Here is a 216,604-nt window from a genome sequence, read left to right as displayed (position 1 = left end):
AACATCGTCAACCAGACACCTCTTTTAGCCCAGCGGTTGAAGCGATTGTAGACCGTGGTGTAGGGGCCATATCGTTCGGGCAGATCGCGCCAAGGCGAGCCAGTCCTCAAAACATAAAATATGCCGTTCACCACACGTCGATCGTCGACCCGCTTCTTGCCCAAGCCGTGCGGCGGCAAAAGCGGCTCCACGATTTGCCATTCCGTTTCGCTTAGATCGTAGCGTGCCATCATCGCCTCCAAATCAAAGGCGTTGAATCACTGCTTCGAAAGTCATGCAAGGGTTGAGTACGCGCTCTAGGGTCGCCCAGCACCGCCGCGCCTGACCCGTTGTACTGCGACTTTCCCAGGACAGAACCGGTCACCGCATGTTTTGCCAGGTCCACGTCGCGCCAGTCTTCCTGCACGGGCTCGCCTATGACAAACAGATTGGCACAGGCATTGTCGGCGATGAGCTGCGGCGCCCCGACGGCGCAGAAATCGTCGTAGCGTGAATCCGGTATCTCGATCGCCGGGTGTAGGCCTGCCACGGCACCTATTACCTCGGCGATTTCATAGGGTGTGGGGCGAGGCGGCAAAGGGCGGCCGAAACGGAACGCGAATTCGATCTCGGCCACCCGCATCTTGCTCGTCGCCAGCGAAACGGCGCCGCCAACCTCGACCGCTTTTTCGGCGAGCAGACGCCCGGCCATCGGGCCATCGACATTGATGTGCCTTTGTCCGGCCAGGCTGGTCGCGGCAATCTTCCAGCCGAAAAGCGGCGCTGAAGAACGATCCATCACATGCGACTGGATGGCATAGCCGTCGGTCCGCGTTTGTGGCCGCAACTGCTGGGGGATGGCGTCGAGGCTGGTGCCGTTGTCCCAATGGCCTACCAGCAACCGGGACGCGGCCCTGGCTTTTTCTGCATCGAGCATCTTCAGCTCCGGAATCTGGGAAAATGCCCGTTGCGCGGCCAAGCCCGGCAACGAACATTCCATCGCGTGGACTGATCCATATGAGGCAGGATCATGTGTCAGGCAAGCGGGACCGACTTCATGCTACTTGCCCGGGCGATGGTCCTGCGGTACGTCGCCTGGCGACGGGATTGTAGGCAAGTCGTATTGTCGAGATCATCGACGATCATCATTCTGACGACGAATCGCCATCGTTTTCGCTTGGCGAACCGCTATATCTGGCAATGCAGCTTTGTCTTTGGCGCAACCGCTTGAGGAAACCACTGATGACCGCGCCCGGCGATTTGCTGCAGGCAGTTTTTCTGAGGCTTAAAAGCGACGCGTCCCTGTCGGCGCTGCTGGGCGGTGCGGGGCTGCTCGAGCAGGCAACTGACAATGCCGCCTTTCCCTACGTCACTTGCGGCCAGACCAGTGCCTTTGACTGGAACACCGGTGCCGACAACAACGACGATCAGCTGATCACGCTGCATGTCTGGTCGAAAGCCCTGGGCGACGCCGAAACGCTTGCCATCATGGACGCCATCAAGGCTCGCCTGACCGATGCGGCGCTAGTGATCGGCCCGCGCGGCCACACGCGGCTGTCGCTTGAATTCACCGAGGCCCGTTACGACGAGGATCTCCTCGTGCATCACGGGCTGCTGCGGTTTCGTGCGCTGACGCAGGAAGATTCCTGACGCGCTTTCAATCTGACCGAAACGGAGTCTAGACTGGCGTCTCGATCACTGTTCATTTCACGTTCAGCACCGATGCGTTACAACGCCGACCATGAAAACGCTTCGCTCCCACTTTCGAACCGCGACCCTGGCGCTCTGTGCTGCCGGGCTGTTCGCGTCGCAGGCGACAGCGATCCCGGTGATCGTGCCCGACCAGGCCAGCCCGATCGTCCTGGCCGCGTCCGACTGCTACGCGATCGGCCAGCAGGTGGCCGAGCAGAATGGCGGAACGCTGGCCAAGGCCTCGCAGTCGACACGCGGTGGCCAGCAGGTCTGCGTCATCGTCGTGCTGGTGCCCGGCAAGGACGGCCAGCGTCCGCGTCGTACCGAGATTGTCGTTCCCCAGAACTGACCCGATCGTTCATCATGCGGGCCTCCGTTTCCCAGGCCGCCGGAATCGGCCTATATCTGAACGAGCACTTCAACAGGTATCGATCTCCGCATGCGCGTACTCGTCGTCGAGGATGACAAGGATCTCAACCGGCAGATAGCGGACGCGCTGGTCGATGCCGGCTATGTCGTCGACCGTGCCTTTGACGGCGAGGAAGGCCATTTCCTCGGCGACACCGAACCCTACGATGCCGTCGTGCTCGATATCGGCCTGCCGCAGATGGACGGCATCAGCGTGGTGGAGCGCTGGCGCCGCGGTGGTCGCAAGATGCCGGTGCTGATCCTGACGGCGCGCGACCGCTGGAGCGACAAGGTTTCGGGTATCGATGCCGGCGCCGATGACTATGTTACCAAGCCGTTCCACATCGAGGAGGTGCTGGCAAGGCTCAGGGCGCTGATCCGCCGCGCCGCCGGCCATGCCTCGTCCGAACTCACCTGCGGGCCGCTGCGGCTCGACACCAAGGCCTCGAAGGCCGATGTCGATGGCGTGCCGCTGAAGCTGACCTCGCACGAATTCCGCCTGCTTGCCTATCTGATGCACCATATGGGCGAGGTGGTCTCGCGCACCGAACTGGTCGAGCATCTCTACGATCAGGATTTCGACCGCGATTCCAACACCATCGAGGTTTTCGTGGGGCGGCTGCGCAAGAAGATGGGCATCGACATGATCGAAACCGTGCGTGGCATGGGCTACCGCATGCGCGAGCCGGAGGCGTAACTCGGAACCGCTCAAACCAACCGCAAGGGCGCCGCTTTCGCTGCGTTTGTGGCCGCGTTCGCTGACGTTTCGCGTCATCGCCTTTTCCACGGTGTGGGCGATCCTGACCCTTGTCGTCATTTTCACCCTGATCACCACGCTCTATCGGCAGGCCAGCGAGCGCGGCTTTGACAGCCTTTTGTCGGCGCATCTGTTCAACCTGATCGGGTCCATCGGCATTTCCGATACGGGAGCGCTCACCGGGGCTCCCGACCTTGGCGACCTGCGCTTCTCGGAGCCGAATTCGGGCTGGTACTGGTCGGTGGAGCCGGCCTCGGAAGGCGTGCATGGCGACCTTCATTCGTCGTCGATGACGAGCAAGATCCCGTCGCCGAGCGTCGCCGAGGTACCCTTCAATGCCAGCTTCCAGCGCAGCTATCCGGCCAAAGGCATCGACGGCGAACAGCTCGAAGTGTTCGAGAGCGAATTCGTGCTCGACGCCAAGAACCGCGCCGCGCGCTTCCGCGTCATGGGCAACCAGAGCGAACTCGAGCAGGAAATCTCCACCTTCCAGCGCCGCCTGCTGACCTATCTCAGCCTGTTCGGCGTCGGCATGATTGCCATCAACGCCATTGCCATCCTGCTCGGCCTGCAGCCGTTGCGCCGGGTTCGCAACGCGTTGGCCATGGTGCGCGAAGGCACCGCGCAGCGGCTCGACGGCCGCTTCCCGGCCGAGATAGAGCCACTAGCCAACGAAACCAACGCCTTGATCGAAAACAACAAACGCATTGTCGAGCGCTCGCGGACCCAGGTCGGCAATCTCGCCCATTCGCTGAAGACGCCGCTGGCGGTGCTGCTCAACGAAGGTCGGGCGCTTGGCGGCGCCAAGGGACAATTGATCGCCGAGCAGGCCGCCTCGATGCAGAAGCAGGTCGACCATTATTTGCAGCGCGCCCGCGTCGCGGCGCAACGCGACAGCGTCGTCTATCGAACGCCGGTGGCGCCGCTGGTGCGGCGCATGGTGCGGGTCTTGCAGAAGCTCAACCCGCAGACCAGCCTTTCGCTGTCGCTGCCGGCCACGGAGATAGTCTTTGCCGGCGAGCGCGAGGATCTCGAGGAGCTGCTCGGCAATCTTCTCGAAAATGCGATGAAATGGGCAAGGAGCGCGGTGTCGGTCACGGTGGCACCCCTGGCCGGCAAGGATGACAATTTGTTCGAGATCAGCATCGACGACGATGGACCAGGCATTCCCGAGGACAAGGCGCGCGATGCGTTGAAGCGTGGAAGGCGCCTGGACGAGACAAAACCGGGAACAGGTCTGGGGCTGGCCATTGTCGCCGACCTTGTCAACGAGTATGGAGGCGTTCTCGCTCTCGAACGGTCCGGCCTGGGTGGATTGAAGGCAGTGGTGCGATTACGGAGCCTTCGGTGACGCATTCGTCAGACCGATCGACAGCGGCGGAAAGCGTATGTTATGGCGGCCTATCGATTACTCCCGGAGCTATTCCGATTGATCCTGGAGCAATCGAATTGCTCTCGAAATGGCCGGCAGCGGCCAAATTTCCGACAAATATCAATACTATGGCCACGCCTACTTCTCCGATGACGCGGCCCCCGGCGCATCCATGGCAGGCTCCAACTCAAGAAGACCGGTTGTTGGTATGAAGATTCGCGTCGCGCTTGTTTCCGCCTTGCTGGCCGTGTCCGGCTGCTCCACGTTGAGCGGCAAGGGCCAAACGCTCGCGCCAACACCGGCTTCGACGCCTCCGTCCGGTGGCAAGGTCACGACCTCGATCATTTCCGCAATGGGCGGCGGCCTGATTGGCGGCTCGATCGGCAGCAGTCTCAGTGCCACGGAGAAGCGCAACGCCCTCGAGGCCGAATACAAGGCCCTTGAATATACGACCAGTGGCCAGAAGGTGGCGTGGAAGGGCGACCAGGCTTCGCGTTACGGCGAAGTGGTTCCGGCCCAGCCCTACCGTGTGGGATCGCAGGATTGCCGCCAGTATACGCAAACCGTGTTTAATGGGGGCGCCAGCGTCACCGCGCGCGGAACCGCCTGCCGCAATGCCGATGGCAGCTGGACGCCGCTGACCTGATATCCAGACCGGCTCCGGCCGGTTGATGTCGATCAAGGACATCAGGCGCGCCTGCCGTCAAAGCGTCGCACGACATCTGTGTTGGCAGGGCAGGGCTCTGTCGTTATTGGATGAACCATGCTGTTCTGGGTCATAGCCGCGATACTGACGCTCGGTGCGAGCCTGGCGGTGCTGCTGCCATTGGCTGCTGGCCCGAATCGCGAATCTTCGAGTGGCGATCACGACCTGGAGGTCTATCGCGATCAATTGTCCGAGCTTGACCGCGACGCCGCGCGCGGCTTGATCCAGCCGGCTGAGGCGGCCGAGGCGCGCGCCGAGATAGGTCGCCGCATCCTTCGCCTCGACAATGCCGATGCGGCCGGCAAGGCATCAACCCGGCAGGTCACCTCACGGCTCGTCGCCACCGTGGCCGTTCTGGCCGTGCCGCTGGTCAGCTGGGGTGTTTACAGCCGGATCGGCTCGCCTGATTTGCCGTCGCAGCCGCTCAGCCAACGGCTGGCCAAGAACCCGGCCGACAGTTCTGTCGACGAATTGGTGGCGCGGGCCGAAGCCCACCTTGCCGCCAACCCTGCCGACGGCAGGGGATGGGACGTGCTGGCCCCGGTCTATCTGCGCATGCAGCGCTTTTCCGACGCGGTGGCCGCCTATCGCAACGCCATCCGCCTCGACGGCGACAGCGGCATGCGTCAGGCCGGCCTCGGCGAGGCGATCGCCGGTGCGGCGGGCGGCATCGTTTCCGCCGATGCCCAGGATGCCTTCGAGGCGGCGCTGAAGCTCGATCCGGCCAATGCCAAAGCCAGCTTCTACTTGGCCATGGCCCTGGCGCAGGAGGGGCGAAACAAGGAAGCGGCCACGGCCTGGCAAGCGATGCTAGGCACTTTACCGCCGGATTCGCCATGGCGCGATGCCGTCGAAAAGGCATTGGTTAAATCCGAGGGCCCTGAAGCCGGTTCCAGCGCAGCTGTGAAAGGTCCCGATGCAGCGGATGTCGACAACGCGTCCTCCCTGTCTCCGCAGGACCGCGAAGCCATGATCAACACCATGGTCGCCGGCCTCGACGAAAAACTGCGGCAAAATCCGCGCGACCCGGAAGGATGGATGCGGCTCGTTCGTTCCTATGTCGTGCTGGGCAAGGCCGATCAGGCGCGCGATGCGCTCGGTCGCGCCATATCGGTCTTTGGTGCCGGCAGTGACGAAGCCAAGAAACTCACCGCCTTTGCCGCCTCGCTCGGCCTGGCGGCGACGGAGTAGAACTGGATATGACCCGCAAGCAGAAACGACTGTCGGTCATTGCAGGCGGATTGGCTTTCCTGGGCGCCGCGACCGGGCTGACTTTCTATGCGCTTGGCCAGAAGGCCTCCTATTTCTACATGCCGGCCGACCTCACCACGGCGAGCGTACAGCCCGGCCAGCGCATCAGGCTCGGCGGGCTGGTCGAAAAAGGCACCATCCAGCGCGGGCAGGGGGCAACCGTCGCCTTTTCGGTCACCGACACGCATAAATCGGTCAAGGTCACCTATACCGGCATCCTGCCCGATCTTTTTCGCGAAGAGCAGGGCGTCATCACCGAAGGCACTTTCGGCCCGGACGGTGTCTTTGTCGCCGACAGCGTGCTGGCCAAGCATGACGAGCGCTACATGCCCAAGGAAGTGGCCGACGGCCTGAAGGCCAAGGGCGTCTGGCAGGAGAGCAAAAGTGACTGAACCAGAGCGGACAGCAGCAGCGGATCGCGGTGAGAGCCATGGTTGAAACCGGACATTTCGCCCTGGTCCTGGCGTTCGCGCTTTCGCTGGTGCAGACGATCGTGCCGCTGTTCGGCGCGCGGCTGAACAACCAGCGACTGATGGCTGTCGGCGGTCCCGTCGCGGTGACCGGCTTTGCGTTGACGGCGCTGTCCTTCGCGGCACTTGCGAGTGCCTATGCGAGCTCCGACTTTTCGCTGGCGAACGTCTGGGAGAATTCGCATTCGCTGCAGCCGATGATCTACAAGATCACAGGAACCTGGGGCAATCACGAAGGCTCGATGCTGCTCTGGGTGCTTATCCTGACGTTCTTTGGTGCCCTGGTCGCGGCTTTCGGTTCCAACCTGCCGGCAACGCTGCGCGCCAACGTGCTGGCCGTGCAGGGCGCCATCGGCGCCGCCTTCTTCCTGTTCATATTGGCGACGTCCAATCCCTTCATCCGGCTCAATCCGGCGCCGATCGAGGGCCGCGATCTCAACCCGGTCCTGCAGGATCTCGGCCTCGCAATTCATCCGCCGCTGCTCTATCTCGGTTATGTCGGCTTTTCGATCTGTTTTTCCTTCTCCGTCGCCGCCCTCATTGAAGGCCGCATCGACGCCTCCTGGGCGCGCTGGGTACGGCCATGGACGCTGGTCGCCTGGATGTTCCTGACCGGCGGCATCGCCATGGGTTCGTACTGGGCCTATTACGAGCTCGGCTGGGGCGGCTTCTGGTTCTGGGATCCGGTCGAGAACGCCTCCTTCATGCCATGGCTGGCGGGCACCGCGCTGTTGCATTCGGCCATCGTCATGGAAAAGCGCTCGGCGCTGAAGATCTGGACGCTGCTGCTCGCCATCCTCACCTTTTCGCTGTCCTTGCTCGGCACCTTCCTGGTGCGCTCGGGCGTGCTCACATCGGTGCATGCCTTCGCCACCGATCCGACGCGCGGCGTCTTCATCCTGTGCATCTTGACGCTGTTCATCGGCGGCTCGCTGGCGTTGTTTGCGCTGCGCGCCTCGCGCTTGACGGCCGGCGGCCTGTTCCATCCGATCTCGCGGGAAGGCGCGCTCGTCCTCAACAATCTGTTCCTGACCACAGCGACCGCCACCGTGCTCGTCGGCACGCTCTACCCGTTGGCGTTGGAAGCACTGACGGGTGATAAGATCTCGGTCGGTGCTCCCTTCTTCGACCTGACTTTCGGCCCATTGATGCTGCCGCTTCTGGCCATCGTCCCGTTCGGCCCGCTGCTGGCCTGGAAGCGCGGCGACGTCATCGCCGCGTCGCAGCGCCTGATGGCCGCCTTCGCGCTGGCGCTGGGGGCAGTGCTGGTCACCGGCCTGTTTGTCGACGGCGCTTCGGTGTTCGCCGCCCTCGGCATCGGCCTCGCCGTCTGGCTGGTCGCCGGTGCGCTTACCGACCTCGCCGTGAAGTCAGGCGTCGGATCGGTTGCACCTTCCGTGATGTTCAGGCGCTTCGCTGGCCTGCCGCGCTCGGTCTTCGGCACGGCATTGGCCCATCTCGGCCTCGGCCTGACTTTGCTCGGCATCGTCGCCACGCTCTCCTTCGGCACCGAGAAAATCCTCACCATGCGCGCCGGCGAGACGGTGGAATTGTCAGGCCATACGCTGCGTTTCGTCGGGCTCTATCCGACGCAGGGGCCGAACTACAGCGAGGACCGTGGCCGCTTCGAACTGATCGGCGTCAGCGGCAGTCCGGTCGGCGAAATCAGTTCCGCCAAGCGGTTCTTTCCGGTGCGGCAGACGACCACCACGGAGTCCGGCATCAAGACGCTTGGGCTTTCCCAGCTCTACATTTCGCTCGGTGATGAGAACAAGGACGGTTCGGTCGTGGTGCGCCTGTGGTGGAAGCCGCTGGTGACGCTGATCTGGGGCGGCGGGCTGGTGATGATGGCGGGCGCGGCCATGTCGCTGATGGACAGGCGCCTGCGCGTCGGCGCGCCGTCGCGGCGCCGCAAGCAGGCGAGTACGGCGGCGCCGGTGGCGCTGCCATGAAGGCACGGTTTTCCGCGGCATCGCTTGTCTTGCTGCTGGCGCTGTTCTTCGCCGGCGCCGCGCAGGCGGTGAAGCCTGACGAGATGCTGGCCGATCCGGTGCTCGAGGCGAGGGCGCGGACGCTGTCGGAGGGCCTGCGCTGCATGGTCTGCCAGAACCAGTCGATCGACGAATCCGATGCCGACCTTGCTCGCGACCTGCGTATCCTGGTGCGTCAGCGTCTCGTCGCCGGCGACACCGACCAGCAGGTCATGGACTATGTCGTTTCCCGCTACGGCGAGTTCGTGCTGCTGAAGCCGCGTTTCGATCTGCGCAATGCGTTGCTCTGGGGCACGCCCGTACTGTTGCTGCTGGTCGGAGGCGTATTCATCGTGCTGAGCGCGCGGTCGCGCCGGACCTTGGCAACCAAGTCGCTGTCGCCAGACGAACAGGCGGCATTGGATGCCATCCTCCACCGCGACTGACGGCTGCGACAGCCCCGCCAACATTACCAAAGTTTCATGCGTCGGAAATGGCGCTGTAATGTGCGCCGCTCTAATTCTCCTTGCCTGAGGATGCCGATCAAGGCGCGTCCCTTTGAAAAGAGGATACGAGACCCCATGAATATTGCCCCCAATTCATATTCCCGCACCCGCAAGCGTCTCCTGGCTGCCGCCGCTTCCGTCGGCGTTGCCGGCATGATCGGCGTTGGCGCGCTGACCACAGGTACCAGCCCCGTTCTGGCCGATGCCGTACGCGTCGAGGCGCCGCAGGTGCAAGGCTTCGCCGATGTCGTCGAGCGTGTCTCTCCCGCCGTCGTCAGCGTCAAGGTCAAAGCCAAGATCCAGCCGACCGCCGATGACGGCTCCGATGACCAGGACGGTCTGGACAATCTTCCCAACAATCCGCAGCTGCGCCGCTTCTTCAAGGAGTTCCGCGGCTTTGGCGACCAAAACGGCCAGAACGACGGAGGCCATCGCCGCCTCGGTCACCGCGACCGCAACAACGATCAGCCGCGCCCGGTTGCGCAGGGTTCCGGCTTCTTCATCTCCGAGGACGGCTACCTCGTCACCAACAACCACGTCGTCGAAGAGGGCACCGCCTTCACCGTGGTGACCAATGACGGCAAGGAACTCGACGCCAAGCTGGTCGGTACCGACCCGCGCACCGATCTCGCCGTGCTGAAGGTCGACGGCGGCGGCAACAAGTTCACCTATGTCGACTTCGCCGATGATTCCAAGGTTCGCGTCGGCGACTGGGTCGTGGCCGTCGGCAATCCGTTCGGCCTTGGCGGCACCGTCACCGCCGGCATCGTCTCGGCGCGCGGTCGTGACATTGGCGCTGGCCCGTATGACGATTTCCTGCAGATCGACGCTTCGGTCAATCGCGGCAATTCTGGCGGCCCGACCTTCAATCTCAACGGCCAGGTGGTCGGCATCAACACGGCGATCTTTTCGCCTTCGGGCGGCAGCGTCGGCATTGCCTTCGACATTCCCGCCTCGACTGCCAAGCAGGTTGTCGAGGACCTGATGAAGAACGGTGCGGTGCAGCGCGGCTGGCTCGGCGTCGAAATCCAGCCGGTCACGTCTGACATCGCCGAATCGCTCGGCCTGAAGTCGAACAACGGCGCGTTGGTGTCGAGCGCCCAGGACGATGGTCCGGGCAAGAAGGCCGGCATCACCGCCGGCGATGTTATCACCCAGGTCGAGGGCAAGGACGTCGCTTCGCCGAAAGAGCTCGCCCGCCTGATCGGCGCCTATTCGCCGGGCAAGTCGGTCGACGTCACCGTCTGGCGCGACGGCAAGAGCCAGACGATCAAGGTCGATCTCGGCAAGCTGCCGGCCAGCGACAAGCAGGCCTCGAACGACCAGCAACAGCAGCCTGCCGCTCCGGCCAAGCCTGATACGCTGGCCGATCTCGGCCTCACCGTCACCAAGTCCGAAAACGGCAAGGGTCTTATCGTGACCGATGTCGATCCCAACAGCGATGCCGCCGACCGCGGCATCCAGCCGGGCGACATCATCACCGCGGTCAACTCGAACGAAGTGAATGGCACCGACGACGTCGCCAAGGCGATGACCGACGCGGTGAAGGCTGGACGCAAGGCGGTGCTGATGCAGATCACCCGCGACAACAACAACCGTTTCGTCGCGCTGCCCGTCGCCAAGGGCTGACAAGACTTTTCCGGTGCGGCGGTTTCAAACACCCCCGAGCCGCCGCATGGGAAAGCATGGAGCCGGGTACGTTAGTCAGTCATCGTGCTCTCCTCCAGCGGCAGCGGGCCTCCCATCGCCCGCTGCCGCACATTTTGACAGCCCAGAACGTTCCCTCGGGCCTGGGCCGAGAGGATGTGGTGGCTGCAGCATCATGCCGCGAGACAGGCCCCGAAACAGGCTTGCCTGGGATAAAGACAACCAGAGAACAAGATTTTATCGCGCGCGGTCTCGATCATCTTGACCGCGACGCGCTTTGGCAAAGGCTAAAATGCAGATGCCGGCTACTCAACCTTCCAGCGAAATCGCGTATAACGGCCCTATGAAGATTCTCGTCATAGAAGACGATCGCGAGGCTGCGGATTATCTGCAGAAAGCCTTCGCCGAGGCTGGTCATACCGCGCATGTCGCCGGTGACGGCGAAACCGGTTTCGCGCTGGCCGACGCCGGCGACTATGACGTCATGGTCATCGACCGGATGATGCCACGCCGCGATGGTCTGTCGGTCATCGCCGGTCTTCGCTCCCGGGGCAACACCACGCCGGTGCTGATCCTTTCGGCGCTGGGCGAGGTCGATGATCGCGTCACCGGCCTGCGCGCCGGCGGCGACGATTACCTGACCAAGCCCTACGCGTTCTCCGAGCTCCTGGCCCGCGTCGAAGTGTTGAACCGCCGCGCCAGCGCCAAGGAGGCCGAAACCGTCTACCGGGTTGGCGACCTTGAACTCGACAGGCTGTCGCATTCGGTTCGCCGGGCGGGCCGCGAGATCACCCTTCAGCCGCGCGAATTCCGCTTGCTCGAATATCTGATGCGCCACGCCGGCCAGGTCGTGACGCGCACCATGCTGCTCGAAAACGTCTGGGACTATCATTTCGATCCGCAGACTAACGTCATCGATGTCCATGTTTCGCGGTTGCGCGGCAAGATCGAAAAGGGCTTCGACAAGCCGATCCTGCATACGGTTCGCGGTGCCGGCTACATGCTGAAAGGCGGCTAGGCGACAGCATGGCTCTTTCCGTGCCGGCCATCATGAAGACGACGGCAGCGCGGCTTTCGGCGCTCTACCTTCTGCTCTTCGCGCTCTGCGCCGTGTTGCTGGTCTTCTACATGACCTCGCTGTCGGCGCGCATGCTGACGGCGCAGACGCAAGAGACCATCAACGACGAAGTGCTCGGTCTTGCCCGCGCCTATCAGCGTGGTGGCCTGCCGGTGCTGGTGCGCGTGGTCGAAAACCGCTCCCGTCAGCCTGGTGCCAACCTCTATCTGATCGCTGATGCCAATGGCCAGATCCTGACCGGCAACGTGCAGAGCCTGGCGCCGGGGGTGATCGACACCGAGGGTTGGACGACCGAGCCGTTTTCCTACAAGCGCTTCGGTGAAGGCGAGCTCGAACGCCTTCGCAGCGGAACGTCCGACCAGACGTCGCCTCCCGCAACTGGCGACAACGCGGCGCCGCAGGCCGAAGGCGAGAAGGGTCACAACGCCATTGCGCTGGTGCTGCGGCTGCCCAACCAGATGATCATGCTGGTCGGCCGCGATCTTGGCGAACCGGAGCGCTTTCGCGCCGTCATCCGCCGGGCGCTGATGCTGGCGCTCGGCATGATGGGGCTCGGCGGACTGCTGATCTGGTTCTTTGTCGGCCGTGCCGCGCTGAAGCGCATCGACAGCGTGTCGGAGGCCAGCCGCCGCATCATGGGCGGTGATCTCTCGGGCCGGCTGCCGGTGACCGGCGCCGGCGACGAGTTCGACCGGCTCTCGGAAAACCTCAATTCCATGCTGGCCAGGATCGCCACGCTCAACGAAGGTCTGAAGCAGGTCTCCGACAACATCGCGCATGATCTGAAGACGCCGCTGACCCGGCTGCGCAACCGTGCCGAAGCGACACTTTCCGGCAAGCACAAGCCCGCCGACTATCGCCAGGCGCTCGAAGGCACCATCACCGAGTCCGACCAGCTGATAAAGACCTTCAACGCCATCCTGATGATCTCCCGGCTCGAGGCCGGATATTCGTCCGAACACACCAACCGCGTCGATCTGGCGGCGGCCGTGCGTGATGTCGTCGAGCTCTACGAGCCGGTGGCGGAAGAGGCTGGCGTTTCGCTGGAAGCCGAAGTGAATGGTGCTTTTCTCGTCGACGGCAACCGTGAGCTGATCGGCCAGGCGCTGTCCAACATCGTCGACAATGCGATCAAATATTCGATCGACTCCACGTCCAAGCCGGCGGTTCGCGTGACGCTCGAGCGGATGCATGGCGAGATCAGGCTTTGTGTCGCCGACAACGGCCAGGGCATTCCCGACGATGCCGATCGCGCCCGGGCAACCGAGCGTTTCGTGCGGCTGGAGAAGAGCCGTTCGCAGCCGGGCTCCGGCCTTGGCCTCAGCCTCGCCAAGGCGGTCATGACCTTCCACTATGGAAGGCTTGATCTCTTGCCTGGCAATCCGGGACTATCCGTGGTCATGAGTTTCCCCGCACGGGAGGATCACTGATGGCCGCGGCTGCGAAGTTGACGCTCACGGACTGGCTGCTAAAACCGGCGATTGGGCTTGCCCCTCTCGACGACGGACGGGCACGGCAGGAACTGGCCGAAGTCGCAGCGGCGGCACGCGAAGAAGGGTTGACACGGCTGGCCAAGTTCCTGGGCGGCAAGGGGGACCGCCAGGATTTCCTCGCCGCCGTCTTCGACCTTTCACCCTTCCTGCGTGACACCGCGCGGCGCCGGCCGCGGATCCTGGATGCCCTTTTCGACCAGCCGGTCGAGGCTCGCCTGGAAGCGATCACCACCGCCATCGATCAAGCCCCGTTAGCTGAAACGGTTTCGGAATCCGGCCTGATGATGGAGCTGCGCCAGTGCAAGGCCGAGGCGCATTTCCTGATCGCTTTGGCCGATCTCGCCGGTGAGGCGGAAACATCGATGACGGTACGGCGGCTGAGCGATCTTGCCGACGCCTGCACTCGTGCGGCGGTCGACTTCCTGCTGCGCGACGCGCATGGCCAGGGCAAGCTCGAACTGCCGGATCTCGATAACCCGTCGCGGCAATCGGGCTGGATTCTGCTCGGCATGGGCAAGCTTGGCGCGTATGAGCTGAATTTCTCCTCCGACATCGATCTTGTCGTCTTCTTCGATCCGGAAGCGCCCGCCGTGGTCGACCCTCTCGACGCCACCGAACTGTTTTCACGGCTGACGCGGCGGCTGGTGCGCATCCTGCAGGACCGCACCGAGCACGGCTATGTCTTCCGCACCGATCTGCGGCTGCGCCCCGATCCCGGTTCGACGCCACTGGCGATCCCTGTCGAAGCCGCGCTACGCTACTACGAAGCGCGTGGCCAGAACTGGGAACGTGCGGCGATGATCAAGGCCCGTCCGGTGGCCGGCGATCTTGCCGCGGGCGCCGCCTTCCTCAAGGAGTTGCAGCCCTATATCTGGCGCAAATACATGGACTATGCGGCAATTGCCGACGTCCATTCGATCAAACGCCAGATCCACGCCCACAAGGGTCATGGCGAGATCGCCGTGAAAGGCCACAACGTCAAGCTCGGCCGCGGCGGCATCCGCGAGATCGAGTTCTTCGTCCAGACCCAGCAGCTCATCGCCGGCGGCCGCTTTCCGGAACTGCGCGGCCGCGAAACCGTGCCGATGCTCGGCCAGCTTGCCGCGCGCGGCTGGATCACCACCGAGGCACGTGATGCGCTCGCCCGCCAATACTGGTTCCTGCGTCGTGTCGAGCACGCCATCCAGATGGTGGCCGACGAGCAGACGCATACGCTGCCGGAAGACGATGAAGGGCTGGCGCGCATTGCCCGCATGCTGGGTTTTGCCGATGCGGCTGCCTTTTCTCTCACGTTCCGCGCCTCGCTGCAGCAGGTCGAACGCCACTATGCGGCGCTTTTCGAAACCGCGCCCGAGCTTTCGGCGGGCATCGGCAATCTGGTCTTCACCGGCGATGTCGACGATCCCGACACGCTGCAGACCCTGCACCGCCTCGGCTTCCAGCGGCCAAGCGATATCTGCCGCGTCATCCGTGGCTGGCATTTCGGACGTTACCGGGTCACCCAGTCGGCGGAGGCGCGCGAACGGCTGACGGAATTGACCCCGGCGCTGCTCAAGGCGTTCGGCCAGACGCGCCGGGCGGACGAGGCCTTGGTCCGTTTCGACGAATTCCTCGCCGGCCTGCCGGCCGGCATCCAGCTGTTTTCGCTGCTGCAGTCCAACCCGGCACTGCTCAAGCTGATGGCGACGATCATGGGCGCCGCACCCCGGCTGGCGGCGATCATCACGCGCCGGCCGCATGTTTTCGATGGCTTGCTCGACCCCGCTTTGCTGACCGAACTTCCTGATCGTGCCTATCTCTCGGCGCGGCTTTCGGCCTTCCTCGAAGGCGACAGAGCCTATGAGGAGGTGCTTGACCGGCTGCGCATTTTTGCCTCCGAGCAGAAATTCCTGATCGGCGTGCGGCTGCTCGCCGGCTCGATCGATCCGGCCCGTGCCGGCCGCGCCTTCTCCGATCTCGCCGATCTCACCATCCGGGCGGCGTTGCGGGCGGTGACGGCCGAATTCGCGGCGCGCCATGGCTCGATCGCGGGCGGCGTGGTTTCGCTGCTCGGCATGGGCAAGCTCGGCAGCCGCGAATTGACCGCGGGTTCGGATGTCGACCTCATCCTGCTCTATGACCATGACGCCGACGCCGAGGACTCCGACGGTGAAAGGCCGCTGGCGCCTTCGCATTACTATACCCGCATGACGCAGCGGCTGATCTCGGCCGTATCGGCGCCGACGGCGGAAGGCGTGCTCTACGAACTGGACCTGCGGCTGCGCCCATCCGGCAACAAGGGACCGGTGGCGACCCATATCGATGCCTTCAAGAAGTACCAGCGCCAGGAGGCGTGGACCTGGGAGCACATGGCGCTGTCGCGCGCGCGCGCCATCGCCGGCGACGCCGGCCTGTGCAGCGAGGTCGAGGCGGAGGTTGTGACGGTGCTTGGCCAGCCGCGCGATGCCGCGAAGGTCAAGGCGGAGGCCCGAGACATGCGGGCCATGATCGAACAGGAAAAGCCGCCGCGCGACCTCTGGGACATCAAGCTGATCCCCGGAGGCCTGATCGATCTCGAATTCGTCGCCCAGGTGGCTGTCATCACCGGAGAGGTCGAGGCCGGGCCGCGCGCCACCAGTACGGCAGAAATCCTGTCTCGCCTGGCGCCTCGCTTCGCCGATGCCGGGGTCAAGCACGACCTCGGCGATGCTTATACGCTCTATCTGGCGCTGACCCAGATGACGAGGCTCTGCCTCACTGGACCGTTCGAGCGCGACGACGTTCCGCCGGGGCTTTCAGATCTGCTTCTGGCGGTGACCGACCTGCCGGATTTCGGTGTGCTCGAAGCACACCTCAAGGAGACGTCGCAGAAGGTCAGGAAGGACTTTGACCTTCTGCTTCGTGCCGGACAGCAGTGAGATAGCTGTCGAAGCATCGGACCCAAAAGTGGAAACGGGTTTTGGGAAGATCCGATGCTCGAACAAAGAGATAGGGCGGCAACAGGATCGAAGATCCGCCGCTCTCGCATCGGGGGTGACGATGCAACAGGAGAAGACCATGAGAAAGTCAACCAAGCTTGCCCTTGCCTTCGCCGCGCTCGCCGGCGCCGTCGGCACCACCGCCTATGCCGAAAACAATGCCAGCGCGAGAATGCGCGAGGGCATGATGGCCCGCCTCGACAAGGCGATGAGCGATTCCGATGGCGCCATCACCTTCGACCAGTTCTCCGACGCGATCGACGCCCGGCTGAAGAAACTCGTTGCCGACAATGGCGGCAGGCTGACCGTCGCTCAACTGGCCGATGCGCTGGAGAAGGCGCGTTTCGAACGCATGGCCAGGCGCATCATCGCCCGCTACGACACCAGGGGCGACGGTACGCTAACGACCGATGACATCGCCGGTCGCGAGAAGAAGATCTTCGCCATGCTCGACAAGAACAATGACGGCAAGATCGAAAAGAGCGAACTGCCGAAGGGCGGCCGCCTTGGCCATCAATCGGATGACGAGGGCGACATGCAGTAGGATCGATTGATTCGGGCTCCGGCGGCGTCGCTCGGAGCCTGTCGTTCAAGCCGCGACCTTGACCGCCGGCGTCGCCTTCTTCACGGGAATGCGCACCGACACGATCGTACCGACGCCTTCGGTCGAACGGATCTTCAGCGCACCGCCCTGAAGCTCGGCCAGCGAGCGCGATATGGCGAGGCCAAGGCCCGATCCGGCGTGGTTCTTGGAAAACTGGTTCTGTACCTGTTCGAAGGGCCGTCCAAGCTTGCCGAGTGCCGCTTTCGGAATACCGCAGCCATTGTCCTCGATGGTCAGCACCAGCGCCCCCGATGTGTTGCGGGCCCTGACCGATATGTGGCCACCCTGGCCGGTGAATTTTACCGCGTTGGACAGGAGGTTGATGACGATCTGCTTGATGGCGCGGCGATCGGCGAACAAAGTGAGCGCCTCGGCGATGCGCGTTTCCACGGTGATTGCCTTCTGCGCGGCCTGCAGCGAGACGACGCGGACCGTCTCGCTGATCAGCGGACCGAGGTCGATCTGTTCCTGGTCCAGTGAGAACTGGCCGGCTTCGATCTTGGACATGTCGAGAATGTCGTTGATGACGCCGAGCAGGTATTTGCCGCTGCTGTTGATGTCGGTGGCGTACTCCTCGTAGCGCTCCGACCCCAGCGGGCCGAACAGCCCCTGTTCCATCAGTTCGGAGAAGCCGATGATGGCGTTCAGCGGCGTGCGCAGTTCATGCGACATGTTGGCCAGGAATTCGGATTTCGCCCGGTTCGCCGCCTCGGCGCGCTCGGTTTCCTTCATGTATTTGCGGTTGAGGTCGACCAATTCGCTGGAGCGCTCTTCTTCGGAGCGCCTGGCGAGGCTGAGATCATGGATCGTTGCCATCAGCCTGCGTTCGCTGTCGACCAGCTTTTCCTGATGCAGCTTGATCTGGGTGATGTCGGACCCAACCGAGACGATGCCGCCGTCCCTGGTCCTGAGCTCGTTGACCTGCAGCCAGCGGCCGTCGGACAGTTGCCGCTCGAAAGTGGCGCCGCCTTGCGGACCATTGGTGTTGGCAAGCCGGCGCTCGGAAGCAAAGGCAAGCATCCGCTCTTCCAGCGAAGCGCGCGTCACACCCGGCATGACGTCGCGATCCGAGAGTCCGTTGTCCTGCTGGTATTTGGAGTTGCACATGATCAGGCGCTGCGCCGAATCCCACAGCACGAAGGATTCGTTGATGTTCTCGATAGCGGTCCTGAGGCGAAGATCGGCCGCCTCGGAACGCAGCGCCAGATGGCGCTGCTCGGTGACGTCGACGGCGATGCCGATCAGTTGTATCTCCGGCGCTTCCGGATCCATGACCTGCGCACGGGCGCGCATCCACACCCATTGACCATCGGCATGCCGCATCCGGAACACCTGGTCGATGTGGTCGATCTCGCGGGCGACGATTTTGTTGGCGAGTTCGAACAGGTCGCCGTCTTCGGGATGGATGATCTCGTCGACCGCGCCGAAGGACAGCATGGTCTCGCAGGGCTCGTAGCCCAGCATGTCATACATCGAGCGCGACCAGTACATCTTGCCGCGCACCATATCCCAGTCCCACAGGCCGCAGCGGCCGCGCACCAGGGCCATGTCGATGCGCTGATGCGCTTCGAGGTAGATGCGATCGGCTGCCTGCGCACGTGCCGCCTGTCCGAAATAGGCGTAGAGGATGATGATCAGCACGCCGGCCGTCAGCACGAACAGGGTGACGTTCAGCGAGACGGTCTTGCGCCATGTATCGAAGACCGCTTCCTGCGGCACCAGAGCCGCCGCGGCTCCCTTCCGATCCTTGGCCACGCTGACCGCCGCGTACCAGTCCTGGCCGCCGATATTGACGTCCATGACACCTGCGCGGTCGCCGAACATGAACAGGGGTTGGCCGCCCTCGACGAGGCCGTCGAGCGAATGGCCTTGCCACGGCATCGAGCGCGGCGTCACGGCGGTGATCTTGAAGGCGCTGTCGGTGATGACGAGCACGTGGCTTCGACCCATCGCACCCTGGCGGCTGGTGGTCTCCAACAGATCCTGAATGGCGCCGGGCACCGTATCCGAGGTTGTGGCCAGCGAACTGGCCAGTTGGCCCGCCGCCAGCATCAGGATCGCCTTGGCATCGCGCTCGACATCGTCGCGCTCGTTCATCAGCGACAGCACGCGCAGCGCCGCGATGACGATCAGGAAGATGATGATGAGGGCCGGTATCGACCGGCGCAGCAGCGGCTCTGCGGCCAGAAGCCGCTTGTAGGTCGGTTCGGCAATGAGCCGCGTATTCCCGGCAAGGCCGTCGCCGCGCGTCTCGCGGCGCGCAAAAGCCATCCCACCGGGCGCGCCCCACGCGTCCGCCTTCGCCATAAATGGCACTCCCCGATTTTTCAGTATGCCCGCATTTCTGTGTGCTTGGTGATCCGGCAACACCGCACGTCCGAATCGCCATTAAAGAATCAAAGGTGATTCGCCTTGTCCAGTGGTCCGGCGAAAAAAGATTAAAAATCGACTAAAATAATGAGCTTTTGGAGCTGCGGTGCCTCGGCCTTCCCCCGCGGGGGAGAAGGCCAGGGAATGGTTACGCCAGCGTGCGCTCGACAATATCGCGCAGATCCGCCGACAGGTTTTCGGCGCTGGCGATAGAAAGCAGCGCTTCGCGGGCCTTGCCCTGCCTGCCCGGTTCGAGCGAACGCCATGATCTGAGTGCCGTCGCCAGCCTTGCCGCCACCTGCGGATTGCGCTTTTCGACCTCGAGCACCGTTTGCGCGAAGAACCGGTAGCCTTCGCCGTCGGCACGGTGGAAGCCGGTCTGGTTGGCGCTGGCGAAGGTGCCGATCAACGAGCGCACCCGGTTTGGATTGGCCATCGAGAAGGCAGCATGAGCAGTCAGCGCCCGAACCGTGTCCACGGCCTGCGGCCCTGGCACGCTGGCCTGGATCTGGAACCATTTGTCCATGACCAGCGGGTTGGAAGCGTACTTGCTGGCGAAAGCCGCCAGCGCCTGGCTTGCCTCCGGCGAACCGTGGTGGCGATGCGCGAGCGCGCCAAGCGCCGACGCACGGTCGGTCATGTTCGTCGCCGATTGGAAATGCGCCGCGGCCAATGCCGCTCCGCCTGGCAACAGCGAGAGATAGTCCAGCAAAGTGTTGCGCAGGGCGCGTCGTCCGGCACTTGTCGCGTCCGGGCTGAACGCAGCCTTGTCCGCGATGCGATCGTACAACCGCGCGAAGGATTCCCGGTTCGCCGTGGCGATCGCCAGCGCCAGTGCCTCGCGTGCCGCGTGGATGGCGTCGGGATCGATATTCCTGCCGATGTCGCGGGCGACGTCGGCATCGCCGGGGAGCGCCAGCGCCAGCGCCCGGTAGGCGGGCTCCAGCGTCTCGTCGGCGGCGATATTGCCGGCAAGCTCGGTCAGCCGCGTCGCGAAGACCGGCTGCTTGCCGTCAAGGATATCGCGAAAGCCAGCGATCAGCACATCGGTGAGCAGCGTGTTGAAGGCTTGCCAGCGCGAGAAGGCATCGCCGTCGTGGCGGGCGAGGAAGAACTGGTCGTCGGCCTTCTGCTCGACCGACAGCGTCACAGGCGCCGAGAAGCCACGGTTGAGCGACACGGCCGGACGTTCGGCGACGCCCGAGAAACGGACCATGTGGCGACGCTTGCGGATATGGATGACGCCATCCTCGACACTGGCGCCCTCGACGCCGCTATACGCGACAGGCTTGCCGTTGGCGCCTATCAGGCCGAAGGCAAGCGGGATATGCATCAGCCGCTTGCGGCTCTCGGAGGGTGTCGGCGGCACCGACTGCTCGATCTCGAGCGTGAATTCCTGCGCCGCCGCATTGTGCGTCGAACTGACCGTCAGGTTGGGCGTGCCCGCTTGATGATACCAGAGCGCGAACTGCGACAGGTCGCGTCCCGAGGCGTCCTCGAACACCTTGATGAAATCCTCGATCGTCGCCGCCTCGCCGTCATGGCGCTCGAAATAGAGGTCCATGCCGGCGCGAAAGGCTTCTGCTCCGAGGATGGTGCGGATCATGCGCACCACTTCGGAGCCCTTTTCGTAGACGGTCGCCGTGTAGAAATTGTTGATCTCGCGGTAGCGGCGCGGCCGCACCGGATGCGCCAGGGGACCTTGATCTTCCGGAAACTGATGAGCGCGCAGCGTGCGCACTTCGGCGATGCGTTTGACCGCGCGCGAGCGCTGGTCGGCGGAGAATTCGTGATCGCGGAAGACCGTCAGGCCTTCCTTGAGGCAAAGCTGGAACCAGTCCCGGCAAGTGATTCTGTTGCCTGTCCAATTGTGGAAATATTCATGCGCGATGATCGCCTCGATATTGGCGAAATCGGCGTCCGTCGCGGTCTCCTGGTCGGCCAGCACATATTTGTCGTTGAAGATGTTGAGGCCTTTGTTCTCCATCGCGCCCATGTTGAAGTCGGAAACGGCGACGATGTTGAAGACGTCGAGGTCGTATTCACGGCCAAAAGCCTCCTCGTCCCATCGCATCGACCGCTTCAGCGCGTCCATTGCGTAGCCGGCGAGATTCTCCTTGCCGCGCTCGACATAGATGCCGAGTTCGACCTCGCGGCCGCTCATTGTGACGAAACTGTCGGCGACCTGGCCGAGATTGCCGGCCACCAGCGCGAACAGATAGGACGGCTTGGGGAAGGGGTCGTGCCATCCGGCATAGTGCCAGCCGTCCCCGAGATCGCCCTTGTCGACCGGATTGCCGTTGGACAGGAGCAGCGGTGCCTCGTCACGCAGCGCCTCGATGCGCACGGTGTAGACGGACAGGATATCGGGGCGATCGAGGAAATAGGTAATGCGGCGAAAGCCTTCTGCCTCGCATTGCGTGCAATAGACATTGTTCGAGCGGTAGAGGCCCATCAGCGCTTCGTTGCCGGCTGGCGCCAGTTCGGTCTCGATCAGCAGTTGGAAACGGTGCGCGGAGGGCGGCTTGAGAATGGTCAGTTGGTCAGGTGTCACCTTGAGATCGGCCGGTTTTGCCTTCTTGCCGTCGATCTCGGCGCGCCTGAGCGTCAGCCCGTCACCATCGAGCACCACTGGCGCCGCCGCGGATATGCCGTCGCGACGCTCGATCGTCAGTACTGCGGTGACGATTGTGGCCTCAGGCGAAAGGCGGAAGGTGAGGTTGGTCAGCGGAATGAGGTAATCGTTAGGGCGATAGTCTTCGAGCTTGAAGACCTGGCCGGTGTCCGTGCGCATTCCCTGGTTTTTCCTGTCGATTGCGTTGGACGCGGATGGTCCCGCTGGTCCAAGAAATTTGAAGTCCGCGCTCTTTACACGAAACGGTCCCTCGACAAAACTCAGCCGATGCCTATTTCAGGCGTTCCTTCACCACATCCTCACGAGGCAGCGATGACCGTCGTCACAGCGAAATTCGGCATCGGCGCTTCCGTGCGGCGGCGTGCCTGCGGCGTTTGGTGTGTCGAAATGCGGGCATCGCCTGCGTGACAACAGGATCGGGGGCGAAACAAGAAGTGGCCGGCGACGACCCCGGCGGTCACGGTACGCTGAGGGGCATCGCCCTGAAGATCGTGTCGGTGGCGGTTTTTGTCGGCATGCAAACCTGCATCAAGGCGGCCGGCGACGTGCCAGCCGGGCAGATCGTCTTCTTCCGCTCCTTCTTCGCCATCTTCCCGATCATTGCCTTCCTGTCATTGAAGGGACAGCTGGCGACGGCATTCGTCACCAAGCGCCCTTTCAACCACGTCGCGCGCGGCATCGTTGGCGTCGGCGCCATGGGGCTTGGCTTCTTTGCGCTCACCAGGCTGCCGCTGCCGGAAGCGATCACCTTGAATTATGCACAGCCGCTTCTGGTCGTGGTTTTCTCCTCGGTCTTCCTTGGCGAGACGATTCGCGTCTATCGCTGGAGTGCCGTCGCCGTCGGCCTCGTCGGCGTGCTCATCATTTCCTGGCCGGAATTGACCCTGCTCAACTCTGATGAAGGGCTGGACGACCAGGAGGTTCTGGGCGTCATGGCCGCGCTGGTGGCGGCGGCGATCTCGGCTGTCGCCATGCTGCTTGTGCGCAATCTCGTGCAAACGGAGAGGACGGCAACCATCGTGCTGTGGTTCTCGTCGACTGCGAGCGTGCTCTCGCTGCTGACGCTGCCTTTCGGCTGGCAATCGCTGACGTCGGTGCAGGCCGTGCTGCTCGTCATGGCCGGGTTCTGCGGCGGTCTCGGCCAGATCCTGATGACCTCGGCCTATCGCCATGCCGAGGCGTCGGTGGTGGCGCCGTTCGAATACACGTCGATGATCCTCGGCGTCGTCGTCGGCTATCTCGTTTTCGGCGACGTGACCTCGTTCAACACCTTGGTCGGCGGTATGATCGTGGTGGCCGCCGGCATCTTCATCATCTGGCGCGAGCGGCAACTCGGCCTGGAGCGCACCCGAACGCGCAAGGCGACGCTGCCGGAAGGGTGAGGAGAGGTCCGCGCAGCGGACGGGAAGCCAATTGCTTGGCTTTCCGAACGACGAACGCCCGGAGCGAAGCGAAGGGCCGGGCAGGCTAGATGGCTCGCTCCTTCGCCAGCCGCACCAGCACCGAGCGGGTCTGGTCGTCGGCCGGAAAAAACGACTCGATCGCCAGTTCCGACAAGGTGACGTCGAGCGGCGTGCCGAACACGGTGATGGTGCTGATGAAGGACAGCACCTGATCGCCATGGGCAAGCCTGAGCGGATGAACGATGGCATTCGGCTCGACGGGTGTCGGCCTGCTGCCCTTGAGGCCGGACGGATAGCCGCGCAACTCGCGCTCCAGTTCGACCAGAACCGGATCGCCGCTGGCGTCGTTCTGGTGCTTGAGGCGCTCGAACAGATGCGTGCGCCATTCCGCGAGATTGACGATGCGCGGTGCGACGCCGCCGGGGTGCAGGGAGAGGCGAAGCACGTTGACCGGCGGCTGAAGCAGCGAAGCCTCGCTGACATCGGCGAGGAAAGGAGCGATCGCGGCATTCGCCGAAACCAGGTTCCAGTGCCGGTCCACCGCTAGCGCCGGGAAGGGCTCATGCCCCTTGAGCACGATCTCGACCGCAGCCATCGCCGGCGCCAGCGTCGCATCGCCGAGCGGTCGTTCGCTGAAACTCGGCGCAAAGCCGGCAGCCAGCAGCAATTGATTGCGTTGCCTCAGCGGGATCGAAAGCTGCTCGGCCAGATGCAGCACCATGTCGCGCGAGGGCGCGGCGCGCCCGCTTTCGACGAAACTCAGATGCCGCTGCGAAATCTCGGCTTCCATGGCGAGGTCGAGCTGGCTCATGCGGCGTCGCGTGCGCCATTCGCGAATAAGCCCGCCAGCGGAAGTCTGGGAGATGGTCATGGGCAAATGGTTAGGCCGGCAGCAAAGGCATTTCAATTACCTGCGAGGTCATGGCTGGCTCAATGCCCCCAGCTTCGCCTTCACCTCGAGAAAATCCCGCCATGCCAGCTTCTTGTGTGCCGGCGTTCGCAGCAAATAGGCCGGATGCAGTGTCGGCATGGCCGGAATGGCGATGCCCGAGGCCGTGGTGTGGACACGCCAGTTTCCACGCAGCCGCAAAATGCCCTCGGAGGTGTTGAGAAGGGTCTTGGCCGATGGGCCACCCAGGTTGACCAAGACCTTGGGATTGACCAGTTCTATCTGCCGCTCGATGAACGGCCGGCAGATTTCCGTCTCGTGCGGCGTCGGCGTGCGATTGCCCGGCGGCCGCCATGGAATGACGTTGGCGATGTAGACCGAAGTGCGGTCGAGCCCGATCGCGGCCAGCATGCGGTCGAGCAGCCGGCCGGAGCGGCCGACGAAGGGCAGCCCCTCGATGTCCTCATCGCGGCCCGGCGCTTCGCCCACCAGCATGACCGCTGCCTCCGGGTTGCCGTCGGCGAACACTAGGTTCTTGGCGGTGGCCTTGAGATTGCAGCCGTCAAAGGCAGCCATGTGCTGTCGCAGCTCTTCGAGCGTGGAGGCGCTTGTCGCCAATTGCCGGGCAAGCGCGGCCTGCGCCTCGTCGGGTATGGCGGCGGATACGGTGCGCGCTGGCGCATCCGGCACCTTGCTTGCGTCCAATCCGGGCGATGCTGCTGGCCGCTCCGGCGCCCTATCTTCGCGAGGTGGCTCTTCGCGAGGCGGCGCCACCGGCGCGGGGGCGCGCTCGACAGGCCTGGGCGCCGCCTCGGCGAAGCGGTTCACCGGCGCGTCTTCCAGCGCCTCATCGACGCCGGCGCTGGCATAGAAAGCCAGGATGTCGGCAATTTCGGTCGGGCTGTTGGGGGAAGCGGCAGTCATGGCGCGCACATTCGTCCGCATGACCGCAATTTGCAAGGCTGGCCGCTTGCCCTATCCCGTTGGTATGCGTGGATCCTGCACCAGATAGAACGTCCATCGCGGCGTATAATCGGTCATCAGGAACTCGAAACTGGCGGTCTTCTTCGGATCGACCTTGCCGTTCTTGAACAGAAGCCGGTCATAAGGTTCGAACTCCCGGTCGAAATCGGCGAAATTGCTCGACCAGATATTTTCCGGTGTCTTGTTGCGCTGGTCGAACGAAAGCCCGTCCCCGAACACGCTCGGCTGATTCAAGATCTCCTGCAGCTCGAACTGGAATTCGATCCAGGCCTGGCCGCTGTTGTTGAGCACGTCGATGCGCATATACATGATGCCGTTGGCGAACTCGCCAGCCTTGCCGAATGCCTGGATCGGCTTGGTGGTGCGGATGGTTAGCGTCACCGGTGTCGCCGAATTCAACTCTTCGGTGATGACCAGCGGATCGTCCTTGGTTCCGATGCCGGAGGCTCCGGTGACGCGGAAGCCGCCGAGCTCGTCGGAGAAGGTGTAGGCACCTGTCGCCCAGACTTTCACCGGGTCCCCGCTGGCGTGACCCGGTGCCACCGTCAGAAGTGCCAGAAGAACCCCCCGGCAGGCCAGGCCGGGCGGGAAAGGAAAGCGCGTCGAAGAAAAGCCGGCAGGGCCAGGAATGCGCATGGCGGGAAGTATGGCCGATAAGCAAGCCGCCAAACAATTGAAAAACGTAGACGCGGCCGGTCTGGCTGGGCGCAAACGGCTGTCCTGCCGCAAGATGCGCGACTTTTTGGCCAAATCCGCATTGTCACGTCTGCGCCGGTTTCCTGTCGCCAATTGATGCGCTATGCAGCGCAGGAGCCAGCAAGATACGCGAACAGCGCAAGCCAGTGCGGAGGGGTTGATGAGCGACATCGAACGCGAAAGCATGGAATTCGACGTGGTCATCGTCGGCGCCGGTCCGGCCGGCCTCGCCGCGGCCATCCGCCTCAAGCAGGTAAATCCCGAGCTTTCCGTCGTCGTGCTGGAAAAGGGCGGCGAGGTCGGCGCCCATATCCTTTCCGGCGCCGTCGTCGATCCGATCGGCATCGACCGGCTTCTGCCTGGCTGGCGCGAGGAGGAAGGTCACCCTTTCAAGACACCGGTCACGGCGGATCATTTCCTGGTGCTCGGCCCTGCCGGCTCGTTCCGCCTGCCCAACATATTGATGCCGCCGCTGATGAACAATCATGGCAACTACATCGTCTCGCTCGGCAATGTCTGCCGCTGGCTGGCCACCAAGGCCGAGGCGCTTGGCGTCGAGATCTATCCGGGTTTTGCCGCCGCAGGCCTGCTCTACAATGAACAAGGCTCCGTCACGGGCGTCGTCACCGGCGACATGGGCGTCGAGAAGGACGGAACGCACGGCCCAGGCTTCGCACCGGGCATGGCGCTGATGGGGAAATACGTGCTGATCGGCGAAGGCGCGCGCGGCTCGCTCGCCAAGCAGCTGATCGCCAGGTACAAGCTCTCGGACGGTCGCGAGCCGGGCAAATACGGCATCGGCCTCAAGGAACTCTGGCAGGTCAAGCCGGAAAACCACAAGCCGGGCCTGGTCCAGCATTCCTTCGGCTGGCCGCTCGACATGAAGACCGGAGGCGGCTCCTTCCTCTACCATCTCGAGGACAATCAGGTGGCGGTCGGCTTCGTGCTCCACCTCAATTACAAGAACCCCTATCTGTCGCCGTTCGAGGAATTCCAGCGCTTCAAGACCCACCCGGCGATATCGGGCACGTTCGAAGGCGCCAAGCGCCTGGGCTATGGTGCGCGTGCCATCACCGAGGGTGGCTGGCAGTCGGTGCCGAAACTATCCTTCCCCGGTGGCGCGCTGATGGGCTGCGCGGCGGGCTTCGTCAACGTGCCGCGCATCAAGGGCTCCCACAATGCGGTGTTGTCGGGAATGCTGGCGGCCGAGCATGTCAGTGAAGCAATTGCCGCCGGCCGCGCCAATGACGAGCTCACCTCCTACGAAGAGGCCTGGCGCGCGACCGACATCGGCAAGGATTTGAAGAAGGTTCGCAACGTCAAGCCGTTGTGGTCGCGCTTCGGCACCATCGTCGGCGTCGGCCTCGGCGGCCTCGACATGTGGCTGAACACGCTGTTCGGCGTCTCGCCCTTCGGCACGCTCAAGCACGGCAAGGCCGACTATGCCACGCTCGAACCCGCCGCCCAGCACAAGAAGATCGCCTACCCGAAGCCGGATGGCGTGCTGACCTTCGATCGGCTGTCCTCGGTGTTCCTGTCCAACACCAATCACGAGGAAAACGAGCCGGTTCACCTGTTGGTCGGCGACATGGCATTGCAGCAGCGGTCCGAGCACGATGTCTTTGCCGGGCCTTCGACGCGCTATTGCCCGGCAGGCGTCTATGAATGGGTCGACAAGGACGGCAACGCCGCCGCCGATCCGGCGGCGAAGGATGTGCGCTTCGTCATCAACGCGCAGAACTGCGTCCACTGCAAGACATGCGACATCAAGGATCCGAACCAGAACATCAACTGGGTGCCGCCGCAGGGTGGCGAGGGGCCGGTCTACCAGGGCATGTGACCGGAATCCCGCGAGGGCATGCAGGCCAGCAGAGCCGTTGAAACGGCGCCCGGTCTATGGTTCCTTCTCTGGGATAGGGAGAAAGGCCGATGCGCCGGATCGTTCTGACATGCCTCGTCGCCATTGGGGCGCTGTGCGCGCCGGAGGCCGTGGCCGGGACCAGGGCAGTGGTACAGACGCGGACCTACGACATTGCGGGAAGCTCGGGTGCGGCCCTCGTCGAAGCCATGGACAGCAAAGGCCCCAGGCACGGCTTCATGACGCGCGCCATCGCCACGACCGCCTACACCGTCGACTGGGACCTTGACGCCGCTGAGAGCAACGGCTTCTGCCGGATCCGGCAGGCCAACGGTACGCTCAACCTTTCCTACACATTCCCGCGAATTGCTTCGCCCGTGACGCCGGCGCTGAAAAGGCGCTGGAACAGGTTTTTCGCCGGTGTTCGCGCCCATGAGGAGACACATGGGCGCATCGCCAGGGAGATGATGCGCGCCACGGAAAAGTCGATAATGGGCCTCCGGGTCGCCAACGACCCGTCCTGCTCCAAGACGCGCCGCGAGGCGCGGCTTCGCATTCGCACCGTCTATGCCGAATACGAGGCCAAGCAAATCGCCTTCGATCGGCGCGAGCACGGCGATGGCGGCCATGTCGAGCATCTGATCGCCGCCCTGGTCGGAAAACCATGAACCCGCAATCTCCTTGCCATCGCAACGCTTCGCGGTGCCATGGGGTGCGGGCTTCGCTCGATTGACGCGTCAGCCCTGCGGCTTCAATGACGAGTCGCTCGCGGCGAGCGCCGTGGTATGCCCATTCTCAGGCTGCTTGCCATCAGGTCGTAGGGTGAACTCGACCAGCACCGGCAGATGGTCGGAGCCGGTATCCTCGAGCCGCTTCGAAGACAGGATCGTCAACCCGCCCTTGCTGAACACCTGGTCGATCGGCAGGCCCGCGTAGCGGCGCAGGAAGTCGGGCAGCGTCCGGTGGATCCAGGTCGGGCCGGCCGAAGGCATGAGCGTCAGCCCGCCGAGAGCCGCTACCCTCCGCACGGCGGCACTCCACGGCACCGCGTTGCAATCGCCGGCCATGATCGCGGTCCCGCCCAACCCGGCCAATGTTTGCGCCAGTTCTCCGATCTGCCAGTATTGCTCCTTCGGCCACGGCCAGCTCAGATGGATAGCGGCGACGTCGACGCCGATCCCGTTGAAATCGACGGTCGCGGTCGCCATCGCGCCACGCGGCTCGCAGCGTGGTGTCGTGTCGGCCACGAAGGGCCGGCGCGACAGCAGCGCCACGCCGAACATGCCGTTCGGATAGGGGCAGAGAATACGATAGGGGTAGGCGCTGGTGATGGTGCCAAGTTCTGTCGTCCACATGCCAGACACTTCGTCGAGGGTAATCACGTCCGGATTGGTGCGGCCGATCAGGGAAAGTACTTTCTTCGGTGTCGGGTTGTTGAAGCGCAGGTTCATCTGCAGCAGGCTGTAGGTCATCTGACCGCCCGGTTTGGCGACTGCCTGCTGTGGCCACAATCTGGGCAGGGCGCTTGCCGTCGTGGCCAGGCAGCCGATGGCAAAGAGCAACCCCGCTGCCGCCTGCAGCCGAAACGAGCTGGCGAGCAGCGGCAGTGCCAGAAGCGCCATCAGCACGCTGAAATGCATGCGAAAATGCGAGAAGGAATCGAATGCCGGATGCAGCGTGCCGAAGAACCCGGCCAACAGCGCGGCCGACAGTGCCGTCATCGCCAGGAATGCCAGCCCAGCCATCATGTTCAAGCGCGCGCCTGTCATCATTGAGGTCGTGTTTGCCGAATGCCGCCTGACGATCCGTTCGATCTGCTTATCGGCCAAAATGCGGCCTGAGCAAGACGGTAATTCGCCTCACCAGGGCATGACGGCCGCTACTGGAACGCTGTCTCCGAAAAGCTCCGGAGCTTGCGCGAATGCAGCCGCTCCATCGGCATCTCGGCCAGCTTCTCCATCGCCCTGATACCGATGGTCAGGTGCTGTGCCACCTGCCGCTTGTAGAACTCGGTCGCCATGCCGGGCAGTTTCAACTCGCCATGCAGTGGCTTGTCGGAAACGCACAGCAGCGTGCCGTAAGGTACCCGGAAACGGAAGCCGTTGGCGGCAATCGTCGCCGATTCCATGTCGAGCGCGATGGCGCGCGACTGTGACAGACGTTGCACCGGTCCGCGCTGGTCGCGCAGTTCCCAGTTGCGGTTGTCGATGGTGGCGACCGTACCGGTGCGCATGATGCGCTTCAAATCGTAGCCGGACAGGCCGGTGACTTCGGCGACCGCTTCCTGCAGCGCCACCTGGATCTCGGCCAGCGGCGGGATCGGCACCCAGACCGGAAGGTCGTCGTCGAGCACGTGATCCTCGCGCACATAGGCGTGCGCCAGCACATAGTCGCCGAGTGCCTGGGTATTGCGCAGCCCGGCGCAGTGGCCAAGCATCACCCACGCGTGCGGCCTCAGCACGGCGATATGATCGGTGATCGTCTTGGCGTTGGAAGGGCCGACACCGATGTTGACCATGGTGATGCCGCCATGGTCCGGCTTCTTCAGATGATAGGCCGGCATCTGCGGCAGGCGCTGGGGCCCAACGCCTTCGCTGGGGGCGCTCTGTCCGGCTTTCGTTACGACGTTGCCCGGCTCGACGAATTCTGCGTATCCGCCGCCGCCCTTGTCCATCAGGTCGCGGGCGCGGGCGACGAACTCGTCGATGTAGAACTGGTAGTTGGTGAACAGCACGAAGTTCTGGAAATGCTGCGGGCTGGTCGCGGTATAGTGCGCCATGCGGTGCAGTGAATAGTCGATGCGCTGCGCCGTGAACGGTGCCAGCGGTCTTGGTTCGCCGAAGGCCACTTCGAACGTGCCGTTGGCAATCTGGTCGTCGGTGCCGTCGAGATCGGGCACATCGAACAGGTCGCGGATCGGCCGCTTGATGCGCTCCGCGGCGGCCCCGTCGACGTAAGTTCCTTCCAGGAAGGCGAAATGCAGCGGAATGGGCGTGGTCGATTCCGAAACCGTGACCGCGACGCCGTGATTGCGCATGATCAGGCGCAACTGTTCGATAAGGTAGCTCTCGAACAGCAACGGCTGTGTGATCGTGGTGGCGAAATGGCCGGGCGTCGGCATATGGCCATAGGCTTGCCGCGAGTCGACCTGGGTAAAGGAACTCGTGGTGACGCCGATCTCGGGATAGAAGGCGCGGTAGCGTTTGCTGCTGTCGCCACCGGCGGCCAGCGCGGCGAAGGAATCGCGCAGGAACTTGGTGTTGCGGTCGTAAAGCGCCTGCAGGGCCGCGACGGCTTTTTCGGCATTGTCGAAGCTTTGCCGGCCAAAAGGCTCCGGCATGACGACTGATTCGATAGCTTGGGGATAGATTCGCTTTTCCATGGCTCAATATAGAGACTTGGACAGGCGGTTGGGAGGGGTGTCGCCGTCGAAGGCGCCCAAAGCGCCATTTTTCTTTATCCGCGCTGCAGGCTGACCAGCAGAACGAAACCCACGCCGGTCTGCTTAAGGGCCGGCGCCTCGATCGTCGAGCCGGTATCGGCGCGCATCATCGGCACCGCCAGAACCGGAGCCGCCAGCAGCATCAGGATCAGCGCCGCCCGCGGCAGGAGCCGGAGGGTCTTGAGGGTGTTGGCGGCGATGCGGTCCATGGCTTTTGCTTTTCTCTTTGCGTCTGTGTCTTTGTCGCTTCAGCGGCGGAAATGGTTCACGCAACCGAATTGGCAGGAACTGGCGTCGTCCCAGGTGCGGGGCGAACGGCCCGCTTCGGCGACGAGGATGGCGAAGAACATTCCAAACAGGCTCATCAGCAGGCAGACGATGGTGAAGCGGCGAGCAAGCATTGGGTCCGTGTCTCCTTCAATGTGCGGGAGAATGCCCTGGTGCCTCTGAACCGGCTCTGATGCAGGCGTTCATCTGCGGTTCAAATTGGTTGACGGGATATGACGGGGTCGTCGTGTGCGGCCACCCGCGGCAGGGCAATCGCACCCGTGCTCGACGTCCGAAACGAAAACGGGGCCCGTCAGGCCCCGTCGTCATGTCAGAAGGATAGGTCGATCATAGCTTGTGCCAGGTTTGGCTCTTGCAGATCAGTCCGCCGAGCACGCAACCGCTCATCTTCAGCGAGGCGCCTGACAATGTCGCCTTGCCCGAATAGGTCTTGTCGTTCGCCGGATCGGTGATGTTGCCGGTGTATTTGTTGTCGCCGGCCGCCGTGAGCGAGCCGATGGTCTTGCCGGCATACTTGCCGGACTTTAACGTGATGGAAAACGAGCCGCCGCCCGAAATGGCCGCGGTGTCGCCGGCTTGCGTCTTCCAGTTGCCTTCGATCGGATCGGCCAACGCCGTTCCCGCCATGATCAACGTGGCTGCAAGAGCCAGGCTCACTTTTCGAAACATGTCTTGCTCCCTTGGATAGCCGGCCGAATTCTCCGCCTCGCCGGTCTGCCGCTTACGCAAACGTAAGCTAATCCAGCTCCCGACAAAACGAAAGCGGTGCCGCAACGGAAGACTTTGGGATTTTGAAAGGGCCTGAATGTGCCTCGTCGACAAAGAGAATCCGCCTTGTCGCGGAGGAAATGAAAATGATCGGCGCATCGGGTTTGTTTCCCGTGGTTAGCGGAGTGTTGATTCCGGCCAGGAAAATTTTCGTCAAATTTGGCGAAAACCAGCCGAATTGCTGGCTTCGTATCCTTAACGAATTTCGGCGTTTACCTCTTGTTTTAGCTTTGTTTTCCTCAAATTAAGCACGCCATTTAACGACGGATTCAAGCCTCGCCGGCATTCTCGAAAGCATCGAAAGAGCGGCCCGGACAAGACACACGGAGGCAGCTCTCGGGAGCCAGACAGGGGACTAAAATGGCACGTTTTGAAATGCTTGAAGCAGGTTTCGGCGCCATGGGGGCAACTGCCCAGGCCGACATTCTTTTCGAACTGGGCATGATGTATGCGACCGGCCGCGACTGCGAGACCGACGTCGTTGCCGCCCACAAATGGTTCAACATCGCCGCCATCAAGGGTTCGGCCCGCGCCGCGGAACTGCGCTCGGAACTTTCGGCGGCCATGTCGAAGGTCGAGATCGCCAAGGCGCTGCGCGAAGCCCGCGAATGGATGACCATGCACTGAGTTCCGTCAAACGCGGACACTAGGCCAAGGCCGCTCCAGACGGTCGGACCAAAAGACAGGGATAAGGCTGCGCAGACAGCCAGGCCACGGGCCATCAAAAATAAGAATACGGCAGCCGGACAGGCCAAGCCGGATGGCAGGGAAGACAGGGAAGGCGACGGCGGGTTTCGCGGCGCGGGGGCGCCGGGGGAAACAGCCCGACAGGCAAAAAAGCCACGACCGGCCGGAACAAGGCTGGCGTGGCTTTTTCGCGTGAATAGGGCTTTGCAGGCCCAATCGAGTGGTGCCGATGCGCCTAGACAGGCCCAACGAAGGATGAAATTGTCCCGCCTCTCTGGAAAGAAGCGCGGCCGGGGCGGCCGCGCGTGAGTGGAGGAGTTCTATTGCCATGAAAAAAATGAGTATTTTGGGCGCGGCCATTTTCGGCCTGATGATGAGTGCGCCGGTCGCATTTGCCGGTGACATCACCGTTTCCGTGGTCGGCCCGATGACCGGACAGCTCGCCACCATCGGCGATCAGTTCAAGCAGGGCGCGCAAGCCGCCGCCGACGCCATCAACGCCGCGGGCGGCGTCAACGGCTCGATGATCAAGCTCGACATCGAGGACGACCAGTGCGATCCCAAGCAGGCCGTGTCGGTCGCCAACCGCATCGTCGCCAACGGCACCAAGTTCATCGACGGTCACGCCTGTTCGGGCTCGAGCATTCCGGCTTCGGCCGTCTATGCCGAAGCCGGTTCGCTGATGATGAGCCCGGCGTCCTCGAACCCGGTGCTGACCGACGCGGCCGCCAAGGCCGGCTGGCCGACCATCATGCGTCTTTACACGCGTGACGATGCACAGGGCGCCTTCATCGGCCCGTGGATCGCCAAGAAGTATGCCGGCAAGACCGTCGTCATCCTGCACGACAAGAGCGCCTACGGCCAGGGCGTGGCTGATGCCGTCAGGGCGACAATGAATGCCGGTGGCCTCAAGGAAGTCTACTATGACGCCATCAATCCCGGCGAAAAGGACTATTCGGCGCTCGTCACCAAGCTCAAGGATCTGAAGGCCGACGTCGTCTATTTCGGCGGCTACCATCCCGAGGCCGGCCTGATCCTGCGTCAGTCGGCTGAACAGAACTTCAAGTTCCAGCTGATCATGCCGGATTCGATCGCTTCGCCGGAATTCTGGCAGGTTGCCGGTCCGGCCGGCGAAGGCACCATGTTCGTCTTCCCGTCGGACCCGCAGGCAAAGCCGGAGGCCAAGGCCGCTGTCGAGAAGATCAAGGCCGGCGGCTTCGTGCCGGAAGGCTTCACGCTGTTCTCCTACGCCGTGGTCCAGGCTTTCGCCGAAGGCATCAAGCGCGCCGGCAGCGACGATCCGGCCAAGGTTGCCGAGGCATTGAAGAACGGCACGCCGATCAGCACTGTTGTCGGCGATGTCACCTTCGACGAAAAGGGCGACCTCAGGAACGCCAGCTACGACATCAACCAGTGGCATGACGGCAAGTACGCGCCGATCGCGCAGTAATCTCGGGCTGAGATAATCCAGGGAAAATGGCCGGGGTTCGCCTCGGCCATTTTTGTTTGCGGGCCGGGACGCGCTCCGTTTGTCAGCCTGCGGCGGCGGTCGGAGCGCTCGGTTCCTCGACGAACCGTACTAGCACCGTCCCGTCGGTGACCTGCGCACCTTCCGTGGCTATCTCGGCAATCACCCCGTCATGCGGTGCGGCGATGGTGTGCTCCATCTTCATGGCCTCGAGGATCAGCAGGGCTTGTCCCTTCGTCACCGCATCGCCCTTGGCCACACGCACCAGCTTGACCAGGCCCGGCATCGGCGCGCGCAGGCTGCCGGAGGCGGCCGACGCGTCATCGCTCCTGGCCAGCGGGTCTGGTACCGCGAATGTATAACCGACTGCGCCTTCGAAGACCGTGATGTGGCCCGGCCAGCGGGCAAGGCGGGGAACGGCGCGAAAATCATGCGAATTGGCGCTATCAAAGGGTGCATCGAGCGTCACCTGAAAGCGTCCGTCCGCCCGTGCCGAAACCTTTGCCAGTATATCGGTCTCGCCGAACTTCAGCCGCGTGCGCCGCGCCACGCCGTGGAAATGCGCGTAGCCGGAAAGCGAAGACCATGGGTCGTTCGATGGCGGCAAAGCTCCTGCGCCGGAAGCGGCAAGGGCGGCTGCCGAGATGATTTCGCTGGTGGGCGGCGCGACGCTGGTCAGCGCCTCCTGGTGTCTGGCTATCAACCCGGTGTCGACGTCACCGGCACAAAAGTCCGGATCGGCGGCAAGCGCGGCAAGAAAAGCAGTGTTGACGGTGGAGCCGGCGATCTCGGTCTGCGACAGCGCCGCGCCGAGGGCATCCAGCGCCGCCTGCCTGTCCTTCGCGTGGACGACCAGCTTGGCGATCATCGGATCGTAATAGGGCGAGATGGCATCGCCGGCACGGACGCCGGTCTCGATGCGAATCATCGCCGCGTCGGGGGCCGAATCCGGAAATTTCAGATGATGCAGCGTGCCCGTCGCCGGCAGGAAGCCTTTCGCCGCGTCCTCCGCATAGATGCGTGCTTCGAAGGCATGGCCGGCAAGCGCGATCTCGCTCTGTGTCTTCGGCAGCTTCTCGCCGCTGGCGATCCGCAACTGCCATTCGACCAGATCGGTGCCGGTAACCATCTCGGTGACGGGATGCTCGACCTGCAGGCGCGTGTTCATTTCCAGGAACCAGAAGCGGTCGGCCTTGAGGCCTTGCGAGGCATCGACGATGAATTCGATGGTGCCGGCGCCGGAATAATTGATCGCCCTGGCGGCCTTCACGGCCGCCTCCGTCATCGCCTTGCGCAGCGCCGGTGTCATGCCGGGGGCGGGGGCTTCCTCGATCACCTTCTGGTGGCGGCGTTGCGCCGAGCAGTCGCGTTCGTAGAGATGCACCGCATTGCCGAAATTGTCGCCGAATACCTGCACTTCGATGTGCCGCGGCTTGTCGACATATTTCTCGACCAGCACGCGGTCGTCGCCGAAGGCGGCCTTTGCCTCGCGCCGGGCGCTGGACAGCGCCTCGGAGAAATCATCGGGATGCTCGACGCGCCGCATGCCCTTGCCGCCGCCGCCGGCGCGCGCCTTGATCAGTACGGGATAGCCGATCTCGCGCGCCTTGGACGCAAGCAGGACGATCTCCTGCGCCTCGCCATGATAGCCCGGCACGACCGGAACGCCGGCTTTCTCCATCAACCGCTTGGCGGCGTCCTTCAGGCCCATGGCGCGGATCGAGGCCGCCGACGGGCCGATGAAGGTGAGCCCTGCCGCCACCACCTGGTCGACGAAATCTGGATTCTCCGACAGGAAGCCGTAACCGGGATGGATGGCCTGCGCCCCCGTCGAAAGCGCCGCCGCGACGATCTTGTCGCCACGCAGATAGCTTTCGCCGACAGGCGAGGGGCCGATATGGACAGCTTCGTCGGCCATCTCGACATGCGGGGATTTCGCGTCGGCGTCCGAATAGACGGCGACGGTGCGCACGCCGAGCTTGCGGGCCGTGCGGATGACGCGGCAGGCGATCTCGCCCCGATTGGCGATCAGGATTTTGCTGAACATGGAGCCTCCCCGTTTCGCGGCAAGCGGCACCAGTTCGGCAGGCGCCTGCTTACTTCGACGCCGCGATCTCGCAGCCGCCGCCATTCGTCACCTTGTAGTGCGCGCGCGTGGCCTGGCAGGATTTCATCGCCAGTTCTTCCTCCACCTTTTGCGACGGTGCATTCAGCCGCGCGCCGCACAGGATGTAGAGCGAGACCACTCTTGAATACGGCGTGGTGGCGTAGGCCGAATGGCCGCTGGCCGCGACATAGGCTTTGTATGCCTTGGTGCATGGCGACTTCGGGTCGCCGTTCAAAGACGGTGGGAAACGCCTGTCCCCTTCGCTTCCCGCCAGGGATACGCCCGCGCCCGCGCCGGATGCCGAGAATATAAGAAGTGCGGCAAGTATTGAGGCGAATGCCTTCGGAAAATATTGCAGTTTCATTTCCACCCAATCCCCATTGCACGGTGCCGCCAAAGCATAAGCCGTAGCGAATATCCTCCGTCGCCGCCAGTACTGCGAAGGCGGCTCGCAATTTTGTGAGCGGGCGGACGATCTCATCCATGGCGGTCATCGTCACATCCTGAACACGCCGAAGCGTGTCTCCCCGGTCTCGGCGTTTAGCGTGGCGGACAGGCTGAGCGCCAGAACTTCGCGCGTCTTGGCCGGATCGATGATGCCGTCATCCCACAGGCGGGCGGACGAGTAGAGCGGATGGCCCTCATGCTCGTATTTCATCAGGATCGGCTTCCTGAATTTCGCTTCCTCGTCGGCGCTCCATTCGCCCCCTTTGCGCTCGATGCCTTCGCGCTTGACCATGGCGAGCACGGTCGCCGCCTGCTCGCCGCCCATCACCGAGATGCGCGCATTCGGCCACATCCACAGGAAGCGCGGCGAATAGGCCCGGCCGCACATGCCATAATTGCCGGCACCGAACGAACCGCCGATGATGACCGTCACTTTCGGTACTCTCGCGGTGGCAACCGCCATCACCAGCTTGGCGCCGTCCTTGGCGATGCCGCCGGCCTCGTATTTCCTGCCGACCATGAAGCCGGTGATGTTCTGCAGGAATACCAGCGGAATCCGGCGCTGGCAGCACAGCTCGATGAAATGCGCGCCCTTCAGCGCGCTTTCGGAAAACAGCACGCCATTGTTGGCGATGATACCGACCGGCATGCCGTGGAGATGGGCAAAGCCGGTGATCAGCGTGGTGCCGTAATTCTGCTTGAACTCGTCGAATTCGGATCCGTCGGCGAGGCGCGCGATCACCTCGCGCACATCATAGGGCTGACGCAGGTCGGTCGGCACCACGCCGTAAAGCTCATCCTCCGGATGAAGTGGTGGAATCGATTTTTGTAAGTTTAGACTTACGGTCTTGTTCCGATTCAGGTTTTTGACGATGCGGCGGCAGATGGCGAGCGCATGTTCGTCATCCATCGCATAATGGTCGGCAACGCCGGAAAGCCTTGTGTGGACGTCCGCCCCGCCCAGATCCTCGGCACTGACGTCCTCGCCGGTGGCCGCCTTCACCAGCGGCGGTCCGCCGAGAAAAATGGTCGCCTGGTTGCGCACCATGATCGTCTCGTCCGACATCGCCGGCACGTAGGCGCCGCCCGCGGTGCAGGAACCCATGACGCAGGCGATCTGTGGAATGCCGGCGGCCGACATGTTGGCCTGGTTGTAGAAGATGCGGCCGAAATGCTCGCGATCGGGAAACACCTCGTCCTGGTTGGGCAGGTTGGCGCCGCCGCTGTCGACCAGATAGATGCAGGGCAGATTGTTCTGCAGCGCGATCTCTTGCGCGCGCAGATGCTTCTTCACCGTCAGCGGGTAGTAGGTGCCTCCCTTCACCGTGGCATCGTTGACGACGACCATCACCTCGGTGCCTTCGACACGGCCAACGCCGGCGATCATGCCGGCCGAGGAAATCTCCTCGCCATACATCGACCACGCCGCAAACTGGCCGATCTCGAGGAAGGGCGAGCCGGTGTCGAGCAATTGCGCCAGGCGCTCGCGCGGCAGCAGCTTGCCGCGCGAAATGTGGCGCTCGCGCGCCTCGTCCGAGCCGCCGCGCTCGACGCTCGCGGCCTTTTCGGCGATGTCGGCCACCAGCGCGCGCATCCGCTCGGCGTTGGCGCGAAAGGTGTCTGAGGAGGGGGAGATCTGGGTCTGCAAGATGGCCATTCTATACCCCCTCCGCCATGATCTCGCGGCCGATAAGCCAGCGCCGGATTTCGCTCGTGCCGGCGCCGATTTCGTAAAGCTTGGCATCGCGCAACAGCCGGCCGGTCGGATAGTCGTTGATATAGCCGTTGCCGCCAAGCAGTTGGAGGGCGTCGAGCGCCATCTGCGTTGCCTTTTCGGCGGCAAACAGCACGCAGCCGGCGGCGTCCTTGCGGGTGGTCTGGCCGCGATCACAGGCGGCGGCGACGGCATAGACATAGGCGCGCGCGGCGTTCATCACCGTGTACATGTCGGCCAGCTTGCCTTGCACGAGCTGGAACTCGCCGATCGGCTGGCCGAACTGCTTGCGTTCGTGGACGTAGGGGATCGCCACGTCGAGGCACGCGGCCATCAGGCCGATCGGGCCGCCGGCAAGCACGGTGCGCTCATAGTCGAGGCCCGACATCAGCACCTCGACGCCGCGCCCTTCCTCATGCAGCACATTGTCGAACGGCACTTCGACATCTGCGAATACCAACTCCCCGGTGTTGGAGCCGCGCATGCCGAGCTTGTCGAGTTTTTGCGCCACGGAGAACCCTGTCATCGCCTTCTCGACGATGAAGGCGGTGATGCCGCGCGACTTCCGCTCCGGATCGGTCTTGGCGTAGACGACCAGCGTGTCGGCGTCCGGCCCGTTGGTGATCCACATCTTGGTGCCGTTGAGCACATAGCGGTCATTGCGCTTTTCGGCGCGCAGCTTGAGCGAGACGACGTCGGAGCCGGCGCCGGATTCCGACATCGCCAGCGCGCCGACGCGTTCGCCCGAGCAGAGCGGCGGCAGGAATTTCTCCTTCTGCGCCGGCGTAGCCCAGCGGTTGATCTGGTTGACGCACAGGTTGGAATGGGCGCCGTAGGAGAGGCCGACCGAAGCCGAGGCGCGGGAAATCTCTTCCACCGCGATCACGTGGGCGAGATAGCCCATGCCGCTGCCGCCGAAATCGGGATCGGCGGTGATGCCGAGCAGGCCGAGCCCGCCGAGCTCGCGCCACAGATGTGCCGGAAATTCGTTTTGTCGATCGATATCACCGGCGATCGGCGCGATTTTGTCCTGTGCGAAGCGCCGCACCAGATCGCGCAGCGCCTCGATATCCTCGTCATGCCCGAAGCTGAGCGTGTTCGTGTACATGCTTTTCCTCCGTGGCGCATGACCCCGAAAATCGACTTCGATTTTCGGAAGGGATCATGCGCGAAAACTAAAGTGGGACAGCGTCCTTTGTGCGTCCGATGGACGCGCGGCGCTGTCAGCGATCTTCGCGCCGACGAGCCGCATTGTCATTGAAAGATATGTCGCCGTTACTTCAGGGACCGAAAGCCGCTCGCCGGGCCGGAACCACACGATGACGCCGGTCATCATCTGGATCAGCGCCATGGCCGTCAGGCCGGTGTCCTCGACGTTGAAGATACCCGCTTCGGCGCCATCACGCAGGATGCCGCGCAGTTCCTTCTCATAGGCCGTGCGCATGCGCAGGATCTGTGTCAGCCTGTCGGGCGACAGGCTGCGCAACTCCATGTTCGAGACGTGCGTGGCGTGCCGGCGCTCGATGTGGAAAGCGATGTGATTGCGCAGATAGGCCGCAAGCTGCTGCGTCGGATCGGCGCCGGTTGGCTTGATGCGTTCCCAGGCCTCGCGAAGCCCCTGCATGTGCTCGCGCATCAGGGTGAACAGCAGGTCTTCCTTGGTCGGGAAATAGCGGTAGAGCGCGGCCGCCTGCACGCCGACCTCGGAGGCCAGCTGGCGCATCGACATTGCCTCGTAGCCGTAGCGCGCGATCAGGTTGACCGCCGCTTCGCGGACAGCCGCTTCGGTTCGTTCGCCGTCGGATCCCGTGGTGCGCGCCATACCAGCCTCGTTAGGGCGAGGATAATAAAACGAACGTTCAATTAATTCAAGGGTGCCCGTCGAATTCAAGTGGCGCGAATGCGCTTAAGCGACGACCCTGAAGTCGCCAGGCGCGGTCCAGGTCTCGATCTCGTCGACATCGATCCGTGCGACCGAAGCGCCCTGCGGGCCTTGCCAAAGACGTTCGATCATGACGGAAACCGCGGCGTCGGCGCCGGCAAGCCATGCCGTTACAGAACCGTCTCTCTCGTTGCGCACCCAGCCCACCAGCCCAAATCCCGTCGCCTCGCCTCGCGCCCAGATCCTGTAGCCGACGCCCTGCACCTTGCCGTATACGCGGGCCTGCACCGCCCTTTTCCGATCGTTCATGGCGCGCTCCTTGCATAGAGTCTGGCGCAGGATCGAGCGAAGGCAACCGGCATGAGGGGGGGAGGGTATCGAATATGAGCTAGCTAGGTGTGTGCGTGAATAGCTGGCTCGCCCCAAAAAATAATTGACTAAGTCAACTTTTTTGCGATGATCCGGCACGTGGCAACCTTCCTGGGCGTCTGACATGCCAGAAGATCGGAAAGCTTTGGTCAGCAATATCCGTGGCTTCAACCGGTTCTATACCGGCCTGATCGGGCTGCTCGACGAGACCTTGACGCACAGCGCCTACACGCTGACCGAGGCGCGGGTGCTGTTCGAACTGGGCCGACGACCTGGCCATTTTGCCGCCAATCCTGGCGGTCCGGCAGGCTTTCTGGCGCGGGCGCTTCAAATCGATTTCGCACCAGCCGTGTCCGATATCGCCCGGGAACTCCGGCTGGATCCGGCCTACATCATGAGAATCCTTCGAAAATTCTCTGCCGCCGGCCTGATAGACGCGCGTGCCGGCCCCGATGCTTCGCGCCGGCGTCTCCTCGCCCTTACCTTACGCGGTCAGGCTGCGCTCGCCGCACTCCAGGCGGCCGCGGATCGCGATGTCGCCCGCCTGACTGCGGATCTGGGCGACGAGGAAGCCGCCGAGTTGTCGGATATATTGGCGCGCGCCAGGCAGTTGCTGGGCGGAGCGCCAGCATCTGAGCGCTCCGAAATAGCCTAGTTCCCCCGCGCCGCCGCCAGCGCGCCAGGCAGTTCCTCGGCAAAAATATCCAGCTCGTGGTCGAGGCCGACGCTGACGCGGATGCAGCGGTCGAGCCCCGGCGCCATCGGCTTGCGGATGAACACGTCGCGCGACAACAGCCCCTGCAGTATCTTCAACGCGAAGGCGCCGTCTTGGCCGCAATCGATGGTGACGAAATTGGTTGCGGAGGCCAGCGGCGTCAAACCGTTCTGCTGGGCGATCTCAGCGATGCGCCGGCGCCCGGCAGCCACCCGCGCCACCACCGTCTCGAGATAGGCCTGGTCGGCGAGTGCCTCGACGCCGGCAATCTGCGCCATGCGGCTGACGCCGTAATGGTTGCGGATTTTTTCGAAGTCGCGGATCACTTCCGCCTCCGCTACGGCATAGCCGCAGCGTATGCCGGCAAGCCCATAAGCCTTTGAAAAGGTTCGCATGCGGATGACATTCGGCCGGGAAATATCGATCGGCGGCAGGGCCGAGGCCGGACCCAGTTCGCCATAGGCCTCGTCGAGCACCAGCATCGTGGTCTCCGGCAGCGCCTCGATGAAGCGGATGATTTCGCCCGCTTCCCACCAACTGCCCATCGGGTTGTCCGGGTTGGACAGATAGACCAGAGGTGCCTTTTCCCTGACGGCCGCCGCGAGCAAACCATCCAGGCTCTCGCGATCGTTCTCGTAAGCGACGGTCACCAGCCGCCCGCCGACGCCGGCGATATGGAAGTTGAAGGTCGGATAGGCGCCGAGCGAGGTGACCACGGCATCGCCGGGCGCCACATACATGCGCGCGACCAGGCTGAGCAGGCCGTCGATGCCTTCGCCGACAACGACGTTCTCGACGGCCACGTCGTGATGCGCGGCAGCCGCGACCTTCAGATCGAAATTGTCGGGATCGCAATACATCCATTGGTCGCGCGCGACACTCTCCATGCGGGCGATGACGCGCGGCGAAGGACCAAAACTGCTCTCATTGGCACCGATGCGGGCGCGAAAAGCCCGCCCGCGTTCGCGCTCCTGCGCTTCCGGGCCGACAAACGGCACGGTCGAGGGCAGCGCTGCGATGAGCGGGGAGAGGGGAGGGCGCGGACGCATGGCGGAAGCTCGCGTGGAAAGGGACTTCTTGCTAGCGTGACCAGATGGCTGGCGCAAGCTCGGAGGAGCCGCCGGCAGGGAATGTGGCGTGCCTGGAAAGCCGGCATCACGTCGGATTTGCTGGATTCTCCCGCACCCTTTTGCTAGCGAGACAGGATGAGCAACCGACTGCCGCCCGCTTGGGCAAAGCACCTCAAGACCCAATCGGCGAAGAAGGCTGTATCGCTGACAGCCGCGCTTCCGAAAGCCCAACCGCCAACGATCGCCATGTCCCGCACGCATGCTGACGACATGCTGTTGAGGCAGGCCCTGGAACTGCGGTAGGCCGAACAACTGCCCGAAGCCGAGGAACTTTGCCTCACGGTTCTGGCGCGGACGCCCGAACATCCGCTAGCGCTGTATATGCTGGGGACGATGGGGCTCGGGTTCGATGACGAAAAGGCTTTGCGGTATTTTGCTCGAGCGGTGCGAGCAGAGCCTCGTAACCCCTTTTACCACCTTAGCTTGGGGGAAGCCTATCTCAAGGTGAGCGAGTTTTCGCCTGCGATCCGGCACATTGAGTACGCCTTGGCCATCAAGCCGGATCTGGTAGAAGCGCTGTGCTCCTTGGGTGATGCGTACAACGCGTTCGACAAGGCGGAAATGGCGCTACCGCTGTTCGAGAAGGCGCTGAAACTCGCGCCAGATCATTCTTCGGCCCGGATGGGGCTGTCCCACGCACTTTCAGGCCTCGGACGTATGGACGAAGCGGCGGTTCATCTGAAAAATGCGATAGAACGGCGCATCTCTTTACCGGCTGCGTATAACGCACTTGTACATACGCGGAAATACAGGGAAGAGCCGCCGGAACTCGCAGCAATCCTGGCAGAGCTTCGAGACCCGGATCACGGGTCGGAGAGTGCGGCAGCGCTTCATCACGCGGCCGGGAAAGTGCTCAATGACATTGGTCGCTACAAGGAGGCGATGGAGCACTTCAAGAAGGCAAATCAAGCTACCGGTCATAAATTCGACTTGGAAAACTACCGTCGTTGGGTCGATGCCATGATCGAAACGTTCACGCCGGAACTGATGGCGTCAATGGCCGCTTATGGCAATTCCTCGGAGGTGCCGGTATTCGTTGTCGGCATGCCTCGCTCGGGCACGACGCTGACGGAGCAGATTTGTGCCAGCCATCCCGATGTCCATGGCGCGGGCGAGCTCAGCAAGCTTAGACGAATAGCGATGGGGTATTGGCCTCGGCAACCGCTTCGGCGTGAACATCGGCGAATTGATAGCGACAATACTGACGATCTGGCCAGGGCTTTAGCCGAGGAGCATCTTGCCTATCTGCGGGAGCGAGCACCAGATGCCGTTCGTATAGTCGACAAGATGCCTCACAACTTCGAGCTGATCGGCCTCATCTTCCTTCTCTTCCCCAATGCGCGTATCATTCATTGCCGCCGCGATGCCATTGACAATTGCATCTCCTGCTTCGTCCTGCAATTCAGTAAAGCCCACAGCTACAGTGCCGATCTTCAAACGCTGGGACTTTACTACAGGGAATATGATCGCTTGATGCGCCATTGGCAGAGGGTTTTCCCCGGACGTATTTTCGAAAATTGCTATGAGACGCTGATCGAAAATCAGGAGGAGCAGTCTCGCCGGCTCATGGATTATCTCGGACTGCTCTGGGACGATGCCTGTCTGCGTTTTTTTGAGAGGGATAGCTCGGTAAATACCTACAGCAGGTGGCAGGTTCGTCAACCGATATACAAGTCATCCGTGAGGCGATGGAAGAATTACGGAAGTGAGATCCAGCCGTTAATTGATTCGTTGGGCGATCTTGCTGAGCTTTGACCGGAACATTCTAGCCTACGCCGGCTTTCCTAAGTTCATGTATTTAACCTCGGTGGTCACTCGCCTTCGCTCCGTCCTCTGGGACTTCCTCTTGCGGCGCCAAGTTTGGTAAAATGCTTGCGTGGCAAAATCCTACTGCATGAAGATCGGCCGACGCGCCTGTCAGTTCGTCCTCCTCGGGCTTGTGCGGCTGGGTGCGGACTTCTGCTCGGCTGCGTTCTTCGGCTGGGGTAACGGCCGCATGGAATCCTTGTGCCTTCGCTACGCTTTGCTAGGCCGAGGATGACTACGTTGGGCGGATGCCCAAATGCAGCATTGTGCGACGGCACCTAGGGACCCTGCCAACGGAAAAGAAAAACCCGGCGGTTGCCCGCCGGGTTCCGGTTTTCGCCGAAGCGAAGTCTGTTAGAACGAGCGCTGGAAGCGGAGGATACCGCCGACGCTGTTTTTCTTGGCGGCACCGGTCCAGTCGACATTGGACGGGTCGGTGGTGACATCACCGAACTTGCCATAGTGGTCGTAATCAACTTCCGCCGTAACGGTGAAGCCGGGAACGACGTCATAGGCGATGTTAGCTGCCACGCCGTAGTTCTTGAGCTGATCACCCGAAACCTGAAGGTTGAACGAGGTCTTTTCGTTGAACTTATACGTGCCGCCAGCCCAGAACGCCCAGTTGCCGCCCCACTGCTTGTAGAAGCCGCGACCGTGAGCAGCGACAAAGTTGGTCGAGTCGTCGTTGAGCTTGCCGTCAGAGCCGTAGCCGCCCATGATGAACAGCGACAGTGCACTGGACACATTCACGTCCAAGCGGGCCTTGCCGGCCACCGATTCGTAGTTGCTGTCGTAAGCGACAACGCCGGTGATGGCGCCCCAACCCTGCGTGTACTTCACGCCGCCGACGACATGCGGAACATAGCTGTCGATCGTACCAACCGCGCCCGAGCCCTCTTCGAGCGAGACCACGGCCGAGAAGCCGTTGCCGGCGTCGAAGTAGTACTGGACCACGTTCGTGTCGAAGTTGCCGTAGGGAACGATCGTATCCTGGATGACGTTGCCTGCGTAGCCGATGAACGTATCGAACGCCGATTCGTCCTTAACCTACGCGGAGACCACCGAGCTGGATCCAGGCGAAGTTCAGCGAAACGCCCTTGTTGTGCGCGGAGTTGACGGTCCTATCGCCAAAGGTGGTGGCGCCATAGCCGTTGTTGTTGCCGAAGTTGAAGCGTGTCTCGGTATAGGTCTTCAACGTACCGAGCTCGGTTTCCTGGCCGGTCCAGGTCTTCAGCGTGAAGCGGGCGTTCTTTTCAAAGGTGGCCTGGTCCTTGCCGCTCTGCACGTCAAAGGTACGCGCGCCATCGAACGAGCCGATATCACCCACGCCGATGTCATAACGGACATAGCCGCCGATGCGCAGGCAGGTTTCGGTGCCGGGGATGTAGAAGTAGCCGGCGCCGTAGACGTCGCAGATCTTGACGTATTCAGCGGGTTCCGGCTCGGCGACGACGACGGCGTCGGCGGCGCGCGCACCGGAAACTGCGATCAGGGCCGCAGCGGAGCCGAGAAGAAGGCTCTTGATGTTCATTTTCTGACCTCCAGTCAAAAGTTAAAAAACGGGTCTGGGTATTCTTTGCTGAAGGACAGCGTTCCCTGCCCCATCCCCACTACCGAAAAAGATGCGCACCGCGCCGCTTCCTCGAAACCGACATTACCCATAGCCGGCGGCGTTCAACAACGATCGTACCGGCGAAAGGGCTGTTCGGCTGCTATCCCCCAGCGTTATTGCACAAATGACACGATTTTGGCTCACTCAGAAAGCTCTCGTTAACCATTCGGCCGCCGCAAGCGCTTGTTTCCGGCCGAATCCGGCAACCGGCTGACGGAATCAAGGCGAGGCTGCCAGTCATTAGCCAGGGATTTGCCGCAGAACCGCCCCACCCGGGAAAGGCGCGGTTCGGCGCGCCTGTTATTTTTCCATATAATGGCGCGGGCTTGTTGATTGTGCCGGCGCTTTTCTTTATCCAGCGGCGCAACGGAGAGGTGGCCGAGTGGTCGAAGGCGCTCCCCTGCTAAGGGAGTAGAGGTCAAAAGCTTCTCGTGGGTTCGAATCCCATCCTCTCCGCCACCCTACGCCCTGCGGGCTTCGGGTGGCAGGCCACCCGAAGCGCTAAGAGCGTGGGGTGTCGCCCGAAGCTACGAAGTGGCGCAGGGGGACTATGTGGTACGTTTATTTCCTGCAACTCCACGATGGTGACGTCTATGTCGGGTCGACAAACGATCTTCGACGCCGGTTCGAATCGCATCAATCAGGCTATGTGACTTCGACCAAGGCTGATCTGTCTGTCGCCTTGAAGACGTATATCGCGGTCGAAGCCGAGGCCAACGCACGGCAGCTAGAGCGGTATTTCAAGACCGGATCGGGCAAAGCTTTTGCGAACAAGCGATTTTGCCGAACTGAGCCCCACTGACTACCCTCTATGCTATCTATTTGAGATAAAACGTAAAACTGCCATTCGATCTGCTTTTTTCTAACCTCCACGTTCGATTCTGACTGGAGGTCAGAAAATGAACATCAAGAGCCTTCTTCTCGGCTCCGCTGCGGCGCTGATCGCAGTTTCCGGTGCGCGCGCCGCCGACGCCGTCGTCGTCGCCGAGCCGGAACCCGCTGAATACGTCAAGATCTGCGACGTCTACGGCGCTGGCTATTTCTACATCCCCGGCACCGAGACCTGCCTGCGCATCGGCGGCTATGTCCGCTATGACATCGGCGTGGGTGGCCGCGAAGGTCATACCAATGTGCCGGATACGCTGGGTGATGGAACCCACGACACGTATCACAAGCAGGCTCGCTTTACGCTGAAGACCTGGACCGGACAGGAAACCGAACTCGGCACCTTGAAGACTTACACCGAGACCCGCTTCAACTTTAAGGACGGCTGGGATTCTGAGGCGGGTAGCTCGACATCGCTGAACTTCGCCTGGATCCAGCTTGGTGGCCTGCGTGTCGGTAAAGACGAATCGGCTTTCGATACGTTCATCGGTTATGCTGGCAACGTCATCGACGATACGCTCGTTCCTTACGGCTCGTTCGACACCAACGTCGTTCAGTACTACTTTGACGCTGGCAATGGCTTCTCGGCGGTCGTCTCGCTCGAAGATGGCGCTGATGTTTACACGATCGACAGCTACGTTCCGCACATCGTCGGCGGCGTGAAGTACACCCAGGGTTGGGGTGCGATCACCGGCGTGGTTGCCTATGAAAGCAATGCAGAAGAGTGGGCTGGTAAGGTTCGCTTGGATGTGAATGCCACCAACGAACTGTCGCTGTTCGTCATCGGCGGCTATGGTTCGGACTCGAACACTGTTCACAACTTCTACAAGTTGTGGGACGGTAACTGGGCGATCTGGGGCGGCGGTTCCTACAAGTTCAACGAGAAGACCTCGTTCAACGTCCAGGCCTCGTATGACGAAGGCAAGACCTTCGGTCTGGCCGCGAACGTGGCTTACGACATCGTTCCTGGCTTCACGGTCACCGCCGAAATCGACTACTTCAACAAGGCTGCGGGTGACTTCCGCCCGGCCAAGGTTGACGGTGTCGGCGGTATCCTCCGCTTCCAGCGCTCCTTCTAAGGGCTGGTACTCTACAGGTGCAATCCAGCCCGGGCGCGCAAACGCCTGGGCTGTATTTGTTTCGTGACTGGGTCACCGCAGAAGATGGAAAGGGGGAATCGGTAGCTGAACAGGTCCGTAGGGTTGATCTCGTGGGGCCCGCCATTGGCGAGTGAGATCACAACTTCGTGATCAAATCTCTTGAAAGGACGCTTCCAAGCAGGTAGGGCTGATCTATCCGCTCGGGGGAGTGATGAACCATGACCAACGAAGCGATCCAAGAGGGGTACTCTTCTGATCAGTTTTCGATGTTTTCTTATCACAGTTCGAAAATTAAATATACGTATAACAAGATTAGAGAAGTAAGGTCGTATAAGGTTGGAGAGCTTTTTTCAGCTTATCGAGACATACTGTGGGATGATGGGCGGCATAAATACAATGTCAGCTCGTTCATCGGCGAGATAGATGAAATTCTCCTTGGGGAGCGTTTCAGCGTCTTTGACCAGAGTACCCTGGACAACCTTATCGGCACCTTGCGCCAGCGCGGCAACAGCAACGCAACCATCAATCGAAAGATGGCTGCCCTCAGCAAACTGCTGCGCAAGGCTTACAAGATGGGAGATATCCACAGCCTGCCCGAGTTCCGCCGCCAGAAAGAGCGGGCGGGACGGATTCGTTTCCTCGAGAGGGAGGAAGAGGCGAGGCTGTTTTCTGCCATAAGAAGCCGCAGCGAGGATGCCTACAGGCTTTCCGTATTCCTGGTCGACACCGGATGCCGCCTTGGCGAGGCGCTCGGTCTGATCTGGAACGACATCCAGGAACACCGCGTCTCCTTCTGGATCACCAAATCCGGCCGCAGCCGCACCATTCCGATGACCGAACGGGTCAAGGAAGTCATCAAGCTGCCTCCGGCCGAAGGACGCCGGCCCAAGGGCCCGTTCACTAAAGGCTCAGTACCGTGCCATCTGGAACGAGGCGAAAGCCGAAGTCGGACTCGCCGCTGACGACCAGGTCGTTCCGCACATCCTGCGTCATACCTGCGCCTCGCGTCTTGTCCAGGGCGGCATCGACATAAGGCGCGTGCAGATGTGGCTCGGCCATCAGACGCTGTCGATGACCATGCGCTACGCGCATCTGGCCACCAATGATCTCGATGGCTGCGTTATCGTGCTCGAGACACCTCGTGCCAGCGCGGCCGATAGCGATTCGGCACTTGCCTCACCTGCACCGAGGCCAACCCGGCAGAAAAAGGCGCACAGGCACGAAAAGAAGAGCGATCAGGGCGAAGAGACGTCGCCGCCTAAGGCCGCCCGGAGAAGCTCAAAATCCCGGTAGATAGGTCGAATGAACAAGAAGGCTGGTGATCAAGACCGATCGCCAGCCTTCTTCCTTAGGCCCCCCTGTCCTTCCGCGCGAGCGAGAAAGTCCGCGATATCACCGGGCAAGTTGCCGGTTTCGAGGAACGGCGCGTGGCCCTGGCCCTCGACCGTGATCGCTTCCATTGCCGGATGGTGCTCTCGCATTTGCCGCATGGTTTCCGCGGACAGCAGTCTCGAATTGGCGCCGCAGATGGTGAGCAAGGGAATGGCCGCCAGTACGTCGAACTGCGGCCACAGCGCCGGCAACGGCTGCGACAGGTCGAGACCGGCCACCGTGTCGACCAGTTTGGGATCGAAATCCGGCAACAGCCCTTGATCCGTCTCGCGATAGAGCGCCCCCACCATTCGTGTCCAGTCGAGGTCGGTGAGCGCGGGAAAATCCTTGCCATGAATGCTGCGCTGGGCAGCCACCACCTCGGCGAACGTTTTCGGCTTCGGCGTGCGTTCGAGATAGGACTGGATGTGAGCGAGGCCGGCCGGTTCGATCACCGGGCCGATGTCATTGAGGACAATGGCCCTCAGCGCGGCCGGTCGTAGCGCACCGAGCACATGGATGATCAGCCCGCCGCGTGAGGTGCCGATGAAAGCCGCCTCCGCGATATCGAGTGCGGCCAGCCCGGCAAGAATGTCGCCGGCCTCGACACCGACATTATAGTGGCTGACATCTGGATCGTAGGCCGACCGTCCGCGTCCGCGATAGTCGAAGGCGACCACCTTGCGCGGCATCGCGGATCGCGTCGAAAGATAAACTGCCAGCTCGTGAAAATCCCGCGCGTTGCGGGTCAGGCCAGGCAGGCAGACGACAGGCCAGTGTCCGGAATTCGCTTCGCCATAGACGCGGGCGTGGAGCTTGAGCCCGTCAGGCGCAGTGTAGAAAAAGTCGGAGAAACCGTCGTCGCTCGCCATCTGAGTGCCGCCCTTGCTGGATCGGTCCGACAGCTACAGGCGAGGAGAAGGATCGTCAAATGAACGCGCCTCCCTTCTTTCCCTTGTTTGGACCGGAGGTGTGCGAGGACATCGCGAGCAGTTTTGCATGTTGCGCAACGAGGGGGGCGGGATGCCGTTCGAGGACAAAAGCGCGATGTCTCCGGTCCAGATAAAGGGAGAGGAAGAGCATCAGCTGCGCCCGTTCACGAGGTCGCCGACAATGTCGTATTTGCCGGAAATACGCATCTTGTAGACCTCGTAATTCTCCATCACGCGCTGTACGTAACTTCTTGTTTCCGTGTAGGGAATCCGCTCGATCCAGTCGACCACCGCGTCGATGTCCTTGCCGCGCGGGTCGCCGTATTTGGCCACCCATTGGCTGGCCCGGTTGGGGCCGGCATTGTAGCCGGCGAAGGTCAGCACGTAGGAGCCGTTGAAGCGGTCGAGCTGCTCGCCGAGGAAGGCTGAACCGAGTGTGGCATTATAGCCGGCGTCGGTGGTCAGCCGCGCCTGCGAAAACTGCAGTCCGGCCTTCTTTGCCAGTTGCCTGGCGGTACCCGGCATCAACTGCAGCAGCCCGCGCGCGCCGGCACTGGATACGGCGCCAACGTTGAATTCGCTCTCCTGGCGGGCGATCGCATAGGCCAGTGCCTTGCCCGAGCCGGAAATATTGGCCGAATCGGGGATGACGCCGAGCGGGTGCGACAGCGCGCCGACATCGATGCCGCGTGCCCCGGCGATCTTGCCGATCTTCAGCGCCATGAAATGATTGTCCTGCTTTTCGGCAAGGACAGCGAGCAGCGCCAGTTCGCCCGGGCTGGCCAACTGCCCGGCGAGGTCGCGATAGAGTGTCTCGGCATAGCGGTCGTAACCGGCATCCTGAAGCCGCTTGATGGCGCTGACAGCCTCGCGGCCGGCAAAATTCTGCCGGTCGGCGGAACTTGGCGAGGGGTAGACGATGTTGAGCGCCTGCCGGCCGACGCGTTCGGCGGCAAGTTGGCCGTAAAAAGTCGTGCCATAGGCGGCTGCACGGCCAAAATACTCCTTGGCATTGCCCGGACCGCCGACTTCCGCCGCACGGCCGAGCCAGTAATAGGCGCGCGACAACGTCATCGGTCCCTGGGCAAGGTCGGCAATGCGCGAAAAATGCGTTGCGGCAAGCTTGGGGTCGTTCAGGCCGCGCAGCGCATACCAGCCGGCATGGAATTCGGCCTCGGCCGCATTGGCAGCACTTTCCGCGGCGTGCGTGGCGACGATCTTGTAGGCGGTCTTCATGTCGCCCTGGTCGACCAGTTCGCGCGACAGCACCCGGCGCTCGACCCACCAGGCGTCCGGATCGACCAGGGCCTCGCGGTCCGTCGGTGCCTTCATCACGACGGCGGCGGCACCGGCAAAATCCTCCTGCTTGCGCAGATATTCGGCTTGCGCGAAGAAGTAGCCGGCCGACCGCTGGGATGCCGGTACGGCCTTCAGCAGTTTCAACGCATTCTTGTCGCCTCTGTCGGCCGCGGCCCATGCCTCGGCAAATTGCTGGGTGCCGGCAAGGCCGGCAATGCGCAGCGCGGAGTTCACCCGATCGGCATAGAACATGCGGTCCATCCGAAAACGGTGATCGGCGGCAGGGATCAGGCCGCCGAATTCCTTGATCAGAGTCGTCTCGTCCTTGGCTTCCAGGATCGTGGTGCGCCAGAACGGCGACAGCACCGAGCGTGCCGCCTTGACGTTGCCCGTCGCCACATAGGCGCGGGCAAGGACCATGACGCCTTCGAACGTCTGCGGCTGGCTGCCGTCGAATGCCGCAATGACGATGTCGGGGGCGGGGTTTTCGCGGTAGAGCGCGCGCTCGCTGTTCTTGCGCAAGGCGACGGTGCCGGGCCAGTTGGGCAGCATCTTGGCGGCGGCGGCGATGTCGCCGCTCGGAACCTTGTCACCGCCGTAAAGCGCGATCGCCCAAGCCAGTATGTGCTGGTCGAGCGATTGAGCGGGAAGCGCATCGCGCACACTGCGGGCGGTGGGAATATTGCCGGCCGCCAGAGCGTCCAGCCCGCTCTTCAACATCGCGACGCTGGGCGGAGGGGCCTGCTGGACCTTATCCTGTGGGCTCGGCATCGGGATCGCCGAGGTGACCCGCGCATCGACGCTACCGCTGATCGCCACACCGGGCATCAGCGCGGCGATGGCGCCAAGCAGCGCGAAGAGGTGGGGCCGACTGGTCGGCATGATCTGGTGTCTTTCCTCAGTCGAGCATTCTACCAGCAGGCGAAGATGCCTCGAAGCCTAAACTTAGGTCGTGAAGGGCTCGTAAACAAAGAGTTATCGAGGCCGTTCGAATTGCGCTTGCTGGCATCATGCCAATGCTTGCCGCGCAACCATGTCGAGACTATGGTGCGCCGCTTCGCTTTCGGTTAGAAGGCGCGCACGACAAACTGATCGACAAAACACCGATGCATGTCGCCCAAAAGTGGTTACCGGTTTCGGGGCAACGACATGCACGGACAAAGAAGTCCCAAGGAGTTGGACGACATGCTGAGAGGCTCGCTTACTGCGCTCGTGACACCGTTCGAAAAGAGCGGGCGTTTCGACGAGAAAGCCTTTCGCGCTTTCGTCGAATGGCAGCTTGCCGAGGGCACGACGGGTCTGGTTCCCGTGGGCACGACCGGCGAGTCGCCGACGCTGTCGCATGACGAGCACCGCCATGTCGTCAAGGTCTGTATCGAGGTCGCCAACGGCCGCGCTCCGGTCGTTGCCGGCGCCGGCTCCAACAACACCGCTGAGGCCGTCGGCCTCGTTCAATATGCCGAAAAGGCCGGCGCCGATGCCGCCCTGGTCGTCACGCCCTACTATAACAAGCCGACCCAGCGCGGCCTCTATGAGCATTTCGCCGCCGTCGCCAGGGCGACCAAGCTGCCGATAATCATCTACAACATCCCGCCGCGTTCGGTGATCGACCTGATGCCGGAGACGATGGGCCGGTTGGCCCACGACTTCAAGAACATCGTCGGCGTCAAGGACGCCACTGGCAAGGTCGAGCGTGTCTCCGAGCAGCGCATGACCTGCGGGAAGGATTTCATCCAGCTTTCCGGCGAGGATGCCTCGGCGCTCGGCTTCAACGCGCATGGCGGCGTCGGCGCCATTTCGGTGACGTCGAACGTCGCGCCGCGGCTCTGCGCCGAATTCCAGGAGGCAACGCTCTCCGGTGACAGCGCCAAAGCGCTGGAATTGCAGGACCGCCTGCTGCCATTGCACAAGGCGATCTTCCTGGAGCCGGGCGTGTCCGGCGCCAAATACGCGCTGTCGAAGCTCGGCAAGGTCGAGAACGTGCTTCGGTCGCCGTTGGTGACGGTCGAACAGGCGACCGCCGAAAAGATCGATGCGGCGATGAAGCACGCCGGCTTGATAAACTAGGGATGAGGCGCCACCTCTCCGCATTATGAATCAAGTCAGAAAAGCCGATCCCAACAACAAGACCGTTGCGGAGAACCGCAAGGCGCGGTTCTCGTATGAGGTGCTCGACACGATCGAGGCCGGCTTGGTGCTGACCGGCACCGAGGTCAAGTCGCTGCGGCAGGGCCAGGCCAATATCCAGGAGAGCTACGCCTCGGTGGAAGGCGGCGAGATCTGGCTGATCAATTCCTATCTGCCGGAATATTTGCAGGCCAACCGCTTCAACCATGAACCGCGCCGGCGCCGCAAACTCCTGCTCAACAAGCGCGAGATGGCCAAGCTGTCGCAAAGCGTCGACCGCGAAGGCATGACGCTGGTGCCGCTGAAGATCTATTTCAACGATCAGGGCCGCGCCAAGCTCTTGCTTGCCGTGGGGCGCGGCAAGAAGCTGCACGACAAACGCGAAACCGAAAAGCAGCGCGACTGGTCGCGTGAGAAGGGGCGGTTGCTGAAGGAACGTGGGTGAGGAGTGGTCCACGAAGCGGACGAAAAGCCAACGATTTGGCTTTTCGAGCGACGAACGGTGAAGGCCCGGTCCGCCTTCGGGCGGATCAAAAGGTCCAGGGGACATTTTGAAGGGGCTGAACGCCCGAAGAGCAGGGAGCCATAGCGAAGGGCCGGGCATCGGCTGATAGCCCTGGAAACGCAACTGTTTGGCTTTCACGTTTCGAACAAAGTACCAGAGGGGACAGTCTTGAAGAACCGGATCATCCTCTGGGGATCGGTCAGCCTGGTTTTTGCAGCTCTGGTCGCGGCTGGCGGTTTGGTCTACTTCCACACTTATTCTCCCGACCGTGGCAAGTATCCGGTCAGAGGCATCGACGTTTCCCATCATCAGGGCCAGATCGACTGGCGGCGCGTTGCTGGCGATGATGTCGCCTTCGCCGTCATCAAGGCGACCGAAGGTGGCGATCATGTCGATCGCGCCTTTGCCACCAATCTGCGTGAGGCTCGTGCGGCCGGCCTTGCCGTTGGCGCCTATCATTTCTTCACCTTCTGCCGGCCCGGCGCCGACCAGGCGAAAAATTTCATCTCGGTCGTGCCGCACGATCAGCCCTTGCTGCCGCCGGTGGTCGACATAGAGTTCGGCGGCAACTGTCCGCGGCGTCCATCGCCCGAACAGTTGAATGCCGAGCTCGGGGCTTTCCTGGGACCTGTCGAGGCGGCGTTCGGCAAACCGGCGATCGTCTATCTGACCGACGAGGCCGAGGCCGCCTATGCCGGACGGATCGCCGCCCGCCCGCTCTGGCTTCGCTCGCTGCTCGTCGAACCAGACCGCCACGACTGGGTCTATTGGCAGTATCACAACAGGGGGCGCGTGGACGGCATTTTGGGCGATGTCGATTTGAACGTGCTGCAGGGTGGGCAAGAGAGGTTGGCCGAGCTGTTTGCGCCCGTGCCTTGAAGTCTGACTCTATGCCTTCAGGAACGCCGCGATCTCGCTGAAGACATTGACGAACATTTCTTCCGTCAAGACCCCGGTATTGGTGTTGTAGCGCGAGCAGTGGTAGCTGGAAAACAGCGTGATGCCACCAGCTGGTAATTGCCCGCCATGCTTGAACGGATAGGCGGCGACGCGCCCGCCGAGTGCGCGCACCGTGGATTGATGGGCGATCGATCCCAGTGCCAGCACGGCGCGAAGCTTTGGGAAGCTGGCGATCGTCGGCACCAGGAATGTCCGGCAGGTGGAGATTTCGGCGCCGACAGGCTTGTTCTCCGGTGGCACGCAGCGCACCGCATTGGTGATCGCGGTGCCGACAAGCTCCAACCCGTCATCGGGCCGTGCCTTGAACTCGCCGCGCGCGAAGCCGTGGGCAATCAATGTCGAATAGAGCAGGTCGCCGGCATAGTCGCCGGTGAACGGGCGTCCGGTGCGGTTGGCGCCGCGCAGGCCCGGCGCCAATCCGACGATCAGCAGCTGAACCGCCGCTTCGCCTTCGGGCGGCAAAAAAGTCGGCACCGGCGCGTTGAACCAGGATGGCTCACGCTGCCGCCACTCGGCGATAAAATCATGCAGCCGTGGGCAGAGCGGGCAGTCGCGGTTCGGTTCGGAAGCGGAGAGGGCGGTCAAGGCGACCGGCCTCAGTAGTCGTCCTCGTCGACTTCAGCCGGCTCGGGCCGCCGCACGGGCCTTTCGGAAGGATCGCGGCCGACCTCGTTCTTCAGTGTCGTCAGGTCGATGAAATGGTCGGCTTGGCGGCGCAGATCGTCCGAGATCATCGGTGGCTGCGAGGCCATGGTCGAGACGATCGACACCTTGCGGCCACGCCGCTGCAGCGCCTCCACCAGTGTGCGGAAATCACCGTCGCCGGAAAAGATGACATAGTGGTCGACGACATCGGCGAGTTCCAGCGCATCGACTGTAAGTTCGATGTCCATATTGCCCTTGATCTTGCGGCGGCCGGTCGAGTCGGTGAATTCCTTGGCCGGCTTGGTGACGACCTTGAAGCCGTTATAGTCGAGCCAGTCGATCAGCGGACGGATCGAGGAGTATTCCTGATCCTCCACCAGCGCCGTGTAATAGTAGGCGCGCAACAGATAGCCGCGCTTCTGGAAGCTGGACAGGAGCTTGCGATAGTCGATGTCGAAGCCGAGCGCCCGCGAGGTTGCGTAGAGGTTGGCACCGTCGATGAACAGGGCGATTTTTTCGCGAGGGTCGAACATGGAAAATATCCTTTTCGAAAAATGCGGCCGTCTAAACGAAATGCGATAGCGACTATCGGTCAGGCGCATAATAAACCGGCTGACCTTGGTCATCCGAGATAACGCCAGTTTGGCGGCAATCCAAGGCGTGATGGGGCAATGCAAGCAATTGTGATCGCGGCGTCGAACGAAGCGCGCGCCTCGGTTTTGCCAAATCCGGTCTCTGGACAGGGGATTGTGCGCCCAGCGGCCTCGCCAATGCCATCATGCTTGTATTTCGGCGGCATTCGGGTTATGGACCGCGCCTGTTTTCCACTAAATCCAGGCATGAAAGGGGCAGTCCATGGCCCGCGTAACCGTTGAAGATTGCATCGACAAGGTCGACAACCGCTTCGAGCTGGTGCTTTTGGCCGGCCACCGTGCTCGCCAGATCAGCCAGGGCGCGCAGATCACCGTTCCTCGCGACAACGACAAGAACCCGGTCATCGCCTTGCGCGAGATCGCCGACGAGACGCTGTCGCCCGACGATCTCAAGGAGGATCTGATCCATTCGCTGCAGAAGCATGTCGAGGTCGACGAGCCCGAAGCCGATGGCGAGGTGATCGCCGATCAGACCGGCGGCGCCGTTGCGGCCGCCGATACCGATGATGCCGAGGAGAATGTCACGTTCGATCGGATGACCGAGGAAGACCTGCTGGCCGGTATCGAGGGGCTGGTGCCGCCGGAAAAGAGCGACGATTACTAAGAGGACTCTCGGGAAGCGCCTGGATCAAGCACCCGGCACTTCCGTCCTTGCAGTTTCGTGGCTATCTATGACATGCGCCGTACAGCAGTGCGGCGCATGATTCATTTCATCTCCGCGAGATTGTGCCCATGATGCGTCAGTATGAGCTTGTCGAGCGCGTCCAGCGCTACAAGCCTGACGTCAACGAGGCGCTGCTCAACAAGGCCTATGTCTATGCCATGCAGAAGCATGGCCACCAGAAGCGTGCTTCCGGCGACCCCTATTTCTCGCATCCGCTCGAAGTCGCCGCCATCCTCACCGAAATGCACATGGACGAGGCGACCATCGCCGTCGCCCTGCTGCATGACACCATCGAGGACACCACGGCGACGCGGGCCGAGATCGACGACCTGTTCGGCCCGGAGATGGGCAAGCTGGTCGAGGGCCTGACCAAGCTGAAGAAACTCGATCTCGTCTCCAAGAAGGCCGAGCAGGCGGAAAACCTGCGCAAGCTCTTGCTGGCGATTTCGGAAGACGTACGCGTCTTGCTGGTCAAGCTCGCCGACCGTTTGCACAACATGCGCACTCTCGACCATATGCCCGAGGCCAAGCGCCTGCGCATTGCCGAGGAGACGATGGACATCTACGCGCCGCTGGCCGGGCGCATGGGCATGCAAGGCATGCGCGAGGAACTGGAAGAGATCGCCTTCCGCTTTATCAATCCGGAAGCCCACCGCGCCGTTACCGCGCGGCTTGCCGAGATCTTCGAGCGCAACAAGGGCGTGCTGACCGACATTGAAAAGGCGCTGTCGGCGCTGTTTGAAAAGCATGCCATCAACGCCGGTGTGAAGAGCCGGCAGAAGAAGCCCTGGTCGGTATTCCGCAAGATGGAGGCCAAGGCCCTGTCCTTCGAGCAGCTGTCCGATATTTTCGGCTTCCGTGTCGTCGTCGATACGGTCGAGGACTGCTATCGCGCGCTCGGCGCCATTCACACCACATGGTCGATGGTGCCCGGCCGCTTCAAGGACTACATCTCGACGCCGAAGCAGAACGATTACCGTTCCATCCACACCACCATCGTTGGCCCCTCGCGCCAGCGCGTCGAGCTGCAGATCCGTACCCGCGAGATGAACAAGATAGCCGAATACGGCGTCGCGGCACACTCGATCTACAAGGACACCGGCGGCAAGACCAACGGGGCCGGCCATGCGATCTCCAAGGAGACCAACGCCTATGCCTGGCTGCGACGCACCATCGAGCAGCTCGCCGAAGGCGACAATCCCGAGGATTTCCTCGAAAACACCAAGCTGGAACTGTTCCAGGACCAGGTGTTCTGCTTCACCCCGAAAGGCATGCTGATCGCGTTGCCGCGCGGTGCCACGCCCATCGATTTCGCCTATGCGGTGCACACCGATGTCGGCGACACCTGCGTCGGCGCCAAGGTCAATGGCCGCATCATGCCGCTGATGACGGAACTGAAGAACGGCGACGAAGTCGAGATCATCCGTTCCAAGGCGCAAGTGCCGCCGGCCGCCTGGGAATCGGTCGTGGTCACCGGCAAGGCGCGCGCCGCCATCCGCCGCGCCACCAAGAACGCCATCCGCAAGCAGTATTCGGGCCTTGGTGCGCGCATTCTGGAGCGCGCATTCGAACGGGCCGGCAAGAATTTCACCAAGGAAAGCCTGAAACCGGTGCTGCACCGGCTGGCGCGCAAGGACATCGAGGATGTGCTGGCGTCTGTCGGCCGCGGTGAACTGGCCTCCACCGACGTCATGAAGGCGGTCTTCCCCGACTACAAGGACGAGCGTGTCACACAGGCCGCACCCAAACAGCGCGAGGAGGGCTGGTCGAAGATCCGCAACGCCGCCGGTATGCTGTTCCAGATCCCGGGCCGCGCTGCGCGCAAGGACAAGGACCAGCCCCGCGACGGCGCCGTGCCGATCCGCGGCGTGCGCGGAGACCTGCCGGTGCGCTTCGCGCCGGAAGGGGCCGTGCCGGGCGACCGCATCGTCGGCATCGTCCAGCCGGGCACCGGCATCACCATCTATCCGATCCAGTCGCCGGCGCTGCAGGCCTTCGACGACCAGCCCGAGCGCTGGATCGACGTGCGCTGGGACATCGACGAGCGCACCAAGGAACGGTTTCCCGCGCGCGTCTCGGTCACCGCCATCAATGCACCGGGCTCGCTTGCCGATATCGCTCAGGTCGTCGCGTCCAACGACGCCAACATCCATACGCTGTCGATGGTGCGCACCGCGCCCGACTTCACGGAAATGCTGATCGATCTCGAGGTCTGGGACCTGAAGCATCTCAACCGGCTGCTGTCGCAGCTCAAGGACAATTCCAGCGTCAGCGATGCACGGCGTGTGAATGGCTGACATCGCTGATCTATGTGGGGATAGGCGCAGATGAAGACCGATGAAGTGCTGAGCATTTTCCGTGAGGCTGGTGCTGTTCTGGAGGGGCATTTCATCCTGACCTCGGGCTTGCGCAGCCCCGTCTTTCTGCAGAAGGCGAGAGTCTTCATGCATGCCGACATGACCGAGCGCTTGTGCAGGGCGCTGGCCGAGAAGATCCGCGCCGCGGTGCCGGGCAAGATAGACTATGTCGTCGGCCCGGCGATCGGCGGCTTGATCCCGGCCTACGAGACCTCGCGCCATCTCGGCGTGCCGGCGATCTGGGTCGAGCGGGAAGGGGGCGAGTTCCGCCTGCGCCGCTTCGAGATCGACCGGGGCGCCCGCGTCGTCATTGTCGAGGACATCGTCACCACCGGCCTGTCGATCCGCGAAACCATCGATTGCCTGCGCGAGCTCGGCGCTGACGTGGTAGCCGCGGCCTGCATCATCGACCGTTCGGCCGGCAAGACCCATGTCGGCGTACCGCTGATCGCGCTCGCCGAATATGAAGTTCCGGCCTATCCGCCGGATCGGCTTCCGCCGGAGCTTGCCGCCATACCGGCGATCAAGCCCGGCAGTCGCAACATCTGACTGTGCATGCCGCCCAAAAGTGTGCAGCGGTTTGGGAGGGACGACATGCATGAAGGCAAATTGGCAATGATCGTCGGCATCGATCATTTCGTGTTGACGGTGGCGTCGCTCGAAGCCACCTGCGCCTTTTACCAGCGCGTGCTGGGCCTCGAGCGCATCGATACGCCGGGCCGGCCAACGGCGCTGGCTTTTGGCTCCCAGAAGATCAATGTCCACGAGATCAGCCACACCTTCGAGCCGAAGGCGAAGATCCCGACGCCTGGATCCGGCGATTTCTGCCTGGTCACCGATCGCCCAATCGGCGAACTGCTCGCCAGCCTCGAGGTCAATGGTGTGTTGGTGGAGGTTGGGCCGGTCGAACGGATCGGGGCGCGGGGCGCGATGATGTCGGTCTATTTCCGCGACCCGGATGGCAATCTTGTCGAAGTCAGCCAGTACTTGCGGTAATTCCTCAAGCATTCGGCCGCGACAAAAAAAGCCGAGGCCGCTTCTCAAATTCGCCGTGATTGTCCGGTGTTGGAGATGAACCTTACCAAAAATTATGGCGGTGCGACCGCTGTGCAGGCGACCTTCGGTTGTTGTCGGGGTTGCGGATGGCTATATCAAAGTCGCGATTGCCTTTCGGCGACCGCCAAGCGCAAGATGTGGCGGTCGAAGCCGGCTGGAGACGGCCGGCATGCAAGCCGTGAGTTGTCGGGAATAGGAAAAGAGTGCTTTTTCGACGTCGCAAGCCTGATGGCCTTTTCGAGCGGGTGCGTACCTATCTGTGGCCGCGCCGTTCGTTTTCGCGCTCGCTGCAGTATTTCTCCAAGCGCATTCTGCGGCTGAAGGCCACGCCGCATGCGGTGGCCGCCGGTGTGGCGGCTGGCGTCTTCGCTTCATTCTTTCCCGTGGGGTTCCATTTCATCATCGCCGCCGTTTTGTGTTGGGTGATCGCCGGCAATCTGGTGGCGGCGGCACTCGGGGCTGTTTTCTTCGGCAATCCGCTGACCTTTCCCATTCTGTGGGGCGCGTCCTGGGAAACCGGCAAGCTCATCTTGCATGATCGCCTGCCGGCCCACGGCCCGCCGGAGCATCTGGGCGAGATGCTGCACAAGCTTTCCTTCGCGAAACTGTGGCATCCCGTGCTGGAACCCATGCTGATCGGCGCGGTGCCGCTCGGGCTGGTGTTCGGTCTCCTGTTCTACGGCGTCACGCGCTGGGGCATGAATGTTTTCCGCGAGCAACGACGCAAGCGGCTGGCAGAGCGCGCGAACCGTCGTGCGCAGTCCGCCCATCCCGGTGGAAGCATTGGTTCCGCCGCGCAATGATCATCGGCATTGGTAGTGACCTGATCGACATCAGGCGCATCGAGAAGTCGCTGGAGCGTCACGGCCTCCGCTTCGTCCAGAGAATCTACACCGAGGTCGAACAGGCGCGTTCTGAAAATCGACGCGCCCGCGCCGCCTCATACGCCAAGCGCTTTGCAGCCAAGGAGGCCTGCGCCAAGGCACTGGGCACGGGCCTGGCGCAAGGTGTGTTTTGGCGCGACATGGGCGTCGTCAACCTGCCCAGCGGCGCGCCGACCATGGCACTGACCGGCGGCGCGCTGACGCGGCTGCAAAAAATCCTGCCTCGCGGGCATAGAGCGGCCATCCACCTCACCATCACGGATGATTTCCCGCTCGCTCAAGCCTTTGTGATCATCGAGGCGTTGCCCGTCGAAGAAGCGCCACATTGATTGCATTTGACGACCGGCATTGACGTTGCCCAGCGCGCGCCGAGACTCTATACATCCAACGCACAATCGAGGACGACATGAGCGTGGCTGAAAAATCCCAGAAGAAATCCGGCGGGCTTGGCGAAACCGTCAGCGTCATCGTCCAGGCGCTTTTGCTTGCGCTCGTCATCCGCACGCTCTTGTTCCAGCCCTTCTCGATCCCGTCGGGGTCGATGCGGCCGACGCTTCTGGAAGGCGACTATCTGTTCGTCACCAAATGGTCTTACGGCTATTCGCGCTATTCGTTGCCGTTCGGCCCCGACCTGTTCTCGGGGCGCATCTGGGGCTCCGAGCCCAAGCGTGGCGACGTGGTGGTGTTCAAATTCCCGCCGGATCCGTCCGTTGACTACATCAAGCGCGTGGTCGGCCTGCCTGGCGACAAGATTCAGATGAAGAATGGCCAGCTGTTCATCAATGGCGTCGGCGTGCCGCGCGTGAAGACCGGCCAGATCGACAACCCCGACATCACCGAAATGCCTCAGCCTATCGACGTCTACAGGGAAACCCTGCCCAACGGCGTCAGCTACGACACGCTCGACCTCAATCCGAATTCGATCGGCGACAACACGCGTGAATTCGACGTCCCGCCCGGCCACTATTTCATGATGGGCGACAACAGGGACAATTCCGCCGACAGCCGCTTCACCGTCGGCTACGTTCCGGCCGAAAACTTAGTCGGCCGCGCCAACCTCGTCTTCTTCTCGATCGCCGGCAAGGCGAGCCCGCTCGAAATCTGGAAATGGCCGTCGCTGATGCGTGCTTCGCGCCTGTTCCATTTCGTCAATTAGGGATGGCTGCGGCGAAACGGCTGACCGCCGACGCGCTCGCCGAGGCGCTTGTGGAACGCACGGGCCATGCCTTTGCCGATCGCCAGCGCCTGCAGCGCGCGTTGACCCACGCTAGTGCCCGTGGCGCCAATGCCGGCACCGACTATGAGCGTTTTGAGTTTCTCGGCGACCGGGTTCTGGGCCTGGTCGTGGCCGACATGCTGCTGGCGACGTTTCCCGATGCGGCGGAAGGCGAACTGTCGCTGCGGCTCAACGCGCTGGTCAATGCCGAGGCGCTTTCCGAGATCGCCGAACATATCGGGCTGCCCGACCTGATCCGGGCCGGGTCCGATGTGCGCGGGCTCGAAGGCCGCAAACGCGTCAATCTGCGCGCCGATGCGTTGGAATCGCTGATCGCCGTGCTCTATCTGGACGGCGGCTTGGCAGCGGCCCGCGCGTTCATCCACAGATACTGGCAGCCACGTTCGCAAGCGTCGGGCGCGGCGCGCCGTGACGCCAAGACAGAATTGCAGGAATGGGCGCATCAGGCGGCGAGTGCCGTTCCGGCCTACCAGATCGACAGCCGAGAGGGGCCCGACCACGATCCGCTATTCACGGTCAGCGTCAAGGTTGGTGCATTTCAGCCGGCGACGGGCAGTGGCCGTTCCAAGCGTGAAGCGGAACAGGCAGCCGCGGCTGCCCTTCTGCTGCGCGAAGGTGTATGGAACGCGGCATGACGGATATTGAAATTGCTGAAGCCCCTGCCACGCACTCCGGTTTTGTCGCGCTGATCGGCGCGCCCAATGCCGGCAAGTCGACGCTGGTCAACCAGTTGGTCGGCGCCAAGGTGTCGATCGTCACCCACAAGGTGCAGACGACCCGTGCCATCGTGCGCGGTATCGCCACGCATGACAATGCGCAGATTGTCTTTGTCGACACGCCAGGCATCTTCAAGCCCAAGCGGCGCCTCGACACCGCGATGGTGACCACCGCCTGGGGCGGTGCCAAGGATGCTGATATTGTCCTGCTGCTGATCGATGCCGAGCGCGGCATCAGGGGTGATGCCGATGCCATTCTCGAACGGTTGAAGGACGTGCGCCAGCCGGTGGCGCTGATCCTCAACAAGGTCGACCGGGTCAAGCACGAGACGCTTCTGGCCCTGTCCGCGGCCGCCAACGAGAAAGTGCCGTTCAAGCGCACCTTCATGGTCTCGGCGCTGACCGGCTCCGGCTGCAAGGACCTGCTCGACTACCTGGCGCAGGCGCTGCCGGCCGGCCCTTGGTACTATCCCGAAGACCAGATTTCCGACCTGCCGATGCGACAGCTGGCGGCCGAGATCACCCGCGAAAAACTCTATCTCAGGCTGCATCAGGAATTACCCTATTCCTCGCATATCGAGACCGAGAAATGGGAGGAGAAGCCGGACGGCTCGGTGCGCATCGACCAGACCATCTATGTCGAGCGCGACAGCCAGAAGAAGATCGTGCTCGGCCACAAGGGCGAAACGATCCGCGCCATCGGCCAGGCCGCGCGCATGGAGATTTCGGGCATCCTCGAACAGAAGGTGCATCTGTTCCTGTTCGTCAAGGTGCGTGAAAACTGGGGCGACGATCCCGAGCGGTATCGCGAGATGGGTCTCGAATTCCCCCATTGATGGACGGCAAGCTGAACATCGATGCGGCTTTGGTCAGCCGCTTGGTCGCCGCGCAATTTCCACGCTGGAAGCATCTTGCGATCAGGCCGGTCGAATTTGGCGGATGGGACAACAGGACCTTTCATCTCGGCGACGAGATGACTGTCCGGCTGCCGAGCGCCGCAACCTATTGCCTGCAGGTGGAAAAGGAACATCGCTGGCTGCCCCGGCTGGCGCCGCTTCTGCCACTGCCCATCCCCGTGCCGCTGGCGATGGGAGTTCCAGCTGACGGTTATTCCTGGCATTGGTCCGTCTATGGCTGGATCGAAGGTGAGACCGCGAAGTGGGAGCGCATTGCCGACCTGTCGCAATTCGCGGCGGACCTGGCCACGTTCCTGATTGCGTTGAAACGCATCGACCCCACTGGCGGCCCGTCGCCCGGGCAGCACAATTTCTTTCGAGGCGGACCGCTGACGGTCTATGACGGCGAGGCAAGGCAAGCGATCGCCGCACTCGGCCGACGCATCGATGCCGACGCGGCGAGTGCCGTCTGGGAAGCCGCGCTTGCCGCCACCTGGCAGGGGTCGCCTGTCTGGTTCCATGGCGATGTCAGCTGGGGCAACCTCCTTGTCAAAAAGGGTCGTCTGAGCGCCGTAATCGACTTCGGCACCTCCGGTGTCGGCGATCCCTCATGTGACCTGGCGATCGCCTGGACGTTGTTCGAGGGCGAGAACAGGGAGGTTTTCCGCTCGGCTGTTGCCGTCGACGATACGACTTGGGCGCGCGGACGCGGCTGGGCGCTGTGGAAGGCGCTGATCACCGTCGCTGGACATACGCACAATCAGGCAGAGGTCGAAAAGTCTCGGCGCGTGATCGACGAAATACTGGCTGATCACGGGGACTCAGCGTGACGTGATTCCGCGACCCTCGTTGTCTCTCGCTCGCCAACGCTCATCGCGTGGGCTCGAGAAAGCGGTTCTGCATCGGTGCACGGCGAGCAGGCTGCTGTCACAATCGAGAATTCCGCAGCCCGCTCCTGCGTGTTTTTGACTGCTTTGGCGAGATCTGACCGACCTGGCAGGCGGCATTGGACTTCCTCCCGACATCGCGGAGGGAGGGGCGGCGACTCAGATCGGCTGCACGCAAAATTGCGGTTACTTTTCACGATAAATAGCCAAAAATGCCATTTTCAGGCTATTTCGTGGAAATATCTCATGCTGAAAGCTTACTTAGCCGAGAAACTATCGGAATATATATTGAATATGTGACGTTGTTCCAATTGTGCCAAGCGATTTCTTGACAAGTGTTATTTGTGCAACACAGCATTAATCTGTTCACAGAATCGCCGTTATTTCCAAAACCGTCATTGAAGGCGGAGGATTGATGGGTATGTTCGCCGCGAAAAGGGGACGCGGTGCGCGCCTTTTTCGTTGTGGGGGTGAGGCGGGAAAACATATCCGCCAGCCACAAATCCGAAGCCATTTAAACTATGACTGGAGAGGTCAGAAAATGAACATCAAGAGCCTCCTTCTCGGCTCAGCCGCGGCCCTGATCGCGGTCTCCGGCGCTCGCGCCGCGGACGCTGTCGTCGTCGCCGAACCGGAACCGGCCGAATACGTAAAGATCTGCGACGTCTACGGCGCCGGCTACTTCTATATCCCGGGCACCGAGACCTGCCTGCGCATCGGCGGCTATGTCCGCTATGACATCGGCGTCGGCGACGCCGGCTCGCTCGATGGTGTCAACCATGTCCCGGACGTTCGGGATGGCAGCAGTCATTCGACCTACTACAAGAACACCCGCTTCACGCTGAAGACCTGGACCGGCCAGGAAACCGAGCTCGGCACGTTGAAGACCTACACCGAGACACGAATCAATTTCGGCAACAAGCCCGGCGATTACTCTAAGGGGGCTACCGATTGGCAGGCTGTAAACAAGACTCCTATCTCGCTGCGTTTCGCCTGGATTCAGCTCGGTGGTCTGCGCGTCGGCAAGGACGATACGGCTTTTGATACGTTCATCGGCTATGCCGGTAGCGTCATCCAGGATACGCTGGTTCCGTATGGCGGGCAGGAGAGCAACGTCGTCCAGTACTACTTCGACGCGGGCAGCGGCTTCTCGGGACTGGTCTCGCTCGAAGAAGGCGCCGGCACCGGCACCATCGACAGCTATGTTCCGCATGTCGTCGGCGGCTTGAAGTACAAGGGCGATTGGGGTGCGATCACCGGTGTCGTCGCGTACGACAGCAACTATGAAGAAGTCGCCGGCAAGGTTCGCTTGGACGTAAACGTCAGCAAGCAGTTCACGCTGTTCGTCATGGGCGGCTACGGCACCGACGACAACCTCAACGATCCGACCAACTTCGTCAATGCCAAGGGTCGCGGCTTCTACAAGCAGTGGGGCGGCAACTGGGCAATCTGGGGCGGCGGCACCTATAAGTTCAACGACAAGACCGCGTTCAATGCCCAGGTTTCCTATGACGACTGGAAGAACCTCGGCATCGCCGCCAACGTTGCCTATACCGTTGTGCCCGGCTTTACCGTCACGGCTGAAGTCGACTACCTCAATGCAGGCAAGTTCGGCGACGCCGACTTCAACAACTGGACCAAGGCTACCAAGAAGAGCAGCCTCGGCGGCATCCTCCGCTTCCAGCGTTCGTTCTAACGATCGACTGGTCCCCTCGAACGCCCGCAGCACATCGCTGCGGGCGTTTTTTGCGCGCTCTCCGGGTGGCTGCCTGCCAGAGCAAGGGACCTCATCTTGATTTCGCCACCCAACCGGTGAAAAACTCCGGCATGGAATGGCGCGACGAGGGAATCATTCTCGGCACCCGCAAGCATGGCGAAACCAGCGCCATTCTCGAGGTGATGACACGTGCGCATGGCCGTCATCTCGGTCTCGTGCGCGGTGGCCGCTCGCGCAAGCAACAGCCTGTTCTGCAGCCCGGCAATCGCGTCGATCTCATGTGGCGGGCCCGCCTTGACGAACATCTTGGGACGTTCCAGGCCGAGGCGATCGAGATGAATGCAGCGCGGCTGATGGATAGTGCCGTCGCCGTCTACGGACTGCAGACCATGGCCGCGCATCTGCGCCTCTTGCCCGAGCGCGACGCCCATGGCGGCCTCTACGAAGCGCTTGCCGTGATGATCGTCCATCTCGACGATGCCGATGCCGCCGGCGAACTGGTGGCGCGTTTCGAGCTTCTGATTCTCGATGAACTCGGCTTCGGCCTCGATCTCAGCCAATGCGCCGCCACCGGCACAAGGCAGGATCTTGCCTATGTCTCGCCGAAGTCGGGTCGCGCGGTGTCGCGCGAAGCCGGCGCGCCGTGGCGTGACAAGATGCTGGCGCTGCCGGCCTTTTTGCAGCGCGGCTCCGGCTTGCGCGCCGATCCAGCGGCGGTGGAGGATGCCTTCCGGCTTACCGGCTTCTTCTTTGGTCGCCACGTCTACGAGCCGCGTGCCATCGAACAGCCCGATGCCCGCGCCGGCTTTCTTGCCGCGCTGCGCAAGCACCATGCCGCGCGCAAAACCATTGCCGGAGAAAATGCAGCATGAGCGCAAGTCTAACTCCGGAGGGGCGGGCCTCGCTGCTGGCCTTCGGCACCGAGACATGTTCGATATTTCCAGCCGCCGATCTGGCGGCACGTTGAGCTTCCGATTGTGCATTTTTCTGGCCGTTTAGCCGCCGCATTTGAATGTCAGTGAGATGAAATGTCAGTGAAAACTGGCCTGGTTTGGGGGAACCGCCATGTTTGAAAGCCTGATCGGCCTTGTCGCCATCATCGCCTTGTTCGTCATCATTTCGCGCCAGCAGAGCCGCATCGGTCTTGTCGAGCGCGAGCTCGGCGCGCTGCGCAGTCTCGTCCTTTCAGGCGCCGTGCCGTCGGTGGCCAAGCCGGCAGAAGAGGCCGCGACCGACAGCAAGCCTGCCGATGTGGTTCCAGCTGTATCTGCGGCTGCTATGGCTTCGCCTGTAGTAAGCGAGCCGGTCGCACAGGCGCAGACAACAGAAGCGGAAGCTCCGGCTGACGAGGCTGTGTCCGGCCCGTGGAGCGCTGGCGAGGCTCCGAAGGCCGCGGAACCTGTCGAGCCGATCGCAGCCCCCAAGGCGCCCGGCAAGCCGGACATCGAGACGGCGCTCGGCACCCGCTGGGCGGTCTGGGTCGGTGGCATCGCGCTGGCGCTGGGCGGCCTGTTCCTGATCCGCTACACCATCGAGGCCGGTATTTTCGGCCCCGGCGTGCGGCTCACTATGGCCGCGGTGCTCGGGCTGGTGCTGGTCGCCGGTGGTGAATTCGTCCGCCGCACCGGCTTCAAGGTGCCGGTGCAAGGTGTTGCCGGCGCCTATATTCCGGCGATCCTGACGGCGGCCGGTGCCTTCATCCTGTTCGGCACCGTTTATGCTGCCCATGGCATTTACGGCTTCATCGGCCCGGCGCTCGCCTTCACGCTGCTCGGTGTCATCGGCGTGGCGACGATCGCCGCCGCCCTGGTCCATGGCCTGGCGCTGGCCGGCATCGGTCTTGTCGGCGCCATCGTGACGCCGGCGCTGATCGCCTCGCAGGCGCCCAACCCCTGGGCGTTGTTCGGCTACGTCGCCATCGTCCTCGCCGCCACCGGCGTTATCGCCCGCATGCGCGACTGGAAAGCGCTGATGGCGGCGGCTTTCTTCGGCACCGGCATCTGGACCATTCTCTACATGATGGATGCGCCGGGGGCGAACCTGTCCGCCATCCTGTTCATCGATGCGGTTACGCTCGCCGTGCTGGCTTTTGTCTGGCTGACCAATCGTGGCGGCGAAGCAGACATCGCGACAGACCGCTTCGACTGGCCGTCGATCGTGCCGGGAGCTTTCGTTGCGTTTTCGGCGTTGGGCCTGTCCGTCGACACGACCTTTGTCGCCGCTGGCTATGCCTTGCCGGGGGCGTTCGTCCTCATTGCGCTTGTCGCCGTCGCACTCTATCGCCCGCGCACGGTGCCGCTGCTGCACGCCGCCGGACTGGTGACCGTGATGATCTATCTCGGCATCATTCCGCCCACCACCATCGGTTCCGATTTTTCGCAGGGCAATCTGGGCTTTGACGGTCTGCCGGTGGCGGCCGGAAATGCCTTGACCTTGCGCATCGGCATTGGCCTCGGCCTGGTCTTCGCCGCCGCCGGTTTCTGGGCCGCGCGCCGCTTCGCCGCCGTGGCGCGGATTCGCGCGGCAAGCTGGGCAGCGTGGGGTGTCATCGTGCCGCTGGTCATCCTGATCGCGCTCTGGTTCACCTACGGCAATCTCGACCGGGACTTCGTCTACGCCGCCGTCGCGGCGCTGCTGGTCGTGGTTTTCGCCGCTGGCGGCGAATGGATCGCGCGCGCAGAAGAGCCGGTACTCAAGGGCGGCATGGCAGTGTCGATTGCCCTCGGTGGCGCGGCGATCGCCGGCCTGTTGATGTTGCACATGGCTTTCGATTCCGGTTGGACCACCATCTTGCTCGGAGCAGCGGCCATCGTGCCGGCGCTGGCCACGCGCTGGCGTTCCTATCCGGTGCTTGGCTGGATTTCTGTTGGCGCGGCGATTGCGGTGCTTGGCCGCGTTGCCTTCGATCCGACCATCGTCGGTGCGGAATTCCTCTCCAAGACCCCCATATTCAACTGGCTGCTGCCGGGATACGGCGTGCCGGCGCTCGCCTTCGGCTTCGCCGCCTGGCAGCTTGCCCACACCACAAACGGTCGGCCGCGCCTCGCCATGGAAGCGGCGTCGGCGCTGTTCGCGCTGCTTGCCGTTGCCATGCTGGTGCGTCACGCCATGCATGGCGGTGTCATCGACACAGGTGCGATGACGCTTGCCGAGCAGGCGATCTACACGTTGATTGCCATCGGTGCCGGTGCCATCCTGGTCGCCATCGACATGCGCTCGCCAAGCTCGGTGCTGCGCTATGGTTCGATGGCCGCTGGCGTGGTTTCGGTCGCTTTGATCGTCATCCGGCATTTCGTGGTGCTGAACCCGCTGTTGTCAGATGAATCGACCGGCCGGATTCCAGTGTTCAACCTGTTGTTCCTTGCCTATCTCTTGCCGGCCATCGCTGCCGGCGGGCTGGCGCTGTATGTTCGCGACAAGCGGCCGAAATGGTATGCACAGATGTTGGCGGTGGTGGCGGCATTGCTTGCCCTGGCCTATGCCACGCTGTCGGTGAGGCGGCTGTTCAAGGGCGAATTCATCGCCCTGTGGAGCGGGCTTGGCCAGTTGGAGACCTACACCTACTCTGCATTATGGCTGGTGATCGGCGTGGCGTTGCTCACCGCCGGCGTCTGGCTGAAGTCGCAGGTGCTGCGCATTGCCTCCGCCGTGCTGATCGCGATTGCCGTGCTGAAGGTCTTCCTCTTCGACATGTCGGAGTTGGAGGGCGTGCTCAGGGCGCTGTCGTTCATCGGCCTCGGCGGCGTGCTGATCGGCATCGGGCTGTTCTACCAGCGGCTTTTGACTCGGGCGGCGAAGGAAAACGGATAAAGGCAAGCAAGAACAACAAGATTTCTGTCCAGTCGGGAATAAACCGGGACACGCCAGCGTTATCTCATTGCTTGGGTGACCGGAGCGGCGGACCGCTTCGCACTGGCCGCTTGCGCCGCGCCGGGAACGCGCGTTCAATCGTGATCAACAAGGGCGACCTCAGAACCAGCGGTCATGGACGAAAAGAAGGCAGCAATCCTTGGCGAAATACCGCGCCTGCGCCGCTACGCTCGCTCGCTTTTGCGCGACCGCGATTCTGCCGACGACCTCGTTCAGGATTGCCTCGAACGCGCGCTCATGCGGCTCGACAACTGGCAGACGGGAGAAAGCCCCAGGAGGTGGCTGTTTACGATCATGCATCATTTGTTCATCGACCAGATGCGCAAGGTGAACCGTCGCGGCGAAGCGGCCATGCTGCCGCTGGAGGCGGGCGAGGCGGTTGCCCAGCCGGCCGAGCAACTGGACGGCATCGCCTCGCGCGAGATCATCGACGCTTTGCAAGCGATCAGCACCGATCGCCGCGCGGCCCTTGTCATGGTTGCAATCGAGGGCTTTTCCTATGCCGAGGCCGCCAACATTCTGGGCGTACCCGCCGGCACGCTGATGTCGCGCATTGCGCGCGGGCGTGAGGAATTGCGGGGGCTGCTGGACGACACGGCGCGCCGCCGCACGATAAGGATCGTCGAGAAATGATCCGCCGCGATTTTTCCGAACGTGACATCCATATGGCGCTCGACGGCGAACTGCCGGTCGATGAGCGTGCCGCCTACGGTGCCTGGCTAGATGCCAATCCCGAGATGAAAGCCAGAAGCGCCCGCTTCACCGCCGACCGGGAGGCGTTGCGAGCCGCCTTTGCCGGCGTGCTGGACGAGCCTGTGCCGGCGAGCTTGCGCAAGGTGGTGCTCGGCGAAGCGCCTGCCAGGTTTGCCGCGCCACGCTCGCGCTGGTGGCTCGCCGCCGCCGCGGCCGTGCTTTTGGCCACGGGCGGATTTGGCGGCTACTTTGCCGGTATCGACGGTATCGGGCAGGAGAATTCGGCAGAGGATCAACTGGCCGAACAGGCGATCGCGGCCCATGTCATCTACGCCGCCGAGCAGCGGCATGCGGTGGAGGTGCCGGCCAGCGACAAAGACCATTTGCAGACCTGGCTGTCCAACCGGGTCGGCCTGAAGCTGGTGGCGCCGGACTTGACCGCGAACGGCTTTCAACTGGTCGGTGGCCGGTTGCTGCCGGCCGGCGAAAGCAAGGCCGCGATGCTGCTCTACGAGGACGACAAGGGCGAGCGTATATCCCTCTTCGTCACCGCGGAATCGACGGCGAGCAGCAAGGGTACCTATGCCTCGGCGCAGGACGGCCCGCAGGCCGTCTACTGGCTGGACAAGGGCTACGGCTGCGCCGTTGTAGGCTCCTTGCCGCGCGAGCAATTGGCGGTCGTGGCCAAGAGCGCTTACGGCCAGCTTCTGGCGGGCCTTGCTAGCTGAGCCGAGCACAATTCTCGTGGCCGGCGGCTCTTCAAAACAGCGATCCTGTTCAAAGCCGGCGCGCTTCCCTGCCGCCGCGGAAACTGTCACAATTCGGCCCTAATCAAGGAGCGATAGCGCTTGATGAATACCGGCGCTTCGGCCGGTGTTTGCGACACTTTTGACCGGGCCGTTTCCGCAACCCAATCGAGGTTTTCTCTAGTCGCATGCCTGCCGAGATCCGCACGGCCCGCGCGTCTGACGTCGATGATCTCGCCGCGATCGAGAAAGCCGTTTTCTCGAGCGATCGCATCTCCCGTCGCTCCTTTCGTCTGTTCATTGAGCGCGAGACGGCCGAGACCTTGGTCGCTGAAGTCGATGGCCGCGTCGCCGGCTACGCTATCGTGCTGTTTCGCAAGGGCAGTGGGGTGGCGCGGCTTTACTCCATAGCCACAGGCCCGTTTTTTGGCGGGCTGGGTGTGGGCCGCATGCTGCTGGGCTCGGCGGAGGACGCCGCCTTCGAACATGATCGCATGATGTTGCGACTCGAAGTGCGCGAGGACAATGACCGCGCCATCCGCATCTACGAGCAGGCCGGTTACCGCAAGATTGGCCGCGAGCCGGGCTATTACGCGGATGGCGAGACGGCGCTTCGCTATGAGAAGACCCTGCGCGGCGACATTCCGATCGCAACCAGGGTGCCGTTCTATCAGCAGACCTGCGAATTCACCTGCGGCCCATGCTGCCTGATGATGGCCATGGCTAATTTCGACAGAGGCTTCGTGCCCGACCCGGTGATGGAAATCCGCCTCTGGCGGGAGGCCACGACCGTCTTCATGATGTCGGGACCGGGTGGCTGTGAGCCGTTCGGCCTCGCTGTTTCCGGGTACGAAAGCGGGCTCGCTGCCGAGGTTTTTGTTTCCTTTTACGGCGCGTTGTTCCTGCAATCGGTGCGCAGCGAGGACAAGCGCCGAGTGATGGAACTGGCCCAGGTCGACTTCCGCCGCCGCGCGGAACTTTACGGCATCCCGGTGAATTACCGCCCCTTCACCATCGACGACATCAGAACCGCGATCGCTGGGGGAAAACTGGTGCTGGTGCTGATCAGCGGCTTCCTGATGTTCGGCAAGAAGGTGCCGCATTGGGTACTGGCCATTGGCGATGATGGCGACCATATTCTGATCCACGATCCCTGGGTCGAGGACGAAAGGCAGGAAACCATCCTTGATGCCGCCAACATTCCAGTGCCCTACGGCATCTTCATGAACATGGCGCAGTTCGGCCGCGACGGACTGCGTGCCGCCATCACTTTGGGGAAGCGCGACACACAATGACCTGGGTCATCCTTACCGGCCGGCAGAGCGATCTCGACCAGGTGGCGACACCGCACAAGATCATCACCAATCGCGACTATCTCGCGCATCCGGCGCTGTTTCGCGGCCAGCGGCCGAAGGTCATCAACCTGTCGAACAACTATGGCTACCAGAGCCGCGGCTACTATGCCTCGCTGCTGGCGAGTTCGCGCGGCCACAAGGTCATCCCGACCGTCGAGACGATGATCGACCTGTCGGAGCGCAAGCTCTACGAGCATGCGCTGCCGGAACTGGAACTGGCGCTCAACAAATGCCGCAAGGATCTCGGCGGCGCCTTTCCGGCCAAGGTCTGCATCTTCTTCGGCATTGGCCCCTCGAAAGTCTGGGACCGTTTCGCCAAGCTGTTGTTCGACTGGTTCCGGGCACCGGCGCTCGAGGTCCATATCAAGGACAGCGCCGAATGGGCATCGATCCGCAAGATCGGCTTCCATCCCTTGGCCCGCATGACCGAGGACGAAGAGAAGAGCTTCATCCAGTGCCTGGAGACCTACACCAACCGCGAATGGCGCGACACCAAGGGGCGCACGCCGGCGCGCTACACTTTCGCCACGCTGGTCGATCCGCATGAGGAGTTGCCGCCGTCGGAAATCTCGTCGTTGCGCTACTGGGCCAAGATCGCCGAGAAGATGGGCGTCGAAATCGAGCCGATCACCAGGAAGGATCTCGCCAAGCTCGCGAACTACGATGCGCTGTTCATCCGCGAGACGACCTCGATCTCCAACCACACCTATCGGTTCGCCCGCCGCGCCCAGCAGGAAGGCATGCCGGTCATAGACGATCCACTGTCGATGATCCGTTGCACCAACAAGGTCTATCTCAACGAACTGATGACCTACAACAAGGTGCCGGTGCCGCCGACGGTGATGATCGCCGGCACTTCGGATTTTGAACTCGCGGCACAGACACTGGGTTTTCCGCTGGTGCTGAAGATCCCGGATTCGTCCTTCTCGCGCGGTGTCAAGAAATGCGCGAACCTGGAGGAACTGACGCAACTTGCAACCGAATGGCTGGAGGATTCCGACCTTCTGATCGCCCAGAAATTCATTCCGACCGAATATGACTGGCGCGTCGGCGTGCTCGGCGGCCAGCCGCTGTTCGCCGTGCATTATCTGATGGCCAAGAAGCACTGGCAGATCGTCAACCACAAGGCCAACGGCAAGCCCGACCAGGGCGGCATCAAGACGTTCACGCTGAAGGAGACGCCGGCCCATGTCGTCGAGACCGCGGTCAAGGCGGCGCGCTGCATCGGCGATGGCCTCTACGGCGTCGACCTCAAGGAGACCAAGGACGGCGTCTTCGTCATCGAGGTCAACGACAACCCCAATCTCGACCATGGCTGGGAGGATTCCGGCGAGAAGGACGAGGTCTGGGTGCGGCTGACACAGTGGTTCCTCGAGCGGCTCGACCGGCCGGGGCGGTAATCCAACCAAGGGGAAACCATGCAGTTCATTGTCATCGAGGACTTCACCGGCTGCGACCGCAAGGATATCTACCGCCGTTTTCGCGATCGCGGCCGCCTGAAGCCCGATGAGCTTGTCGTGCACCACTCCTGGATCGCGGCGGATATGAGCCGCTGCTTCCTGCTGGTGGAGACGGACGACGCTACCCTGCTGCAGCGCTGGGTCATCGAATGGGCTGATCTTGTCGAGTTCGAGATCATTCCGGTGGCGACCAACAAGGATATGGTGACAGCCTTGAGCGGGCACCTCTGAACAGGAGCCTGACCGGTTAACGCAGCACCGGCGAGCCCACCACGCGCCGGCATTCGTCGATCAGCCAATCGCGGAAGGCCGCCACGACATCGCGCCCTGAGCTGCGCTCCGGGACAGTCAGGCAATAGGGCTGGCGCAGCGCGATCGCCCTGACAGCGGGCCGAACCAGCCTGCCGTCCTCCAGCGCCTCGGCGCAATAGACCCCTTGCGCCAGCGCCACGCCGAGCCCCGAAATGGCGAGGTCGAGGGCCGCACGCGACGAGTTGGCCGAAAGGCCACGCTGCGCTGCCCGGCCGGGCTGGATACCGGCAGCCTCGAACCAGTTGCGCCATGACGGAAACGACGCGCCGGTCGGACCCCAGTCGGTATGGATCAGCGGCAGCCCGCCGAGCGCACCGTCATCAGCCTTGATTGCGGCGGCAAGCCTTGGCGCGCAGACGGGATAGACGGCGTCCCGCACGATGTCCTCGGTCGGGTGCTCGCGATAATGCGGACCATAGGAAAGCCTGACGTCGATCAGGTCGCGGTCAAAGGGCACCGGATCGTCGTCACCTCGCAGCGATATGTCAGCGGCGCCGTGGCTGGCAACGAAGCCGGCGAGGCGTTGCGAAAGCCAGCCCATGGCCATGGATGGCGGCACCGACACCACCAGGCGCGGGCGAAAAGCATCGCCGCCCAATTCGCGCGAGACGCTGCCGATTTCCTGGAAGGCCATGGTCAGCCGTGGCAGCATTTCCACGCCGGCCTCCGTGAGCATGACCTTGCGGTTGACCCGATGGAACAGCTTGCGGCCCATCTGCTGCTCGACGGTGCGGATGAGCTGGCTGATCGCGGCGGCCGAAACGGAAAGCTCTTCCGCCGCCGCGGCAAAGCTGCCTGTGCGGGCCGCCGCCTCGAAAGCCTGAAGTCCTTTCAAGGATGGAGATGTGGCCATGATCGCCCGATAGATAAGATCAGCTTATCCAAATTGCAGGAATCGTCGTTTTTGGAAAGCTTTTTCACCAACTAGAGTGGATCTCATCAAATCGCCAGCGTGGATCGAATCCGATGGACCATCGCCAGATAATCGCGTCATTGACCCCGCAAGAGCGCAGTCGCCTGACCGCCAAGTCCGACGCTGCGGGTCTCGTACAACTCGGCGCTCACTGGGGGGCGATTGTCATCATCGGATCGCTGATTGCAGCCAGGGTGCCATTCTGGCCGCTGCTGATGTTGCCGCAAGGCATCCTGATCGTCTTCCTGTTCACGCTGCTGCACGAGACGGTTCATCGCACCGCCTTCGAGACGCCGTGGCTGAACGATGCCGTGGCGCGGGTATGCAGCCTGGCGCTGGCGTTGCCGGCCGACTGGTTCCGCTATTTCCATTTCGCCCATCACCGCTTCACCCAGGATCCCGAGAACGATCCGGAACTGGCTTTTCCCAAACCGGAAACGCTGCGGCAATATCTCGTGCATGTCTCAGGAATTCCGATGTGGTGGGGTCATCTCAAGACGCTCTACGCCAATGCGGCCGGCGGCAGCGAGGAAAGCTATGTGCCCCCGAAAGGCCGACCCAAGGTTCGGACCGAGGCGCGTGCCATGATAGCCTTCTACGCCGTCGTCATCCTGCTCTCCGTCTATTTCCGGCTCACTGTGCTTGTCTATGTCTGGATCATTCCCGCTCTGCTCGGTCAGCCCTTTCTGCGCCTCTACCTCCTGGCCGAGCACGGCCGCTGTCCGTTCGTTGCCAACATGCTGGAGAACACGAGAACCACGCTGACCAATTGGGTGGTGCGCAAGCTGGCCTGGAACATGCCGTTCCATGCCGAGCATCATGCCTATCCCGGTGTGCCGTTTCATCAATTGCCGCGGTTTCACGCACTGATCGAGCGGCATCTCAAGGTGGTCGAGCCGGGCTATGTCAGCTTCCATGAAAAATATCTGGAAACGCTGCGCTGACCTCGCGCCGCTGCCATCAGCCGGCTTGGCTGTGCCACGCCCGCGACTTCAGCAGCCGAACGATGTCCGCTGCCTTCGACGGCACGCCGATCAGATAGCCCTGCGCCTCGACACAGCCATTGTCACGCAGCATGTCGAGTTGCTCCTCGGTCTCGACGCCCTCGGCGGTGACGACAATGCCAAGCTCGGTGCCGAGCCCGATAATGGTGCGGACGATCGCCGCCGTGTCGCGATTGCCCATGTCGCGGATGAAGGAGCGGTCGATCTTGATCTTGTCGACCGGGAAACGCCTGAGATAGCCGAGCGAGGAATAGCCGGTGCCGAAATCATCCAGCGCGATGCGGATGCCGAGGTCGCGCAACTGCTGCAGCGTCTTCAACACGGCCTTGCTCTCGTCCATCAGCACGGTTTCGGTGATCTCCAGCTCCAGCTGTCCGGCCGGCACGCCGGAAAAGGCCAGCGCAGAAATGACGCTGCGGGCAAACCCGCCGCTTTTGAGCTGAACGGCCGAGACATTGACCGCGATGCGCAACCCAGGAGGCCAGCTTGCCGCCGCCGCACAGGCCTTTCTGAGCGCCCACTCGCCAAGCGGCACGATCAGGCCGGTTTCTTCGGCAACCGGAATGAATTGGTCCGGCCCGACGGTGCCACGTGCCGGGGAATGCCAGCGCATCAAGGCCTCCGCGCCGATGATCTCGCCCGAGGCGATGTTCATGATGGGCTGGAAATCGAGATCGAATTCCTGCCGCGGCAGCGCAGCCTCCAGGTCGACCTCGAGCGCCCGGCGGGCCTGTACTATGGCGTCCATTGCGGGCTCAAAGAAACGATAAAGGTTTCTCCCTTCGCTCTTGGCCCGATAGAGCGCCGTATCGGCATTCTTCAGCAGCGTATCGGCGTCCCTGCCGTCTTCTGGGAAGATGGAGATGCCCAGGCTGATGCCGACATGCATGTCCCGGCTCCTGTCGCGAAACGGTTTCGCGATCGCCTCGACGATGCGCTTCGCCAGTCTTTCGGCGTCGGCGATACCCCTGGAATTGAACTGCAGGACGACGAACTCGTCGCCGCCGAAGCGGGCGACGATGTCCGTCTCATTGCGCAGGCAACGCTGCAGCCTCTCAGCCACGCTTTTCAATAGCCAGTCGCCGGCAGGATGTCCCCAGGTGTCGTTGATCGCCTTGAAGCGGTCTAGATCGAGCGAGAAGATTGCCAACGGTGGTGCCGTGGTGTCCTCCAGTGCCAGGTCGAGCCGTTCGCGGAACATCGAGCGGTTGGGCAGTCCAGTCAGCGTGTCGTGATGCGCAAGATGGATCATGCGCTCCTCGGTGCGGCGACGTTCGGTGACGTCGTCGAAGGTCACCACCCAGCCGCCGCCGCTCATAGGCCGGCGTGTGACCAGAACCGTCCTGCCGTCGGCAAGATAGCGATAGGCCGAATGGGGTTTCCCCGCTACCAGGCAGGCTTCGGTTTTGGCGACTTCGCTGTCGACGTCGATCTTCGTGTAGATGCCGAGTTCCAGCAGTCGTTCGAGCGCGTCGCGGTGCGTCGCTCCAAGGGGAAAGTCCGCCGCGGTAACGTTGTAGAGCTCGAGAAAACGCCTGTTGCGCACGATCATCTTGCCGTCTCCGTCGTACATCAGCAGGCCTTGCGACATGTTGGCGAGCGCGGCGTCGAACCGGCGGTGCTGCTCCTTGAGATCCTGCTCGGCGCGTCGTTGTTCGGTTATGTCCTCGTAGATCGAGACCCAGCCGCCTAAGGCCAGAGGGCGGTGCGAGATACTGATGATGCGACCATCCGAAAGCATCTCTTCGTAGGTCGAAGCCTTCGCCTGGTCGATATAGGGTTTGCGGATGGCATAGAGCTCGTCGGCGCTTTGCGAGGCGATGCCGATGTCGGCGCTGTGCCGCAGGATGTCGATGAAATGGATGCCCGGCCGTATCAGCTTGGCGTCGAGGCAGAAGATCTTGAGGTAGTTGCCGTTGCAGATGATCATGCGCTCGTCGGCATCGAACATGCACAGGCCATGCGACATGTTCTCGACAGCGGCTGAAAAGCGTTCGTTCTGTTCGCGCAGCTCGTCTTCCATGCGGCGCGAGCGCTCCACGCCTTCGGCGACCCGCTCCGGGACGACCGAACCATCCTTGACATCCACGACGGGCATAGGGCGCGCCTGCGGTGCGTGATCGAACACCACACTGTTGTCCCTACCGGTTAATTTAGCGTTTTCTACCCTAACACCGAGGTCGCAACCGGGTGCCGCGACGTCTCAAGCGTCGAAAAGCGTTTGAGGAACGCATTCTGCGCTGAGGTCACCGAGCGCGGCGTGAAGTCGAAACGCTCGGCGGAAAAACCACGTGGACGGCCGAAGAATTCGGTCGCTTCCGCGGTCGAGAAGCCGGCAAGCAGCGTCGCCTCGAAATAGGCGGCGATCTGGTCGGCGCGCTTGATGTCCCTGCGCAGCGCCGCGGCCGGTTCGGGAGGCAGCGAGAAGCGCAGATGGATGGCGCGCTGCAAGCGCAATTCGCAATCCTTGTAGCTGCCACCCATCACCGACTTGAACGGCGAGATCATGTCGCCGATGACATATTCAGGCGCGTCGTGCAGCAGGGCGGCGAGCCGGTCGGTCGCCGAAGCCTGCGGCACCAGATCGTTGAACAGGGCTTCGACCAGCAGCGAATGCTGGGCGACCGAAAAGGCATGCTCGCCGCTGGTTTGGCCGTTCCAGCGGGCGACGCGGGCAAGCCCATGCGCAATGTCCGAGATCTCGATGTCCAGCGGCGAGGGGTCGAGCAGGTCGAGCCGGCGACCGGACAGCATGCGCTGCCAGGCGCGTGGCGGCGCGCCGGCGCGGTCCGCCGCCATCAGGCTTCCTCCGCGCTGACGGATTCCTGCGGGAAATTGAATTTGGCCCAAGCGGGAATGGCCATCGTCACCGGCACATCGCCGGCAAGGATCGGCTGGCCGGCGTCCAGCGCCGCCTTGACCCTGTCGATGCGGGCAATGGCAAGCCCTGACGTGCCGGCACTTGAGCCGAGCGTGCCGACCGACCGTCCCTCGACCGTCAGTTCGGTGCCGGAAGCCGGCAGGGGAAGTCCGGCCTGGACAATCAGCACGCGCCGCCTTGCGGTGCCGCGATGCTGCATGCGCGAGACGACTTCCTGGCCGACATAGCAGCCTTTCCTGAAGCCGACGCCGCCTGTCTCGTCGAGCAGCACGTCATGCGGGAAGGCGTCTCCCAACGCATAATCGGCACCGCTTTCGGCGATGCCGTGGGCGATGCGGAAGGCCTGCCACGCGGCGATGTCGCCGGCGTCTGCAGCGCCGGCATAGGAGCGCATGACGCTTTCGTCGCGAAAGCGCCGGTCGGCAACCGCTGTTGAATCGCTTTCTGAGGCGATTGACTCTTTTCCCCACATGATAGCGACAAGCGCTTGTTCCGACTTGGCAATCTCGACCTTGGCGCGAAGCTTGTAGAGCGTCAGTCGGTGAATGAAATCATCTGAAATGTCGGTCCGGCATTCGAGCCGGAAGGCGTTCTCACCGGCACGCGAGATCAGGAAATCGAACAGGATCTTGCCTTGCGGCGTCAACAGAGCGCCGGGCTTGGCTTCGCCGGCGCCAAGCGTATCGAGATCGGTGGTCAGGATATTTTGCAGAAAGTGCTCGGCGTCCGGGCCGGAGACGAAGATGAGCGCGCGGTCTTTCAGCAGGGCAAAGGGCATGGGGCGGATAAAAGCCTGATCTTGCAAAACGGTTGGCCATTACGTAAGCCGCTGACACTCCCCCCGCAAGAGAGCATGACCATGACCTACGACCTCATCCTGACAGGCGGCACAGTGGTCAACCATGACGGTGAGGGGGCGCGGGACATTGGCGTGAAGAATGGGCGCATCGCCGCGATAGGCGATCTCCGCCAGGCCTCGGCCGGCGAGACGATCGACTGCCGCGGCCTGCACCTCCTGCCTGGCGTCGTCGACAGCCAGGTGCATTTTCGCGAGCCGGGACTGGAGCACAAGGAAGATCTGGAAACGGGCTCGCGGGCTGCGGTGCTTGGCGGTGTCACCGCGGTGTTCGAGATGCCCAATACCAACCCGTTGACCACCAGCGAGGCAACGCTTGCCGACAAGGTCCGGCGCGGTAGCGGCCGCATGCATTGCGACTTCGCGTTTTGGGTCGGCGGTACTCGTGACAACGCCAGGGACGTCGGTGAGCTCGAGCGGTTGCCGGGCGCGGCGGGAATAAAGGTCTTCATGGGATCGTCCACTGGTGACCTGTTGGTCGAGGATGACGAAGGCGTCGCCTCGATCCTGCGCAACACACGCCGTCGTGCCGCGTTCCATTCCGAGGATGAATTCAGGTTGCGTGAGCGCCTTGGCGAGCGCATCGAGGGCGATCCGTCATCACATCCGGTCTGGCGCGACGAGATCGCCGCCTTGCGCTGCACCGAGCGGCTGGTGCGTATCGCGCGGCAGACCCGCGCCCGCATCCACGTCCTGCACATCTCGACCGCCGAGGAGATCTTGTTCCTAGAACAGCACAAGGATGTGGCGACCTGCGAGGCGACGCCGCACCATCTGACGCTGAGCGCCGAGGACTATCCCAGGCTCGGCACGCTTATCCAAATGAACCCGCCAGTGCGTGCCTCGCGCCACCGCGACGGCGTCTGGCATGGCATCGCGCAGGGCATCGTCGACGTGCTCGGCTCCGATCATGCACCACACACGCTGGCCGAAAAGGCAAAACCGTATCCGGCTTCGCCTTCGGGCATGACCGGTGTGCAGACACTGGTGCCGATCATGCTTGACCACGTCAATGCCGGTCGGCTGACCCTGCAGCGTTTCGTCGACCTGTCCAGCCACGGCCCGCAGCGCATTTTCGGCATGGCCAGAAAAGGACGCATCGCCGCCGGTTACGATGCCGATTTCACCATTGTCGACATGAAGCGACGCGAGACCATCACCAATGCACAGGCCGGCTCGAAGGCGGGTTGGACGCCTTATCATGGCAAGGAAGTGACCGGCTGGCCGGTCGGCACCGTCGTTCGCGGCCGCCGCATCATGTGGGACGGCGAGATCGTCACGCCTGGGCAAGGCAGGGCGGTGGAGTTTTCCGAGGCACTTCCGGGATAGGCGACCTAATAACAAGCCGCGCTTTCCGCATCCCCTTGGATCTACCGCAGTCCTGACCGGATGGGGCACAAGCCCCAGTCCGTCATTACTGGTCATTATGCGGCTCTGATCTATGCGGCTTCAATTTTTTCAAGCCGCATGCTGTCTTGCTCGGACGCAATTTTGACTGAAAGTCGTTTCAGGGTTTTGTTTTAATTGGTCGGCAAGTAAACCACCGAGACAATTTCTAGTTATCGTCTTTGGGAGGAATCATGATCAAACATACATTCGCTACCCTATTCATTGTGGGTATGACGACAATTTCAGCAAATGCACTGGATACCCTGACGCAAGGCGTGTCTGAATTGAGTGGATCACATTTCAGCTACCCCGTCGTCGATCTGGGTTCGAATAACAGGCGCATAGAAGTCATTCACGACAGAAAAAAATATGATGGACCGTTGGCGACGATGTCATTCCGGGATCGCCATTTGCAAGTTTTTGGAATGGTTGCAGGATTGATCAAGGGTAACTGCCAAAATGGCGTTAGTGCATTAGGAGGCATAACAATAAGCAGGGATCCGGAGCAGGATGAGGATCCCGATGCAGAGCATCCACAGTACTTCACGTGGGAATATACTTGTAAATAAACAGGAAGGCGATGCTCCCCGTCCGCAGGGCCGCTCAATCCCCAGCGACGAAAAATGTCCACTCCCCGGCGGGCGTAATGCCGACGCGATAGAAGATGTAGGCGCCGAACTGCTTCATGTCGTCGAAATCGCCTGCGGTGACGATCTTGAACAGCTCGACCCGTTGCCTGGCGTCGAGCTTGTCCAGCGGAAGTGAGAAGAAATACGGCCAGACATAGAGTTCCTGGGGCGTTCCCGCGTCGACATGGACATAGCCGGCACTGAGCACTTCCTCCAGGATGGCCAGGATTTCCTGGCCGTCAGGATCTCCGGATAGCCCTTTGAGAAAGGTAATGGCGTCGCCATCGATGTCGGCCAATGACAGCTGGGTCATGCTGTCGCCCTTGCCGATCAACGGCCGGAGCTTTTCAATGTCGCCGCTCTTGCAGGCTTCGATGATCAAATCATGCATGCGCCGCACGGGCTCGGGCAGCTTGCCGAGGTCGTAGACGACTTCCGGCAACGGCGCTTCGGGATCGACACGCGGCCTGTTGCTGCCGCCATCCGATGGAATGTTGGGCTCCGCCGCGTCCGGAGCAGCCGGCTGCTGGCCGGTCGATGGCGGCGTTCCCACCGGGTCAGGCATGGGAATCGCGCCCCCGGGCGAAACGTCGTCATCCGTTGACGGTGTGACAGGCGAGGGGAGCTCTTCGCGCTTGATCTCGCTCAGTGCATAGGCCGGGCTGCTTGCCAGGCACGTCACAAAGGCAATCGCGGCACAGCAAGCGGCGAGGCGGATGTAGAGGACCAGGCCCTTCGGTTGGCCTGACATCGGAAAATTCACTGCCCGTATCTCCTTGGCTCCGGGCATGATGCCCAAACGGCACTCGATCGTCAAAGAACCAATGTCGGTTCAGTGCCGCAGCCGCTCGGGTTCGAAGGCACCAGCAATCACCTTTTCACGCATGCGGTCGAGCAGGGCAAGGGCCGATGTCTCGCCGTTGGCGCGCAGCATTTCGCCGAATGCGGTCTCAAGCGCCGCTTCGGCAATGATCTCGGGCTCGATGCCGGCCGAAAGGCCTTCCGCCCAGGCTTCGCTGTGGCTCTCCACCGCCGTCAGGCGTTTTTCTTCCCTGACCAGCGCGTCGATGTCGTTGACACCATGTTCCATAAGCGATGTCCACCCTTTCAAGCGGCAACCCATCAGTGTGGATCAGGCTTGATCTGTTCCGTTACACGCAGCCTCAAGTAAGTATCTGTAAATACGACATTTTTTTGATCGTCTTTTACAGCAGGCGGCTATGTCTGGCGAAGCTGCGTTTCAACCCGGAACAAACTTAGCCGATTAGGCCGGCCTGCGGGGTGAAAACCTTCAGTTTGAGTTAATTCCGCATTCGTGCGGTAACGTTTGATTAACACTGTTGCAGAAGTGCAACATCAGGATTGCACCAAGTCAGGGACCGAGACAAGCTTGATAAGCCCGTCGTCGCAGGCGTGAGCGCGAATATCTGTTGATGGAGGCTAGTTTCCGTAGCGCGACGCGATATCGCGCGACAGCGTCTCGCCTTCCTTCATGTAACGGCTGATGGCTTCGGTGGCCGAAGCGGTGCACTGGGTATAGGTGCCGCCGAAGGAACGATAGCCGCGATTGAAGCTGGCGATGAAGCGGGCGCGTCGCTCCGGGTCCGGATTCTCCGAATCGAGCAGTTTTTCCATTTCGCCACGCCACTGGTCGCCCTTCTCCCCGCACAGATTGCGTAGGAAATGCAGCGACCCCAGAACCTCCGCCAGCCGCATCAGCCCCGGCTCGAACGGCGACTCGGCACTGAACGCAGGCTGTGTTGCCACAGCCATACTGACGGCAAGGCACAAGGCGACAAGAAACGGAGGGCGGCTCATGAGCCTATGTGGCCAAACAATTTGTCGCCTGCAAGGCGTTTGCGGCGCGGCGGTTGGAGAAATTCGGCGGCTTCAGGGGGAACCAGCAGGCCGGCCAAGCAGATCTTCCGCCACAGCGAACACCGAACCGGCAAGCGGCAGGGTCGCCATCTCACGCAGCGTGTAGAATGCGGCTGTCTCGGCATCGTCGCTGGCCACGGCCTCGCCGCCGGCATAGGCCGCCCCGAAGACTGTCAGGCGGTAATCGACCGGGTGGCTGTCGTCCCTGCCGTCGATATGGATTTCCCGAAGCGGGCGAAATCCGGTGGCATGCAAACCGGTCTCTTCCTGCAGTTCACGCTTCGCGGCATCCTCCAGCGTCTCGCCGGCCTCGACCTTGCCTCCCGGAAAGGCATAAAGCCCCCGCGAGGGCTGCCGTGCTCGCTTGACCAGCAGTACGGTGTCACCACGCACGACGGCCACCGAAACGGCCGGAAGTGTCTTGCGCTGTTCGTTCATGGCTTCGATCGGGCTCGATGGCAGGTCTGTTGTGGACCGCCCAGCATGAGGAAGCTTTAGCGGTTGCGCAACGCCGGTTCCATCGCCACCTTCATTCCATACCATTCGAAGGGCACCCATCGACCATGTGCGGACGTTTTGCCTTGACCGCGCCGCCGGATCAGACCGCTGCCTTTCTCGGCTTGGCCGAGCTGGAGGAATTTCCGGCGCGCTACAACATCGCGCCGACGCAGCCGGTGCTGGTGGCGACCAGCGCCGCTCCGCGGGCGCCGGGCTCCAATTTGCCGGACCGGCAATCCATGCTGGTGCGCTGGGGGCTCATTCCCGCCTGGGTCAAGGACACCAGGGAGTTTCCGCTGCTGATCAATGCACGCTCGGAAGGGGCAATCGAAAAGGCCTCGTTCAAGGCCGCCATGCGCCATCGCCGCGCTTTGGTGCCGGCTTCGGGTTTTTACGAGTGGCGGCAGAGCGGGGGCAAGAAGGGGCAGCCTTACTGGATACGGCCCCGGCATGGCGGCCTCGTCGCCTTTGCCGGCCTGATCGAGACCTATGCCGAGCCGGGCGGATCGGAAATGGACACCGGCGCCATCCTGACGGTCAACGCCAATGCCGACGTCGCCCACATCCACGATCGGATGCCGGTGGTCATCGATCCCAGGGATTTCGCCCGTTGGCTGGATTGCCGCACGCTGGAGCCGCGCGATATCGCCGACCTGCTGCGGCCGGCGCAGCTCGATTTCTTCGAGGCGATCCCCGTATCCGACCTCGTCAACAAGGTCGCCAACACCGGCCCGGAGATTCAGCTGAGAGGGGAGATCGGGCCGGAGCCCGAGAAGGCCAAGCGCCACAAGCTTGGCGCCGACGACAGTCAGATGACGTTGTTCTAGCTGAAGCTGTTATCTGGAGGCGCATATGAGCGCCTCATGCCCGGCGCCTTTCGCGCCGGCCGCGCATCGCTTCAGGCGGCGCGGGGCGATACGATCTTCGGCGCCGGCTTCTTCTTCTTCGCGGTGTGAAGAAGGGCGGCGACGATCGCGGCCGGCCCGATCGCACGATAATGGCTTGCCAGCGCCGGTTGCTTGGCGCGGGTGGCGTCTTGCTTGCTTCGAGACATGTTTCTCTTCCCAGGTAACGTTTTCGTGTTCGCGTTTGACCGTCGAATCCGACCAAATCGTGACGCTTGGTGATCTAGCCGGCGAATGTTTCATGACTGTGCCGACATGTTTAATAAAATGTTTCACTGCCTGATTCCGTGTGATCGAGCGACGTGTTCGCCAGTCTCGGCGACGTTTTTCCTGGCAGTAGCGACTTGACGGCAACACTGACCGAGGCGATAAAGCCGCCCATGAAAACGTCTTTCGCCATTTGTGGCATTTGCATTATTGGCTAGCCTCGCGCTGGTCCGGACGTTTTCGCCTCATCTTTCCCCAGATTGGACAAACGCCCCGGCCAGCAGGCTGGAGTCTGATTGCGCCTCTGCGCGCGGCTGGCTCCATCCTAAAAGCATGATCCCGAAAAGTGGAAACCGGTTTTCGGATAAGATCATGCTCCAACCAAAGTTCTGAACCGGGAAGGCATGGAATGTCAGACGCATCGCAGGGCTTGCGCCTCTACAACACGCTGACACGCACGAAGGCGGATTTCGTTCCGATCGATGCGTGCAATGTGCGCATGTATGTCTGCGGCCCGACCGTCTACGACTTCGCCCATATCGGCAATGCCAGGCCGGTGATCGTCTTCGACGTATTGTTCCGCCTGCTGCGCCATCTCTATGGTGAGACGCACGTCACCTATGTGCGCAACATCACCGACGTCGACGACAAGATCAACGCGCGCGCGCTGCGTGATTTCGGTGGCGAGATATCGGCCGGAAACCTGTCGCTCAACGAAGCGATCCGGCGCGTGACCGAAAAGACGGCCGATCAGTTCCACAGGGATGTCGCCACGCTTGGCTGCCTGGAGCCGACGGTCGAGCCGCGCGCCACCGAATTCGTCGAGCCTCGCGCCGACGGCAAGGCCGACATGATCACCTTGATTCAAAGCCTGATCAAACGCGGCCATGCCTATGTCGCGGCAGGCGAAGTTCTGTTCGATACGGAGTCGATGCCGGACTACGGGCAATTGTCGAAACGCAACCTCGACGAACAGCAGGCCGGCGCCCGTATTGCCGTCGACGCGCACAAGAAAAACCCTGGCGATTTCGTGCTGTGGAAGCTGTCCTCGCCGGAAGAACCGGGCTGGCAGAGCCCCTGGGGTAGGGGTCGGCCGGGCTGGCACATCGAATGCTCGGCGATGTCGGCGGCCTATCTCGGCGAGGTGTTCGACATCCATGGCGGCGGCCTCGACCTGATCTTCCCGCACCACGAGAACGAGATCGCCCAGTCGCGCTGCGCCCACGGCACTTCAGTCATGGCCAATGTCTGGATGCACAATGGCTTCTTGCAGGTCGAGGGCCAGAAGATGTCGAAGAGCCTCGGCAATTTCTACTCGATCCACGAACTGCTGGAGACCGAGAGCTTCGGCGGCCGCAGCTGGCCGGGCGAGGTGCTGCGGCTGGCGATGCTGATGACGCATTACCGCGAGCCGATCGACTTTTCCGTGCGCAAGCTGGAGGAGGCGGAGAACACGTTGCGCAAATGGAAACGCGCCGCGGACCTGGCGCCGGCGGCGGTAGGGCAGGTGCCGGTGGAGGTCGTGGAAGCGTTATCGGATGATCTTGCGACATACGCGGCCTTCCAGGTGCTGACCCAGTTGGCCGGCGACGCCGCGGACGGTAACCGAGCCGCTGCTGCACTGAAGGCGTCGCTGCTGTTCCTCGGCTTCGATGTCGCCTCGGCAGAAGTGGATGAAGACAAGGTCGCGAAGGCAATCGCCAATCGTCTCGCGCTCATCGCGGCGAAGAACTGGGCCGAAGCCGACCGCATCCGCGACGAGCTCCTATCGCAAGGTGTACAGTTGAAGGACGGCAAGGATCCGGTCACCGGAGGGCGAATCACCACTTGGGAGATAAAAAGATGATCGACCATCTCGGCATCACCGTTGCCGATTTCGAGGCTTCGAAGGCTTTCTACGATGAGGCGATGGCGCCGCTGGGTGCTTCGCTGCTTTACATGGTGCCGCTGGAATATACGGGCGGCGCCAAGGTTGGCGGTTATGGCCGCGACAGGCCGGTGTTCTGGCTGAGCACCGGCAAGGATAGACCGAGAGATCATCAGCACGTCGCCTTCACCGCGCGCAGCCGTGGCGAGGTCGATGCCTTTCATGCCGCGGCGCTTGCCGCCGGCGGCAAGGACAATGGCGGGCCTGGCCTGCGCCCGCACTATCACCCTAACTATTATGGCGCCTTCGTCTTCGATCCCGACGGCAACAATGTCGAGGCTGTCTGCCATGATCCGGAGTGAGCCTATGAATCGGAGGGAATCATGAGCCTCGACAATCGGCCGATCTACACAGGCGGCTGCCAGTGCGGCGCGGTGCGCTTCCGCGTCGAGGGCACGCTGGGCGACGCTTCGGTCTGCCACTGCCGCATGTGCCAGAAGGCATTTGGCGCGTTCTATGCGCCGCTGGTGTCGGTGCGTGGCGCCAGGCTCGACTGGACGCGCGGCGAGCCGAAATATTTCCGCTCATCCAGCCATGTCGATCGTGGTTTCTGCGCCAATTGCGGAACGCCGCTCACCTTCACCGCGCCCGATGGGGTGGGGCTGGCCATCGGTGCATTCGACAATCCGGCGGAAATCGTGCCGTTGATCCAATGGGGCACCGAGGCGAAATTACCCTATGTCGACACCATTCCGGACCTGCCGGGCGAGGATACGATGGCCGACATGTCGTCGGCTGCCTATCTCGCCGATCTCGTCTCCTACCAGCATCCCGATCACGACACCGACCAATGGCCGCCTGAGGAAAGACCATGACCGAGACTGTCCGAACCGGCGGCTGCCAGTGCGGCGCCGTGCGCTTCCGCATCAAGGGGGCGCTTGGCCGCCCGTCCATCTGCCATTGCCGCATGTGCCAGAAGCAATTCGGCTCCTTCTTCGGCGCGCTGGTCACAGTGCCAAGGGATGGCGTCGAGTGGACCCATGAGGAACCGAGCTATTTCCAGTCGTCGGTCAACATCGATCGCGGCTTTTGCGCCCGCTGCGGCACACCGCTGACCTATCGCCAGCCCGGCGGGCTGGAGATCGCCATCGGCGCTTTCGACGACCGTTCGGATCTGGCGCCGCAAATCCAGGTCAACTATGCGGCCCGGCTGCCTTGGGTGGAGACGATCTTCGATCAGCCCGTTCACCAGGATTCCGACTACTATGCGTGGCAGGAGCAGATCATCTCCTTCCAGCACCCCGATCACGAAACGGCCAACTGGCCGCAACAGGGCCTTAAACTATGAGCTTGCGCATCCTCTACCCCGAGATTGAACCGTTCGACTCCGGGCTGCTCGACGTCGGCGATGGCCATAGGGTCTATTGGGAGCGTTCCGGCACCAAGGGCGCCAAGCCGGCGGTGTTCCTGCATGGCGGGCCGGGTGGCACCATTTCGCCGAAGCACCGGCGGCTGTTCGATCCAAAACTCTACGACGTCATCCTGTTCGATCAGCGCGGCTGCGGAAAATCGACGCCAAACGCCTCGCTCGAAGCCAACACGACCTGGCATCTCGTCGCCGACATCGAACGCCTGCGCGAAATGGCCGGCTTCGACACATGGCTGGTGTTCGGCGGCTCCTGGGGCTCCACACTGGCGCTCGCCTATGCCGAGACGCACCCTGACCGCGTCAGCGAGCTTGTGGTGCGCGGCATCTACACGCTGACCCGCGCCGAACTCGAATGGTACTATCAATTCGGCGTCTCCGAGATGTTTCCCGACAAGTGGGAGCGTTTCCTAGCGCCGATCCCCGAGGCCGAACGGGGCGACATGATGGCAGCCTACCGCAAGCGGCTGGTCGGGTCCGACCGCAAGGCGCAGATCGAGGCCGCCCGCGCCTGGAGCCTATGGGAAGGCGAGACGATCACGCTGTTGCCGGAGCCGGAGACAAGCGGGCCGTTTGGCGAGGACGACTATGCCGTCGCCTTCGCCCGCATCGAGAACCACTACTTCGTCCATGCCGGCTGGCTGGAAGAGGGACAATTGCTCCGCGATGCACACAAGCTCGGCGATATCCCCGGCACCATCGTTCACGGACGCTACGACATGCCGTGTCCGGCACGCTACGCCTGGGCGCTGCACAAGGCCTGGCCGAAGGCCGACTTCCATCTGATCGAGGGCGCCGGCCACGCCTATTCCGAGCCGGGCATCCTCGACCAGCTGATCCGCGCGACGGACAAATTTGCAGGCAAATGACCATGACCCGCGAGCGCCTCTATCTCTTCGACACCACATTGCGCGATGGCCAGCAGACGCCGGGCATCGACTTTTCCGTCGAGGACAAGATCGCGATTGCAAAACTGCTCGACGAATTCGGCATGGACTATGTCGAAGGCGGCTATCCCGGCGCCAATCCGACCGACACTGCGTTTTTTCAGCAGAAACGCACCGCACGCGCCAAATTCGTTGCCTTCGGCATGACCAAGCGGGCGGGGGTTTCCGCCTCGAATGATCCTGGCCTTGCAGCGCTCGTGCAGTCGAAATCGGACGCCATCTGCTTCGTCGCCAAGAGCTGGGACTACCATGTGCGCGTTGCGCTCGGCTGTACCAACGAGGAGAATCTGGAAGCGATCAAGACCTCGGTGGAAACCGCTGTCGCATCGGGCAAGGAAGCGATGGTCGATTGCGAGCATTTCTTCGACGGCTTCAAGGCCAATGCGGATTATGCGCTGGCCTGCGCGAAGACGGCATACGACGCCGGCGCGCGCTGGGTGGTGTTGTGCGACACCAATGGCGGCACGCAGCCATCGGAGGTGCGTGCCATAGTCGCCAAGGTCATCGCCTCAGGCATACCGGGCCATCATCTGGGCATCCACGCCCATGACGATACGGGCCAGGCGGTTGCCAATTCGCTGGCCGCTGTAGAGGCCGGTGTGCGCCAGATCCAGGGCACGCTGAACGGCATCGGCGAGCGCTGCGGCAATGCCAATCTGATCTCGATCGTGCCGACACTGGCACTGAAGCCGGCATTCGCCGATCGCTTTGTATCAGGCATTTCGGCCGAAGCGCTGACCGGCATTTCACGCCTGTCGCGGGCTTTCGACGAACTTTTGAACCGCGCCCCGGAAGCCCAGGCACCCTATGTCGGCGCCTCGGCTTTCGCCACCAAGGCCGGCATCCATGCCTCCGCACTGGCCAAGGAGCCGGCGACCTACGAGCATGTGCCGCCGGAAACCGTAGGCAACCGCCGCCGCGTCATGGTCTCCGACCAGGGCGGCAAGGCCAATTTCCTTGCCGAACTGAAGCGGCGCGGCATCGAGGTGCCCAGGGACGATCACCGGCTCGATGCGCTGATTGCCGTGGTCAAGGAGCGAGAGGCCGAAGGCTACGCCTATGAGGGCGCCGACGCCTCCTTCGAGCTCTTGGCGCGCAAGATGCTGCACGGCCTGCCGGAATTCTTCAACGTCACCTCGTTTCGCTGCATGGTCGAGCGCCGCTTCGACGCCAACGGCCAGCTGAAGACGGTCTCCGAAGCGATCGTGAAAGTGCTGGTCGACGGCGAGGAGAAGATGTCGGTCGCCGAGGGACATGGCCCGGTCAACGCGCTCGACATCGCGCTGCGCAAGGATCTCGGCAAATACCAGAGTGAGATCGTCGACCTCGAACTTGCCGACTTCAAGGTGCGTATCCTCAATGGTGGCACCGAGGCCATTACGCGCGTCCTGATCGAATCGCATGACGGCACCGGTGCGCGCTGGTGGACCGTCGGGGTGTCCGAAAACATCATCGACGCGTCGTTCCAGGCATTGATGGATTCGATCGTCTACAAGCTGATGAAGAACCGCGAAATGGCGGGGTTGGTTGCCGCCGAATAAGGTTGAACCATCAGCGAAAGTCCATTGATCCATCAGAACTTTGCGATGGTCTTGCCAAGTTTACTGCGCCATAGCGTTGGCCCATGGTCACCGAAGCAATTGCCCTGGACGCAGATTCAAAGGCCCGTCGCGGCTTCCTGCTGGCGCTGGGCGCTTATCTGTTGTGGGGGTTGCTGCCTTTCTACATGAAGGCAGTGGCGCATCTGCCGCTTGCCGAGGTGATCGCCCACCGCATCGTCTGGTCGGTGCCGATCGCCGCGGCGGTTCTGGTCTGGGCCGGTCGCACGGCGGATTTCAAGGCGGCAATCCGCTCGCCTCGCACCATCGCCATGGCGGCGCTGACGGCGGCGTTGATCTCGGTCAACTGGGGCATCTATGTCTGGGCGATCGCCGTCGACCGCACGGTCGAGACCGCGCTTGGCTATTACATTAACCCGCTTGTGGTCGTGGTGGTCGGTGCGCTGCTGCTTGGCGAGCGGCTCAATCGTTTGCAGATCGCGGCGGTCGCGCTTGCGGCGGTCGCGGTCATGCTGCTGACGATCGAGGGCGGCAAGCTGCCCTGGGTATCGCTGGCGCTGGCGTTTTCCTTCGCCGCCTACGGCTTCTTCCGCAAGACGCTGCCGATCGGGCCGAGCCAGGGCTTTCTGCTCGAAGTGCTGTTGCTGTCGGTTCCGGCTCTTGGCTATATCGTCTACCTGATCGCGACCGGACAGGACCATATCGTACACAGCAACGGCACCGACACGGCCTTGCTGATCGGCTGTGGTCCGATCACATCGGTGCCGCTGCTTTTGTTCGCATTCGGCGCCAAGCTTTTGCGCCTCTCCACCATCGGCATCATGCAATATATCGCGCCGACCATGGTGTTCCTGATCGCGGTGCTGGTTTTCGACGAGCCGTTCGGCAAGGCACAGGCCGCTGCCTTCGCACTGATCTGGGCGGCACTTGCGATTTATTCCTGGTCGATGTTGACGAGCGCACGCCGGGCCGCTCGATAGGGTATACGCGCTTTGGCGTAAAAAGATGCAAGGCTGCCCGCTACAATCCTCGGCCAAGCCGCCTGACGAACAGATAGGTGGCCGCGGCGATGGCGACCGAGACCGCCGTCACCACCCAGAAGCCGACGGGCGTATCGACCAGCGGAAGACCGCCGACATTCATGCCGAACAGGCCCGATATGATGGTCATCGGCAGCAACACCGCCGTCATGACCGACAGAATGTAGAGCAACTGGTTAGACTGCATCGTCAGCTTCGCCATCAGCTCGTCCTGCAACAGCCTCGTGCGCGCCTGCAACTGCTCGCCGTCGTGATAGAGCGTCTGTGCCCGATGCGAGAGCCGGGCCGCCATGTCGTTGATCGGGTCAGGCAGCTCGTCGCGATGCGAATGGTCGAGATGCCGGAACAGGTTGGTGAGCGTCGCCATCTGCCGATGGATCACCACCAACTGCCGGCGCGCCTCGACCAGTGCTTGCCGCTCATTGTGCCATGCGTCGCGCACGACGCGATCCTCGATGCCGTCGAGCGTGTCTGCAAGCTTGCCGAGCTCGACCGACATGCCGTCGAGCGACTGGCCCATGACCGCCTCGATCAGGTCCGCCGGCGAGCGGAATTTCCGTGAACCATTTTCCACCACCTTGCGGACGGCGTCGACCGACTCCAGCGGTTGCTTGCGGGCGCCGATCAGCATGGTGTCATTGAAGGCGAAGCGGAAATGGACGAGCCCGCGCGCCTCCGAAAAGTCGTGCTTGAGATCGGGCAGATCGCCATAGAGCCAGCCATCCTCATAGTCGATGTGGCAGCCATGGCTGGGGGCAAGGAATGCATCGCGCGCTGGGGCCGGCAGAGCCTGCTCGGCGCCGATCTCCTGGCGAGCGTGGAGGTCGGTGATCTGGTAGCTGCGCCATGTCCAGTGCGCCTGCGCGAGGTCTCTGGTCCGCACGCCTTCCGCTGTGAAATGATAGATGAAGAACAACCCGTGCTCATCGGGCAGGTAAGGCGACAGGTCGGTGCCTTCGGCAGGGAGGGCGATGTTCATTGTCGCTTCTCCAGATGGTCCAAGCAACGAGCCGCGCAGCGACCCAACCGCAAAATCCTAGCACGCGCGAACCTGGTTTCGTGTGACGGTTTCTTGACAGTTGCGGGTGGCAGCGCTGCCTCAGTGGCCGTGCCAAGCCGTCGGGAGCTTGTATCGCGCGTATCGGCCAACTCCATGGGGCACGCAGAGTTGTTCCTGGCGGCCACACGCGGCCGAGCTGTGTCGGCTGCCCCGTCTTCGTCTTCGTTCAGCGCTTCGGCCCAAACCCGGGGTAGGGGTTGAGCGGCACGATCGCGGCGATGTCCATCATGCCGGCCTTGATGAGTGGCAAGGTGGCGAGATGGCCGCGCACTTCGGCATCGTCGGCCGCCTCGAACATCATGCCGCTGCCGGGGATGTCGCCACGGTTCCAGACTTGGCGCACCGCGCCTTCGGCGTAGAGCGTGCGTCGCTGCTCGGCCTCGCCGGGCAGAAGCGGTGCGAAGTCGGCGTCGCCAAACTTTGCGGTGTTGCGGGTGAGAAGGGCAAAGAACTGCATGTCGGTCTCCTTTGGTTGGGATGGCCGACTATCCCAAGGGCTAGTCAGACTGTCCAAGACTGAATAGGCTAAAGTTGAGACCTGAAAGGACGGATAGATTCGGAGAGAAAGTGTTCGACCTGCGCCAGCTCCGCTATTTCGTCACTGTCGCCGAAACCGGCAATGTCGGCCGTGCCGCCGAACTGCTGCATATCTCGCAATCGCCACTCAGCCGGCAGATCATGCAGCTCGAGCAGCAACTGGGCGTCGCGCTTTTCGAGAGGGCAAGGCAGCGGGTTCATCTCAACGCCGAGGGCCGCGCCTTCCTTGCAGAAGCTCGCGCGCTACTTGCCAATGCGCGGCGCGTGGAGGCGTTCGGCCGCAACCTCGCCAGCGGCGCGGTCGGCCGTCTCGCCATCGGCTATGTCGAGGGCGCGGTGCATGCCGGTCTGGTTGCAGACATGCTCGGGCAATTCCACCGCGAACGGCCGCAATTGCACATCAGCCTGATGAGCCTGCGCTCCGCCGCGCAGTTCGAGGGGCTGCGCCAGCGCACGCTGGATCTTGGCCTGGTCTATTCGCCGCCGCCGGCCGACTATCCCGAAATCGCCTCGATGCTGGTCCGGCGCGAGCCGTTGGTGCTGGCGATACCGGAGGGTGATGCGCTTACGGCTGTCGCCGAGATCCGCCCGCCTCACCTCAATGGCCGAACCTGGATCACCGTCGTGCGCCAGCCCGCCGACACCAACCGCGGCCAGTTCCTGGCAGCTTGCATCGAGGCTGGCTTCGTGCCCGACATCGCCTACGAGACTGCCGATCCCTTGACCTCGCTTGGGCTGGTCGGCGCCGGCCTCGGCCTGGCAACGGTGCAGGAGAGCCTGCGCCGCGCCGCGCCGCCGGGGATCGTCTTCCGCGACCTTCCCTGGTTCAAGCGCAGTGTGACGATCCATCTCGCCTGGCGGCGTCAGGATGGACGGGCGGTGATTGGAGATTTGCGGAGGGCAGCAGGGCAGTAGGCAGTAGGCAGTAGGCAAGCCCCATTCCCTACTGCCTATTCCCTACATCTTGTCTATCACCGACTGCACGCCTTCGGTCGGCGCGTCGACGGAGGAGCCTGCCACCATGATGGCGGGCACGATAGCCTCCGGCTCGTTGACGACCAGCGGCTTGACCCGTTGCGCGGTGTGGATGAAGCCCTCTGCCGCCATGTGATCAAGCAACGAGAGCATCGGGTCCCAGAATCCGTTGACATTGCCGAAGACGATCGGCTTGCGGTGATGGCCGAGTTGCGCCCAGGTCATGATCTCGACGATCTCCTCGACTGTGCCGATGCCGCCAGGCAGCGCCACAAAGGCGTCGGATTTCTCGAACATCCTGTGTTTGCGCTCGTGCATGTTGTCGGTGATCAATAACTCGTCGAGCCGGTCGAGCGCTGTTTCGGTTGCTTCCCTGTTGATCAGGAAGCGGGGAATGATGCCTGTCACCTTGCCGCCGGCCTTGAGCGCGCCTTCGGCGACGGCGCCCATGATGCCTTTGGTGCCGCCGCCATAGATCAGCCGCAGCCCGGCCTTGGCAATTGAACGGCCAAGCAGGTGTCCGGCCTTCGCATAGATTTCATCTCGGCCCGGAGACGAGCCGCAATAGACGCAGACGGATCGAATCGTGTTCATACCGATGATTGGTGATTGGGTCTGGAAGCGGGGTCAAGCCCTGGGGGCCGACAGTCCGGGCTTTTTCTTGTCGGCTTTCGTAAAACACGCTAGACCGGCGTTAGGTGGCTAAGGGGTAGGGAAATATGGCAATTAATCCATTGAAGGCGTTTCTGTTCGCGGCGGGTGGGACCGTCGCGGTCGGGGGAACCGCCTATGTATCGGGTGCACTCGACCCGTATCTTCATCCAACGCCGCCGCCGCAGGTCGCGGCCTTGACGCCGCCCGTGGCGCCAAAACCGGCCGACCCCGGCACGGAAGGGCGACTGCCGGCGCCGGCGGTGCCGGCGGCACCCGCCGCCGCGCCTCAGGCGACCGCTCCGGCCGCGCCGGCAACGGAAGCTCCGGCCGCACCGGCTGTCGATGCAAAGGCTCCTGCCGCGCAGGCACCAGCCGCTGCCGGTCCCGTTGCGCCGACCTTCGACGTCGTACGCGTCGAGAGCAATGGTTCTATCGTCGTCGCCGGCAATGCAGCACCCAATTCAAAGGTCGAGATCCTCAACGGCACGACGGTGCTTGGTTCAACGGTGGCGGGTCCCGATGGCGCCTTTGTCATCGTGCTCGACGATCCGCTGAAGCCTGGCGACTATACGATTGCGCTGCGCTCGACAGTCGGCACGGTCGTGACCGCTTCGGCGCAGACCGCGGTCGTCGCGGTTCCCAAGGATGCCGCCGGCCAGGTGCTGGCTATGGTCGAGGAGCCGGGCAAGCCGGCCGAACTGCTGACGGTTCCGGCGCCCGAGACCAAACCGGCAGCGCCTGCCACCGGCGACCAGGCTGCCGCTCCGGCGCCGGCGGCTCCGGCCGGCGAAGCGCCCGCAACCACTGCTCCGGCGCCAGCCGCACCGGCTCCCGCGCCCGCCGTCGTCGAGACAACACCGGCTCCGGCCGCTCCGGCGACACCACCCGCCGCGGCCGTGGCAGAACCCAAGATCGTGGTCGAGGCGGTCGAGATCGATGGCAATAAGATCTTCGTCGCCGGCCTCGCCGACCCGGGCCGCAAGGTGCGTGCCTATGCCAACGAAATCCTGCTCGGCGAAGCGCAGACATCGCCGGACGGTCATTTCCTCGTTGAAGCGACACGCGACATTCCGGTCGGCAGCTACACCATCCATGTCGACGGCCTCGATGCCGACGGCGTGAAGGTTGTGGCTCGCGCCGCCGTGCCGTTCGAACGCGAACCAGGCGAAGCGGTCGCCGCCGTGGCGCCCGCCGAGACCAAGCCGGCGGATGCCAAGCCGGCAGAGACCAAGCAGGCCGCACCCGCGGCCGCCGAAGCACCTGCCGCTCCGGCTCCCGCCGCACCTGCCGCCGAGGCTCCGGCCGTCGTCGCCGCGGCCACCCCGCCGAGCGACGTGCCGGAGGTGGTGTCACCCAAACTCGAACATGCCGACGGCGCCGTCATCATCCGCCGCAACGATACGCTGTGGCGAATTTCGCGGCGCGTCTATGGCCACGGCGTGCGCTATTCCACCATCTACCTCGCCAACCAGGACCAGATCAGGGATCCCAATCGCATCTGGCCCGGGCAGGTGTTCAAGGTTCCGGAAAAGTCCAAGGAAGGCGAAGCCGCCGATCTCAAGGCAATGGGCGAGCAGGCAACGACAGCGCCGACCAAGACCCAGTAGAGAAGAGATCGGCAATCTGCCGATCTACCCATCGGTCTAGCTTGCTCCGTCATCGTTCATCGTCTATCGCCGATGAACGATGACGGAAACCGCCCTTGAACCAAATCGCGCCACCGGCGCTTTGTCCAACTGCATCCCCGACAGCCACACCGTCGCGGCTCGGTTTGCGGCATTATCGCATCCGGCACGGATCGAGATACTGAAGCACCTGTCGGCCAGCAATTCCTGTTGCTGCCGCGAAGTCGTCGACCGTTTCGACCTCGCGCAGTCTACCGTATCCCAGCATCTCAAGATCCTGGTCGAGGCCGGTCTGGTCCGCTTCGAGCCCGACCGCCAGCGCTCTCGCTATGCTGTCGATCGCGCGGCGCTCGCCGATATCTCGGCGTCGCTGAACGCGCTCGTCAATTCCTGCTGCTCCGGCCGCTGACCCTCTCACCCAAAAGGCAAGAAAAGTGGTCGAAAAAACCGTCTCCGCCGACACCTCAACCCTCACCACGTTGCGCAATTTATGGCCCTATATGTGGCCGGCCGACCGCGCCGACCTCAGGGCGCGCGTCACCTGGGCGACGCTGCTCCTGGTGGTAGCCAAGGTGACATTGGTCGCCGGTCCGTACTTCTTCAAATGGGCGACCGATGCGCTGGCGGGCGCGTCCAAGGCACCGCCGCCACTGCCATCCTTCCTGCTTGCCCCGGTGATGCTGGTCATTGCCTACAATGTACTGAGGCTCGTCCAACTCGGTTTCAACCAGTTGCGCGACGCGCTGTTTGCCCGCGTCGGCCAGCACGCGGTGCGCCAGCTCGCCTTCCGTACCTTCGTCCACATGCACCAGCTGTCGCTGCGCTTCCACCTGGAGCGCCGCACCGGCGGCCTGTCGCGCATCATCGAGCGCGGCACCAAGGGCATCGAGACGATCGTGCGTTTCATCATGCTGAACACGGCGCCGACCATCCTCGAATTCGCGCTGACCGCTGGGATATTCGGCTTCACCTATGGCTGGAAATATGTTGCCGTGGTTGCGGTCACCGTCTGGCTTTATGTCTGGTTCACGGTCAAGGCCAGCGACTGGCGCATCTCCATCCGCCGCGACATGAATGACAGCGACACCGATGCCAACACCAAGGCGATCGACTCGCTGCTCAATTTCGAGACGGTCAAATACTTTACCAACGAGCGCATGGAGGCCGATCGCTTCGACCGATCGATGGCGCGCTACGAGGTCGCCGCCACCAAGACCTGGACCTCGCTCGGCTGGCTGAACTTCGGCCAGGGCGTCATCTTCGGCCTCGGCACCGTCGTCGTCATGTGCATGTCGGCGCTGGAGGTGCAGGCGCACACGCAGACGGTCGGCGATTTCGTCTTCATCAATGCCATGCTGGTACAGCTTTCCGTACCGCTCAACTTCATCGGCTTCATCTACCGAGAAATCCGGCAAGGGTTGACCGACATCGAGCACATGTTCGACCTGCTCGACGTGCCGCAGGAGATCGTCGACAAGCCAGACGCCAAAGCGCTGGTGGTCGGCTCGGGCAAGGTCGAATTCCGTGACGTACATTTCTCCTACGATCCGAACCGCAAGATCCTGAAGGGCGTCTCCTTCGAGGTGCCGGCCGGCAAGACGGTCGCCATTGTCGGGCCGTCGGGCGCCGGCAAGTCGACCATTTCGCGCCTGCTGTTCCGATTCTACGACGTGCAGGCCGGCCAGGTGCTGATCGATGGCCAGGACATCCGGGATGTCACCCAGGATAGTTTGCGCGCGGTGCTCGGCATGGTGCCGCAGGACACGGTGCTGTTCAACGACACCATCGCCTACAACATTCGCTACGGCCGCGTTGGCGCGAGCGAGGAGGAGGTGCGCAAGGCAGCCGAACTCGCCCAGATCGGGCCATTCATCGAGAAGTTGCCCGACGGCTACAAGTCGATGGTCGGCGAGCGCGGGCTGAAGTTGTCCGGTGGTGAAAAACAGCGCGTCGCGATCGCCCGCACCATCCTCAAAGCACCACCGATCCTGATGCTCGACGAAGCGACCTCGGCGCTGGACAGCCACACCGAGCAGGAGATCCAGGCGGCTCTCGACCTCGTCAGCAAGGGGCGCACCACCATCGTGATTGCCCACCGCCTGTCGACGGTCATTTCCGCCGACGAGATCATCGTGCTCAAGGACGGCCAGATCGCCGAGCGTGGCACTCATGTCGAGCTGATGCGAAAGCATGGCCTCTACGCCTCGATGTGGGACCGCCAGCGCGAGGCGACCGAAGCCGAGGAGCGCCTGCGTCTCGCCCGCGAAGGCGACGAACTTGGCGTCGTGGTGCGCAGGCGGACGTCGGAGGTTAATTGATTTTTGTGCTTGACCTCAACATAAGTTGAGATTGTACGCCGTTTCCTGGAGCCCACGACACCCCTTGATCCAGGAACGGAACAATCGAAATGAACGACATTAGTCAGAACGTTAACGGCGGCAGCGTGTTCAGGGTGGACAAGTTCGTCGTCCCGGCCGCCGCTCGCGAGGAGATCCTCGTCAAGGTCAGGACGACGCACGAATTGCTGCGCCAACAGCAGGGTTTCGTGCAGGATTTCCTGCTCGAGCAGTTTTCGGGGCCGGGTGAATTCAACCTGGTGACGATCGTCGAATGGGAGAGCAAGGCGGCCGTCGACATGGTCGTGCCGATCGTCAAGGCCGCGCAAGAGCGTGTCGCGTTCGATCCGCAGGAGACGATTGCCCGGCTCGGGGTGCGCGCTGACATCGCCAACTATCAGCGGATTCCAGGAGTGTAGCTCACGGCCAGCCGACGCCAGGTGCCGGCGCATCCACGCTGAGCACCTGGCCGGTTCTGATATCGCTGACCATGTGCTCGAAGCCACGCCACTCGGCGGCTGCGATGAACAGCGTTTGCCTGTCCGCGCCGCCCAGCATGCAGGCAAAACAGCCGCGATCGACAGCAACGGTCCGCAGCACCTCGCCGCCTTCGCGCACCCGCACGCAGTGTTTGTTGGGAACATCTGCGTACCAGACCGCCCCTTCGGCGTCGAGACAGATGCCATCCGGATAGCCGTCGAGCTCGGCCCAGACGCGCCGGTTGGACAGGGCGCCATCAATGGCGATGTCGAAAGCGATCAGCCGGTTGGCGTGCGATTCGGCAAGGATCAGCGTCCGGTTGTCCGCGGTCACCGCCATGCCGTTGGCGAAGGCGATATTGTCAGCCACTTGCCGGATCGCGCCGTCCGGTGTGATCAGCACGATGGTGCCCGGACCGAAAGGCTGGCCGGCGGTAGGCGTCGGTCCGCCGCCATTGACATAGGCATTGCCGCGCCCGTCGACGACGATCTCGTTCCATGGGCTTTTCGACAGGCCGCGCAGATCGGCAACGGTGACGAGCCTGCCATCGGCTTCTTGCCGAAGCAGCAGGCCTTCGCGGCCCGAGACGACGAGCAGCCGGCCGTCCGGCAGCCAGTCGATGGAGTAGGGCAAGGTGGCGGGTATAGTGACCATGAGTTCGGTTTTGCCATGCGCATCGATCGCGATGATCTCGCCGGTGCCCCAATTGCACAGCCATAGGCGTCCATCGTGCCAGCGCGGTGATTCACCGAAGGCGAGGCCGGTTGTAAGGAGACGAGCTTTGGTGCCGGATGATGTCTGCATGATCTGAAGCCTCGGTTGGGCGTCGTCGGCATCTGCGGGCGCGATCAGACGCTTTTACACCAAGGACGGATGCGGGAGCGGTTCGCCGACAGTGGCTTACGGCTTTTCGCTCAGAAAAAACGCTCCATCGACATGGCCGTTGGCGGAGCGTGCGACTGCCCGAAGACCGATGGACCTTGCCCATTCATCCTCGCCGCCGATTGTCGCGTTGCGGGCAGGGGGTGTTTCGGCTATTGAGGCCGGACCTGAAACAGGGACCGCCCCCAGCCCATGAGCCTTGTCGACACGGTCAAGAACGCGTTCGTACCGATCCACCGCGAAGGTTATCCGTTCATCGCGGCCTTTGGCGCGGCAACGCTCTTCCTCGGCTATTTCTCATCGATTCTTTTCTGGATCGGCCTGATCCTGACGGCTTGGTGCGTCTATTTCTTCCGCGATCCCGAACGCGTCACGCCGGTCGACGACGGCCTTGTGGTGAGCCCCGCCGACGGCATCATCTCGGCGGTCGGCCCGGCCCTGCCGCCGCGCGAACTTGGCCTCGGCAACGTCGAGATGACCCGCATCTCGGTGTTCATGAATGTCTTTTCCTGCCATGTGAATCGCGCTCCGGTGCGCGGCCGTATAGCCAGGATCGAACATCGGCCGGGAAAATTCCTCAACGCCGAACTCGACAAGGCCAGCACCGAAAACGAGCGCAACGGCCTGGTTATCGAGAGCCCCAACGGCACGGTCGCCGCCGTCCAGATCGCCGGCCTGGTGGCGCGCCGCATCGTCTGCTGGGCGGAAGCCGGCACTTCGATCGGCACCGGCGAGCGCTTCGGCCTGATCCGCTTCGGCTCGCGCGTCGATGTCTTCCTGCCTTTGACCGCGACGCCGCGCGTCGCCGTTGGCCAGACGGCGGTCGGCGGCGAAACCGTGCTCGCCGAATTCGGTGGCGTCGCCGGCACCCCCCTCGTACGGATTTCCTGAGCGGTGGGCACGCAATACAAAAAGTTCGAGGCCCATGCCAGCGGCGGTCCGCGCATCCGCGAGATCCCGATGCGCATGGTGCTGCCCAATCTGGTCACCGTGCTTGCCATCTGCGCCGGCCTGTCCGGCATCCGTTTCGCCTTCGAGGACCGCTTCGAGACCGCGGTGGTCATGGTGCTGCTCGCGGCGTTTCTCGATGGCATTGACGGCCGTCTGGCGCGAATGCTGAAGGCGACGTCCAAATTCGGTGCGCAGATGGATTCGCTCGCCGACATCGTCAATTTCGGCGTCGCGCCTGCTTTGGTGCTCTATGCCTTCCTGCTCGACCGCGCCGGCTCGCCGGGCTGGATCGCGGCGCTCCTGTTCACCATCGCCTGCGGGCTGAGGCTTGCCCGCTTCAACGTGCTCGACGACGACAAGGCCGAACGCCCGCTGTGGCAGTCCGAATATTTCGTCGGTGTGCCGGCTCCGGCGGGTGCGGTGCTGGTGATGCTGCCGCTCTATCTGTTTTTCCTGCGGCTCGGCATTGAGCCAAGCCGGCCGGCCGCGTTCGTCGCAACCGGCTTCACCATTCTGGTCGCCTTCCTGCTGGTCAGCCGGCTACCGGTCTATTCCGGCAAGAGCGTCAAGATTCCTGGTGACAGGGTGTTGCCGGTCATTCTGGCCGTCGTGCTCTACGTCCTCCTGCTGATGACCTATCCCTGGTACACGCTGACGGCGTCGGTCGCGGGCTATCTGATCTTCCTGCCGTTTTCCGTCCGCGCCTACTCCAAGCGTGCTAAGCTCGAGGGCGAGAAGGTGCCGCCTTCGGACATAGGTTAGAAGGTCCACCGAAGTCCTTGCTCTGACTCAGGCCGCGACGCCGAGCCCCAGCCGGTCGATCGCCAGCTTCCTGGTCGAGACATAATCGGTCTTGCCGGAACCGAGCACCGGGATTTCTTCCACCTTGACGATGTCGTTGGGCACCATCAATTCGGCGGCGCCGGCTTTCTTGCCGAACTGACGCAGTTCTTCGGGATTGGCATCGTCGGCGGTCGTGACCAGCACGATGCGTTCGCCGCGCCTCTTGTCGGGCACCGCCACCGCCGCATGGCTCTCTTCCGGCCACAGCGACTGCACCAGCATCTCGACCGCGCCCAGCGACACCATCTCGCCGGCGATCTTGGCGAAGCGCTTGGCGCGGCCGCGAATGGTGATGAAGCCTTCGCGATCGACGGCGACGATGTCGCCGGTGTCGTGCCAGCCGGTCAGTGGCTGCAACTCACCGGGACGGTCCGCCGTCATATAGCCCATCATCAGGTTCGGCCCGTCGAGCCACAACTGGCCGGCGTCCGAGATGCCTTCGACCGGTTCCAGCTTCATGCGCATCGCCGGCAGGAGTCGGCCCACCGTGCCGTCGCGGCCGTGGATCGCGGTATTGACGGCAACCACCGGTGCTGCCTCGGTCAGCCCGAAACCTTCGACGATCTCAGCCTGGAAACGCTCGCGATAGACGCGGCGCGTTTCCGGCTTCACCGCTTCCGCGCCGGCAACGACAAAGCGCAGGCTGGAGAAATCGCCGTCCTTGGCGGTGCGCGCATAGTTGGCGAGGAACGTGTCGGTGCCGAACATGATGGTCGGCTTCACCTTGCGGGCGATCTCGGGGATGATCTTGTAGTGGAGGGGCGAGGGGTAGAGGAACAGCTTTACCCCGGTCACTAGCGGCAGGATGGTGCCACCCGTCAGGCCGAAGGAATGAAACACCGGCAGCACGTTGAGCAGGATGTCGGCCGGCGAGATGGTGATGCGCGCCTCGGCCTGCATGGCGTTGGCGTAAAGGTTCTTTTGCGACAGAACAACTGCCTTCGGCGTGCCTTCCGAACCCGAGGTGAACAGGATCACGCCCGGCTTGGCCGCATCCTGCCGCTGCAGCGGCAGGCGCCACAGCAGGGCGGCGGCAAACTTGTCCAGCGTGGTGACGTTCTGCCTCGCATCTTCGAGCCACAGCAGCCTGGCGCCGCCCTTTTCGATCGCCGCGACAATATCGGCAAGATCGGCCTTCTCGACGAAAGCGCGGGAGGAAACGACGGTGCGGATGACGGCTGTCCGCACCGCCGCCGTGACGCTCGCCGGCCCGGCCGTATAGTTTATCATCGCCGCCACGCGGCCCGCCGAGAGAAGGCCGACCAACGACAACACGACGCCATTGGCGTTGGGCAGCATTATCCCCATCGCCTCGCCTGGTGCCGTCACCGCCTCGAAGCGCCTGCCCAGCACGCGCGCGCCGATGAACGTCTTGCGGTAGCTCAGCGCGCCCGAGATGACATCCTCGATGATCGGATGCGAGGCGCCGACGCGGCTCGCCGCATCGCGCATGGCCAGGAACAGGCCGCGATCAAGGTCGGAGCCGAAAAGCCGCGCCTCGGCGACGCGGTCGAACAGCGCATTGGTGTTCGATGACTGATCTGGATTGCGCGCCACCAGTTCGGCGATCGTCATCGGCTCCAGAACGTTGATCGACAGGCGCGGAAACCAGTGCCGGGGCGCCTTGTCGGCCGGCGTCAGCGATACCGGCAGGCTGCGTGCGCCGGCGATGAAGATCGGCACGATACGGGCGTCGGCCTGCATGGCGATGCGGGTGACGGCGCGAAACAGCCGAAACGTCTTGATGTCAGGCTCGACCGCGTCCGGCAGATAGACGGCGAGCCGACCCTTGCCCTTCAGCACGCGCACCAGCCGGCGGCTGACGAAGAGATGTTCGGCATTGAAGGCGATGCTGCGGCCAAGCTCACGCCATGGTTCGAGCCAGGGCGAACGTGCCGAGACCTCGTCGAGTATATGCAGCGTGTCATCCGGCAGCAGCGACAGCATCAGCGCCTGCTCGAAGCGCGATTGGTGCGAGATGACGTAGATGACCGGAGCCTGCGCCTTGCGCGCGATCCCGATGCGATTGTCGCTGATCCTGTAGGCGAGCTTGAACGGCACATAAAGCAGCGCCTGGGTGAAACGCATGCCGAGGCGGAATTTCTCCACCACGCCGATCAGCAGCCAGGCCACGACGAGACCCGCAAGCAGCGCCAGTGTCAGGATCATGCCGCCTCTCTCCCAACGGTTCTTGTCATCGCGGCTCTTCGGCGACCGCTTCGGGGCAGAGCCTAGCGGAAGCCGGAGCAAGGTCAATGCGGCGTGGCGATCGAAGCGGAGCTTCGATTTTACGCGGGAACACTGATGGCCAAAAGTTCGAGCGCAATCGCTTGAAAGGTGACGTCACGTGTCGTAAATAAAGTGACACGTGGCGGAGAAATGAGAATGGCTAGTTTCCCAATGGCATTTGCAGAGGCGCCGCGCATGGAGCCGGAGTTCGAGCGACTGGTCGACCTATTTGGCGGGCCGAAAGTTCTTGGATTTTCAGTATCCAGTCCGCTCGAGGCACATGAAATGATCCTGCACGGAATTCCGAGCCAAGCCCTGGAAAGCCTTGTGGATCACCTCACCGTCATTGACCTTGCCGATGCTTTCGAGACGGCATTCGGCATGAGCGAGCGAACATTTCAGCGGCATAAATCGGATCATTCCAGGACCCTTAGTCGGGAGCAAGGCTCCAGAACCTGGAATTTCGCCAGGGTTCTGACGAAGGCCACGTCCGTCCTTGGAACCCAGGAAGAGGCTGAGAAATGGATGATTCAGCCCGCGATGGGTTTGGACAACCGGCGGCCGATCGATCTGCTGGCAACGGCCGCGGGTACGATAATTGTACAAGAATTTCTTGAGCGGCTCGACTACGGTGTCTACGCGTGACGCCCCTGCCAGGTTCTCTGGGGACAGGAGATGTCCTTGGCTGGAGACTGGACAACAAACGCTTCGAGGCAATTTGGGACAGCGGTGAGGGAGCGTTCAAACTCGGTGGAAGATGGAACAGCAAAGGCGTCAGGGCCGTGTATGCGTGCATTGACCCCTCGACTGCCATTCTAGAGGTGGCCGTCCACAAGGGGTTTCGGACGCTCGATACTGTTCCTCATGTGCTGACGGCATTTGACGTCGCCGATCCATCCAGGATTCATGTGGTTAAGATTGACGATCTTCCAAATGCAAACTGGCTGCGCCCCGGCATTCCCAGCGCGGGACAGCAGCAGTTTGGTGACAGTCTGCTGGCAAGGCATCCCTTGTTTCTAGTCCCCAGCACGGTATCCCAGCACAGCTGGAACCTGGTGTTCGACCCCGGCCGAGCCGCTGGCCTCTACAGGCTGCACCTTCAAGAGGATTTCGCGCTCGATACAAGGCTTCATCCGCCAGCGAGATAGTTGTCCGGCCGGGGTAGGAGAGGCGCACGACGCACTCTCATGCCGCCTTCAGCCGACCGCTGATGAAACGGAACTCCTGCGTCTTGCCACCATAGCCATAAGCGGCTGCCGGCACCTCATGCACGAAGGCATAGCTTTCGTCATGCACGCCGCCCAGCAGGCGGCCAAAGGCATCGAAGAGAGCCTTGAGATAGGCTTCCAGCTCGAGCTTGGTGTTGGTGCCGTCGACGACCTTGATATCCAGCCAGTATGTGTTGTTGCCATGCTCCGCCAGCGACTTGCCGCCGGCGAACCAGTGCCGCGGATCGACATAGGATACGGCGACGGCGGTGATCGTCGGGTCCTTGCGCAGTTGCTTGGCGGTGATCTCGGTGATTTCCCTGGCAATCTCGGCTGACAAGGTGGTGTCTGGCTTGCCGGTGACGCTGATGTTGATGATGGGCATTTTTCTTCTCCTTGTTTCCAGCGGCGACTGATCGCCGTTGGAGAGACCTTGTCATCATCCTGGAATCAAAAAAATCGAATTGTTTTCAACAGAAGATTCGATAGGATCGAATTATGGAAACGCTCGATCCGGATCTGCTCAAAACCTTCCTCGCTTTTGTCGACAGCGGCTCGCTGGCACAGGCGGCTTCCAGCGTCGGCCGTTCGCCTTCGGCTGTGACCGCCCAGATGCAGCGGCTGGAGGAGGTCGTCGGCGAGCCGTTGCTGACGCCGCAGGGGCGGGGTCGTGGGCTGACGTCGGCAGGAGAAGACCTAGTCGGCCATGCCAGGCGCATTCTTGCCGTGCATCGCGAGGCGTGGCTGGCCTTGAAGGGGGCACGGGCTGCCGGGCGTATCGCCATCGGCACGACGCAGGATTTTGCCGACAGCGGCCTGCCGGACCTGCTGCGTGCCTTCGCCACCAGCCATCCGCGCGTCAGGATCGAATTGCGGGTTGGCCGCTCCGCCGAACTGGCGCAGGCGCTGCAGGCCGGCGGCCTCGATCTGGCGATCGTCATGCGCCAGGCGGCGGCGCCGGACGAGGTCGGCGTCCTGCGCGAGCCGATGATATGGCTGTGTTCACAGAAGGGACTGGCCTCGCGGCAGGAAGAACTGCCGCTGGCATTGCTGGACCCCTATTGCGGTTTTCGCGAAGCAGCACTCGCAGCGCTCGATGCCGCCGGCCGCCGCTACCGCATCGCCGCCGGAAGCGCCAGCCTGGCCGGCCTGCGCGCCGCGGTGAACGCCGGCGTTGCGCTGACCTTGCGAACCCCGCGCTTTGCCCATTCCGGCATCGACGAAGCGCCGCGAGAGTTTGGCTTGCCATCGGTTCCGATGGCAGAGTTCGCGATCCGGTTGCGTCGTGGCGCCGATGCCCCGGCCAGTGATTTGGCGGCGCTCCTTAGTGGCAACCTGGCTTCGTTTGGGCATCCCGGTTGAAATCACGGCCCCCTCCATCTCCCGTCCAGGCCTGAGCAAAGAAAAAGCCGACCTTGCGGTCGGGCCCTTCTAGCAAAGAAAAAGCCGACCTTGCGGTCGGGCCCATTTAGCAAAGAAAAAGCCGACCTTGCGGTCGGCTTGGGAGTAGGACGGGCCGAGGGGTTTGGGGGGACTTGGGGGTGGCCCGTCGCACCAATAATGCCTGACCGCGATGATGGTTCCGTGACTGTGTCACTTTTTTAAGAAATATTTGGCGCTGCGCCTTGGGAGCGGGCCACCAGCCAGTCGCGACCTGCATGGGCGAAAACCGCGCAGAGCACGATGGCGCCGCCGACCATACTGGCGACGGGCGGTATCTCGGCCAGGAACAGGAAGGCAAACAGGATCGCGAACGGCACTTCCGCTGAGCCGAGCAGGCCGGATTCAGGTGCCGGGATAAGCCTCGCGCCCTCCGTCCACAGGATCGAAGCCAGCGCGAACGACCCGCCGAAAGTGACGAGCAGAACGGCATCCCTGGCCGAGACCGCCAAGGGATCGGTGACGAACCAGCCGAGAATGAACAACAGAAAGGCCGAAACCGCGCCGGCCCACACCACCGGCGTGTCGCGGAAGGCGCGCACCATGATCATGTAGAGCGCGCTGCCGGCCGTCATCAGCAGCGCCAACCCGTCGCCGAACAGATTGCCGGTGCCGAAGCCCGACCAGACCATGATGGTTACGCCGCACAGCGACACGGCGGCCGCGAGCATCGTTTGCAGGCGAAAAGGTTCGCGCACCAGCGCCCAGGCCAGCAGGGCGGCAATGAAGGGGGACGTTGCGTAGATGACCGCGACATTGGCGACGTAGGTGAATTTGAACGCCGAGATGAAGGCGATGCTGGCCAGCGCGCCTTCCGCCGCCAGCAGCCAGCCGCGCCAGCCAAGCCGCAGCGTGTCGCGGTTGCTCGAGCGGTGGCGGCGCCACAGCACATAGAGGCTGATCAGGATCGAGCCGACAAAGCCACGCCAGCAGGTGATCGTCAGCGGATCGGCGTGGATCGACTTGGTCAGTACACCGGTCAGGCCGAACACCGCCGCCGACGACGACACCAGTATGATGCCAAGCGTGCGTTCGGTGGTTTCCGCTGGGGTGGCCGTCATGTCAGTCATGCCGACACCCTACGCCGCCCCGTCCTGACATCGTAGTGTCAGCAGCAAGCGCCATACACATCACAGCCGCTTGCGGAAATGCTCGCCGCCGACGATCAGCAGCCCGGCGGCGATGATCAGCGCGGCGCCGAGAAACACTTCGCGGCGCGGTACGTCGCCCCAGATCGCAAAGCCAAGTGCGAACGCCCACAACAGCGAACTATATTCAAGCGGCGCGAGGATCGATGCCGGCGTCCGTTTCATGCCTTCGAAGAGCAGATATTGCGCCAGGCCGCCGAGCGCGCCGACGCTGGCGAGCAGCAGCAACTGGCTCAGATCGGGCGTATGCCACCACAACATTGCCGGCACCGCCGAAAACACCAGGAAATAGAAATTGTTGAGGAGCAGCTGGATCATCGAGCGTTCGGCAAGCGCTGTCTTGCGCAGGAGCACGACGGCGATGGCCCACAAAAGCGCGGCCGCCAGAACCAGCAGCACAGGCACGGACAGACCGAGATGGGTCGGGTCGCAAGCGACGAAGACACCGACAAAGCCGATCAGGACCGCCAGCCAGCGCAGCATCGGCACCTTTTCGCCGAGCAGGAACACCGACAGCACGGTGACGATGATTGGCGCCGCGTAATACACAGTCGTCAGTTCGGCGAGCTGCAGGCTGCGGGCGGCGTTGTAGTAACAGAGCCAGGCGGCGAGCGTGAAAGCGCTGCGCACCAGCATTGGCCGCACGATCGGCAAGCGCACCGTGTCGGCGAACAGCTGTCGCCCGCCGATCGCCGCGCAGGCGCTCAAAATGGTGATGCTGCGGAAGAACATGATCTGCCAGACCGTCATCCCGGTCACCAGCAGCTTGATCGAGGCGTCCTGCGTCGAAAACAAGAGATAGGCCGCACCGGTCAACAGGATTCCGGCGAGAACCCTTTCGCGTGTTTCGAGAATGGCAACATCGGCCATGGGTGCGGACCAAAAGTGCGGGAGCGACAGGAATACGACAGGAGCAACGCGAGGACTCCAGGAAATCTAGCCTCGGCTCCCAGCTATACGGGGGAAACTCGACACAGCGCTACGCCAGCCCTGGGCTTGCGTTGGGGCAGGAATTACGAGCTTGCTTCCAGAATGCGATTGGCAGTTATATTTGACGAAGCCACGCTGCTCGCTGGCCGCAAAGCGAAAGAGGCGACGAAATGGACGCAACCGAACTCAAAGCCATGCAGGCGCCGTTGAAGCAGGCCTATCGCGACGACGCTTCGCAGGCGCTGATCACGTTGAAGGCGCGAGGCTCGATCGACGACCAGTCGGTCGCCTGCAAGGTCGAGACGGGCAGGGCGATCGCCATCGCCGGTCTGCATCCGGCGACAGGTGGCTCGGGGCTTGAACTCTGCTCGGGCGACATGTTGCTGGAAGCACTGGTGGCCTGTGCCGGCGTGACGTTGAAGGCGGTGGCGACGGCGCTCGAGTTCAAGCTCGGTGCCGCCACGGTGGAAGCCGAAGGCGATCTCGATTTTCGCGGCACGCTCGGTGTTGCCAGGGATGCGCCGGTCGGATTTCGTGCCATCCGGCTCAATTTCGCTCTCGATACGGACGAACCGCAGGAGCGCATCGATTCGTTGCTGAAGCTGACCGAACGCTACTGTGTGGTGTTCCAGACCATCAACCAGAAGCCGGAATTGACCGTGAGCGCCCGGCGCTGAAGTTGCGATCTCCCCCACGAGAGGGGAGATCGGGTGTCTCTACGGCTTCGGCAACGGATGCTTACTGCGCCGACGGCTGCTCGGCGTCGCCCTCATCGGTGAAAGGCGAGGCGCTCGGCACGCATTGCACCGACCAGCCGGTCGGTGTCGGCTGCTTCTGATATTCGGTGATGGCGGCGGTGCACTGCTCGCGCTTGTCGAAGGTGCTGGGCAGCACCACCATGCCGCCCTGCGGGCCGGCGATTACCAGATACCAGACCAACGCTGCGGTCGTAGCCATGGGGATGTCCTTGTTCTGCCCAGCCGGGCGCTTGTTGTTATGGAGTCGCTATGATCCTACCAACTCTACGGAAACGACGAAAGCATGGCAGGAGGGCAGCCTTTTCCGCTCTGATCACAGCCGCGTGATCACCTATATTGGATTTAGGAGCCAGGCAACGCTGCTCAGTCAGTCGCAAAACAATAGAACAGGCCGTCGCCGCCGGTACCCTTCAGTGCCTCCTGGCTGCAGCCGCCCCGCGAAGCATGGGAGGAATTCCACGACTTCGCCGCCGCCGAATCGTCAAGGCCGGTGCGATCATGATGGCCCATCATCGCCGCCCCTTCGGCGCCGCTCATCGTCCAGTCGCCGCAGGTCTGGTCGGCGATCCTGGTGCCGTCGGGCTTCGAGCCCGTCAGCATGTCGTGCCGATTTGGCGTGTCACCGCGCCCATTGACCACTTCGCCCTTCTCGGTCAGAGCCGTCTGCTTGGTGATGCCATTGGCGTTGCCGTGCAACGAGGCGACATCGTCGGCGATTTTCTCGCCCTTGGCGTTGAACCAAGGGCCTTTGCCGATACGGTCGCGGGCATCCTCGGCACTGGTCGAGAGGTAGGCGGCCCAGCTCTTGCCGGTGACGCCGGCGGCTTCGGCCAGCGAAGCGCAATGCGCGTCGGCGCCTTTCAGGCCACCGAGATCGGCACCCTTGCCGGAGCCGACACTGGTGACGAAGAAACTCATCTTGGCATCTTGGGAAACGGCTACACCGGCTGTCGCGCCGAGAGCGGCCACAACGGCGGTGGCGCCAACGAGAAGAAGTCTACCCATATCGGTCCTCCGGTTTTCAAATGTCCTACGTCAGGAGAAACGTAGCCGGAGGCGCTTTTAATCCCTCGCGCGTGCCACTCAAATGTGGAGAGCCCGGTCGGGGAGCGGGCAAAAACTGATGCGCGGGTCTATTCGGGCTGCCTGTAGGCGACGAAGCGATTGTGCTTGGCCTGGAAGATCAGTCCGGTCTCTTTCAGCTCCGGGCTGGCCAAAGGCACGATGTGCCTGGCGATGTCTTGGGGATGCGGCAGCGTCTCGCGATCCTCTCCGGGTATGGCCTGAGCCCGCATGGCGGTGCGGGTGGCGCCGGGGTCGGCGGCGTTGACGCGCAGCGGCAGGCTTTGCGTCTCGTGCGCCCAGGAGCGCATCATCGTCTCGACCGCCGCCTTCGATGCCGCGTAGGGCGCCCAGAAGGCGCGCGCCGAATGGGCCACGTTGGACGACAGGATGATGGCCCGGCCGGCGTCCGAGAGCCGCAGCAGCGGGTCGACCGAGCGGATCAGCCGCCAGGTCGAGGTGACGTTGATGGTCATCACCTTCTCGAAGGTTTTTGCCTCGACATGGCCGATCGGCGAGATGACGCCGAGCACGCCGGCATTGGCGACGAGAATGTCGAGCTTGCCCCAGCGCTCGTGGATGGCGCCGCCCAGCCGATCGATGCCGGCCATGTCGGCGAGATCGAGCGGCACCAGCGTCGCCTGGCCGCCGGCAGCCTTGATCTGGTCGTCGAGTTCTTCCAGCCCACCGACCGTGCGTGCCACCGCAATGACGTGCGCGCCGGCGGCGGCCAGTTCCCTGGCGATGAAATAGCCGATGCCGCGCGAGGCGCCGGTGACGACCGCAACGCGGCCGGTAAGGTCGAGGGTCATGCTATGGATTCCGGAAATCTGGCTCGGGCGAATGACAGGCCGGCAATCCTACGTCCCGCTCGTCGCCAGCAGCGACAGCGTGCGCACATTGTCGTGGCCTTCGAAGTCGAGCAGGCGGGTCGGATACTGGCCGGTGAAGCAGGCGTCGCAGAACTGCGGTTGGTCGTCATTGCGGCTCGCTTCGCCGACGGCGCGGTAGAGGCCATTGATCGACAGGAAACCGAGCGAATCGACGCGGATGAACTCGGCCATCTCTTCCACCGACATGCGCGAAGCCAAGAGCTTCGACTTCTCCGGCGTATCGACGCCATAGAAGCAGGAGGCGCTGGTCGGCGGCGAGGCGATGCGCATATGAACTTCCTTGGCGCCGGCATCGCGCACCATCTGCACGATCTTCTGGCTGGTGGTGCCGCGCACGATCGAATCGTCGACCAGAACCACGCGCTTGCCTTCGATCATCCGGCGGTTGGCGTTGTGCTTCAGCTTGACGCCCATATGGCGGATCGAATCGCCCGGCTGGATGAAGGTGCGGCCGACATAGTGGTTGCGGATGATGCCGAGCTCGAAGGGAATGCCGGCAGCTTGGCTAAAGCCGATTGCCGCCGGGGTGCCCGAGTCCGGCACCGGCACGACGATGTCGGCCTCGACGGGATTTTCCTGCGCCAGTTCGGCGCCGATGCGTTTGCGCACTTCGTAGACGTTGCGGCCTTCGACCGAGGAATCCGGCCGCGCGAAATAGACATACTCGAAGATGCAGAAGCGTGTCTTCTGCGGCTCGAACGGGAACAGGCTTTCAATGCCCTTGGAGGTGACGACGACCATCTCGCCGGGCTTCAGGTCGCGCACGAAACGCGCGCCGATGATGTCGAGCGCGCAGGTCTCGGAGGCGAGGATCCAGGCGCCGTCGAGATCGCCCAGCACCAGCGGGCGGATGCCGAGCGGATCGCGGCAGCCGATCATCTTCTTGGCCGTCATCGCCACCAGCGAGAAGGCGCCTTCGACCTGCCGCACCGCGTCGATGAAGCGCGAGTTGAGGTCACGCTCCTTGCTGGTCGCAACCAGGTGCAAAAGCGTCTCGGTGTCGGAGGTGGAGGAGAAGATCGCACCCTGCTTCTGAAGCGCGCGCTGCACCGTCATGGCGTTGGTGAGGTTGCCGTTGTGGGCGACGGCAAAGCCGCCATCGGCGAGTTCGGCGAAGAAGGGCTGGATGTTGCGCATGCCGGCGCCGCCTGTCGTGGCGTAGCGCGTATGGCCGATGGCGCGGTTGCCTTGCAGGCTGTCGATGACGCGCTGCTTGGTGAAGGTGTCGCCGATCAGGCCGACATGGCGTTCGACATGGAACTGGGTGCCGTCGTAGGAAACGATGCCGGCCGCTTCCTGGCCGCGATGCTGCAGTGCATGCAGACCGAGCGTGACGATCGCTGCCGCATCCTGCCGGCCAAAAATGCCGAACACGCCGCATTCGTCGTGGAAGTGGTCGTCGGCCTCGGCGGAAAGCACGTCGTCTGCGTTTGCCATCTTAAGCTCCGCTAAAATCGCCATATAAGGCGCTCACGCGTCGAAAGCAACGCACACCGCGCGGTCGTTCACACCATCGTCCGCCCTGGCGCCCGTTTCGGGCGTCAGTTTGCCGGTGCTGCCGGCGCCGGCTTGGCAGTGTTGTCTGCTGGCGCGGCTTCATTGTCGTCCGGAGCCGGCGTATTGGCATCGTCACCGCCGGCAGGTGCGTCCGCGGCGGGGGCGTCAGGCGCCGCGGGCGTCTCGGCGCCCGTTTTCGGGCTCAGCTTCTTGAGGATTGCGTTTTCGGCATCGGCGGGCAGCAAGTTCTCAATCTTGGCGCCGATCTGTTCCAGCAAGGGCCGCGACTTGGCATCCGTGACCCAGGCCGGCGCCTTGGCGCCAGCCAGCCAGTTGAAGAACAAAAGCGCCACGGCCACGACCAGAATGCCGCGCGCGGCGCCGTAGAGGAAGCCGAGCGTGCGGTCGAGCGCGCCGATCCGCGAATCGATGATCCAGTCGGCGAGCTTCATGGTGATGACCGAGACGACGATCAGCGCGATGATGAAGACGACGCCGGCGGAGGCCGCCATGGCGATCTTCTCATTTTCGATATAGGGCTTCAGGTAGGGCAGGATCGGCTTGTAGAAGAAGAAAGCCGCCGCCGCCGCCGCCGCCCACGAGACGACCGACAGGACCTCGCGCGAGAAACCGCGAACCATGGCGAGCATCGCCGAGACCAGGGTGAAGCCGACCAGGATTCCGTCAAGCAGCGTAATCGGCATGTCTTTCGCCCCACTCCGATCTCTTTTTCACGGCTCGACGAGCCGCGTCACTCTTCATCGTCGGCGCGGCTGCGCCGTGAGCCGGCTATGCGCGCTACGAGGTCGGCAAGCTCGGTGGGCTGGAAAGCGCCGGCCCCGATCCCTCCAGCAAGTTCCTCGCTGCCCAAGGGCAGAACCGCGCTACCAAAACCCAGCTTTTCGGCTTCCTTGAGGCGCTGCTGCGCATGCGCTACCGGCCTCACAGCACCCGAAAGGCTGATTTCGCCGAAATAGACGCAATCGGCGGGAAGGGCAAGACCGGTGAGCGAGGAAACCAGCGCGGCGGCGACCGCGAGATCGGCCGCCGGTTCGCTGATGCGATAGCCACCGGCAACGTTGAGATAGACATCGTGCTGGCCAAAGCGCACGCCGCAATGGGCTTCGAGCACCGCCAGGATCATCGACAGCCGCGCGCCATCCCAGCCGACCACCGCTCGGCGTGGTGTGCCGAGCGAGGATTGCGCCACCAGGGCCTGGATCTCGACCAGCACCGGCCGCGTCCCCTCCATACCGGCGAAAACGGCCGCGCCTGGCGATTTCGCATGCCGCTCGCCGAGGAACAGCTCGGATGGGTTGGAGACCTCGCGCAAGCCCTTGTCCGACATTTCGAAGACGCCGATCTCGTCTGTCGGCCCGAAGCGGTTTTTTACCGTGCGCAGGATGCGGTAGTGATGGCCACCTTCGCCCTCGAAGTAGAGCACGGCATCGACCATGTGCTCGACCACGCGCGGTCCGGCGATCTGGCCTTCCTTGGTGACATGGCCGACGAGCACGATCGCAGCACCCGTGGATTTCGCATAGCGGATCATCGCCTGGGCAGCGGCACGCACCTGCGTGACGGTGCCCGGCGCCGAATCGGCAAGGTCGGTCCACAGCGTCTGAATGGAATCGAGAATGACCAGATCCGGGCGCTTGCCGTCGGCGATCGTGGCGAGAATGTCCTCGACATTGGTCTCGGCTGCCAGTTCCACCGGCGTATCCGCGACACCCAGCCGCTGCGCCCGCAGCCTGATCTGGGCGACGGCTTCTTCGCCTGAGACATAGACGATGCGGTGGCCTCTCGAGGCCAGAGCGGCGGCGGCCTGGGTGAGAAGCGTCGACTTGCCGATACCGGGATCGCCGCCGACCAGAAGGGCGGAGCCGCGCACGAAGCCGCCGCCAGTGGCGCGGTCGAGTTCGCCGATGCCGGAGATGATGCGCGGTGCATCCTCGATCTCGCCGGAAAGCGTGGTGAGCACCACGGCGCGGCCCTTGCGGGCGTTGCGCGTATTGGCCGGCCCCGAACCGATGCCACCCGACGTGCCTTCCTCGACCAGCGTGTTCCACTCGCCGCAGGCATCGCATTTGCCGGCCCAGCGCTGATGCACGGAGCCGCAATTCTGGCAGATGAACTGGACGCGCGATTTAGCCATGAAGGTGCGTCGTCCGCCAATCGCGGACTGCCATTTCGGACATCTGCCTATTCACCGAACCTCTCGGCGATATGGTGCTCTTCCGCCAAATCCGAGAAGCGGGTGAATTCGCCGTGGAAGGCGAGCGTCACCGTGCCTGTCGGACCATGACGTTGCTTGCCGACGATGACTTCAGCCTTGCCGCGCATCTCGTTCATCTCGTTTTCCCACTTGACGTACTCCTCGGTGCCGGGCTTCGGCTCGCGGTTCTTGAGGTAGTACTCCTCGCGATAAACGAAGATCACGACGTCGGCGTCCTGCTCGATCGAACCGGATTCACGCAAGTCGGAGAGCTGCGGGCGCTTGTCGTCGCGGCTTTCGACCTGACGCGACAGCTGCGAGAGCGCGATGATCGGCACGGCGAGCTCCTTTGCCAACGCTTTGAGGCCGGTGGTGATCTCGGTGATTTCCTGCACGCGGTTCTGCGAAGACTTGGCGCTGGAACCCTGCATCAGCTGGATATAGTCGATGACGATGAGGTCAAGGCCGCGCTGACGCTTGAGCCGACGCGCGCGGGCAGACAATTGCGCGATCGAGATACCACCGGTCTGGTCGATGAACAGCGGGATCTTCTGCATTGTCTGGGAACAGGCGACCAGCTTTTCGAAGTCCATCTCGGTAATTTCACCGCGGCGGATCTTCGATGACGAGATTTCCGTCTGCTCGGAAATGATACGGGTGGCCAGCTGTTCGGACGACATTTCCAGCGAGAAGAAACCGACGACGCCGCCATTGGCCGCCTTGAATGACCCGTCGGCCTGCTGCGCCGGCACATAGGCCTCGGCGACATTGAAGGCGATGTTGGTGGCGAGCGATGTCTTGCCCATGCCGGGACGGCCGGCCAGCACGATCAGGTCGGAAGCCTGCAGGCCGCCCATGCGGCGGTCGAGGTCGCGCATGCCTGTGGCAAGACCCGAAAGGTGCCCATCGCGCATATAGGCGGCATTCGCCAGGTCGACCGCGGTCTTGACCGCGTCGGTGAAGCTCTCGAAGCCGCCATCGTAGCGGCCGGTTTCGGCGAGTTCGAACAGCCGGCGCTCTGCGTCCTCGATCTGCTCGGAAGGCGACATGTCGACCGGCGCGTCATAGGCGATGTTGACCATGTCCTCGCCGACGGTGATCAGCGCACGGCGCGTCGCCAGGTCATAGATGGCGCGGCCGTAGTCGGTGGCGTTGACGACGGTGACGGCTTCCACCGCCAGCCGCACGACGTACTGCGCCACCGTCATGTCGCCGACCTTTTCGTCGGCCGGCAGGAAGGTTTTCAGCGTGATCGGCGTTGCCACCTTGCCCATGCGGATGAGCTCGGCCGCGATCTCGAAGATCCTGCGGTGCAGGGGCTCGTAGAAATGGCCTGGCTTCAGGAAATCGGAGACACGGTAGAAGGCATCGTTGTTGACGAGGATCGCGCCGAGCAGCGCCTGCTCGGCCTCGATGTTGTTCGGCGCCTCGCGATAGAGCGGTTGCTCCGCCACGCCGAATTTCCGCGCTGCCTCTGCCATGACATCCCCGATTTCGAACCCGGCTTCTCGATACCAGAACCGGACAATTTGATGCTGACTTATATGCATCAGTGCCCATCCAACCGTCTTTGATGCCCGCTTTTCACAGCGCAAGAATTCGGTGGAAAGAATCCCGGTTGACTCGAATCGAAGCTGCGAGGTTAGCGCCTCTGGAAAGAGAACAAAACAGGAAAATCGCGGATGCCGCGGTCAGATCGATGGGGCTTTGAATTCCTGTGGCCCACAAAAGGTTTCACCGAATATCGCCGAGTTGAAAGGTGATGACCGGAGAGCAGCAGAGCCGTGGCTGCGTTCCGGTTGAAAGGGCGCATCTTCGCGAAATTACGTCCTTGTCACCCGCCCAAAGTGTCGCCCCAGTCCAACCGCCGCGCGGCCTTGAAGGCATCGCCGTCGCGTTTGGTGAACAGTTTTTCGCCGGCGCGGCCATCGTTTTCGCAAAGTTTCAACGACACCTTGCCCGAACCGAATTTCGGCGGCGCGATGACGCGCGCGGCGTGGGAGCCGGCCGGCCTGCGCGACGCGGCGACAAAGATGAATTTCTCGTCTTCCCAAGGCACCTCCGCGTCCTTGGCCAGCCGATGCAGGCGCGAACGGGCGACGCGGCGGGAAAAGTGGCACCAGTCCGGCGGGGTGAGCGGGCAGGGCACCTCGTGCGGACAAGGCGCCAGCAGATGCGCACCGGCCGCGATCAATTGCGCGCGCACCGCCAGTATCCGCTGCCAGCCCGCCGGCGTGCCCGGTTCGATGATCAGCAATGTGTCTGTTGTCAGCCGCCACAGCCGGTCGACCATCTTGGGCAGCGATGCCGGCACGATCTCGTCCAGCACGTAGGCGCAGGTGACGAGGTCCGCGGGCTGAACGTCCGCAAGATCTGTCGTGGCGTCGCCGGCCTGCCAGGCGGTGCGGGCTGTGATGGCGTCGGCGGCAAGCGTCTCGCCCACCTTGCGCACCGCGGCACTCGCCTCCAGCAGCACCGCCTGTTCGAGGTCGGGCCACAGGTCTGTCGTGGCCCAAAGCACCGTACCAGGACCGGCGCCGACATCGAGCAGGGTTTTCGGCATGAAATCCGGCCGGGCCTCGTTCAGCGCGTCGAGGCTGGCGCGGACCGCCGCATAGGTCGCCGGCAGCCGCGTCGCCAGATAGGCCTTGACCGCCATGTCCTGCGCCATGTGCAAGCGGCCGTCGCGCAGTTCGGCGCGGTAGCGGTCCGACAGGGTTTTCGCCGCCTGCTTCAATTCCGGCAGCGGGACTTTTTCCAGGATGCGGTCGACAGCTTGTCGAAGAGGGGCCGGCAGTTCCATGGCTCATGCTCCTCGCGGTGCGAGCAGGATGAGCGAAGCGCCGGCTAAGCAGAGTGCCGCACCAGCAAGATCCCAACGGTCGGGCCGCATCCCTTCCACCAGCCACAGCCAAGCCAGCGAGGCGACGATGTAGATGCCGCCATACGCGGCATAGGCGCGGCCAGCGGCATTGGTTTCGACCAGCGCCAGAAGCCAGGCAAACAGAAGCAGCGAGGCGAAGCCCGGCGCCAGCCACAGCGGCGATCTTTCCAGCCGCCACCAGGCCCATACCGAAAAACAGCCGGCGATCTCGGCCAGGGCCGCGGCGGCATAAAGGAGATAGGTCATGAAAAAGCCCGCTTCGATCACGAGGCCTTTTTCGGGGCAGAGGCCGGGAATGGCAAGCTCCAATGGCGCTGGCGTGTCTACTCCGCCACCTTGCGGCGGCGAGCGGGCTTGGCTGGCTTCACGACGGGAGCCGCTTGACGGCGGCCCATGTCGCGCATTTCCAGCGCCTTTTCGCATTTGGCTATATAGTCGCGGGTCATCGGCAGCGTGTCGTTCTTCTTGGTGATCTGAAACTGGAAGATGACCAGATCCTGCCATCGGAAGGCGGCTTCCGAAGCGGCTAGATAGAATTCCCACATGCGGCAGAAGCGTTCATCGTAAATGGCCTTGGCCTTGTCGCGGTTGGCGGCGAAGCGTTGGCCCCAGTGCTTCAGCGTATCGGCATAATGCAGCCGCAGGATCTCGACATCCGTGACCACGAGACCGGATTTCTCTATCGCCGGCAGCACCTCGGACATGGCCGGAATGTAACCACCCGGGAAAATATACTTGCGGATGAAGGCGCTGGTCGCCCACGGCACGCCTGAGCGGCCGATCGTGTGCAGAAGCATGACGCCATCGGGCTTAAGCAATGTCGCCGCCTTGTCGAAGAAGGTGCGGTAGTGGTTGACGCCGACATGCTCGAACATGCCGACCGATACGATGCGGTCAAAACGTTCGTTGAGTTCGCGATAATCCTTCAACTCGAAATGGACGTGGCTCTCCAGGCCTTGCGCATGCGCCCGGTCGGTGGCCACGCCATGCTGTTCGGTTGACAGCGTCACGCCCTGCACGTCGACGTCGAAGGCCTTGGCGAGATAGAGGCCCAGCCCGCCCCAGCCGGAGCCGATGTCGAGCACGGTCTGGCCGGCTTTCAGCCTGAGCTTGGCGGCAATATGGCGCTTCTTTGCGGCCTGCGCCTCGTCCAGCGTCATGTCCGGTTGCTCGAAATAGGCGCAGGAATACTGCATGTCCTCGTCGAGGAAGAGCCGGTAGAGTTCACCCGACAGATCGTAGTGGCGCTGTACGTTGCGGCGCGAGCGCGAGGCGGTGTTTATCTGCTGCAGGCGACGGAAAGCATGGCGCAGGCCCTCGATGGCTTTCGACCATGTCGCGTCGATGCCGCCGCTGCCCATGTTCTGGAAGGCTATGCGCATCAGTCCGAGCACGCCGCCTTCGAGAATGTCGAGTTCGCCGTCCATGTAGGATTCAGGCACCGCCAGCATCGGATCGAAGGTGATGGCGCGTTCGGCATGTCGGGTCTTGATGTGCATGTGCACCGGCTCGCCGCTGCCGTCGCCGAAGATGAATGTCGAGCCCTTGGGTCCGGTGACCTTGAGATTGCCCGTGCGCACCAGGCGGTCGAGAACGCGCTTCAGCAGAATGTTCATACCAAATGTCCCCTCACGGTCAGACTGGCTGCCTTAATTCTGCAACAATATATAGGGGTTCGAAAAGTTCCTTTTGGTACAAAAATGCCCGGGCGAGAGGCCCGGGCATTGGTCCACAATGGCTGGATTACGACAAAGTGATCGGAGCGCCGCTCCCTCGCCTGTCGTAAGCGATCAGGCGTTGTCTTCGCCGCCTTCGAACTCGGCATTCGGATCGAAGAAGTTTTCCGGCCGGGCGTTGTCGTTGATGTCGTCGCCATAGATGGCTTCGGCGGTGGTCAGCGTCTCGCCCTTGGCCTGGCGCTCGGCTTCGTCCGCCGTGCGGGCGATGTTGAGCGTGATGGTGACCTCGACTTCCGGATGCAGCGCGATCGCCACATTGGTCAGGCCGATGGTCTTGATCGGCTGGTTGAGCTGGATCTGGTTGCGGTTGACCGAAAAACCTTCCGCCGTCAGCAGATCGGCGATGTCGCGCGTCGACACCGAACCGTAGAGCTGACCGGTTTCGCCGGCGGAGCGAACAGCGATGAAGCTCTTGCCGTCGAGCTTTTCGGCAACCTGGGCGGCTTCCGACTTGCGTTCGAGATTGCGGGCTTCGAGCTGGGCGCGCTGACCTTCGAACTTCTTCTTGTTGGCTTCGTTGGCGCGCAGCGCCTTGCCCTGCGGCAACAGGAAATTACGGGCAAAGCCGTCCTTGACCTTGACGGTGTCGCCCATCTGGCCGAGCCGGGAAACGCGTTCGAGAAGAATGACTTCCATGGTTTTGTTCCTTTCCTTGGGCGTCGATCGTCGAGATCGGCGCCTAATGTTTCTGGAACAGGTCAGGAAGCTTGGGCGCTTTGCGCCGGTGTCGCTGTCCTGCCTGTCGCGGCAGTTAGGATTTCAGTTCGAAATCCAACTCGGGATTTTGTGTTCGAACCGGCCGCGCCCGTCGCGGTCGGGAAAAAAGCGGGCGGCGAACCGCCCGCTCATGAAAGAATTAGCGAACCACGTAGGGCAGCAGGCCGAGGAAGCGGGCGCGCTTGATCGCCTTGGCAAGCTCACGCTGCTTCTTCTGGCTGACGGCGGTGATGCGCGACGGCACGATCTTGCCGCGCTCGGAAATGTAGCGCTGCAGCAGACGCACGTCCTTGTAGTCGATCTTCGGCGCGTTGGCGCCGGAGAACGGGCAGGTCTTGCGACGACGATGGAACGGGCGCCGGGTCGGGATCTGGTTGATGTCGACCATTATTCTGCACCCCCTTCAAAGCCTTCGCGCGGACGGCGCGGACCACGATCGCCACCGGCGTCGCCGAACGAACGCGGCGGACGATCGCCACGGTCGCCGCGATCACGGTCGCCGAACGAACGCGGACCACGATCGCCACGGTCGCGGTCGCCGAAGCTGCCGCGCTCGGAGCGCTCTTCGCGCTTCTGCATCATGGCCGAAGGACCTTCCTCATGCGCCTCGACCTTGATGGTCAGGAAACGCAGGACGTCCTCGGACAGGCCCATCTGGCGCTCCATTTCGTTGAGCGCTGCCGGCGGGCAGTTGAGGTCCATGAGCGTGTAGTAAGCCTTCCGGTTCTTGTTGACCCGGTAGGTGAGGGACTTCAGTCCCCAGTTCTCGACCCGGCCGACGGACCCGCCATTCGCGGAGATGACGCCCTTGTACTGTTCGACAAGCGCATCGACCTGCTGCTGCGAGAGGTCCTGCCGGGCAAGAAACACATGTTCGTAAAGAGCCATTATGTCTTCGTGCCTTTCTTCGTTTCTCTCCCGGTTCCCGGCGGCAAAAGCCTCTGCAACTTCTCTGACCCGCTGGTTCCGGTTTAAGGGGCGGGGAAGAAAGGAGCATGACGAGACGGTCGAGAGCGGAGACACGGGAGGCGGAAGCACTTCTGGCTTCACACGAAGGCTTTGATAAAACCTCCGGCCCTCCGTTCAGCCCCCAGCTGGGACCGGCAGATTGGCGGCGTCTATACAGCAATCCACTGATAAGGCAAGGGCAGGCGGCGTCGCCGATGTCGCAGGTCGCCGGAAAATGAGGCGACCGCGTTGGCCTGGTCTGGCGATTTCCCGGCAACCGGCTCTTAACTACAATGTCAGGTTGTGCAGGGTTGAGCCCCTGTCGTCAACCGTCGATTCATCATGGAAGGCGCAAAAGCCCGGGCGATCCGCGTAGATCAAGCGGGTAAGCATTTCCGGGGGTAAGAATGCTTCTCAACAAATTCTGGCGCTCGAAGAGCGGCAATTTCGCGCTGCTGATGGGGCTCGGGCTGCCTGCCATCCTGTCTGCCGTGGCCTTCGCTGTCGATGTGTCCACCATCATGCGGGCCAAGAGCAACTTGCAGAATGCGCTCGACGCCGCAAACCTTGCCTCTTCGCATCTCGGCGACATCGACCTTACCCGCACCGATGCCTTCGACCGCTATTTTCAGGCCAACATCGCCGGGCATGGCGAACTCGCCAACACGCAGGCGACGCTGACCGTCGACAGGGGCGTAAACTACATCAAGACCAAGGCGGTCGCCTCGGCCGACGTCAATCTGAACTTTGCCTTCCTGTTCGGCCAGAACAGGCACATCGTCGTCGATGCATCGGCCGTCGAATCGAACAACCAGCTCGAAGTCGTGCTGGTGCTGGACAATACCGGCTCGATGGCCGGTGCCCGCATGACGGCATTGAGGACCGCGACGAAATCCCTGCTGGACACGCTCGAGGCGACAAAATCGCCAACGCGCCAGGTCCGCGCCTCGCTCGTTCCTTTCGTCACTGCGGTCAACATCAATGGCGACGGGTTCGACCCATCCTGGATCGACATGGACGGCAAATCCTCCACCAACGGCATCAATTTCCCCGTCATCGACGGCAAGCGGCCGAACCACATGGCGTTGTTCAAGCAATTGGGCCTTGCGGGCGGATGGAAAGGTACCGGATGGAAAGGCTGTGTCGAGGCACGCCCCGGCACCTACAACATTTCCGACACGCCCCCGGACCCGACCAAGCCCGATACGCTGTTCGTACCGTATTTCGCACCAGACGACCCGGCGTCCGCCGCCAAGCCGTCGGGCTCCTACGGCAATTCGGCCACCGGCTACAACAATTCGTACCTCGACGACACCATCAACAAGGACAAGCTCAAGCAGGCAGGCGTCAACATTCTGGGCATCGACCTCAGCCCCCTGCTCGGCAGTGTGGTCGACCCGCTCCTGGGGCCGGATCTGGAAAAGCTGGCCAAATATGTCGCCTCGACGAACGAGATCGTCACCGAGACCGGCACAGCCATAACCGTTGGCCCCAACCGCTCTTGCCCGACACCTGTCGTTCCCCTGACCGACGATTTCGACAAGTTGCGCAAGGCGGCGAGCCAGATGACGGAATGGAACGGCTCCGGTACCAATGTCTCGGAAGGCCTGTCCTGGGGCATGCGGGTGCTATCGCCCGGCGCGCCTTACACCGATGGCGCGCCATTCAAGACGGCAGGCGTCAGCAAGATCGTCATGCTGCTTACCGATGGCGAGAATGTCGTCTATGGCGCCAGCAACCAGCCGACCAAGTCCGACTATACGTCCTACGGCTACCTGGCCGGTGGTCGCTTCGGCTCGGACAACCAGACGATGGCTGCCCGCAATGTCGACGGCTGGACCAAAAGCGTGTGCACGCAATTGAAGAACGAGGGCGTGCAGATCTACACGATGGTGCTGCAGTCCGACACCGCCGCCAACCGTTCGCTTTACAGCGCCTGCGCCTCGGACCCGAGCGGGTACTATGCCGTCAACGATCCGGCCAAGCTGCCGGATGTTTTCCAGCAGATCGCCAACAAGTTCTCGAGGTTGCAATTGACGAATTGAGCGCGCGACCAAGGGAGCCGGGCCGATTCCTGATGGGATCGACCGGCTCAACTCGTGTGGGCGACAGCCTTGTCGACCGTTTCGGGGAAGAAGTCGGGCGCCGCATGACGCTTGCCGAACATCATATCGTATTGAATGAGCCGGAAATCGCTGATCGCCGGGTCGATCTCCTTCTGACGCGACCAGTCGGCCGTGGCTTGGCCGTCCTGGGTCAGCAATAGGTTGCGGTCGACAACGCGGTAACGCTCCCGCATGTCGCCCAGAAAACCCGTGTAGTAGGGATGGGTGATGCCGGCGGCGGTCAGGATATGATAGGGCAGGAAAGCCGGGCTCACCGTGCCGAGATCCGCGACCGGACCGGAACGGTTCGACCAGATGATCAGCGGTGTTTCGTGATGTTCAAGGGCTGCCTGCGGTGTCGCCTCCTTGCGCGGCGCGACATTGTCTTTCAGGAAGCCGGTCTCGACATAAACCGGCCCCAGCGGCGGCAGATGGTCGCCGAAGAAAGCGACAATCGTCGGCCGCTCGCGCTTCTTGGCCCATTCGATCAGCCGTTCAAGGCCATGGTCCGCATCGGCTGAACCCTCCGCATAGCTCAACAGCGAGTCGCGCGCCCACTGGCTGATCGGCGCCTGCACCGCGTGGGTCGGGTTGTAATAGCGGTTCGGTTCATAGGGACCATGGTTCTGCAGGCTGACCGCGAAGAAGAAGACCGGGTCGTCGCTGGTGTCGGCTTCGCGGATGATCTCGTCCGTCATCGCCGCATCGGATGCCAGCGGTCCGCGCTTTTCCATCGGCGGCAGCGTCTCTTCCGACTTGAAATCGCTGAAACCGAAATCGGCGTAGACCGCGCCACGGTTCCAGAACCAGTTGGTGCCTGGATGGATGGCGCGCGCCCTGTAGCCCTCGCTCTTCAGGAAAGTCGCCATCGAAGGCGTCGGCGTGCGCACATATTGCTGGTAGGGGATACTGCCGGCCGGCAGGAAGGCGTTGGAAAAGCCGGTCAGCGCCTCGAATTCGATGTTGGCGGTCATCCCGCCGAACTCAGGCGAGAACATTGAACCGGAACGCAATGCCCGCACGGTGGGAATCGGATCCGGCGTGATGGTGACGCCGGGCAGTTTCGTCGGATCCCAGAAGGATTCGCTCATCACGATAATGATGTCTGGCTTTTCATCGGGCACCGAGGCGGTCATCCGCGGCCGGTCGATCGCCGCGATTGCCTTGTCGGAATAGCCCGGCGGTGCCGAGACATGGGCCATCGGCACGTTGAGCGCGAAGGCGAGCGCAAAGCCGTTCGAGGCGTAGTTTTCCTTCTGGTCCCACATGATCGGGATGATCTGCAGCCGGTCCCTGGTCCAGGAGAAGGTGGCATAGTCCATGATCGAGACAAAGAAGGCGAGCAGCGGCACCGCCAGCGTCAGCCGGGCAAGCCTGCCCTTGTGGCTGAGGGCCGGAACCTTGCGTCGCCACAGCCGCCAGCCATAGACGAGCAGCGACAGGCCGGCGACGATGCCGGCGACCATGGCGAGTGCGGTCATCGGCCGGTCACGCATCAGGAGCGGCAGCAGGGCGAAGATTTGGCGAGAGTAAAGGAAATCCGTCGGGTAGAGCGGATCGCCGAGATAGTACGATTTCTGGTGGCCGACAAAGGCCAGCGACAGGGTCAGCGGCGCCACGATCATCAGGCTCTGATGACTGCGGCCGAGCACCGCGTCGAAACCGATCAGGACCAGCGCAAACACGACGATAGTCGTCCAGCCCGGCTTGAGCGGATGCAGGAAGAAGGAGACGGTGCCGGCCAAGTCGCCGCGCACGATCAATTCGATGGCGAACACCAGGATGGTCGAGATCGCCAGGCTGATCAATCCGTAGCGGACGACCGGCCATGTCCGGCCCGGCAGATAGCCGGTGGAAGGATCGTCTTCCAGGAACTGAGGCGCGGCTTTACCGGCGCGTTTCAAACTCATTGCCACTTTGACTTCCCACCCGGCGACAACCCAAGTCATTCGATTGTCATATAATTGTCACGCAAAGCTAGCGCCTGTGGCGGAAATAAGAAGAGCCAGCAAATGATTCGTGAGCGGTTTTCATCAGGAGTGATCGCTAAAAAGCCTTTGCGAACAGGCACTCGGCGCCCGGTTCGGACAACGGGCAGGTTCGGACCGGGCTTGACTTGGCAGCCTGCCTTGCGCCACAGGCAGGGAAAATTCGTGTTATCAGGCAAGCAAAACCAGTCTTCGGGAGCCCTCGTATGGCCGTCGCATTCACCTTTCCGGGACAAGGCAGCCAGGCTGTCGGCATGGGCAAGGATCTCGCCGACGCCTTTCCCGAGGCGCGCAGGATCTTCCAGGAAGTCGACGAAGCGCTCGGCGAAAACCTGTCGAAGCTGATCTGGGAAGGCCCGGAGGAGACCTTGACGCTGACGGCCAACGCGCAGCCGGCGCTGATGGCCGTATCGCTCGCGGCGATCAGGGCGCTTGAAGCGCGCGGTTTTTCGCTGAAGGATAAGGTCGCCTATGTCGCCGGCCATTCGTTAGGCGAGTATTCGGCCCTTGCCGCCGCCGGGTTTGTTTCCGTTGCCGATGCCGCCCGGCTGCTGCGCATCCGCGGCAACGCCATGCAGGCGGCGGTGCCGGCAGGCGAAGGCGCCATGGCGGCGATCATCGGGCTGGAGCAGGCAGATGTCGAAGCCGCTTGCCTCGAGGCCGCGCAAGGGGCCGGCAAGGTCTGCCAGATCGCCAACGACAATGGCGGCGGTCAGCTGGTTATTTCCGGCGCCAGGGCCGCGGTCGAACTGGCGGCAAAACTGTGCACTGAAAAGGGCGCCAAGCGGGCGCTGATGCTGCAGGTCTCGGCACCCTTCCATTCGGCGCTGATGGCGCCGGCGGCGAACGTCATGCGCGAGGCGCTCGCCGGTGTGACGAAGCATGGGCCGGCGGTGCCCGTGCTGTCCAACGTCACCGTGACCCCGACAAGCGATCCCGACGAGATCGCGCGGCGCCTGGTCGAGCAGATAACCGGCCGCGTGCGCTGGCGCGAAACCGTGGAATGGTTCGGCGCCAATGGTGTCACAACGCTTTACGAGATCGGCGCCGGCAAGGTGCTTTCGGGCCTGGCGCGGCGCATCAACCGCGACATCGCCACGGGTGCTGTCGGCACGGCTGCCGATGTCGAGGCCGCGCTGGCAGCGCTTGCATAATCCGCTGGCGATTTGACCCCTTCCGTGTGAAGGCTGTTCTCTCAGATCAGGAGACAAGAAATGTTCGAACTGACCGGCCGCAAGGCGCTCGTCACCGGCGCATCGGGAGGTATCGGCGAGGCGATCGCCCGGATACTGCATGCGCAGGGCGCGATCGTTGGCCTGCACGGCACCCGCATCGAGAAACTGGAGACGCTGGCTGCCGAACTCGGCGACCGCGTAAAGCTGTTTCCGGCCAATCTGTCGAACCGCGACGAGGTCAAGGCACTTGGCCAGAAGGCGGAGGCCGAACTTGAAGGCGTCGACATCCTGGTCAACAATGCCGGCATCACCAAGGACGGCCTGTTCGTGCGCATGTCGGACGCCGACTGGGACTCGGTGCTCGAGGTCAATCTGACCGCCGTGTTCCGGCTGACCCGTGAACTTACCCACCCGATGATGCGCCGCCGCCATGGCCGCATCATCAACATCACCTCGGTGGTCGGCGTGACCGGCAATCCCGGCCAGACCAACTACTGCGCCTCAAAGGCCGGGATGATCGGCTTCTCCAAATCGCTGGCGCAGGAGATCGCCACCCGCAACATCACCGTCAACTGCGTTGCGCCGGGCTTCATCGAATCGGCCATGACCGACAAGCTCAACGACAAGCAGAAAGAGGCGATCATGGCGGCTATTCCGACCCGTCGCATGGGCACGAGTGTTGAAGTGGCGTCTGCGGTTGCCTACCTCGCCTCCAACGAAGCGGCCTACGTCACCGGCCAGACCGTCCATGTCAACGGCGGCATGGCGATGATTTGACGGATACGGCAGGGCTGTGAAAAGAGACCATTTCGCCTTGGACCTCAGCTATTTTTCGTGTAATGCGGCCCGCAACCCGGCGGTTCGGGCAAAAACCGGTCAGTGCCGTTGCGTTTCCGGCAGGACCATCTTTCAGCTTGATTAGCGGCATTCTGCCCGCTAACGAAGACAGACAAACAAAAGACGAGGATGCCCAAATGAGTGACACCGCAGAGCGCGTCAAGAAGATCGTCATCGAGCACCTTGGCGTCGATGCCGACAAAGTGACGGAGCAGGCGAGCTTCATCGATGATCTGGGCGCTGATAGCCTCGACACGGTCGAACTCGTCATGGCGTTCGAAGAAGAATTCGGGGTCGAGATTCCCGACGACGCGGCCGAGACCATCCTGACCGTCGGCGACGCGGTGAAGTACATCGACAAGGCTTCGGCCTGACGCTTTCCGCAGTCATCACCGGGGAGGACCTGCGATGAGGCGTGTCGTCGTCACGGGCCTTGGGTTGTTGTCGCCGTTCGGCATGGGCTTCGAGCACAGCTGGAAGGAACTGCTGACCGGCCGCAGCGCTGCCAAGCGCATCACCGAGTTCGAGGTGGAGGATCTTGCCTGCAAGATCGCCCACGTCGTTCCGCGTGGTGACGGCAGCAATGCCACCTTCAATCCCGAGGCCGTGCTCGAGCCGAAGGAATTGCGCAAGATCGGCGATTTCATCCTCTATGGGATTGCCGCCGCCGATGAAGCGCTGAAGGATTCCGGCTGGGAACCCAAGACCCACGAAGAGCAGTGCGCCACCGGCGTGCTCATCGGTTCGGGCATTGGCGGCATCGACGGCATCGCCGAGAACGCGATGATCCTCAAGGAGCGCGGTCCGCGCCGCATCAGCCCCTTCTTCATCCCGGGCCAGATCATCAATCTCGTCTCCGGTCAGGTGTCGATCCGGCACGGGCTGAAGGGCCCGAACCATGCCGTCGTCACGGCCTGTTCGACCGGCGCGCATGCCATCGGCGATGCGGCCCGGCTGATCATGTGGGGCGATGCCGATGTCATGGTCGCCGGCGGCGCCGAAGCGCCGGTGACAAGGCTGTCGATTGCCGGCTTCGCCGCCTGCCGCGCGCTGTCGACCGATCGCAATGACACCCCGCAGACGGCGTCGCGTCCTTATGATCGTGACCGCGACGGCTTCGTCATGGGCGAGGGGGCCGGGGTTGTGGTGTTGGAAGAGCTTGAGCACGCCAAGGCGCGCGGAGCGAAAATCTATGCCGAGGTGACCGGCTACGGTCTTACTGGCGATGCCTATCATATCACGGCCCCGTCGGAGGATGGCGACGGCGCTTTCCGTTGCATGACTGCAGCGTTGAACCGGGCCAAGCTCACGCCCGCCGATGTCGATTACATCAATGCGCACGGCACTTCGACCATGGCCGACACGATTGAACTCGGCGCCGTCGAGCGGCTTGTCGGCAATGCCGCGTCGAAGATTTCGATGTCGTCGACCAAGTCGTCGATCGGCCACCTCCTCGGCGCGGCGGGTGCCGCCGAAGCGATCTTTTCGATCCTCGCCATCCGCGACAATGTCGCGCCGGCGACCATCAATCTCGACAACCCCGAGCGCGAAACCGCGATCGACCTGGTGCCAAACAAGCCTCGCTCCCGCCAGATCGACGTGGCGCTATCTAATTCCTTCGGTTTCGGCGGCACCAACGCATCGCTGGTGTTCCAGCGCTACAATGGCTGACCGTCCGGCTGCCGGGCGATGCTTCGGTCTGCCGTCAATTTTGCCATATTCGCCCCTACTCTGCCGCAGGGGATTCGTTGGGCGATCAAACGGTAGGGCAAAATGAACACAAATCCGTCGGGCAACGGAGAATTCGGGCAGCGGCCGGCGAATACCGGGCCGATCGTACCGAAGACGGCCAGCGAGGCCTTGCGGCCGGAGGCCGGAACGCCGCCGCCGAAGCGCTCGCGCGCTTCGCGCAGTCAGGTCGTCGTGTTCATGAACTTCGTCATCTCCTTGGTGATGTTGATGGTTCTGGCGGCGGGCGCGGCGCTTTACTTCGGCAAGCAGGCATTCACCGAACCCGGTCCCTCGGCCAATGGCGACACCTTCCTGGTCAAGGCGAATACCGGCGTCCAGGACATCGCCGATCAGCTTGAGCGCCGGGGGCTAATCAGCGACGCCCGCGTCTTCCGCCTCGGCGTGCGTGCCTTCGGCAACGATTCCGCGCTCAAGGCCGGCGAATACGAGATCAAGCCCAGAGCATCCATGCGCGACATCATGGAACTGTTGAAGAGCGGCAAGTCGGTGATGTACTCGCTGACCATTCCGGAAGGGCTGACGGTTGACCAGGCCTTACAGCGTATCGCCGACGAACCGGCCTTGAGCGGCGACATGCCGGCGACAACCCCTCCTGAGGGAAGCCTCGCCACCGACACGCTGCGCTTCACCCGCGGCGCGACGCGCCAGCAGATGATCGACAAGTTGGTGGCCGATCAGAAGAAGCTGGTCGACGAAGTATGGCAGCGGCGCGCGCCGGACCTGCCGCTGGCCAATATCGAGGACTTCGTCACGCTCGCCTCGATCGTCGAGAAGGAAACCGGCAGGGGTGACGAGCGTTCGCGCGTCGCCGCCGTCTTCCTCAACCGGTTGGCCAAGGGCATGCGCCTGCAATCCGATCCGACCATCATCTATGGTCTGTTCGGCGGCAAGGGAAAGCCCGCGGATCGCCCGATCTACCAGTCGGACATCCAGAAGCAGACGCCCTACAACACCTATGTGATCAGCGGCTTGCCGCCGACGCCCATCGCCAATCCGGGCCGCGCGGCGCTCGAGGCCGTGGCCAATCCATCGAAGACCGACGATCTCTATTTCGTCGCCGACGGCACGGGCGGCCACGTCTTTGCCGCGACGCTCGACGAGCACAATGAGAACGTCGCCCGTTATCGTGCGTTGCAGAAGAAGCAGGCCGATGATGCCGCCAAGGCCGCCGCAGCCCCTGGTGCTAGTGGCAATGCCGACAAGCCCACCGCCGACAAGCCTGTTGATGGCAGCGACGGCACCGGGGTCGACAATGGCGATGCCGGCGGCGATGCGGGCAATGCCCAGTAGGACGAAGAAAGGCGTTGCCGGGAAGGCGACAGCCTGACATTTGAAGGAACGCCACGCGTCCGATTTCGACGCACCCACGGCGTGGTCATTTTCAAGCAGCACTTGCCCCTGTCCGGAAAACTGGTTTCGGGGTGATGCGCCAGGGGTGTGCAGGACGACATGAATTTGCAGAGCATGACCGGATTTGCGCGTGCCGTCGCCGAGCATGACGGCACCTCGATCGCCTGGGAGGTCAAGTCCGTCAACGGCAAGAGCGTCGAGGTGCGGCTGCGGCTGCCGCAGGGTTTCGAGCGGCTGGAGCCGGCTGTCAGGCAAACGCTGCAGAAGCGTTTCGCCCGGGGCAATTTCCAGGCGACGCTGACCATCGGCCGCGCCGCGGGCGCGCAGGCGCAACCCGTTGTCAACGAGGTCTTTCTGAAAGACCTTGCGGGTCTCGCCAAGCGCCTGCAGGAGCAATTCGGCGTTGCTGCCGCCACGGCCGATGGGTTGTTGTCGCTGCGTGGCGTGCTCGACATTCCCGAAACCGTGGAAACCGAAGAGGCGCGCGCCGCGCTCGACATCGCAATCATGGCCGCGCTCGACGTGGCGATGAAAGGGCTGGAGCAGGCACGGCAAGGCGAGGGCGCGGCCCTGGCTTTGCTTTTGTCCGGCCACATCGACGCCATCGAGGCACTGACGCTGCGCGCGGAGGCGGATCCGTCACGCGAGACGGCAGCGATCCGTGAACGCATCGTCGAGCAGGTCAGGCTGCTGATGGACGCGTCCGCCAATCTGGATGCGAGCCGGCTGCATATGGAGGCGGCGTTCCTTGCCACCAAGGCTGACATCCGCGAAGAGATCGACCGGCTGAGAACGCACGTCGCATCCGGCCGGGCCCTGCTTGAGGGCGGCGGCGCCGTCGGCCGTAAGCTCGATTTTCTGGCACAGGAATTTAACCGCGAATCGAATACGCTGTGCTCGAAGTCGAACGCCGCAGCCGTCACCGCGATCGGACTTGAGCTGAAGGCCGTGGTCGACCAGTTTCGTGAACAGGTCCAGAATCTGGAGTAGCCGATGGTTGCCAAGGAACCGATGGTTCCCAGGGATTTGGGGTCCCGCATCCGCCGCCGGGGGCTGATGCTCGTGCTGTCGTCACCATCGGGTGCCGGCAAGTCGACAATCGCACGCAACCTCCTGGAAAGCGATTCCAGCCTCGAACTGTCGGTCTCGGTCACCACCAGACCGCGGCGCGGCTCGGAGATCGAGGGTGTTCACTACCATTTCCGCACCATGCGCGAGTTCGAGCGGTTGCGCGATTCCGACGCGCTGCTGGAGTGGGCCGAAGTGCACGGCAATTGCTATGCGACGCCGCGCGAACCCGCCGAACTGGCGTTGGCGCAGGGCCGCGACATGCTGTTCGACATAGACTGGCAAGGCGCTCAGCAGCTCAAGGAGAAGATGCGCGCCGACATCGTCTCGATCTTCATCCTGCCGCCGTCGATGAAGGAATTGAAGGCGCGGCTGAAGCGCCGCGCCGAAGACCAGGAAGCGGTGATCGAGACGCGGCTAAAGAACGCCCGCAACGAGATCGAGCACTGGAAGGAATATGATTTCGTCATCGTCAATGACGATCTCGACCGCGCCTTCGCCGAAGTGCGTGGCATCGTCGTGGCCGAGCGGCTGCGGCGCGACCGCCGGCCCGGTCTCTTCGATTTCGTGTCTGGATTGCTGGACGAAAAGACGGTCTAACGCTGGTCATGGCGCCATGCCATCGATCAGGATCAGATGTCTGCTGAGCGCGGCGTCGCGCACGTCCAGCGCCGCGGCATACTCGACGGATGCGTACCAGCGCCGCGCCTGCTCGATGTCGGGAAATTCGACGACGATCAGCGGCCCAGGATGCCACTCGCCTTCCAGGATATCCACCTCGCCGCCGCGCACCAGATAACGCCCTCCATACTGTGCGATAGAGGCTGCGGCACGCGAGCGGTACGTCTGGAACGCCGCTTCGTTACGGACCGTGACATCGGAAATGACATAGGCAGGCATTCTGGTTCTCCGGCATGTTCGCCGGACCATCTATGTCTTGATTGTGGGAATTCCAGGCTTGCCAGCGCTATACCGCGTTAGTCAGCCGGACAAATTCCTCCACGCTTAGCGTTTCCGCTCGTCGGGTAGGGTCGATGCCCGCGCGCTCGAGCAAGGCCTCGCCGCCGAGGCTTTTCACACTCTGCCTCAGCATCTTCCGTCGTTGGCCGAAGGCGGCTTCGGTGACATGACCGAGTTTCTTCACGTCGGTGGGCAGGGGCGTCGGACGCGGCTCCAGATGCACCACCGAAGAGGTGACCTTGGGAGGCGGCGTGAAGGCTTGGGGCGGCACGTCGAAGGCGATCCTGGCCTGCGTGCGCCAACCTGCCAGCACGCCAAGCCTGCCATAGGCGTCGCTGCCGGGCGCGGCGACGATGCGCTGGGCCACCTCACGCTGGAACATGAGTGTCATCGAGGCGTAGAAGGGCGGCCAGGCCGGGACCGTCAGCCATCGGACGAGCAGCTCCGTGCCGATGTTGTATGGCAGGTTGGCCACGATCCGCACCTGACCATTGTCACCGGCCGAAGAGGCGAGGGCGGCGAAGTCGGTCTTCAGCGCGTCGCCGGAAATCACGTGCAGCCTGCCGGGATAATGCGCGGAGATTTCGGCAAGGGCAGCCAGGCAGCGTTCATCGCGTTCGATGGCGACGACCCGGGGGGCGCCGTTGGCAAGCAGCGCCCTTGTCAGGCCGCCTGGCCCCGGACCAACCTCGATCACCGCGGTGTTTGTCAGATCGCCAGCACTGCGTGCGATCTTGCCGGTCAAATTGAGGTCGAGCAGGAAATTCTGGCCAAGCGCCTTTCTTGCCTGCAGCCCGTGGCGCTCGATGACGTCGCGCAGGGGTGGCAACCCGTCGATGCTCATGCGGCCGCGACCTTTTTGTCGGTGTCGGCGAGCCTTCTGGCGAGCTTCAGCGCCGCGATCAGGCTGCCGGGCCGCGCAATGCCCTTGCCGGCGATGTCGAAGGCGGTGCCGTGGTCAGGCGAGGTGCGGATGAAAGGCAGGCCGAGCGTGACGTTGACCGCCTCGTCGAAGGCTAGCGTCTTGGCCGGGATCAGGGCCTGGTCGTGATACATGCAAAGTGCCGCGTCGTAGCCTGCCCGCGCCCGGGCATGGAACAGCGTATCGGCCGGGAGCGGGCCGAAAGCATCGATGCCTTCGGCGCGCAGCATGTCGACTGCCGGGCGCACGACATGCTCGTCCTCCAGGCCCATGGAGCCGCCTTCACCGGCATGCGGATTGAGGCCGGCAATGGCAAGTCTCGGCCTGGCGATGCCGAAGCGGCTGGCGAGGTCGGCCGCGGTGATGCGCGCGGTCGCCACGATCAGCTCGGTGGTCAGGGTCTTCGGCACCTCGGCCAGGGCGATGTGGATGGTGACGGGAACCGTGCGCAAGTCGGGGCCTGCCAGCATCATGACTGGCATTGCGTCGACACCGCTGTGCCGTGCCGCAAGATGCGCCAGATACTCGGTGTGGCCGGGAAAGCGGAATCCGGCATCGTAGAGCGGCTTCTTGGCGATCGGGCAGGTAACCACGGCCGCCGCGTCGCCGGCTAGGCAGGCGGCCACAGCGCGGTCGATGGCTTCGACGGTGCCGGCCGCATTGGCCGGATCCGGCCGGCCGGGGCTGTCGATGAACCGGGCCGCCAGTGGGACGATCGGCAGGGCATGGGCGAAAACCTCCGCCGCTTGCATCGGCGTTGTCTCGACGATCGGCACCGACACGCCCAACTGGCGTGCCCTTGAGGCGATCAGCGCCGGATCAGCCAAAAGGTAGAAGGCGGACACGCCGGCCGCCGCGCGCGCCAGGAAGGCGGCGATGGCGATTTCGGGGCCGATGCCGGATGGATCGCCGACGCTCAGCGCCAGCGCGGTCGTCGCGATCTTCACGTCAGCGCTTGACGATGCGGGCTTTCGCCTTCAGCTCGTCGACGTATTTCTTGCTGAGGTCGTCGGCGGCCTTGTCGTTGGAGCCTTCGCTCTGGAACACCATCTGGGCCGTCTTGTCGTCCGACACTTCGCGCGATGAGCAGATGCCGATGAACTCTACGCCGCGCTCGGTTTCGCGCGTGACGGTGGCGCCGCCAACCTTGGTCGCCTTGATCTGCTCGGCCCAGTCCGGCGGCAATTGCGGCGCCAGCACCCGGCCCAGATCGCGAACCGTGACGTCGATCAGACCCTTGGCGAACTCGCGCGTCGTGTTGCAGCCGTTGAAGCGGGCGCGCATGGCATCGGCCTCGCGCTTGCGCTTGGCCAGCGTCGCGCTGCGTTCGGCCGCCGGCACGACGAAGATGACCTGCTGCAGCATGTACTCGGTTGCGCTCGGCTTGGCTCCGCCCTTGTCGAGCATGCGCCTGACCGCATCCTGCTCGGTTACGCTGCCGCCTTCGCCGGACCGGTAACGCGCGCTCAAGGCCTGGTTCCAGGCCATCTGGGCGCGGATGAATTCCTTGAAATGATCCTTGCCGACGCCGGACTTTTCCATCACGCCGTCGAGCTGGCTGAGCTGCATCTTGTTGCCGGAAGCAAAGCGCTGATAGGCAGCCTCGACCTGGGCGTCGCTGATGCGTATGCCAAGCCGCTTGGCTTCGGCCAGGCGCAGCGTCTGGTCGATCATTTCTTGGGCGGCGTCGCCCTTCTTGCGCTGCAGCTTCAAGAAGGCGGCGCGATGCGCGATATCGCCTGACGTGATTGGTATGTCGTTGACGACATACTTGATCGCGCTGGCGAAAGCCGGCGGCGTCATGACGGCCATAGACACGGAAGTCGCCGCCACAAGCAGCGCGAACCCTGCTGAAAAGAGGTATTTCCTCATCATTAGCATCCCAATTCTATCCCGGTCCCGCTCAATTCGTCCTCTTCCGGGCGCGCGAATCCGTGCCAGCCCTATGCGGCGAAACGATGTCTCGCCGGCTACTGGATGGTGTCGATTGCGTTGGTCGACGAGCCAAAGTCGCCGAGGGTGCGGAACGACAGGTTGAAGCCGATGCTCTGCGTCACTTCCCTGGTGTTCAGGTCACGCGACTGAGCATACGTCATCAGATAGGTGAAGCAGGAGTCGTTGTAGGCGAAGCCGACGCCATCCTTGACCAGCAGGCCTTCCTGCAGGTCGTAGGTGCCTGTGCCGAACACGCGCCAGTTCTGGGCAAGATGCGTCGACGCGCCCAGAGTGACTTCATGACGGTCGGTGGTGAAACCGTAGAGCGGCTGGGCCTCGATGAAGGCGTATTTGGCGCTGAGCGACACCGGCAGGCCTGAATAGGCGGCCTTCAGTTCAGCGCGGCGTACTTCGAACGTCTGCTCGTCGAAGCGTCCGCTGACCGAGGCAGCGAAGCCGTTCGGGCTGTTGATGCCGAACAGGCCAACATAATCGGACTTGGAAGTCTGAAGGCCTGATTCGGCGCCGACATTGACCAGATCCGGCGCCGCGAAGGAGTTCGCGCCGCCAAGCTGATAGGACTGGCCGAAGATGGCATTGGTGCCCCAGCCGTTGATGTAGGAGCCGGAATAGCGGAAGCCGACATTGGCGCGCGAGCCGCCCTCGATGCGGTCATAGCCGGAGAATTTGTCGCGCTCGAAAAGCGTGGTCGCGTCGAACACCATGCTCTGGGCATCTTCGTTCGGAATGGCGAGACCGCCGACATATTGTTCATTCGGACGCATAAAGACCTGCGCCATCGGCTCGAAAACATGGCTGGACCCGCTGGCCATGGAGAACAGCATCGGCCAGCTCATTTCAAGCCCGGCGGTTGCCATGTAACGGGCAAACGATGAGCGCATGTCGTCTTGTTGGCCCAAATTTGTCGCCATCTGGTTGACGGCGGCGAGCGAACCCGATGATGTGTTAAGGTAATCGACGTCACCCTGCAGCGCCAGCAATGGTGTCAGCACCAGCCCGTCATCAGTGACGAATGTCCTTTTCCATTCGGACTCGGCGGTGAGGCGCCCGGATTCGCCCACGAGGCCGGGCACGCGCACCGTAGGTATAGTCGAGCCGTCATCGAGATCATCGCGGCGGATGACCCGCGTATTGACATTAAACGACAACTGCCCGCCGGCAACCGACGTATCGGGAATATAGGCGTAGTCGAGTGAAGGCATCACCCAAGGCTGCTGGCCGCTGCGCGCGGTGCTGTCGATGGTGTTTTCTTGAACGTCGAAATGCATGGCGCGCACGTCGAAGTAATTTCGGCCATTGAGGCCCGTCAGGTAAACTGTCGACTGGTGGACGCCGGCATTGTACTTGTCGATGTTATAGGTGCTCGAGAAGTTCTTGTCGGTCTGCAGCAGTATGTCCCAGCCGAAGTTCCAGCGATCATTGATGGCGAACTGCCCTTGCGTACCCATCATGCCGCGGAATTTGTTTGGATCGCCCGCGCCCGAATCGACGTTGCGGCCGTTGCTGTCGATGAAGGCGTCTGGATTCTGTTGCTGAATCCCGGCGATCTTCAATGTGTATTCGCCATTGTTGAAGCGCTGGCGCCACTCGGCCTCTCCAAGGAAACCTTGCTTGGTGTAGCCGCTTCCCGTCACCGTCAGGTCATATGTCGGCGAAAGGGCGAAATAATAGGGGACCTTGACGCTGTATCCAAGGTGGCTGTTGTAGCTGATGCTGGGGATCAGGAAGCCGCTCTTGCGCTTTACCGTGGGGTCGGCGATCTCGAACGCCGGCAGGTAGGCGAGCGGAAAGCCGAAGAATTCGAAATTCGCATTCTCGAAGCGAACCGTCTTCTTCTCACCGTTCCAGATGATCTTCCTGGCTTTCACGCGCCAGGTCGGCGCTTTGTCGGGCTTGTCTTCGCAGGGTTCGCAGGCGGTGTAGACGCCGTTGTGGAAGGTGGTCAGCACGCCGCCCATGCGTTCGGCGCTCTCGGCGGCGAAATAGGCCTTGTCGATGGTTTCAACGCGCAGCGCGTTGACGAAACCGTCGGCGAAATCGTCGGTGATATCGATATGCTGCGAATTGATCTTGGTGCCGTCGCTGTTGACGATTTCAACATTGCCGGTGGCAACCATCCGCTTGGTGTTGCGGTCGTAAATGACCTTCTGGGCGACGAGGCGGTTGCCGCCATAGTCGATCTGCACACCACCGACGGCGGTCACCGTCTGGTTGTCGTTGTTGTAGACCAGCGTGTCGGCCGCCAGCAGCATCTGCGAGCCGGACGGAACGTTGGTCGTCATCTTGCCGACTTCCTGGGCGAACGCAGGCAACGGCACGGCGCAGGCGAGCAGGCATGCCAAGGCGGTCGCCGCATAGAGGCGCGCCAGATTGGCCTGCCTGTTGCTGGGCAAAAACGCCTCCCTCACTAGCCGTCTTCCTTGTATAGCAGGAAAGTCACCCCGAAGAACATAGCTACCACGACCGGCACCCAGGCGGCTATGGCGGTCGGCACGAATCCCGCCACGCCGAATGCCTTCACCAGGACCGAAACGACATAAAGCAGAAACCCGGCCACGACGCCACCCAGAATCATCGTTGCCGATTGTCCCATCCTGGCAAATCGCATTGAAACTGTTGCCGCAATCAGCGTCATGGCGACGAGGAGGAACGGCAGCGCCACCAGCGAATCGAACTGCATGGCAAAGGCATTTGCCTTGAGGCCGAAGGAACGGGCAACCTCGATTTTTCCAGGCAGGTCGTAGAACGGAATGGTCTCCGGGCGAGCCAGCCGCTCCTGCACGAATTCGGGCTTCAGATTGGTCGGCACACGATCGCTGGCCGCAGGCTGGATGGTGCCGTTTCTGAAGGTCTTCACATCCTGCAATTCCCAATAACCGTCCCGCAGGTAAGCGCGCGCGGCGTCCTTGCGCTCGACGATATTGCCTTGCTGGTCGAGGACGAAAAAGACGGCGTCAGACATCTCCAGGCCCTGGTTCAGGATGGCCCGGGCGCCGATGATGGTGTCACCGCTACTGGTTTTCTGCCGAATCCAGGGGGCGGCATCGGCCGAAACCGTGTTTGATTTGCCGGAGCGCAACTGGGTCTCGATCTGCTCGGACAAGGAGAAGGCGTGCGCGGCGAGCGGGTTGATGAGCCCGACCGACACAAAGCCGAACAGCAACGCTCCAATGCAACATGGCAAAAGGAACTGCCAGGCGGAAACGCCGGCGGACCGCGCGATGACCAACTCGTAGCGCCGGTTGAGCGAAACCAGTGTCGCCATCGCCGAGAACAGGCCGACAAACGGCACCGTCTGCAGCATGATCATCGGCATGCGAAGGCCCGAAATGGCCACCGCCGTTCCATAGGTGAAGCCGGGCAGGCCGGTGGTGCGGCCGGACAGCTCGGTGAAATCGATCAGGAACACCAGAGCCAGCAGACCCAGGAAGAACCAGATCGTGATCGTTACGTAGCGGAAGAAGAAATAACGGCCCAGCGTCCAGCCCATCAGCCGATCCCCTGACCTGACGTGCCGCGCCTGGACCAACGCAGCTTGAGGGCATTCCAGCCGTCACCGACGCGGCTGGCCAGGTTCGTCATCCAGTCCGCCCAGGCCACCGGCAGTTCCATGGTCCGGTTCGAGACGATGAACCAGATGGCCACCGCGGAAGCCACGATGGGCACGCCATAGACCATATAGGCGTATTGCGGCACCTCATCGGCCTTGCTGGCGGCGAAGAAACCCAGCCAGCGCACGAACAGGGAAATCGTGATGGCCGTGATCAAAGGATTGACGCGGGCCTCGCGATGCGAGCGCGCGTCACCAGCGACCGCAAGCGCGATCAGCGCGAACACCATGGAATAGGTCCATTCCGAAAACCGCTGGTCGATTTCTGCGCGGTACTCCTGCGGGTTCTGCTGAAAATTCTTGTCGTTGGGGCTTGGATTGAGCAGGTACTGGGTTGTCTGGTCCTTCGGCAGCAGCGTCACCTGGGAGGCCGCCGCCATGAAGGCCGACATGTCGAAGGCATAGGAGGTGAACCGGATGACGCTGAGGTCGCCGGTCAGCGTTTTACGGTGGATGACGCCGTCATTCATCATCAGCACTTTTTCGCCGCCGCGTTCGACGACGCTGCCGGTCTTGGCGTAGTAGACGAGATTGACGCCTTCCTCGCGCGAATCGGCGACGAAGATGCCGCCCAGCCGATTGTCTGGAAGCCGCTCGCCAATCTGCAGGAACAGCCCGTCCTCGATCTTGCGGAAGGTGCCTTCCTGGATGATCAGCGTCAACAGATCGGCGCGCGACTCCGCCACCAAGGCGCGGTTCTTCTGTCGTGCATAGGGGTCGATGCCGTTGTCGACGGCAAAGGAAAAAACGCTGGCCGCGAGGGCCAGAAGCATGATTGGCCGCACGATCGTCCAGCGCGAGGCGCCGGCGGCGTTGACGACGGCGAGTTCGGAATCTGAATTCATGACGCTGAGCGTCTGGGCGACCGCCACGACCAGCGCGAAAGGCACGACGATCGGGATGATCGAGGGAAGAATGAGGGCGGCGACCTCGAAGAAGGTCAGCGACGACTGGCCGCTGTCGGTAACCAGATCGATCTTGGCCAGCACCTGCGTGGTCCACACGATGGCCAGCGTCCAGACCAGCGCTGCCAGAAAGACCACGAAAGCGCGGCGCATGATGTAGCGTTCAACGACCTTCATGAAGGCTTTACTCGATTTTCTCGAACGGCATCATGCCACCACGTCAAGGGTAGCTGTCCGGCGACGCCCGCACAACTGGCTCCGATGGGCTCGATCAGGCAGGCGATCCGGTTCCCGTCCCACGTCGCGTGCCGCAATGGACCGGAGTGTCGGAGGGAATGGATAAGAAAAGGCGAACATCGATGGTTAACAACAGGTTGCGGCATGAAGCGGGGCCGTGCCGCGACGAATCGCCATCGATTCCATGTCTCATATGGGTAGCCATTTTGGCAAAGTCTTGCCAAATGCCGGAAAACGACCAAATGTCGCGGATCGCTTCAAACCGCGTCGCGCATCATCGCGCAATCCCCGAAAGCAGGACATGATGAACCCCAGACCGTCGATCGCCTTTGCAAAATTCGCCGCGCCTCAGACGGCGGCGAACAGGAAGGGCGTGGTCTTCGTGCTGTCGGCGGATGACGGTGGCCTGAGCGGTGCCGCCCGGGTCTACGATCCCGGCAATACGCTGGAACGGGCCTTTCCGGTGGCCGAGTTCACGGGAAAGTTCGCCGGCGTCGTCGAGATTCTGGCGCCGGAGGGAACGTCGCTCGACAGACTGGTCGCGATCGGCGCCGGCAAGGCGTCGGGGCTCGACGAGACCGCCTGGCTGAAACTCGGCGGCACGATTGCAGCGTCGCTGCGCAAGGCAACCGACGTCGCCGTGGTGCTCGATCTCGTCGGAGCCGTGACCGGCGGCAAGGACGCCGCCAATCTCGCGGCGGGCATTCTCCTGCGCAGCTATTCCTTCGACAAATACAAGACAAGGAAGGACAAGGATGACGCAAGGGCCGACCCGAAAAAGCCGATCAAGGTGACCATCCACACCGCCGACCCGGCAGGTGCCAAGAAGGCCTTCGCGGAAGTCGAGGCGGTAGTCGACGGCGTGCTTCTGGCGCGCGACCTGGTCAACGAACCGGCGAACATATTGGGACCCGTTGAGTTCGCCGCCCAGGCCAAGGAACTCGAGGCGCTCGGCGTCAAGGTCGAGATCCTGGCCGAGAAGGAGATGAAGAAGCTTGGCATGGGCTCGCTGCTCGGCGTCGCACAGGGCTCGCCCCGCGGCGCGCGGATGGCGGTCATGCAGTGGAACGGCGGCAAACCCAAGGACAGCCCGGTCGCCTTCGTCGGCAAGGGCGTTACCTTCGACACTGGCGGCAATTCGATGAAGCCGGCATCGGGAATGGAGGACATGAAGGGCGACATGGGTGGCGCCGCCGCCGTGACCGGCCTGATGCACGCCCTGGCCGCGCGCAAGGCGAAGGCCAATGTCGTCGGCATCATCGGCTTGGTCGAAAACGCCGTCGATGGTCATGCCCAGCGTCCCGGCGACATCGTCACCTCGATGTCGGGCCAGACCATCGAGGTGCTCAACACCGACGCCGAAGGGCGGCTCGTTCTGGCCGATGCGCTGTGGTATTGCAACGACCGCTTCCAGCCGAAATTCATGGTCAATCTGGCGACGCTGACCGGTGCCATCATGGTCGCGCTCGGACTGCATTATGCCGGTCTGTTTTCCAACAATGATGAATTGGCGGAACGGCTGACGGCGGCGGGGCAGGCGACACAGGAACGGTTGTGGCGCATGCCGCTTGGCGCTGAATACGACAAGCTGATCGATTCCAAGAACGCCGACATGAAGAACATCGGCGGCCGTTATGGTGGCGCCATCATCGCGGCACAATTCCTGCAGCGCTTCGTCAAGGACACACCCTGGGCACATCTCGACATTGCCGGTACGGCGATGGGGTCGCCGTCGAGCGAGATCAATCAGTCCTGGGGTTCAGGCTTCGGCGTGCGGCTGCTCGACCGGCTGGTGCGCGATCACTACGAGAGCTGACCTCGATCCATGGCCGACGTGCTGTTCTACCATCTGACTGAATCGACGCTGGAGGATGCACTGCCGGGCCTGCTCGAGCGCAGCGTCGATCGCGGCTGGCGCGCGGTGGTGCAGACCGGCACCGAGGAACGCCGCGACGCGCTCGACCAGCATCTGTGGACCTTCCGGGACGATTCTTTCCTGGCACACGCCACTGATCGTGAGGCCTATCCCGGCGAACAGCCCATCCTCTTGACCACCGGCGACGGCAATCCCAACGAGGCCAGGATAAGGTTCCTGGTCGACGGCGCGGCGCCGCCCGACCTTGCCGGCTACGAGCGCGCCGTGTTCCTGTTCGACGGCCACGACGCCGCCCAGCTCGAGGCGGCCAGAGCGCATTGGAAGACGATGAAGGATGCGGGCCACGCCGTGACCTACTGGCAGCAGACATCTGACCGCCGCTGGGAGCGCAAGGCTTGATTTAGCCCTGTGGCTTCCCGCGACTGGCGATGCCTACTACATCGCTTTGATCCGCTTTTCTTTCCGGGTGACGTGGTCGCCGCATTTCAATTTCATGAACTCGTCCGCCAGGTTGCGATGCGAGCTCCTGAAGACATACCACGTACCATCTGGAATGCGGCGCTGGTAGATGATTCTGCCGGACTGGCGATGTTCGAAGCAGGAAAGCGCATTGGCGTCACCTGCGGCGCCGTGCCATTTTGCGCGGAAGCAAAGCTTGCCACCTCCAGGAATGAACCAGATGCCGTCGCCATAACCGAGCTTGCCCTTGTCCGAGGTCCAAGCGTTGAATTGACGGCGCTGCACAGCAAAATAGCCCGCACCGTTTCGGCCCCAGAGCCACGACCGGTTCTTATACATCTGGTAGATGCCTTCATCGGGCACCACCTCGGCCTTCATGGCCAGGTCGGCGACTTGCGCCGCCGTCTTGGCCATTGCCGGAAGCTGGAAAGCAACGAGAGCGATGGAACAGCCAACTGCCGTTCCAATGAAATTCCCCAAGACTCGTTTCACGACCCTACCCCTACTACTTGGCGCTACCCAATTACGCTTGCACTTGCACGCGACGCAGTAAGTTTAGGGCAATATGTGCTGGGTAACCCTCCAATCGGGCAGCCCATAGCCACCCAGCCATGGCCACACTTCCTTCTGGTTGAAGTAGACGACCGACGTCAGAGCCGGAAACTCCGAATAGGATTTGCGGGAATCGGCGGCCCATTGCGAAACATATTCCTGCTTGCCGACATAGCCGAGTTCGGCCACCTCGATCGGCTTGTTGAAACCCGCGACGCGGTCATAGCCGGGCTTCAGCGTCTCGGCGAACGTACGGTCACGGCCGGTCTCGTCATTGTCCTTCTTCTGCAGGCCGAACACTGACAGGCCGATGACGTCGACGTAGTCGTCGCCGGGGTAGTATTTCTCCAGGCCCGCTTCGCCTTTGGGTGACCACATGTATTTGGCGGCGGGAGCAGCCTTGCGGCAGATATCGACCTCGCGCTTGTAGGCAGCGATCCAGTCCTTGGGTGCCCAGTTGGCCCACGTGAAGCGGCCGTTCTTGTCCTCCATTTCCTGCGCCCAGCGAATGGTGACCGGGCTCTTCATGGCCCCCACCAGATTGCAGATTGCCTGCATGTTGGCGTCATACTTGCCGCTCAATATGCCGTCGCGCAGTTCGTTCGGGGTAATGCGCCAGTCCTTCGACCAGGTCCACGGCTCGATGGTGATCAAGAGTGACCGGTTGCGCTGAAGGGCATAGGCATCGGCCAGGGGAAGGCTCGCCAGGTCAACGTCTTCCCAAGGCAGGAACAACTCCTCGATGCTCGCGGTCTTGTCGGTGCTGAAGTCTCCGTAGGGATCGTAGGATCCGAACGCAGAAGCCGCACTGCTCGTCTGGACGGGGTCCGTAACCGCAGTGGAGCCAGCACTTCCCGCAGTCGGGAATGTCATGCTTGCGCCCAACGCCAGCGTGATTGCAAGTGCACTTGCCGCACAGTTTTTCATGTTTGTTCTCCATTCACCTCAACTTCCCGTGGAAGTCAAAGCGTCGCCACTGCGCATCGACGCGGAGTCGATACGACCACCCAAAACCAATCGGCTCAGTTGGGGGAATCTGTGGGATTTCCAAGCGATTGGTGGCGCGCGATGCACGAAGCCCACCATTTAGTAGTCTCTCAAGGCACCAACACAAAGGAGCTAGAGAGAGAATTCGCCGCGATACTCACAAATTCGCGTCAACATCCCGATATATCATCCCTGACTAATTTAAGAGCCGGTCGGGGCCAAGAGTCAAGTGCAATTAACAGTTGCTTAACTATGGTGTTCGCAACATGGTTAACGCAGCCCTTGGGGCATGACGGTTCTGTGAAAATTTGGGCCAACCGTCCGCGAACTCTCCAACGTCCAATTTTGCCGGCACGCCATTTCAGACCGGGTACGTGGCCAGTATCCAATGGGAATTCGTATCGCGATTCAATGCGTTAAGTTAACCAGTTCTCAAGGAGCATAGTTAATGAACGCTTAATTTAGTTGACTCTAAGAAAGCGCGGACGGATTCTGGGGCGGGGTTGGAGTTCGTCGGTCTTCGTTTCGGCCGACGTTTCGAGTGGCGGCGGTACGTGTATGAGTATTTCCTCGGCAGGATCCATCAGCGGTAATACCAGGTCGAGACGGCGGCCTGGAGTGGCGCTGGCCAAGGCGGTGGAGGAGGCTCCTTTTCTCGTCCCCGTCCTGTCGGCCACCCAGCAGCGTATCTGGACGTTGGGACTGGCTTGCTGGTCAGTCTCTTTTGGATTTTTCTGGTTCTGGTGGCTGCAGCCCGAGCACGTCGAACACATCTTTCCATACATGTTGGCGTCGCTCACGCTCGTATGGCTGACATGCATGCCGCTGTATTTTCTCGTGAACGTGCATGCGATGAAAAAACCCTCCGGGCTACACACGGTCCCGAAACATTCGAGGGTCGCGATGGTGGTGACCAAGGCTCCGTCCGAACCGTTCTCCGTGGTCGCACGAACCCTCGAGGCAATGCTGGCGCAGGATTATGCGCATGATACCTGGCTGGCCGACGAGGACCCATCCGAGGATACCGTCGCCTGGTGCGATGCCCACAACGTCATGATTTCGTCGCGGCGCGGGCGAGCAGATTATCACCGCAAGACCTGGCCGCGCCGAACGCGCTGCAAAGAGGGGAACCTAGCGTTCTTCTACGACCATTATGGCTATGAACGCTACGACTTCGTCGCCCAGATGGATGCCGACCACGTGCCGACACCATCCTATCTCAGGAAAATTCTGGCCGCGTTTGCCGACCCTGCGATTGGTTACGTTTCGGCGCCTAGCATTTGCGACAACAATGCCGCCGAGAGCTGGTCGGCGCGCAGCCGGCTGTTTCCGGAAGGGATGTTCCACGGCCCCCTACAGTCCGGCCACACCGGCGACGGAACGCCGCTCTGCATCGGCTCGCATTATGCGGTGCGGACGGCCGCGCTCAAGCAAGTCGGCGGCCTTGGCCCGGAATTGGCCGAGGACCACTCGACTTCCATGCTGTTCATCTCGGCCGGATGGCGCGGCGTGCATGCCATCGACGCCATCGCCCATGGCGATGGGCCCCAGACCTTTGCCGATCTTGTCACGCAGGAATTCCAGTGGTCGCGAAGCCTGATGACCATCTTGTTGGAATACTCACCCATCTATCTTTCCAAGCTGACGCCGCGGCTCAAGTTCCAGTTTCTGTTTCGGCAGCTTTGGTATCCGCTGTTCGCCTTCTTCTCGCTACTGATGTATGTCATGCCGATCTATGCACTTTTGTCGGGGCGGAGCTTTGCCAATGTGACTTATGGCGATTTTCTTTGTTACTATGCACCGAATTCCATATCCTTGATTCTCCTCGTGGCGCTACTGAAGGCTTTCGGTTTGTCACGTCCGCTCACCGCAAAAACGATCAGTTGGGAAGGAACGTTGTTCTCCTTCTTTGCGCGTTGGCCGTGGGTGCTGGCGGGCACGTTGTCGTCCATACGTGATTATCTGACCAAGTCGTTCGTCGATTTTCGGGTTACCCCAAAAGGCAGCGGCCCGAAAAATCTCCTGCCTGCCCGCGTTATCGTTCCCTACGTGGCGCTTGCAGTCTGTGCCTCACTGCCGGTCCTTCTCGTCGAGCGCGCTTCGGACGCCACCGGCTTCTACTGGTTCGCGGCCTTCAACGCCTTCATCTACGGGTTGCTCGTGGTCGTGATCATCGCCAGGCACCTCGTGGAGAACAGAATTTCGTTGCGGCGCAATGTCGCTAAACTTGCCTTGCAGGCCGTGCTGGCCAGTGTCGCGCTCTCCGTCCCGGGAGCCGCGTTTTATGACCGTGGCCTGGAAGGCATATATGGACTGCAGCAGGGCGCAGGCAGTGTGCGCATCATTACCGTGGCTTATCCGGTCTCGGGCGCTGGCCGTGGGGGAATCGGAACACGCACGTTCCATTTTGACCCGGGATGGAATCCAGCAGTTGTCAGATAATCGGATCGGAAAAGCCTTGTGAGCCCGCCTTCTCGGACCGATTGCCAAAGCAAAGCGCCGCAACACACGGGATGATGTCTCGATCGCCGGGGATTGAAACCAGCCGTTGATAGAAAATCTCCGTTCATTTTGCCGGGGGTGAATCCGGCACCGATCAGATGCCAGCGGGACTTTAGATGGCGGCGCAAGCACTTGCCTGCTGCTTCACAGGGTCAGATACTTGTTGTTTCGGTGTTCAAGAGAGTAACGTACGGATATCAGTCAGATGGAATCCAATACACGGTCGAGCTCCCTTCGTTACATGCGCTTCTTTCGCGCAAGCTTGCTGATCATTTGCACCGCACTGTTTTCCTGGCTGCTTTTGGGTATCTATCGAAGCTTCATCATCGACCCGCAAACGACGCTACAAGGCTTTTTCGCCGCAATCCCGAGCGGAATTGCCGCAAGCCACTATGACCTGGTTTTTGTCGTATTCCTGACCGCGGCAACCTTGGTCCTGCTTTTCCTGGCGATGGGAAGTGGTTTCGGCACCGGCATCGTTGTCGTCATATTCTATCTTGCGATCTTGGTTTTGCTTGGTTGGGGTTTTGCCAACGTGAATCTCGTCAAGATGCTGAGCGAACCGTTCACTTTCCAATGGCTGGTTTACGGCGACTTCCTGCAGAACGCCGACGCCCAGAGCGCCATGCGCGATGCGTTCAATCTGAGGGACTTTGCGGCTTCGTCCTTGTCCATAGTGCTTGTCCTCGTCCTGGGGTATGCCGCAGCGAGGCTATGCTTGCGGCTAGGGGCAACCGGCCGCTCGATATTTCTGGGCCTGGTAGTCCTGTGCGTTGCCTCGGCACTGTTCGGCACTGAACGCTATCTGCAGGCTGCGGCCCTGCCGGTGGCAAAAATCGAAAACCCGATTGTGCATTTTGTTGAATCTGCCTTGCTCAATCCTTCGCCGGTCGTTTTCACCATGAAAGTCGACGCCAGCGATCCAGACGTCGCCAGTGTTGGAGAACGGCCGGCGGAAACCTCCAATTTCAAAGCGCAATCGCCAAACCCGATCAAGAATGTACTTGTTTTCATGATGGAGTCAGTCCCGTCGAGGCATATCGAGACGTTTGGCGGTAAATACCCCGTAACGCCAAATATAAAGAGATTTTCAGCCGATTCGATGCGCTTCGACAACGTATATGCTCATGCACCGTCTACTCAATATTCCATTTTCTCTTTGTTCAGCTCGATGTACAACGATATATCGTACTACGGAATGACGGCGAGTCATCCGGATCTGCCGCTAAGTTCGATTTCGAGTACCCTGTCCGAGAATGGCTTTCGCACCGCATTTTTCTGGAGTGCGGATTCACGTTTTCAGCGCGTGAATGAATTTCTGCTCAAGAGGGGGTTGGACGTCGTCAAGGATTATCGCGGGCAGAAATGCAACGTTCCCACATTCAGGCTCAGCGATGAAAAATGGAAGAACATGGACTACAACAGCGACCTCTGCACGGCGCAGTCAACAATCGACTGGGTGAATGCGGACTCAGAAAATCCTTTCTTTGCAGTCATGTTCACCGCTATGACGCATTACCCTTATCTGATTGATAGTCCTATGTTTTCGGCGATGCCTGCTTCGTCCAAAGACAACGTCCAGGTTCACTACTCGGATGACGAGAAATTCAACGCTTACCTCAATGCGCTGAAAATCGGCGACCAGGCGCTGGGACAGATCCTTGATTCACTCAAGCAGTCCGGCAAGCCCGATTCCACACTTGTGGTCATACTCGGCGATCACGGCGAGGCATTTGGAGAACATGGTAACTACGTCCATGCCAGTGCGCTATACGAAGAAAACGTCCACATTCCCCTCATCATGATCAATAAGCAGCTTTTTCACGATGATGTAGTCCATTCCGTCGGCGGAATTGTCGATATAGCTCCGACTATCCTTGACATACTAGGCTTGCCGCTCCCTAAGTCATGGCAGGGCCACAGCCTGTTCAGCAAGCAGCGTTCGAATAGGACATTCTTCTTCAGCCCGTGGAGCGGTTATCAATTCGGCTACCGCGAAGATGATCGCAAGGTCATCTTCAACGCGTCCACAGGTAAGGTCGAGGAGTATGATCTCGAGGCTGATCCCAAGGAAAAAGTCAATCTCGTCAAGGACGAAGAGGGCGACCATAGCGAACTGCTGCGGCCCATCGCCGGGTGGGTACAATCGCAGAGGCGGCGCGTGGCGGATATGGTCGCGCAGGCGGAGAAAAGCACGGCACGTTGCCGGATCGCCAGCCTTGAGGTCGACGCCGCTGGCACCAGCTTTGAAGGATCACCTCGGCTCGACGTCCTGGTCGACGGAGAGCCGGTTGGACAGATGGAAGTCCAGGGGGTGGAAAGCAAAGCGATCACCGCTGATGCCATCGTGGCGGAGTTGAAGGCGGCGTCCGCTCACACCGTACCGTTTCGCTTCAATCTCGGCGCCATGCCGAGTCCGCAGAAGATCGAACTGCGCTATGCCAACGATCTCTGGGCCGGGGTCGGCAAGGCGGGCGATCGCAACCTGTTTGTCGGGAGTGTCAGGGTAAATGGCCAGACGGTGCCGAAGAACCGGCTGCGTGTCGACAACAAGGCCGTTGGATTCATCGACGACAGCGGGACCAGCATGTTCAATGATGGTTCGCTGTGGGTCAGCGGCCCGTTTATCGAGGGGTGCATATAGCGCCATGGGTACCTTGAAACGGGTCGCATCGCCAGCGCCGCTTACCGGTATGCGAATTGCAAAGTTCGTTGTGATGCTCAAATCGGTCGGCTTATGGACGGCTGTCTTGCCGCTCGGTCATCCACTCCGATAGCATTTTAGTAAAATCCTATCGAGCGCTCAAATACGGTGTTCACCACGCCGTTTGCGCGAATTTTAATAAGTATCCCCTAATATTCGGGCATGATGTGAATGGCGGTTGACCGTTCGCACGGCGCGGAAGACACCGAAGAATAAATATCTCCGCGTCCAATCGATGGCATTTATCGACAGGGGATAGATGATGAATAAATTCATGAGGGATTTGGCCGTTAGAGGCAGAAACAATGCCTGGTCTTTAGCCGCCGTTGCGGTGATGTCGATGGTTTCCGGTTGCCAGAGCATGGACGCGACCACGACCGGTTCGCTCGCCGCCAAGCCCGTGGCGCATGCGCCCGGCAAGAAGATCCACTACGTCGGCAAGAAGCGGAACCATGTGTTCAGCCGCCAGCGTCTCATGCAGACGGCCAGCGTGACACGTACGACCGAGACTGCCTACGCCGCCTTCGTGCGGCCGCAACCGGCCAGGATCGTCACGCCGGCGCCAGTGAAGGTTTCTTTCCAGCTGGGCAATAGTGGCCCGTTCCTTGGTCATTCCCCGTGGATCTGCGGTCCGAGTGGATTTGGCCAGCGCGCGACCTGCCGCGCGCGTTAGCAAGAGTTCCGCGGGGACGGAATCCGGGCGTGAGTGGTGAGGCGGCGTGGGCCGCGCCGGCCACCCCTCGCGCCCGGATTTTCATTGGCGCCGATACCAATCGACATATGCGTTTGAACCGTCTTCGATCGGCCGTCGTTGCTTGAGGTCGAAGTCTCACGTCGGCCTGTTTTACAGACTGTTGACCCCTCGGCCTGAAGCGCCTCGCTACGGCGCAAAAGGTTGACATCGGTCTTTGCCCGGCTGTTAATGCTCGTATGCCAAGCTGCTGGCCGCGCGGCCACGTGTTGCGTGGATAGGGAGAACGCTCCGTGGTGGCGCGTCCTGGGTCATGATCGTGTCGGCGCTACGCTGGATCGAGATGCGAAAATCGAAATGCGACCGCTGATTGTGCCGACAGCTTCGACCAGATTGCCTTGGCCACGTACAGCTGGAGGGGCGGGGCGCGGCCAGTCTGCCCGGCACATATGGCTTGTGCCTCTGCTGGTTGTTTGTGGCCAGTTGGCACTTGCCGGACCCGCTCACGCGGTCAACGAAAAAAAGCCCAAGCCTGTGGAAGCTGCCGCCAACGTGCCGACGGCTTTTGAGTTGCAGCTTCTCTACTCCGACCGCACATGGCTGTGGAAAGATGGAGCGGCCTATTTCGGACAGACCGGGCGACCCTTGCGGGCGTGGACGTCGGCGCCGGATTCAGCCTCTGTCGCCGAAGGCAGGTGGCTGGTCACCAACGACGGCAAGATGTGCATGGAGGTCGCCTGGCGGTCAAAGAGCTACAAGGGCAAGCAGCAACGCACCTGCTACGGCCACCGCATAAAGGATGGAGCCATCGAGCAACGCAAGGAGCCGAATGGGGAGTGGTACAGCTTCAAACGAGCCCCCGAGGATCCTTCCGACGAATATCGGAAATTCGAAGCGGGCGACACCAAAGGCGCGCAGTTCGAAGAGACACGCAAGCTGATTGATGCCAAGAATTAGGTCGTGTTTCGGTTCATATCGAGCCGATCTGCCTCCTACCCGCGTTGACGCTACCTGCGATTGTGCGTTTCGATTTGGCCACATGGCGGGGCAGCAGACCTCAAGTCTTTCCCTGTTTTGACAGTGGGCTGCTTTTGCCGCGCGCCTGTCGGGGAACTCGCGAATCGCATATCGTAACTCGTCAACGCCTTTCCGAAGTTCCCGGCGTACTATTGCGTTCGATTTTACAGAACGGCGAGACGTCAGGCATTCGCACGGTATAACTTATAAGCGCATTCTAATATTTCTGTGCGATGCTGGTTTGAGTGGTTGCTCATCAGCGTGAATGTGGCCAAAGAATACCATGTCGCAACGCGCTCTCGGCTCGACAGGAGGGGATACATGATGGTCAATTTCGCAATGCACGCATTGCGTCCTGCCAAATACAATTTATGTATCGTCGCGGCTGTGGCGATGATTTCGGGTTGTCAGGGTCTCGATGCGGCCCGAACCGATGCGGTCTTCATCGAACCTGTCGTTCATCCGCTCCGCAGCAAACCCGCCGTCCAGCCGATCTACGTCATGTATCAGGTTCATACGCTTAGAGCCGACCCTGAGATTCTAATGACGAGCACGGCGCCGTCGACTGGGAGTACATACGCTTTTTCGTCACCGCAGGCGATCAAGGTCCGCACGCTTGGACCTGTGAAGGTCGCTTTCAGCCCTGGCGATGGTGGTCCGCTGCTGGGCAGTGCGCCCTATATCTGCAGCCCGAGTGGATTTGGCCGGCTCGCCAGTTGCCACCCCCGCTATCTCTGACCTATCGAGCGGCGACGGGTGTCGCCGCATCGCTTGACGGCAGTTTCGAAGGTTTCGTCTGCAGCCCGAAGAAGGGGGCCGCGGTTCTGACGATCGTGTCGATGTCGGAAAGCTGCGGAACGAAGCCAAGATGCGCGCGTGCCTTGCCCGGATCGGCATAGAGTTCGGCCGGATCTCCCGGGCGCCGGGGCCTGAAGACGGCAGGAACCGGTCGTGAGGTTATTCGGCTGACCGCCTGTATGATCTCCTTGATGGATATGCCCCGCCCGGTGCCAAGGTTGACCGCCAGGCTTTGTCCGCCGCCCTCGAGGTGCTGGAGCGCTATCAGGTGGGCGCGGGCCAGATCGCTGACGTGGATATAATCGCGCACGCAGGTGCCGTCCGGCGTGTCATAGTCCGTGCCGAAGACCTCGATTTCGTTGATGATGCCCGACGCCGCCATCAGCACCCGGGGAACCAGATGCGTTTCGGGTGAATGCCATTCGCCGAGCTCGCCGTCAGGATCGGCACCGCAGGCGTTGAAATAGCGCAGGATCGCAAACTCCATCCCATAGGCGGATGCATAGTCGCCAATGATCTGTTCTCCCATCAGCTTGGTGCGCCCGTAAGGGCTGATCGGATTTTGCGAAGAGGTCTCGCGAATGGGCAACGCCTCCGGCACGCCGTAGGTTGCGCAACTGCTGGAGAAGATGATGTTGTCGATGCCGTGTGCGTGTGCCGCGTCGAGCATGGCGATGGTGCCGGTCACATTGGTCGAGTAATAGTCCGCCGGCTCGTTAACGGATTCCCCGACATAGGCCAGTGCCGCGAAGTGGATGACCGATGTCGGCCGGTAGGTCCTGATCGCCGCTCGGAGCGCATCCGGATCCCGAATATCGCCAACGACCAGCGGACCCCAGGCGACGGATTTCCGGTTGCCGCGGCATAGATTGTCGAACGCCACGGGCAGATAGCCGGCCGCCGCCAGCAGCTTGCAGGTATGACTGCCGATGAAGCCCGCTCCACCTGTCACCAGGATCGCCGGTCGGCTCATGAAGCGGCTGCTCCGGTGAACCTCCGGCTGCCGTAAAGCAGGGTGTCGAAATAGTCGACGGTGTGCTCGAGCCCCTGGGCCAGGTTGATCCTCGGCTCCCAACCGAGATTGTCCCTGGCGAAGGAAATGTCCGGCTTGCGTTGCCTCGGATCGTCGACCGGCAGTGGCCGATACACGATCTTCGATCTGGAGTTGGTGTAGCTGACGACCAGCGTCGCCAGTTCCATGATCGTGAATTCGCCTGGGTTGCCGAGATTGACCGGATGGGCGGGCGCATGCGGCGCATTCATCAGTCGCATGAAGCCCTCGATAAGGTCGTCGGCGTAACAAAAGGAGCGGGTCTGCTGGCCGCTGCCATAGACGGTCAGGTCCTCACCGCGCAGCGCCTGGACGATGAAGTTCGAAACCACGCGCCCGTCATCGGGCTGCATGCGGCGGCCGTAGGTGTTGAATATGCGGGCGACGCGGATATCGAGGCCATAGGTCCGCGAATAGTCGAAGAACAGGGTTTCTGCCGAACGCTTGCCTTCATCATAGCAGGACCGCGGACCATGCGTGTTGACGTTGCCGAAATAACTCTCGGGTTGTGGGTGCACGAACGGGTCGCCGTAGACCTCGGAGGTCGAGGCCTGAAAAATCTTGGCGTTGTTCCGGCGCGCGAGTTCCAGCAGGTTCAGCGCACCGAGAACGCTGGTCTTGAACGTATGGATCGGATCCGCCTGGTAGTGCGGCGGAGAGGCAGGGCAGGCCAGATTGTAGATTTCGTCGAAATCGAGGTCCGCAGGCAGCGGATCGATGATGTCATGCTCGATGCAGGTGAATCTGGGATCACGCAGAAGGGCGCTGAGATTGTATCTCTTGCCGGTGTGGAAATTGTCCATGGCGACGACGTCATACCCATCCCGCAAAAGCCGTTCGCACAGATGCGACCCCAGGAAGCCCGCGCCCCCGGCAACCAGGGCGCGACGTCGTTTTTGGTGGGACTCCCTTTGACCGATTCCGGATCCCAGTTTCAGGACCTTGATGACCTTGTTCATGCTTACCCCTTACGCAACGCGTACGCTACCGCCGAGCCGGGACAAACAGCCCAGCTACGCCTTGAGAACGAGACAAACCCTCCACATCAGCGGATTTGCCAACATTGATGTGCGTTAATTGTTCTTTGGGTTTGGCGAGCCTACGCCGCACGGTTTACGTGACGTCGCTCACCCGTCTCCACGACCCAAAATCGCGATCACACGCCCAGTGCCACCATCGTCGATTGCTCGCCCAAATTGCACATCCCAACGCCACAAAAATATACCTGTGGAGAACATAGTCAACTAAATTAGTGGTTCCTTAACCATAACAATTTGCAAATGGTTAACCCTCGAATGGGTTTGAGCCGGCAACGCCTGACGGCCTTCGTCCGAGAACGGATACTCGTTGCAGATCAGGAGCTTGGATTGGCTATTTGACGCAATGTCGGGGTCTTTGGTAGCCGCGGCACGAAGATCAACACGGCCTCCTGGATCTCCTCGCCGGTGGCGCCGGCGCGCTTGGCGTCCTGCGTGTCCGACAGATGCAGTAAGTGCACGGAATCTGCGCCGCCACTGCCAGCGAGGTCAGCGGCTTGACCTTTGGCGGCAGTACCGGCTTGTCATCGGGTTCGACCGCCTTGACCTCGGCCCAGGCTCCGGGCAGACCGGCTTTGGGCACCTGTTTCACGAAGCTCGGCACGCCGCCCATGGTCGACTGGATTTCGTTGAGCGTTGCATCGTAGTCGTCCGCATGGGCAGATACCGCGGCCAGCATCAGCGCACCGCCGGCGGCGAGCAGCAAGGTGTGGCGTATGGAAGAGGGCGCGGATGAAGGAATGCGATAGGCAGACACGATTCGAGCTCGGGATCGACATGCTGCTGGACGAGATGGAGCGCCTGCGCGACGCTGCCGGCGCGGGCCGGTTGGCCCGCAAGGTATGATTACAAGGTGGCTGTCTGAATGCGCTTTCTGTTTGTCCTGATCCTGCTCGCCGGCCTCGGTGTCGGCATCCTCTATCCCTGGGCAATGACCAATTTCTCCGGCCATGAGATCGGCACCTGGCGCGTTTACGAGCAGGGCCGCTTCAAGCCGTTGACCGTGTCGCTCTCGGGTCGTGACGCGCCGGTGCGGGTCCTGGTCGACCTGACCGCGCGGGCCGAACGCATCGTTTCGCAACAGCGCACAGTGTTGACGCTGACCGCCGCCAGCAACGGCCGCACGGTGCTTGCCTCGACACTGCAATTCAACCATGCCGACACCCCGCGCCAGGTCAGCCCGCAGCTGCCCGACAAGATCTTTCGCGACGAGGCCGGCGTTATCGCCACCATCAATTCAGGTCCTTATGTCTTCACCGTCGGTCCGGGCGATGCCGAAGACATCCCGATGCGGGCGGTCGATCTCGTCTTGCGCTCCGGCGTCGGCGAAACCGACCGGCGTGCGCGGCCGGTTGGCTTCTCGCTGATGGCGATTGGTTTGATCGGCTTCCTGTTTTCGTTGCGTTCTGGCGGCAGCCGGCCGGAGAATCCGAATTCGCAACCACCGCCGCCGCGCTGGGGCAGGGGTTGACGCATGTCGCCCGAAAGTGTGCAGCGGTTTTTGGGGCAACGACATGTGTAACGGCAACAGATCATGAACTACCGCCACGCCTATCATGCCGGCAATTTCGCCGATGTCGTCAAGCATGTCGTGCTGACGCGCCTGCTCGATTATCTCAAGCAGAAGGACAAGGCGTTTCGCGTCGTCGACACCCATGCCGGCATAGGCCGCTACGATCTTTCGTCGGTCGAGGCGCAGAAGACCGGCGAATGGCAGGGCGGCATCGGCAGGCTGATCGGCGCCTCGTTCGAGGCGAAGGCGGGCGCCCTGCTGGCGCCCTATCTGGAGGCGGTTCGGTCGCTCAATGCCGAAGGCGGCGTGAAGAAATACCCGGGCTCGCCGCTGCTCGCGCGTCATCTCCTGCGCAAGCAGGACAGGTTGTCGGCGATCGAACTGCACCCGAAGGACGCCGCGAAGCTGAAGGCGGAATTCGCCGGCGATTTCCAGGTGAGGGTGATGGAACTCGACGGCTGGCTGGCGCTCGGAGCGCATCTGCCGCCGAAGGAGAAGCGTGGCCTGGTGCTCATCGATCCTCCCTTCGAAGAGGAGGGCGAGTTCGGTCGTCTCGTCGACGGGCTCACAAGGGCTTACAAGCGCTGGCCCGGCGGCCTCTATGCGCTGTGGTATCCGATCAAGGACCGCAAGGCGGTCATCGCCTTCAGGAAGGCGCTGAAGCAATCCGGCATCCCGAAAATCCTCGACATAGAATTCGAGATCAGGCCGGCCTCTTCGGAGCCCAGCCTCGATGGCAGCGGCATGATCGTGGTCAACCCGCCCTTCACGCTGGAAGGCGAATTGCGAACCGTGCTGCCGGCCCTGCACAGATTGCTCGCCTTGGAAAAGCCGGCGCATTGGTCGCTGGAATGGCTGGCCGGGGAGTAGGCGTAGCGACGTCCGCGACCTTCGCCGGAAGCACCACTTCTGGTTATGGCGATTTTAGAGCTGGAAACCAAGACAAATACAACCGCTTGACCGCCGCCAAGCGAATCCGCACAGTGCGGGCAATCGACCTTGAGAGGCTGTCATGACTCGCTTCGCCAAATCCGCCCTTGCCGCCCTGATTTCGCTCTGCACCCCGCTTGCCGTGCCTCTCGGCGTGACCCAGGCGGTGCAGGCGGCCGACCTTGGCGTCTATTCCGATGACGATGGCGGCGTCTGCGGGCAGCCCTGGGTGCTGAGCAAGATCACCAGCCGCTTCTCCTACCAGGTGCATCACGTGCCGCATCTGCCGGACGTGCAGATCACCGACTTCCAGCGCATCCACCAGCACCGCTACCTGCCGGCCAACGACACCTGGCCGATCGGCCGCCGCTATTGCGGCGCCACCGTCAGTCTCTCCGACGGCCGCGCCCGCACCATCTGGTATCTGATCGAGGAAGGCCAGGGCTTTGCCTCGATCGGCGACAATGTCGAGTTCTGCGTCGCGGGCTTCGACCGCTGGATGGTCTATAACGGCCGCTGCCGCGTCCTGCGCTAGACGCAACTTTCCATTCTCGATGGCTTGGGCGCCTGCGGTTCGATCAACCGCAGGCGTCTTGCTGTGTTGACAGGAGGCGCGATCCCTATCCCGGACAAACGCCAGCAGAGTGTGAATTTGGAGATCGCTCGATCGCAGTCCTATTTCCTGCGTTGCCCGGCCTCGGCCTGATCGATGATCTTGCGAAGAAAGGCAATGTGACCGCGAAAGGCCCGCCGCCCAATCGTCGTTGCCTTGACCCGGGTCTGCGGCCGCCGCCCGACGAAAAGCTTTTCAACGTCGACATAGCCTGCTCTCGCCAGCGTATCGAGATGTGCTCCGAGATTTCCATCAGTGGTTTCGATCATGGCCTTCAACTGGGTAAACTCCAGCGCCTCGCGCCTTTCCAGCGTGTTCAGGACGGCCATGATCCGCAGCCGTGTAATCTGATGGATGATCTCGTCGGCACTCATCGTTCGGCTCCACTGCGGCAAAGCCCTGGGCCGTTGCCATGCCATTTGGCGGTCGCGCGCGGCGATCGTGTCACTTGCCTTGGTGCGGTCGAAATCAACGCGCCCAACTTTTCTCTTGCAGAATACTCTGCTGTGCAGAGTTATCCGTCAACTCACCGCAAGTGACGAACGTATGCTTGACAAGGTGATCGTCAGATCGGTCGTTGCGTCGCGATCGTGATCCGCATGGACTGTTCAAATACAGAAGATGAACGTCTCGACGAGGTGGCAGGTCGCGATATTCGCGGCCGAAGATCGTGCGCGAAGCTGCTCGCTAATCTTCTGAGCTTCATGGTGGCTCCGCATCGAGAATGCCTACGTGAAATTGCTGACGATATCAGAAGATCAACAGCGGATTTTCGCGATGATGAGTGCGATCGTGTCTCGATCTCAACGAAAATTTAAGCTGAGAAAATCATACCATTGCTTCGCTGGCTAGCGAGCCGCGAGTCAGATATGCATTGCGCGCCGGGGTCATTCACGGCCATCGGCATAACGTGAAGGGGCATGACATGGCTAAGCAGTCATCTAAAGCGCCGGCATCCAAGGCACCGGCAAAGAAAGCACCCGCAAAAGCAGTCGCGGCGAAGGCCGCAACAGCAGTGAAGAAAGCAGCGCCTGCGAAGGCGGCAGCAAAGCCCGCAGCGAAAGCAGCACCGGCCAAGAAGCCGGCTGCGGCCAAGGCCGTGGCGAAGCCCGCCGTGAAGAAGGCGGCGCCCGCCAAGGCAGCGGCAAAGCCGGCGGCTAAGGCCGCACCGGCGAAGAAGCCTGCGGCCAAGGCCGTGGCGAAACCCGCGGCCAAGAAGGCCGCGCCCGCCAAGGCAGCGGCAAAGCCCGCCGCGAAGGCAGCAGCGAAGCCAGCCGCGAAGGCAGCAGCGAAGCCAGCCGCGAAAGCAGCAGCAAAGCCGGCCATGAAAGCAGCCGCTGCCGCGACCAAGCCCGCGGTGAAGAAGGCCGCCGCGCCGAAGGCCAAGGCAGCGCCTGCGAAGGCGAAGGCTCCGGCCAAGAAGTAGACCGGTCGTTGGGGCGTCGCCTTTCCCTCGGGACCTGGCAAGGACGCTCTGACGCACTGGACCGAAGCAAGTCCGGCAGCGGGTTCAGCCCTGAGGGCTGAACATCGGGATGGGACCGAGGGGCAAGCAAAGCGAGGCGCCGGTTGGCTGCCTCGCTCGCTCTTTGGATTGTATTCCTGCCGCGATTGGCGAAGGCCTCGGCGCAACGCCGTGAGGCTTGTGAGATGCGACCGCAGAGTACCGTCAGCCTGCCTAGTCGTTCGCTGGCGTTTTCCAGCGTACCAGTCTGTAGGCTTGTCGATGATGTCTGGAGCGGAAACCGCAACCGGTTTTTGGCTGTTGTTTTCTTGCCCTCTGGCGATTGATCGCGAGCGCCTGTCCAGTCAACACTGGATGCCTGCAAACAGGAAACCGATCATGCCGAAGCTGCTCTACGCATCCACCTCTCCCTATAGCTCCAAGGTAAGGATGGCCGCGGCCTATGCCGGCGTCGCGATCGATCTGGTGGCGGTCAAGACCGAGGACAAACCGACGGAGCTGACCGGAGCAAATCCGCTCGGCAAGATCCCGGTGCTGGTGCTCGACGATGGCCGTTCGGTACACGACAGCCGCGCCATCACCCAGCACCTCAACCGGATTTCGAAGAGCGCGCTGTTCCCGCGCAATCCCGACAAGCGGCTGGAAGCGGAAGTGCTGGAGGCGCTGGCCGACGGCATCTGCGATTGCGCGCTGTCGATGGTCTATGAGCGCCGCACCCGGCCTGAGGAGATGGTCTATCAGCCCTGGCTCGACCGGCAATGGACGAAGATCACCGCCGCGCTCGATCTGCTCAATGCCAACCCGCCTAAACTGCCGAAGAAGATCACCGCCGGGCAGATGGCTTTGCGTGCCTGCCTCGGCTATCTCTCGCTGCGTTTCGCCGGCAAATGGGAAAAGGGCCGCGGCCGGTTGACCCGCTGGGCGGCGCGCTTCGACGAAAAATTCCCGGAATTGACGTCCGCGATTCCGGCGTGAGAGTCGTCTCAATCGCGGGCGTAAGATGGAGGCTATGTCCATGTCTCGCCGGAAGGCACAGCCGGCGCGAACGAACTCGGAGCTTTGGGTTGATCTTGCGCTCCGGTTCGTCGAAGCGCTGCTGGCGAAGACTAAGCAGCGAACGATCTGAAAACATCTTGGATAATAAAAAAGCCGGGCGCGAGGCCCGGCTCTTTCGTGTCGTGGCTTGAACGACTTAGAACTTCATACCGACGCCGAAGGTGACGCGGTTGTCCGTCGCCTTGACCTTGCCGATACCGTCGAAGCTCTTCGAGCCAAAGTCGGTGTAGCGATACTCGACGCGGCCGAACACATTGTCGGTCAGCTTGATGTCGGTGCCGACGCCGGCGGTCCAGCCGAGCATGGTAGCGGTGTCGCTGGCCGGAATGACGGAGTCTTCCACCTTCAGGCTTCTGCCGGCGAGACCGCCGGTGCCGTAGAGCAGGATTTCCGGGGTCACAGCGTAGCCAAGACGGGCACGCAACGAGCCTTCGAAGCCGCCCTTCGAGTGGATTCCGTTGTCGTCACCCTTGACGCCGTTGTAGCCGAGTTCGGCTTCACCACCGTACACGAAGTTCTCCTGCTGCCACTGGTAGCCGCCGAAGACGCTTCCGACAAAACCCTTGGTGTCGGTCGAAACGCCGAAATCCTTTTCCTTGGTACGGCCGCTAAAGCCATAGCCAACGTTCAGACCGGCATAGGGGCCGGCCCAAGATGCTACAGGCAGTTCGGCAACCGGGGCGGGTGCCGGCGGCTCTTCCTGAACGACGTCCGCAGCATAAGCGGTACCACCGAGGGCGAAGAGCCCGAGCGCAACGGCCAGCGGCCTTGCGAATTTGAGATTGGCTTGCATTGTTCTTTACTCCTTAAGCCACAGGACACAGGCTTGTTTCTCACGATCGCCATCAACCCGTCCGGGGGGTGAAACGGATCTGGCGTTCGTCGGTTCCAAATGTCGTGTCAAAATGCGGCTGAAGCGAACCTGAACTTGGGTCATTCCCCGGCGCGAATGAGGCAGAACCTTGACGTTGCATCTTCGCAACAGCGAATTGTCAGCAGCCATTTCATGCTGCGCTGCACACCGCTTGGTGCAAGGACTCCGGCGTCCTATATTGCGGTTCGGCGGTCGCTAGTCCAAGACGAGTCGGCATGCCGAACCGGGCCTTTCGCCACAATGCTGCCCCAGGAGCGAACGCTGTTTAACGCATGGCGGGCCATATTTCGTCGGCATCGTTTTTTCGAGCCGAAATTGAGGGTTGACACGAGATGAGCAAGGCCACTGCCGCGGCGCTGGTGACGGGCGGGGCGAAACGGATCGGCAAGGCAATCGTCGAAGACCTCGCCAGTCATGGTTTTGCTGTAGCCATCCACGCCAATCGCTCGCGCGGTGAGGCGGATGCCTTGGCCGCCGAGATCAACCAATCTGGCGGCCGCGCTGCCGTGGTGAGCGCCGACCTGACGGACATGGACGCCGTCACCGATCTCATTGGCCAGGCTGAAGCCGCGCTCGGCCCAATCTCGCTGCTGGTCAACAATGCTTCGCTCTTCGTCGACGATTCCGTTGAGGATTTCGACTGGAAGGCCTGGGACCGCCACTTTGCCATCCATGTGAAAACCCCGGCACTGTTGGCGCGGAATTTCGCCGATGCCTTGTCCGAAGGGCGCGACGGGCTGATCGTCAACATCATCGATCAACGCGTCTGGCGGCCGACGCCGCGCTATTTCTCCTATGCGCTGTCCAAATCCGCGTTGTGGACCCAGACGCAGATGCTGGCGCAGGCGCTCGGCCCATGCATTCGTGTCAACGCAATCGGTCCGGGGCCGACGCTGAAGAATGTGCGCCAGGACGATTCCGATTTCGATGCGCAAGTCGCAGGCCTGATCCTCAAGCGCGGCCCGGAATTGCCGGAATTCGGCGCCACCATCCGCTATCTCTGGCAGGCACGCTCGGTCACCGGCCAGATGATCGCGCTCGATGGCGGCCAGCATCTTGCATGGCAGACGCCCGATGTGACAGGCATGACGGAATGAGTCCTTTGGATCACAAGAACAAGGCGCGCGGCGGCGCCGACGATCTTCCTCCCGAAATCGACCTCGAGGACGAGGCGCTCGAGGAGATCGTCGAACCTGCCGGCCCGGATGTCGCCTTCACGGCCATCGACTGGACGCCGCATGCCGGCGACGCCGAAGGCATGGTCGGCGCCGAGGTGATCCAGACGCTGGTCAAGCGGCTGCCCAATGCGCCCGGCGTCTACCGCATGATGAACACCGCCGGCGACGTGCTCTATGTCGGCAAGGCGCGCAGCCTGAAGAAGCGCGTCACCAACTACGCGCAAGGGCGCTTCCACACCAACCGCATCGGCCGCATGGTGCGCGAGACGTCGACGATGGAGTTCGTCGTCACCCGCACCGAGATCGAAGCGCTGCTGCTCGAAGCCAATCTCATCAAGCGCTTGCGGCCGCGATTCAACGTTCTGATGCGGGACGACAAGTCGTTCCCCTATATTCTCCTGACTGGCGACCATGTCTCGCCCGGCATTTACAAACATCGCGGCGCGCGGTCGCGCAAGGGCGACTATTTCGGCCCCTTTGCCTCGGCCGGCGCCGTCGGCCGCACCATCAATTCGCTGCAGCGCGCCTTCCTGCTGCGCAGTTGCACAAACTCGTTTTACGAGAACCGCACCCGGCCGTGCCTGCTCTACCAGATCAAACGCTGCGCCGGGCCCTGCACCGGCGAAATCTCGCATGAGGGCTATGCCGAATTGGTCGCCGAAGCGAAGGACTTTCTCTCGGGCCGCAGCCAGAAGGTGAAGACCGAAATTTCGGCCGCCATGCAGCAGGCCTCGCAAGACCTCGACTTCGAACGCGCCGCCATCTATCGCGACCGCCTGGCCGCCCTGTCGCATGTGCAGAGCCATCAGGGCATCAATCCGGCGACCGTCGACGAGGCCGACGTCTTTGCCATTCATCAGGAAGGCGGCCAAGTCTGCATCCAGGTGTTCTTCTTCCGCACCGGCCAGAACTGGGGCAATCGCGCCTATTTCCCCAAGGCCGATCCGGCGCTGGAAGCCGCCGAAGTGCTGGGCTCGTTCCTGGCGCAGTTCTATGACGACAAGCCGACGCCGCGCGCCATCCTCCTGTCGCACGGTGTCGAGGACCAGGAACTGCTGGCCGAGGCGCTCTCCACCCGCGCCGGCCGCAAGGTGGCGATCTCGGTGCCGCAGCGCGGCGAGAAGAAGGATCTGACCGACAACGCCTTGCAGAACGCGCGTGAGGCGTTGGGTCGCAGGCTGGCCGAAACATCGACGCAAGGGCGGCTGCTTGCCGGTTTCGCCGAGACCTTCGGCCTGGCGAAGCCGCCGGTGCGCATCGAGGTCTACGACAACTCGCACATTATGGGCACCAATGCGGTCGGCGCCATGGTTGTCGCGGGACCGGAAGGGTTTGTCAAAAACCAGTACCGGAAATTCAACATCCGGTCGACCGAGATCACGCCGGGCGACGATTTCGGCATGATGCGCGAGGTGATGGAGCGCCGCTTTTCGCGGCTGCTCAAGGAGCATGGCGACGTTGCGGTGCCCGATGATGCGGCCTCGGGCGAAGCGCGTGATGACATCGAAGACGATATTTCCGGCAGTTTCCCGGCCTGGCCCGACGTCATCCTGATCGATGGCGGCCAGGGCCAGATGACGGCGGTTCGCAAGATTCTCTCGGATCTCGGCATCGAGGATCGCGTTGTCGCCATCGGCATCGCCAAGGGGCAGGACCGCGATGCCGGTCGCGAGCGTTTTTTCGTCAGGGGCAGGGACTCGTTTTCGCTACCGGTGCGCGATCCCGTGCTCTATTTCGTTCAGCGGCTCCGCGACGAGGTCCATCGCTTTGCCATCGGTTCGCACCGGGCGCGCCGCAAGAAGGAGATGGTCAAGAGCCCGCTCGATGAGATCGCCGGCATCGGTCCAGGCCGCAAGCGGGCGCTGCTGTTGGCATTCGGCACCGCCAAGGCGGTCAGCCGTGCGGCGGTCGAGGATCTTGTCAAGGTCGACGGCATTTCCGAGCAGGTGGCCAAACTGGTCTACAATCATTTCCACGAGAGCTGACGGCCAGGGCGCTATTTTCATCTGGCCAATCGATTTTGGCCTGTTGACCCCCTACATCAGCTTCTGATTTGAGTACGCAGGCAGAGAGAGTCCTTCACGACATGGCCCAGCGCGCGTTCAACCTGCCCAACATGCTGACCTATGCCCGCATCATCGCGGTGCCGCTGGTCGTGCTGTGCTTTTTTCTGGAAGGCCATCTGAAATCGAGCGACTTCGCCCGCTGGTCGGCGCTGGTTATTTTCCTGCTGGCGTCCGTCACCGACTATTTCGACGGCTATTTTGCACGCGCTTGGCAGCAGACCTCCAACATCGGCAAGATGCTCGATCCGATCGCCGACAAGCTCTTGGTCGCCACGTGCCTTTTGCTGCTGGCGGCCGACACCGACCGCCATGCCGGCATTGCCGGCTGGTCGCTGTGGGCGGCGATCATCATCCTGTGCCGCGAAATCCTGGTTTCCGGCCTGCGCGAATATCTGGCCGCGCTCAAGGTCTCGGTGCCGGTGACGCAGCTTGCCAAGTGGAAGACCACTATCCAGATGGTCGCCATCGCCTTCCTGCTGGCGGGGCCGGCCGGCGACAAGATATTCCCGCTGACGACGCAGACCGGCCTGGTGCTGCTGTGGATCGCCGCGCTCGTCACGCTTTACACCGGCTATGACTATTTCCGCGCCGGCCTCAAGCACATCATGGATGAGTGAGATGATGACCCGTCTCATCTATTTCGCCTGGGTGCGCGAGCGGATCGGCACATCGGAAGAAGACGTCGAATTGCCCGCCGGCATCGAGACTGTCGCCGACCTCTTGCGCTGGCTGCAATCGCGCGGCGAAGGCTACGAGCACGCGCTGCAATATCCCGACGTGATCCGGGTTGCCATCAATCAGGAACATGTCGATCATCGCGAGAAGATTGCGGGCGCGCGCGAGATCGCCCTGTTCCCGCCGATGACCGGGGGCTGACACTCATGCCGGCCGCCCTGGTGCCGAGCGTGCGCATCCAGCGCCAGGATTTCGACGTCGCCGCCGAGATCGCCGGGCTGACGCAAGGCCGCGCCGACATTGGCGCCGTGGTTTCTTTCTCCGGCCTGTGCCGCGACGAGCAGGGCGCGCTCTCGGCACTGGAGCTCGAGCATTATCCCGGCATGGCGGAGGCCGAGATCGGTCGCATCGCCACCGAGGCGGTTCGGCGCTGGCCGTTGCAAGGCCTCACCGTCATCCACCGCCATGGCAAGATTCGCCCGGGCGAGAACATCGTGCTGGTGGTGTCCGCCTCGGCGCATCGCCAGGCTGCGTTCGAAGCGGCGAACTTTCTCATGGATTACCTCAAGTCGCGGGCACCCTTCTGGAAGAAGGAGCATCGCGTCGATGGCTCCGAAGGCGGCTGGGTCGAAGCCAAGGACGCCGACACCCAGGCGGCGAAGCGCTGGAAATCGTCATCCGAATAAATCCCTGTCGCAGCCATGCATTGACCGCAATCCTTTGGCCAAATTGCGCGAGGTGATCAGCTCGGGCGTTGGCGGCCCCGGGCGTTGGCGACCCGGGGCAACGGAGGTGGTCATGCTGGACAGACTCGCGGAGTTTTTCGTCTTCGGTTTGGTGCCGCTGGTTGTCGGCATCCTGGCTGTGCCGGAACAGTCCGTGGCCGCCGAAAAGACGGTGCGGGGCGAGGTGATCTATCGTGAACGCATCGCCCTGCCGCCTAGCGCCGTGCTGTCCGTCCAGCTTGCCGATGTCTCGCTGGCCGATGCGCCGGCCAGGATCATCGGCGAGCAGACCGTCAAGCCAGGCGGCCAGGTGCCGATCAGCTTCGAGATCAAGTTCGACCCCTCGGTGATCCGGCCGCAAATGACTTATGCGCTGCAGGCGCGCATCACTGTCGACGGCAAGCTGATGTTCATCTCCGACGTACGCCACCAGGTCGATCCGCTGACCGACGCGCCGCAGACCATCATGCTGAAGATGGTGGCATCCACCAGCGAGCCGGCGGTTTCCGTCTTTGGTCAGCTCTGGGTGATCGACTATGTCGACGGTGTCGGCGCCATCGCCGCGCCGCAGGCGACGTTCAGGGTCAGCGAAGCCGGCAAGGCCGGCGGCCGTGGCCCTTGCAACACCTATTTTGCCACGGCCAAGGTCGATGGCCAGACCATCGCTATTAGCGACATCGGCTCGACCTATATGGCTTGCGCACCGGAGGTGATGGCCGAGGAAAAGGCCTTGTTCGATGCACTGGCCAAGGCGGCGTCCTACAAGGTCGAAGCTGGCAAGCTCGCAATATCAGGCAAGGATGGCCGCGAGATCCTGCGCTTCAGCGCCGCGAGCTGATCGCCAATGAAAAAGGCCGGCGAGGTGCCGGCCTTTCACATGAGGCTTGGCCGTGTCGGCTCAGCCGACGATCTCGGTGTCCGAGAACCAGTACTTGATTTCCTGCGCGGCGGTTTCCGGCGCATCGGAACCGTGCACCGAATTCTCGCCGATCGACAGAGCATGCACCTTGCGGATGGTGCCTTCGGCGGCGTTGGCCGGGTTGGTGGCGCCCATCACTTCGCGGTTCCTGGCAATGGCGTTCTCGCCTTCCAGAACCTGGACGATCGTCGGTGCCGACGACATGAACTCGACCAGTTCGCCGAAGAACGGGCGGTCCTTGTGGACGGCGTAGAAACCTTCCGCCTCGCGGCGGCTCATCCACACCCGGCGCGAAGCGATGACGCGCAGGCCGGCATCTTCGAGCATCTTGGTGATGGCGCCGGTGAGATTGCGCCGGGTTGCGTCCGGCTTGATCATGGAAAAGGTGCGTTCGAGCGCCATGGGTCGTCCTTGTCTTGGAATGGAATCGAGAGTGGCGGGCTCTATACAAGCCGCCCAGCCCATTGCCAAGGGGGTGAGGAGCGGTCCGCGAAGCGGACGGAAAGCCAATTGCTTGGCTTTGCGAGCGACGAACGCCCGGAGCGCGAGCGAAGGGCCGGAACCGGTCCGCGAAGCGGACGGAAAGCCAATTGCTTGGCTTTGCGAGCGACGAACGCCCGGAGCGCGAGCGAAGGGCCGGAACAGGTCCGCGAAGCGGACGGAAAGCCGATTGCTGGCTTTCCGGAGCGACAACAGCCCGGAGCGCGAGCGAAGGGCCGGAACAGGTCCGCGAAGCGGACGGAAAGCCGATTGTTGGCTTTCCGGAGCAAGATCAGAACGGCTGCACAGCAACGCTTTGCTTGCTATAGTCGCGTGTCGGCGCCGCGCTGAAGTCGGCCCGAATGGAGACAACATGACCATGACCGACGATCGTCAGGAGCGCATTCGCAATCGCGCCCATCAGATCTGGCAGGAAGAAGGGCAACCGGCCGGTCACCACGAACGCCATTGGCACCAGGCGGCCGCCGACATCGAGCGGGAGGACGCGGGCAAACCGGCCAAGCCAGCCAAGAAGGTATCTGCCGCCGGCAAGGCAAAGGCCGCCCCCAAGGAAGAAAAGCCGGTGGCGAAGGCCAGCAAGCCGAAGACCGGCAAGCCAAAAAAGGCGGCCAAGTAAGGCCGGCTGTCCCGCCGCTGATTTTCGCAACGGATTGATGGCCCAGCTGCCTTGCGGGCAGGGCAGGCGTTTTGCCGCCGTCACGCCGCCGCCGCAATCTTTCGCCCCAGCCCGCCATGCAGGTCGAGGCAGCGGGCGAACCACTGAGCCACGACGTCGCCATCGTCGAGCAATTGATACGGCGTCGCCACGCGCGCCCATTGCAGCGCGCCGAACACGATATAGTCGGCAAACAGCGGCGACGCGCCGCCGATGAAAGGCTGGTAGCCCAGCATTGAGCGCAGCGGCTCGAGCGCGGCCCGGAAGGCTGTCAGCCCGGCGTCACGGGCCGTGACGACGTCTTCCAGCTTCTTGCCAAAGCGTTGCTCCCGGCTTTGGCGGAAATACACGGCATTGCGCTCGTCCTGCATGGCATGGAGGTCGACGAGCGCGGCGGTGGTGATGTAGGGATGAATGGTCAATTGCGACCAGCGCTCGATGAAGCGCGCCATCGCCTTGCCGCCTTCGCCGCCAAACAGCGTCGGCCGGTCCGGATAGGCCTCGTCGAGATAGAGCGCGATGGCGAAGGAATCGGTGACGACCTTGTCGCCGTCGCGGATCACCGGAACGGTTTTCGACGCGCCGCCTTCGATCGTCGGCACCTCCAGAAAACGCGTCGGCGCGGTCGAGACATCGAGGCCCTTGTGCGCCAATGCCATCGTTGCCTTCCAGCAATGCGGGCTGAACGGGCGGCTCTCGTCACGCCCGACGAGATCGTAAAGCAGAATGGTCATTGGCGCGGGTGCCTTTGCGGTCTAGGTATCGCCCGACACCCGAAACGGGCCGGCGGGAGAAAAAATGAAACAGCACTTCACGATGTTTGCCGCCTACAATCAATGGGCCAATGGCCGCATCTATGATGCCGCCGCCGATCTCGACGACGAGGAATTCAATCGCGATGTCGGTGCCTTCTTCGGGTCTCTGATGGGCACGCTCAACCATCTGCTCGCCGCCGACCGCATCTGGATGAAGCGCTTCACCGGCGAAGGCGACGCGCCGACGGCGCTGGACGCCATACTGCACCGGGCCTTGCCCAAGCTGCGGTTGGCGCGCGAGGCGGAGGACCGGCGGATTATCGACTGGCTCGCAGGCTTGAGCGACAAGGCGCTGACAGGCCGCTTCACCTATATGACGGTGTCGGATATGCGCACCGTCTCCCAGCGCCTTGCGCCCGCCCTGGCGCACGTCTTCAACCACCAGACCCATCATCGCGGCCAGGCCCATATGATCCTGACGGTTCTGGGCCGCCCGTCCGTAACGCTCGACCTGGCGCATTTCCAGCGCACGGAGGAGGGAAGGGCCTTCGCCTGACTCCTGATTGTTCTCGCTTTGCGCCGAGCGGTCGGCGCTGGCTATCGCCGCATTTTTTGCTGCAGCATTGCCTTCACGTTAGGCCATTCGGAATCGATGATGCTGAAACGGACGGAATTGCGTTTCCGGCCGTCCGGCATGATCCGCTCATTGCGAATGATCCCTTCCTGCCTTGCGCCTATCCGCAGGAGGGCGGCTCTCGAAGCGTCGTTCAGTTCGTCCGTGGTGAACTGCACGCGAACACACTCCATGACCTCGAAAGCATGGGCAAGTAGAAGGTATTTAGCCTCGGTATTGACCCCCGATCGCTGAACCGAACTGGCGAGCCATGTGTGCCCAATCTCCAACTTTCGGTTCGTGCGATCGATCTTCCAGAACCGTGTGCTCCCGCAGATCCGTCCCGTGCTGCGCAGGACGATTGCATAAGGCATGACAGTCCCGGTCTGCCGGCCAGCCAGGGCGGTGGCGATATGGCCGTCGATCGTGGTTGGCCCTGGGACCACGGTGGCCTTCAGATTCCACAGCTCGCCGTCCGTGGCCGCGCTCAGAAGTCCCTGCGAATGCTCCTGACGAAGGGGCTTGAGCTCGACGATTTCGCCGACCAGAGCAGGTTGCCTGGATTGGATGTCCATTGACCGATGGTCCTCAATTTTCTGGCAGGCGGTCATCGGCGGGCTATTGAAGGCGGATCTGAATTTCAGACAGCCTCGGAAGCCAAATCCCTGACGTCGCTATCCAATTGGCGTTGCGTCAGCGCCGCCTCCGCCATGACCCATTGTTTGAACAGCAGCACCTTGCGTGCGGCAAGGCTCTTGTGGGGGGCGACAAAGTACCAACCGGCGGTGTTCGGATGGTGGACAGCAAAGGGCGCGACCAGTCTCTCGCCGCGAATGTCGCTGGCCATATAGGCGCGGTTGGCGACGGCAAAGCCCATTCCGGCATTGGCCGCCTCGTAGGACATCATGCACGAGTCGAAATAGATGCTTTTGGTCTCGCTGAGCACGAAGCTGGCGCCGGCAAAACCAAGCCAGGATTGCCAGTTCTGGGTGCAGGTGTCGGAATGCAGCAGCGTAAAGAGCTTGAGGTCGTCCGGTGTCACCCTCGACACCGGCTTGTTGCCAAGAACCTCGTGGAACAGTTTGCGGCTGCACACCGGTGTCAGGTCTTCCCGAAACAAAAGGTCGGCTGGCAGCCCGTTGAAATGGCCGTCGCCATAACGGATTTCGAGATCGAAATCGGAGCTCGTGAACTCGTGCGTGGCGTAGGACGTCGAAACCCGCATGACGATATCGGGATGTTGCTGCTGGAACAGCGGCAGGCGCGGAAACAGCCAGCGCGCGGCAAAGGTCGGCAGCACGGATATTTTCAGCACATGCTCCTGCGATTGCCCGGTCGCTTCCATGCTGGCGGCGACGATCCGCTCCAGCGCTTCGCGAACGCGCGAGACATAGGTCTCGCCCTCCGGCGTCAGCGATACTGCATTGCCGCCGCGTTGGAAAATCTTGAAGCGCAGCTGATCCTCCAGGCTTTTCACGCGCTGGCTGACCGCTGAAGCGGTGATGAACTGCTCCTCGCCGGCGCGCGTGAAATTACCGTGGCGTGCGGCACTCTCCACGATTTTCAGCGAATTGAGGTTGACCTGACTGAGCAGACGCACGGGTTTCGACCTTAAGCTGGGCTTACGGTAGCACTAGCATTCCTAATTTTACAGGGGGGGCTAATTTAATCGACTGTTAACCAAGTGTTTGCCCCCCACTTGGAGAAGTACAATGAACGCACATACCATACCCGAACTGCGTTATGCGATGAGCCGCGAGGCCATCATCGGCCACGAAACCGCCTGGAAAGTGTCGAGTTTCGGCGTGGCGCAGTATCTGCACGGCTATGATCCGGCACTGCTTGCCGCGATCGAGGAAGCGGCGCTCAGGCTGAAGGCCAGCCATGCCGTGCACAAGCACCTCGATCTGACCTTCATCACCGGCGCCGACCGTTTCATCCCCGAAATCAACGAGTTGCTGCACGACAAGTTGCGTCTGGAGCGGCTGTCCGACATGATGGGCACGAAGCTCGAGCCCTATCCGCTGTCGATTGTCGGCTCGACCGTTACCTTCATGAATCCCAGGGACGGCGCCGTCGAATGGCATTGCGACGGCGTTCCTGTCACCGAGCTCATTCCGTTGTCGATCAGCGATCCGCTGGTTGGCGGACATCTCGAAATCTATTGCGATGATTCCGAGACCGGCCGCGCCATCCTCGAATCCGGCCGCGAGATTCCGCGCAACCGAATCATGCGCATCGACCACAAGATGAACTACGCCACGCTCGGGCAGTTCCTCGGCGTCCTGCATCGTACGGCGCCGATCCGGTATGGCGAGCGCGTCACGCTGGTGCTCAACCAGCGTTCGGTGGCCAAGCCCTATGTCGACGACAACAGGATGTTCTATCTCGCCGCCGACAACGACCACGACCGCGAATGGGTCGCCGAGCTCGCCGAAGATGTCTGGACCAACCAGTTGCCGGCCTATCGCCGGTTCGAGGCGGAGCATCCGACGCCCGCCCCGGTCGCCGAAACACAGGTTCCAGGGGGAGCCAGGGAATCATGGTAACCAACCATGATCCCGAAAAGTGCGAACCGGGTTTCGGACGAGATCATGGTCGAGCGCGGAACTAGAGCTCCTTGCCGATACTTTCGGCTTGGATCAGGCTCGATACCCGCGCTGGTCTTCGCCGCTGGCGCGGTGGCTTTGTGGTCGACCAATGCCCTGGTCGGCAAATCCCTTCTGGCGACCCATCCGGTTTCGCAGGTGCAGTTCCTGCAATTTGCGGGAGCTGCCCTGGTCTTCGCCCTGATCCGGTTCTTGGGTCGGGAGGCGGTCCGGCCGGTCGCGCCCAGGGCCGCATTCGCTCCTCTGGCGGTCGGCTTCATCGGTCTGGTCGGCACCATGGTGCTCCAATACGTTGCCTTCGCCTCGATGCCAGTGATCGAAGCCAATCTCGTGGCCTACACCTGGCCTTTGATGGTTGCCGCGGCGGTGATCGCCTTCGAAAATCCGCGGCGACCGGGCTTGCTGGGCCTTGCCGCCGCCCTTGGATTCGGCGGCGTCGCGCTGGTGATTTCGGGAGGACGTGAGAGCAACTGGTTCCAGGGCGACCTCGTCGGCTATTTCGCCGCATTCGGCTCCGCGCTGTGCATGGCTTTCTATTCGGTGGTGGTGGGCCGGCTCGCCATGTCGCCGGACCGCCTGTTGCTGCCTTCGTCGCTCATCGGCGTCGTCTTGACGTTTTTATGGTCCGCTCGCGAAGGCGTCGCCTGGCCTGTCGGCGTGGATCTCGCCCTCGGACTCTATCTGGGCGCCGGCCCGATGGGGCTGGGTTATTACTTCTGGTCGCGCGCCCTGAAGCTCGAACGTGGTGGCAAGGTCGCCGTCGTCGCCTATCTCACGCCGATTGCGTCGACTTTGCTGCTGACGTTGTCCGGCGAACGGTTGACGGCGACCGCCATTGCCGGCGCCGTCCTTGTCATCGGCAGTTGCATCGCGGTCGGCCTGGAGCATTCGGAGGCGCAAGACCATGTTTGACGACAATGAACGTCTCGCCAGGCAGGAAGCACTTTGGCTGATCAAGGAATTTGGCGCCGAGGCACCACTTTACGCGGCTATGAAGGCCGAAAAGGCGATTGAGCAGAAGGATTTTGGGCGTTGTGCCCACTGGCGGCGTATTCTTGAGATATTGGCCGACGCCCGGTCAACCAAGTCTGCTGTGTCCAAGTATTAGATTTTCTAATTTGCGCGACGTCGATTTCCCATAAAAATAGTTGTCGTCAAGTCTTGATTCGTTTTGGCGCTTGGCGCCCGTTGGGGGACGCGGTTAAAGAGATACATCGACAGAAGTCTTCGCTGGGGTGGATGACTTTGTCGCAAATAGGGTGAAAGAATTGTCAAATATCGAGGATAAGACTGTTATCGAGCTGACGGCCGATATTGTCTCTGCCTATGTAGGCAACAATCCGCTTCCGGCTTCCGGCCTGCCTGACCTGATTGCCAGCGTCAGCGCATCGGTACGAAAGCTGGCTGGCGCGGTCGTCGTGGAAAGCCCGAGCCTGGTTCCGGCTGTGAACCCGAAAAAGTCGGTGTTTCCCGACTACATCATCTGCCTGGAGGACGGAAAGAAGTTCAAGTCGCTCAAGCGACACCTCAGGACAGACTATGGTTTGAGCCCGGACGACTATCGGGCCAAATGGGGCCTGCCGCCGGATTATCCGATGGTCGCTCCGAATTACTCGGCGACCCGGTCGGCGCTGGCGAAGTCGACCGGACTTGGCCGCAAGCCGGCAGCGCCGGCCGTCGTGGCCAAGACGACAAAGCGTGGCAAGGCCACTGCCTGAGTTCGGCTGGGCCGGCAAGGAGGCGGCAGGCTCGCGACCTTGACGGCCTAATGCATGTCGCTCAGAAGTGTGCAGCGGTTCTGGGACAACGACATGCATCAAAACAAAGACTTAAAGCGCGTCGCCTGATTCCGTTTCAGCGTGACGCGCTTTAGTTGCGGACACCGTTTCGCGACCTTGCGTGGCCAACTGGTCCGCAAGGTCTTGCGAAGCTGGTGTCTCCCGTGCAAAAGCGCGGCCATGCTTATCATCAACGATCTCTCGCTGCGCATGGCGGGGCGCCTGCTTCTCGACCATGCCTCGCTCACCTTGCCGGCCGGCACCAAGGCCGGCCTTGTCGGTCGCAACGGCACCGGCAAGACGACGCTGTTCAAGGCCATCACCGGCGATTTCCCCTCCGAGACCGGCTCCATCAACCTGCCGAAGAACACGCGCATCGGCCAGGTGGCGCAGGAAGCACCGGGAACCGAGGAGCCGCTGATCGAGATCGTGCTCAAGGCTGACCTCGAACGCACGGCACTCCTCGAGGAAGAAAAGACCGCCACCGATCCGCACCGCATCGCCGACATCCACATGCGGCTAGCCGACATCGACGCGCATTCGGCCGAATCCCGGGCGGCCACCATCCTGGCCGGCCTCGGCTTCGACGACGCCGCGCAGCGCCGTCCCGCCTCGTCCTTCTCCGGCGGCTGGCGTATGCGCGTGGCGCTCGCTGCCGTGCTGTTTTCAGAACCTGATCTGCTGCTACTCGACGAGCCGACGAATTATCTCGATCTCGAAGGCACGTTGTGGCTGGAGAACTATGTATCGAAGTATCCGCACACGGTGCTCCTGATTTCGCACGACCGCGATCTGTTGAACCGCGCCGTCAATTCGATCGTTCATCTCGACCAGAAGAAGCTGACCTTCTGGCGCGGCGGCTACGACCAGTTCGAGCGCCAGTACACCGAGCAGAAGGAGCTGCAGGAAAAAGGCCGCGTCAAGCAGGAAGCCGCCCGCAAGCATATGGAATCTTTCGTCGAGCGCTTCCGCGCCAAGGCGTCGAAGGCCAGGCAGGCGCAGTCGCGCATCAAGGCGCTGGAAAAGATGAAGCCGATCGCGGCCATCGTGAATGATTCAGTGCGGCCGTTCTCATTCCCTGAACCGGTCAAGACGGTGGCCTCGCCGATCGTTGCGCTGAACAACGTCAATGTTGGCTACACCGAGGGTCAGCCGATCCTGAAGAAGATGACGCTGCGCATCGACGCCGACGACCGCATCGCGCTGCTTGGCGCCAACGGTAACGGCAAGTCGACCTTCGCCAAATTGCTGTCCGGCCGGCTGAAGCAGGAGACCGGCACCATGACGGTGGCGCCCGGGCTCAAGGTGGCGATCTTCGCCCAGCACCAGCTCGACGATCTTCGCCCTGAGGAAAACGCCTACGAGCATGTCCGGCGGCTGATGCCGGAAGCACCGGAATCCAAGGTGCGCGGGCGCGTCGCCCAGTTCGGGCTGTCGACGGAGAAGATGAATACGCCCGCCAAGGACCTGTCCGGCGGCGAGAAGGCGCGGCTGTTGATGGGCCTTTCGGCATTCGAAGGGCCGAACCTGTTCATCCTCGACGAACCGACCAACCATCTCGACATCGACAGCCGTGAATCGCTGATCCATGCGCTGAACGAGTTTCCCGGCGCCGTCATCCTGATCTCGCATGATCGCCATCTCCTGGAGGCGACGGCCGATCGGCTGTGGCTGGTCAAGGATGGCGCGGTCAACCCGTATGATGGGGACCTTGAGGACTACAAGACGCTGGTCACTGGCGTGTCCGGCGACCGCCGCGAGCGGCGCGAGGCCGACAAGGCGTCGAAAGCCGACCGTCGCCGCGAGGCAGCCCAGCGCCGCGCCGCGTTTGAACCGCTGGCCAAGGAGATCCGCGCCACCGAAGCGCTGATGGACCGCATCCGCAAGCGCATCGACGGTATCGAGGACGAACTGGCCAACCCGGCGATCTACGAAAAGGATCCCTCGACCGCGACACGCCTGGCAAAGGAGCGTTCGCAACTCGCCCAAACGCTGGCCGGCCACGAGGAAAAGTGGCTCACCATGTCGGCCGAATATGAGGAAGGCACGGCGGAGTAACGCTACATCCTTGTCTCGGCGCTTGTGCGTTGCTTCGGCGATAACATGACCGTGAGGCTGTAACGGCTGGCCGCCGTGATGCGAATGACGGACTATGGCGCCATGCTGGGCTTCATACCTTGCCATCGTTTCCGGGAGCAGAACAATGTTTGACCGCCGTATATTTGTTATCGCCCTTGCCGCCGTATCGAGCATTGCATGCGCGCCTGCGGCACTGGCCGCCGAACACATGGCCTACACCCAGCAAGCGTTTGATGCCGCCCAGAAGGCGGGCAAGCCGATCCTGGTCGAGATCACCGCTTCATGGTGTCCGACGTGCAAGGCGCAGAAGCAGGTTCTCGGCCAGTTGCTGCCGATGGCCGAACATGCGGATCTGGCTGTCTTCGAAGTCGATTTCGATCGACAGAAAGATATCGTCCGCGCCTTCGGTGCGCAGATGCAGAGCACGTTGATTACCTACAAGGGCACGAAGGAAGTCGGCCGGTTGGTCGGCGTGACCCAGGCGGACTCCATCAAGCAGTTGCTTGACACCACCATCTGAGCGACGGCGATGCTGCTTGGTGTTGCCTTCTCGTTCACGGCCGGCGTGCTGTCGACGTTATCGCCTTGCGTCCTGCCGCTCATACCGGTCGTGCTCGGAGCTGCTGTCAGCCAGCATCGATACGGTCCTGTTGCATTGGCTGCAGGGCTTGCCATCTCCTTTACGGTTATAGGGCTCTTCGTTGCCACGATCGGATTTTCCATCGGGCTCGACGGTGGTGTTTTTCGTAGCGCCGCTGCCGTACTGATGCTTTTCCTCGGCGCCATACTGGTCGTGCCTGCCCTGCAGGCGCGGGTCGCGCTGGCCGCCGGCCCGGCCGGCAATTGGGTCGAGCAGCGCTTCGGAGGATTTTCCTCGGCCGGTCTCTGGGGACAGTTCGGTGTCGGGCTGTTGCTGGGAGCGGTGTGGAGCCCTTGTGTCGGCCCGACACTCGGAGCGGCCTCCGTTCTTGCCGCTCAGGGACACAACCTTGGTCAGGTCGCGGCCATCATGGTCCTGTTTGGCATCGGCGCGTCAGTGCCATTGTTGATCCTTGGCATGCTGTCGCGCGAAACCTTGCTACATTGGCGCGGCCGCATCGCGGAAACGGGCGGCGGGCTCAAGGTCGCGCTTGGCGTCCTGCTGATGCTTACCGCGGGTGCGATACTGTCCGGCTTTGACAAGGCGCTGGAGACGGCCTTGGTCAATGCCTCGCCCGAATGGCTGACGGCGCTGACGACGCAATTCTGAAAACCAGTGGAACGCTGCTGAGGCGGCAGGGAGAAGGACTGCGCCAACTTGGCCCTACACCCGGACTCCGGAACCGGCTAACCTTGGCCACATGAACCAGCACGCCAAGCTTCGCATCGGCCATTCGGCCTGTCCGCATGATTGTCCGTCGACCTGCGCGCTCGAGGTCGAACTGCTCGACGGCAACCGCATCGGCCGCGTCCATGGCGCCAAGGCCAACACCTACACCTCGGGGGTCGTTTGCGCCAAGGTTGCCCGCTATGCTGACCGCGTCCATCACCCCGACCGGCTGCTCAAGCCTCTGATCCGCGCCGGCGCCAAGGGCGACGGCGTCTGGAAGGAAGCAAGCTGGGAGGCCGCACTCGATCTCGTCGCCGAAAAGTTCGTCGCCGCCGAGGCGAAATACGGCTCTGAGACTGTCTGGCCCTATTACTATGCCGGCACGATGGGACTGGTGCAGCGCGACGGCATCGACCGGCTTCGCCATGCCAAGAAATATTCAGGGTTCTTCGGCTCGATCTGCACCAATCTGGCCTGGACCGGCTGGATGATGGGGGCGGGCGCCTTGCGTGGGCCAGATCCGCGCGAGATGGCGAAGTCCGACTGCGTGGTCATCTGGGGCACCAATGCCGTGGTCACCCAAGTCAATGTGATGACGCATGCCATCAAGGCGCGCAAGGACCGCGGTGCCCGGATCGTCGTCATCGACGTCTATGAAAACGCGACCATGAAGCAGGCCGACATGGGCTTGGTCCTGAAACCCGGCACCGACGGCGCGCTGGCCTGCGCGGTCATGCATGTGCTGTTCAGGGAAGGCCTGGCCGACCGCGTTTATCTCTCGAAATACACCGACGACCCCGCCGGGCTGGAAGCGCATCTGAAGACCCGCACGCCGGAATGGGCCTCCGCGATCACCGGGCTTGGCGTCGCCGAGATCGAAGCCTTCGCCCGATTGGTTGGCACGACCAAGAAAACCTATTTCCGCCTCGGCTATGGTTTTGCCCGCCAGCGCAATGGCGCCGTCAACATGCATGCCGCGTCCTGCATCGCGGCGGTCACCGGCAGCTGGCAGTATGAGGGCGGCGGTGCCTTCCATTCCAATTCCGGGATCTTCAAGCTCAACCAGGAACTGCTGGAGGGCACCAGGATGCGCGATCCGGCGATCCGCCATCTCGACCATTCGCGCATCGGCCCGGTGCTGACCGGCGCCAGCGACGCGCTCTATGGCGGCCTGCCGGTGACGGCGATGCTGATCCAGAACACCAATCCGGTGAATGTCGCGCCCGAGCAGCGGCTGGTGAAGCAGGGCTTTTTGCGCGACGACCTGTTCACCTGCGTGCACGAGCAGTTCATGACCGACACCGCCACGCTCGCCGATGTCGTGCTGCCGGCGACGATGTTTCTCGAACATGACGACGTCTACAAGGGCGGCGGCAACCAGCACATCACGCTGGGGCCGAAGCTGATCGAGCCGCCGGAAGGGCCGCGCACCAACCATTTCGTCATCGAACAGCTGGCCGAGCGCCTGGGGGTGGCCGACCGCCCGGGCTTTGGTCTCACCGAACAGCAGCACATCGACATCATTCTCGGCAAGCGCGGGCTGGGCAGCTTCGCCAGCTTGAAAGAGCAGAAATGGGTCGACCTGCAGCCTGACTTCGAGACCGCGCATTTCATCAAAGGATTTGGCCATGCGGATGGAAAATTCCGCTTTCGCGCCGACTGGACCGGTCAGGCGGCTCCCAACCGGCCGCCGAAAAGCATGGGACTGTTCGGACCTGTGGAACGGCTGCCGGAGTTTCCCGACCATGTCGACCTGATCGAGGTGGCCGACGAGGCGCATCCGTTCCGGCTGACGACCTCGCCGGCGCGCAATTTTCTGAACTCGACCTTTGCCGAGACACCGGTGTCAAAGGAGAAGGAAGGCAGGCCGTTGCTGCTCCTGCATCCCGACGATGCGGCGGAGCTTGGGCTTGCCGACGGCGACCGTGTCGAGGTCGGCAACCGGCGCGGCGACCTGGTGCTGCATGCCAAGGTCTTCGGCGGCATCAAGCGTGGCGTGGTGATCGCCGAAGGCATTTGGCCCAACAGCGCGCATGAGCGCGGCGAGGGCATCAACGTGCTGACCGGCGCCGACGCGCCGGCCCCCTATGGCGGCGCCGCCTTCCACGACAACAAGGTCTGGCTGCGCAAGGCGAGTTGAGCCGGCCGAAGCCGTCAGCCGCCTGCAGGCGCGGCTTATACCGGCAGGATTTCCGCTGCCTTTTTCCTGTCCAGCCGGTGCCGGATATCATCGGCGACCGCCTGGGCTTCGATGCCGATCTCGCGCAGCAATCCGGTGACTGCATTGTGGAAACCGATGAGGTAGAGGCCGAGGTCCGAAGCTTGCGCGGTAACGCCGCTGCGGTCCGGCTGGATGCCGGGCTCGAGCAATCCGGCATAGCCCGGCCGGTAACCCGTCGCGAAGATGATCGCGTCGAATTCGCTGTGTTTGCCGTCGGCAAAACGGGCGCCGCGTTCCGTGATCTCGGCGATGTCGGGGGCAATCTTGATCGCGCCTTCGCGGATCTTGCCGATGGTACCCACGTCGATCACCGGAATGCGTGACGCAATCGCAATCTGTTCCAGCAGCCCCTGTCCCGGCCGTTTGAGCCCATATTTTTCCAGTCTGCCCAGCACCATGTCGAGGATGACGGGGAAAAGAAAATCGTTGAGGCGCTGCGGTCCCAGGCGCGTCGCCATGCCGACCACCTGGATGGGCACGCCGAACAGTTCGCGCGGCACGATATGGACGCCGCCGCGCACCGAAATCGTCGGCTGTGCACCGTTTTCCGCCAGGTCGAGCGCGATCTCCGCGCCGGTGTTGCCCATGCCGATGACCAGCACCGACTGGTCGGCAAACGGCGTGGCATTGCGATAGTCGGCGCTGTGCAGTGTCTGGCCCGTAAAGCTGTCGATGCCGGCAAATGCGGGCCGCAAAGGCTCGGCATTGTAGCCTGATGCGATCACCACATGTTTGGCGCGCGACGAGCCGGATGTTGTCTCCACACGCCAGCCACGACCCTCGCAGGTGATCGCTTTCACCGTTTCACCAAACCGGGGTTTTAGGTGGAAACGCTGCGCATAGGCATCGAGATAGTCGACGAACAGATCGCGCGGTACATAACGTGGATAGTGCTTCGGAAACGGCACGAAGGGCAGGGACGAATAGCGCTTGGTCGTGTGCAGGTGGACGCGCTCGTAGTGGCGCCGCCAGGCGGGCGCGGCCTGCAATTCTTTTTCGATGATGATGAAGTCGATGGCCGCCTGCCGCAGGCATGCGGCGACGGCCAGGCCGGCCGGCCCGGCGCCGATGATCGCCACTGATGTCGTGTCGTCCAAGCGCGCCTCCCTGCCCAATTCGCGTACTGTAGAATGTCAAACGCATGGCATGTGGACCCTGGCTGCCGCAGGGCTCAACCCGGCAACGGCACCGTCAGGCCAACCTTGACGCGGTCCATGGCGACGAAGGTGCGGAATTTCCGGACATTGTTGCTGTCAAAGAACAGCTTTCGCGTCAGCGCCTCATAGGCGCCCATGTCGGCAACGGTGATGATGAGGATGAAGTCGGCCTCGCCGGTGACGTAGTAGCATTGCTGCACTTCGGGCGTTTCCGAAAATTGCCGCTTGGCGGCGTCGATGAGCTCGGTGCGCTCGCTCTCGAGCTCCACCTCGACGAAGATGGTGATCGGCTGGCCGACCGCGGCCTGTTCGACGATTGCGACATTGCTCGCAATGACACCGGTCTGTTCCATGCGCTTGATGCGGCGCTGCACGGCTGGTGCCGACAGGTTGACCGCTTCGCCGATCAGCCGCTGCGGGGTCCTGTTGTCCCGCTGCAGGATGGCCAGGATGGCGAGATCGAAATTGTCGAGCGGGGATGGAGGCAATGGAGGTGTTCCGCGAAACAAACTTGCATTTGGTCAGCTCAATTACAGCGCTCTTTGCGCCTGTCTTGCAATATGTTCTCGCTGACTGCCCAACGAGGTCGCCAGTGTTCCTGCCCAATCGTAATGCCTTGCACGGTGAGCCGCTTGATGCCGCCGACGCCGAAACCCTCGGGATTGCCGGGGCGGATACGGTCGAGCACTTTCTTGCCCATCGCCACAATCATGCGATGACGCCGCTGCACGCGCTGCCGGCGCTGGCGGGCGAACTCGGCCTCGGCACGGTGCATGTCAAGGATGAGGGCTTTCGTCTCGGCCTCGGCAGCTTCAAGGCGCTGGGCGGTGCCTATGCTGTCTTTCGCCTTGTGCTTGAGGAGGCAAGCAAGCGGCTTGGCCGTCACGTCGACGTTGAGGATCTCGACCGGGCCGAGGTTCGCTCGGTCGCCGCAAGGATGACTTTTGCCTGCGCCACCGATGGCAATCACGGCCGCTCCGTCGCGCAAGGTGCTGAGCTTGCCGGCGCCAGGGCCGTGATCTTTGTCCATGCCGGCGTCAGCGACGAGCGCGTCTCGGCAATCGCCCGTTATGGCGCGGAGATGGTCCGTGTCGACGGCAATTATGACGATTCGGTCAGGCAGGCCGCCAGGATCGCGGCAGAGAAAGGCTGGACCGTGGTTTCGGATACGTCGTGGCCGGGCTATGAGCGCATCCCTGGCCTGGTGATGCAGGGCTATACGGCGATCGTGCGCGAGGCGCTGCGCCAGCTTGGCGAGCCGCCGACCCATGTCTTCGTCCAGGCAGGCGTCGGCGGCATAGCCGCCGCGGTGGCCGGCCATCTCGCCATCGTGCTCGGCGCGGCGAGGCCAACCTTCATTGTCGTCGAGCCCGCCCGCGCGGCCTGCGTTGCCGGGGCTGCCCGGGCAGGGCACGTGGTCAAGGTGGCGCACGACCAGCCGACTGTCATGGCCATGCTTGAATGCTACGAGGCCTCGCAAGTCGCCTGGCGCGTGCTGGCGCGCGCCGCTGATGCCTTCATGACCGTGAATGAGGACGACGCTGTCTCCGTGATGCGACGGCTGGCACGGCCAGCCGGCAGTGATCCGGTGGTCGTCGCCGGTGAAAGCGGCGGCGTCGGCCTTGCCGGGCTGATCCGCGCGGTGGCCGAGAACAGGACCGAACTCGGCCTCGACGGCAAATCCCGCGTGCTGGTGATCAACACAGAAGGTGCGACCGACCCGCTTCGTTATGCCGAGCTGGTCGGCATAAGCCCGGCCGACGTGCTGGCCGGCAGGTTGGCTGCCGAGGCAACACCATGATTTCGATCGATGCGCAGCGCCTGCTTGGCCGCATTCGCGAACTCGGCGCCGTTGGCCGCGATGGCGAGGGCAGGCTGATCCGCCTGGCGGCCTCCGACACCGACAAACAGGGCCGCGACCTCTTCGTCGGCTGGCTGCGGCGGGCCGGGCTCGATGTCGCCATCGACCGCATCGGCAACATCTTCGGCATCTGGCAAGTCGCCGACAATGCAGGCAAGGCACCGCTGCTCATCGGCTCGCACATCGATACGGTCATCGACGCCGGCATCTACGATGGCTGCTATGGCGTGCTTTCCGGGCTCGAAGTGATCGAGACGCTGAAGGCGTCGGGCCTTGTCCCGTCGCGCCCGATCGCCGTCGCCGCCTTCACCAACGAGGAAGGCGTGCGCTTCTCTCCCGACATGATGGGCTCGCTTGTCCATGCCGGTGGCGTTGATGTCGAAGCGGCACTCGCCGCCGTCGGCACCGATGGCAGCACGCTCGGCCAGGAACTTGCCCGCATCGGCTATGCCGGCGACCGCGAACCGGGTTTTTTCAAGCCGCACATCTATGTCGAACTGCATATCGAACAGGGACCGGTCCTTGAGCGGGAGGGCATCCCGATCGGCGCGGTGGAGACTTTGCAAGGTATTTCCTGGCAGCGCATCACCCTCGATGGCGTCGCCAACCATGCCGGCACTACGCCCATGTCGATGCGCTGCGACGCCGGATATGCCGCGGCCCGCGTGGTCACCTTCCTGCATGACCGGGCAACGGCCTCGAATTCGCCAACTGTGGCCACCGTCGGCACGATGCGTCTGGAGCCGAATGCCATCAACGTGATTCCATCGCGCGCCGTCTTCACCGTCGATCTGCGTGATCCTGACGAGCAGCGCTTGCGGGCGGAAGAAGCGGCGCTGGCCGCCTTTCTGCAACAGCTTGCCGCACAGGGCATCACCGTGACGGTCGAAAGGCTGGCACGCTTCGAACCGGTTGTCTTCGACGGCAAAGTCGTCGAACTGATCGAGGCGGCGGCGAAGAAGCGCGGGCTCGTCTCGCGGCGCATGACCTCGGGCGCCGGTCATGACGCGCAGATGATCGCGCGCATCGCGCCGGCAGCGATGATCTTCGTGCCGAGCGCCGGAGGCATCAGTCACAGCCCACATGAGCAGACCGAGGATGCCGAGCTTGTTGCCGGCGCCAACATCCTGCTTGATGTCGTCACCGAGCTTGCGGAACTGGAGGTGCGCGGCAATGGCTGAACTCGATCTCGAAGCGCTGAAGCGCGAGATGACCGCCTGGCGGCGCGACCTGCACGCGCACCCTGAATTCGGTTTCGAGGAGAAACGCACCGCAGCCTTCGTCGCGGCCAGGCTGCGCGAATTCGGCCTCGACGATGTCGCGGAGGGGGTCGGCGGCACCGGTGTCGTCGGCACGCTGAAGCGCGGCAGCGGCAACCGCGCCATTGCGCTGAGGGCCGACATGGATGCGCTACGCATATCGGAGCAGTCGGCCGCGCCCTACCGATCCGGCAATCCGGGTGTCATGCATGCCTGCGGTCATGACGGCCACACAGCCATGCTGCTCGGCGCGGCGAAGCTGCTGGCTGGCGAGGGTGGCTTCGACGGCACCGTGCGTTTCATCTTCCAGCCGGCCGAGGAGTGGGGCAAGGGCGCGCTGGCCATGCTTGACGACGGCCTGCTGCAGCGCTTTCCCTTCGACGAGATTTTCGGCCTGCACAATCTGCCTGGTCTGCCCGTCGGGCATTTCGAGACCCGCGCCGGCCCGATCATGTCGGCGGAGGACAATTTCGAGATCGTGCTGAGAGGTCTCGGCGGACACGCGGCGCGGCCGCATTCGGGCAACGAAACTCTGGTGGCCGCCTGCGCGCTGGTCACCAATCTGCAGACCATCGTCTCGCGCCGGCTGAGCCCGGCCGATATAGCGGTGGTTTCAGTGACCGAACTGATCACCGACGGCACCCGCAACGCATTGCCCGGCCTTGCCCGCATCCTTGGCGATGCGCGCAGTTTCCGCCCCGAAGTCAGCGCCGCGATCGAGCGACAGATGCGTGTCATCGCCGAGGGTACCGCTGCCGCCTACAACGTTGCCGCCGAGGTCAATTACAGTAGAGAATTCGTGCCTCTGCGCAACGATGCGGAACTGGTCGAGGCGGCCTTCGCCGCTGCCAGGAACGTCTTCGAGCCTGGCAATATCGCGGTCGCCCGCGAGCCGATGACGGCGTCGGAGGATTTCGCCCGTTTCGTCGACCATGTACCGGGCTGCTTCGTCTTCCTCGGCAATGGCGTGGCCTCGCCGCCGCTGCACAATTCCAGCTACGACTTCAACGATGATGGGCTGGTGTTCGGCGCCAGCTTCCATGTCGCCATTGCCAGGCAACGGCTTGCGATTTGACAGACCACGATCCATTTCGACCCGTTTTGCGGGGGGAAAAGGCCAAAATCCACGATCCGGCATGACGCGACGGCAAGACTCAGCTACCCTTCGTCCTGCGGCGGACCTGATTTATCCGCTTGGCCGGCGCCTTCTCCTCCCAAGCGGCGCCGGCCTTCTTCGCTGAAGCGTCGCCTGCTAAATTAGTATTCATTAAAGTTAGAATATTCGCACTTGCAAGAAGTTAGGGTCTTGCTGGCATACAGGCCGCAGGTCTTTTGGGGGCTGCGGGCAGACAGATGCGCGGGCGGAACTGGATAAAGACATTGCGTCAGAATGAGGCGCGGCAGGTGCGTGCGCGCATCGCTGAACTCGAAAGAAACTTGACGGGGGCGTCGCCGTTGCCAGGCCGTCAGCATCGAGAGAAATCCGGGAACGAACTGCGCAATGCCAAGTTCCGCCTCGATCGCCTCGAGGAATGCATCGCGGCAATGCGCTGAGGTTCGGATTGCCACTCGACTGCACGGAACATACTTACTTGCCTACAGTCCCCGCGTCCATGACAGGAATGCTGGCATGGCCGCTTTGTTCGGTACCGGCAGCCTTTGTTGGCGGCAGCCTGTTGTCACAGGCCGAGACAATCAAAGCCAACAGGATGAGGCCTGACCTTAGCTTTTTCATCGTGATCGCCTCCATCCTCACAAACGAGGCGATCTCGGTTTGGTTGCGAACTTGCCGGGATGGAACAAAAAGCCCCGCCTCCGGTTGACCTTCTTTAGAGGAGACCGCGGCATGATCCGTCTGCTTCTGGCCGGCACCTTGGCCTTTCTTACCTACCGCCTCGCTCGCAAGATGATCGACGACGTTCCCGGCGACATCGATCCCCTGTTGCTGCCGGCACCGAGAAGTGATCGCGACGCTCTGCGCCGCCAATCGGCGGCGATGGGTGTCGATCCCGGACGGTAGAGCAATTCCCACGAAAACCGTGAAGCGGTTTGGCAACAGCAATCGCGTCGGAACCTCGAGCGTGCCGCTTCTTTGTTGCGAACAAAGCGGAAACGATGCTTGATGGGCGATGAACGTCGCCACCCATGATTCGACTTTTTTGGAGCCGGCCGCAACGCCCGCTTATCTATCGCGCTTGAACGATGCCCAGCGCCAGGCCGTCGAGCATGGCGATGGCAAGATCGCGGGGCCGTTGCTGGTCATTGCCGGCGCCGGCTCGGGCAAGACCAACACGCTGGCGCATCGCGTCGCTCATCTCATCGTCAGGGGAGCCGATCCCCGCCGCATCCTGCTGATGACCTTCTCGCGGCGGGCCGCCTCCGAAATGGCCAAGCGTGTCGAGCGTATCGCCGGCGAGGTGCTCGGCCGCGACGCCGCTGTCATCACCGATGCGCTGACCTGGGCCGGTACTTTCCACGGCATCGGCGCCCGGCTGTTGCGCGACTATGCGCTGGAGATCGGCCTAGATCCGGCCTTCACCATCCATGATCGCGAGGATTCGGCCGACCTGATGAATCTCGTGCGCCACGAACTCGGTTTCTCGAAGACGGAGGCACGTTTTCCGACCAAGGGCACCTGCCTCGCCATCTATTCGCGCGCGGTCAATGCGCAGGCGCCGCTTGGTGCGGTACTGGGCTTGGCTTTTCCCTGGTGCGCCGGCTGGGCAGACCAGCTGAAGCAATTGTTCGCGGGTTATGTCGAAGCAAAGCAGGCGCAGAACGTGCTCGATTACGATGATCTGCTGCTCTACTGGGCACAGATGGCGGCCGAGCCGGAGATCGCGGCGCATCTCGGTGCGCGTTTCGACCATGTTCTGGTCGACGAATACCAGGACACCAACCGGCTGCAGGCCTCGATCCTGATGGCGCTGAAACCGGATGGCTCCGGGCTGACGGTGGTCGGCGACGATGCACAGTCGATCTATTCGTTCCGTGCGGCTGAAGTGCGCAACATCCTCGACTTCCCAAGGCAGTTCGCCCAGGCCGCCGATGTGGTGATGCTGGAGCGCAATTACCGCTCGACAGAAACCATTCTGGCCGCCGCCAATGCGGTGATCGGCGAGGCCTCGGAACGGTTTACCAAGAACCTCTGGTCGGAGCGCAAATCCACCGACAAGCCAAGGCTGGTAACCGTGCGCGACGAGGTTGAGCAGGCAAGCTTCGTCTGTGACACCATCCTTGCCGAACGCGAGGCCGGCACGGCGCTGAAATCGCAAGCGGTGCTGTTTCGCGCCTCGCACCATAGCGGCCCGTTGGAAATCGAGCTGACCCGCCGCAACATCCCCTTCGTCAAGTTCGGCGGGCTGAAATTCCTCGATGCCGCTCATGTCAAGGACGTGCTGGCGGTGCTGCGCTTTGCCGAAAATCCGCGCGACCGTGTCGCCGGGTTTCGCGTCCTGCAACTGATGCCTGGCATTGGTCCCTCGGCTGCCGGCCAAATAGTCGAGACAATGACATCGGCGCTTGACGAGGCGATGGGCCTCGCCGGCTGGCGCCCGCCGCAGCGCGCGGCGGATGACTGGCCGGGCTTCGTCTCGCTCTATTCCGGGCTGCGGGCCGGCGCCAAATGGCCGGCCGACCTCGAGCAGGTCAGGTTGTGGTACGAGCCGCATCTGGAGCGCATTCACGAGGACGCGATCACGCGCCGCGCCGACCTTCTGCAGCTTGAGCAGATCGGTTCGGGATATGCCTCGCGCGAACGCTTCCTGACCGAATTGACGCTCGACCCGCCGGACGCGACCAGCGACCAGGCCGGCCCACCGCATCGCGACGAGGACTATCTGATCCTGTCCACGATCCATTCGGCCAAGGGCCAGGAGTGGAAGAATGTCTTCGTGCTCAACACCGTCGATGGCTGCATTCCGGCCGATCTCGGTGTCGGCACCAAGGAGGATATCGAGGAGGAACGCCGGCTGCTCTACGTGGCGATGACGCGGGCCAAGGACAACCTCAACCTGATCATGCCGCAGCGTTTCTTTCCGCATGGTCAGGCGGCGCGCGGCGACCGCCATCTCTATGCGTCGCGCACCCGCTTCATCCCGGCATCGATCCTCGCCGCGTTTCAGCAGATGTCGTGGCCGAGCGCGCAAGCCGCACAGGGCAGGGCACCCCGGCCGGAAGTGCGCGTCGATATCGGCGCGCGCATGCGCGGCATGTGGAAATAGCTGAAATCATGGTGCAACCGCCGATCCGGATCGTGATCGCAGGCGCGCTTGGCCGCATGGGCCGCCAGATGGCCGAGGCCGTGCAGACCGATCCGCGGCTGGCACTCGCCGCACGCTTCCACCGGCCGGGCACTGTAGGCGACGGGTTGGTGAGCCGCGACGAGGCGCTTGCAACGGCCGATGTTGTGATCGATTTCACCACGCCGGCCGCCTCCGCCGGTCTGGCAAGGGTTTGCGCAAATAGGGGCGGGCCGGCTTTGGTGATCGGTTCGACTGGTTTCGATACCGCTGAACTCGCCGGCATCGCCGACGCCGCGAAAACGATTCCCGTCGTCCGCTCCGGTAGTTTTTCGCTCGGGCTGAACATGCTGATCGGATTGGTCGAACAGGCGGCGAGAGCGCTCGATGCCGATGACTGGGATGCCGAGATTTTCGAGGCGCATCACCGCCACAAGATCGACGCGCCGTCGGGCACCGCGCTGATGCTGGGCCAAGCCGTTGCCGGCGGACGCGGCGTCGCACTGGATGCGGTCGCAAGGCGCGTTCGCGACGGGGTCACCGGCGTGCGTCCTCCCGGCGAGATCGGCTTTGCGGTGGTCCGCGGCGGCAGCATTGTCGGCGAACACAGCGTCAGCTTCTGTGCCGACGGCGAGCTCGTCACCTTGTCGCATGCCGCCGGCGATCGCATCATGTTCGCCCGTGGAGCGATCGCTGCTGCACTCTGGGTGGCGGGACGCTCGCCTGGCCAATACGATATGCGCGACGTGCTGGGGCTGAACGCTCGTGCGTGACGCTGCGAACGATTTTTTTGCCGCGCGGCTGAAAGCCAGCTGAAAGCTTGGACATGTCATGACAGTGGTGCGGGTATCACCGCATGTCCGGCCCGCGAGGGCCGACGAGGGAGGAATGCGGCGCGGCTTCACAGCGCGTCGCCCAAATGGAGGAAGATTTGTGACCGGTTTCATCTCGAAGTGCGCCTTGCGCACTGCCGCCTTGACGCTTGCCATCACCGCCGCGGGGGCCACAGTGGCATCGGCGGCCGACGAAAAGATTTCCATCATGGTTGGCGGCTACGAAAAGCAGATCTATCTGCCCGCCAAACTCACCGAAGCGCTCGGCTACTTCAAGGATGAGGGTCTCGACGTCGAGTTGTTGAACGAACCGGCCGGTGTCGATGCCGAAAACGAAATGCTGGCCGGCGCCGTACAAGGCGTTGTCGGCTTCTACGACCATTGCATCGACCTGCAGGCCAAAGGCAAATTCGTCGAATCTGTCGTCCAGTTCAGCCAGGCGCCGGGCGAAGTCGAACTGGTCTCGACGAAACATCCCGAGATCAAGTCGCCCGCCGATTTCAAGGGCATGAACCTGGGTGTCACCGGCCTGGGCTCCTCGACAAACTTCCTGACGGAATACCTTGCCGTGAAGAACGGCCTGAAGCTGGGTGAATTCACCTCAATCCCGGTCGGCGCCGGCGATACATTCATCGCCGCCATGCAACAGGACAAGATCCAGGCCGGCATGACGACCGAACCGACCATCACCCGGCTCCTCAAGACTGGCGCAGCCACCGTCCTTATCGACATGCGTACGATAGAAGGCACCAAGGCTGCGCTCGGCGGCACATACCCAGCCGCGTCCCTCTACATGCAGACGGACTGGGTCGAGGCCCACAAGGACGTCGTGCAGAAGCTGGCCAATGCTTTCGTCAAAACGCAGAAATTCATCAACACCCACAGCGGTGCTGAAATCGCCGACAAGATGCCGAAGGACTACTATGTCGGCGACAAGGAAGGCTATGTGAAAGCCCTCGATGCCGGCAAGGCGATGTTCACCGCCGACGGCGTTATGCCCGAGGGCGGCCCCGAGACGGTGCTTACGGTGCTTTCGGCCTTCAAGAAGGAACTGCAAGGCAAGCAGATCGACCTGTCGAAGACCTACACCTCGGAATTCGTCAAAAACGCCAAGTGATGGAACCCTGCCGGCGTGATGCCCTAGCATCGCGCCGGCAACTCTCCTTTCCTGCGTCCGGCGATCCCCGCGCGGCGTTAGCCTTCTATTGGAGTTTGCTCAACCATGGCTGTCGAAATGACCGCTCCGGCGATCGAGCTGATCAATGTCAGCCGCCGCTTCCTTACGCCCACCGGCAAGTCACTGACGGCGATCCGTGATTTTACCATGACGGTCGAGCGCGGCGAATTCGTCGCCGTCGTCGGCCCGACCGGCTGCGGCAAGTCGACGACGCTCAACCTCGTCACCGGCCTCGCCAGCCCCAGCGCTGGTGAGGTTCGCGTCATGGGCGCGCCGGTCAAGGGCATAGACCCGCGCATCGGCTTCGTGTTCCAGACCGACGCGCTGTTCCCGTGGCGCACGGTGATCGAGAACGTCATGGCCGGGCCGCTCTTCCGTGGCAGGGCGAAGCAGGAGGCGATCGCCGCGGCGCGCGACTGGCTGGCGCGCGTCGGACTGGCGCGTTTCGAACAGCACTATCCGCACCAGCTCTCAGGCGGCATGCGCAAGCGCGTGGCGCTCGCACAGACCTTCATCAACGGTCCAGAGATACTGTTGATGGACGAGCCGTTTTCCGCGCTCGACGTACAGACGCGCGTCCTCATGCACGAGGAACTGCTGCGCCTCTGGTCCGAAGCCAAGGCGTCCGTCGTGTTCGTCACTCATGATCTGGAGGAAGCAATCGCGCTGGCCGACAAGGTCTATGTGCTGACCGCCGGGCCGGCGACGGTAAAGTCTGTCTACAAGATCGATCTGCCGCGCCCGCGCGTCGTCGCCGACATCCGCTACGAGCAAAGCTTCATCGACTATTCGCGCACCATCTGGGCCGATCTCAAGGAAGAGGTCGAGACTAGCTATGCCCGCGCCGCCGCGTGAGGGAGGACACAAATGACCGATGCCGCCATCGACATCAGGGCCGGAAGCTTCAAGCCGGGAACCTCTGACGCGGAAATCGAAGCCGCTGCCGCCAAAGCCGCGCAGCATCGCCGCCGTACGGTAACCTTCTGGCGGCTTGCCATCCTCATCGTCTTCCTGGTCGCCTGGGAGGTCGCTGGGCGGATGGCCTGGATCGATCCGTTCTTTTATGCGACGCCAAGCGCGATCGCGCAGAGGCTCTATGAGTGGACGACGGAGGGCACGTCCGAAGGACCCCTTTGGTACCATCTCTACGTCACCATGGAGGAGTCCGTCCTCGGCTTCGTCACCGGCTCGGTCGCCGGCATCGTCATCGGCGTCGCTCTCGGTCGCAACCGCATGGCAGCCGACATCTTTTCCATCTACATCAAAGTGATCAATTCGATCCCGCGCGTGGTGTTGGCGCCGATCTTCATCATGATCCTCGGGCTTGGCCTTGCTTCGAAAGTGGCGCTGGCCTTCGTCATGGTGTTCTTCGTCGTCTTCCACAACGCATTCCAGGGCGTCCGCGAGGCGGACCGGTCGATGATTGCCAATGCCCGCATCCTCGGTGCCTCCGACTGGCAATTGACGCGCTCGGTGATCGTGCCGTCGGCGATGAGCTGGATCTTCGCCAGCCTGCATGTCAGCTTCGGCTTCGCCATCATCGGCGCCATCGTCGGCGAGTTCGTCGGTTCGCGCTACGGCATCGGTCTTTTGATCAACATCGCCAAGGGCTCTTTCGACGCCGCCGGCATGTATGCCGCGATCGTTATCATCATGGTCGTGGCGCTTGGCGCGGAATATCTGATGACGATGGTCGAGAACCGGCTGGCGAAATGGCGCCCGCAGCCCTTGCATGAAACGCAGTAGGCGAAGTCCGCTCGGTTAGCGATCAGCCGCCCGCCAGCGGCAGCCGCACCTCGACCACCAGGCCGCCGGCCGCGCCATCCGCAAGGGTGACGCGGCCGGCGGCATTTTCGACCACCTCGCGCACGATGGCCAGTCCCAGCCCGCTGCCTTCGCCGGCGGCGTCAGCGAGACGGTAGAAGCGCTCGAAGACATGGTCTCGTTCCTCGGCGGGTATGCCCGGCCCGTCATCAGTGACGGTCAGCACGGCCTCGCCATCGCTGGCGGCCAGCCTGACGGTGACGGTGCCGCCGGCCGGCGTGTAGCGCAGCGCGTTGTCGACAAGGTTGACGATCATCTCGCGCAGCATGGTGCCGTCGCCGATCACGGTCACGGGACCGGTTTCGTCCAACCCGAGATCGATGTTGCGCGCCACAGCTGCCGGCGCCTGCGTTTCCAGTACATGGCGGGCGGCTTGGGTCAGATCGATGCGGTCGGCACGTGGCCGCCGGCTGCCTGGCTCGGCGCGCGACAGGGTGAGCAGTTGTTCGGCCAGCCGGGCCAGCCGTCCGGAACTGGCCTGTAGCGCCACCAGCGCCTCTTGGCGTGCGTCGGCGGCACTTTCGCGAAGTGCGTAGCTCGCCTGCGTTGACAGCAGCGCCAGTGGCGTCCGCAATTGGTGCGCCGCATTGGCGATGAAGCGGCGCTGCGCCGCCATCTGCGCCCTGACGCGTTCCATATAGGCGTTGAGCGCATCGACCAACGGCCGGATTTCGCTCTGCGCGCCGGCGACTTCGATCGGTTCGAGCTCGCTGCGCTTGGGTGAGCGCACCGCGTCGCGCAGCCTGATCAGCGGCGCCAGCCCACGCCGCAGGCCGAGCAGCACGAAAACGCCGGCAATCGCCACCAGCGCCAGTTGCTGGGTGAAGGCGCTGACCCAGAGATGCCGCACCATCGCGTCGTGGCCGGCAAGCGTGATGCCGACGGTGACCGATATCGGCGAGTCTTCGCCGGCGCCGACCACCGCGTGCGTAAACGTTGCCAGCCGCAGCGCCTGGTCGCGGTAAATCGCCTCCATGCTCGGGCGCCCCGGCGTTTTCGTCAGGCCAGGATAGCCGGTCAGCAGTCGCCCTTGCGCGGTATCGACGCGATAGTAGACCCTGTCGCGGTCGCCGGTGTCGAACATCTCGAGCGCCGCCGGAGGCACCGTGGCGTTGAGCACCCCGTCGGTCATGGTGACCTGCTCGGCAATCATCCGTGCCGACCCCACCAGCATGCGATCGGTAATCAGATCGGCGGTTGCCTGTGCGCTGCGATGGCTGGTCCACAGATTGATGGTGGCCAGCCCGGCGAGCGGCAGCACCACCCAGGCCAGGAGTTGCAGCCGGAGACTGTTAATCCTCATGGCGCAATAGATAGCCGAGACCGCGCAAGGTGGCGATCTGGACCCGCGACCCCTCAAGCTTCTTGCGTACACGGTGCACATAGATCTCGATGGCACTGGGGTCGGCGTCGGTCTCGAAATCGTAGATCGCCGCCGACAGTGCCGCCTTGCTCACGGTGCGCCCGGCCTTGACCATCAATTGCTCCAGTACCGCATGCTCACGCGGTGTGAGTGCCAGCGTCTCGCCGGCGAGCGAAAACAGCCTTGTGTTGGTGTCGAAGACGAGATCGCCGCAGGCAACGACAGGTGCGGTCCGGTCATTGGCGCGGCGCAGCTGTACACGGATGCGCGCCTCGAGTTCCTCGATCTGGAAGGGCTTTGCCAGATAGTCGTCGGCGCCTTCATTGAGGCCCTTGACCCGGCCGTCGAGGCTGGCGTTGGCGGTCAATACGATCACCGGCACCGCATTGCCGCGCGCCCGCAGCAGGCGCAGCACCTCCATCCCGCCCATGCGCGGCAGCGCCAGGTCGAGGATGACAAGCGCATGATCGCCGGCCGCCAGCGCGTGCTCGACATCCTCGCCGTCATGGACGATGTCGACCACATAATTTGCCTGGCGCAGCGTCTTGCCCAACCAGTCGGCCAGTTCGCGATTATCCTCAACAAGCAGCAGTCGCATGTCTATCCGTATCCATCTCCCAGCGGATCGCCTTGGCCCGATCGGCCACGGCGATCTCTCTCGAATGAGCGACAGTATCGATCGCAACGCAAGACAAATGCGGTCCCGGCTAGCGGGCGCAGCGGATTTTCAAGGGGTCGACCGGCCTGTTTTCATGCAGAAATCGAACCGAACGGTTCGGTTCTGATTGACAGATTGTATCGCAGACGGTGAACAATCACCCCCAAAAGCACTTCGGCTTCAGCAGGAGCTCGGAGCTCAATAGACTGAAATCATTACATAAATCGCGTTACAATTGCTGTGATGCAATATGCATTGTCTATAATATAAGAAAATTCTGCAAAGCGGACGCGACTGGAAATCCCAAAAGGCATTCCCTACTTCGGGGTGGTCAGAGCGACGCGAAATTCCTCCCAGAAGGCACGCCACTAGACGGACAGGATTAAGAAACTGAGTACTTAAAATGACCAAGATCGCTCTTACCGCTGCTGCCATCCTCGTTGCCACGAGCACCGCTTTCGCCGGCAGCGACAACTATGGCTCGGCCAACGTCAATCAGCCCGTCGCCGCTATCGACCATTCGGTCACCGCTTCGACCACGAAGGCGACCGCAACGGTCCAGGCTCAGGCGCCGCAGGGTGCTGACCGCAACCTCTTCGGCCGCTAATCGCGACTGCCGACATCACCCAATTTCGAATTCAGGAGTAGTTAAAATGACCAAGATCGCTCTTACCGCCGCCGCCATCCTTGTTGCCACGGGCACCGCTTTTGCCGGCAGCGACAACTATGGTTCCAACAATGTCAACCAGCCGGTTGCCAGTCAGTCGTCCTCCAACGTCGACACCGTCCGCACCGGTTCGATCGCGAAGTCCGTAAAGACACAGGGCGACGCCAATGCCAACGTGCCGGCTCAGTCTGGCCAAGGCATCTGGGGCCGTTAATTCCTGCAATCCCCGGAAGACGACAAAGAGCGGTGGGCCTGGCCCGCCGCTCTTGTTTTTTGCGTACGTGAGTGCTGATCGAAAATCGAACCGATCGGTTCAAGTTATAGTGACGGACCGTGAGCGGATCGTCGGCGCCTGTTCAGCGAATAGTCGCGATATAGGCAGATCATTTTCGTATAACCACATGATGTTTAATAATAAAATCTTCAGCTCTTGATTTCTGGGCCGAAGTTCGAGCTCAGCATCCGGCGCGTGATGGAACATCTTCGTGATTGGAAGTCGGCGAACTAAAAACCCACTTCGGGTCTGTCCGAGCGACGCGAAATTCCTCCCAAGGGCACGCCACTTGACGGACAGAACAGAGAGATACTGGAGTACTTAAAATGACCAAGATCGCACTTACCGCCGCCGCCATCCTAATTGCCACGGGCACGGCTTTCGCCGGCAGTGACAATTACGGTTCGGACAACGTCAACCAGCCGGCCGTCACCGCACCAGCGGTCAAGGCGGGCACCATAGACCACACCTTCACGGCTTCTACCCGCAAGACAACCGAGCACCACGGATTCAGGCTGACCCCGGATTCGGATCAGCCTGAATCAGGCCAGGGGATCTGGGGCCAGTAAGCAACCGGCCGACGCGTCTGGGGCAGCTGTTCTGCGCGGCGGGCCTCGACGACAAAGAGCGGTGGGTTCGGCCCGCCGCTCTTGTTTTTTGCGCAAGAGGACTGGCACCGGCTGGCATCGGTTCGATCGACCGGTCGTCGGACCCGGCACAAAAAATATCCGTCTCGAGGAATAAAACAGGGCGGCGTCGGGTCTCATCCTCAGCGGAACCGTCCTCCCAAGACGCCGCCTAACGGATGAAACCAGGAGATTGAAATGAATAAGATCGCTCTCACTATCGCCGCCATTCTAGTTGCGACCGGCGCCGCCTTTGCCGGCAGTGACCACTACGGTTCCGATAACGCCAACCAGCCGGTTGCCTCGCTCGCCGGCGTCGATCATGCCGTCACCGGCGCCGTCAAGAATACGGATATTGCTGGCCAGAAGGCAGCAGACGCCAAGATGAAGACCGCAGCCGATTGGCCGGAATCCGGCCAGGGCATCTGGGGGAACTGAGATTTCGTGCGGGCGGTGGCGGCTTTGGCCCGCCACAGCCCGGCTTTGGACATCTATTCTAGCCGAGATCCTTGGGCCGCAGGCAATGCGTCAGCCGGCCGGACGATAGGGCGGACCAGTCGCCGTCGAAGACAAGGCGCGCCAGGGCCGCGGTCGGAAATTTTTCGTCGAGCCTCATGCGTGCCTTGGCCTCCGAGCCTGAACCGGCAAGCTGTTTCGCCAGATCTTCCAGGCCCGGATTGTGACCAACCACTGCCAGGCAGCCGCTCGACGGGTCGGCCAGACGGATCTGGCTCAAAATATCCGCCGCTGAAGCTTCGTAGAGCGCCTCCGTAAATGCGACCCGGGGGTGCACCGGCAGTTCGTCGGCGACCAGCCGCCATGTGTCGCGGGTGCGGAGCGCCGAAGACACCAGAACCTGATCCGGTAGCCATCCGCGCGCCGCAAGTGCCCGGCCCATCAATTTGGCCGCTTTCGATCCGCGTTGCGCGAGCGGACGGTCGAAATCGTCGAGATCAGGATCGTCCCAGCTCGATTTGGCGTGACGCAGCAGAAGCAGCTGTCTCATGGCCGTGTTCTCGGCTCAGGGCGTGATCCGCGCCAGGTGCTCCAGATCGGCTTCTTCACGAAGCGGGTCGGGCGCCATCACCACCGAGGTGGCGTTGTCGGCATCGTCGGCAAAGTGGTCGAGCACCGTGCGCCCGCCCTCCATGCGCGCCTTGCCCTCGGCGACCAGCCCTAGGGCCAGCGGATAAAGCCGGTGTTCGGCCTTCAGCACGCGGGCGGCCAGCGCATCGGCGTTGTCGCCGACCATCACCGGCACCGCCGCTTGCGCGATGATCGGCCCGTCATCCATTTCGGAAGTGACGAAATGCACGGTGCAGCCATGAATACGCAGGCCGGCGGCCAGGGCGCGCGCATGGGTGTCGAGGCCCTTGAATGCCGGCAGCAGGGCAGGGTGGATATTGATCATGCGGCCCTGCCATTTCTGGACGAAGCCGGTGGTGAGGATGCGCATGTAACCGGCCAGCGCCACGATCTCGGCATTGAAGGCCGTGAGCGCCGCGTCGATCGCCGCGTCATGCGCCTGCTTGCTGCCATGGCCGGCGCGGGTGATGACCTGTGTGGCGATGCCGCGTGCCTTGGCGATTCCGAGGCCGGCGGCGTCGGCTTTGTCGGAAATGACGCCAACGATCTCGGCCGGGAAGGCCGGGTCGCTAGCAGCCGCGATCAGTGCGGTCATGTTCGAGCCGCGCCCCGATATCAGGACGACGGTGCGTTTTCTCTGCGTGCTCATAGGCCGATCGCGCCCCGATAGATGACGCCGGCGTCGCGGCGCGGCACAATGCGGCCGATCGGCGTCACCGTCTCGCCGGCTTCCTGCAGCACGGCTGCGACCTGTGCCGCCTGGCCGGAGGCAACCGCCAGGATCATGCCGATGCCGCAATTGAAGGTGCGCATCATCTCTTCCGGCGCCACGCCACCTGTCTTGGCCAGCCACGAGAACACCGCAGGCACGTCGATAGCCTCGAGGTCGAGTTCGGCCGAAAAATCCTTGGGCAGCACGCGCGGAATGTTTTCCGGGAAACCGCCGCCGGTGATGTGAGCCAGGGCCTTGATGCCATGCGTGTTGCGAATGGCCTTGAGGATCGATTTGACATAGATGCGGGTCGGTTCGAGCAGCGCCTCGGCCAGCGTCGCCTCGTCATTGAAGGGCGCCGGATCGCTCCACGAAAGGCCGCTTGCGGCGACGATGCGGCGCACCAGCGAGAAGCCGTTCGAATGCAGGCCCGAAGAAGCGAGGCCAAGCAGCACGTCGCCTTCGACGATGTCGTCGGTTGGCAAAAGCTGGCCGCGTTCGGCCGCCCCCACGGCAAAGCCGGCAAGGTCATAGTCCTTGCCGTGATACATGCCGGGCATCTCAGCCGTCTCGCCGCCGATCAGCGCGCAGCCGGCCTGCCGGCAGCCTTCGGCGATACCGCCGACGATCGCCGCACCCTGGTCGGGATCGAGCTTGCCGGTGGCGAAATAATCGAGGAAGAACAGGGGCTCGGCGCCCTGAACGACGATGTCGTTGACGCACATGGCGACGAGATCGATGCCGATCGTGTCGTGCTTGCCGGCATCGATGGCGATCTTGAGCTTGGTGCCGACACCGTCATTGGCGGCGACCAGCACCGGATCGGTGAAGCCGGCCGCCTTGAGGTCGAACAGGCCGCCGAAACCGCCGATCTCGCCATCCGCGCCCGGCCGGCGCGTGGCGCGCACCAGCGGCTTGATCTTCTCGACCATGAGATTGCCGGCATCGATATCGACGCCGGCCTCGGCATAGGTGAGCCCGTTCCTGCGCTTGGCCGTTTTGTCCGGGCTTGTGTCGCGCTTGCTCATCGCAATTTTCCTGCTCGTTTGCGGGCTCTTCGCATGAACGGTTTCGGTCTGCAAGGATAACGGCGGAGCCGAGCCCCTTTTTGGCCCGACAAAAGCGTGGATAGCCTGGCATCGCGCACGGCTGGGCCGTTGCCGGCTTCGTCATCGCCGGCGCCTCGGATGGCGTCGACGGCTTCATCGCCCGCCTGTTCAACCAGCAGTCCGCGCTCGGCGCCTATCTCGATCCGATGGCCGACAAGCTGCTTCTGGTTTCGGTGTTCGTCGTCATGGGCTTCCTCGGGGAGTTGCGGCTGTGGCTGGTGGTCATCATGGTGCCGCCCGATGCGCTGATCGTCTGCGCGGTCCTGTTGTCCACGGTGATGGCCCATCCAGTCGAGATAAAAACCGTTTCTGGTGTCGAAGGCCAACACCGCCGTCCAGATCGTGTTGGCGGCGGTCGTGCTGGGCGAACTCGCCTTTGCCGTGCGGATCGCCCCCCTGCGGCCAGCTCTCATATTGCTGTCCGGGGTCTTGACCGTGGCTTCGGCCGCGGCCTATCTCGTGGCTTGGCTGAGGCATATGAGCGGCTATGGCGAAAGCTCCAATCCGGACATCTGAGAAAGAAGCGGCGGTGATCGAGGCTGCGGCCGCCGATCTTGCCGCGGCTTCCGCGTTCCGGCGGCAGATTTCCTTTTGGGTGATTGGTGCGGCGTTGCTCGCCCTTTTCCTGTATATCTTCAGCGCCATCCTGTTGCCGTTCGTCGCCGGAATGGTGCTTGCCTATTTCCTCGATCCGGTCGCCGACCGGCTGCAGCGGCTCGGCCTGTCGCGCTTCATGGCAACGGTGGTCATCCTCATCACTTTCCTCATCGTGCTGGTGCTGGCCTTCGTTATCCTTATTCCGGTTCTGGCCACGCAGATGGCCGATTTCGCCGGCAAGCTGCCGGAATACCTGACACGGTTGCAGAGCCTGATCACCTCCTTCGATCCGAAATGGCTGGAACAGAAATTCGGCGTCAACGCCAATGGCTTGCGCGACGGGTTGAACTCGCTGCTGACCTCCGGCTTCGGCCTGATCACAACGGTGTTCACCTCGCTGTGGAGTTCCGGCATGGCACTGGTCTCGGTCGTCAGCCTTTTCGTGGTGACGCCGGTGGTCGCCTTCTACATGCTGCTCGACTGGGACCGCATGGTGGCTGTCATCGACAGCTGGGTGCCGCGCGACCATGTCGGCACCGTGCGCGCCATCGCGCGTGACATCAACACAGCGACCGCCGGCTTCGTGCGCGGCCAGGGCACGCTCTGTTTGGTGCTGGGCGCCATGTACGCCACCGGCCTGACGCTGACCGGGCTGAATTTCGCCATCCTCATCGGCCTGTTCGCCGGGCTGATCTCCTTCATCCCCTACGTCGGCTCACTGACCGGGCTGGTGCTGGCCGTCGGCGTCGCCTTCGTCCAGTTCTGGCCGGACTGGACGATGATCGTCGCGGTCGCGGTGGTCTTCTTCATCGGTCAGTTCATCGAAGGCAACATATTGCAGCCTAGGCTGGTCGGCAAAAGCGTCGGCCTGCATCCGGTATGGTTGATGTTCGCGCTGTTCGCCTTCGGCGCCCTGTTCGGTTTTGTCGGCTTGCTGATTGCCGTGCCGGCTTCCGCCGCCGTAGCCGTTCTGGTGCGCTTTGCCATCGCCCGCTATCTCGAATCGCCCCTGTACAAGGGCCACGCGACAGAGGCCGCGCCGCCGCTGCCGGCCGATCGTGGCGGCGGTCACCGCACGCAGCCGCGTCGCTCGAAGTGACCGCCCAGCGAACCGATCCGCCGCGCCAGCTGCCGCTCGATCTCGGCCACGGCACCGGCTATTCGCGCGACGAACTCGTCGTCTCCGGCACCAACAACCAGGCGGCGGCACTGGTCGATCGATGGCCGGACTGGCCTTCGCCGGTGGTGGTCCTGGCAGGCCCCGCAGGCTCCGGCAAGACGCATCTGGCCTCGATCTGGCGTGTCCGCGCGAACGCCGTGGCCGTGAATCCCATGCGCATTGGCGACAGCATCGCCAGTCTCGACGCCCGGCCGGCATTGATCGACGATGTCGATACACGCGCGATCGACGAACAAGGCCTGTTTCACCTGATCAATGCGGTGCGCGGCGCCGGCTCGACGCTGCTTCTGACGGCGCGGCGCTTTCCATCCGCCTGGGGTGTTTCTCTCCCCGATCTGGCGTCGCGGCTGAAGGCGGCAGCGACGGTCGAAATCCATGAACCGGACGACCTCCTGCTCGCCGGCGTCATCACCAAGCTGTTCGCCGACCGCCAGGTCGAGGTCGAGCCGCATGTCGTGCAGTATCTGGTGCGGCGCATCGAACGCTCGCTGGCGACGGCTATGCGCGTGGTGGAGCGGCTGGATCGCACCGCGTTGGAGCGCAAGATACCGATTACCCGGGCATTGGCGGCCGAAGCGGTCAGCGCCATGGATGAGGGGCAGCGCGAGTTCGATATCTAGCCACTGTCGACACTTGGATGATCGGCGAAGGCTGGGCATGTCCCATTTCGGGAAAGATCAACTGGCACCTATCTTGCAGCGTGAGCTTGCCGGCTGACCCCGGTCCTGATTGCGTTCCAAATCAGGTTGTAGGCTCGCCGGGAATGAGGTTGGGGTTCTCGCCCGGCGAGCTTGCCTTCAAATGCATCGATTGATCGCGGCGCTGTCGCGGGGACCAATCAACAAACACACCTCACCTCATTCACGACACCTGCGGCTGCCGTGGTTGCGGCACTCCTGGCGGGCGAGGGCGCTTAGTCGGCGCGGGATATGAAGGGATGGTCGGAGTGGAGAGATTCGAACTCCCGACCCTCTGGTCCCAAACCAGATGCGCTACCAGCCTGCGCTACACTCCGAACGGTCTGTTGCCTATTCATTTCGGTGTTACATGGCAAGTGCAAAAACCTTGCCGCGGTCCGCATTGCGCAGTAATGACGGGCGAAGAGGCGGCGATGCTGCCTTGCACAACCATGAGGTGGCCATGTCCGCGCGCATTTTCAGCCCAGCCAAAACCGCGATGCAGTCCGGCAAGGCCAAGACCGGCCACTGGGTGCTGGAATTCGACCCCGAGATGCGCAAGAAGATCGATCCCTTGATGGGCTATACCACGTCGGGAGACATGAGGAGCCAGATCAGGCTGACTTTCGACACGCGGGGAGAGGCAATCGCCTACGCTGAAAAGGAAGGGCTTGCGTTCCGCGTCGAGGAACCGAAAGAGACCAAGCGCCGCCAGATTTCCTATGCGGAGAATTTCCGCTATGACCGCAGGACGCCCTGGACGCATTGAACAGCGGCCAGCGCCAGATATCCAGCCGGCCCCTTTGGCCGGCTTGCGGTCCCGTAGCTCAGCTGGATAGAGCACCGGCCTTCTAAGCCGATGGTCACAGGTTCGAATCCTGTCGGGATCGCCAATAATTTCAATTGTTTATGGAGTATGAGTTCGCCGGCATCGAACTTCTTGTCAAAACACATCGCACTGTGTCGGCACCGTGTCGGCACGCGGGACTTGGCAGAAATTCACGCGAACGTGATCACGACGTAACCCTTGGTCCGGGCCCGCGTCGCCGAGGGCGGCGCGGAGCTTGAGTGCTACCGCCAAAAAATTGGAATATCTGGCGATCAGCGGGGAAGCTTCTGTCTGGTGGAATGGCGCAAGCGCGCGTAAAGCCACCGTTTCGCTTCGGGTTCAGGATATCTGATGAGGCGATCGCCAACCGTGGCGAATGGCGGTCCTCCTTCCTTGCAACGCATTTTATTGAGTGTCGACTCCGCTAACCGCAGATATCTGGCCGCTTCAGGCACGGTCATTAGCCACGGTTGGTCTGGTTTGTCGGTATCGGCCATTGCTTCCTCCTACGTTTAGTGCCGCAAATTCACGTGAGCGATGTAGGGAGCATATCGCAAAGCTTAAGTCAACAAAAAATCGAGACCCTCGGCGGATTCCCTGATGGAGCTTCCCTGTTAGGTAGTATGGACGATAATTGTTAGGAGAAAATGTCAACAATTGGCGTGACTAGGAAGGCTGCTCATATTTATGGATCGGTTTCTTACGGGAAAGGATTCATTGAAATTCTGCGTTATTGTTAACAAGGCGTAATGCCTATTCTTTCGAATGTGTGTAGAAAGGATTGGAGAATGCCGCCTTGGCCTTCTCGACCGAAAGCTCGATTCGCTCTCCGAAGCAGTCGCAAGGATCCGGTGACCTATATTGGCCCCTGGGGCCAATTTGCCCGGCAATCAGGCTGATACTTCGTAGCTTGGTTGGCAAAGGCTCGCGCCGGGAATCCACGTCCAAGGGGCCCACTCGTCCCGCCGCGGTTTCGCCGGGACCCCCTTGGAAGTGGCAGAAGATCCATATCGAGCGCAAACTCGCCAACCGGCTCTGCCCAACCGGCGGCGGACGAATATCTCGGGGGAGAGTGCGGAGGACGAAGTCTGATCCGCACGGCGGGCATTGATTCCCGGAATCGGATCCGAAGGTCAGCGACCGGACCGCTGAGGCCCGAGTTCACCGAACAGCACGTCGGACCTTCAAGCGACCTCCACACCGAGCGCGATCTCCACGGGGGCCGGGGCTTCGACCATAAAGCGACAAATGTCGGGCCCCCGCGCTGCCCACATGTCCATCTGATTCCTAGGGGACGATCAGGGACTGGATTTGGGCTTAGTCCGTTTCAAAGTGACCGGAGGACCGTAAGTATCGGTCGCTTCTAGGAATATCACCCCTTTCTGCTCAAACGCTTTCCAGATTTTTTCGATTGCATCGTGGGGGACGCTTTTGTCGGCGCTTTCAATTCGAGCGACCATTTGACGGCTCACTTTGGCCAGTTCCGCCACGCTGTCCTGGCGGATATCCAGCAGTGCTCTTGCGGCGCGGAACTGCCGAGCGATGTCATCAACGGACTCCATGTTGGTAGGATGGCGGGGCAGCTGGCGAGGCTGTCAACATAGGCGTCAGATTTATTATGTGATGAGAATTTTGATGTTGTTGTGAGAGCAGTTCTCACATGGACGCCGATTGTCCGACGCCGTATGTCTGTCGCGCTGTTTCCCGCGAATCAAAGGATTCGAACCAAGCGGATCCCTGATCGGACATCGGAGGACTATGATGCTGCTGTTTGGCCGCGTAACGCCAACCGACGACATGATCACCTTCCAGGTCGACCGCCTTCTCGCATTGGCCGCTGATTTAGAGCGCGTCCGCCGCGGCGTGCCGCCGGAGGCGATGGCCGATGAGGAAGCCCCCATCCTCGACCGGTGGATCTTTGCCCAAAGGATTGTTCCCTCCCTTGCCGGGCTCTCGACCGGCCATCCTCAACTCGTCGGCCAGGGGCGGCTGATCGGCACGTCAGACTTATGGCTGCTCTCCGAAGACCGGGCCTGGGCGCGGACGCTTTCGAGATGGTACAGACTCGGACGCCCTGCCGAGCAGTCCGGCCTCGATTCTTGACTGCCCGGCCATGACATCCGGGGATTCGACTTTCGACCGTCATTTCGACCGCCGCCTGAGGGCCGCGAAAGCGGGTTTGCATCTTCCAAGCGAGGAAGAATTGCTGCGCGGCATGAATTTTTTTGGTGACCGTCTCGAAGACGATATCCGGGAATACGCAAGCCGGCTGTCGCGGCGGATGAAGAAACGCGGTCGTGTCGAACTGTTGCCCCTTGCCAATTGTCTTGACGACCTTGCCACGGAACAATCGGAGGACGGCATCAAGTGCCTGGGGGCCGCGCTCGACACCGCCGAAGTCGTGAAGGGGATTCCGGCCGAGGCCTGTCGCCTGCGCTGTCAATTCTACCTTGCGGTGTTTGGCGATCCGCACGCGGCAGCTGCGGTCGCGAGCGAAACGGCATCGATGGCGATGCGTGACTTCAATGAGAGCAGAGGCCCGCGAATGCTTTGGCGCGCGCTAGCGTGGAGCATGCTGTCACGGACTCTCTTCTCTTCGCGCTACGTCGGCACCTTCCAAGTCCCGCCGCATTCGCTGTTCCGGATGCTTATGAACAATGAAGCCGAGTTCGAGTCTGCGATCCTACACGCAAGGCTGACGGACGAACTGACGAACAAGGAGGCGTCGGCCAAGAAGGCGCCGAGAGATGGCGACATCGAGGACCTCCTTGAGGACGAAGCGGAAACCAAACCGGCGCCGAAGGCTTCCGTGGTCGTCATTCCTTCCATCGGCAACGCGACAACATCGGAAGGAAAGCGCGTATTGGGCGAGTTCCAAGAATTCGTGCAGCGCGAACTGCCGCTTCCAGCCGGATCGGATCTGTCCATTCCTCGCACGCAGCTTGTGTCCGAATTCCCCTGGGTCGCATCGTTGGCCGACGACATCCTGAACCGCCTCGTCGGCAGGGGACATGCATACGTGGGACCGACAATCCTGGTCGGCTCGCCCGGATGCGGCAAGACGCGCTTCGCGAGAAGGCTGATCGAGGAGCTCGGCGTCCCGTATGAGCTGGTTCCCTGCGGCGGCTTGAGCGATAGCGCCATCGGCGGTACGGCGCGGCGATGGTCGTCGGGTGAACCGAGCCTGGCCATCATGGCGGTGCGCCGGCATGAATGCGCTGGGCCAGCGATCATCCTCGACGAGATCGAGAAGGTGGGCACCAGTCGCCAAAACGGCAATGTGCATGATGTCCTGATCGGTTTGCTTGAGAAGGAAACGTCGTCGCGCTGGTTCGATCCTTATGTCGAGGCTAACTGCGATCTCTCTCATCTTTCTTGGCTGATGACCGCGAACGAGGTGGGAAGCGTCTCGGCGGTGCTGAAGGACAGATGTCGGATCCTGCGATTTCCGGAGCCGGGCCCCGACCAGTTGCCGTTCCTCGCCCCTCGCATTCTCGAAAGGCTCTACCTCGAGGCGGGGCACGATCCGCGTTGGGCGACGCCGCTCGAAGGATTCGAGCTTGCTGCGCTGGCCAGCAACTGGCCCGGCGGGTCGATCAGGAAACTGGAGCGGCTCGTCGAGAAGCTTGTCGAGGCGCGTGAACGCCATTGGGGCCGGCAATGAAACTGGCGCCGGCCATGGCGAATCCCTTGGCGCCTGCATCACAGCGGCCACGCGCGTTCGGCAGGTACACGGCCAGCGAAGCGCTGCTCGGGCTTCTCGGCCATACTGAAGGCTGCCTCGCCTTCATCAGGGCCGGCCCCATCGCTTCCTGTTACTGCAGAACCGCGCACATGGAGGATCCAGCGATCGCCGTCGAGGTGACAAGACATTATGTCCGCACAGCCATCGCGACCGGGACGCCGATCCCGACAGGGATCCTCGAGCTTCTGGCCTGCCACGTCATGGATGCAAACCCTGCCTGCGTCGAGTTGGCGGAATGGCTTGAGGGCGCTGGTCTTCTCGACCTCCCGCCGAAGACGAACAATCACCAGGGTGCGGATCATTCATGAACCATCGTCGAGAGCTCGTCGGGGTGAGCCAGTTCCATCGGGCACAGCAATGATCGAAAGGATTGGAAGATGAAAAAGCGTCGCAAACCAGGTTTCTCGCAACAGCATCGTAGCCAGAAGACCAGAGCTGTCGAGGCTGCGGGTGACTCCGGCATTTCTGCTGAAAGGGATGCAGACGCTGCTGGCAGCGCGGATAGTTTGCTCGGGGACGCTCTGCTTTTGCGATTGCTGCAGCTCCAGTTCCGGATGGCCGTCCATGAAGCCGCTCATGCGGTAGCGCGACTCCATCTCGATCTTGGAACCATCGTTAAGGTCACGATCGAGGCTCCGGAAGGTGGCTATGTCACCGGAACCATGCCTGAAGAGCAGACCGAGGCGATGCTCACCGGCGTTCTCATCGCAGCGCTCGCGGGCCGAGCGGCGGAGGAAGTGATCGTGGGGTCGGTCGCCGCCGGGTCCGGCTCTGAGTCCTGCGATCTAGCGGCTGCGACCGCATTGGCGTTCGACATGGAGACCGTGATGGGCTTTTCGAAGAAATGGCCGCTGCTTCACCGCAAGGTCGAGGACCGGACATCGCTTCTCGCGACCGACCACGATCTGGCGGCGCGGGTGAACGCCCGGTTAGAGAGCGCCTATGCCGTCGCCCGAAAAATGGTCGTCAACCAGAAGGTCGCGATCGACTTCCTTGGCGAAATCTTGCTGGCACGAAAGACGCTGGAGGGAGCTGAACTCGACACCGTGCTCCAGCAAGTGAAGCAGCGGATCGTTGCGACGCCCGGGTGATCCGACAAACGGTTGCAAAACACCGCGCGTTGACGAGTCCAGGAGTCGTGGAGCTTTGGCGCGCCCGCATGAATGAAATCAAGGCTTCGATCCTATGAAAATCTGGCTGTTCTCTGACTTGCATCTTGAATTTGCCGATCTGCGGCAGCCGCTGACGATCCCGGATGCAGACGTCTGCGTCGTCGCGGGAGATCTTTGCCGCGCCCCCGCCAACGGCGTTCACTGGTTGGGCAAAAACATCGCTCCGGCGATGACGTGCATCTATGTCGCGGGCAACCACGAATTCTATAAGGGTTCGATCAAAGAGGGGCTGGAAGACGGGCGCGCCGCGGCTGCGCAGTTCGCGGGCGTTCATTTCCTGGAGAACGACGCTGTCGTTATCGACGGCGTTCGCTTCGTCGGCGCGACGGTCTGGACCGACTTCCGGATTGAGGGGCGCCCACATGTCGCAATGTTCCATGCTCGCGAGCGCATGAACGACTTCAGGCTGATCGCGGAACAACGCGATCCTTGGCAACGTTTCGTGCCCGAGAGAGCATTCCGTATGCATCAGGAATCCCGTCGGTTCATCGATGCCGCGCTGAAGGCCGATCCGATCGAGACCGTCGTCGTCACCCACCACCTCCCGCACGCGAAATCTATTCCTTCGAGATTTGAGGGCGACCTGCTGAATGCCGCCTTTGCGTCGGACCTGTCCGAAGTGATCGAGAGTGGTCGGCCCGCGCTCTGGGTCCATGGACACACGCATGATAGCTGTGACTACAAGGTCGGCAGCACGCGCATTCTCTGTAATCCGCGCGGCTACGATGACGAGAACACCGCATTTGATCAGGCGCTGGTCGTAAGGATATAGCAGATGGATGAAGGCGAAGAATTGACCGTAGCTGACCCTTGAACGCCTGGTCATGGATGGCTGCTTCGCGCCCAATTCCAGCCATTCAGGCGCTATCGAAGATGCCCGCAAGCTGCAGTCAGTCTGAGGGGCACAAATGTCAATGATTGGGTGGAAATCGGAATGGCCGGTTTCGGGCTTGTGCTGTGCGAAAGCTGCCATTCTCCGAGGCAGCGACCTTCCTCCGCAATCGCGTCACAACGGTTGCCTTACGCCCTACCAAGTCTTCCGAGAGCTGACCCAGGCTTTGACGACAGCCTCAACTCGCTAGCGCCAGGCTCCCGTAACGCCTGATTTCAGCCTGAACTTCCGTTACAAGGCTTTCCAGTGCAGTATTTCTCGCCTTCTTTGCCCGACGCACGACATAGACGAGGGGCGGCGGAGCCGGCAGGCCCTCGCTTATGATCTCCATCTCCGGACGCAGGTGTCGGTCGCTGAGAAGCGCGACGCCAAGCCCAGCCTGCACGGCCGCTATGATACCTGCCGCGCTGGAACATTCGAAAACGGTATCCAGATCCGCGCCACCGTCCTGGCCGATGTCGATTGCCCAGCGCCGATAGAAGCAATCTTCATCGAACGAAAGGAATGGTAGGGGACCGCCATCCTCCAGGGTCAGTTCGCGGGACTTTACCCAGTGCAAGGCTTCTCGGAACAGCACAACATCCGTCGGCCGGACCTCATGAGCGAAGATCTGGATGATCGCAACGTCCAGTTCTCCGCGCTCCAGCATGGACCGGAGCACCAAACTCATGCGCACCTTCGTCCGGACGGCTACTTGCGGGTGCACGCGCCGGAAGCGACCAAGGATTCGTGACAGGTCCGAACAAGTCGTATCCTCGGTAAAACCGAGCAGGATCCGTCCCGCCAGATCTGACTTCGCGAGGCTGACAAGCGCCTCGTCGTGAAGGCCGAGAATCTTGCCGGCGTAGGCGAGAAGCGTTTCGCCATCCCTTGTAAACGTGCCTCTGCCCGGCCGTCTGTCCAGCAGTTCGCAGCCAAGGCTGGTCTCCATCCGTTTGATCTTGTGGCTGACGGCAGACTGCGACAGTCCGAGTGCGTCAGCAGCGCGGGTAACGCCTCCATGTATCTTGATGGCCCGAAGGGCGCGCAATGCGTCGATGTCCAGGCGCCTGCTATTCGTCTCGATCATCCATCGCTCTCAAGCTCATGTCGGGGGGTATGATGTGCCGGCCTCCGGAATCTGGCAAGAAAAAGTGACAGATGCGGGCGGAATTTCATGACCGGATCGATATTTGTCATGTGCATGCGGCGTACCGAGCACCTATCCGTGGGCCGAAACTTGCCTCCGGAACTGCCATGACCGTCCTTCCCGCCGCCAACGTGCCACCGCCGCGTTCCCCTCTGCTTCTACCCGTACTGGCCACATTGCTGATCATCGGCTGGAGTTCCGGCTTCGTCGGCATTCGCTACGCGAGTGAGGAGGCCAGCGTGGCTATCCTTCTGTTCTGGCGAACCTTGCTGTCGGGGCTTATCCTGCTTCCCTTCGCCTTGGCGTTCGGGCCGAGAATGCGCTTGGCAGCCGTTCTGCCGCAAATGGCGTTCGGCGTGATGGCCGTCTTTATCTATCCCGGCGGTTTTGCGTTGGCGATCGAGCAGAGGGTGCCGACAGGACTCGTCGCGCTGATCTCCGATCTTGTGCCACTGGCGATCGCGGCCTTGTCGCAGCCGCTACTGGGCGAAGGGCTTTCGGGACGGCAATGGTTGGGGACCGCAATCGCCGTGACGGGTGTGCTGGTCGTTTCCTTCGACAGTCTCAGCTTCGGGACAGCGCCTCTTTGGGCGTACGCGCTTACCATCGGTTCCATGCTGGTGTTTGCCGTCACGTCCGTTTTGCGCAGGGGCAAGGCATCCCTGAACATGCCCGTCCACCAGAGCCTGTGCATTCATTCGCTCACCGGCGCGGTCCTATTTGGCATCTGCGGTCTGTTCCAAGGCAGCTTGGAGCCGCCCCTGACGCGCGAGTTCGCAATCGGCATGGTTTGGCTTGTGCTCATTGGGACATTCCTCGCCTATGCCGTCTACTATACGATGCTGCGTCTCTACCCGGTCGCGCAGGTGAGCGCCGCGATCTACCTCAGCCCGCCGCTTACCATGCTCTGGGCCTGGATGCTGTTTTCGGAACCACTGACCACCGCAATGTTTATCGGCTTGGCGGTGACGCTGATTGGGGTATGGTTAACGTTGCGCGACTAACGTGCGGCGTCGGCATTGCGGGAGGCGCGAGCGCGACCTGTACGTTCACTTCTGGGCCCCTCAGCGCCGACAGATCGGCCCTCTCGGAACAGCAGCTTTCGGAGACGTGCGGAGGGCTCTGAAAAGTCTAAGAAGGGGGTCGGTTGCCGCCAGTCGGCAGGCGCCCCATCCCGGTCATCCAGTTTTTCTAGCGCTTCCCAATAGCTACCGCATTCGAAGCTCGTCGGAGCCGCAGCGCACGGCTGTCGGCGGGCAAGACACATATGTGACCTCGCCCGCCTCGGCGCTCTCAATCCTTGCTGAACGCCTGCGATGCTGCGAGCGTATCCAGTGCTTCACGCAGGAGCTGTATCTTCCCGTCTTTGGCGACGAGCCGGCCAGCGTAGGTCTGCTTGTAGGTCTTACCTGTTGAGGGCACGGCAGCCTCGACCTGATATTCACCAAATGCCTGCTCTTCGGTGTTGATCGAGATATCGATGTTCTTGAACCTGAACTCGGGAACTCTGACGAGGAGGCCGGCGATGAACTTTTCGATGGCTTCCGGGCCTTGGGCACGGGCATCGATCGTCGGCAGTTCCAGTATGCCGTCGTCCGCGAAGAGGCTCGCCGCAGCGGCAGGATCCTGGATATTCGCGAGATAGTCTTGGAGAAGTTGGGTAGCGTTTTTCATCAGCGTGTCCTTCCATTGGTTAGGCAATGACACTGAGATAGGCCCCCAGGAGTTTGTACAAAGATGCAAAATATGTTTTGATAATTCACAGTGTTGGATAATCGTGGTTGGGTGAGGTCGATGAATCAGCTTCTTGCGATGCGCACATTTGTTCGGATCGCTGAGTCGGGAACGTTCGCAAAGGCTGCCGACCTGCTGGGTCTTCCGCGGTCCACGGTTAGCAAACTCATTGCCGATCTCGAGGACCATCTCGATACCAAGTTGATCCAGCGCACGACGAGGTCGGTCACAGTCACGCCCGATGGCGCCGAGTATTATGAGCGCGCCCTTCGCCTGCTTGACGAACTGTCCGACATGGACCAGACGGCGCGGCGGACCAAAGCGCAACCCCAGGGTAAATTGCGAGTCGACATCGGTTCTTTGCTTGCCAATCTGATACTTATTCCTGCTTTGCCCGATTTTCGGCGTCGCTATCCAGACATCGAAGTCTATCTCGGTGTGAATGACCGGCCAGTTGACCTTGTCAGCGACGCCGTCGACTGCGTCATTCGCGGCGGCGCGCTCAATGATAGTTCCCTGATCGGCCGGCGCATCTGTGAACTCGAATATGTGACCTGCGCTTCGCCTGACTACCTTGCGCAGCACTCCGTTCCCTTGCATCCGGGCGAACTGGAAACGGGCCATCAGCTCCTGAGCTACTTTTCCGCGTTGACTGGCAAAGCCTTTCCGCTGTTTTTCGAGCAAGGGTTGGACAAGATCGAAGGGCACCGTTCCAGTGTCGCGGTGAATGAAAGCACGGCGCATTTGACGGCGCTGCTTTCAGGTCTTGGAATCGGCCAAACTTTCCGCTTTGCCGCGCAACCCTATCTGGATGACGGGCGGCTGGTTCTGCTCCTCGATGCCTGGACGCGCGAATACCACCCGCTGTACGTCGTCTATCCATCGAACCGCCATCTCAATGCGAAACTGCGCGTGTTTGTCGAATGGGCCGCCCATGTTTTCGCACGTGTGGATGTACGGCGAGCATCGGCTGCCGGCGATTAATCGATTTTCGCACATTCGGAAGGCAATCTGAGGCAGCATTATCCATGGAGATGAGCAGTGTTTCCAGATTATCTCTCTAAACATTGCGGCGGGGCCGGGCCATTTCGATCTGGCAAACGATCGAAAGGACCCTGCCATGAACGACGTAAAGATCCTGAACGCTGAAGAACTTCTGCTGCGTTCGCTCGAACTGCTCCCACGCGACCTCGACACATGGGTGGCATTATTCGCCGAAGACGCCGTTTTCGAACTGCCTTATGCGGGTACCTTTGATGCGCCTACCAGGCGCGATGGGCGCGAAGCGATCCTTGGCGGCATGACCTGGTTCATGTCGCTAATCAACGACCTCAAAATCGGCGACGTGACAGTCCACACGGTGGCCGGCCGTGATGCGGTTGTCGCCGAATATGCGGCCACCGGCAAAATGAGTGCAAACGGCAGGTCATTTGACCAGATCTACATCGTCCGGGTCGAGGCCAGGGATGGCCTGATTATCCACTTCACTGAGTATTTTGACACGCTTCGCTTCAAAAACCATCTTGAGGGCTGAGCTGGCAAGCCGATCTCTTTGTCCGGGAGAGCGCCGATCAAGCGCCGCCGGAGCAAGCAACTCTGAGCGGCGTTTTGCGACCGCCTTAAGGCGTCCTTGTGGCGACCCTGATGGGGGAAAGCGGCAATGCGCCGTCAGCCTTGTAGCTGCGCATGGCAAAGCTTGAGCGGATGTCGCGGATAGCTTTCAGTGCGAGGAGCTGTCGCAGGATGGTGGACTCATAGGTCGCCATGTCAGGGACGACGACTTCGATCAGGAAATCGACGTCGCCCGAGATCAAATGGCACGCGACTACCTCGGGCATTGAGAGGACGGCCTCTACAAAGGCGTCGGCGTGGTCTTGCGCGTGACGTTCGACGCGCACCCCAGCAAAGACCGTGAGACCTAGTCCAACGGCGGGACGGTTGAGGATGGCACGGTAGCCTTCGATAACGCCTCCCTCTTCAAGCAGCTTCACGCGTCGCGAGCATGGGGAGGGCGAGAGCCCGACGCGATCGGCAAGAGTAATGTTGGCGATGCGAGCGTCGTTTTGTACCTCTCGCAAAATTGTTATGTCGATCGGATCCAAGGGCATTCTGGTCAAAGTGTCCATTTTTCGGTCTGAAAAATACCAATGATGCCAAATATTGGCTTCATCTCTTTCATCTTTAGCACCTTTGCTACGCTGTGGCGCGCTAAAAAGGGTTGAGTACGCAAACATAGAGAAAGCGCCCATGCCTAAGGTCTTTGAAGTCAAATCTCTGGTGGGCAATGTCGCCTTGGTGACAGGCGGGGCCCGTGGGCTTGGGCTGGAGACCAGCCGCCAACTCGCGAGCAAGGGCGCTCATGTGATTATCGCGGCACGTGACCTAGCCAGGGCTAAAGCAGCCGCACAGGGGCTGGTTGCGCAAGGCCTCGATGTCTCGGCCTTGAAACTTGAAGTGACAAGCACAGCTGATCACCACGCGGCCTACGCCGCCATCGAAAGCCAGCATGGCCGGCTCGATATCCTGATCAACAATGCCGGTGTTCTGGTTGACGGTGGCGAAAGCGTCATGGCTCCGGATCAGCCGCCAAGCAGCGCCCGCCCCGCGACAGTGCGAGATATCTTCGAGGTCAATTATTTTGCCCCGGTGTTTCTGACCCAAACCCTGCTCCCGCTCATCAGGCGCTCGGAGGCAGGCCGGATCGTCAATGTGTCGAGCATCAGGGGGTCGCTGTCGCATATGTCCGACCCGGCCTCGCCGGTCTATCTCAACCGTACTCTTGGTTACAACGGGTCAAAGGCAGCGCTAAATGCCTTCACCATTCTTCTGGCAGAAGAGCTGCGCGGAACATCCATCAAAACAAACGCGATTCATCCCGGTTGGCTGCGAACCGACATGGGTGGTGATGCGGCGGATATGAGCGTGGAGGAAGGCGCCGAAATTGCCGTTCATTTTGCCAGCCTTGCCGCAGACGGTCCGACCGGGGGCTTCTTTTTTGGCGATGATCGCCTGCCATGGTGAGCGATGCACAACGAAGGCCTGAACGAGATGGACAAGCCATGCCAGCGGTACCGCCAAGGTTAGCCCTGACAACGGACCCCAAGACGGTCATTGTCGTCGGTGCCGGTATGAGTGGCCTGGTTGCGGCACTCGAGCTTGAGCGCGCCGGCCACCATGTCCAGATTGTCGAGGCCCGGCAACGGATCGGCGGTCGGGTTCACACGCAACGCGCGCGTGACGGCGCACCCATGGCGGAGGCCGGCGCGGGTCGAATTCCCCGCTCACATCGCTGGACCTGGGACTACATAGAGCAGATGGGGCTCGCCACCAGGCCGCTCTATCCGACCGGTCTTAATAATGTCGCCCTGATCGACGGCAAACGGTGGGTCATCGACGCTACGACGGACTTGTCGACGACGGTCGATCTGCCGCCCGACGAGAAGGCCCTGGGATTTGCGGGTCTGGTAAACACGCATCTCCTGGAAAACGTTGAAAAACTGCTGGCAGCGGAGGTTATCGATACGCCCGCCTGGCCGCCAAGTACGCTGGCGCACCTTGACCGTCTCAACATCATCGATCACCTCGCCACCCAAGGTTTGTCCCAAGCCGCGATCAAGCTGCTGACCCTGGGCGCCTTTCCGACCTCCATTTCGCCCCTGATGCTCTCCCGTGTCCTTGCGACCTATGATCGAGAAAGTTTGGCCGTTATCGAGGGCGGCAATGACCGGCTTCCCGCTGCGGTCGCCGCTCGCCTGCGCGGCCCCATCCTGCTCAGCTCACCAGTCCGGGCCGTGACGCAGTTCGCCGACCGCATCGAGATCGCCATTGAACGGGCCGGACAAAGGACCATGATGAGCGCAGATGCGGTCATCTGTACCATCCCATACTCAATTTTGAATAAGGTGCAGTTCGAGCCCGCGCTGAGTCCGGCCAAGCAGCAGATTCTGGCCGGATTTCGCTACACCAAGGCGACCAAGGTGGCATTCAAGATGTCAGCCCGTTTCTGGGAGGCCGAACAGTTGAGCGGGTTTGCCCAGCTCGATACCGGTGCAGAAATCTGGAGCCCTCGTTGGTCCAGCGACGATGGCAGCGGGATACTGCAGCTATATCAGCAAGGTGAAAGGGCTGCCGAAATGGACGCCATGGACGAAGCTGCCCGGGCCCAATGGGCAATGGAGTCCATTGAAAAAGTCTTTCCGGGCGCAGGCGGTCATGTACAGGCATCCGCCAGCTATTCGTGGCAGGACGATCCCTGGGCTGGCGGCGCCTATGGCATTCCGCAGCCCGGTGATCTCTTCCGCTGGCAAGGCAATATCGCCTCGTCTGAGGGTCGCATCTACTTTGCGGGCGAGCACACTTCGGAATATTCGGCATGGATAGAGGGCGCTGTCAGGTCGGGACATCGCGCAGCCACGGAATTGCAAAAGGCGACTTTCTAAGCTGGAGTGGTTTCCTGACCGCCTTGGCTTCTGAGAATTCCGCCGCATGACTCTGCGTAGGCTGAGATTAATCGCTAATGCGACGGTTAGGGCGTATGCCGATATCGGAGCGAACTACGTTTGGCGAACATCACGCAGCGACCTGGCTAGTCCGAATGGCCGGTTTTGGGTGCATCTGTTCGACCGCCGAATGACCAATATGGGGTCGAACGCGGAATGGCAGATGTCTGCCTAACACGGCCAACACCAGACAGGCCGGTTTCGGCCCCGAAATTGCCTATCAGGAATGCGCCTCTTGTCAGCCGTACAGGCGAGCTTGAACCTTGCCCGCAAGCAGACATTTCATGCGCCGATCATGTGAAAATCCGAAGTTACGCAAACCTGGGCGTCTGAAATGGGCATGCCTGTGGTCGAAAGTCGTTACCGGCTAGCCCGACGGCACCCGAAATTGGCTGTCAGCCCCGTTGTCAGGTTGGATTCGCTATCCCGTACCGTGACGGTCGCAAGCCGTTGTGGCCTACAGGTTGAAATACCAATCGTATTGCCACGTCCCCAACCACCCGAATGGAGACCTCATGTATCGCACTCTCATTCCAGCCGCCTTCGCGGGCATCTTCGCCGGAGCTGTTCTGGCTGCCGGCACCTGCTGCACGGCCGCGACACCTTCGGCCGAACTGGTTTCCTAACAGCACTCCACGAGGAGGATAAGATGACCAAGATTTCCTTCAATAGATTCGTCTGGCTCACGCTGCGTGCATCGACGGCGCTGATGCTCACCATTGCACCCTACCAC

The 216,604-nt window shown here is 62.3% G+C and carries 214 protein-coding genes, 3 tRNA genes and 3 pseudogenes; 132 read left to right on the top strand and 88 right to left on the bottom strand.

Going from position 1 to position 216,604, the window contains the following annotated elements; all coding sequences use genetic code 11:
* The coding region (locus tag A3AU_RS0114070) for a transposase (protein ID WP_027053407.1) at positions 1-230 on the bottom strand (230 nt) is incomplete at its 3' end.
* Entirely contained in the window at positions 230-967 is a 738-nt protein-coding gene (locus A3AU_RS01000000135410; protein ID WP_245235480.1) for a 2-keto-4-pentenoate hydratase, read from the bottom strand. The genes A3AU_RS0114070 and A3AU_RS01000000135410, both read right to left, overlap by 1 nt.
* Positions 968-1,221: 254 nt before the next feature.
* Here A3AU_RS01000000135410 and A3AU_RS0114060 point away from each other — a divergent pair, with 254 nt between their 5' ends.
* From A3AU_RS0114060 to A3AU_RS0113995, 14 genes are all read left to right on the top strand, one after another.
* Positions 1,222-1,629, top strand: a complete 408-nt coding sequence (locus A3AU_RS0114060) for a DUF3168 domain-containing protein (RefSeq protein ID WP_027053406.1) — start codon at positions 1,222-1,224, stop codon at positions 1,627-1,629.
* A gap of 91 nt (positions 1,630-1,720) precedes the next feature.
* A complete protein-coding gene (locus A3AU_RS0114055) occupies positions 1,721-2,020 on the top strand; it encodes a hypothetical protein (RefSeq protein ID WP_027053405.1) in 300 nt (99 codons plus the stop codon).
* A 90-nt stretch (positions 2,021-2,110) separates the two neighbouring features.
* Positions 2,111-2,776, top strand: coding sequence for a response regulator transcription factor (locus A3AU_RS0114050; protein ID WP_019857144.1), 666 nt, complete (start codon positions 2,111-2,113; stop codon positions 2,774-2,776).
* Between the two features lie 40 nt (positions 2,777-2,816).
* Entirely contained in the window at positions 2,817-4,187 is a 1,371-nt protein-coding gene (locus A3AU_RS0114045; protein WP_051355355.1) for an ATP-binding protein, read from the top strand.
* 109 nt (positions 4,188-4,296) lie between these two features.
* On the top strand, positions 4,297-4,854 hold the full coding sequence (locus A3AU_RS0114040) for a hypothetical protein (protein WP_245235478.1): 558 nt from the start codon (positions 4,297-4,299) through the stop codon (positions 4,852-4,854).
* A 117-nt stretch (positions 4,855-4,971) separates the two neighbouring features.
* Positions 4,972-6,105, top strand: a complete 1,134-nt coding sequence (gene ccmI / locus A3AU_RS0114035) for a c-type cytochrome biogenesis protein CcmI (RefSeq protein ID WP_027053402.1) — start codon at positions 4,972-4,974, stop codon at positions 6,103-6,105.
* Positions 6,106-6,113: 8 nt separating this feature from the next.
* The gene (gene ccmE, locus A3AU_RS0114030) at positions 6,114-6,557 is read left to right on the top strand and encodes a cytochrome c maturation protein CcmE (RefSeq protein ID WP_027053401.1); all 444 of its coding nucleotides are present in this window, start codon (positions 6,114-6,116) and stop codon (positions 6,555-6,557) included.
* Between the two features lie 38 nt (positions 6,558-6,595).
* A complete protein-coding gene (locus A3AU_RS0114025) occupies positions 6,596-8,587 on the top strand; it encodes a heme lyase CcmF/NrfE family subunit (protein ID WP_027053400.1) in 1,992 nt (663 codons plus the stop codon).
* A complete protein-coding gene (locus tag A3AU_RS0114020; RefSeq protein ID WP_027053399.1) occupies positions 8,584-9,051 on the top strand; it encodes a cytochrome c-type biogenesis protein in 468 nt (155 codons plus the stop codon). Before A3AU_RS0114025 ends, A3AU_RS0114020 begins: the two co-directional genes overlap by 4 nt.
* A 135-nt stretch (positions 9,052-9,186) precedes the next feature.
* Positions 9,187-10,740, top strand: a complete 1,554-nt coding sequence (locus A3AU_RS0114015; protein WP_027053398.1) for a Do family serine endopeptidase — start codon at positions 9,187-9,189, stop codon at positions 10,738-10,740.
* Positions 10,741-11,101: 361 nt separating this feature from the next.
* Entirely contained in the window at positions 11,102-11,776 is a 675-nt protein-coding gene (locus A3AU_RS0114010; protein ID WP_027053397.1) for a response regulator transcription factor, read from the top strand.
* 8 nt (positions 11,777-11,784) lie between these two features.
* A complete protein-coding gene (locus A3AU_RS0114005) occupies positions 11,785-13,266 on the top strand; it encodes a sensor histidine kinase (RefSeq protein WP_027053396.1) in 1,482 nt (493 codons plus the stop codon).
* Positions 13,266-16,226: a bifunctional [glutamine synthetase] adenylyltransferase/[glutamine synthetase]-adenylyl-L-tyrosine phosphorylase gene (locus tag A3AU_RS0114000; RefSeq protein WP_027053395.1), complete on the top strand. Its 2,961-nt coding sequence runs from the start codon at positions 13,266-13,268 to the stop codon at positions 16,224-16,226. The genes A3AU_RS0114005 and A3AU_RS0114000 overlap by 1 nt, the downstream gene beginning before the upstream one ends.
* A 139-nt stretch (positions 16,227-16,365) precedes the next feature.
* The gene (locus A3AU_RS0113995) at positions 16,366-16,830 is read left to right on the top strand and encodes an EF-hand domain-containing protein (RefSeq protein ID WP_032917357.1); all 465 of its coding nucleotides are present in this window, start codon (positions 16,366-16,368) and stop codon (positions 16,828-16,830) included.
* Between the two features lie 45 nt (positions 16,831-16,875).
* Here A3AU_RS0113995 and A3AU_RS0113990 read toward each other — a convergent pair whose 3' ends face one another.
* Both A3AU_RS0113990 and pepN read right to left on the bottom strand, forming a co-directional pair.
* Positions 16,876-19,197 (bottom strand): PAS domain-containing sensor histidine kinase, encoded by a 2,322-nt coding sequence (locus tag A3AU_RS0113990; RefSeq protein ID WP_027053393.1) that lies wholly within the window; start codon positions 19,195-19,197, stop codon positions 16,876-16,878.
* A 211-nt stretch (positions 19,198-19,408) separates the two neighbouring features.
* Positions 19,409-22,054, bottom strand: coding sequence for an aminopeptidase N (gene pepN / locus A3AU_RS0113985; protein ID WP_027053392.1), 2,646 nt, complete (start codon positions 22,052-22,054; stop codon positions 19,409-19,411).
* Between the two features lie 245 nt (positions 22,055-22,299).
* On the opposite strand from pepN, the gene A3AU_RS0113980 reads away from it, so the two are divergent.
* On the top strand, positions 22,300-23,277 hold the full coding sequence (locus A3AU_RS0113980) for a DMT family transporter (RefSeq protein ID WP_027053391.1): 978 nt from the start codon (positions 22,300-22,302) through the stop codon (positions 23,275-23,277).
* An 85-nt stretch (positions 23,278-23,362) separates the two neighbouring features.
* Here A3AU_RS0113980 and A3AU_RS0113975 read toward each other — a convergent pair whose 3' ends face one another.
* The 3 genes from A3AU_RS0113975 to A3AU_RS0113965 are packed head-to-tail and all read right to left on the bottom strand — an operon-like array spanning position 23,363 to position 25,807.
* A complete protein-coding gene (locus A3AU_RS0113975) occupies positions 23,363-24,169 on the bottom strand; it encodes a helix-turn-helix domain-containing protein (protein WP_027053390.1) in 807 nt (268 codons plus the stop codon).
* A gap of 48 nt (positions 24,170-24,217) precedes the next feature.
* The gene (locus A3AU_RS0113970) at positions 24,218-25,111 is read right to left on the bottom strand and encodes a uracil-DNA glycosylase (protein WP_027053389.1); all 894 of its coding nucleotides are present in this window, start codon (positions 25,109-25,111) and stop codon (positions 24,218-24,220) included.
* A 51-nt stretch (positions 25,112-25,162) separates the two neighbouring features.
* Positions 25,163-25,807: a hypothetical protein gene (locus tag A3AU_RS0113965; RefSeq protein ID WP_027053388.1), complete on the bottom strand. Its 645-nt coding sequence runs from the start codon at positions 25,805-25,807 to the stop codon at positions 25,163-25,165.
* On the opposite strand from A3AU_RS0113965, the gene A3AU_RS1000000138925 reads away from it, so the two are divergent.
* From A3AU_RS1000000138925 to A3AU_RS0113950, 3 genes are all read left to right on the top strand, one after another.
* The gene (locus A3AU_RS1000000138925; RefSeq protein WP_154674586.1) at positions 25,806-25,964 is read left to right on the top strand and encodes a hypothetical protein; all 159 of its coding nucleotides are present in this window, start codon (positions 25,806-25,808) and stop codon (positions 25,962-25,964) included. The genes A3AU_RS0113965 and A3AU_RS1000000138925 overlap by 2 nt on opposite strands.
* Positions 25,965-26,027: 63 nt before the next feature.
* A complete protein-coding gene (locus A3AU_RS0113955) occupies positions 26,028-27,707 on the top strand; it encodes an electron transfer flavoprotein-ubiquinone oxidoreductase (protein ID WP_027053387.1) in 1,680 nt (559 codons plus the stop codon).
* A gap of 89 nt (positions 27,708-27,796) precedes the next feature.
* Positions 27,797-28,393, top strand: coding sequence for a DUF922 domain-containing Zn-dependent protease (locus A3AU_RS0113950; protein WP_027053386.1), 597 nt, complete (start codon positions 27,797-27,799; stop codon positions 28,391-28,393).
* A 69-nt stretch (positions 28,394-28,462) separates the two neighbouring features.
* Here the strand turns inward: A3AU_RS0113950 and A3AU_RS0113945 are convergent, their stop codons facing one another.
* The 5 genes from A3AU_RS0113945 to A3AU_RS0113925 all read right to left on the bottom strand — a co-directional run bounded on the left by A3AU_RS0113945 (position 28,463) and on the right by A3AU_RS0113925 (position 32,124).
* Positions 28,463-29,473, bottom strand: a complete 1,011-nt coding sequence (locus A3AU_RS0113945) for an endonuclease/exonuclease/phosphatase family protein (protein WP_032917353.1) — start codon at positions 29,471-29,473, stop codon at positions 28,463-28,465.
* 131 nt (positions 29,474-29,604) lie between these two features.
* Positions 29,605-31,065: an AMP nucleosidase gene (locus A3AU_RS0113940; RefSeq protein WP_245235476.1), complete on the bottom strand. Its 1,461-nt coding sequence runs from the start codon at positions 31,063-31,065 to the stop codon at positions 29,605-29,607.
* A 116-nt stretch (positions 31,066-31,181) separates the two neighbouring features.
* A complete protein-coding gene (locus A3AU_RS0113935) occupies positions 31,182-31,376 on the bottom strand; it encodes a hypothetical protein (protein ID WP_027053383.1) in 195 nt (64 codons plus the stop codon).
* A gap of 39 nt (positions 31,377-31,415) precedes the next feature.
* Positions 31,416-31,568 (bottom strand): hypothetical protein, encoded by a 153-nt coding sequence (locus A3AU_RS1000000139840; RefSeq protein ID WP_167335237.1) that lies wholly within the window; start codon positions 31,566-31,568, stop codon positions 31,416-31,418.
* Between the two features lie 214 nt (positions 31,569-31,782).
* Complete coding sequence (locus A3AU_RS0113925; RefSeq protein ID WP_027053382.1) at positions 31,783-32,124, bottom strand: DUF2147 domain-containing protein; 342 nt, start codon at positions 32,122-32,124, stop codon at positions 31,783-31,785.
* A 459-nt stretch (positions 32,125-32,583) separates the two neighbouring features.
* On the opposite strand from A3AU_RS0113925, the gene A3AU_RS0113920 reads away from it, so the two are divergent.
* Both A3AU_RS0113920 and A3AU_RS0113915 read left to right on the top strand, forming a co-directional pair.
* The gene (locus tag A3AU_RS0113920; RefSeq protein WP_010915070.1) at positions 32,584-32,850 is read left to right on the top strand and encodes an SEL1-like repeat protein; all 267 of its coding nucleotides are present in this window, start codon (positions 32,584-32,586) and stop codon (positions 32,848-32,850) included.
* A 388-nt stretch (positions 32,851-33,238) separates the two neighbouring features.
* Positions 33,239-34,360 (top strand): branched-chain amino acid ABC transporter substrate-binding protein, encoded by a 1,122-nt coding sequence (locus A3AU_RS0113915; protein WP_027053381.1) that lies wholly within the window; start codon positions 33,239-33,241, stop codon positions 34,358-34,360.
* An 82-nt stretch (positions 34,361-34,442) separates the two neighbouring features.
* Here A3AU_RS0113915 and A3AU_RS0113910 read toward each other — a convergent pair whose 3' ends face one another.
* The 6 genes from A3AU_RS0113910 to A3AU_RS0113885 form a co-directional block, all read right to left on the bottom strand.
* Positions 34,443-36,425, bottom strand: a complete 1,983-nt coding sequence (locus A3AU_RS0113910) for an acetyl/propionyl/methylcrotonyl-CoA carboxylase subunit alpha (protein WP_027053380.1) — start codon at positions 36,423-36,425, stop codon at positions 34,443-34,445.
* A gap of 49 nt (positions 36,426-36,474) precedes the next feature.
* Positions 36,475-36,849: a hypothetical protein gene (locus tag A3AU_RS0113905; RefSeq protein ID WP_027053379.1), complete on the bottom strand. Its 375-nt coding sequence runs from the start codon at positions 36,847-36,849 to the stop codon at positions 36,475-36,477.
* Positions 36,850-36,981: 132 nt separating this feature from the next.
* Positions 36,982-38,589, bottom strand: coding sequence for a carboxyl transferase domain-containing protein (locus A3AU_RS0113900; RefSeq protein WP_027053378.1), 1,608 nt, complete (start codon positions 38,587-38,589; stop codon positions 36,982-36,984).
* A 1-nt stretch (position 38,590) separates the two neighbouring features.
* Positions 38,591-39,754, bottom strand: coding sequence for an isovaleryl-CoA dehydrogenase (locus A3AU_RS0113895; RefSeq protein WP_027053377.1), 1,164 nt, complete (start codon positions 39,752-39,754; stop codon positions 38,591-38,593).
* Positions 39,755-39,808: 54 nt separating this feature from the next.
* Entirely contained in the window at positions 39,809-40,468 is a 660-nt protein-coding gene (locus tag A3AU_RS0113890) for a TetR/AcrR family transcriptional regulator (RefSeq protein ID WP_027053376.1), read from the bottom strand.
* A gap of 84 nt (positions 40,469-40,552) precedes the next feature.
* A complete protein-coding gene (locus A3AU_RS0113885) occupies positions 40,553-40,837 on the bottom strand; it encodes an acylphosphatase (protein ID WP_027053375.1) in 285 nt (94 codons plus the stop codon).
* 184 nt (positions 40,838-41,021) lie between these two features.
* Here A3AU_RS0113885 and A3AU_RS0113880 point away from each other — a divergent pair, with 184 nt between their 5' ends.
* Complete coding sequence (locus A3AU_RS0113880; RefSeq protein ID WP_027053374.1) at positions 41,022-41,552, top strand: MarR family transcriptional regulator; 531 nt, start codon at positions 41,022-41,024, stop codon at positions 41,550-41,552.
* On the opposite strand, the gene A3AU_RS0113875 is transcribed toward A3AU_RS0113880, so the two are convergent.
* On the bottom strand, positions 41,549-42,661 hold the full coding sequence (locus tag A3AU_RS0113875; protein WP_027053373.1) for a pyridoxal phosphate-dependent aminotransferase: 1,113 nt from the start codon (positions 42,659-42,661) through the stop codon (positions 41,549-41,551). The genes A3AU_RS0113880 and A3AU_RS0113875 overlap by 4 nt on opposite strands.
* Positions 42,662-42,994: 333 nt before the next feature.
* On the opposite strand from A3AU_RS0113875, the gene A3AU_RS1000000136860 reads away from it, so the two are divergent.
* Positions 42,995-44,497 (top strand): tetratricopeptide repeat-containing sulfotransferase family protein, encoded by a 1,503-nt coding sequence (locus A3AU_RS1000000136860; RefSeq protein WP_245235482.1) that lies wholly within the window; start codon positions 42,995-42,997, stop codon positions 44,495-44,497.
* Between the two features lie 405 nt (positions 44,498-44,902).
* Here A3AU_RS1000000136860 and A3AU_RS1000000136855 read toward each other — a convergent pair.
* Positions 44,903-46,079, bottom strand: a pseudogene (locus A3AU_RS1000000136855) (porin).
* A gap of 449 nt (positions 46,080-46,528) precedes the next feature.
* Between A3AU_RS1000000136855 and A3AU_RS0113860 the strand changes: the two are divergent.
* The 4 genes and pseudogenes from A3AU_RS0113860 to A3AU_RS1000000140750 form a co-directional block, all read left to right on the top strand.
* A tRNA-Ser gene (locus A3AU_RS0113860) sits at positions 46,529-46,619 on the top strand.
* Positions 46,620-46,710: 91 nt separating this feature from the next.
* Positions 46,711-46,962 (top strand): GIY-YIG nuclease family protein, encoded by a 252-nt coding sequence (locus tag A3AU_RS01000000135395; RefSeq protein WP_032917332.1) that lies wholly within the window; start codon positions 46,711-46,713, stop codon positions 46,960-46,962.
* Between the two features lie 97 nt (positions 46,963-47,059).
* Positions 47,060-48,124, top strand: a complete 1,065-nt coding sequence (locus A3AU_RS0113855) for a porin (protein ID WP_027053372.1) — start codon at positions 47,060-47,062, stop codon at positions 48,122-48,124.
* Positions 48,125-48,453: 329 nt separating this feature from the next.
* A pseudogene (locus tag A3AU_RS1000000140750) lies at positions 48,454-49,279 on the top strand (tyrosine-type recombinase/integrase); the annotation flags it as partial.
* A 188-nt stretch (positions 49,280-49,467) separates the two neighbouring features.
* Here the strand turns inward: A3AU_RS1000000140750 and A3AU_RS0113845 are convergent.
* Entirely contained in the window at positions 49,468-50,388 is a 921-nt protein-coding gene (locus tag A3AU_RS0113845) for an alpha/beta fold hydrolase (protein ID WP_027053371.1), read from the bottom strand.
* A gap of 210 nt (positions 50,389-50,598) precedes the next feature.
* Positions 50,599-52,629, bottom strand: coding sequence for a lytic transglycosylase domain-containing protein (locus tag A3AU_RS0113840; protein ID WP_027053370.1), 2,031 nt, complete (start codon positions 52,627-52,629; stop codon positions 50,599-50,601).
* 303 nt (positions 52,630-52,932) lie between these two features.
* Between A3AU_RS0113840 and dapA the strand changes: the two genes are divergently transcribed.
* The 3 genes from dapA to A3AU_RS0113825 all read left to right on the top strand — a co-directional run bounded on the left by dapA (position 52,933) and on the right by A3AU_RS0113825 (position 55,258).
* Complete coding sequence (gene dapA, locus A3AU_RS0113835; RefSeq protein ID WP_027053369.1) at positions 52,933-53,814, top strand: 4-hydroxy-tetrahydrodipicolinate synthase; 882 nt, start codon at positions 52,933-52,935, stop codon at positions 53,812-53,814.
* A gap of 25 nt (positions 53,815-53,839) precedes the next feature.
* Complete coding sequence (smpB, locus tag A3AU_RS0113830) at positions 53,840-54,319, top strand: SsrA-binding protein SmpB (protein WP_027053368.1); 480 nt, start codon at positions 53,840-53,842, stop codon at positions 54,317-54,319.
* Positions 54,320-54,547: 228 nt separating this feature from the next.
* Positions 54,548-55,258, top strand: a complete 711-nt coding sequence (locus tag A3AU_RS0113825; protein WP_027053367.1) for a glycoside hydrolase family 25 protein — start codon at positions 54,548-54,550, stop codon at positions 55,256-55,258.
* A gap of 9 nt (positions 55,259-55,267) precedes the next feature.
* On the opposite strand, the gene A3AU_RS0113820 is transcribed toward A3AU_RS0113825, so the two are convergent.
* Both A3AU_RS0113820 and A3AU_RS0113815 read right to left on the bottom strand, forming a co-directional pair.
* A complete protein-coding gene (locus A3AU_RS0113820; RefSeq protein WP_027053366.1) occupies positions 55,268-55,924 on the bottom strand; it encodes a uracil-DNA glycosylase in 657 nt (218 codons plus the stop codon).
* Between the two features lie 11 nt (positions 55,925-55,935).
* Positions 55,936-56,517 (bottom strand): LabA-like NYN domain-containing protein, encoded by a 582-nt coding sequence (locus A3AU_RS0113815; RefSeq protein ID WP_010915096.1) that lies wholly within the window; start codon positions 56,515-56,517, stop codon positions 55,936-55,938.
* A 322-nt stretch (positions 56,518-56,839) separates the two neighbouring features.
* Between A3AU_RS0113815 and rpoZ the strand changes: the two genes are divergently transcribed.
* From rpoZ to A3AU_RS0113725, 18 genes are all read left to right on the top strand, one after another.
* Complete coding sequence (gene rpoZ, locus A3AU_RS0113810) at positions 56,840-57,241, top strand: DNA-directed RNA polymerase subunit omega (protein WP_013896382.1); 402 nt, start codon at positions 56,840-56,842, stop codon at positions 57,239-57,241.
* A gap of 128 nt (positions 57,242-57,369) precedes the next feature.
* Positions 57,370-59,598, top strand: a complete 2,229-nt coding sequence (locus A3AU_RS0113805) for a RelA/SpoT family protein (protein ID WP_027053365.1) — start codon at positions 57,370-57,372, stop codon at positions 59,596-59,598.
* 30 nt (positions 59,599-59,628) lie between these two features.
* The gene (gene pyrE, locus A3AU_RS0113800; RefSeq protein WP_027053364.1) at positions 59,629-60,207 is read left to right on the top strand and encodes an orotate phosphoribosyltransferase; all 579 of its coding nucleotides are present in this window, start codon (positions 59,629-59,631) and stop codon (positions 60,205-60,207) included.
* Between the two features lie 66 nt (positions 60,208-60,273).
* The gene (locus A3AU_RS0113795) at positions 60,274-60,654 is read left to right on the top strand and encodes a VOC family protein (protein WP_027053363.1); all 381 of its coding nucleotides are present in this window, start codon (positions 60,274-60,276) and stop codon (positions 60,652-60,654) included.
* Positions 60,655-60,917: 263 nt separating this feature from the next.
* Positions 60,918-61,517, top strand: a complete 600-nt coding sequence (locus A3AU_RS0113790) for a DUF2062 domain-containing protein (RefSeq protein ID WP_027053362.1) — start codon at positions 60,918-60,920, stop codon at positions 61,515-61,517.
* Entirely contained in the window at positions 61,514-61,927 is a 414-nt protein-coding gene (gene acpS / locus A3AU_RS0113785; protein WP_027053361.1) for a holo-ACP synthase, read from the top strand. Before A3AU_RS0113790 ends, acpS begins: the two co-directional genes overlap by 4 nt.
* Before the next feature lie 77 nt (positions 61,928-62,004).
* Positions 62,005-62,754, top strand: coding sequence for a signal peptidase I (gene lepB / locus A3AU_RS0113780; RefSeq protein ID WP_027053360.1), 750 nt, complete (start codon positions 62,005-62,007; stop codon positions 62,752-62,754).
* 2 nt (positions 62,755-62,756) lie between these two features.
* Positions 62,757-63,470, top strand: a complete 714-nt coding sequence (rnc, locus tag A3AU_RS0113775) for a ribonuclease III (protein WP_027053359.1) — start codon at positions 62,757-62,759, stop codon at positions 63,468-63,470.
* Complete coding sequence (era, locus tag A3AU_RS0113770; RefSeq protein ID WP_154674584.1) at positions 63,455-64,387, top strand: GTPase Era; 933 nt, start codon at positions 63,455-63,457, stop codon at positions 64,385-64,387. Before rnc ends, era begins: the two co-directional genes overlap by 16 nt.
* Positions 64,387-65,277 (top strand): aminoglycoside phosphotransferase family protein, encoded by an 891-nt coding sequence (locus A3AU_RS0113765; protein ID WP_027053357.1) that lies wholly within the window; start codon positions 64,387-64,389, stop codon positions 65,275-65,277. The genes era and A3AU_RS0113765 overlap by 1 nt, the downstream gene beginning before the upstream one ends.
* Positions 65,278-65,875: 598 nt before the next feature.
* Positions 65,876-67,030: a porin gene (locus A3AU_RS0113760; RefSeq protein ID WP_027053356.1), complete on the top strand. Its 1,155-nt coding sequence runs from the start codon at positions 65,876-65,878 to the stop codon at positions 67,028-67,030.
* 131 nt (positions 67,031-67,161) lie between these two features.
* The gene (gene recO, locus A3AU_RS0113755) at positions 67,162-67,923 is read left to right on the top strand and encodes a DNA repair protein RecO (RefSeq protein ID WP_027053355.1); all 762 of its coding nucleotides are present in this window, start codon (positions 67,162-67,164) and stop codon (positions 67,921-67,923) included.
* 193 nt (positions 67,924-68,116) lie between these two features.
* Complete coding sequence (locus A3AU_RS0113750) at positions 68,117-70,861, top strand: DUF2339 domain-containing protein (RefSeq protein WP_027053354.1); 2,745 nt, start codon at positions 68,117-68,119, stop codon at positions 70,859-70,861.
* Between the two features lie 174 nt (positions 70,862-71,035).
* Positions 71,036-71,554, top strand: a complete 519-nt coding sequence (locus tag A3AU_RS0113745) for a sigma-70 family RNA polymerase sigma factor (RefSeq protein ID WP_027053353.1) — start codon at positions 71,036-71,038, stop codon at positions 71,552-71,554.
* Positions 71,551-72,342, top strand: coding sequence for an anti-sigma factor family protein (locus A3AU_RS0113740; RefSeq protein WP_027053352.1), 792 nt, complete (start codon positions 71,551-71,553; stop codon positions 72,340-72,342). The genes A3AU_RS0113745 and A3AU_RS0113740 overlap by 4 nt, the downstream gene beginning before the upstream one ends.
* 206 nt (positions 72,343-72,548) lie before the next feature.
* Positions 72,549-73,655: a peptidase C39 family protein gene (locus A3AU_RS0113735; protein WP_027053351.1), complete on the top strand. Its 1,107-nt coding sequence runs from the start codon at positions 72,549-72,551 to the stop codon at positions 73,653-73,655.
* Positions 73,652-75,115 carry a RimK family protein gene (locus A3AU_RS0113730; protein WP_027053350.1) on the top strand — a complete coding sequence of 488 codons (1,464 nt, stop codon included), beginning with the start codon at positions 73,652-73,654 and terminating at the stop codon, positions 75,113-75,115. Before A3AU_RS0113735 ends, A3AU_RS0113730 begins: the two co-directional genes overlap by 4 nt.
* Before the next feature lie 18 nt (positions 75,116-75,133).
* Positions 75,134-75,406, top strand: coding sequence for a DUF3303 domain-containing protein (locus A3AU_RS0113725; RefSeq protein WP_027053349.1), 273 nt, complete (start codon positions 75,134-75,136; stop codon positions 75,404-75,406).
* A 16-nt stretch (positions 75,407-75,422) separates the two neighbouring features.
* Here A3AU_RS0113725 and A3AU_RS0113720 read toward each other — a convergent pair whose 3' ends face one another.
* Positions 75,423-76,340 carry a LysR substrate-binding domain-containing protein gene (locus A3AU_RS0113720; protein WP_027053348.1) on the bottom strand — a complete coding sequence of 306 codons (918 nt, stop codon included), beginning with the start codon at positions 76,338-76,340 and terminating at the stop codon, positions 75,423-75,425.
* A gap of 113 nt (positions 76,341-76,453) precedes the next feature.
* Here A3AU_RS0113720 and A3AU_RS0113715 point away from each other — a divergent pair, with 113 nt between their 5' ends.
* On the top strand, positions 76,454-77,344 hold the full coding sequence (locus A3AU_RS0113715; protein WP_027053347.1) for a fatty acid desaturase family protein: 891 nt from the start codon (positions 76,454-76,456) through the stop codon (positions 77,342-77,344).
* 16 nt (positions 77,345-77,360) lie between these two features.
* Here A3AU_RS0113715 and A3AU_RS0113710 read toward each other — a convergent pair whose 3' ends face one another.
* The 3 genes from A3AU_RS0113710 to ygfZ all read right to left on the bottom strand — a co-directional run bounded on the left by A3AU_RS0113710 (position 77,361) and on the right by ygfZ (position 81,063).
* Complete coding sequence (locus A3AU_RS0113710; protein WP_027053346.1) at positions 77,361-79,502, bottom strand: putative bifunctional diguanylate cyclase/phosphodiesterase; 2,142 nt, start codon at positions 79,500-79,502, stop codon at positions 77,361-77,363.
* A gap of 65 nt (positions 79,503-79,567) precedes the next feature.
* A complete protein-coding gene (locus A3AU_RS0113705; protein WP_027053345.1) occupies positions 79,568-80,203 on the bottom strand; it encodes an HD domain-containing protein in 636 nt (211 codons plus the stop codon).
* Complete coding sequence (gene ygfZ, locus A3AU_RS0113700; RefSeq protein ID WP_027053344.1) at positions 80,203-81,063, bottom strand: CAF17-like 4Fe-4S cluster assembly/insertion protein YgfZ; 861 nt, start codon at positions 81,061-81,063, stop codon at positions 80,203-80,205. The genes A3AU_RS0113705 and ygfZ overlap by 1 nt, the downstream gene beginning before the upstream one ends.
* Before the next feature lie 75 nt (positions 81,064-81,138).
* On the opposite strand from ygfZ, the gene A3AU_RS0113695 reads away from it, so the two are divergent.
* Entirely contained in the window at positions 81,139-82,470 is a 1,332-nt protein-coding gene (locus A3AU_RS0113695) for a dihydroorotase (RefSeq protein WP_027053343.1), read from the top strand.
* Positions 82,471-82,721: 251 nt separating this feature from the next.
* A complete protein-coding gene (locus A3AU_RS1000000137860) occupies positions 82,722-83,099 on the top strand; it encodes a hypothetical protein (RefSeq protein ID WP_081709522.1) in 378 nt (125 codons plus the stop codon).
* A 34-nt stretch (positions 83,100-83,133) separates the two neighbouring features.
* On the opposite strand, the gene A3AU_RS0113690 is transcribed toward A3AU_RS1000000137860, so the two are convergent.
* The 4 genes from A3AU_RS0113690 to A3AU_RS0113675 all read right to left on the bottom strand — a co-directional run bounded on the left by A3AU_RS0113690 (position 83,134) and on the right by A3AU_RS0113675 (position 85,475).
* On the bottom strand, positions 83,134-83,922 hold the full coding sequence (locus A3AU_RS0113690; RefSeq protein ID WP_027053342.1) for a hypothetical protein: 789 nt from the start codon (positions 83,920-83,922) through the stop codon (positions 83,134-83,136).
* Between the two features lie 69 nt (positions 83,923-83,991).
* Positions 83,992-84,249 (bottom strand): hypothetical protein, encoded by a 258-nt coding sequence (locus A3AU_RS0113685; protein WP_008874920.1) that lies wholly within the window; start codon positions 84,247-84,249, stop codon positions 83,992-83,994.
* A 350-nt stretch (positions 84,250-84,599) separates the two neighbouring features.
* Entirely contained in the window at positions 84,600-84,977 is a 378-nt protein-coding gene (locus A3AU_RS0113680) for a TIGR02301 family protein (RefSeq protein WP_027053341.1), read from the bottom strand.
* 72 nt (positions 84,978-85,049) lie between these two features.
* Complete coding sequence (locus tag A3AU_RS0113675) at positions 85,050-85,475, bottom strand: NUDIX hydrolase (RefSeq protein ID WP_027053340.1); 426 nt, start codon at positions 85,473-85,475, stop codon at positions 85,050-85,052.
* Positions 85,476-85,600: 125 nt separating this feature from the next.
* Between A3AU_RS0113675 and A3AU_RS0113670 the strand changes: the two genes are divergently transcribed.
* Complete coding sequence (locus tag A3AU_RS0113670; protein ID WP_027053339.1) at positions 85,601-86,362, top strand: SOS response-associated peptidase; 762 nt, start codon at positions 85,601-85,603, stop codon at positions 86,360-86,362.
* A 71-nt stretch (positions 86,363-86,433) separates the two neighbouring features.
* Here the strand turns inward: A3AU_RS0113670 and A3AU_RS1000000139835 are convergent, their stop codons facing one another.
* Positions 86,434-86,589: a hypothetical protein gene (locus tag A3AU_RS1000000139835; protein ID WP_081294303.1), complete on the bottom strand. Its 156-nt coding sequence runs from the start codon at positions 86,587-86,589 to the stop codon at positions 86,434-86,436.
* A 467-nt stretch (positions 86,590-87,056) separates the two neighbouring features.
* On the opposite strand from A3AU_RS1000000139835, the gene cysS reads away from it, so the two are divergent.
* From cysS to rarD, 7 genes are all read left to right on the top strand, one after another.
* Positions 87,057-88,493: a cysteine--tRNA ligase gene (gene cysS, locus A3AU_RS0113660; RefSeq protein WP_027053338.1), complete on the top strand. Its 1,437-nt coding sequence runs from the start codon at positions 87,057-87,059 to the stop codon at positions 88,491-88,493.
* Positions 88,490-88,876, top strand: a complete 387-nt coding sequence (locus A3AU_RS0113655) for a VOC family protein (protein WP_027053337.1) — start codon at positions 88,490-88,492, stop codon at positions 88,874-88,876. Before cysS ends, A3AU_RS0113655 begins: the two co-directional genes overlap by 4 nt.
* A 21-nt stretch (positions 88,877-88,897) precedes the next feature.
* Positions 88,898-89,389 carry a GFA family protein gene (locus tag A3AU_RS0113650; RefSeq protein ID WP_027053336.1) on the top strand — a complete coding sequence of 164 codons (492 nt, stop codon included), beginning with the start codon at positions 88,898-88,900 and terminating at the stop codon, positions 89,387-89,389.
* Positions 89,386-89,862, top strand: a complete 477-nt coding sequence (locus A3AU_RS0113645; protein ID WP_027053335.1) for a GFA family protein — start codon at positions 89,386-89,388, stop codon at positions 89,860-89,862. The genes A3AU_RS0113650 and A3AU_RS0113645 overlap by 4 nt, the downstream gene beginning before the upstream one ends.
* A complete protein-coding gene (gene pip, locus A3AU_RS0113640; protein WP_027053334.1) occupies positions 89,859-90,809 on the top strand; it encodes a prolyl aminopeptidase in 951 nt (316 codons plus the stop codon). Before A3AU_RS0113645 ends, pip begins: the two co-directional genes overlap by 4 nt.
* Positions 90,806-92,428, top strand: a complete 1,623-nt coding sequence (gene cimA / locus A3AU_RS0113635; RefSeq protein WP_209444649.1) for a citramalate synthase — start codon at positions 90,806-90,808, stop codon at positions 92,426-92,428. The genes pip and cimA overlap by 4 nt, the downstream gene beginning before the upstream one ends.
* A gap of 83 nt (positions 92,429-92,511) precedes the next feature.
* Positions 92,512-93,426 (top strand): EamA family transporter RarD, encoded by a 915-nt coding sequence (gene rarD, locus A3AU_RS0113630; RefSeq protein ID WP_027053332.1) that lies wholly within the window; start codon positions 92,512-92,514, stop codon positions 93,424-93,426.
* Between the two features lie 40 nt (positions 93,427-93,466).
* Here the strand turns inward: rarD and A3AU_RS0113625 are convergent, their stop codons facing one another.
* Positions 93,467-94,465, bottom strand: coding sequence for a transporter (locus A3AU_RS0113625; RefSeq protein WP_027053331.1), 999 nt, complete (start codon positions 94,463-94,465; stop codon positions 93,467-93,469).
* Between the two features lie 247 nt (positions 94,466-94,712).
* Positions 94,713-95,003 (bottom strand): muconolactone Delta-isomerase family protein, encoded by a 291-nt coding sequence (locus A3AU_RS0113620; protein WP_027053330.1) that lies wholly within the window; start codon positions 95,001-95,003, stop codon positions 94,713-94,715.
* 110 nt (positions 95,004-95,113) lie between these two features.
* Between A3AU_RS0113620 and A3AU_RS0113615 the strand changes: the two genes are divergently transcribed.
* Positions 95,114-95,998 carry a LysR family transcriptional regulator gene (locus A3AU_RS0113615; RefSeq protein ID WP_027053329.1) on the top strand — a complete coding sequence of 295 codons (885 nt, stop codon included), beginning with the start codon at positions 95,114-95,116 and terminating at the stop codon, positions 95,996-95,998.
* Between the two features lie 42 nt (positions 95,999-96,040).
* Here the strand turns inward: A3AU_RS0113615 and A3AU_RS0113610 are convergent, their stop codons facing one another.
* Entirely contained in the window at positions 96,041-96,652 is a 612-nt protein-coding gene (locus A3AU_RS0113610) for an LOG family protein (protein WP_027053328.1), read from the bottom strand.
* A 125-nt stretch (positions 96,653-96,777) separates the two neighbouring features.
* Between A3AU_RS0113610 and A3AU_RS0113605 the strand changes: the two genes are divergently transcribed.
* The 4 genes from A3AU_RS0113605 to A3AU_RS0113590 all read left to right on the top strand — a co-directional run bounded on the left by A3AU_RS0113605 (position 96,778) and on the right by A3AU_RS0113590 (position 101,092).
* On the top strand, positions 96,778-98,319 hold the full coding sequence (locus A3AU_RS0113605; protein ID WP_027053327.1) for a LysM peptidoglycan-binding domain-containing protein: 1,542 nt from the start codon (positions 96,778-96,780) through the stop codon (positions 98,317-98,319).
* A gap of 79 nt (positions 98,320-98,398) precedes the next feature.
* Positions 98,399-98,746 (top strand): ArsR/SmtB family transcription factor, encoded by a 348-nt coding sequence (locus A3AU_RS0113600; RefSeq protein ID WP_027053326.1) that lies wholly within the window; start codon positions 98,399-98,401, stop codon positions 98,744-98,746.
* A 25-nt stretch (positions 98,747-98,771) separates the two neighbouring features.
* A complete protein-coding gene (locus A3AU_RS0113595; RefSeq protein WP_027053325.1) occupies positions 98,772-100,655 on the top strand; it encodes an ABCB family ABC transporter ATP-binding protein/permease in 1,884 nt (627 codons plus the stop codon).
* An 89-nt stretch (positions 100,656-100,744) separates the two neighbouring features.
* Complete coding sequence (locus tag A3AU_RS0113590; protein WP_027053324.1) at positions 100,745-101,092, top strand: antibiotic biosynthesis monooxygenase family protein; 348 nt, start codon at positions 100,745-100,747, stop codon at positions 101,090-101,092.
* Position 101,093: 1 nt separating this feature from the next.
* On the opposite strand, the gene A3AU_RS0113585 is transcribed toward A3AU_RS0113590, so the two are convergent.
* On the bottom strand, positions 101,094-101,957 hold the full coding sequence (locus A3AU_RS0113585) for an SMP-30/gluconolactonase/LRE family protein (RefSeq protein ID WP_027053323.1): 864 nt from the start codon (positions 101,955-101,957) through the stop codon (positions 101,094-101,096).
* A gap of 270 nt (positions 101,958-102,227) precedes the next feature.
* Between A3AU_RS0113585 and A3AU_RS0113580 the strand changes: the two genes are divergently transcribed.
* A complete protein-coding gene (locus A3AU_RS0113580; protein WP_027053322.1) occupies positions 102,228-102,926 on the top strand; it encodes a phosphatidylserine decarboxylase in 699 nt (232 codons plus the stop codon).
* Between the two features lie 3 nt (positions 102,927-102,929).
* A complete protein-coding gene (locus A3AU_RS0113575; protein ID WP_027053321.1) occupies positions 102,930-103,748 on the top strand; it encodes a CDP-alcohol phosphatidyltransferase family protein in 819 nt (272 codons plus the stop codon).
* Between the two features lie 27 nt (positions 103,749-103,775).
* Here the strand turns inward: A3AU_RS0113575 and A3AU_RS0113570 are convergent, their stop codons facing one another.
* Positions 103,776-105,998 carry an AMP-binding protein gene (locus A3AU_RS0113570; protein WP_027053320.1) on the bottom strand — a complete coding sequence of 741 codons (2,223 nt, stop codon included), beginning with the start codon at positions 105,996-105,998 and terminating at the stop codon, positions 103,776-103,778.
* Positions 105,999-106,214: 216 nt separating this feature from the next.
* On the opposite strand from A3AU_RS0113570, the gene parS reads away from it, so the two are divergent.
* Positions 106,215-106,703 carry a type II RES/Xre toxin-antitoxin system antitoxin gene (parS, locus tag A3AU_RS0113565; protein WP_081709521.1) on the top strand — a complete coding sequence of 163 codons (489 nt, stop codon included), beginning with the start codon at positions 106,215-106,217 and terminating at the stop codon, positions 106,701-106,703.
* Positions 106,700-107,206, top strand: a complete 507-nt coding sequence (locus A3AU_RS0113560; RefSeq protein WP_027053318.1) for an RES family NAD+ phosphorylase — start codon at positions 106,700-106,702, stop codon at positions 107,204-107,206. Before parS ends, A3AU_RS0113560 begins: the two co-directional genes overlap by 4 nt.
* Positions 107,207-107,243: 37 nt before the next feature.
* On the opposite strand, the gene A3AU_RS0113555 is transcribed toward A3AU_RS0113560, so the two are convergent.
* Positions 107,244-107,651: a tautomerase family protein gene (locus A3AU_RS0113555; RefSeq protein WP_027053317.1), complete on the bottom strand. Its 408-nt coding sequence runs from the start codon at positions 107,649-107,651 to the stop codon at positions 107,244-107,246.
* Positions 107,652-107,764: 113 nt separating this feature from the next.
* On the opposite strand from A3AU_RS0113555, the gene A3AU_RS0113550 reads away from it, so the two are divergent.
* Positions 107,765-108,628 (top strand): LysR substrate-binding domain-containing protein, encoded by an 864-nt coding sequence (locus A3AU_RS0113550; protein WP_027053316.1) that lies wholly within the window; start codon positions 107,765-107,767, stop codon positions 108,626-108,628.
* Between the two features lie 239 nt (positions 108,629-108,867).
* Here the strand turns inward: A3AU_RS0113550 and A3AU_RS0113545 are convergent, their stop codons facing one another.
* Together A3AU_RS0113545 and A3AU_RS0113540 are read right to left on the bottom strand one after the other, a co-directional pair.
* Positions 108,868-109,776 carry a DMT family transporter gene (locus A3AU_RS0113545; protein ID WP_027053315.1) on the bottom strand — a complete coding sequence of 303 codons (909 nt, stop codon included), beginning with the start codon at positions 109,774-109,776 and terminating at the stop codon, positions 108,868-108,870.
* Positions 109,777-109,836: 60 nt separating this feature from the next.
* The gene (locus tag A3AU_RS0113540) at positions 109,837-110,724 is read right to left on the bottom strand and encodes a DMT family transporter (RefSeq protein ID WP_027053314.1); all 888 of its coding nucleotides are present in this window, start codon (positions 110,722-110,724) and stop codon (positions 109,837-109,839) included.
* 230 nt (positions 110,725-110,954) lie between these two features.
* Here A3AU_RS0113540 and A3AU_RS0113535 point away from each other — a divergent pair, with 230 nt between their 5' ends.
* Positions 110,955-111,461 (top strand): OsmC family protein, encoded by a 507-nt coding sequence (locus tag A3AU_RS0113535; RefSeq protein WP_027053313.1) that lies wholly within the window; start codon positions 110,955-110,957, stop codon positions 111,459-111,461.
* 61 nt (positions 111,462-111,522) lie between these two features.
* On the opposite strand, the gene A3AU_RS0113530 is transcribed toward A3AU_RS0113535, so the two are convergent.
* The 13 genes from A3AU_RS0113530 to rpsF form a co-directional block, all read right to left on the bottom strand.
* The gene (locus tag A3AU_RS0113530) at positions 111,523-111,741 is read right to left on the bottom strand and encodes a hypothetical protein (RefSeq protein ID WP_027053312.1); all 219 of its coding nucleotides are present in this window, start codon (positions 111,739-111,741) and stop codon (positions 111,523-111,525) included.
* 164 nt (positions 111,742-111,905) lie between these two features.
* Positions 111,906-112,547 (bottom strand): hypothetical protein, encoded by a 642-nt coding sequence (locus A3AU_RS0113525; RefSeq protein ID WP_027053311.1) that lies wholly within the window; start codon positions 112,545-112,547, stop codon positions 111,906-111,908.
* Between the two features lie 128 nt (positions 112,548-112,675).
* The gene (locus A3AU_RS0113520) at positions 112,676-113,416 is read right to left on the bottom strand and encodes an SDR family NAD(P)-dependent oxidoreductase (protein ID WP_027053310.1); all 741 of its coding nucleotides are present in this window, start codon (positions 113,414-113,416) and stop codon (positions 112,676-112,678) included.
* Positions 113,417-113,464: 48 nt separating this feature from the next.
* Entirely contained in the window at positions 113,465-114,934 is a 1,470-nt protein-coding gene (gene purF / locus A3AU_RS0113515; RefSeq protein ID WP_027053309.1) for an amidophosphoribosyltransferase, read from the bottom strand.
* 104 nt (positions 114,935-115,038) lie between these two features.
* Entirely contained in the window at positions 115,039-115,698 is a 660-nt protein-coding gene (locus A3AU_RS0113510) for a CvpA family protein (RefSeq protein ID WP_027053308.1), read from the bottom strand.
* 47 nt (positions 115,699-115,745) lie between these two features.
* Complete coding sequence (gene radA / locus A3AU_RS0113505; protein ID WP_027053307.1) at positions 115,746-117,149, bottom strand: DNA repair protein RadA; 1,404 nt, start codon at positions 117,147-117,149, stop codon at positions 115,746-115,748.
* A 47-nt stretch (positions 117,150-117,196) separates the two neighbouring features.
* Complete coding sequence (locus A3AU_RS0113500) at positions 117,197-118,690, bottom strand: replicative DNA helicase (RefSeq protein ID WP_027053306.1); 1,494 nt, start codon at positions 118,688-118,690, stop codon at positions 117,197-117,199.
* Between the two features lie 353 nt (positions 118,691-119,043).
* Positions 119,044-120,012 carry a small ribosomal subunit Rsm22 family protein gene (locus A3AU_RS0113495; RefSeq protein ID WP_027053305.1) on the bottom strand — a complete coding sequence of 323 codons (969 nt, stop codon included), beginning with the start codon at positions 120,010-120,012 and terminating at the stop codon, positions 119,044-119,046.
* Between the two features lie 3 nt (positions 120,013-120,015).
* A complete protein-coding gene (locus A3AU_RS0113490) occupies positions 120,016-120,339 on the bottom strand; it encodes a YnfA family protein (protein ID WP_027053304.1) in 324 nt (107 codons plus the stop codon).
* A gap of 77 nt (positions 120,340-120,416) precedes the next feature.
* Entirely contained in the window at positions 120,417-121,709 is a 1,293-nt protein-coding gene (locus A3AU_RS0113485) for an SAM-dependent methyltransferase (RefSeq protein WP_027053303.1), read from the bottom strand.
* 174 nt (positions 121,710-121,883) lie between these two features.
* Positions 121,884-122,468: a 50S ribosomal protein L9 gene (rplI, locus tag A3AU_RS0113480; RefSeq protein WP_027053302.1), complete on the bottom strand. Its 585-nt coding sequence runs from the start codon at positions 122,466-122,468 to the stop codon at positions 121,884-121,886.
* Between the two features lie 220 nt (positions 122,469-122,688).
* Positions 122,689-122,937 (bottom strand): 30S ribosomal protein S18, encoded by a 249-nt coding sequence (gene rpsR, locus A3AU_RS0113475; protein ID WP_006203718.1) that lies wholly within the window; start codon positions 122,935-122,937, stop codon positions 122,689-122,691.
* Positions 122,937-123,437, bottom strand: a complete 501-nt coding sequence (gene rpsF, locus A3AU_RS0113470; RefSeq protein WP_010915168.1) for a 30S ribosomal protein S6 — start codon at positions 123,435-123,437, stop codon at positions 122,937-122,939. The genes rpsR and rpsF overlap by 1 nt, the downstream gene beginning before the upstream one ends.
* Before the next feature lie 467 nt (positions 123,438-123,904).
* On the opposite strand from rpsF, the gene A3AU_RS0113465 reads away from it, so the two are divergent.
* A complete protein-coding gene (locus A3AU_RS0113465; protein WP_027053301.1) occupies positions 123,905-125,542 on the top strand; it encodes a pilus assembly protein in 1,638 nt (545 codons plus the stop codon).
* 47 nt (positions 125,543-125,589) lie between these two features.
* Here A3AU_RS0113465 and A3AU_RS0113460 read toward each other — a convergent pair whose 3' ends face one another.
* The gene (locus tag A3AU_RS0113460) at positions 125,590-127,551 is read right to left on the bottom strand and encodes an LTA synthase family protein (protein WP_027053300.1); all 1,962 of its coding nucleotides are present in this window, start codon (positions 127,549-127,551) and stop codon (positions 125,590-125,592) included.
* A gap of 245 nt (positions 127,552-127,796) precedes the next feature.
* Between A3AU_RS0113460 and fabD the strand changes: the two genes are divergently transcribed.
* The 7 genes from fabD (at position 127,797) to gmk (ending at position 134,372) form a co-directional block, all read left to right on the top strand.
* Positions 127,797-128,744 (top strand): ACP S-malonyltransferase, encoded by a 948-nt coding sequence (gene fabD / locus A3AU_RS0113455; RefSeq protein ID WP_027053299.1) that lies wholly within the window; start codon positions 127,797-127,799, stop codon positions 128,742-128,744.
* A 60-nt stretch (positions 128,745-128,804) separates the two neighbouring features.
* On the top strand, positions 128,805-129,542 hold the full coding sequence (gene fabG / locus A3AU_RS0113450; RefSeq protein ID WP_027053298.1) for a 3-oxoacyl-[acyl-carrier-protein] reductase: 738 nt from the start codon (positions 128,805-128,807) through the stop codon (positions 129,540-129,542).
* A 197-nt stretch (positions 129,543-129,739) separates the two neighbouring features.
* Positions 129,740-129,976 carry an acyl carrier protein gene (locus A3AU_RS0113445; protein ID WP_006203723.1) on the top strand — a complete coding sequence of 79 codons (237 nt, stop codon included), beginning with the start codon at positions 129,740-129,742 and terminating at the stop codon, positions 129,974-129,976.
* A 34-nt stretch (positions 129,977-130,010) separates the two neighbouring features.
* Positions 130,011-131,273, top strand: a complete 1,263-nt coding sequence (fabF, locus tag A3AU_RS0113440; protein ID WP_027053297.1) for a beta-ketoacyl-ACP synthase II — start codon at positions 130,011-130,013, stop codon at positions 131,271-131,273.
* 102 nt (positions 131,274-131,375) lie between these two features.
* The gene (gene mltG / locus A3AU_RS0113435; protein WP_027053296.1) at positions 131,376-132,644 is read left to right on the top strand and encodes an endolytic transglycosylase MltG; all 1,269 of its coding nucleotides are present in this window, start codon (positions 131,376-131,378) and stop codon (positions 132,642-132,644) included.
* Positions 132,645-132,803: 159 nt separating this feature from the next.
* Positions 132,804-133,694: a YicC/YloC family endoribonuclease gene (locus tag A3AU_RS0113430; RefSeq protein WP_027053295.1), complete on the top strand. Its 891-nt coding sequence runs from the start codon at positions 132,804-132,806 to the stop codon at positions 133,692-133,694.
* Positions 133,695-133,715: 21 nt separating this feature from the next.
* Positions 133,716-134,372, top strand: coding sequence for a guanylate kinase (gene gmk, locus A3AU_RS0113425; protein ID WP_027053294.1), 657 nt, complete (start codon positions 133,716-133,718; stop codon positions 134,370-134,372).
* A gap of 6 nt (positions 134,373-134,378) precedes the next feature.
* Here the strand turns inward: gmk and A3AU_RS0113420 are convergent, their stop codons facing one another.
* From A3AU_RS0113420 to lptF, 7 genes are all read right to left on the bottom strand, one after another.
* Positions 134,379-134,672, bottom strand: coding sequence for a DUF1330 domain-containing protein (locus A3AU_RS0113420; protein WP_027053293.1), 294 nt, complete (start codon positions 134,670-134,672; stop codon positions 134,379-134,381).
* A gap of 67 nt (positions 134,673-134,739) precedes the next feature.
* Complete coding sequence (gene rsmA / locus A3AU_RS0113415; RefSeq protein WP_027053292.1) at positions 134,740-135,576, bottom strand: 16S rRNA (adenine(1518)-N(6)/adenine(1519)-N(6))-dimethyltransferase RsmA; 837 nt, start codon at positions 135,574-135,576, stop codon at positions 134,740-134,742.
* Positions 135,573-136,601 (bottom strand): 4-hydroxythreonine-4-phosphate dehydrogenase PdxA, encoded by a 1,029-nt coding sequence (gene pdxA, locus A3AU_RS0113410; protein WP_027053291.1) that lies wholly within the window; start codon positions 136,599-136,601, stop codon positions 135,573-135,575. Before pdxA ends, rsmA begins: the two co-directional genes overlap by 4 nt.
* 1 nt (position 136,602) lies before the next feature.
* A complete protein-coding gene (locus tag A3AU_RS0113405; protein ID WP_027053290.1) occupies positions 136,603-137,535 on the bottom strand; it encodes a peptidylprolyl isomerase in 933 nt (310 codons plus the stop codon).
* A gap of 89 nt (positions 137,536-137,624) precedes the next feature.
* On the bottom strand, positions 137,625-140,018 hold the full coding sequence (locus A3AU_RS0113400; protein ID WP_027053289.1) for an LPS-assembly protein LptD: 2,394 nt from the start codon (positions 140,016-140,018) through the stop codon (positions 137,625-137,627).
* Complete coding sequence (gene lptG, locus A3AU_RS0113395) at positions 140,018-141,103, bottom strand: LPS export ABC transporter permease LptG (RefSeq protein ID WP_027053288.1); 1,086 nt, start codon at positions 141,101-141,103, stop codon at positions 140,018-140,020. The genes A3AU_RS0113400 and lptG overlap by 1 nt, the downstream gene beginning before the upstream one ends.
* The gene (gene lptF / locus A3AU_RS0113390; RefSeq protein ID WP_027053287.1) at positions 141,100-142,302 is read right to left on the bottom strand and encodes an LPS export ABC transporter permease LptF; all 1,203 of its coding nucleotides are present in this window, start codon (positions 142,300-142,302) and stop codon (positions 141,100-141,102) included. The genes lptG and lptF overlap by 4 nt, the downstream gene beginning before the upstream one ends.
* 364 nt (positions 142,303-142,666) lie before the next feature.
* Between lptF and A3AU_RS0113385 the strand changes: the two genes are divergently transcribed.
* Both A3AU_RS0113385 and A3AU_RS0113380 read left to right on the top strand, forming a co-directional pair.
* Complete coding sequence (locus A3AU_RS0113385) at positions 142,667-144,178, top strand: leucyl aminopeptidase (RefSeq protein ID WP_027053286.1); 1,512 nt, start codon at positions 142,667-142,669, stop codon at positions 144,176-144,178.
* 9 nt (positions 144,179-144,187) lie between these two features.
* Positions 144,188-144,637, top strand: a complete 450-nt coding sequence (locus tag A3AU_RS0113380; protein ID WP_027053285.1) for a DNA polymerase III subunit chi — start codon at positions 144,188-144,190, stop codon at positions 144,635-144,637.
* Between the two features lie 36 nt (positions 144,638-144,673).
* Here the strand turns inward: A3AU_RS0113380 and A3AU_RS0113375 are convergent, their stop codons facing one another.
* A complete protein-coding gene (locus tag A3AU_RS0113375) occupies positions 144,674-145,189 on the bottom strand; it encodes a DUF995 domain-containing protein (RefSeq protein WP_027053284.1) in 516 nt (171 codons plus the stop codon).
* A gap of 63 nt (positions 145,190-145,252) precedes the next feature.
* Positions 145,253-146,176 carry a glycoside hydrolase family 26 protein gene (locus tag A3AU_RS0113370; protein WP_027053283.1) on the bottom strand — a complete coding sequence of 308 codons (924 nt, stop codon included), beginning with the start codon at positions 146,174-146,176 and terminating at the stop codon, positions 145,253-145,255.
* Positions 146,177-146,794: 618 nt separating this feature from the next.
* Between A3AU_RS0113370 and A3AU_RS0113365 the strand changes: the two genes are divergently transcribed.
* The 5 genes from A3AU_RS0113365 to A3AU_RS01000000135380 all read left to right on the top strand — a co-directional run bounded on the left by A3AU_RS0113365 (position 146,795) and on the right by A3AU_RS01000000135380 (position 153,888).
* On the top strand, positions 146,795-148,678 hold the full coding sequence (locus tag A3AU_RS0113365) for a glycosyltransferase family 2 protein (protein WP_027053282.1): 1,884 nt from the start codon (positions 146,795-146,797) through the stop codon (positions 148,676-148,678).
* 265 nt (positions 148,679-148,943) lie between these two features.
* On the top strand, positions 148,944-151,382 hold the full coding sequence (locus tag A3AU_RS0113360; protein WP_081709520.1) for a sulfatase-like hydrolase/transferase: 2,439 nt from the start codon (positions 148,944-148,946) through the stop codon (positions 151,380-151,382).
* Positions 151,383-151,803: 421 nt separating this feature from the next.
* Positions 151,804-152,115: a hypothetical protein gene (locus tag A3AU_RS0113355; protein ID WP_245235475.1), complete on the top strand. Its 312-nt coding sequence runs from the start codon at positions 151,804-151,806 to the stop codon at positions 152,113-152,115.
* 222 nt (positions 152,116-152,337) lie between these two features.
* Positions 152,338-153,090, top strand: coding sequence for a DUF995 domain-containing protein (locus A3AU_RS01000000135385; RefSeq protein WP_245235474.1), 753 nt, complete (start codon positions 152,338-152,340; stop codon positions 153,088-153,090).
* A 381-nt stretch (positions 153,091-153,471) separates the two neighbouring features.
* The gene (locus A3AU_RS01000000135380; RefSeq protein WP_032917351.1) at positions 153,472-153,888 is read left to right on the top strand and encodes a hypothetical protein; all 417 of its coding nucleotides are present in this window, start codon (positions 153,472-153,474) and stop codon (positions 153,886-153,888) included.
* A gap of 1 nt (position 153,889) precedes the next feature.
* On the opposite strand, the gene galE is transcribed toward A3AU_RS01000000135380, so the two are convergent.
* The 3 genes from galE to A3AU_RS1000000136845 form a co-directional block, all read right to left on the bottom strand.
* A complete protein-coding gene (galE, locus tag A3AU_RS0113340) occupies positions 153,890-154,921 on the bottom strand; it encodes a UDP-glucose 4-epimerase GalE (protein ID WP_027053278.1) in 1,032 nt (343 codons plus the stop codon).
* Positions 154,918-155,958, bottom strand: a complete 1,041-nt coding sequence (locus A3AU_RS0113335; RefSeq protein WP_032917317.1) for a UDP-glucuronic acid decarboxylase family protein — start codon at positions 155,956-155,958, stop codon at positions 154,918-154,920. The genes galE and A3AU_RS0113335 overlap by 4 nt, the downstream gene beginning before the upstream one ends.
* Before the next feature lie 457 nt (positions 155,959-156,415).
* On the bottom strand, positions 156,416-156,793 hold the full coding sequence (locus A3AU_RS1000000136845) for a hypothetical protein (RefSeq protein ID WP_245235473.1): 378 nt from the start codon (positions 156,791-156,793) through the stop codon (positions 156,416-156,418).
* A 108-nt stretch (positions 156,794-156,901) separates the two neighbouring features.
* On the opposite strand from A3AU_RS1000000136845, the gene A3AU_RS0113325 reads away from it, so the two are divergent.
* The 3 genes from A3AU_RS0113325 to A3AU_RS0113315 all read left to right on the top strand — a co-directional run bounded on the left by A3AU_RS0113325 (position 156,902) and on the right by A3AU_RS0113315 (position 159,014).
* Positions 156,902-157,507: a hypothetical protein gene (locus A3AU_RS0113325; RefSeq protein ID WP_027053276.1), complete on the top strand. Its 606-nt coding sequence runs from the start codon at positions 156,902-156,904 to the stop codon at positions 157,505-157,507.
* Positions 157,508-157,570: 63 nt separating this feature from the next.
* The gene (locus tag A3AU_RS0113320) at positions 157,571-158,419 is read left to right on the top strand and encodes a 23S rRNA (adenine(2030)-N(6))-methyltransferase RlmJ (protein WP_027053275.1); all 849 of its coding nucleotides are present in this window, start codon (positions 157,571-157,573) and stop codon (positions 158,417-158,419) included.
* A gap of 142 nt (positions 158,420-158,561) precedes the next feature.
* A complete protein-coding gene (locus tag A3AU_RS0113315) occupies positions 158,562-159,014 on the top strand; it encodes a hypothetical protein (protein ID WP_027053274.1) in 453 nt (150 codons plus the stop codon).
* A gap of 140 nt (positions 159,015-159,154) precedes the next feature.
* Here the strand turns inward: A3AU_RS0113315 and A3AU_RS0113310 are convergent, their stop codons facing one another.
* The gene (locus A3AU_RS0113310) at positions 159,155-159,466 is read right to left on the bottom strand and encodes a transcriptional regulator (protein WP_027053273.1); all 312 of its coding nucleotides are present in this window, start codon (positions 159,464-159,466) and stop codon (positions 159,155-159,157) included.
* 641 nt (positions 159,467-160,107) lie between these two features.
* Here A3AU_RS0113310 and A3AU_RS1000000137850 point away from each other — a divergent pair.
* The gene (locus A3AU_RS1000000137850) at positions 160,108-160,518 is read left to right on the top strand and encodes a hypothetical protein (RefSeq protein ID WP_209444648.1); all 411 of its coding nucleotides are present in this window, start codon (positions 160,108-160,110) and stop codon (positions 160,516-160,518) included.
* A 417-nt stretch (positions 160,519-160,935) separates the two neighbouring features.
* Positions 160,936-161,532, top strand: a complete 597-nt coding sequence (locus A3AU_RS0113300; protein ID WP_027053272.1) for a glutathione S-transferase family protein — start codon at positions 160,936-160,938, stop codon at positions 161,530-161,532.
* A 217-nt stretch (positions 161,533-161,749) separates the two neighbouring features.
* Here the strand turns inward: A3AU_RS0113300 and A3AU_RS0113290 are convergent, their stop codons facing one another.
* Complete coding sequence (locus A3AU_RS0113290) at positions 161,750-162,406, bottom strand: outer membrane protein (RefSeq protein WP_027053271.1); 657 nt, start codon at positions 162,404-162,406, stop codon at positions 161,750-161,752.
* Positions 162,407-162,819: 413 nt separating this feature from the next.
* On the opposite strand from A3AU_RS0113290, the gene A3AU_RS0113285 reads away from it, so the two are divergent.
* The 6 genes from A3AU_RS0113285 to A3AU_RS0113260 all read left to right on the top strand — a co-directional run bounded on the left by A3AU_RS0113285 (position 162,820) and on the right by A3AU_RS0113260 (position 167,969).
* Positions 162,820-163,584, top strand: a complete 765-nt coding sequence (locus tag A3AU_RS0113285) for an SDR family oxidoreductase (RefSeq protein WP_027053270.1) — start codon at positions 162,820-162,822, stop codon at positions 163,582-163,584.
* The gene (gene uvrC, locus A3AU_RS0113280) at positions 163,581-165,650 is read left to right on the top strand and encodes an excinuclease ABC subunit UvrC (protein ID WP_027053269.1); all 2,070 of its coding nucleotides are present in this window, start codon (positions 163,581-163,583) and stop codon (positions 165,648-165,650) included. The genes A3AU_RS0113285 and uvrC overlap by 4 nt, the downstream gene beginning before the upstream one ends.
* Positions 165,651-165,751: 101 nt before the next feature.
* The gene (pgsA, locus tag A3AU_RS0113275; protein ID WP_010915213.1) at positions 165,752-166,348 is read left to right on the top strand and encodes a CDP-diacylglycerol--glycerol-3-phosphate 3-phosphatidyltransferase; all 597 of its coding nucleotides are present in this window, start codon (positions 165,752-165,754) and stop codon (positions 166,346-166,348) included.
* A 1-nt stretch (position 166,349) separates the two neighbouring features.
* On the top strand, positions 166,350-166,607 hold the full coding sequence (moaD, locus tag A3AU_RS0113270; RefSeq protein WP_027053268.1) for a molybdopterin converting factor subunit 1: 258 nt from the start codon (positions 166,350-166,352) through the stop codon (positions 166,605-166,607).
* Positions 166,608-166,612: 5 nt separating this feature from the next.
* Positions 166,613-167,092: a molybdenum cofactor biosynthesis protein MoaE gene (locus A3AU_RS0113265; RefSeq protein ID WP_027053267.1), complete on the top strand. Its 480-nt coding sequence runs from the start codon at positions 166,613-166,615 to the stop codon at positions 167,090-167,092.
* Between the two features lie 112 nt (positions 167,093-167,204).
* Positions 167,205-167,969: a YbaY family lipoprotein gene (locus A3AU_RS0113260; RefSeq protein WP_027053266.1), complete on the top strand. Its 765-nt coding sequence runs from the start codon at positions 167,205-167,207 to the stop codon at positions 167,967-167,969.
* A 60-nt stretch (positions 167,970-168,029) separates the two neighbouring features.
* On the opposite strand, the gene ndk is transcribed toward A3AU_RS0113260, so the two are convergent.
* Positions 168,030-168,452: a nucleoside-diphosphate kinase gene (ndk, locus tag A3AU_RS0113255; RefSeq protein ID WP_010915217.1), complete on the bottom strand. Its 423-nt coding sequence runs from the start codon at positions 168,450-168,452 to the stop codon at positions 168,030-168,032.
* 451 nt (positions 168,453-168,903) lie between these two features.
* Between ndk and A3AU_RS0113250 the strand changes: the two genes are divergently transcribed.
* A complete protein-coding gene (locus tag A3AU_RS0113250) occupies positions 168,904-169,167 on the top strand; it encodes a DUF2934 domain-containing protein (protein WP_027053265.1) in 264 nt (87 codons plus the stop codon).
* Positions 169,168-169,247: 80 nt separating this feature from the next.
* Here A3AU_RS0113250 and A3AU_RS0113245 read toward each other — a convergent pair whose 3' ends face one another.
* Positions 169,248-169,940 (bottom strand): glutathione S-transferase family protein, encoded by a 693-nt coding sequence (locus A3AU_RS0113245; protein WP_027053264.1) that lies wholly within the window; start codon positions 169,938-169,940, stop codon positions 169,248-169,250.
* 64 nt (positions 169,941-170,004) lie between these two features.
* Between A3AU_RS0113245 and A3AU_RS0113240 the strand changes: the two genes are divergently transcribed.
* The gene (locus tag A3AU_RS0113240; RefSeq protein WP_027053263.1) at positions 170,005-170,517 is read left to right on the top strand and encodes a DinB family protein; all 513 of its coding nucleotides are present in this window, start codon (positions 170,005-170,007) and stop codon (positions 170,515-170,517) included.
* 41 nt (positions 170,518-170,558) lie between these two features.
* Here the strand turns inward: A3AU_RS0113240 and A3AU_RS0113235 are convergent, their stop codons facing one another.
* The gene (locus tag A3AU_RS0113235) at positions 170,559-171,149 is read right to left on the bottom strand and encodes a GNAT family N-acetyltransferase (RefSeq protein WP_027053262.1); all 591 of its coding nucleotides are present in this window, start codon (positions 171,147-171,149) and stop codon (positions 170,559-170,561) included.
* Positions 171,150-171,214: 65 nt separating this feature from the next.
* On the bottom strand, positions 171,215-172,174 hold the full coding sequence (locus tag A3AU_RS0113230) for a LysR substrate-binding domain-containing protein (protein WP_027053261.1): 960 nt from the start codon (positions 172,172-172,174) through the stop codon (positions 171,215-171,217).
* Positions 172,175-172,286: 112 nt separating this feature from the next.
* Between A3AU_RS0113230 and A3AU_RS1000000139500 the strand changes: the two genes are divergently transcribed.
* The 8 genes from A3AU_RS1000000139500 (at position 172,287) to A3AU_RS0113190 (ending at position 180,489) form a co-directional block, all read left to right on the top strand.
* Positions 172,287-173,123 (top strand): hypothetical protein, encoded by an 837-nt coding sequence (locus tag A3AU_RS1000000139500; RefSeq protein ID WP_027053260.1) that lies wholly within the window; start codon positions 172,287-172,289, stop codon positions 173,121-173,123.
* Positions 173,124-173,168: 45 nt separating this feature from the next.
* Positions 173,169-174,095, top strand: a complete 927-nt coding sequence (locus tag A3AU_RS0113220; protein WP_027053259.1) for a DMT family transporter — start codon at positions 173,169-173,171, stop codon at positions 174,093-174,095.
* On the top strand, positions 174,088-174,291 hold the full coding sequence (locus A3AU_RS0113215) for a hypothetical protein (RefSeq protein ID WP_027053258.1): 204 nt from the start codon (positions 174,088-174,090) through the stop codon (positions 174,289-174,291). The genes A3AU_RS0113220 and A3AU_RS0113215 overlap by 8 nt, the downstream gene beginning before the upstream one ends.
* Positions 174,292-174,451: 160 nt before the next feature.
* Positions 174,452-174,901, top strand: a complete 450-nt coding sequence (locus A3AU_RS0113210; protein ID WP_081294320.1) for a Ros/MucR family transcriptional regulator — start codon at positions 174,452-174,454, stop codon at positions 174,899-174,901.
* A gap of 240 nt (positions 174,902-175,141) precedes the next feature.
* Positions 175,142-177,019 (top strand): ABC-F family ATP-binding cassette domain-containing protein, encoded by a 1,878-nt coding sequence (locus tag A3AU_RS0113205; RefSeq protein ID WP_027053256.1) that lies wholly within the window; start codon positions 175,142-175,144, stop codon positions 177,017-177,019.
* Between the two features lie 145 nt (positions 177,020-177,164).
* Positions 177,165-177,560, top strand: a complete 396-nt coding sequence (locus A3AU_RS0113200; RefSeq protein ID WP_027053255.1) for a thioredoxin family protein — start codon at positions 177,165-177,167, stop codon at positions 177,558-177,560.
* A 9-nt stretch (positions 177,561-177,569) separates the two neighbouring features.
* Positions 177,570-178,289, top strand: coding sequence for a cytochrome c biogenesis CcdA family protein (locus A3AU_RS0113195; RefSeq protein ID WP_027053254.1), 720 nt, complete (start codon positions 177,570-177,572; stop codon positions 178,287-178,289).
* Between the two features lie 91 nt (positions 178,290-178,380).
* The gene (locus A3AU_RS0113190; protein ID WP_027053253.1) at positions 178,381-180,489 is read left to right on the top strand and encodes a molybdopterin-containing oxidoreductase family protein; all 2,109 of its coding nucleotides are present in this window, start codon (positions 178,381-178,383) and stop codon (positions 180,487-180,489) included.
* A gap of 35 nt (positions 180,490-180,524) precedes the next feature.
* Here A3AU_RS0113190 and A3AU_RS0113185 read toward each other — a convergent pair whose 3' ends face one another.
* Positions 180,525-181,667 carry a flavin-containing monooxygenase gene (locus A3AU_RS0113185; RefSeq protein ID WP_032917313.1) on the bottom strand — a complete coding sequence of 381 codons (1,143 nt, stop codon included), beginning with the start codon at positions 181,665-181,667 and terminating at the stop codon, positions 180,525-180,527.
* Positions 181,668-181,741: 74 nt separating this feature from the next.
* Positions 181,742-182,215, bottom strand: a complete 474-nt coding sequence (locus A3AU_RS0113180) for an Lrp/AsnC family transcriptional regulator (RefSeq protein WP_027053251.1) — start codon at positions 182,213-182,215, stop codon at positions 181,742-181,744.
* Positions 182,216-182,319: 104 nt separating this feature from the next.
* Between A3AU_RS0113180 and A3AU_RS0113175 the strand changes: the two genes are divergently transcribed.
* From A3AU_RS0113175 to A3AU_RS0113160, 4 genes are all read left to right on the top strand, one after another.
* Entirely contained in the window at positions 182,320-183,528 is a 1,209-nt protein-coding gene (locus tag A3AU_RS0113175) for a diaminopropionate ammonia-lyase (protein WP_027053250.1), read from the top strand.
* Positions 183,525-184,769 (top strand): Zn-dependent hydrolase, encoded by a 1,245-nt coding sequence (locus tag A3AU_RS0113170; RefSeq protein WP_027053249.1) that lies wholly within the window; start codon positions 183,525-183,527, stop codon positions 184,767-184,769. Before A3AU_RS0113175 ends, A3AU_RS0113170 begins: the two co-directional genes overlap by 4 nt.
* Positions 184,762-185,922: a M20 aminoacylase family protein gene (locus A3AU_RS0113165; protein ID WP_027053248.1), complete on the top strand. Its 1,161-nt coding sequence runs from the start codon at positions 184,762-184,764 to the stop codon at positions 185,920-185,922. The genes A3AU_RS0113170 and A3AU_RS0113165 overlap by 8 nt, the downstream gene beginning before the upstream one ends.
* A gap of 305 nt (positions 185,923-186,227) precedes the next feature.
* Positions 186,228-186,401, top strand: a complete 174-nt coding sequence (locus A3AU_RS0113160; protein WP_245235471.1) for a hypothetical protein — start codon at positions 186,228-186,230, stop codon at positions 186,399-186,401.
* A 34-nt stretch (positions 186,402-186,435) separates the two neighbouring features.
* Here the strand turns inward: A3AU_RS0113160 and A3AU_RS1000000139830 are convergent, their stop codons facing one another.
* A complete protein-coding gene (locus tag A3AU_RS1000000139830; RefSeq protein ID WP_154674583.1) occupies positions 186,436-186,990 on the bottom strand; it encodes a hypothetical protein in 555 nt (184 codons plus the stop codon).
* Here A3AU_RS1000000139830 and A3AU_RS0113145 point away from each other — a divergent pair.
* The 5 genes from A3AU_RS0113145 (at position 186,977) to A3AU_RS0113125 (ending at position 192,844) form a co-directional block, all read left to right on the top strand.
* A complete protein-coding gene (locus A3AU_RS0113145) occupies positions 186,977-189,070 on the top strand; it encodes an ATP-dependent helicase (protein ID WP_032917311.1) in 2,094 nt (697 codons plus the stop codon). The two genes, A3AU_RS1000000139830 and A3AU_RS0113145, sit on opposite strands and share 14 nt — an antisense overlap.
* Positions 189,071-189,078: 8 nt before the next feature.
* Positions 189,079-189,861: a 4-hydroxy-tetrahydrodipicolinate reductase gene (dapB, locus tag A3AU_RS0113140; protein WP_027053245.1), complete on the top strand. Its 783-nt coding sequence runs from the start codon at positions 189,079-189,081 to the stop codon at positions 189,859-189,861.
* A gap of 172 nt (positions 189,862-190,033) precedes the next feature.
* A complete protein-coding gene (locus A3AU_RS0113135) occupies positions 190,034-191,038 on the top strand; it encodes an ABC transporter substrate-binding protein (protein ID WP_027053244.1) in 1,005 nt (334 codons plus the stop codon).
* A gap of 105 nt (positions 191,039-191,143) precedes the next feature.
* On the top strand, positions 191,144-191,953 hold the full coding sequence (locus A3AU_RS0113130) for an ABC transporter ATP-binding protein (protein ID WP_027053243.1): 810 nt from the start codon (positions 191,144-191,146) through the stop codon (positions 191,951-191,953).
* A 12-nt stretch (positions 191,954-191,965) separates the two neighbouring features.
* Positions 191,966-192,844, top strand: coding sequence for an ABC transporter permease (locus tag A3AU_RS0113125; protein WP_027053242.1), 879 nt, complete (start codon positions 191,966-191,968; stop codon positions 192,842-192,844).
* 22 nt (positions 192,845-192,866) lie between these two features.
* Here the strand turns inward: A3AU_RS0113125 and A3AU_RS0113120 are convergent, their stop codons facing one another.
* Together A3AU_RS0113120 and A3AU_RS0113115 are read right to left on the bottom strand one after the other, a co-directional pair.
* Entirely contained in the window at positions 192,867-194,225 is a 1,359-nt protein-coding gene (locus A3AU_RS0113120) for a sensor histidine kinase (protein WP_027053241.1), read from the bottom strand.
* Positions 194,215-194,883 (bottom strand): response regulator, encoded by a 669-nt coding sequence (locus A3AU_RS0113115; RefSeq protein ID WP_027053240.1) that lies wholly within the window; start codon positions 194,881-194,883, stop codon positions 194,215-194,217. Before A3AU_RS0113115 ends, A3AU_RS0113120 begins: the two co-directional genes overlap by 11 nt.
* A 463-nt stretch (positions 194,884-195,346) precedes the next feature.
* Between A3AU_RS0113115 and A3AU_RS0113110 the strand changes: the two genes are divergently transcribed.
* The 4 genes from A3AU_RS0113110 to A3AU_RS0113095 all read left to right on the top strand — a co-directional run bounded on the left by A3AU_RS0113110 (position 195,347) and on the right by A3AU_RS0113095 (position 196,948).
* On the top strand, positions 195,347-195,550 hold the full coding sequence (locus A3AU_RS0113110; protein WP_027053239.1) for a DUF680 domain-containing protein: 204 nt from the start codon (positions 195,347-195,349) through the stop codon (positions 195,548-195,550).
* Between the two features lie 46 nt (positions 195,551-195,596).
* Complete coding sequence (locus A3AU_RS0113105; RefSeq protein ID WP_027053238.1) at positions 195,597-195,824, top strand: DUF680 domain-containing protein; 228 nt, start codon at positions 195,597-195,599, stop codon at positions 195,822-195,824.
* 386 nt (positions 195,825-196,210) lie between these two features.
* Positions 196,211-196,453: a DUF680 domain-containing protein gene (locus tag A3AU_RS0113100; RefSeq protein WP_027053237.1), complete on the top strand. Its 243-nt coding sequence runs from the start codon at positions 196,211-196,213 to the stop codon at positions 196,451-196,453.
* A 255-nt stretch (positions 196,454-196,708) separates the two neighbouring features.
* The gene (locus A3AU_RS0113095) at positions 196,709-196,948 is read left to right on the top strand and encodes a DUF680 domain-containing protein (protein WP_027053236.1); all 240 of its coding nucleotides are present in this window, start codon (positions 196,709-196,711) and stop codon (positions 196,946-196,948) included.
* A 58-nt stretch (positions 196,949-197,006) separates the two neighbouring features.
* Here the strand turns inward: A3AU_RS0113095 and A3AU_RS0113090 are convergent, their stop codons facing one another.
* The 3 genes from A3AU_RS0113090 to purM are packed head-to-tail and all read right to left on the bottom strand — an operon-like array spanning position 197,007 to position 199,336.
* A complete protein-coding gene (locus tag A3AU_RS0113090; RefSeq protein ID WP_027053235.1) occupies positions 197,007-197,516 on the bottom strand; it encodes a SixA phosphatase family protein in 510 nt (169 codons plus the stop codon).
* Positions 197,517-197,531: 15 nt separating this feature from the next.
* Positions 197,532-198,245, bottom strand: a complete 714-nt coding sequence (gene purN / locus A3AU_RS0113085; RefSeq protein ID WP_027053234.1) for a phosphoribosylglycinamide formyltransferase — start codon at positions 198,243-198,245, stop codon at positions 197,532-197,534.
* The gene (purM, locus tag A3AU_RS0113080) at positions 198,242-199,336 is read right to left on the bottom strand and encodes a phosphoribosylformylglycinamidine cyclo-ligase (RefSeq protein ID WP_027053233.1); all 1,095 of its coding nucleotides are present in this window, start codon (positions 199,334-199,336) and stop codon (positions 198,242-198,244) included. Before purM ends, purN begins: the two co-directional genes overlap by 4 nt.
* Positions 199,337-199,458: 122 nt before the next feature.
* Between purM and A3AU_RS1000000136840 the strand changes: the two are divergent.
* The 3 genes and pseudogenes from A3AU_RS1000000136840 to hdaA all read left to right on the top strand — a co-directional run.
* A pseudogene (locus A3AU_RS1000000136840) lies at positions 199,459-199,933 on the top strand (CDP-alcohol phosphatidyltransferase family protein); the annotation flags it as partial.
* Positions 199,905-201,113, top strand: a complete 1,209-nt coding sequence (locus A3AU_RS0113070; RefSeq protein WP_027053232.1) for an AI-2E family transporter — start codon at positions 199,905-199,907, stop codon at positions 201,111-201,113. The pseudogene A3AU_RS1000000136840 and the gene A3AU_RS0113070, both read left to right, overlap by 29 nt.
* A complete protein-coding gene (gene hdaA / locus A3AU_RS0113065) occupies positions 201,110-201,814 on the top strand; it encodes a DnaA regulatory inactivator HdaA (protein WP_027053231.1) in 705 nt (234 codons plus the stop codon). The genes A3AU_RS0113070 and hdaA overlap by 4 nt, the downstream gene beginning before the upstream one ends.
* A 318-nt stretch (positions 201,815-202,132) precedes the next feature.
* On the opposite strand, the gene A3AU_RS0113060 is transcribed toward hdaA, so the two are convergent.
* Positions 202,133-202,209 (bottom strand) — tRNA-Pro (locus tag A3AU_RS0113060).
* A 125-nt stretch (positions 202,210-202,334) separates the two neighbouring features.
* On the opposite strand from A3AU_RS0113060, the gene A3AU_RS0113055 reads away from it, so the two are divergent.
* Together A3AU_RS0113055 and A3AU_RS0113050 are read left to right on the top strand one after the other, a co-directional pair.
* A complete protein-coding gene (locus A3AU_RS0113055) occupies positions 202,335-202,640 on the top strand; it encodes an ETC complex I subunit (protein ID WP_027053230.1) in 306 nt (101 codons plus the stop codon).
* A gap of 47 nt (positions 202,641-202,687) precedes the next feature.
* A tRNA-Arg gene (locus tag A3AU_RS0113050) sits at positions 202,688-202,764 on the top strand.
* Positions 202,765-202,972: 208 nt separating this feature from the next.
* On the opposite strand, the gene A3AU_RS1000000138915 is transcribed toward A3AU_RS0113050, so the two are convergent.
* Together A3AU_RS1000000138915 and A3AU_RS0113040 are read right to left on the bottom strand one after the other, a co-directional pair.
* Entirely contained in the window at positions 202,973-203,197 is a 225-nt protein-coding gene (locus A3AU_RS1000000138915; RefSeq protein WP_140696288.1) for a helix-turn-helix transcriptional regulator, read from the bottom strand.
* Positions 203,198-203,998: 801 nt separating this feature from the next.
* Entirely contained in the window at positions 203,999-204,262 is a 264-nt protein-coding gene (locus tag A3AU_RS0113040; RefSeq protein WP_027053229.1) for a helix-turn-helix domain-containing protein, read from the bottom strand.
* Between the two features lie 196 nt (positions 204,263-204,458).
* Between A3AU_RS0113040 and A3AU_RS01000000135360 the strand changes: the two genes are divergently transcribed.
* On the top strand, positions 204,459-204,803 hold the full coding sequence (locus A3AU_RS01000000135360) for a DUF6634 family protein (protein WP_051355352.1): 345 nt from the start codon (positions 204,459-204,461) through the stop codon (positions 204,801-204,803).
* A gap of 100 nt (positions 204,804-204,903) precedes the next feature.
* Positions 204,904-206,364, top strand: a complete 1,461-nt coding sequence (locus tag A3AU_RS1000000137260) for an AAA family ATPase (RefSeq protein WP_161633508.1) — start codon at positions 204,904-204,906, stop codon at positions 206,362-206,364.
* Positions 206,365-206,402: 38 nt separating this feature from the next.
* On the opposite strand, the gene A3AU_RS1000000138910 is transcribed toward A3AU_RS1000000137260, so the two are convergent.
* Entirely contained in the window at positions 206,403-206,747 is a 345-nt protein-coding gene (locus A3AU_RS1000000138910) for a hypothetical protein (RefSeq protein ID WP_154674581.1), read from the bottom strand.
* A gap of 75 nt (positions 206,748-206,822) precedes the next feature.
* Between A3AU_RS1000000138910 and A3AU_RS01000000135350 the strand changes: the two genes are divergently transcribed.
* The gene (locus A3AU_RS01000000135350) at positions 206,823-207,536 is read left to right on the top strand and encodes a M41 family metallopeptidase (RefSeq protein WP_051355350.1); all 714 of its coding nucleotides are present in this window, start codon (positions 206,823-206,825) and stop codon (positions 207,534-207,536) included.
* A gap of 94 nt (positions 207,537-207,630) precedes the next feature.
* A complete protein-coding gene (locus tag A3AU_RS0113015; RefSeq protein ID WP_027053227.1) occupies positions 207,631-208,389 on the top strand; it encodes a metallophosphoesterase in 759 nt (252 codons plus the stop codon).
* A gap of 298 nt (positions 208,390-208,687) precedes the next feature.
* Here A3AU_RS0113015 and A3AU_RS0113010 read toward each other — a convergent pair whose 3' ends face one another.
* The gene (locus A3AU_RS0113010; protein WP_027053226.1) at positions 208,688-209,578 is read right to left on the bottom strand and encodes a LysR family transcriptional regulator; all 891 of its coding nucleotides are present in this window, start codon (positions 209,576-209,578) and stop codon (positions 208,688-208,690) included.
* Between the two features lie 167 nt (positions 209,579-209,745).
* Between A3AU_RS0113010 and A3AU_RS0113005 the strand changes: the two genes are divergently transcribed.
* Positions 209,746-210,642: a DMT family transporter gene (locus A3AU_RS0113005; protein ID WP_027053225.1), complete on the top strand. Its 897-nt coding sequence runs from the start codon at positions 209,746-209,748 to the stop codon at positions 210,640-210,642.
* Between the two features lie 289 nt (positions 210,643-210,931).
* Here A3AU_RS0113005 and A3AU_RS0113000 read toward each other — a convergent pair whose 3' ends face one another.
* Positions 210,932-211,312, bottom strand: a complete 381-nt coding sequence (locus A3AU_RS0113000; protein WP_027053224.1) for a nuclear transport factor 2 family protein — start codon at positions 211,310-211,312, stop codon at positions 210,932-210,934.
* A 120-nt stretch (positions 211,313-211,432) separates the two neighbouring features.
* Between A3AU_RS0113000 and A3AU_RS0112995 the strand changes: the two genes are divergently transcribed.
* Together A3AU_RS0112995 and A3AU_RS0112990 are read left to right on the top strand one after the other, a co-directional pair.
* Positions 211,433-212,356, top strand: coding sequence for a LysR family transcriptional regulator (locus A3AU_RS0112995; protein WP_027053223.1), 924 nt, complete (start codon positions 211,433-211,435; stop codon positions 212,354-212,356).
* Positions 212,357-212,492: 136 nt separating this feature from the next.
* Complete coding sequence (locus tag A3AU_RS0112990; RefSeq protein WP_027053222.1) at positions 212,493-212,906, top strand: nuclear transport factor 2 family protein; 414 nt, start codon at positions 212,493-212,495, stop codon at positions 212,904-212,906.
* An 85-nt stretch (positions 212,907-212,991) separates the two neighbouring features.
* On the opposite strand, the gene A3AU_RS0112985 is transcribed toward A3AU_RS0112990, so the two are convergent.
* Positions 212,992-213,621, bottom strand: a complete 630-nt coding sequence (locus tag A3AU_RS0112985) for an Lrp/AsnC family transcriptional regulator (protein WP_335334621.1) — start codon at positions 213,619-213,621, stop codon at positions 212,992-212,994.
* Between A3AU_RS0112985 and A3AU_RS0112980 the strand changes: the two genes are divergently transcribed.
* Both A3AU_RS0112980 and A3AU_RS0112970 read left to right on the top strand, forming a co-directional pair.
* The gene (locus tag A3AU_RS0112980; protein ID WP_032917306.1) at positions 213,620-214,393 is read left to right on the top strand and encodes an SDR family oxidoreductase; all 774 of its coding nucleotides are present in this window, start codon (positions 213,620-213,622) and stop codon (positions 214,391-214,393) included. The two genes, A3AU_RS0112985 and A3AU_RS0112980, sit on opposite strands and share 2 nt — an antisense overlap.
* Positions 214,394-214,431: 38 nt before the next feature.
* Positions 214,432-215,811 carry a flavin monoamine oxidase family protein gene (locus tag A3AU_RS0112970; protein WP_161633507.1) on the top strand — a complete coding sequence of 460 codons (1,380 nt, stop codon included), beginning with the start codon at positions 214,432-214,434 and terminating at the stop codon, positions 215,809-215,811.
* The last annotated feature ends 793 nt before the right edge of the window (positions 215,812-216,604 follow it).

The organism is Mesorhizobium erdmanii USDA 3471 (assembly GCF_000472705.1).
GTDB lineage: Bacteria > Pseudomonadota > Alphaproteobacteria > Rhizobiales > Rhizobiaceae > Mesorhizobium > Mesorhizobium erdmanii.
Note: the sequence above shows the minus strand (reverse complement) of the source record. Positions and strands in the feature narration are given on the sequence as shown.

Excerpts from the sequence above, each read along its gene's own strand:
- A3AU_RS0114060 (WP_027053406.1), top strand. The coding sequence starts at position 1,222 with ATGACCGCGCCCGGCGATTTGCTGCAGGCAGTTTTTCTGAGGCTTAAA.
- A3AU_RS0114055 (WP_027053405.1), top strand. The coding sequence starts at position 1,721 with ATGAAAACGCTTCGCTCCCACTTTCGAACCGCGACCCTGGCGCTCTGT.
- A3AU_RS0114050 (WP_019857144.1), top strand. The coding sequence starts at position 2,111 with ATGCGCGTACTCGTCGTCGAGGATGACAAGGATCTCAACCGGCAGATA.
- A3AU_RS0114040 (WP_245235478.1), top strand. The coding sequence starts at position 4,297 with ATGGCCGGCAGCGGCCAAATTTCCGACAAATATCAATACTATGGCCAC.
- ccmI (WP_027053402.1), top strand. The coding sequence starts at position 4,972 with ATGCTGTTCTGGGTCATAGCCGCGATACTGACGCTCGGTGCGAGCCTG.
- ccmE (WP_027053401.1), top strand. The coding sequence starts at position 6,114 with ATGACCCGCAAGCAGAAACGACTGTCGGTCATTGCAGGCGGATTGGCT.
- A3AU_RS0114025 (WP_027053400.1), top strand. The coding sequence starts at position 6,596 with ATGGTTGAAACCGGACATTTCGCCCTGGTCCTGGCGTTCGCGCTTTCG.
- A3AU_RS0114020 (WP_027053399.1), top strand. The coding sequence starts at position 8,584 with ATGAAGGCACGGTTTTCCGCGGCATCGCTTGTCTTGCTGCTGGCGCTG.
- A3AU_RS0114015 (WP_027053398.1), top strand. The coding sequence starts at position 9,187 with ATGAATATTGCCCCCAATTCATATTCCCGCACCCGCAAGCGTCTCCTG.
- A3AU_RS0114010 (WP_027053397.1), top strand. The coding sequence starts at position 11,102 with ATGAAGATTCTCGTCATAGAAGACGATCGCGAGGCTGCGGATTATCTG.
- A3AU_RS0114005 (WP_027053396.1), top strand. The coding sequence starts at position 11,785 with ATGGCTCTTTCCGTGCCGGCCATCATGAAGACGACGGCAGCGCGGCTT.
- A3AU_RS0114000 (WP_027053395.1), top strand. The coding sequence starts at position 13,266 with ATGGCCGCGGCTGCGAAGTTGACGCTCACGGACTGGCTGCTAAAACCG.
- A3AU_RS0113995 (WP_032917357.1), top strand. The coding sequence starts at position 16,366 with ATGAGAAAGTCAACCAAGCTTGCCCTTGCCTTCGCCGCGCTCGCCGGC.
- A3AU_RS0113990 (WP_027053393.1), bottom strand. The coding sequence starts at position 19,197 with ATGGCGAAGGCGGACGCGTGGGGCGCGCCCGGTGGGATGGCTTTTGCG.
- pepN (WP_027053392.1), bottom strand. The coding sequence starts at position 22,054 with ATGCGCACGGACACCGGCCAGGTCTTCAAGCTCGAAGACTATCGCCCT.
- A3AU_RS0113975 (WP_027053390.1), bottom strand. The coding sequence starts at position 24,169 with ATGACCATCTCCCAGACTTCCGCTGGCGGGCTTATTCGCGAATGGCGC.
- A3AU_RS0113970 (WP_027053389.1), bottom strand. The coding sequence starts at position 25,111 with ATGACTGCCGCTTCCCCCAACAGCCCGACCGAAATTGCCGACATCCTG.
- A3AU_RS1000000138925 (WP_154674586.1), top strand. The coding sequence starts at position 25,806 with ATGGCGGGAAGTATGGCCGATAAGCAAGCCGCCAAACAATTGAAAAAC.
- A3AU_RS0113965 (WP_027053388.1), bottom strand. The coding sequence starts at position 25,807 with ATGCGCATTCCTGGCCCTGCCGGCTTTTCTTCGACGCGCTTTCCTTTC.
- A3AU_RS0113955 (WP_027053387.1), top strand. The coding sequence starts at position 26,028 with ATGAGCGACATCGAACGCGAAAGCATGGAATTCGACGTGGTCATCGTC.
- A3AU_RS0113950 (WP_027053386.1), top strand. The coding sequence starts at position 27,797 with ATGCGCCGGATCGTTCTGACATGCCTCGTCGCCATTGGGGCGCTGTGC.
- A3AU_RS0113945 (WP_032917353.1), bottom strand. The coding sequence starts at position 29,473 with ATGATGGCTGGGCTGGCATTCCTGGCGATGACGGCACTGTCGGCCGCG.
- A3AU_RS0113940 (WP_245235476.1), bottom strand. The coding sequence starts at position 31,065 with ATGCCGGAGCCTTTTGGCCGGCAAAGCTTCGACAATGCCGAAAAAGCC.
- A3AU_RS0113935 (WP_027053383.1), bottom strand. The coding sequence starts at position 31,376 with ATGGACCGCATCGCCGCCAACACCCTCAAGACCCTCCGGCTCCTGCCG.
- A3AU_RS1000000139840 (WP_167335237.1), bottom strand. The coding sequence starts at position 31,568 with ATGCTTGCTCGCCGCTTCACCATCGTCTGCCTGCTGATGAGCCTGTTT.
- A3AU_RS0113925 (WP_027053382.1), bottom strand. The coding sequence starts at position 32,124 with ATGTTTCGAAAAGTGAGCCTGGCTCTTGCAGCCACGTTGATCATGGCG.
- A3AU_RS0113920 (WP_010915070.1), top strand. The coding sequence starts at position 32,584 with ATGGCACGTTTTGAAATGCTTGAAGCAGGTTTCGGCGCCATGGGGGCA.
- A3AU_RS0113915 (WP_027053381.1), top strand. The coding sequence starts at position 33,239 with ATGAAAAAAATGAGTATTTTGGGCGCGGCCATTTTCGGCCTGATGATG.
- A3AU_RS0113910 (WP_027053380.1), bottom strand. The coding sequence starts at position 36,425 with ATGTTCAGCAAAATCCTGATCGCCAATCGGGGCGAGATCGCCTGCCGC.
- A3AU_RS0113905 (WP_027053379.1), bottom strand. The coding sequence starts at position 36,849 with ATGAAACTGCAATATTTTCCGAAGGCATTCGCCTCAATACTTGCCGCA.
- A3AU_RS0113900 (WP_027053378.1), bottom strand. The coding sequence starts at position 38,589 with ATGGCCATCTTGCAGACCCAGATCTCCCCCTCCTCAGACACCTTTCGC.
- A3AU_RS0113895 (WP_027053377.1), bottom strand. The coding sequence starts at position 39,754 with ATGTACACGAACACGCTCAGCTTCGGGCATGACGAGGATATCGAGGCG.
- A3AU_RS0113890 (WP_027053376.1), bottom strand. The coding sequence starts at position 40,468 with ATGGCGCGCACCACGGGATCCGACGGCGAACGAACCGAAGCGGCTGTC.
- A3AU_RS0113885 (WP_027053375.1), bottom strand. The coding sequence starts at position 40,837 with ATGAACGATCGGAAAAGGGCGGTGCAGGCCCGCGTATACGGCAAGGTG.
- A3AU_RS0113880 (WP_027053374.1), top strand. The coding sequence starts at position 41,022 with ATGCCAGAAGATCGGAAAGCTTTGGTCAGCAATATCCGTGGCTTCAAC.
- A3AU_RS0113875 (WP_027053373.1), bottom strand. The coding sequence starts at position 42,661 with ATGCGTCCGCGCCCTCCCCTCTCCCCGCTCATCGCAGCGCTGCCCTCG.
- A3AU_RS01000000135395 (WP_032917332.1), top strand. The coding sequence starts at position 46,711 with ATGTGGTACGTTTATTTCCTGCAACTCCACGATGGTGACGTCTATGTC.
- A3AU_RS0113855 (WP_027053372.1), top strand. The coding sequence starts at position 47,060 with ATGAACATCAAGAGCCTTCTTCTCGGCTCCGCTGCGGCGCTGATCGCA.
- A3AU_RS0113845 (WP_027053371.1), bottom strand. The coding sequence starts at position 50,388 with ATGGCGAGCGACGACGGTTTCTCCGACTTTTTCTACACTGCGCCTGAC.
- A3AU_RS0113840 (WP_027053370.1), bottom strand. The coding sequence starts at position 52,629 with ATGCCGACCAGTCGGCCCCACCTCTTCGCGCTGCTTGGCGCCATCGCC.
- dapA (WP_027053369.1), top strand. The coding sequence starts at position 52,933 with ATGCTGAGAGGCTCGCTTACTGCGCTCGTGACACCGTTCGAAAAGAGC.
- smpB (WP_027053368.1), top strand. The coding sequence starts at position 53,840 with ATGAATCAAGTCAGAAAAGCCGATCCCAACAACAAGACCGTTGCGGAG.
- A3AU_RS0113815 (WP_010915096.1), bottom strand. The coding sequence starts at position 56,517 with ATGTTCGACCCTCGCGAAAAAATCGCCCTGTTCATCGACGGTGCCAAC.
- rpoZ (WP_013896382.1), top strand. The coding sequence starts at position 56,840 with ATGGCCCGCGTAACCGTTGAAGATTGCATCGACAAGGTCGACAACCGC.
- A3AU_RS0113805 (WP_027053365.1), top strand. The coding sequence starts at position 57,370 with ATGATGCGTCAGTATGAGCTTGTCGAGCGCGTCCAGCGCTACAAGCCT.
- pyrE (WP_027053364.1), top strand. The coding sequence starts at position 59,629 with ATGAAGACCGATGAAGTGCTGAGCATTTTCCGTGAGGCTGGTGCTGTT.
- A3AU_RS0113795 (WP_027053363.1), top strand. The coding sequence starts at position 60,274 with ATGATCGTCGGCATCGATCATTTCGTGTTGACGGTGGCGTCGCTCGAA.
- acpS (WP_027053361.1), top strand. The coding sequence starts at position 61,514 with ATGATCATCGGCATTGGTAGTGACCTGATCGACATCAGGCGCATCGAG.
- lepB (WP_027053360.1), top strand. The coding sequence starts at position 62,005 with ATGAGCGTGGCTGAAAAATCCCAGAAGAAATCCGGCGGGCTTGGCGAA.
- rnc (WP_027053359.1), top strand. The coding sequence starts at position 62,757 with ATGGCTGCGGCGAAACGGCTGACCGCCGACGCGCTCGCCGAGGCGCTT.
- era (WP_154674584.1), top strand. The coding sequence starts at position 63,455 with ATGGAACGCGGCATGACGGATATTGAAATTGCTGAAGCCCCTGCCACG.
- A3AU_RS0113765 (WP_027053357.1), top strand. The coding sequence starts at position 64,387 with ATGGACGGCAAGCTGAACATCGATGCGGCTTTGGTCAGCCGCTTGGTC.
- A3AU_RS0113760 (WP_027053356.1), top strand. The coding sequence starts at position 65,876 with ATGAACATCAAGAGCCTCCTTCTCGGCTCAGCCGCGGCCCTGATCGCG.
- recO (WP_027053355.1), top strand. The coding sequence starts at position 67,162 with ATGGAATGGCGCGACGAGGGAATCATTCTCGGCACCCGCAAGCATGGC.
- A3AU_RS0113750 (WP_027053354.1), top strand. The coding sequence starts at position 68,117 with ATGTTTGAAAGCCTGATCGGCCTTGTCGCCATCATCGCCTTGTTCGTC.
- A3AU_RS0113745 (WP_027053353.1), top strand. The coding sequence starts at position 71,036 with ATGGACGAAAAGAAGGCAGCAATCCTTGGCGAAATACCGCGCCTGCGC.
- A3AU_RS0113740 (WP_027053352.1), top strand. The coding sequence starts at position 71,551 with ATGATCCGCCGCGATTTTTCCGAACGTGACATCCATATGGCGCTCGAC.
- A3AU_RS0113735 (WP_027053351.1), top strand. The coding sequence starts at position 72,549 with ATGCCTGCCGAGATCCGCACGGCCCGCGCGTCTGACGTCGATGATCTC.
- A3AU_RS0113730 (WP_027053350.1), top strand. The coding sequence starts at position 73,652 with ATGACCTGGGTCATCCTTACCGGCCGGCAGAGCGATCTCGACCAGGTG.
- A3AU_RS0113725 (WP_027053349.1), top strand. The coding sequence starts at position 75,134 with ATGCAGTTCATTGTCATCGAGGACTTCACCGGCTGCGACCGCAAGGAT.
- A3AU_RS0113720 (WP_027053348.1), bottom strand. The coding sequence starts at position 76,340 with ATGGCCACATCTCCATCCTTGAAAGGACTTCAGGCTTTCGAGGCGGCG.
- A3AU_RS0113715 (WP_027053347.1), top strand. The coding sequence starts at position 76,454 with ATGGACCATCGCCAGATAATCGCGTCATTGACCCCGCAAGAGCGCAGT.
- A3AU_RS0113710 (WP_027053346.1), bottom strand. The coding sequence starts at position 79,502 with ATGCCCGTCGTGGATGTCAAGGATGGTTCGGTCGTCCCGGAGCGGGTC.
- A3AU_RS0113705 (WP_027053345.1), bottom strand. The coding sequence starts at position 80,203 with ATGGCGGCGGACCGCGCCGGCGCGCCGCCACGCGCCTGGCAGCGCATG.
- ygfZ (WP_027053344.1), bottom strand. The coding sequence starts at position 81,063 with ATGCCCTTTGCCCTGCTGAAAGACCGCGCGCTCATCTTCGTCTCCGGC.
- A3AU_RS0113695 (WP_027053343.1), top strand. The coding sequence starts at position 81,139 with ATGACCATGACCTACGACCTCATCCTGACAGGCGGCACAGTGGTCAAC.
- A3AU_RS1000000137860 (WP_081709522.1), top strand. The coding sequence starts at position 82,722 with ATGATCAAACATACATTCGCTACCCTATTCATTGTGGGTATGACGACA.
- A3AU_RS0113685 (WP_008874920.1), bottom strand. The coding sequence starts at position 84,249 with ATGGAACATGGTGTCAACGACATCGACGCGCTGGTCAGGGAAGAAAAA.
- A3AU_RS0113680 (WP_027053341.1), bottom strand. The coding sequence starts at position 84,977 with ATGAGCCGCCCTCCGTTTCTTGTCGCCTTGTGCCTTGCCGTCAGTATG.
- A3AU_RS0113675 (WP_027053340.1), bottom strand. The coding sequence starts at position 85,475 with ATGAACGAACAGCGCAAGACACTTCCGGCCGTTTCGGTGGCCGTCGTG.
- A3AU_RS0113670 (WP_027053339.1), top strand. The coding sequence starts at position 85,601 with ATGTGCGGACGTTTTGCCTTGACCGCGCCGCCGGATCAGACCGCTGCC.
- A3AU_RS1000000139835 (WP_081294303.1), bottom strand. The coding sequence starts at position 86,589 with ATGTCTCGAAGCAAGCAAGACGCCACCCGCGCCAAGCAACCGGCGCTG.
- cysS (WP_027053338.1), top strand. The coding sequence starts at position 87,057 with ATGTCAGACGCATCGCAGGGCTTGCGCCTCTACAACACGCTGACACGC.
- A3AU_RS0113655 (WP_027053337.1), top strand. The coding sequence starts at position 88,490 with ATGATCGACCATCTCGGCATCACCGTTGCCGATTTCGAGGCTTCGAAG.
- A3AU_RS0113650 (WP_027053336.1), top strand. The coding sequence starts at position 88,898 with ATGAGCCTCGACAATCGGCCGATCTACACAGGCGGCTGCCAGTGCGGC.
- A3AU_RS0113645 (WP_027053335.1), top strand. The coding sequence starts at position 89,386 with ATGACCGAGACTGTCCGAACCGGCGGCTGCCAGTGCGGCGCCGTGCGC.
- pip (WP_027053334.1), top strand. The coding sequence starts at position 89,859 with ATGAGCTTGCGCATCCTCTACCCCGAGATTGAACCGTTCGACTCCGGG.
- cimA (WP_209444649.1), top strand. The coding sequence starts at position 90,806 with ATGACCATGACCCGCGAGCGCCTCTATCTCTTCGACACCACATTGCGC.
- rarD (WP_027053332.1), top strand. The coding sequence starts at position 92,512 with ATGGTCACCGAAGCAATTGCCCTGGACGCAGATTCAAAGGCCCGTCGC.
- A3AU_RS0113625 (WP_027053331.1), bottom strand. The coding sequence starts at position 94,465 with ATGAACATCGCCCTCCCTGCCGAAGGCACCGACCTGTCGCCTTACCTG.
- A3AU_RS0113620 (WP_027053330.1), bottom strand. The coding sequence starts at position 95,003 with ATGCAGTTCTTTGCCCTTCTCACCCGCAACACCGCAAAGTTTGGCGAC.
- A3AU_RS0113610 (WP_027053328.1), bottom strand. The coding sequence starts at position 96,652 with ATGAACACGATTCGATCCGTCTGCGTCTATTGCGGCTCGTCTCCGGGC.
- A3AU_RS0113605 (WP_027053327.1), top strand. The coding sequence starts at position 96,778 with ATGGCAATTAATCCATTGAAGGCGTTTCTGTTCGCGGCGGGTGGGACC.
- A3AU_RS0113600 (WP_027053326.1), top strand. The coding sequence starts at position 98,399 with ATGACGGAAACCGCCCTTGAACCAAATCGCGCCACCGGCGCTTTGTCC.
- A3AU_RS0113590 (WP_027053324.1), top strand. The coding sequence starts at position 100,745 with ATGAACGACATTAGTCAGAACGTTAACGGCGGCAGCGTGTTCAGGGTG.
- A3AU_RS0113585 (WP_027053323.1), bottom strand. The coding sequence starts at position 101,957 with ATGCAGACATCATCCGGCACCAAAGCTCGTCTCCTTACAACCGGCCTC.
- A3AU_RS0113580 (WP_027053322.1), top strand. The coding sequence starts at position 102,228 with ATGAGCCTTGTCGACACGGTCAAGAACGCGTTCGTACCGATCCACCGC.
- A3AU_RS0113570 (WP_027053320.1), bottom strand. The coding sequence starts at position 105,998 with ATGATCCTGACACTGGCGCTGCTTGCGGGTCTCGTCGTGGCCTGGCTG.
- parS (WP_081709521.1), top strand. The coding sequence starts at position 106,215 with ATGGCTAGTTTCCCAATGGCATTTGCAGAGGCGCCGCGCATGGAGCCG.
- A3AU_RS0113555 (WP_027053317.1), bottom strand. The coding sequence starts at position 107,651 with ATGCCCATCATCAACATCAGCGTCACCGGCAAGCCAGACACCACCTTG.
- A3AU_RS0113550 (WP_027053316.1), top strand. The coding sequence starts at position 107,765 with ATGGAAACGCTCGATCCGGATCTGCTCAAAACCTTCCTCGCTTTTGTC.
- A3AU_RS0113545 (WP_027053315.1), bottom strand. The coding sequence starts at position 109,776 with ATGACTGACATGACGGCCACCCCAGCGGAAACCACCGAACGCACGCTT.
- A3AU_RS0113540 (WP_027053314.1), bottom strand. The coding sequence starts at position 110,724 with ATGGCCGATGTTGCCATTCTCGAAACACGCGAAAGGGTTCTCGCCGGA.
- A3AU_RS0113535 (WP_027053313.1), top strand. The coding sequence starts at position 110,955 with ATGGACGCAACCGAACTCAAAGCCATGCAGGCGCCGTTGAAGCAGGCC.
- A3AU_RS0113530 (WP_027053312.1), bottom strand. The coding sequence starts at position 111,741 with ATGGCTACGACCGCAGCGTTGGTCTGGTATCTGGTAATCGCCGGCCCG.
- A3AU_RS0113525 (WP_027053311.1), bottom strand. The coding sequence starts at position 112,547 with ATGGGTAGACTTCTTCTCGTTGGCGCCACCGCCGTTGTGGCCGCTCTC.
- A3AU_RS0113520 (WP_027053310.1), bottom strand. The coding sequence starts at position 113,416 with ATGACCCTCGACCTTACCGGCCGCGTTGCGGTCGTCACCGGCGCCTCG.
- purF (WP_027053309.1), bottom strand. The coding sequence starts at position 114,934 with ATGGCAAACGCAGACGACGTGCTTTCCGCCGAGGCCGACGACCACTTC.
- A3AU_RS0113510 (WP_027053308.1), bottom strand. The coding sequence starts at position 115,698 with ATGCCGATTACGCTGCTTGACGGAATCCTGGTCGGCTTCACCCTGGTC.
- radA (WP_027053307.1), bottom strand. The coding sequence starts at position 117,149 with ATGGCTAAATCGCGCGTCCAGTTCATCTGCCAGAATTGCGGCTCCGTG.
- A3AU_RS0113500 (WP_027053306.1), bottom strand. The coding sequence starts at position 118,690 with ATGGCAGAGGCAGCGCGGAAATTCGGCGTGGCGGAGCAACCGCTCTAT.
- A3AU_RS0113495 (WP_027053305.1), bottom strand. The coding sequence starts at position 120,012 with ATGGAACTGCCGGCCCCTCTTCGACAAGCTGTCGACCGCATCCTGGAA.
- A3AU_RS0113490 (WP_027053304.1), bottom strand. The coding sequence starts at position 120,339 with ATGACCTATCTCCTTTATGCCGCCGCGGCCCTGGCCGAGATCGCCGGC.
- A3AU_RS0113485 (WP_027053303.1), bottom strand. The coding sequence starts at position 121,709 with ATGAACATTCTGCTGAAGCGCGTTCTCGACCGCCTGGTGCGCACGGGC.
- rplI (WP_027053302.1), bottom strand. The coding sequence starts at position 122,468 with ATGGAAGTCATTCTTCTCGAACGCGTTTCCCGGCTCGGCCAGATGGGC.
- rpsR (WP_006203718.1), bottom strand. The coding sequence starts at position 122,937 with ATGGTCGACATCAACCAGATCCCGACCCGGCGCCCGTTCCATCGTCGT.
- rpsF (WP_010915168.1), bottom strand. The coding sequence starts at position 123,437 with ATGGCTCTTTACGAACATGTGTTTCTTGCCCGGCAGGACCTCTCGCAG.
- A3AU_RS0113465 (WP_027053301.1), top strand. The coding sequence starts at position 123,905 with ATGCTTCTCAACAAATTCTGGCGCTCGAAGAGCGGCAATTTCGCGCTG.
- A3AU_RS0113460 (WP_027053300.1), bottom strand. The coding sequence starts at position 127,551 with ATGACTTGGGTTGTCGCCGGGTGGGAAGTCAAAGTGGCAATGAGTTTG.
- fabD (WP_027053299.1), top strand. The coding sequence starts at position 127,797 with ATGGCCGTCGCATTCACCTTTCCGGGACAAGGCAGCCAGGCTGTCGGC.
- fabG (WP_027053298.1), top strand. The coding sequence starts at position 128,805 with ATGTTCGAACTGACCGGCCGCAAGGCGCTCGTCACCGGCGCATCGGGA.
- A3AU_RS0113445 (WP_006203723.1), top strand. The coding sequence starts at position 129,740 with ATGAGTGACACCGCAGAGCGCGTCAAGAAGATCGTCATCGAGCACCTT.
- fabF (WP_027053297.1), top strand. The coding sequence starts at position 130,011 with ATGAGGCGTGTCGTCGTCACGGGCCTTGGGTTGTTGTCGCCGTTCGGC.
- mltG (WP_027053296.1), top strand. The coding sequence starts at position 131,376 with ATGAACACAAATCCGTCGGGCAACGGAGAATTCGGGCAGCGGCCGGCG.
- A3AU_RS0113430 (WP_027053295.1), top strand. The coding sequence starts at position 132,804 with ATGAATTTGCAGAGCATGACCGGATTTGCGCGTGCCGTCGCCGAGCAT.
- gmk (WP_027053294.1), top strand. The coding sequence starts at position 133,716 with ATGGTTCCCAGGGATTTGGGGTCCCGCATCCGCCGCCGGGGGCTGATG.
- A3AU_RS0113420 (WP_027053293.1), bottom strand. The coding sequence starts at position 134,672 with ATGCCTGCCTATGTCATTTCCGATGTCACGGTCCGTAACGAAGCGGCG.
- rsmA (WP_027053292.1), bottom strand. The coding sequence starts at position 135,576 with ATGAGCATCGACGGGTTGCCACCCCTGCGCGACGTCATCGAGCGCCAC.
- A3AU_RS0113405 (WP_027053290.1), bottom strand. The coding sequence starts at position 137,535 with ATGCTAATGATGAGGAAATACCTCTTTTCAGCAGGGTTCGCGCTGCTT.
- lptF (WP_027053287.1), bottom strand. The coding sequence starts at position 142,302 with ATGAAGGTCGTTGAACGCTACATCATGCGCCGCGCTTTCGTGGTCTTT.
- A3AU_RS0113385 (WP_027053286.1), top strand. The coding sequence starts at position 142,667 with ATGAACCCCAGACCGTCGATCGCCTTTGCAAAATTCGCCGCGCCTCAG.
- A3AU_RS0113380 (WP_027053285.1), top strand. The coding sequence starts at position 144,188 with ATGGCCGACGTGCTGTTCTACCATCTGACTGAATCGACGCTGGAGGAT.
- A3AU_RS0113370 (WP_027053283.1), bottom strand. The coding sequence starts at position 146,176 with ATGAAAAACTGTGCGGCAAGTGCACTTGCAATCACGCTGGCGTTGGGC.
- A3AU_RS0113365 (WP_027053282.1), top strand. The coding sequence starts at position 146,795 with ATGAGTATTTCCTCGGCAGGATCCATCAGCGGTAATACCAGGTCGAGA.
- A3AU_RS0113360 (WP_081709520.1), top strand. The coding sequence starts at position 148,944 with ATGGAATCCAATACACGGTCGAGCTCCCTTCGTTACATGCGCTTCTTT.
- A3AU_RS0113355 (WP_245235475.1), top strand. The coding sequence starts at position 151,804 with ATGGACGCGACCACGACCGGTTCGCTCGCCGCCAAGCCCGTGGCGCAT.
- A3AU_RS01000000135380 (WP_032917351.1), top strand. The coding sequence starts at position 153,472 with ATGATGGTCAATTTCGCAATGCACGCATTGCGTCCTGCCAAATACAAT.
- galE (WP_027053278.1), bottom strand. The coding sequence starts at position 154,921 with ATGAGCCGACCGGCGATCCTGGTGACAGGTGGAGCGGGCTTCATCGGC.
- A3AU_RS0113335 (WP_032917317.1), bottom strand. The coding sequence starts at position 155,958 with ATGAACAAGGTCATCAAGGTCCTGAAACTGGGATCCGGAATCGGTCAA.
- A3AU_RS0113325 (WP_027053276.1), top strand. The coding sequence starts at position 156,902 with ATGCGCTTTCTGTTTGTCCTGATCCTGCTCGCCGGCCTCGGTGTCGGC.
- A3AU_RS0113320 (WP_027053275.1), top strand. The coding sequence starts at position 157,571 with ATGAACTACCGCCACGCCTATCATGCCGGCAATTTCGCCGATGTCGTC.
- A3AU_RS0113315 (WP_027053274.1), top strand. The coding sequence starts at position 158,562 with ATGACTCGCTTCGCCAAATCCGCCCTTGCCGCCCTGATTTCGCTCTGC.
- A3AU_RS0113310 (WP_027053273.1), bottom strand. The coding sequence starts at position 159,466 with ATGAGTGCCGACGAGATCATCCATCAGATTACACGGCTGCGGATCATG.
- A3AU_RS0113300 (WP_027053272.1), top strand. The coding sequence starts at position 160,936 with ATGCCGAAGCTGCTCTACGCATCCACCTCTCCCTATAGCTCCAAGGTA.
- A3AU_RS0113290 (WP_027053271.1), bottom strand. The coding sequence starts at position 162,406 with ATGCAAGCCAATCTCAAATTCGCAAGGCCGCTGGCCGTTGCGCTCGGG.
- A3AU_RS0113285 (WP_027053270.1), top strand. The coding sequence starts at position 162,820 with ATGAGCAAGGCCACTGCCGCGGCGCTGGTGACGGGCGGGGCGAAACGG.
- uvrC (WP_027053269.1), top strand. The coding sequence starts at position 163,581 with ATGAGTCCTTTGGATCACAAGAACAAGGCGCGCGGCGGCGCCGACGAT.
- pgsA (WP_010915213.1), top strand. The coding sequence starts at position 165,752 with ATGGCCCAGCGCGCGTTCAACCTGCCCAACATGCTGACCTATGCCCGC.
- moaD (WP_027053268.1), top strand. The coding sequence starts at position 166,350 with ATGATGACCCGTCTCATCTATTTCGCCTGGGTGCGCGAGCGGATCGGC.
- A3AU_RS0113265 (WP_027053267.1), top strand. The coding sequence starts at position 166,613 with ATGCCGGCCGCCCTGGTGCCGAGCGTGCGCATCCAGCGCCAGGATTTC.
- A3AU_RS0113260 (WP_027053266.1), top strand. The coding sequence starts at position 167,205 with ATGCTGGACAGACTCGCGGAGTTTTTCGTCTTCGGTTTGGTGCCGCTG.
- ndk (WP_010915217.1), bottom strand. The coding sequence starts at position 168,452 with ATGGCGCTCGAACGCACCTTTTCCATGATCAAGCCGGACGCAACCCGG.
- A3AU_RS0113250 (WP_027053265.1), top strand. The coding sequence starts at position 168,904 with ATGACCATGACCGACGATCGTCAGGAGCGCATTCGCAATCGCGCCCAT.
- A3AU_RS0113245 (WP_027053264.1), bottom strand. The coding sequence starts at position 169,940 with ATGACCATTCTGCTTTACGATCTCGTCGGGCGTGACGAGAGCCGCCCG.
- A3AU_RS0113240 (WP_027053263.1), top strand. The coding sequence starts at position 170,005 with ATGAAACAGCACTTCACGATGTTTGCCGCCTACAATCAATGGGCCAAT.
- A3AU_RS0113235 (WP_027053262.1), bottom strand. The coding sequence starts at position 171,149 with ATGGACATCCAATCCAGGCAACCTGCTCTGGTCGGCGAAATCGTCGAG.
- A3AU_RS1000000139500 (WP_027053260.1), top strand. The coding sequence starts at position 172,287 with ATGAACGCACATACCATACCCGAACTGCGTTATGCGATGAGCCGCGAG.
- A3AU_RS0113220 (WP_027053259.1), top strand. The coding sequence starts at position 173,169 with ATGGTCGAGCGCGGAACTAGAGCTCCTTGCCGATACTTTCGGCTTGGA.
- A3AU_RS0113215 (WP_027053258.1), top strand. The coding sequence starts at position 174,088 with ATGTTTGACGACAATGAACGTCTCGCCAGGCAGGAAGCACTTTGGCTG.
- A3AU_RS0113205 (WP_027053256.1), top strand. The coding sequence starts at position 175,142 with ATGCTTATCATCAACGATCTCTCGCTGCGCATGGCGGGGCGCCTGCTT.
- A3AU_RS0113200 (WP_027053255.1), top strand. The coding sequence starts at position 177,165 with ATGTTTGACCGCCGTATATTTGTTATCGCCCTTGCCGCCGTATCGAGC.
- A3AU_RS0113195 (WP_027053254.1), top strand. The coding sequence starts at position 177,570 with ATGCTGCTTGGTGTTGCCTTCTCGTTCACGGCCGGCGTGCTGTCGACG.
- A3AU_RS0113190 (WP_027053253.1), top strand. The coding sequence starts at position 178,381 with ATGAACCAGCACGCCAAGCTTCGCATCGGCCATTCGGCCTGTCCGCAT.
- A3AU_RS0113170 (WP_027053249.1), top strand. The coding sequence starts at position 183,525 with ATGATTTCGATCGATGCGCAGCGCCTGCTTGGCCGCATTCGCGAACTC.
- A3AU_RS0113165 (WP_027053248.1), top strand. The coding sequence starts at position 184,762 with ATGGCTGAACTCGATCTCGAAGCGCTGAAGCGCGAGATGACCGCCTGG.
- A3AU_RS0113145 (WP_032917311.1), top strand. The coding sequence starts at position 186,977 with ATGAACGTCGCCACCCATGATTCGACTTTTTTGGAGCCGGCCGCAACG.
- dapB (WP_027053245.1), top strand. The coding sequence starts at position 189,079 with ATGGTGCAACCGCCGATCCGGATCGTGATCGCAGGCGCGCTTGGCCGC.
- A3AU_RS0113130 (WP_027053243.1), top strand. The coding sequence starts at position 191,144 with ATGGCTGTCGAAATGACCGCTCCGGCGATCGAGCTGATCAATGTCAGC.
- A3AU_RS0113125 (WP_027053242.1), top strand. The coding sequence starts at position 191,966 with ATGACCGATGCCGCCATCGACATCAGGGCCGGAAGCTTCAAGCCGGGA.
- A3AU_RS0113120 (WP_027053241.1), bottom strand. The coding sequence starts at position 194,225 with ATGAGGATTAACAGTCTCCGGCTGCAACTCCTGGCCTGGGTGGTGCTG.
- A3AU_RS0113115 (WP_027053240.1), bottom strand. The coding sequence starts at position 194,883 with ATGCGACTGCTGCTTGTTGAGGATAATCGCGAACTGGCCGACTGGTTG.
- A3AU_RS0113110 (WP_027053239.1), top strand. The coding sequence starts at position 195,347 with ATGACCAAGATCGCTCTTACCGCTGCTGCCATCCTCGTTGCCACGAGC.
- A3AU_RS0113105 (WP_027053238.1), top strand. The coding sequence starts at position 195,597 with ATGACCAAGATCGCTCTTACCGCCGCCGCCATCCTTGTTGCCACGGGC.
- A3AU_RS0113100 (WP_027053237.1), top strand. The coding sequence starts at position 196,211 with ATGACCAAGATCGCACTTACCGCCGCCGCCATCCTAATTGCCACGGGC.
- A3AU_RS0113095 (WP_027053236.1), top strand. The coding sequence starts at position 196,709 with ATGAATAAGATCGCTCTCACTATCGCCGCCATTCTAGTTGCGACCGGC.
- A3AU_RS0113090 (WP_027053235.1), bottom strand. The coding sequence starts at position 197,516 with ATGAGACAGCTGCTTCTGCTGCGTCACGCCAAATCGAGCTGGGACGAT.
- purN (WP_027053234.1), bottom strand. The coding sequence starts at position 198,245 with ATGAGCACGCAGAGAAAACGCACCGTCGTCCTGATATCGGGGCGCGGC.
- purM (WP_027053233.1), bottom strand. The coding sequence starts at position 199,336 with ATGAGCAAGCGCGACACAAGCCCGGACAAAACGGCCAAGCGCAGGAAC.
- A3AU_RS0113070 (WP_027053232.1), top strand. The coding sequence starts at position 199,905 with ATGGCGAAAGCTCCAATCCGGACATCTGAGAAAGAAGCGGCGGTGATC.
- A3AU_RS0113055 (WP_027053230.1), top strand. The coding sequence starts at position 202,335 with ATGTCCGCGCGCATTTTCAGCCCAGCCAAAACCGCGATGCAGTCCGGC.
- A3AU_RS1000000138915 (WP_140696288.1), bottom strand. The coding sequence starts at position 203,197 with ATGGCCGATACCGACAAACCAGACCAACCGTGGCTAATGACCGTGCCT.
- A3AU_RS0113040 (WP_027053229.1), bottom strand. The coding sequence starts at position 204,262 with ATGGAGTCCGTTGATGACATCGCTCGGCAGTTCCGCGCCGCAAGAGCA.
- A3AU_RS01000000135360 (WP_051355352.1), top strand. The coding sequence starts at position 204,459 with ATGATGCTGCTGTTTGGCCGCGTAACGCCAACCGACGACATGATCACC.
- A3AU_RS1000000138910 (WP_154674581.1), bottom strand. The coding sequence starts at position 206,747 with ATGATCCGCACCCTGGTGATTGTTCGTCTTCGGCGGGAGGTCGAGAAG.
- A3AU_RS01000000135350 (WP_051355350.1), top strand. The coding sequence starts at position 206,823 with ATGAAAAAGCGTCGCAAACCAGGTTTCTCGCAACAGCATCGTAGCCAG.
- A3AU_RS0113015 (WP_027053227.1), top strand. The coding sequence starts at position 207,631 with ATGAAAATCTGGCTGTTCTCTGACTTGCATCTTGAATTTGCCGATCTG.
- A3AU_RS0113010 (WP_027053226.1), bottom strand. The coding sequence starts at position 209,578 with ATGATCGAGACGAATAGCAGGCGCCTGGACATCGACGCATTGCGCGCC.
- A3AU_RS0113005 (WP_027053225.1), top strand. The coding sequence starts at position 209,746 with ATGACCGTCCTTCCCGCCGCCAACGTGCCACCGCCGCGTTCCCCTCTG.
- A3AU_RS0113000 (WP_027053224.1), bottom strand. The coding sequence starts at position 211,312 with ATGAAAAACGCTACCCAACTTCTCCAAGACTATCTCGCGAATATCCAG.
- A3AU_RS0112995 (WP_027053223.1), top strand. The coding sequence starts at position 211,433 with ATGAATCAGCTTCTTGCGATGCGCACATTTGTTCGGATCGCTGAGTCG.
- A3AU_RS0112990 (WP_027053222.1), top strand. The coding sequence starts at position 212,493 with ATGAACGACGTAAAGATCCTGAACGCTGAAGAACTTCTGCTGCGTTCG.
- A3AU_RS0112980 (WP_032917306.1), top strand. The coding sequence starts at position 213,620 with ATGCCTAAGGTCTTTGAAGTCAAATCTCTGGTGGGCAATGTCGCCTTG.
- A3AU_RS0112985 (WP_335334621.1), bottom strand. The coding sequence starts at position 213,621 with ATGGGCGCTTTCTCTATGTTTGCGTACTCAACCCTTTTTAGCGCGCCA.
- A3AU_RS0112970 (WP_161633507.1), top strand. The coding sequence starts at position 214,432 with ATGCCAGCGGTACCGCCAAGGTTAGCCCTGACAACGGACCCCAAGACG.